This is a genomic window from Candidatus Thorarchaeota archaeon, assembly GCA_021498125.1.
Classification (GTDB): domain Archaea; phylum Asgardarchaeota; class Thorarchaeia; order Thorarchaeales; family Thorarchaeaceae; genus B65-G9.
This window is the reverse complement of record JAIZWL010000001.1, coordinates 1,095,760-1,326,445: the sequence shown is the minus strand read 5'-3', so window position 1 is coordinate 1,326,445 and position 230,686 is coordinate 1,095,760. Positions and strand designations below refer to the sequence as shown.

Genomic DNA, 230,686 nt, shown 5'->3' with positions numbered 1-230,686 from the left:
GGGTGACCTCTGGCACGCTCAGAAGCGAGCAGGCGCTGTTCTTCGAATTCACTGTGAAGTACACTCAGAACTTGTATATCACACTCTATGTAGTAGTTGCAGTCGTTGGCTGGATGTACTCGTCTTCATCATTCAGAAAGCAGGTGAATACACTCGCATCGCATCCGATTTCACGTAAGACCATATTCTTTTCAAGACAGATCGTGCTATCTTTCACAGTTTTCCTCATTGAACTATCTTGTGGTGTGGCAATCTTTGCACAAAAGTGGCTCATGAACGCAGATAGCGAACTCGTTGCCCAATCATCATTTCTTTTTGTCAGATACGTGGGACCAATAGTATTGGTTTCAATCATAACTGCGATAATATTTGTCAGCATCATGTCTATTGTCCATATCGCAACTGACAAGTCAAGCGTTGCGTTTGCAATAAATATAGCATTTATAATACTGTGGGATGGACTGACAGGAATTGAGCTAGGAACTGGTCTTTATTCGTCCAGCTTGGTTCCATTTCCAACTTTGAGCCCCGCTGCGTTAGTACGAAACTTGTTGCTACAAATGCTGAATCCCAATGAGCATAATTCGGTAGTAGAAAGCTATCTTGGGTTTTACTTCACATGGCAGTTTCTTATTGTACAGGTTGTGTTTTTCGCAATCATAGTCTATATCACTGCATCCATCGCATGGAAACTCTTTCTCCGTAAAAGCAAAACTTGGTGATAATGGATAATGAAACATCAGCCACTCCTAGAGGTAGTAGGTCAATTGAAGAGCAAGATGAGTCTCTTGATCGCACTTCGCTTGAAGTCCCTGAAAAGACCTATAGTTTTGATGTTTCTTCTCTGTGAACCCATAGTGCTGGGTGTACTCGGCACTAGATCAGTTGGCACAGAGTCATTCAACTCGGACGGCTCATTGGTAGGGCTTCTTGTATTGGCGTTACAGATATCTGCTTTACTCCTACCATTTCAGGCGGGAATCAGCGCAGTTTTCCTTGTAGACGCACTAGGTGGAGAAACAAAGCATAAAATCGATCTGACGCTGCTATCAACTATTCCAGTGAAACAAAGCGAGCTATTAACAGCAGATTACTTGTTAGGCCTCTGCATCACACAACTACAATTACTAATACTTGACATTGTGATCATACTCGGAGTTCCAATCACAAAATATCCAATAATAATGCTTCAGGGAATAATCATCCTAGGAATTGCCTTTTTTGTGGTGGCAATATTGATTGTTTCACTCACGACCATGTTGATTGAAACCATGTCCTCGGCTCTTGCATATTTCGCCGCCCCACTTGTGTTCATTTCATGGAGAATGATCATACTTGAACTCTCTGCGAATCTTGAGATGGGATGGATAGTCTTCGTGGAGCCATCGACTATTGTTGAATCGCTCACCATAGGACTTCTTGGACAAGAGGGGTCGTTTCTATCAAATATGCTCTACTCAAGCAATCCGTTGGTGGTGGAGTACCTCTCTATAGCGAATAATATAATATTTGGCATTATCATCATTACATTGATTATTACATTTGTGCTGCGTAGTCATCGGGGATATAGAACGTGAATACAGATTGACAAAGAAACATGATGCCAAATTTCTCAGACACTAAATACCATATACAGCACGGGTATCTCTTAGAACTAATCCAACAAGGTCTGATTGATTATTCACAGGGACTATTCTAGCACCCGCATTAAGGAGCCTTTTTTGCAATTGGATATAGTTCTCATTCTCACCAGCATGAATATGGAACATGAAGACATGATGACCTCGACTGGATAGATGTTTGACCGCTGAAACCATCTCTGGCCCGTTATCAACCTCCGCATCTGTGATCATAAGAACAAGAACTGGTCTTCGTGCCTCATCACACAAGCGTATCATGTCACCCACTGGCATGATTGTCCCGCCTCCCTGATAGGAGAGGAGAACATCCTCAATTGTCTGTCGATCCCGTGACCACTTTGCAATTCGAGTTTCCACAGAGAAGTTGATTGCTGCAACGCGGCAACCACGAGCAAATGCAAAGTTCATAGCCCCGAAGGCGGAAATCAATGCAAGATGATACTCACCAGAGAGTCGCGTCCTGCTCATTGACCAAGTCATCGAACCACTCGAATCGATCACGATTAAGAGGTCTGGCGGCGTTCGTGACTCTGTATCACCAAACGACTCGATGCGCAGCCATCGGCGTGTGGACATGTTTGGAACCAGAACAGGAAAGGCCTGCAGGGACTGAACAAGGTCCAGTTCTTCGATAGGATCGCCAAGCCGCCACACTTGAGGCGTCAGAGGAATTGCACCTTCCGGACGCTGCTCATGGACATCGATACGAATCAGACGCCGGACCTTTGCACGGTACCAGAAACGAGTCCAACCGCGACCATAGGTTCCTGCACCTAAGAGAAGAAGGACTGCCCGGAGATCATCCAGATCGCCGCCCCGTGACTCAACATCAGAGGCGAGGCGTGCCAGCTCATCATCGGAGGTGGAGGCCTGAGAGGGGTTTGCGCACCTTCGCGCGATATCGCCGTTGCGGATCTCAACGGGGCTACCCATGATAGCATCAACGTCTAAGGGGATAGTGATCTCTATTCGTCTATCACCACCCTCACCCCCGCCTTCCTCGCCACCTGAGAGATCACCGCCAGCTCCGGATAATTGCTCATCATCCGAGTGACGCCATTGCGCGATGATCTTTGCGATCTCCTCAGTAGCCTTTGGCCATTTCCGCTCGTTATCCCGATACTTTTTCGTGACAGCCACTATTGCCTCAGCGGCCTCAAAGGTATCATCAGGTACATTAACAGAGCGGGGGATCGGAAATCCCCACATCACACGATAGCATGTGACGATGAGCACCCAGAGATCAGAGTGGGTTTCGCCGCGAATAGCAGACTCGTGTATGGAGGACAGGATGCGATCATGCGTCAGTTGCGGGAAACGTTTCAACAGGAGGGAATCAACAACAAGATCGGCAAAGAGATTGCACACAAACATGGCCGTCGCATTGTTGACATGACGCCTCGCCCGAGCGAACATCATGGCACTGGTCACAGTATCATAGGGGCAGACGAGATAGTGCTGAAGTTCATGATGGCAGATGGAACGCAGAAACGGCTCGGCCTCAGCAGGGGTCATGTAATGCGGCACTCCAGCCGTGTTGATATGAATCGTCCAAGTCTTGTCGTCCACATAGAAGAAACTCGTCGCCTCATCACTATGCTCTATGACAGGTTCCGGAAGAGGTGGGGAATAGAAATCGGAGAGAGCCTGAGACCATGCCTTCCGGGCCACATCGACCAGTGGGGAATTACGAGCGTTAGGCTGTGTCAGCGTCAAGTCCTATGCCAGCTCCTTCTCGATCATCGCCTTGAGTTCAAGAGCCGGAGCCCCGCCTGAGACCTCAATAAAGACGGACGATTCGGGAGAGTCGCCAGTTGCATAGATCACAAGTGTAAGCTGCTCGGTCCGGATCACACGGCGTTTGGGAGGGTGGAGGGTCTCCTTCAGAATAGGCGTCATCGGGGGATACTTGAGACTGATTGCAGTCCACAGTTCTTGCCATGTCTCGAACGTAAGAGTAAACTGCGAGAGGGTAAGCCTGTGCAACGCCTCCGAGACCCGCCCGATCAACATACCTCTATTTGGAATCGTACCATTGGACATCAGCTCATCAAGCAACTTTGACAGTTCAGGAACATCACGACTGACAATGGCCTTGTCTATCCGCTTGACTATCTTTGTGTATCCGGACTTGGTGAGGTCCTTTGCCAATTGCACATAGTCAATCTGGACGATCAGGTCACTCTTAGCCATCTCTTGAAGTTCCGTGATCTCCTTCTTGGTCGCATCACCTCTCTTGAGGCGTGCCAGAATCTTCAGGGCGGGCTCACGGGCCGCAAATCGAGCAGTGGCAAGATCTACGAGGCGTTGGGTGAACTTGTACCGGTCCCCATAGAAAGGCTGCTTAGAGACCTCATCACGAGTATACCGAGTCCGATGCCAGAAGACCAGTGGCGCAATCGATTTCACGATCTCAACTGAGACCTCACTCGCACCGACCAGCCATGCAACAGCCTTACTGTACCGATTCAGATCCTTTGCAGCTCGAACGCTCAACGGGAGTACTACCTTGTTACAGACACTCTTAGCAGTGTTATAGTGACAACCATCACAGAGACCGGTCTCAACGGTGAGGCTCTGCGTCTGACTTTTGTCGACTCGAACACAGGCACCGAACTCACGAATAAGAGCACGGATGTACTCCGAGGCCTCAAGGGACACATGGACCTTATCTGCCAGATTCCAGATCGTGAGCAAGTCTTCCTCAGTCAACAGAGCGGGGACCTGCCAGAGTTCGTCATACCCAAAGAGCCGTTCGTCGCGTGTGGCTAAGATGGTCTCAAGATCACTTACCGTGGGCATGGTTATCGGGACAGCAAGTCCAAACCTGTCGAGAAACGGAGGCGCTAGGTCAAAGGTTCCCGAGTCCGTGGGATTCATTGTTGCATAGAGACAGAACTCTTCACAGTGCATGACCTCATCGTAATACTTCAACTCGCCTTCTGCAAGCATTGACAAGAGAATATTCTGGGCGTGTGGTGTGAGGCGGTTGATCTCATCTATGATCTTCCAAAAATCGGTCACGAACTTTCGCCAGACTATGACCTCGACTCCATCCTTCATCAATGGCCCGGGGCGTAGTGTCGCAACCATCTTCTCTTCGGTCAGTTGTGGATGACCCCGAAGAATGCCGTCCTCGATCTCACCAATACTCTTTCCGGTCATGATTCGGCCCAAGAGCTTGATGAGTGTCGTCTTACCTCCACCATGGCCACCAACTAGTAACATTGCAGAGCGAGGGACAAGTGCATTGATCACGCAGGCACCAACTATCAGCGGCAGACGAATAGACTTGGCACGAGAACTGCTTGTTGAGGGACGGAACCGTATGTGTAGGTCGCCCGAGTGGACAAAGAGTCCATGACTCTCCACCGTTGCTATTACCTCATGCACTTTTTGCCGCAGACGTTCACTTGGTGTTGACAACTGACCTCACGCTCCTATATGGCAAGGGACACCACTGCTTATGGTTGATGTGGTCATAGACTCCAATTAGTCTCTTTAAATTAGAATCTTTGATAGACCACCAAGTCGTTCATATAAAATCAAGATTCGAATTTTAGGTCATTTCTCAAGTCGAATCATCTCAAGCCCGAGTTTATCGAACACCGTATCGGAACTGATTAATCGGTATCACCGCAGATCAAGCACACTCCACCTGTGCCTGTTCGGCAATCGCCCGTCGAAGTTCCTCGATGGACAACTCTGGAATCTTTCGCCCGATCTCCGCAAGTTGTTTTACAGGATCGGAAGGCACTGGCACAAGGAGAATCCCTCGTTGGGTCTCTACAATAAAAAATGTGTTTCCGGTTTTCTCCCGCATGGCCTTTGGAATGCAGACTCTCCCTCGTTCATCAAGTCGAACAATCATTATTCTCACATAATCACTATTTGTCATAATATATATAAATTCCACTCTAGTGACTGCCAATCACCTCTCAAAAAATCACGCGCATTGAACCATAAGAGCCGGATAAATAAGAATTATAATACCCACTTGCGTTACAGACCATGGGCGCCAATTATTTCACGTATACGAATAGATAATAAACAAATGTTACTAGACTAGACTGCCGGGTGGTAGCAGAAGTGGAAGACAGTGCCATCTCACGTATGATCACAATAGTCGCACCTGAAGACATCAGCAATGAGGGTATGCAACAGTTCTCAGTCAGACAAAAGGCCATCTTATTTCACCAAGAGATACAGGAGTTCAAAGCTGCAAGAGAGAGACTGACCGAGTTGGGACTGGTCTTCGGCGGGCGTGTTTTGCTGGCGGGTCCTGTGGGAACTAATTTTGAGGCATTTGCGGACACACTTGGCAAGGAGGTCCCACTCAAGAAGATTCGGTTTCGCGTGTCAGAGTCCTTCAGTAGTGATCGTCTGCTTGTGGCAGTACGCACGCTCTTCGAACTTGCTCGACGCGAACGACCAGCTGTTGTCTATATTGATCAGATTGATACGCTCTTCACAGCCTCAAGAGAAGTGGGCATGCTGGTTGGAGATCTTCTTCGGGGAGTCACATGGGACGAGGATGAACTTATTGTGATAGCCTCAACGGCACGGCCTGAGAGACTTGAGGCAGCCAGTGTAGTAGACTTTGATAGGACCTTTGTGTTTAGCAATCCGACAAATGAGGACAGGACCAAAGTCATCTCGGAGGTTCTTGCTGGAGCAGAGGGTATTGATATTCCCACAATTATCGAGATGACCGAAGGGTGGGGCTACTCTGATCTTCTCCATCTAGCGACTGCATTAGCCATCAAGAGAGAGAGCGGGACGGTCACACTGAAGGATGTGATCGACCTTCTTCAGGACAAGGGCATTGTTCCGGTTGGCGGAATTGGTGGAACCGCGGAGATAGTGCGTAAGATTTCGGGAGCGAAAATGATCACCGGGCAGATGAACACTATATATCCAAATGATTTTCTTGACCAATTGTATCTGATGATGGTCTCAGAAGATTATACACAATCTCAACATGTCGTAGAGACACTCAACGCGGGACTGCCGCTATCGGCCAAAGACAGCAAGTTCGTGGCCCGATTTCCATTCGTGCTTCTAGGAGACCAAGAGGATCGCCTCATACGTCTCATCAGTGCTAAAAAGAACCATGACAGACTCAAGCGCGTCATGGGGCGAGGAGGGTAGAAGAATCTGGGAAACGGCGATGTTCAGATCGAGTCAATTCGTCTGAAGAACTTCATGACCTTCAAAGACGCACTGGTCAGACTCACACCGGGTCTAACAATCATAGTAGGACCAAATGGCGCCGGAAAGAGCGCGATCTTTCACGCCATCAAGTTTTGCCTTGGGTCAAATCAACGAGAGAACAGGTATGACAGATGGAGCCAGTTCATTCGAAATCATACCGGAAGTGCAGAGATAGAGATCACAGTCCGGGACCATAGAACAACACGGGTCTTTACAAGAAAGATTGAGATGGGAAGAACTCCACGAGCATACATAGATGGAAAGCGTGTTCGTGCCGCTGAGATGCGCCGGGCAATCGAAGATCTTCATTTCAATATCGACAATCCACTCGTCTTCATGGCACAAGGCCGTACAAATGATCTACGAGATGCGTCTCCGGAACAGGTCCTCCGACTGATCGAGGAGGGAACTGGCCTCGACAGGTCCCGAGATAAAATCATTCTACAAGAATCAGAGTTGAGTGCCGACAGGCAAAGACTAGAAGAGGCCATCGCAGAGACTAAAGCAGTTGAGAGCGATATCCACCTTCTCACTAAAGATATGCAACGACTTGAGAAGAAACGAGAATACGAAAGACAGCGACGCGCCCTCGAACGTGAGTATGCCTGGGCCACTCTTCAGGACGTGGAGATGAGGATTGAGTCGATTAAGAAACAGATCGAGGCTCAGAAAGAAGGAATGAACGAACTCCGTGATGACAAGGCAAAGGTCTCCAAGGAGATCGAAGCAGTGGAGGAGAAGAGGACCAGACTAGAACGTGAACAACGAAGTATTGAGAGAGAGCTGGGCCGACTCGAGTCGAGAATTAAATCAAAACAAGAACAGCTAGAACGAATTGAGAAGGGAAATGCAAAGACACTCTCAGAGATCAAGAAGCTAGAAGAGACAATTGAAGCTGATAAGATACAACTAAGGCGAATAGGCGACGATCTCAAACGGGTGGTAAAGGCACATGGTAAGGCCGAGATTGAATCCCAACAACTTGCTCAAGAACGGGACAAGATCGTAAGAGAATTAGAAGAGCTTGAGACCCAACTTGCGAAGTTTGAGAAATGGGATCGAAAACGGCGTGAGGCTCAGACGGAGGTCTCCGGATTCGCCCTACAACTCAAAGACAAAAGAATCGAGTTACGCGCGTTCCTGACCAAACAGCAACATCTTGAGGCAGAGATCGAGGCCATGGAAAACAAGTGGGGGCAAGCGTGGTCCACTCTTGAGACCTCCTCAGCAGAGGACCTTGACAGGCAACTCAAAGAACTAGATGCACGCCTCGCTACTCTCAATGAGAGCCTGTTTGGCGAAAAGAGCCAGCTTGCCGAACTTCAAAAAGAGATCAAGAGCCTCGAACTCAAATTATCGGAGACCGCAGAACGAATCCCGCCCAGTGTCCAAGAACTCCAAAAGCTTTTGCACGAACACCAGCTCGGAGGTGTCGTAGGACCAGTTGGAGGTCTCTTGGTCGGAAATGAAGAGCTTGCGGCACCGGCTGAGGCAGTCCTATCAGACATTCTTGTCCACGCATTCATCACAACTGAAAAAGCGGACTTTCAACTCACTAGGCGATTACGAGATGAGATCGAGGCCCCCGCTCCGATCATCCTAGTCGATCTTCAACAGGAAGTCGCCCCTGCTCCAGAGTTACCTCCGAACTCACGGGTACGGGGATGGCTCTGGGAACTACTGGGCCTGACTGACACGCTTCTACAAAAGTTCAGGATCGCATTCGGGGACTATGCGGTGACGACAGACTCGAAGACTGCTGCGCGCCTTGCCTACAAAGGCATCAGTGCCGTCACTCTAAAGGGAGAGGTGTTTGAGAGCCGTAAGAAGACCGTCGTCGGACACCCAAAGAAGGGGCCACCTAAGATCCTCTCCACTGCACCATTCTTGAAGAAACAGAAAGAAGCAAAGAAGAGAGCACAACAAGTCGAGAAGAAGATAGCAGAGATCAATGCGGAGATCACTGTGGTCTCCGAGAAGAGGACCAAGATTCTTGAACTTGTCTCACAGATGGGAGCATGGAAGACCACATGGAAACGCAGGAAAGAGATCACAGAGGAACTTCCACAGGTCAAGGAGAACATCACACAACTCGAAGAAGAGATCGCTCAACTGACATCACATCACGAGCGTGCAAAGGTACATGTTGCAGAACTTGAGCAACATCAACCTCCTGAACGTGAACGCATAACGGGTGAGATGGAAGCTATCCGGATCAGACTTAGAAATATCGAGAGTGACCTTGGTGATGCCAAAGCAAGAGTGGCCATATCTGAACAGAGCATGAAAAACTTCCGCGAGCAACTGGATTCGATCCGTGAGAACATTGAGATGATGGAAACAAGCAGAAACGAACTTCTTGAGTCATTAGGGCAATCAGAAGACGAGTCCAGCGAGATACTACAAGACATAGCCAATTTAGACAAGCAAATGAAGGAACATCAAAAACAAAAACAGGCTCTCTCGGAACAACTTGACCAAATACACGCGGATCAACGCCAACTAAACACACGCCTTGCTGAGATAGACATGGAACTGAGGACCAGTAGGACAGAGGTCAGTAAGACACTTGCCACCCTGAGCAGACTCGAACTCCGTAGAAATGAGATTCTTGTCAGTGTCGAGGGCGTACCACAACCTAACACCATTAGAAATCACGAGGTGGTCTATGCAGAACTGTCACGGGTCAGAGATGTGCTCACGGACTACACCGATGTTGATGAATCAATTGCTGTCAGGGATCAACAACTCAAAGAACGCATGGAAGTACTGAACGCACAAGTAGCCACTCTTAAAGAGGAACTCGCAGAAGCAATCTCCACGATCGACTCGCTTAAGGACCAATATCAAAAAGATATGGCCAAGACATTGCGAAAAGTCGAGAAGTACGTCAACAGGCTTTTACGAAAGATCGACTTTACAGGCGAGATACGACTGGAACACATACAGCAAGATGATTCGGCCGGAATTCATTTTCAGATCCGGACTCATGCAGAGGAATTTTTGGGGATCAAGGCCGGCTCGGGTGGAGAACAATCCATGCTCATTGTCGCATTGATCCTTGCCCTCCACAAGTTCAACCCGGCTCCGATATATGTCCTCGATGAGGTCGATACGTTTCTCGATCTGGAGAATACAAATGCTGCTGCGCAACTTCTTAGAGAGGCGTCAAAAGAGAGCCAGCTCTTGGTCTTCACCCCAGCAAAATCAACGACCCTGCTAAAGTATGCTGACCGACTTATCGGAGTGGCAGCGCCCAGTGGCAATTCGCCAGCAAGGATAATTGAGGGGCCAATCCTGAGCGAACTGGAAAAGGACGATGAGGCAGAAGAGAAGCCGGACGACCCAATGTCAAAGGTGGCTAACTAGAGATGTCAGAGTCCGGCGATCTCTCGAAAAAGGCAAAGCAGATGGCTGAGGCCATTGACAAGGGGAGAGTCGATCCGTTACAGCTCTCACTCATCGACCCGTATCGTCAACTCAAAGACCTTCAGGACAGACTCCCAGCAAGACTCACGATCGATGAGATCCTCAACAATATCTTAGGCGCAAAAGTCCACCGAATTCAGGAACTGGCGCGGATCCTCTTAGCACCTGATGTGTACGTGAAGATATTGCAACGGATGACTACACGACAAGTTGGAAAGGCCATGCGATACAGGCGACCATTGACCATTCCAAAATTGGACTATCACAATCTGTCTAAAGCACTGGAGAGACTGCTTAGAGGGATCACTGCACAGGCAGAACGACCCACAGGTGATTCATCCGATGATGATGACACCGATGCACAGGAAGAGTTTGTTATCCGGACAGAAGAGGCGATCACCCTCGAAAAAATAACGGCATTTTATGACGCCCTGCCTGCTAATGAAACAATATCAATCCATGCGATCTTAAAGTCAGATGATATCGATGTGATTCTCGAACGGTTCCTCATGATCATCATCCTTATCTCGCGTGGGCTGCTAGTCTACGACTCTGACAATCAGACTCTGACAAAGATAACCACAGACAAGAGAGGTCAACAATAATGGGCCTGAATGAATACTCGGTCTTGATGAATCTGCTCACGAGAACTGGAAAACCAATTGGTGCCGATGTGGAAGATATGCTGGACGCACTTGGTTATCCGGAGCTAGAGGGCCGAGCAGTACTGTTCGGACGACTTGCAGCGTTGCACAATCTTCTTGAACCTCTTGGTCTATCTATCAAATTCAACCCTATAGATAGGGTATTCTACATTGATGTCCAACCTACGAAGGATATGGACATTGCTCAAGAGGTCCTTCCCGATCGTCTTGCCGCAACACTCCTTGCAGTGATGACTCTTGCGTATCAAAAAGGCGGGTGGGTCTCGGTCAAACAGGTCCAAGGAATCAGGAAAAAAAGCCTCAGGAGCATTCGTGAAGATCTGAGAGATCTGGCAAAGAGCGGATACATAGAGTTCGACCGCAACTCTGGAGATGTGCGTCCGGGAGTGCGGGTTCCCTTCGAGATCGATTATGAAGAGATCTTCAAAAACTTGGTTGTACGCGATACGTGAGATGAACAGAACCAGATTGACCTAGACGGATAACTGCGCATTCGCTAGTTTTATCTGCGGTCACGATGCGGGACAATTGGTCTTAATTATGTCACATAGACGAGCATTGCGATTTTCAAAGACAACATGCCCAGTCTGTGGTAGCAAAGAAGTCGCTCGTGACGATCTAAAAGGAGACCTGCTCTGTACAAACTGTGGACACATCATTACACGTCGTGAAACTCGTGCTGTTGGTAAGTTCGAGATTGCACAGCATTTGAAACGTGAAGGCAAACTCAGGTTTCAAGACCTCAAACAGATCACTGGTGCGTCTGATGACCGCCTCTTTGGAGTTCTCCAGAGTATGGTCAGTATGCACCTCATCGAGGAATTCCAAGGCTACTATCATCTGACCAAGCGGGGACAACGCTGGTACAGACAACGACTGGGACAAGAATGGGGCTACTAGTGCCAAGAAACGGCACCTCCCCGTTCAATTCAGTTGATATGCGTTTTGTCGTTTTGACCATTTTTACCATTTCGGTATCTCAATATTTGTGATAACGCCGTTAATTTGAATAGCTCTATGGATAACCAAGTTTGCCCAGAAAATCACAATATTTTATGCAGTAAGCTCAATACTTATTAAAAGAGGATTTGGAATAATACTGCGGTTCGAGTCGGAAGCCTTCCATATCTCCTCATTGGAGATCAATCTCCCCCCTCCTAACCACGCGAAATATGCCTACTTTCTTTCTTCAGGCTCGAACCGTAACCTCTCTACTTTCTTTTGATCACAGCACTTCTGGAGACCTCAAAGTCCAACAAGGGAATCACGTGCTCATGAGAGGGTTGCCAACAGTCACAGAAAACTTGGACATATTTAGACATTGAAAACAGGAGTGTATATACTTCCAATCACAGACCACGTATGACCTTCACTTTGATGGTGAGGTAATAGTAGCCCACTGCCGTTGGTGGGCGGACGCTGGACCTCCTGTCCAAGAAAGTCCAACTTTCAATCAACGGCATACTAACCAAAATCCATCATGCAAAGAGCATAGAATTAAAATACTGCATAGTTGAAATTAACATTGGTTAATGAGATGAGCGGAGATTCTACTAAGAATATAGGACCAGTGATTGCTTCAGAAAAAGAAGTAGTTGCTGAGATGATCGACATCTATTGCAGTAAAAAGCATGGAACAAAACGAGGAGAACTGTGTGATGACTGTGCAGAACTTCTTAAGTATGCACATGAGAGGCTCGACAATTGCAGATACGGTGAAGACAAACCAACCTGCAGAAAGTGCCCCACCCATTGCTATAGACCGTCTATGCGTAAGAAAATGAAAGCCGTGATGAGAGTAGCAGGGCCAAGGCTGTTCTTTCGTGCCCCAATAAAATGGATCCGTCATGAGATTAAAGACAGAAGAAAAAGGAAATCCATGCGAACCAAGTAAAAAAGGGGGGGAGGGGTGGCAAAGAATGCCACCCGAATCTGCCATGAATTAGTGAGTAGTTTCTATGGACTCCTCATCAATAGGTGCTGCAAACTCAGCAGGTGCACGACTCTTTCTGATAGCCCAAGCTGTGATGAGCATCAGAATCAATGCACCACCAAGCAAAAGCAGGTTCATGACCATGTCTGAACCAAACTGATATTGCACAAGGATTGGAGCAACAATCAATGAGAGTAGGTTGATCACTTTGATCATTGGGTTGAGTGCAGGACCAGCAGTGTCCTTGAGCGGATCACCAATGGTGTCACCGACCACACTTGACTTGTGACGCGCAGAGCCCTTACCTCTGTTGTTGGCGGGATCGCTCGGCTCATCTTCGATTGTCTTCTTTGCGTTATCCCATGCACCACCGGTGTTTGCCATAAAGACTGCCAGTAGTTGACCTGAGAGGATAACACCCGCGAGGAATCCACCAAGTGCATTCACATTGAGCAGGATTCCGACAATCAAAGGTATCGAGATGGTCATGACAGCAAGGCTGACGAGTTCCTTCTGAGCTGCTGCTGTGGAGATTGCAACTGCTCGACCATAGTCAGGTTTCTTAGTACCTTCTAAGATACCGGGGATTCGGAACTGACGTCTGACTTCTTGTACCATCTGACCAGCTGCTCGTGATACAGCCTTGATATTAAGGGCTGAGAAAAGCCATGGAATCGCACCACCGATAAGTAGTCCAGTGAAAACCATAGGATCAGACAGCAAGAGCGAAACGGTCGCACCAGAGATACGAGTGATATCAACAATATAGCTGTTGAACAGACTTACTGCTGCAATCACTGCTGAGGCGATAGCGACGCCCTTGGTGATAGCCTTGGTCGTGTTACCTACTGCATCAAGATCTGCCATGATCTGTCGAGCATCTTTATCAAAGTCACCCGGAGAGAGCTCACCTATGCCATTAGCATTGTCACTGATAGGACCATAGCTGTCCATTGCAACATTGTTACCAGTGTGCGATAACATGCCAATACCAACTAGAGATATTGCATACAGGACGTATACAAACTCAGCACCAGCAAACAGTGCCATAGCAATAACAAAGCTGCCAACGATTGCCATGAGAGCGGCAACGGTTGATTCGTAGCCTGATGAGAGACCCTGTAGAATCACTGTGGCAGTACCAGTGTCCGCCGACTTCACAATCTCCTTGACAGGAGCCTTCTCTGTAGAGGTGAAGTAGCTTGTAATCGGATTGAATGATACAGCCAGCATCACACCAGTCGCAATCAGTGCTCCAAGCCGCCAATCACCAGCATAGAAAATGCTAATGGCGAAGGCAGTTATGATTGTAATAAGACTGGATACCTCATAGGACATGAACATTGCATGCTCTGCATTCTCGGTCTTCCAGACTGCCACCATGAAGGTACCGACCATCGATGAGATGACTCCAACCGCACGAATAACGAGCGGGAAGACAATCCAGAACATTGCAGCATGACCGAGACCACCCTCTAGTGTATAGATAGCAAGACCAAGAATCAAAGAGGAAACGATAGTGACCTCATAAGACTCGAAGATGTCTGCTGCCATACCTGCACAATCACCAACATTGTCACCGACAAGATCGGCAATGACCGCGGCGTTTCGAGGATCATCTTCAGGAAGACCTTGCTCTACCTTACCAACAAGGTCAGCACCGACATCAGCAGCCTTAGTATAGATACCACCTCCGACTCTCATAAAGAGAGCGAGAAGGGTGCCACCAAGACCGAAGCCGAGAAGAGCGTCTGGCGCAGCAAGACCGAAGACTATGAAGATCGAGGTTCCACCAAGCAATCCAAGACCGTCCGTCAACATGCCTGTGAATGTTCCGCCGTGATAGGCAATTTCTAGTGCCCGATTGCGGCGATTTCCACCTTCACGTGTTGCTTGGGCAACTCTCACACTTGATTCCACAGCGATCCTCATTCCAAGTTGACCCACGATGAGTGAGAAACTAGCACCCAGAATGAAGGCAATAGTTCGTCCAACTGCAATGACAAGACTGGTGTATTGAGGGTCATTACCGAATACCTCAGTTGCCTCAGGAGTTGGAGGGACGATGTATACGCTTAGAAACAAGAAGATGGTCAATACTATCAGAGTAGGTATGATTGACCTGAGTTGCTTTTGGAGATATGAGAGAGCGCCCTCACGGATAGCATTCCATACAAACTGCATCTGCTCAGTGCCTTTGTCTCTGGCCTTGACCCCTTTCCAGAGCCAATGAGCGTAGATGAGAGAGATAATGGCTGCTGCTATCACAAAGAGTAGCATCCCTTTCTCCAGCAACGTGAAATGATAAAGGAATGTGTCAAATATTCCTCCTTGCATTTTAAATTCACCTTGTCAAAGGTTTCAGAGCGTTGGCCTCCCTTATGGGGATGCGCAGTGCCCTAAGTTTTCCTTTGTACTTGTGCTGTGACCAAAAACCCCACCCTTTAAGCATTACCTATCAATCGGAGCTGTGTGAAAAGTCCACAGACATAGATCGTTCAAGTCAGAATGAATCCCGAAACGTTTTGGATTCGATCGCAAAATGGTGTTCATACTTCTCATGATCACTATTTCACTGACTTTTCACACAGAGCCCTATCAATCCATGATCTCAGGTATTATTCAAACACATCTTGACATATTGAAGTATTAGCACGATTCGCATCACTACATGAATAAGAGATGAGATGTTGCTGCGAATGGCAAAAGCTCAAAAAGCATTCAAGCGTCACACTAAATAACTATGATGTAACCTGATTGCATCATTAATTTACAACAGGAAAGAAGGTGACCATATGACCCAACTGACTGACGAATCACTTCGTGAACTCTTGCTAAAGATCAAACACCCCGCCATAGATCTTTCTCTATTGGAACTGGGAATAATTCGTAAGTATTCTGTCGATGGAGATGATGTGAACATCGAGTTCGCATGGCCATTTCCGGGAATACCAATACGCAACCAGCTCATTTATTCCGTACAGGGGCCATTGACCGAAATCGGGGCCAACTTAAAATTCACCGAGACCATAATGGACGAGAGCGAAAAACAGCGATTCCTCATGCTGGAACAAGCAGCATGGAAGGGTTGACAACAGCCACAGAAAACTTGGACAAAAGATATGAGTGTGCAATGGAGGTCTACCACCCGGACTGACTGGGTCGGGTCCATGAATGTCACCGGGATGACGGTGGTCAAAATGACCCTGGACGACCAGACGAAGTGCTCTACTTGTGCCATGAGCACGGATTGAAATTTGCCACTCCCGGTCGTCCACAGTCCTCATCGAACTGAGGGTCAGTAGTATGACTGATGTGAGTCCACTAAACTATTGCGGAATCGATCGATGTCAGCAAGAAGACTCTGGTCTGTGCTGCAATTGCTGACCTTGAAGACCACAACAAACACTTTCTCCAGGGGCTGGCTGATGACCTAGGTCTTATGCCGGAGGAACCTGTTGCACAGAGGACCTTTTCCAACTCATGGAAGGGGTTCGTCCAACTGACCGATTGGATGAGGGCCATCGGGGTCTCCATGGCGGTGGTCGAGTCCACGGGGATCTACTGGTGTGCAGCCTCCTTCACGGCTGTTGAGCGCACGGGTATCGAGATTGTGCTGGCAAATCCACGGCAGGTCAAGAACGTGGCGCAGCACAAGACAGACCTGAAGGATAGTGTCTGGTTGGCGGTCCTGTTACGAGCCGGATTTATCAGGTCCTCCTATGTTCCAAAGGGGGTCATCAAGGACCTGCGCGATGCCACGAGAATGCGTGCCAGACTGATGAGGGACCTTGCACGGACAAAGAACCGCTGTCACAGGGTCCTTGACACAGTACTGGTGGACGTGGGACTCAGTGATGCCTTTGGCAAGACTGCACGACTGATACTTCTCAGGGCTCTGAGAGGTGAGGCCACCGGGTTGACCGAGGAACAGCAGAAGGCCTTTGAGGCGGTGTCAGAGGTCCAGCGGCTGATCATCACGGACCTGGTGAGGAACATGGAGGCACTAGAGGAGCGGGTGACGAGATAGGATGTAGCCATCGCAGTGCTGGTGGAGCGATTACGGGAGGAGCAGGGCGACCGAAACATCGAGTAGTTGCTGGTAACGATACCCGGCATGGCCGTGACCAGTGCAGCAGTGGTGAAGGCCGAGCTAGGAGAGGTGAGCTTCACTTTTCAATTGATTTGATTGGTGATTTACAAGTTGAGGAAGCAAGCTACGATTCGCCACTGTTTCACGAGCTAAGTGCGGATGATAGGGATATTTGGGCTCAGCAAGTTGGTCAACAGGTTTCCAAATCTGGAGAAATTGAAGATGGTTTTCGTGCAGTAAGTGATATATCAATATTAATAATATCAAATGCTTTAGCTCTGCTCCCCTCCGCTTTTTCCATAGGAGGCCTAACCGCAGTAGCAGTAGTATTAGCAACAGCTCTAGTGACTTGGGAGTTTTGGCTCTTTGGATTGGCATGTGGAATTGGATCAGGAGCTATCTCCCTGGACTTTGCACTAGGAATTTTCGCAGGTTGGTTGGATTCCTTTTTTGGATATGGCGGACTGATTGTTTCCACTATTATCAAGAGTGCAATAATGTATTATATTGTAAACAAAGTATATACCTCGTGCCAGAATCTTGCTTATTTCAAGACATGGCTTATCTGGACAATTCTCGGAGTTGTGGTGCAATTCTTTATGTGTGTGTACTCGTACTACATATTCACAGTATTGCTTGAAACATCTATTCAATCGTATCTGGATGGTGCTTCCACGTGATTGAAGTTCTGTTAGATAGTCCCATTGTGTTTTGCTGGGGCATCAGTGTGTTACTCCCCATATTCTATTGGCTGTTGTTTGGCTTCGGCAGCAAGCTTCATGGAATTGGACTACGATTCTTTGATACGGCTCTACGTTCGATCATCTTGTCAGAAACGATAGGTCTTGCGGGAAGCCTGATCACCACAGTTCTTGTTCCAGAGAGTGCCTCAATGGTGGTTGTTGTGGCCTTGTGGGCATCCCCACTCGTAGTCATAACTGCATACTTGTCCCAGATGCTGCGTCGTGCTATAGAAACCACCCAATATCAATCATAACAGGTGGACGAAAGTGGCATCCCTTGCGAGGTTGTTTTCTTTCTGCCGTTAATGGCCTCCATTGACGGTCAGGGGGACGCCTACCCCATCGCTGAGTGCGACAACGCCTCCCGTGTGATCAAGTACGTGGCCATCCTGGGGTATCGCCTAGACTCCTACGGTCTGGTGAGCATGCGCGTCCATGACATCAACGTGGTGGCAGACCTCAACAGGCACGATCCCAACGCGCCGAGTCAGGACGAGCCGGTGGAGTATGATAACGATGGAACCCCAGTAGGAGCCGCCAAGTCTGTTAGAACTGGTGTTCCGGGATATTCGCCATCGAGTATTGAGGCGCAAGTACAGAATGCAATTACGGTAAGGTGGTTGGCTCCATGGCCTGTAGTGGAATTTTCAACAGATATACATATTCAAGATTATACCGCAACTATCTCATTCACTGTGAATCTCTAACTCTACGTCTGTTGATAGTCGTTCAAGGAATCCTGTAATTCTGAGGATATGTGAATATCTCACAATTCGACTTCGCCCAAGATGACATGAAGCAGAATGCGCCTCAGAAGAGGAAAGAAAAGAAGTGGTGGACCGGGCGAGATTTGAACTCGCGGCCTTCTGGATGCAAACCAGACGATCTACCGGGCTAATCTACCGGCCCATGTTTCAGGTCGATGATGTTAGTGGTTTTAATCCTTACGCTCATGTAGCTCGTCACGCAATGTATCCACCCAGAGCGGTGCACCCCTCAATTCACTTGCGTCCTCAGGTGAAATCGCTTCATGCTTGACCTTTGACATATCATCCGGAAGAATACTGCTGATTCCAGCAGGGTCCTCAATGATAATCGTAAATGGAGAAGATCCCTCAATGGCGCGGTCTATCATGACAAGTACCTCAGCGCCACGAGCCTTCTCTTCAGGTTTTTCGGCGAAGTTGATCGCAGTCTCCACGACAGGACGGGTTCGTTGCAGCACACCCTCAACATTAGTGATGAAAGACTCTGCCAACGGTCCCGGTTCTATATCGATTCCAAACTCAGGAAGTCGAATTGTACCCGAACTCGATCTGATGACTCTGGCACGAAGAAGGTCTGGGGAATCAACGTATAATGTCCATCGTGAAGGCGATCTCTGCTCAGTGGTGAAGACATCATTATGAGTGAAATGACAATGCGGACAGCGTACTGTGAACATGGCAATCTGATTGAAATAGGGGACCGAATAAAGGGTGGATGTGACCTGAAGGCCCTGCTTGTTACAGATCGGACATCGAATGTCAAAATCGTCATTCATAGCATTGTGCGTGAACTTTGACCATATAGAAGTTCCCGACACGGCCAAGTCTATACACACATTATCTAAAAGCAATCACCTCATATTCATATTGCAACATGCTAGTTAATATCAGAGCATGTTGGAATATATCACATAACTATACCCGAAAAATACAACATCATATCAATAGGATAGATGCGAATAATATCCATACAACCTAGTTATTGTTAAGATAACAGTAAAGAATCATCCATGACCAATTTACCATAAGAATGGAGAGAATGAGATGGAAATAAAAAGCCTCTATATCATCTTCAAGGATTCAGGAGTATGCCTCTATCATAAAGACTTCAAGGAGCCGCTCTTTGATCCCCATCTTATCTCATCATTTATTTCAGCCATGACTCAATTTTTTGAACAGAGTAAACAGACTCTCGAATCTGCAGCCCGAGCCTTCGAGGGGCGGGATTACAAGATAATAGTGGAATTCGGAGAGTGGACAGTAGGGGCACTAGTGGTCTCAGAGGACCGTGAACTAATGAGAGAAAAACTGCGCAATATCATCGTTGCGTTTGAGAACCAGTTCTCCATACTTAGATATGTTGACATGGATCTTGCAGTCTATTCGAGATTCGAGCCCTCAGTCATGAATGAGTTCATTCTAGAACAGGTGACCCCAGACACAATCGTTAGAAAGAAGTTGAGATGGGAGGATCTAACTATGCATCCTGATGTGCGATGGTTCTTGGAGGGAATCCCTGAGCGCTGTTCTGTAGAAGAGGCCGCTGAAACCTTAGGGATACCTGTTGAACTTGCAATAGCACGAGCAGCGGAGGCAGTCTGGGAAAAGGCCGTAGTGACCATTCAACCCATTCGTGCAGACGACATATATCAAGCACATGCAATTGAGAGAGTCCTAAGTGATTATCGCGATATTTCGGCCGAAACACGAAGAGCCCTTGCGGAGTTGGACGGAGAGACCACGGTCGCAATTGCAGCTAAACGTGCCCAAGTGAGCGATTACAAACGGTTCATGGAAGAGATAGCAATCCTCGCCCAGCGAAAAGCAATTGAGAAAGTACCTCCAGCACAAGCAACGCTGATCCTTCAAGCATCAGTACTACAGACATTGCTTGATGCGGGGTCGAAGATCATTGGCATAGTGAATGCGAGAAAATTGTTTTTCAGTACAAAAAAGGAATTAACACGGCTATATCCATGGTTGTCATTTGTCGATCTTGAGGATGGTGTTGATGTGGAGGTCCGTAGTTCGTTGATCACGGCATCAGTAAAGGGCACGGTCTCACCATCATTGCTGTACGATGGATTTCGAACGTTTATGCAAGACATTGTTCAAGGAATCGAGAGATTTATTGGCAAGAACCCAACAAGGTCAATAGTAGAACGTATCAAGACAATCATAGAGAGACAATTTCCAAATCGCAGTGTTGAGGTAGAATGGGAACAGATCATAGCCCCGGAGATCAAGAGGGGCAAACCTCTTATTAAGCGGGTGCCCGAAGTCCCCAGTGTAACTGACTCGGGGACGTACCATTGAACGCAATCAATCGTTCCACTGCATTATACTTCATTGGCGCACTGATTTTAGGCATCATGTCATTGATAATAGGAGCGTTCAGTGGAAACCTCCAAGCATTTACATACATAGTCCTGTTTCTCGGGCCAGTGTTGACAATTGTGATCGGAACAATTGGAATCCGCAAGTATTCGCAGAGCGGAGAGATCATTGGCTCAGACCAATTTTCTGCAATGAACTCTTTCTTCGCGTTAGGGGTCATTGTTTTGACACTGAGTGAGGCTATGGCCACGATTGTGTGGTTCCTGCCTAACCCAGTGGATTACCTCTCGATTATCTTTATTCTTCAGCTCCCAGGACTCTTACTTTGGGCCCTTGGCGTGACCAGCTATTTTCAAGGATGTATAGCAACAATAGGAAACATTGCTGTGAAGAAGGCACATATGGCGGTCGTGGTAGCAGCCATCATCACATCAATCATAATCACACAACTTTCAAACTCGTCCATAGTAGTGATACTCTCTGAGGGGCCTGCACTTGTTGTCCTATTAATATCAGCATATTCTCTTGGGTGGTTACTATGGTCATTTCGACATGGAACACTAAGAGTCCATATTGGACTACTATTACTGGCCACGGGAATCTTTCTCGCCCAAAATCTAGCATGGAACATTTTTGGCGTATTGCCAACACAAGAGTTAGCCCGTATCCTGACCATTGAGGCATATCTGGCCATTGGAGCGACACAGGCCATGACCCAGACATCATGACCTGTAGTCCGAATGAATAAATGAATGATCACATCTCATTTTTTCTTCTCGTACTTTTCCAGCATCTCGCGCATTGCAGGAGGAAGTTTACTTGGATTAGCTAGAAGACGCGCTCTCGTCTCCGGACTCATCCGTTCCATCATCTGACGCATCTTCTCAGGGTTAGGACTACCCTGCCCCATGCCCATTGCCATACCTGGTGGGGGTCCACCGCCCATCATTGCAAAGGGCATCTGTGGAGGAGAAGAAGAGTTAGACTCGTCCTTTGAGACCTCCTCACTGGCGACACGAAGGATATCCTCAGAGATCTCACCGACTCCTTGATGTGCATAGTAGGTGTCATAGAGTTTCCTGAAGGCTCCACCGAGTGCAAGCAGCTCTTCAGTAGTACCCTCTTCTACAATCTTACCATGATCAAAGACGATTATCCTTGAAGCGTTGGCGATCGTTGTGAGCCGGTGCGCGATCACAACAGTGGTCCGTTCAGAGAAGAGCTTTGCCTGAGCGTCCTGGACAAGAGCCTCACTGTACGCATCAAGTCTACTAGTGGCCTCATCCAGAATGAGAATCCGTGGATTTGCCAGCATAGTCCGGGCGATCGTGATCATCTGACGCTGGCCTGCACTGAGATTCTTACCGTTCTCGATCACGAGAGTCTGATAGCCCTCAGAGAGAACTTCAATGAACTCATCAGCACCGATGATCTTACACAGTTCAATGATCTCTTCTTCCGTGGCATCTTCTCGTCCATAGCGAATGTTCTCAATGATCGTCCCATCAAAGAGGTACGGCTCTTGAGGAATCAGCGAGATTGCGTCGTGTAATGATGCTAGCGTCACATCTCGAAGATTCTGATCGCCAATCAGGACCTTCCCCTTCTGCGGGTCATAAAATCGATTGATGAGTGCAGCAACAGTTGTCTTGCCAGCTCCCGTATGACCTACGAGAGCGACGGTCTCTCCAGGTCGAATCGTAAAGGACACATCCTTGAGAACCTCGGTTCCTTCAACATACCAAAAGGTCACATGGTCGAAGGTAATACCATCACTGGTCTCTCTAAGTGGGACCGCATCTGGAGAGTCACATATAGCCGGCTTCGATTCCAAGACATCCGAAACCCGATCCATTGCTGCCAGAGAGGCCTGAACCTGTGAGGAGGTCATGGAGAGAAAGAGAAGAGGCCACATGAATTTCTGAACAAGAAGAATACCAAGAAAGACCTCTCCGACCGACATTAGTGGAGCAGTACCGACGACCAACGAACTCCCGACGAACAAGAGCGCGGCAGTCACGAACATACCAATACCTCTCATGAGAGGCTGCATGGATGTCATCAGAATGAGAAACTTCTTTCCATATTGGTATGCCTTCTCATTTAGTTTGAGCATATCTTCGGCAAGCTCTTCCTCTCGATTGAATGCCTTTGCAACATGAATACCACTTAGATTCTCTGCGATCTGACCAGAAACCTTGCCGTAAGCACGCTGTGATGCAAGCATAATCCGCTTCCCAACGGTTCCAAAGAGAACAGCCATGAAGGCAATACCGGGAACAACGAGCAGCGAGGTCAATGCGATCAATACAGAAGTAGTCCAGAGAAGAATGAAGGTCGCAACTAACATCAGCAACTGACCAGCAACATCAATGAACATCTGTATGCCAGTTGCAAGACTGACCGTATCAGAGGTCACACGTGAAGTGACATTTCCACTCTGTTCCCCCTTGTGATACGAGAGATCGGCATCTATAAGATGGTCATAAACATCTTTCTGAACAGATTGCACAAAGTTTGCTTGAGCTCCTGAGAGAATCCAAGTATAGATTCCATTAAAGATCCACACTATGATTTTCAGAGCAAAGTACAATATCACGAGATAGATGATACCTTGGACATTTCCGCTCGTATAGAATACAAGGTCAATACCTTTCGTGATCACAAAAGGTGAGATCACAGACAGAACTGTTGCAATAAGGGACAGAACCGCCCCAAGAGCAACAACCCTCTTGAATGGCCCCAGGTAGCCAAACATTCGCCGCAGGAGCAGAAGAATCGGACGACTGAGTTTTTCTTTCGTACTTGATCCACTCGGACCACGATGCCCACGAAATGCCATTTATGCAACACCTCCATTACCGGACACTCGGGCAACCATAGATTGCGCGCCCGGCAACCGTTCAAAGATATGCTGATACACAGGAGACTCACGAATCAATTCGGCATGAGTACCGGAGGCGATAAGCCGCCCCTTGTCAAGGATAATGATCATGTCGGACTCGAGTAATGTACGCAATCGTTGAGTGACTGTAATACTTGTTCGGCCCTTCATGACCTCGCTCAGAGCTTTACGTAAATGGTACTCGGTCTCTGCATCAACTGCACTCACAGAGTCATCGAGTAACAGGATTTTAGGATCTTGTAAAATGGCCCGGGCAATTGCCAGACGTTGACGCTGCCCTCCGCTAAGAGTCGTCCCGCGTTCGCCAATCACCGTATCATACCCATCAGGAAGTTCTACAATAAAGTCATGAGCCTGAGCTCTCTTTGCGGCCTCAATGATCTCCTCAATTGTCGCATCTTTTCGCCCAAAGGCGATGTTATCTCGAACTGACCTCCTAAATAAGAAAATATCCTGCTCAACAAGACCAACAGCATTGCGTATTGTCCTAGTATTTATTCGACGAAGATCGATTCCATCTATTGTGATCGTCCCATCAATGGGATCGTAAAATCGGAGTAGCAACTTTAGAACGGTGCTCTTTCCACTACCGGGGCCACCAATAAGAGCCACCCGCGAACCACCGGGAATTGTAATGTCCAAGTCCTGTATTGCATAGTGTTTATTCCCTTCGTGATTGTGATCATATGAGAAACTAACATGGTCAAATGTAATGTCACCTAACCAATTAACATCAGTAGCCTCATCATCGGCCTCGACAAGGGGATCTTTCCAGTTCAGAAGTTCTACAATCCGTTGTGCATTGACATAACCACCACGAAACATAAGAAGCATTCTTGGGAGTTGGAAGTTCATGAACTCAAGCGCGATCAATAGACCAAGAATAGATGTCAGTGTACCCACACTCAATACCCCGGAAAAGACCGCATAGGTACCATAGAAGAATGCAGCGGTAGTCATGCAGATCAGGACAATGGCCGGAAGATAGAACGCGGCGAGCCGACCTTCCTTTGCCACAACGTCGGCGTACTTGACACTGACCTGTTGAAATTTCTGTTTCTCTTTGTTCTCCGCACCAAAGGCTCGTACTACCTCAATTCCTGTAAATACGCCCTGTGCCACAGAAGTGAGATGTTCCATGGTCTCAGAGCGGGCACGTCTCACTGGTTCGATCGTGTTGGCATAGCGATACGCAAAGGCAACATAGATGGGGGATCCAACGAATACGATCAGAGTGAATATGGGAAGCGAGAAACCATTCACCACAACGAAATTTGCAATGCTCGGTAATGTATCATATTTTATCAACAAGAAACCAGTAATGAAAAGCGATAGCAATGAACCCATGATGTTCCTCAATGCGGGATTAAGTGAGAGCCGGATCCAGTTAATATCCTGCATAGCGACGGACAGCAACCGCTTGGAATCCACCTCATCATGAAAGGCCATGCTATAGTCTTGAACGGTCTCAAAGAAATCTTGACGCGCATCGCGTTCCCATTTGAAAGTGACTACCGCCCATGCATAGCCAACAAAAAAATACATACCCATATAGATGACAGCTAAGTCAACAAGAGTCCATACATGGGACATAAATTCTGGAGAGAGTCCGCTCACAGTCAGAACATCAATGGCACGACCAACAATGACACTAGGAATAGTAGTCAGGTAAGCGGAGACCCCCGTCAATATAGTTGCCAAAGTTATAATGCCCTTATGCTTCAAGATGCCACTGAGCATATACCTAGACGCACTTGCGTATCTTTGTGCATTCGCTGTCATTTTATAGTTCCTCCATGCTCCATATCCTCAATTATTTCGTGAAGCTCTATCTTAATCTCATGTAGTCGTTTAATGATGCGACCCTTTTGGCGTGCCTTTAGGTCAGGACGGATCAAATTCAATCGCTCAAAAGCAATGGAAACCATGTCCAAGTATGCCATGGCCTGATCAACTGGGTCAAGAAGACCAAGCCAGAAGAGAGGGCCTATCTGCATCTTTTGTAGTAGCAACGCCTTATGCCCACGAATCCGAATGAGAAGCTCCTGTCCCTCGTCTGATAGACGATATGTCTTGGACCGCCCCTCTATACGAACCGTCTCAATGTAGCCATCTGCCTCCATCTGGGCAAGAAGTGGATAGATCGAGCCGGGACTGGGTTTCCAAGCGCCACCACTGCGCTCTTCCAAATTTCGAATGATGTCAATACCAGATAGCTCCCGAGACTCTAGTAATCGCGCGATCACCAGTCTCAGTAATCCACGAGGCACCGCATGAAGTCTACGGTGTCCATCGCAGCTCGGTCTACTAGGCACATTGACACCTCGATATCGAATACGATATTGGATGCGATATCGAATGCGATATAAACATGTTGGTCGGAACACGTGGGGGCACCATGAACGGCAAGTACATGAGATTTGACCGTGAAAGGAATCTTGATAAGAATGGGCGAGGGCGAATGAACGAAACGAGGAAACATCAATGGGCGAAAAGGCAAAGGTGAAAGAGACCGTTCGACTTTACTCAAAGGTATGGCAGCTTCCCTCGTTCGAGGGGATAGTCGGAAGACTTGCACTCTCCGTTCTCATTGCCAGCGCAGCAATCTCACTTATGAGAACGAGGGCAAATCTACTGTCACTGGCACCAGTTTTAATCGAATACATCCTTCTCTTTGGGATAACAACCTTTCTTGGAATAGGCCTCTTGTATCTCATTGTTCGCCAAAAGAACTCGCCATTGGATCTACGAAGAACTACGGGGTCCATGTTGTTTGCAGTGATATTCTGGTTTGTGCTTGCAGGAATTGGTGGACTCATTGATGCCCTTGTGGGGATAGATTACTTTGAGGGCCGATTGACTCTGTTGGGAATGGGATTTGCATATCTTGCATTATCGTTTTTGATCACAGGACTGAGCGACCATCACCCGGTCCGTAACTTCATCGGGTCAGTAATGTTTCCGGGTGTGCTCATGGTGACATGGATCGCCCTTGTCAATTATGGCGCAACTATTGTAATGCTACCACCAAATGGAATACTCATCATCCTGATCATGATAGCCCTTGATTCAGCAGTTGTCACGTTTATCTTCCGGTCAGTGAGCAGACCCTTCGAGCGCGACCTAGGGATCAGTGGCCCAGGATTATTGCGAGCCTTTGGTCACGCATACCTTGTAGACAATCCAATACCGTTTGAGTCCATGATGACAGACATCTCCACGGTGCAAGACCTCCCCCTAGAAATCATCAAACTGGAAGATGCCTCTGGCCTCTATGCTGTAGGAGTGATCCTGTATATTCACCCGGGGCCATTTCGAGAGATCGGAAGTAGTGCACTACCATACTTCATCATGAACCACATCAGGGAAAAATATGGAGTCCTTGGATTCGTGCTACATGGGACCTGCACACACCACCAAAATCTCACTACTAAAGATGATTACACCAAAGTCATTGCCGAACTTGATCGGTTGATTGAGCAGACCGAGACCCACGATCTCGTGTCAGGGCCACACTGGTCAGATAATAGCAAATTCAAGGTATGGACATTGTTCGCAGGCGAGGACGCCTTGACAATGACAACAAGCGCCCCGGAGTTCACAGACGACATCAGTCTAGAGGTGGGTATACGGACCGCTACTCTTGCACGATCAAGAATCCCCTCACTCAAGCGCGTGGCGATCGTTGATGCACATAATTGTATTGGTGACGACGCGGTCTCGCTCATGCCCGACGATCCCGATGCGGGAGAATACGCAGGGGCAGTGGCAAGTGCACTCTTTGGGACGCTTAACTCAGTGCGTGGAGAAGTATCGGCAGGAGCCTATCAATTTAGACCGGACAATATCAACATCGAAGAGGGGATGGGCCCCGGTGGAATCACCGCACTGGTCATCAACAGTGTCGAGGGTGAATCTGTGCTGATCTCAGTCGATGGAAATAATGTCGAGCCGGGTTTTCGAGAGCGGGTCATCAGTCTTCTCAAAGGACAGGGCTTCAAACACGTAGAGATTGCAACCACGGACACACATGTAGTAAATGCGGTTTCCATGTCGAACACGGGATATCCACCAGTGGGACGAATAAAGGCGATAGAGGTTCTCGAAGCGATAGGAGTTGCAGCCGCAAAGGCGCGAGAGGCCACCCGACAAGTGCGTGTAGGTCTGGGATTTGGCGAGATCAAAGGGCTACGCACCTTTGGAGAGAAGGGCTTCGATACATTGACACAAGATATTGCAGAGAGCGCATCTATAGCAAAGCATTCGGGGCTACGTGCAGCAGGAGGCACCGCGCTCATCACAATGCTCCTTGCACTTCTCTTGTAGTAACGAAGCACTTAATGCAAGAAAGGCACACTATCATGAGGAGAAGATGATGAACAATCATAGATACCTAGTGTGCATCACTGGTGCCAGTGGGGCAATATATGGAGTACGGACGATACGGGCACTCAAACAGCTTGGGCACGAGGTTCATGTAATAGTCACAAAATGGGGGGCAAGGACACTCCAGTACGAGATGAATCTGTCCATAGACGACCTCGTGAAAGAAGTCGATGTGGTGTATGATGAAACCGATCTCTCAGCAGGGCCAGCCTCGGGAAGCTTTCCTCTTGATGGGGTTGTGATAGTGCCCTGTTCAATGAAGACCCTTGCAGGGGTTGCACAGGGCTTTACCGATAATCTGGTCACCCGTGCTGCGGACTGCGCGATGAAAGAACGCAGGCGCCTTCTTCTTGTCATGAGAGAGACCCCACTCAACCTCATTCATATTAGAAACATGGAACGGGTGACGGAGGCGGGGGGCATTGTGTTACCAGCAAGTCCGGCATTTTGGCATAGACCTCGAACAATAGAAGATCTTGTAGACTCGGTAGTAGAGCGAGTGCTGATTCATCTGGATGCAATACAAACCCCTCAGAACTCTTGGAATGGCGAACATTCCTAGCGAGAGAGATCACTCGCTGCCGGGAGTATCAAAGCTCTCTAGTAGGGAGTCTGCCACCTTTCGAATCCGCTGCCGATAACCACGTGTAGTGTAGACACGAACTGTTTGCATAGGCATCAGGAGGCTCTTTGCAATAGGACTGATCTCCTCAACACTCCAGAATTCGTATCCGCGAGAACCGCGTTCAAACATTGATATCGAGTCTAGTGGATGACGCCCCGGATAGAAGGTCACTGATGGCCTCTTGGGGATATCTACATAGACACGCTGTGGATCGATATCAGCAGATTCTGCAATCTCGCGTTCGGTCTCTTTTCGCCCCTTGTCCGTTGCCAGCCGCTTGAGAAGGCGATCATCTGAAATGGAACGCATACTCGCCATCTTGATCAGATCACGATCACGATACGCCCGAAAGATTTTCCCAGCAGTCTTGAAGTCATCAGAAGAATCAGGAGGGGTATGCAACAGGCGGTGATGAAAAGTAAAGTCGTCACAGGCAAGATACACTGAGGGATCTTTGAGTGGGAACGAGAATAGCTCTTCTCCACCAAGCTCTAGAATCCTGAGCAGCATTAGCTCGGCTGCACGAACAGTCTTATGATAGTAGACTGCCTCGAACATGTTAGCCCCGGCCGCAAGATATGATTCAAGGGTATAACGTGAATCACGCGACACAACAAGTCGGTTTTTGGCAACGGCCATCGAGAGGAACATCTTTTTGAATTCGATATTTGCATAGTCAACTCCTGTAAAATATGCATCTCGCTCAAGACTATCTAAGAGCTCGGGGTTAATGGGAACTGTTGATAGATTGATGCGGATGTTTTTGATCGGGACCCCATGTGTGATGAAATCGATGACCTCTTCAACAGTGTAGGTACTATCGCCAATAATATCGTTCACATCGGAATTCTTGATCGCAAGTTCCGCGACTCGATAACGATCAGCCCCACCATTCTCTAGAAACTCTTCCATGACGTTGGCCCACGCCCCACGAGAAACTGTGAGGATCATCGCAGTCAGTCGGGCACCGAATACGGTTGACTCGTCAGCAGGAAGAGAATCGAACATGATGTCCGTCATGCCCATGAAACCCAACATGTGCCCCATCAGGGAGGTGTCTGCGCCAGGGTAGACCTTGTAGACTCCTGCTGGCCAGCGGATGTTCCTCAGGCGTTGTGTGAGATGCAGGTCGAGAATTTTCTTTTCGGTCTCGGTGAAGGCAATGTACCCTCTGATAGGGTCCTTGATCAAAATTGCTGCTTCAGTCTCTGATAACGACATCATGCATCAATCCATAGCAAATGGGCCGCCCTAGTCACTCATAACTCATCTATTAAGGTTGGCTTTTGTCGATATCGGTGCTGAAAAGTGAGCGTCTCTTCACGCAACAAGAAACAATCTAGTAGAAACAGATCTTTACGGAAAAAAGAAACGAAGGAGAGGGGAATCCCCTCGCCATAGACTATGTGAATGTTCTCAGAAGAACATCCCATCGATGTTGAATGAAGGCCTCGAACTCAGCAATCTTCTTCTCATCTTTCTTCGGTTTAAAGAGTTTTGAGAAACGACCTTGCAACTTGAGGAATTCCTCAATTGGTTTGCGCTTAGCAGGGTCTTGGTATCTCTTGCTGATAGGATCGAGTTTGAACTCGTCACCGATGCGTTCCCACATGATCCAGTACCCGGTCTCCACGGCAAGCTTGCCAATCTCCACACCTTTCTCAACAGGATAATTCCAAGCCTGCGGACAGGGGATAAAGATATGGATAAACTTGGGACCGCGGATCTCCTTGGCCCGCCTGAACTTTTCATAGAGGTCTCGCGGGTAAGCTGCGTTTGCAGTGGCCTGATATGCAGGTTCATGCGCTGCCACAATCAGATCAAAGAGCTTCTCAGGTTCTTTCTTACCATACCAAGTGGTAGTGGTCTGTGCATAGAGTGGAGTAGCACCAGATCTCTGCGTTCCGGTATTAGAATAGACCTGATTATTGTAGCAGACATATAGAAAATCAGTCCTTCGCTCAAAGGCACCACTAAGACCTTGAAGGCCAATATCAAAGGTGCCACCATCACCAGCCCAGACCATGACCTGAACATCATCTTTGCCCTTAGCACGAAGTGCTGCTCGAACACCAGAGGCAGTTGCTCCCGAAGCCATGAACGCAGTGTTCAGAACGGGAATCCCAAGCCCTGTCCGTGGAAAGAGCGATTGAACGACACTAGTACAACATGCTGGCACAATCTGGATGACATTCCCTTCGAATGCCTTATGAGCGTGGCGCAGGGCAACCATGTCCTGACAACCAGCACAGGCTGCATTTCCCTTTAACACGTATTCCTTTAGGGGTAGATCTCTTATTGCGACCATTTCTCATCACTCCATCAAATTATGCCAAGTTTCTTCAGGACCGATCTCACCGCTCTCCACGGCCTTGACAGTATCCAAGATGATCTCTTTGATGTCAGTGACCGTGATGTCACGACCACCAAGACCACCAATGTAACTCTTGACCATTGGTCGATGTGGGGTATGGTAGAGAGCTGCACGAATATCAATGGCAACTTGACCACCGTATCCATAGGACGCACTTCGATCAAAGCTAGCAAAGGCCTTGACTCTACTACCGAGTTTGCGGATATTATCAACTGGGAAGGGACGATACATCCGAATACGGGCCGCTCCTACTTTGTATCCCTCTTCTCGAAGCTCGTCTATTGCATCAAGTGCCTCTGCCCCAACGGTTCCCTGAGAAGTGAAGACGACTTCTGCATCATCTGTCTTGTACTCTACAACTGGGCCGCCAAAGTATTTACCGAACAGCTTCTTGTAATCACGTTCGACCTCGGCGTAGACCTTGAGGGCATTCTTGCTGGCCTCATGCATCTGGTAACGGAATTCCTCATAATATTCAGGGAAGACAATATTACCATGAGACACAGGGTTTGCAGGATCCATAACCCAATGAGGAGGTTTGTAGGGGGGGAGAAACTTGTCAACTTCTTCAGGTTCAAGATAATCGAAGGTGGAGACTGTATGGCTTAACACAAAGCCATCAGCACTGATCATGACAGGCATCAGCACACGTTCATCTTCGGCCAGTTTGAAAGATTGTATAATGGTATGGTAGTATTCATCGACACTGCTCACATAGAATTGAAGCCAGCCAGTATCGCGCTTACTCATGCTATCGTCATGAGTGACATGAATATTCCAAGCCGGGGATACTGAACGATTGACATTCGCCAACACAATTGGAAGTCGTGCAGCAGCCGCCCAATGAAGAGCCTCATCCATGAGGAGAAGCCCATTAGAGGATGTGGCTGTGAATGCCCTTGCTCCAGTCGAACTGGCACCTATACATGCAAACATTGCAGAGTGTTCGGACTCCACACGGATGAATTCACCCTTGTAAATCCCCTCTTCATTAAGAAGGGCTACTTGCTCAGGCACCGTTGTTGCAGGAGTAATTGGGTATGCGGCAACGACCTCAACACGAGCGGACACGACTGCGCGTGCAGCCGCGTAATTCGCACTCATCAATTTCGTCTTCATGCAGTTGCCTCCCGACGTTCTTCAGTTCGCACCATCTCGATGCATTTCTTCGGACAGACCTGCGCACATATACCACAGCCCTTACAATAGTCATAATCGATATGGGGTGTACCATCATCATCAAGATCGATGGTAGCCTCTGGGCAGTACATCCAGCAGATCCGACATCTGTTGCAGGCATCATAATCGATCACAGGATCGAAAGTCCGCCAACTTCCCGTCTTACCGGTAGAACCGACAACGGGTTTAGAGTAAGGAGACTTGGGTAAGTCTTCTCTTGATTTTGGTTCAGTGTTAACCTCATTGACCACAAGAAACACTTCCGACTGCGGTCATTACAAAGCCGCTTCAGCACTGAACGGATATTAAGTATTACGCTGTATAAGAGTGCGGTTATCGGAAAGAATCAGATAAGATAGTCAGGCTTAACTGACATTGCATTTAGTATGTTCGTGGTGATCTCCATGGACTTTGGTGTATGTCTAGTTCAGATGCCGTGTGTCGAGAGCGATAGAGAAACAAACTTCAAGCGAGTTCGATGGCTTCTCAAAGACTATACTCCAAATACGGAGAGAGAGTTCATAGTTCTACCAGAGCTCTTTGCTATTGGATTTCGCCATGCCGACTATGAGAATGTGGGAGCCGGAATTCCGGGACCAACACAATCGTTCATGGAAGAGCTCGCTTCTGAAAAAGGAGCTTATGTAGTGGCAACGGACATTGAGCGTCATGAAGAGAAATACTTCAACACACTGATTGTGACCTCGCCCAAGGGAAAGACCGTAGCGACCTACAGGAAGATCCATCCATTCCAAGAAGAACGCGACGTGTTCGAACAGGGGGATACTCTTGCGCTCCTCGATGCTGGAGGCATCAAAGTGGGACTTGAGATTTGTTATGATCTGCGATTTCCAGAAGTGACTCGGGGTCTCGCTCTGGAGGGAGCCGAGCTGATACTCATTCCAGCCGCGTTCCCGGATCCGCGCAGCCATCACTGGAATGCATTATTGCTTGGTCGCGCGATTGAGAATCAGGTCTATATTGCAGCAACAAATCGAATAGGATCCGGTTTTGACGGAAAGACATACTTTGGTCACAGTCAATTCATTGATCCGTGGGGAGTGCGACCCACCAGACCAAACTCAGAAGAGAGAGTCATTCGTGAGAGAGGTAATACGGTTGCGGTCGCCTCAGTAAGACAGGAAATAACCTGTTTTCAGGACCGAAATCAGAGCGCATATGAGCGGACTCAATGGTACATAGATGTCTAGGACACAACCGTTAAGAGCAAGATAACGCCGTGAAATACGGAGACACAATAAATGAAAGACGATGAATCGGAACGCATCAAAGAAGCCGTTCGAGAGTGGTTCTCCCGAGAAGGCATGAAGGTGGAGAGCATCTCAAATCCACGAGCGGAATTCCTTTACAAAGTGAAGTTCATGAGGTTCTTCTTCACGGTCGTCCGTCCCAACGATCAAAAGTTCGTCCAGATAGAATCTCAGGTCATGATCTCACCGCAGCACCTCAAACTCCTTACTGCCGAGAAGATGAAACAGTTCCAGATCAAGACCATGCGTTTCGCGTTCACTCAGGACATTAGCGTAGGATTCATCCAGCCTCAACCCGGACAACCAGGACCCAAACCACCCGGCCCCGGATTCGTGGTGTCGGATCGCATCTACGATGATGCCTTCGGCGATGACATTCTATGGCGCACGATGAGAAAGGTCCACAGAATTGTTGACATGATCATTCACATCCTTAATGATGTGACAGGAGAGACTGGAGGTAAGACCCCCGCTCCAGAGGACACAGGCCCATCATACTACACATAAAAAACAAGAATTCGCAGTGGGCTCTGGGCAAACAAGACTTATCTACAGGATGAGCAAGACCAAATATGGGTGGACTTGACATTGCCATGGAATATTGAGAACTATTATATTTTAAACGGCCGTGTTCTTAATGTAGAGATAACTGTCCCCTTAATGGACTTTCTATACGTCAATATTGATGATGTCAAACAAGCATGGTTCGAAATGCTCAGTCAATTTGTTAAAGAAGAACCGGGCCTTGAAATGTCGTGGGAGATTGAGCCACGGGAGAATGATGCACTCATTACTATCAGAATAGCCAAGTCCGGCGAACTTGAAGAGTTCACCAAAGATGAGATCGAGGACGCCATTAGTGCCACCGATGCTCTCATCGCAGAAGAGGAAAAGAAACCAAAAAAGGGAAAGTCCAAGACTAAAACTCGAAAATCCAAAAAATAGCCACAAGAATCGAAAAGTTCCAGTTTTCGTCAAAAAAGGACGAGTGCAAATGAAGGCTGCAACACTTTAATAGCAAAGTCACAAGAATTGAAGGGAGAGTCGCCTAAATGTCAGGACTCGATATCGATCTTGTGACCAGAAGATTAGCAGAAATTAAGAGGGCACTTGGTGAGATCGAGTGTGTAACAGATTTAGATATTGATGATTTTTTATCAGATGCATATATTAAAGATGCCACAAAATACCGACTCATTGTGGCAATTGAAGCAGCTATCTCTGTCTGCAACCATATTGCTGCTAGAGCACTGAAAGAGATCCCAAGTAGTTACTCTGAATGTTTTACGAATTTGAGCAGACATAGAATAATTTCCGATGACCTCGCTAAAGAACTAGCCAATATGGCCAAATTCAGGAACTTGGTTGTGCATGTATATTGGAGAGTTGACGACAAGAAAGTCTTTGAAATAGCGCAAGAAATCATTATTATTCTAGAGAGATTTGTTCAGGAAGTGAGAGAATATGTCAATAAATAAAAAAGTTGTGAAAAGTAAGATTAGAGATATTCTCTCAGAAAGAGATGAAATTGTCTTCGCGTATCTTCATGGCAGCTTTAATGAGGCACACTTTCGTGATGTCGATATTGCAGTATACGTTGATGTAGAAAAGGTCAAAGATTTTCTGAGGCTTGAACTTGATCTATCTACAAAAATCGAGAGCATTGTAAAACTACCAATCGATGTGAAAATACTCAACGATACACCGATGAGTTTCAAATATAGAGTCATCAAGGGGGAGCTCTTAATCAGTAATGATGAGGAATGCAGGTTCACGTTCATAGAGCGAGTGCTAATGGAGTATCTCGACTTTAAACCAATTGAAGAGCGGATAATCAAAGAAATCTTGTCATCATAATCAACACCATTGCCAAATTAGCAATCAACGATGACAGGAGAACATCAACTTTGAAGGAATAGGACATATTGCTGACTGCAACATCGACTGTGGGTCGATAGTGTAGCGCATTCAATACCGGATCACTTCATAGAAATGTCTGAAGGATTGATCACAGACGGACGAGTTTTCACACACTGCTAAAATGCACAGATAGAGAGGAATCTTCATATTCACAAGGATTTGGTGAGCATTGGAGCGGCAACTTGATGGATAAGACGGACGGCATTATGATATTGCTGACGGCATTGCTTGTACTCTATTGGATCATCACGTTTGTTGTCTCAGACATTATCAGTCCCTTAGCAACGGTATATGCATGGCTTCTCAATGTATCACTAACAATGGGCTATGCTGGAGCATTCATAGTCAGCCTTCTTGGAAACGCAACAATCCTAGTGCCATTTCCCTACATAGGGGTACCGTTCATTCTTGGAGGATTACAGGATCCCAACACTTCAGCGTTCGTCTTTGACCCGACACTTGTGGGAATTGTTGCAGGAGCAGGAGCATTGATCGGAGAGATGACGGGGTACGTCACCGGGTATCTCGGAGGAACTCTGATCGAGGAGGAGAAACGGAGCTCCTTTCTGAAGTTAGCGAATAGATACCCACGGATCACACCGTTAATCTTGTGGTTTCTAGCAGTGACCCCATTACCAGATGATGTACTGGTAGTTCCTCTCGGAGCAGCAAAGTATCCATGGTGGAAGGTTGTCATTCCTCAATTTGTAGGTAAGGCTATGTTTCTTGCAGCCATAGCATGGGCTGGCAGACTTGGCCTCACATGGCTTGATACTTTTGTCAGTGGAACAGCAGCAGGAGGAATAGTTGGACGTACCATTGAAACGGTCTCATTATTCCTAGTGCTTGTCGTATTCTACATCATTCTCAAATCGGATATCTTGCAATAATTAGACTCTTGAAAAATGAGGGGCGTCTCGCGGAACAGACTCCACGAGACGATCAAGTACGTGATAATTAGGCAGGACGAAAGCCTATGTAGACCTTACCAGATTTGCCAGTCTCATAGTCAATCTTGAGAGGCATCCCGAGCTTGACCTTCTCAGGTTGGGTGGGATCAAGACCGAGAAGACGGGCTGTTATTCGTGTACCCTCGTCTAGCTCGACAATAGCAACGAAGTAAGGGGTTTCGTCTTGGAACTCCTCTGCAGCAATATGAATCACGGTAAAGGATACGAGCTTGCCCTTCCCACTGACGGTCGTCCATTCAAGATCCGTACCGCCACAGGAATAGCACATGCCCTTGGGAGGAGCGATGACCGCACCACAGGACTTGCACTTCAAGGCGTGAAAGTCATTATCCTGAATGTACTGTTGGTACTGTTCAATAGTAGGTCTCTCGCTCATGCGTCAGCCCTCCTCATGATATTCACGACACAGGTCGCACCCGTGCCACCAAAGTTATGCATGATCGCAGTGTTGTGATTTGGAACCTGATTGGCACCAGCCTCACCGATCAGCTCACGATAGAGGACAACAGCCTGCTTGACACCAGTCGCCCCGACAGGATGCCCGACAGCCTTGAGTCCACCCATGGGATTGATCGGCTTGCTACCGTCCAATGCGGTCACACCCTCACGAACAGCCTTTGCACCCTCACCGGGTTTGAAGAAGCCAATGTCCTCACTGGCTATAATCTCAGCGATCGTAAAACAGTCATGAACGACTGCAAAGTCCATATCCTTAGGCGTCAGCCCGGCCATATCATAGGCGATTCGAGAGGCACGCACTGAGGCCTCAAAGGAAGTGAGACTTGTGCGGTCACAGAGGTTCATAGAGGCAGATGCCTGACCAGTACCGACGATCTTGACAGGAGTATCGGTGTACTGCTTTGCACGCTCGTTATTTGTTAGTACAATAGCAGCAGCCCCATCAGAGATTGGTGAGCAGTCAAAGAGCTTCAATGGCCACGCAATGTATCGTGGAGTCATTGCCTTCTCGAGAGAGATCTCTTTCTGGAACTGAGCAAGAGGATTCTTCGCAGCATTACGATGCGCCTTCACAGCCACAAGAGCCATGTCCTCCTCGGTGGTCCCATACTCTTGCATGTGAGCTACAGCAGCAATAGCAAACACTCCGGGGAAGGTGAGGCCCATACTTGATTCGAACTCGTCGTCAGCAGCCGCTGCAAGAGCCTCCGTCGCACGATTTGTGGATACTGAAGTCATCTTCTCTGCTGCTGCAACGAGAACCGTATCGTATAGACCGGACTCGATTGCCATGATCCCTGCTCGTAAAGCAGTAGCTCCTGAGGCGCAGGCGGCCTCATGTCGTGTAGCGGGTAGTCCTCGAAGGCCAGCATAGTCTGCAAGCAAGGGAGCAGTATGACCCTGATGAACAAGCATCTCGGGTATGAATGTCCCGATAAATGCGGCCTGGATGTCCTCTTTGGGAATACCAGCACCTACTGTGGCCTTGTCCACGGCCTCAGCAAAGATCTCTCGTAGAGTCAGTCCCTCTAGCTTGCCGAACTTGGTCTGAGCACCACTCACAATATTGGTCTCTCTAAGCGGCACAGTGCATTTCCACCTAATGAATAGATACAGTTCAACGCATCATCACAGGATATAAAGCCGCTGTTAGGGAAATCGAACTTTACTCAATGCCAGCAGCAGAATGCGCAAGAATGGAATCAAATACGTATCAGATACGGCTTGAAGGCTGGAAGACCGGCCAATGAAACCAATTTATACTCCGGAAACGAGAGCTGAGAATGCATTTAAAGGCGTGACGAGTGTGAAACATCGTCTCAAATATACACATTTGGAGAAATCAAGATGGACTTCAAATTGACAGAACAAGAGCAGGAACTCTGGGAACGCGCAAAGCAGTTCACCTACGAATACATAACTCCACGTGCAATCGAGCTGGAGAAGCGCAATGAGTTCCCAAAAGAGGTCGTACAAAAGGCCTACGAGGCGGGCCTGATGAACCTGCACATTCCAAAGGAAGCAGGTGGTCCCGGGCTCTCACTGCTGGCTGAGACCCTTGTCTCCGAGGCAACAGGATATGGCTGTGCAGGCATGGCAACCTCAATCATGTGCAATAACCTTGCCTTTGCACCCCTCGTGATCGGAGCGACCATCGAACAGTTGCAGACCTATGTACAACCGCTGATCACAGGCAAGGAGGCCAAGTTCGGATCGTTCTGCCTCACCGAGAGAGGAGCAGGTTCTGATCCAGCAGACATGACCACCCGAGCCGTGCGCGATGGGGACGAATACGTCATCACAGGAACGAAGTGTTATGCGACTAATGCACCAGTTGCATCACTGTTCACGGTCTTTGCATCAACTCAACCAGAACTCAGACACAAGGGACTCTCAGTCTTCATGGTCCCAAAGACGAAGGGCGTCAAGATTGGCCATATTGAGAACAAGATGGGCCAGAGAAACTCGATTCAGAGTGAGGTCATCTTTGAGGATGTTCGTGTACCTAAAGACTGTCTTGTAGGAAAAGAGGGAGATGGATTCAAGATCGCCATGAAGACCCTCGACAAGACAAGAGCAGGTATTGCTGCAATAGCAACTGGTATTGCCCAACGAGCCGTCGATGAGGCTGCCCGCTTTGCCAATGTCAGACATCAGTTCGGGAAGCCGATCGGCGCATTCCAAGGAATTAGTTTCATGCTGGCGGACATGGGCGCACGAGCCTCAGCTGCTAGACTGCTCACACGTTATGCGGCTTGGTTAGCCGATCGTGGAATGCCGGTCTCCAAGGACTCAGCCTTTGCAAAGGCATTCGCCTCAGATGCGGCCATGCAAAATGCCACAGATGCTGTCCAGATCATGGGAGGATATGGATACCTTGAGGAATATCCTGTAGAGAAGCTCATGCGAGACGCAAAGCTCACACAGATCTATGAGGGGACTAATCAGATTCAACGACTTGTTGCAGGTCGGGCCATACTAAAAGAATCCGTCAATCTGGACACCGGGTTCCATGTCAAGTACGAGGGCCGTGATCCGCCTCTCATCTAGTGGTCATCTATAGTATGTGGTCGCCTATCAGGGCGGCCGTCACTTCTTTTTTCAGAACGCAGAACAGTAACACTTGTTCTGCCATATTAGAACAGCCAGATACTGTATTCGAATAATTATGAGGTATGTACTTAAAGGGCAAATTGTTAATGGCCGGAATATCTAATGATGGAGAATGGCCACATTGGAAGACAATGATTTCATAAAGTTGATCAAGGCCAGACGAGCCATCAGGGACTATGATACAAAAAAGGAGGTTCCTGACGAACTCGTCTATAAAGTCATAGAGGCTGGAGGCTACGCCCCGAGTGCCGAGAACCAGCAGCCTTGGCGAATAATAGTTGTCAGGGATAAAGAACTGCAAGAGTTCATCGGGCAACGCGCGGTGGATCGTACTATTCTTCTCTTCGGCCGAGCCACACCACGACAAGAACTGGAACGACGACTGAGCTATATCAGATCAAAGGCCAGTCTGGAACGGGTCATAGATATCCTCGTCACGGGCAGACGGTTTGAGTACATCAAGGGTAAACCTGAAACCAATGGTGCACCAGTACTACTTGTGATGGCTGTTGACCAGACACACGTTGGAAACTCCCAGCCGACACTGAGAGGTACTGGAGGTGTCTATGGCTGGTCATCACCAAGACACGCCGTAGTAGCAGGAGGCATGATGATGCAGAATATGGCACTTGCGGCCACTTCGCTGGGACTTGGGTCATGTGTCTCCTCAGTTCAGCTCGATCACTTCGATGACGTGCGTGACATCAGTGAGAAACTAGGAATTCCGTACCCTCACTGGGTGCCGATCTTATGTCTGACCTTAGGATATCCCAAGTACGAACGAACACTGGGACCACCTAGACAGCCTCCCGAGGAGATAGCATTTCTCAATAAATGGGGAGAACCGTTCAAGCTTAAGGAGTGATATGAGATGGAAGATCTAGGTATATTACAGAAAGGATTCGTCGCCTTCATGGATGGGCTATGGTGGGGACTCCGCGATACTGTCGGCGCACTCTCGATGTACGAGGGATATGCCAACGGCTTCAGGCAGGCCGGCAAAGAGATCGCCGAGACCATTGGCGGAAAGGGACCAACAGACGCTGCTAAGATAGCTGCAACAATCATGACAGCACTTGGCCTCACTGCTGAAGCACAGGGGAAAGAGGTCGTTGTAAAATCGTGTCCCCTTTGGGAACGCATTCGTGAACGTGGCCTCGAGTACGCATTCCATGTGGAAAAGATCTGTTGGAAGCCACTCCTTGAGGGTATTGGCGAAAAGGTTGGTGCCAAGCCAGTTGTCACATCATCCTTGAGATTAGCATACGTCGATCGAGCCAAGGTTGAGTATAAGAAGAGCAAGGCCAAGAGAGCTCTCGATGCAAAGAAGATCTCGGAAGATGACTACAAGAAACAAATTGAAATGCTTGACAAGTCAATAGAACATGTAGTTGACGAGGGGCGCTACGGATTCGAGTGATCCGGTCCGCCCCTTTTGGCGGCTGAAACAATGGAGTCATTAGAAAAGGCAGGTCTGGCCGTCGATTACAACAAGATCGATGCGACCAGACCAAAGACCCTACCGTCCAAGGTGTACATCTGGGACGAGACCCTTCGTGATGGTGAACAGACACCGGGTGTAGTCCTCTCCATGGACGAGAAGATAGAGATCGCCAAGCTGCTCGACGATCTTGGTGTTGCAGTGGTGGTCGTAGGCTATCCGGCTGTGAGTGAGAACGAGAAAAAGACAGTTGCAGCTATTGCACGGGAGGGACTACAACATGCAGTTGTCGGAGCACCTGCAAGGGCGGTCAGATCAGATATTGATGCCTGTATCGAAGCGGATGTACAAGAGATCCCTATCTTTCTTCCCACAACCGATTTCAGGTTAAAATATCAGCTTCGAATGACCCGGGAAGAGGTTCTTGAACGTCTTGTCGATTCGGTCGAATATGCTAAGAGCCACGGAGTCAGTGTGACATACATTGCAGAGGATACCACTCGTAGTGACATGGACTTTCTCTGCACCGCCTATAGAGCGGCTATTGATGCAGGCGCTGACAAAATATGCGTGGCAGATACTGTCGGCTTTGTACGACCCGCTGTCATGAGATATCTCATTCAGGAGATCAAGGCGCACCTCTGGACAGAAAACAAGTACCGCGTTCCCATCTCCGTTCATTGCCATAACGATTTTGGACTTGCCACTGCAAACACCCTTGCAGCCGTTGAGGAGGGAGCGACATATCCACAGGTCTGCGTTAATGGATACGGTGAGAGATCCGGCAATGCAGCACTAGAAGAGGTTGTGATGGCTCTTGAAGAGCTATATGAAGTGGACACGGGAATTCAGACTGAAAAGATCTATCATGTCTGTCAGGTGACCGAGCGTAACTTTGCAATTCCGCTTCCAATTCACAAGGCAATATCTGGAGAGAACACATTCACACATTCTAGCGGGATACATTCTCATGGTCAATTGACCCACTCTATGACATACGAACCTATGAGCCCAAGTAGAGTTGGCCGCAGACGCGAGTTCCATCTCGGCAAGTTCGTGGGTCGCAGATTTATCGAGTACCTGCTCAAGATGGGCGGGGTGAGCGCAACACCGGAACAGATTCAGGAGATCACCGAACGAGTCAAACGCACACACGAAGAGATGAAAGAAAAACAGTCCCCTGAGACCTTTAATCGCATCAAGGAGGAACTCCGACAACTGCGAACAGAGGTCTCAGAGAAACAGTTCTGGGAAATCGTGTTCGATGTCATCTGACCTATTCCGTTGCTGCTGCGGTTGTCGTTGTTGTTGTCATTGTTGCTGCTTCGGTTGTTGACAGATCTTTGGCAAGGCGGTGTCTCAAAAGGACACCAACATCTAGGACGATAATTCCGACCAGAAAAATCAGACCGAAAATCGTCAGAATCAAAGTATCTACCAACCAGCCATGAAACAGAATGTAGTGCAAGGACTCAACAAACACGAACACCATTGCAATGAATTGGCAGGTATTGATCCCAGACAGGTAGGCTTTGGTTGCACGATTTGACCTCTTAGTGATAACGCCGATCTTTGAAACGTCAGATAAAGCAATACTGACCAGAGAACCGGCGTCAATCTGATCTCTCACAAAATCCTCAAGTCCATCAAAGGAAACACTCGTTTCGGGAATCTCAATGTATGTTGTTCGAAAGAATTTGAGAGAAGCGCCACCGCTAAAAATAGCAACCACAACCACCACAATCGAGAAGATCACAAATTGGGAGACAAAAACAAATCCAACAATCAGTAGTGCCACCAGAAACACACAGATGATCTCGAAGAGGCCCCCGGCACTCTCGATACCATCTTTGAACAAGTTCTCCAATCGCGATAAGAGTCGAATATTGAACCATGTTTGATATACTCGTGGTTCCTCCTGAGGTGACAGATACTGCGTGAAATCCTCAACGATCTTGTCTTTGGGACCACCGATTACCTGTGTCTTCATAATCGGTTGATCGGACTCAGCATTTTCAGAGCTTGGCGTGCTATCCATTAGTCACAGCTCCCGCTCCTCAGTACCATTCTATTTTCATAAGTCTTTTCGTAAATAAGTCCGATATTAGTCTAACATCGTTTTAGGCATTTCAAGACCATATACGCATGTCAGCCCCGAGAGAGAGCGAAAGAGACCCTATCATTATGTGCCTCAGCTCCTCCAATACGTCCGTCTGGATCACAACAGATAGCATCATCTGCGTTGTGCAGGTGTCCTCAACCATGTCATCACCGAATTCCTTTTCTGACTGATGAATACAATGTCCTGAATGTGATATTATGCCAATCTATGCTCTTGGTGACAAGGTTCCAAAAATCGCAGACTCTGCATACATTCATCCTCTTGCATCGATCATCGGTGATGTAATAATTGGCGAGAGAGTCTTTGTTGCGCCACAAGTATCTATTCGAGGGGACATTGGTACAATTGAGATCTGTGACGAGTCAAACGTACAGGATGGTGTCGTCATCCACTCCGATCCCTCATTTATCACACATATAGGGAAGCGAGTAAATATCGGCCATAATGCGTCCGTTCACAGCGAATGGATCGGGGATCATGCAGCAATCGGTATGGGCGCGGTTCTCATGGTGGGAAGCAAGGTCGCCGAGGGCGCATTGATTGCGAACGCGGCATTATTACATCCGAAGACTGTGACTGAACCGTACAAGGTCTATGCGGGGGTCCCTGCCAAATTCCTGCGCGACTTCCCAGAGGACGATCCCGCACGAATCACAATTCGCAGATATGTGCAGTCATATGTTGAGAGAACAAAATACTATCCTAAAGAGCTCCGTGAGATCAGGTGAGTTCGAACCTTGAACGAAGATAGTCCTCTATAGGCTCAACTAAGGCATGGTTCTGCTGAGCAAGCAGTGCATTTCTATCAAACATACATGCGCGCTCGATACTAAGCGAGAATGGTGATACCAATTGAGCACGGATTATGGTCTTGAGCCAAGTGGGGTGGACTGTTGTAAGCAACAGCAGGCCGGGGCACATAAGAAATGTGAAGATCACTCCGAAAGATAAGATAAGTATCTTCAATAGTTCTGACGGCGTCACCGAGGTATTGACAAAGAAGAATATCGTAGCTATGACGACCGACCCACCAAGAATCGATTGGCTGGCCAATGACCATGAGATTCCCGGACGTATGAATGTTATATGGTCACTGGACTCCTGAATCACACGGACCGAGTATCGGCTCATTGCAAGTCCAATGAGTATGACCGCCACCACTACCATTGTAATAATCAGATCAAGTGAAAGATTGGCCAAGACCGACCACGTGATCATAATAGCAAGGGAGATCACAGCCGTTGTCAACTGAATCGGACGGTTGTCGGTACGAATAGGATCGCGTTGCAGGAGCTCGGTCTCAACAGGTGGTTCTTGAGTCATAGTAAGACCACAGGTATCAAGGGGAATAAGAGTTTCTACTAAGGGCGACAGAGGCATATGATTTATCTAAAGCTCTGCGAGACCATCACAAGAGGTAGATACAGTGCCGGAGTTCGATCTGCGTATCTTCTGTGCGGTCTGTGGAACTGAAAACAAGTATAGATTCAATGTCCCACCTGCGCCTGTGATGAGCCAAGAGGAACTAAAATGTGAACACTGTGGGGATAAGACTCATGTCTTGCTCACATCATGCCCAAGCTGCGGTCAGACTTTCAAATTCTTTCTCTCGGATCTTGACTTCATGACAGAGATCAATCATCTCTCTGGAGCCTACGTCAAGCTCATCGAGGGTATACGTGATAGTATCTCCGACTACATTGAGGAGTTTAATGTCCCGGTCCCTAAGAAGTGGTCTGTGAAACTTAGTTGCACATGCGGTCATGACTACTTCGCAGAGATACCACTCCGCCAACTTCGTAAGGAGACAACCGATTAATTAGAACATTATGGCAAAGATTCAAACGATATTTGCCGAATTTGGTCCAACCACCACAACGTGAGTTTATTCATAATGCGAGGCTTTATTTAGAACTAATGAGGTATGTAAATATGTGGTCAGGCCCCTGTGGAACCTGCTTTTGCATCATGCCCCCATAACTCCCCCTCCTACCAAACAAGTTCTGCAGGGCTGATCACTTTACCTCATTACTATTTCTTCAACTCAAGTGCACACATCATGCTCCAGATTTCGGATTCGGAAGAGCCACCATAACTCCAAGGAGGTAAAATACCATAATTATCAGAAACGCAACAAGGGTCAATATCGATTCCAAGATTGTTATCACCTCTCTCATGAGAGGTATGCAGCATATGAAGAAATGCTTCTCCCATATGCTACATATGAATGCATTTACATGTATATGCATCTAGCACCGCAAATGCTTAAGGGGTTATCTCATCTTCTTGCGGATCTGACGTATAGCCTCACGGACATCATCCTCAGAAATCTCTTCTTCCTTCAGTTCGACCTCTTGAACAGCAGATGGGGAGGCAGCCCGTTCAGCCACTACAACTCGACGTTTTCCACCCTTTGCCTTCATACTTGAAACCACAGTGCTAACATCGATATGAGCAAGGGCCGCTTCATCAACGCTATCGAGATCAACACCGATCTCATCCAGAATTGACTTCTGAATTGCCAGTTTGTCGATCTCCTCAACAGCAATACCTGTGATGATCTCGACCAGTGCCTGAGCCTGATCCAGTGCAAAGTATTGGCCCTTAGTCTCGGATGCGATTCTCTTGAAGGTATTAACAGCCTCAGCATAATTTTCTATCTCAGGATAGCACCCGACCGTATGAAAAATGATACCTGCATCAAAGGCCTTTTTGATCTCATCCTCCCAGAGAATCCCTTCGGGACATTTCTTCCATTTGTCCCCCTCTTCAACTCCATGTGGGGGAGCATCTGCAACAAGCACAGCAACTTTTGCAGCATCACGATCCCAATTGATATTGTTCGCGGCATACAGAGCATCAGCCACAGCCTCTGGGCCATCACCACCACCAGAAGCATTCATTGCCAGAACACTCTTTTCTATTCCAGAGATATCATCGGTCAATTCGAACGTTTGAGTTACGAACGTGTTCTCCTCAGGAGCATGATCACGATAGCTGACAAGACCAACACGTAATCGCTGACACATCTCTTCCTTTGTGATTGTCCGTATGATCTCCAGTATCTTCGACTTTGTCACTTGAATATATGGTCCCATTGAACCAGTGTTATCAACTATGAATACAAGATCTAATTTTGCTAATCGCTCAGACACATCTTTCACCTTTACAACCTATCTATAAACAGATTGTGTGAACTTGCAACATAGCCATAAGAATGTAGCTAGGACAGGAGCATTGGTTTATCCTCGATATCTATTCACGATAGGCATCTTCCACCCGATACCAAATGCCTTACGTGTGATCTTGATACAGGGGGGAGCTTGCCAGCGTTTGTATTCGGCACGCCGGATACGAGAATATACATCGTCAACAACATCCACAGGATAACCCTTGGCAATCAGCTCTTCACGACCAAGACGCTCTTCTACAATCTCATCCACAAGCGGACTGACTATATCGAAATCGAAGGGGTCGAACTGTTCCTCCTTCAACTCAGCGGAGGGCCGTTTAGTGATGCAACTTCGCGGAATCACATCCCGGCCTGCACGGGCATTATAATATTCGGCAAGTTTGTAGACCTCTAGTTTACTCACGTCACCTATAACACCAACACCACCGCTCATGTCCCCATAGAGAGTACAATAGCCCAGAGCTAGTTCTGTCTTGTTACCTGTGTTCAACACAAGAATACGCAGGTCTCGAAAACGATTCGATATGTCCATGAGACAATTACCTCTTACACGTGGTTGGATGTTTTCATCGGCCACAGAATCGTCCCTAGACGAGTCTACACCATAGGCCTGGCGAATCTCCTCCAGAGGACCCTTCAGGACCTGATGGTATTGATCGACAATCTCTTGGATGGGAAACATGATGAACTTGATTCCGAGGTTTTCCGCGAGCTGCTCAGCATCTGACTTGCTATGGTCACTCGAGAACTTTGAGGGCATGGAGACCCCGATCACATTCTCAGGGCCAAGAGCCTCTGCGGCGATGACCGCGGTGACAGAGGAATCAATCCCCCCACTCAGACCAAGAACCGCCCTCTCAAAACCGGTCTTTCTGAAATAGTCGCGTACTCCTAGTACAAGGGCAGCGAACATCTCCGCAATAGGATCATACTCTGGTGGCGTGATTGCCGTGCCAAGACCCTTAGATGTGAGATCAATTGTAAGAAGCCCCTCTTCAAACTGTGGTCCAAGTAATATGAGGTCGCCTCGTGAATCGGCGCCAATGCTCTGCCCATCAAAGACAAGCTCGTCTTGGCCCCCTACCAGATTTACCAAGAATACAGGGACCTTATTTGTTCGTGCCTTGGTGGTCACCAGTCGCTCACGTTCTAATCGTTTTCCGACATAAAAGGGAGATGAAGATATGTTGATGATAAGTTCGGCTCCACGTTTGCAGAGTATGTCTGTCACTTTTGTGTCATACGATGCATCCCAGAGATCCTCGCATATCTCAATTCCCAATGCAACCTCTCGCCCTCCGATCTGCACTCGTACCGGTGCAATCCTCTCTGCTGCCGATGGCCTGAAATATCGTGCCTCATCAAAGACATCATAGGTTGGAAGAAGGGTCTTGTGAACGATCGTCTTGAGAACTCCATCTTCAAAGACCGCCGCTGCATTATACAATGACAAGTCCTCATCGTAATCCACAAAACCTACAATGGCAACAATACCCTTGGTATGAGACGCAATGCCCTGCAACGCACTCTTGTTTGCACGAACGAACGGTCTCTCGTACAACAAGTCTTGTGGGGGATATCCAGTCACAGCAAGCTCAGGAACCGCAACAATGTCAGCATTTTTCTCACGAGCTAACTGAATGTAATGAACAATCTTCTCCACGTTGCCATGGATGTCACCAACGGTAGGGTTGATCTGTCCTAGTGCAATTCGCATGGGAGTTTCACGCCTGTAATTCAGTAGCACTATAACATAATGGCTTTTGCGACAGACACATACCTGCGAATTAACTGATATGCTGTTTTCAAGTGAACACGCAATAAATTAGTAAACAACAGAAAAAGAGGATGGAGGGACAACGCCCTCCAAAGATTAGTGCCTACAAGTAGAACTCGCCAGTATAATGATCCCAGATCTGTGGTTGTGAATCGGGCTGTTCTGCCACGACCTTTGGATAGGCGTAGGTGTATGCAGACTCGACGGAGTTGGCATTGTCTTGCAACAGTCCTTCATCACCCCAGTAGTAGAAGAACAATGTATTCTTCAAAGTCAGGTAGTCCCAACCATATTGATCCGCCTTACAAGCCGATACAAGAACTCGGCCAGTTCCGGTGAGACCCACATCATTATTGTCATCGAACATTCCGCCCGAGTGACAAGAAGCAAAAATCATTGCCACATGGGTCGATTCCAAGTTCGCAAATCGTGCGGCCAACATTCCATCAGGGAGACCATAGAGATCATAACTCACAATCCCTTCATCATTACCGTCAGCTTCAAGATCGGAGTCCCATCCATCAGCATCGGGCGCACGGAATCCATGACCTGAATAGAAAAACACGACCTCGTCATTGGGTCCTTCGTTGGCAATGAGCCAATCAATTGCATCAAGAATGGCCTGTGCGGTTGCCTTCCTGTTAAGTAGGAGTTTGATATTCGCATCAGGATAGTTATTCTCAGCTAGGATTTCTTTCATCTCTTTAGCATCCTCATCGGGATTCCAAAGATCATTATCATGACCCTGATAGTCAGCAATACCAATGATAACGGCCCATTTAGCCGCCGATGGAGGCGGATTGGAACCCACTTGAACAGTGATCGAATATGAAGCTTTCCGTTTGCGGGTGCTGGTGGCCGTTGCATCAATAGTATACTGACCATCAGTATTTACAGTCCAGTCATAGAAGTAGTAGGAGCCATCAAAGTTGGTAGTAATGTCATGAGTTGCACCTGCAACAGACACTTCAACTTTAGAGATACCATCTGCACTATCTGCAGATACAAGTATTCGGTGTGTACCTTGGGCTAGTGTGGCTCCATCAATAGGATCCACAATAGTACAGGTCACAGTGGCAGGACGTCCCATTGGCTTCACTCGATTGGCCATATTAGGCATGACATCAACCGAGCTGCTTGTGGGCACAAGAGTGATCATGAAAAGCATGATCAACCCAAACACAATAGCTATACCTCTCGTCCTCAAGATTATCACCATCGAGGGTAATGGGAAAATGTAATGGCAATATATAAGTATAGTGACAGTTTCCCACAGGGAGAGTGTGAGTAAATGTATTTAAGCCGGCGCCCATTCTCCCATGCCATGCCAAAAGTGAGGCCCATCGCTCTATCCATAGGACTTCTCTTACTGCTTATACCACTAGGTAGCGTACAGCCCGCATCCGCGGCTCACCCTGCTGTGATTGTTTCTGTGGATTATGCAGACTACGTAGATTTGGATGGGGATACATATGTTGATGACATTCAAATCAATGTGACATTAACAGCAGATGTTCAGGGAACTCCTCCGAAAAAGACCGAACTCTACCTTGTTCTAACCTTGCCATCATCTACCACGTACGTAGCAAAGGTAAAGATAGTGGGGAAATTTACAACATTGCATGTGACATCATTGTGGTTTGACACGGCCAATGAACCTGGTTGGTACGATGTTGATGCGCATGTCTTTGTAGTCGGTCTATCACAAAACGGATACTGCCACAGTGCCTATCGATTCGATCCACCAACAGGTACTGGCCCCGGAGATCCCCACGTATCAATCACGATATGGTGAACCGCAGAAGGTAGGTGTGCAGTAAGATATGAGAGGGAAACTCAGTGCGGGTCACCTGTCGATATTGTTAGCAATTCAGGAAAGGCCCTTGGCATCAGCAAAAGAGATTTCTGAGATCACAGGAATCCCACGAGGACGAGTCTCGTCCACCTTAAAATGGTTGATGGGAGAAACAGCCGAAGGTGGAAAAAAGTACTTTCGAGTCGTACCAGTCTTGAACGAACCTTCGCTCGGTCTTGAAACTGTTGACGTATTTATTGAAGCACCAACTCTTAGACAGCTCAAAGTGTTTGAACACCTATGTGAAAAACACCCTTATACTAAGTATCGTGCTCGATGTTACGGGAAACATAGAGGAATCTTCATTCAGTTCAGAATACCAATAGGAACACAAGATCTACTAAGAGAATGCTTGAACAAAAAAACCGATAACACACAGGGCACATCTTATGAAATTTTACCGACTAGTAGATCTCAACTAATACGGACTCATGCCAGTCTTTCTAAATGGGACCCTAATTCTTTTACGTGGGATTTTGACTGGTTGACATGGTTTAACACAAAGCCATCTGGAAGAAAGACTCGACAAACACGTATGAAGACGCGATTGGATCTCCTAACACGTAGAGATATCAGAATCCTTGCACAATTAGCGCGAGGAGTAAAGAGGAAGCAAGCACAGATTATCCGAGCGCTCCAAGAGGAGGGTGTCCACATCACGTCTCAGGACTTCTCCAGAAGACTCAAGGTTCTCCATGAGCATTTCATTACAGAGTATCAAGTGTTTCTCGATCCTGATGCCTTTGACCTGTACAGTAATGTGATCATTACTTCCGAATGCAATAGCAGAAAAACAAGTAGAATCGCAAGGCGCTTAAAGAGCCAACCCATCCCATTCAGCTCAAGTTTCAAGACCTCTGGTGGGTTCCTCTTTTGGTACTTGAGGCTTCCACAAAGCCATCTCTCTGCACTATTGAACTTGCTTCGTGAACAAATAGAGACCTTTGACGTCACACTCATAGACTATCACATGAGCCAAGTCTATGCGCCATGGTACAAAGCATTTGATGAGGAGAGAAAAATGTGGCGCAGTGATAGAGAGTTTGTTGCACTTTAGAAGGGAAGACTACAACGTATTTACCTATGTCAACATTCACTTATGAGTAAATCAGTTACAGTTCCTCTGCCAATCGGTGAATAATTAGCGAAGGTGACTACCACGAGTACACAAAGTCAGGATACAGGAAAAACAGAGTAGGGGGATAACAAATCTTTACAAGAAATTTCACACAAGCGAGCACGGACTGACTGAGAATAAGGCGCAAGAAAGAGGTAAAATAAAAAATAAGAGGGGAGGCAGTGATGCCTCCATCTAAAGTTTACTTGAGGGTCTTGACCCATTCGTAGACTGGCTGACAGAGTTCTTTGATCCGTTCCTTTTCGGGATTCATTGGTGACGGTTTCCAACCATCAGCGGGTTCGAACCAGAAGTCAGTAATGGTACCTCGCCGGTCTTTTGGATCCGCCCAGACGACCTTGACGGGCATTCCGAACTCGGCATCCCACGGATCAATTCCTCGTAGTTCATTAGCGACAGCGGTCTGACAGCCGTCAATGACAACATATGCCAAGACAAAGGGCAATCGCTTGAGCGAGGACTTGCCACTCCATCCTGCGATCGTGAAGGTATGAACATGACCTTCAGGTTTGAGTTTAATCCATTCGGTCTTCTCCAGATTGCAGTCTAGGTTCCAACAGTTGACTCGTGGTGGGAAGAACTTGTCGCCACACTTAGGACATTTAGTTCCCCACAGCTCTCCATCGAGAAAGCCCTTTCCCATCTTTGAGAGCTCAGCGAGCTTCCAATAGTACAACTGGTCGTAGTGAAGATAGATCTTGAACTGTTCCTCCTCGGGAGCCCAATCGTATCCGACAAACTGGAAGCCGTGCTCTCGGACATCGCCACGAAAGTCGTCAGAATGCTTGTCGGTATACTCGACCTCATCCGGAATCTTGTGCATTCGTTTATCGTCCACCATCTTTACGGCCTCCTTAGAATGAAGTTTGAAATACTCGTTCCAGTTCCAGCATGACTGTTCACGAGACCAGTCTGTGCATCACGCACGTAGGTCTTGGAACTTCTGTGTTTCTTGGGGATCATGTCAGTAAGCTGATAGTAGACCTCAATTGCAGACATGATACCAGTCGCACCAACAGGATGCCCAAAGCCCATGAGACCGCCACCCGGATTAACGGGAACATCACCATCCATGAAGGTTCTTCGCTCCCTGACAAACTCGCGAATGTTGTCCTTATCACACCAGTGGAGTGCCTTGTAGATCTGGGTCTCAGACGAACTAAATGCATCATGTATCTCAGCAACGTCAACCTCTTTGACTGCCTTCTTGTACTCAATACCAGCCATGTCATAGGCAACTTCACCAGAATGCCTGCATGCTGCAAACTCAGTCATGTCAGGATAGCCCTTCCCATAGCGTTCGGTCCAACCGGGGAAGCTAAGCCGATCTCCTGCACGGATAGTACAACTGGAGAGACCAGCACCATCAATGAGGACATATTTGCCATCAGCATGTTTCTTAGCCCACTCCTCACTGGTGACCAGTGCAAAGGAACCACCTCGGCTCATCAGACAGCAGTCATACCGCTTCAGAGGATAACTGATCAGTCTGCTCTGCATGACATCATCAATGGTGAGATCACGGTTGTACTTCTTGTACTCACCACGATACCACTGAGACTTGGGATTGTCTGCGGCATAGTTTCGGTTCTTAATGGCGGCAAGAGCAAAGTCTTCTTCTGTGAGATTGTGCTCTTTCATGAACTTGTAAGCCATTGCAGCATAGTAGATTGGATAGATACCACCAGCCAGTGCCTCATATCTCGTGTCAGAGGCCAGAGCGATAAACTCCGATCCCTGCGATTGGGTCACATTATCCATAGTCTCCCAGCCCGCAACACCTACTACATCAAATAGGCCAGACTTGACAGCCAGAAATGCTGCATAGAGGGCAGAGCCTCCTGTGTTACCACCATTCTCAACTCGGAAGTGAGGCACGCCAACCAGCCCCAGATGGTCATGAACAACCCACTCGGGGCACAATTGTTTACCAAAGTGTACCGAAAAATGTGAGTAGATCATGAGATCGAGATCCCGCAGGTGAAAATCGGGTATGTCCTGCTGGGTCTCGACGATGCAATTTGCAATCATCGCCTCAGGCGTCAAATGCATCGGATAGCCAAACGGGGTGGTCGCACCGCCTGCGATACAGACTTTACGACTCATCTCTCAAAACGTCCTTCCTTTTACCTCCTCATCGGGAGGCCTTTTGTAAGGAATGCTCAACGCATGGTGATACTTAATCTCTTCGGAAACCTGGGAGCTGTGTGAAAAGTCCACAGATATAGATCGTTCAAGTCAGAATGGATTCCGAAACGTTTTGGATTCGATCGCAAAATGGTGTTCATGCTACTCATGATCACTATTTCACTGACTTTTCACACAGAGCCGGAAACCTGTGCAAAGAGTATGAACAATCGTAATATTGTCTAAAGTGACAACTCATTCTGGAGGGATCACCTACAGAAAAGTACGACTCAATGAAATTCCTGACTTCGATTTTGGAGATCACGAATCTCTGAGGTCTCAAGATACGTGTCCATTGTGAACATTGTGTGAGTTCGCTCAACGGCGGGGATCTCACGGAGAAAGTCTACAATGAATGAGTTGATCTCCTCTACGTTGCCAGTTCGAACTTTTAGAAGGACATCAAACTCGCCGCTCAAGACATGGACCTCTTGGACATAGGGATGCTTTGCAAGCTCCTTACAGAGATCGCGCTGAGAGAGCACCTCATCAGTTCCCGGAGCACGATATCTGACACGAATCAAAATGAACGCCAAGGTGGATCTCTTGACTGCCGCAGGATTGATTACACAGCGGTAGGCATTGATAACGCCATTAGCCTCAAGGGCCTTTATCCGGGCATGCACACTTGATATCCCACGCCCGACTTCTTTCGCAATATCAGCAATGCGTTTTTTGCAATCTTCTTGGAGGATCTCAAGGATCCTGATGTCAGTTGGATCTAAGGCTACCGAATTTTTTTCGTGCATGACTCTTTATTTTCGAAATAATATGAAAGTCTTTCTGTGATTGGCGGGATAATATTTTAGTAACCCTCCGAACTGCCGAATCGGCGCCGGAGATACAAAGATTGCTTCAGTTCACAAGACCACGATTCCTTAGATTGCTCTTTTCTACAGTACATGGCACAACTCGTTCCGTTGAGGTCGGTTATGAAAAAAAACAGAACGTGTGGGCGCAGGGAGTATGGTTTGATGGCTCTTCAGTCCCAGCACTGGAGAGTGTGAATACGAGCGATCTGCTGCTCCGGCCTCTTTTTGAGCGGCCCATCGTTCAACCGTGGGATCCTGCTGCCGCATTTACTCTCTGCGAGATCGTGGATACCAATAGACAAACACATCCACATGATGTCAGGCAAGTTCTGAAAAAGGGAGCCACTGCCGCACTGGAACGCGACATGAGACTTCTTGTCGGGAGCGAATTGGAATTCTATCTCCTAGCCGGTGATAATAATGGGATCAGACCAATAGACAACGGAGGCTATCTATCGTCACCACCACAGGATCAAGGTCTCCCGTTCAGAAGAGAGGCGATCGAGGTCCTCGACTATCTTGGTGTTGCGACAACATCACATCATCATGAAGTCGGGAAGAGCCAACACGAGATCGGAATTCAACATACTGATGCACTGGAGGAAGCAGACTGGGTCACAATGGCACGATTGGCCATCAGTGAACTAGCAATGAGCAAGGGGTGCGTCGCAACGTTCATGCCTAAACCAATGAGTGGTGCCCCCGGCAACGGAATGCATCTACACCAGAGTCTTTGGGATACAAAGACGAACACAAACCTATTTGCAACGGATAGCACAGGCAATCTCTCCGAACTCGCTCAGCACTATGTCGCCGGCATCCTTGAACATGCCCCTGCATTGACTGCAATTGTCGCATCTACAATAAACTCATTTCGTCGTCTCAGGCCCGGATTCGAGGCTCCAACACTCATAGCATGGGGGCCACGAAACAGAACTGCAATGATCCGAGTTCCTCAGTTTGGCCCCGCCAAATCCGCTGCGAGAATCGAGATCCGATGTCCGGATCCATTGGCAAGTCCCTATCTTGCAACCGCAGCAATTCTTGCAGCAGGACTGGACGGCATAGATAAAGGACTACAACCTCCGGAACCAGTGACCGAAGACCTATTCACACATGGCAATGAATACGAAGCGCTCCCAACTAACTTGCTTGAGGCACTGGCCGCCCTGAAACAGGACAACACTGTCCGTGATGCCCTTGGAAGATCACTGGCCGATGAGATCATCAATCTTGGCCGAAAGGCATGGAACGAATTCAACAGGGAAGCAAGTGGTGAAACAACTACCATTAGCTCATGGGAGCTTGAGACCTATCTACTTGCCGCATAGAAGACCAACTACTTGATCGCCGCTCGCATACATTCATCAAGCCGATAATCAGAGCAATCAGTACCTCGAATCATCTATGAGCTATGTTCGAGAAGCACATGTTTCTGAAATTCGTCTGTGCTATGAGAGAGTGGAAATGCCCGAAGAGAGCGTATGAACTCATCAGAGATACCTTGTTGTACGGACGAATAGAAGAGATGATTAAAGAACGGGGAGAGTGTGTCGCTCTCATGCCGCAAGTAAATGATCGGGACCAGTTTACTAATGGGCAGTCCCATCTTTTGAGTCCATTTACGAATGGTCAGAGCTGCATCTCTAAAGTGTAATAGGAGACCGGATGGATCGGAGTACGTTTTATTCTTCATCTCGAAAATGAAGAGATCGCTCTTGTTAATGGCAATCGCGTCAAGCTCGAATATGCGTCTCCAACCATAGTGATGCTCGTGTAGAAGACTGAAACTCTTTAACACGGTTCCAAAAGGCCAATGCTGCCTTAGTTGATACACCATGGGGAGCTCATGAAGAGTTTCGGTATTTGCAGATGAATCACTAACTAGCAAGTACTTTTTCTGGTCTTCAATGAATCTGAAATGAACAATCCCAGGGGGATTTGATCGAAAGACCAATTGCCGAGAACCGGATTTTTTCTTTTTCTTTTTAGAAAACCTTCTTTTCAGTATATACTCAAGGCTGTCAAGTTCCTTATCGATATTGACAAGGTCCAGATACATGAAGCTATCAAGCATCCGACGCAGCGCGTGAACAACTTTGATCTGGCTTGTCAGATTTGGAACCGAGTAGAAGCGCTCAGTGATCTTAGACAACACTTCTGGACTCAGCCATTTGCCAGGGACCACAATTTGGTCGTTACCAACTCGAATGACAACTCGTGGCCCGGCCAAGAACATTTCGACGACACCTTGGTCAAGATACACATCAAGAATCTTGTTCAACACCGATTTGATTCCTGTCAAATTCCCACCACACTAGAACTATTAGCTAATATTCAAGATAACATTTGTGTGCACAAATATGGAAGGGACATCCCATGAGAGAGGGGTCACAAACGGTTAATCGGAATCGTGAACATTGAATCGCATGGATTGTTCAAATACCCACATACACGGTCATAATAGAATGACAAGTGGCCCAGAATCGAAAAACGTAACGTTTCTATCTGGCCGTACACGTATATGTAGCAGTGAGGAAAACGCAATGCCATTTTACGAGAGTGCAGAACAGTTCAAAGAGGTATTCACGCGCTTTTGGGAGAAGGCCCAAGAGCATAAAGAGATTATGGCCAAGATGAAGAAGTCGCCATTCATTGTACGTTTTGATATTGTCCAGCCAGATGTCCAGCTCACAATTGATTTCAAGAACCCCGGGCCTGATGGAGAACTTGGGACAATCTCCTTTGACTCGACCGTGGAACCAGAGATTGTTGTGTGGAGCACTTCTGAGACCACAAACAAGTTCTGGCAGGGCAAGTTGAACGTGACCGTGGCAATGGCACGAGGCCAAGTCAAGATGCAGGGATCGATAGCAAAGGCGTTGGGGCTGCTATCGAAGATCAAGCCGCTCTACAAGATCTATCCCGAGGTTCTAAAGGAACTCGGACTCGAACACATGGTTCTTTGAAGAGGTCAGCATTGTGTGGAACATCAAGACAGTGGACACCGCGGAGACCACAATTGTTGTTGACAACATGATAGGCGGAGCAAAGGACGAAGCAGGGCAGATCACCTTTCCAACAGACTGGGTGGGTGAGAGAGGCAATCCCCGGTACCTGTGGGCAGGCCACGGTCTATCAGTCTTAGTCCGTGCCACAGTGGATCAGGTGACAAAGACCGTTCTCTACGATACCGGACCGTCAGATGAGCTCATCGCCCATAATTTTGCATCACTCGATTTGGATACCAGCACGATAGATGAGATTGTCATGTCCCACGGCCATTGGGATCATTTTGGTGGCCTCCGCTGGATTCTCGAGCAGACAGGATCACGGCACATCCCTGTCCATGTACATCCACGAATGTTTCATTCTCGATCAGTAGCTAGAAGAGCCGATGTAGAAAAGCGAAGATTGCTTCCTGATATTTTGTCCGAACAGGAGATTCAGAATCTCGGAGGCGAATTGATCTTTAGTCGAGACCCCGAACTTCTACAAGAGGACATGTTCTTGGTGAGTGGAGAAGTCCCACGAAATACGCCGTATGAACTGGGATACTCTGGCCACGAGATACTTATCGATGGCAAGTGGGAGGACGACCAGCAAATCATAGATGACAGATGCCTAATTCTTAACGTGCGTGATCGAGGCCTAGTGATCATCTCAGGGTGTAGTCACGCGGGTATCGTGAATATGACCCGACATGCAATCCGATTGACCGGCGAGAAGAGAATAGCAGCCGTCGTCGGTGGACTTCACCTCTCAGGGGCCAGCAGCGACAAGATAGAAGCAACAATACAGGATCTATCCAGATTGGACCCAGAGATCCTTTTGGTGGGCCACTGTACAGGATGGCGAGCACTCAAGGCTTTTGCTGATGCCGTACCAAAGAGATTATTTCCATCAGCAGTTGGGACAAGACTGAGCATCCGTTCAGACAAGAGTACCTGACACTCGGAAGCGGAGCCAATAACACAATGCATAAATACACATCCCAGATACTTTACAATAGTTAACTCAATAGGCTGAGAACAATGAACGAACAGACGATCACCAAGGATATGAGCATCACTGAAGTCGTAATGAAATGGCCTGACACTGTCAGTACATTCATGGAGTATGGCCTTCATTGTGTTGGATGTATTGCAGCACGATTTGAGAATATCGAGCAAGGCGCTGCGGTACACGGGATTCCCGTTGACGATCTCATTACCGCGCTAAACAGAACAGTAGAAGCAGAATAATAATCAATTATTCCTCGGTCGGCTTTGCTCGTCCGTAGAGCCGACCCGACTCTTCTTCTGACATCTCAAAACTATGTTCCTTATCAGGGAACTTGCCAGACCGAACATCGTCGGTATAGGCCGAGACCGCCTCTGTGATGACACGACGAATATTGGCATATTGCTTGACAAACTTCGGCTTGAAGTCCTCAAACAACCCAAGTAAATCCCATAGGACCAAGACCTGCCCATCACAGTATGGGCCGGCACCAATACCAATTGTGGGGATATCAACAGACTCTGTGATCATCTTTGCGGTCTCAGATGGGACTAGCTCGATGACCAGAGAGAACACGCCAGCCTCTTCCAGCCTCTTAGCATCCTCGACCAGCTTTCGAGTTGCCTCCGCAGTACGACCTTGAACACGATAGCCTCCGAACTCAAAGACGGACTGAGGAGTAAGTCCTATGTGGCCCATGACGGGAATGCCCGCATCAACAACTGCACGAACGGTCTCAACAACGGGACCACCGCCTTCAAGCTTCACGGCCTCTGCACCACCCTCCTGCAACATTCTTGCACAGTTCTCAAGTGCCTGCTCAACACTGACCTTGTAAGTCATGAAGGGCATATCACCAACAACAAGACTACGGGGATTACCACGTCTGACAGCAGCGCAATGATGAATGACATCATCAAGAGTAACAGGGATCGTACTCTCGTAGCCGAGAAGGGAGTTACCTACAGAATCACCGACAAGAATGATATCCACGCCACTCTCACTTAGGATCTGAGCAGTGGGAGCGTCATACGCAGTGAGCATGACGATCTTCTTACCTTTCTTTTTCATCGTGCGGATCTTGTAAGTCGTGACTCGAGCCACAGGAATCTCCACAATATAGGAAGCGGTTCGGCTATATATGAAGTTCCTTCAATAGATATATAGAGTATATACAAATGGGATTCAGGCCGACGGAACAGCAATGAAGAGATCACGTGACTTTATGTAGGCACCCTTTAGAAAGACTCGAAGAAGGTGCAGGGCGGCCCGACGGCGAATATTGTATTTCTTTGCGAATTCAGTGACAGGGATCTGACCTGTGCTTGCCAAAGGCTCAATGACCTTCTTGACCCAGTCGGTGCGTACAACACACTGTGCCGCGTCAACGAGCGTTTCGGTATCAAGCAATCTCCGTTCAAGTAGAGACACTAGAGTCTTGTAATCGATCCCTGAACTCTCAGCGACCTTAGCAAGATCGGCAACCCCGTTGTCATCAAGGCGCTTTCGTATGTACTTCAGTATTCCTGCAATCGAGACACGCGCTCCATGATTGGTCTCAACAGCATCAACCGCCAGTGAATCAACAAGACGCTCAACCACGGACACATCAAGCCCTAGTCGATGGGCCTCCTTCTCGGGATCAATGACCCCTTTAGCAATGAATCGCTTACGAAGGTCTTCACGCAAGATACGCTCAGGAACCAAGCGGCCATCATGGGTCTGATATGCCGACGACTCGACATTTGCAATAAGTGCAACCGCGACCCCGATCTCAACATTGAATTCACGTGCCACATATTCTGGAGAGACCGACTCCCCCGACTCGATCTTTGCATTGATTCTATCGCGGGCCCACTGCAAGGAGAGAAGGTCTCCAGAGGTGGTCGTGGTCGTCTTGATGCCGAAACGTTTGATCAGGACTCGAACATCCACACGGGAGAGACCCCACTCCTTCTCAATCAAATCCAGTGGAATGATACCTTGGTCGTTGATGAGATCAAGCAGCCAGTCACGGAAGAATCTTAGTGAGATGTATCGGCCATCGGCGACACGGCGGTACTCCTCCTCTGAACGAAGAACCTGAACAACAAGACGCGGATCGATTCCCAACAGGTCTGCAATGTCCTCCGGATGGGCCCAGCCAGACATGCGTATGCTTGCATCCACCTGCCGGCGGATGTAATCAAGGGTTACAGCCTCACCACTAGTGGTCTCTATGATCTGACGGTCAATATTCCGTAGAATCTTGAGCAACGAATCGTGCGAGAGGCCAAAATGCTCAGATGCCTCATTAAGATCAACAATGCCATTTCGCTCAATGCGGTCGCTCAGATATTCTTCCACCGTGTGAAGAGGGATGAGACCACCATCAGTAGCAGTAATAGTCTTCCAATCTAACCGTTTGAGTAACCGAAAGAGATCGTCGATTGACACACCAATCGCAGTCGCAGCCTCTTCTGGATTCAATCGGCCTTCAGAGAGAACCATCCGCTCTAAGAGCACGCGGACCCAGTCAGTCGAGGCGAGTACATCGTCAGAGACCTCAATGATGTCCCAGCCCCAAGAATAGACCATCTCGATCAGATCAGATTGCTCAGCACCAAGACGCTGCGCCTCATTCTTGATATCGATACGGCCTTGAAATTGAAGATCGTCATGAAAGCGACTCTTGAGGTATGACACGACTACATAATCCCCCGTCCTCGTCCGTATGATATCGATCCCCTCACTCTTCGCGATAGCCTCAATCAGATTTGCCACAGTTGCATCAGACAGGCTCCACATATCGGCCTCTTGAGCAGTTCTGACAATAGAATCGTCATGTATCAACCGACGGAGGCGTTCCCGTAGAAGAGGAGCAGATACTACAGTCGTACCGGTAAAACCCAGTATGGCATCATTGCAGAGACCGATGATCCCTCTGAGAGCGCCAGTATCCAGACGGGGCTTTCGAAGGAGCGTACGCAGATCGGCAAGTGATACAGTCATCTGGTCAAGAAGCAACAGGTCGATCTTTCGAGCCGCTTTTCGTCGGTCATTCAAGACCATGAAGAGGACTGCCAACATGATCGTGCCGGCTAGAGCAAGGCCAAGAACGACCTGAAGGAACGGGTCGGAGAGTGCGGCCAATTGAAGCAGGCATGTTCGTATCGTCATAGCGTGTGTCACAGCGTTACATTGTTACGTCTCAACATGCGTTTGTAAAGCTCCATACCAACAATTGCAGGCAGTGCCAGCAGTATGCAGATGAGCCAGTCGTACCATGTCAACGGCACAAAGAAGAATCTGAGACCGACCGAGTCAAGAATCTCCTGTGCGGGATATAGATACATCAGGCCAAGGTGCGCGATATAGATCAGGCCAAGGAGGATGGCAAACCTGTATGTCCCAGGCTCCCGTAGTGATTTGCTCAGAGGCATGTTAATCCTCCGAATGATCAGTACGATAGTGCTCTCCAGTAGAAGAAGCACAGTGAGCATCATTACTGTTGCCTTCATTGGACGATTGACTATCGAGTAGAAGCCAGTCCCATTCTCAGGATAGATGTCCACAATGCCAAGCCAGCCAGTATAAGTGAGGAAGTAGGCCATCGCTGCTCCAAAGGCCATAAGGATTACATTTAGGATCATGTATCGAGCAAGAGGTCCTGTGATGATCTCCTCGCTATCACGAGGCTCTTCGTCCATTACATGTGGGGAGGTCTTATCGAACACTAAAGCAAGACCCGGGAAAGAATGCGTTGTGACTATCAAGTAAAGGCTTTGCCAAGGTGCCAACATCTGGACAGTACTCGGTAAGAAAAACATCGCCCCAAAAAAGATAATGCTCTCAAACAGGTTGATAGCAATATAGAAGTACACCATCATGCGGATCTTCGTAAAGAGCCCACGACCCTCTTTTACACCAGTGACAATTGATGCAAAACTGTCATCGGTTATTATAAGGTCAGCTGCTTCTTTTGCAACATCAGTGCCAGTAATACCCATTGCAACACCTGCATCACTCATTGCAAGAGCGAGCGCATCGTTGACACCATCACCAGTCATCGAAACAACTTTGCCTTGCGCCTGATAGCGTTCAACGATCACCTGCTTGTGCTCGGGATTGACACGGGCGAATACGTTGACACGGGCAAACTCTGCGTCAGATAGATCAGCTATCTGATTACCCTCAACAACAAGCGAGTCCGGACCCATGATGTTCAGGTCTTTCGCAATCGTCCTTGCAGTGGCTGCAGCATCACCAGTAATCATTACAACATCAATTCCTGCACTGTGGCAGGCATCGACTGCCTCACGAACCCCATCTCGCGGTGGGTCCACAATACAGGTGAAACCAACATAGATGAGGTCGCGTTCCGTTGCGGATCGAGCATCAGATCCTGTAGGTAACGAGGTTGCTTCCCGATAAGCAAGAGAAATGACACGATAACCCTGCTCAGCAAAACCCTGAGCAAGTCGATTGATTCGGTCATGTTCTGCGGGAGTAAGAGGCTTGGGGCCAGAGGGGCTGTGTACTGATCGACAGAGCGGGAGAAGGACTTCTGTTGCGCCCTTTGTAAAGATCGTATAGTTGCCATTATTACGACACACTTTGGACATCCGTTTCAATTCTGATTCGAACGGGAACTCCAAGACGATCTCGTACTGTTTACGAATCTGAGCCTCATCTAGACCACTCTTTCTGAACAGGGCCAGCAATGCTGCATCAGTGGGATCTCCGACAGGGGTCCACACGGTCTCATCCTTTGAAACGGGTCGCTGAATAATCTCGGAGTCATTATTAATCCCGCCACAGACAATAAGGGTATAGAGTCCTTTCCATCCGTATACATCACTGACAAGTACCTTATCCTCCGAATTGTATCGGTCAGGCATGTCCGGATTGCGTACGCGATAAATCTCTCCGCGCGGTTCATATCCGTCCCCAGTGACTGCATAGAGATTCTCTGTGTCCCAGCAATATTTGACCGTCATTTGGTTCCGTGTCATGGTCCCGGTCTTGTCAGAACAGATCACACTGACTCGACCCAGACTCTCAACGGCTGATAGGTCGCGGATGATGACCCCATGTTTGGCCATTGCTAGAACCCCAGTGAGGAGCACAATGGTAGTGAGCAAGGGGATATTGATGGGCATAATGGTCATTGCACGAGTGATTCCTTCAGTGACATGAGCAGCAATTATGTCCACTGCAAATGAGATTGGAAACTGCTCGATAATCGGAGTGACAAAGATTCGCCAAGAGATTGAAACGAAGAGAAGAATAATCGCAGCAATGCCTAGGTATTTGGCCAACAGATTGACCTTTTTACGGAGGGGAATATCACCAGTATTGAGAGACTCTAATGAACCTTGGATCTTACCAATTTCGGTATCACGCCCAGTGGTCGTCACAACTGCTCTTGCAACACCAGTAGCAACATATGTGCCCAAGAAGACCATGTTACGCATATCGGTCAGAGGTGCATCAGGCGATACTACTGCATCAGCATGTTTGGCTACAGGCACGCTCTCTCCTGTCAAAGATGCCTCGTTTGTAGCAAAATTTGTACTGACAAGTATTCGAGCATCAGCAGGGATTCGATCGCCCTGCTCAAGTTTGATAATATCCCCAGGGACAATCTCAACAGGATCGACTTGTACATCTGACCCCTCTCGTACGACACGAGACTCCCCAGCAGATAGCTTCTCTAATGCCTCTAGTTTCTTTTGCGCCCTGAATTGCTGGAAGATAGCCACCAGACAGTTAACAATCACAACTGACAACCAGAGCATTGCCTGCCCAATCCGGTTATCAGTCGAAGGAACCAACCATGCAATAATGAGCAGTGCAAAGGAGCTAATCAGATAGATTGTAATCAGCCAGTTGAGGATTGGCGCAAGGTATACCTTCCAAAAACTGCCTTTCGCCTTTGGGATAGTGTTAGGGCCGTATCGCTCTAGACGAGACTTGACCTCATTATGTGAGAGACCTCGCTCAGGGTCAACAGAGAGCGTCTTCAAGACTTCATCAATTTGCATAGAGGGAAAGTGAACACTGGGTGATGCATGAGTAGTGGCTTCTTGCTTCGACAAGGCTAGTACCCCTTCGTAGGATTCAATGACGACGTGACTCTAAATAAATGAACTTGTAATTAATGGTTCAGTTCACAAATAACAACAACCAACATCTCTTTTGAAGCTTTTCCGAACAACATCCCTAGCCTATAAATTCATCAAGAAATGAACAATGAGTGACGATAGGTAATCTCAGAGATGACTAGCATGATCCACGCCTGGGAAATTGAAAACGTGCCACGAAAAACGGAAAAATCTGGCACCCTTAAGGGAATTGCCATATTAATTGTATTAATTATTCTCGCATCGACTCTGACGGCAATACTCGCACCGGAATTGCCAAACATTATCGGGTCACAGAAAGACGGTGTACGTGTTGCCGTGATCGACACCGGTGTGAACGCCGATGAACTACCATTTGGTTCGGTAGTTGCATCAAAGAGCTTCATCCTCCCTCAATATGGGTACGATGTGGCCGATACCAGTACTGCCGACTCCGAACCGGAGAGAGTACCTCACGGGACACTGGTCTCGAACACGATCCTCTCAAGTTCCACAAGTGCTGTGATTGTCAATGCAAAGACCATATCTGATGAGGGGAGCGCCACCTCTGCTGCAATTGTCGCAGCGATCTATTGGGCCATTGAAGAGAATTGCAGTGTCATTAACCTTAGTCTTGGATCATCACCAACTCTTGGAGATCCGATGCGTGATGCGATCAATTACGCAGTGAACCATGGAGTTGTAGTGGTCTCTTCGGCAGGAAATGAGGGCGACAGTGGTACGGCAGGATCGTCAGTAGGAGCTCCTGCATTGTTCGAAAATGTGATTGCTGTTGGAGCTCTAGATGAACTGGGGAAGCCTGCACAGTATTCCAGCACGGGGCCAACAAGAGAACCCATTATGAAACCAGATATCATGGCAACAGGATACGTGAGCACAAGTAGTGCGATCTATTACGGAACAAGTTTCTCATCACCCCGAATTGCAGGACGAGTGGCAGACTTGATAAAATATTGCAAGGACCATGGCATCGCATATACTCCCGGGCTCATTAAGGCGGCCCTGATGAAATCGGCTACCCGGATGGCATATCCGGAATATGTGGTCGGTGCGGGAAAGGTCAATTATACCAAAGCACTTCAAATCATCGGTTCCTTCAGTCAGTCATCTGAGGTCCCGGCCCTCACGTATGTCCACCCCAAACAACTCCCTATTGATTACGAACGCCTATTTTATAATGATAATTACTCGTTTGGCGTCCAGATCATCAATAGTAAGCATATGCAGTATACAGTCGATATCACTACGACAACACCGTCCGTATTTCATATGCCATCAACCGTTGAAGTAAATCAGACAGCCATCATTCCCCTCGAGATCCATGTTCCCTCATCGGGCCCAACAATCTTTGCTGCAAATATCACATTTGCAAGTGGGGTTTCAACCGACTATCTTCAGATTTCGTTTACGGCCGCTGAGGCGAGTGCTCACGTTGCACTAGATGTCAGTCGCTCTGCGTGGTCAATTGATACCCATTATGGGCAGTTCAGAGAGTTCTACAAGCTATTGGTGAAGAACTCAATCTCTGTCACAGAGTTTGCCCAGGGCACGACCATTACGGAGAACCTGCTCAACCGATATGATGCGGTCCTCATCCTCGATCCCTGTACGTGGGGTACAAACGAGACCGACCCATTACATCCCAAAGCGTACTCTTTGAGATACACACAAGATGAGATACGAGCATATGAGAGCTACTTCAATAATTCCGGGGGCATATTTGTTGCCGGACTGGATAACAAGAGCATAAACGTCTCAGCAGTAAATGAATTACTCTCATGGAGCGGGTTCGCGTTAGGGACCCACAGAATTCCAAGCTCGGGAGATGCTGTGAAAGTGATCAATCTCACAATACATTCGATAACTGCTGGCGTCACAGGCTTCGATTTTGTGGGAGCAAATCTCACTTTACCTGAAAATGCCACGAGCCTAGCAACCTACAAGTCCGTAGTCACACTCGGGGCCATGGAACGATCCGGAGGCGGCCGGTTGGTCGTCACAGGCACCAACTTCTTCATAGATAATTGGGGTCTCTCTGGCAAATACGAGGCGAATGGCGATAAGACAATAGCACTCCAGATTGTACTATGGCTCATGAACAAGCTCTGAAACCAAGTGTATCAATGAGCACGAACCTTGCTGAGAGTCGGAAGCTTTTAAGGCAGGAAACGTAATAAAAAGTACAAACTCTGAGTCGAATTCGGATAAGCTGATGATGCGATCTCTCGTGTCATCAGTTTACCGTACCTTTTTTTGTAAACCACTAATAGCAGCTCAGAGACTACAATTTTGGAACAGAGACGGTGTATATTGTAACAATCGCCAGATTTAACAAATAGTTCTCGGCGCCACACCCCACTCCACACCAGCAAAGGCGATTGACAATTGGCGACTATCACAAAGGCCTCATATGCAGTGTTAGCAGCATGCACAATAGCTCATTTCCTTAATCACATCTTCACAGGTGCACTGTCACCATTTCTACCAGTCATAAAGGAAGAGCTATCCCTCAACCTCACACAGGTAGGGATCATCTCCAGTGCAGCAATCGTCACCATGACAATAACGCATCTGCTAGTAGGATATCTTGCGGATAAGGGGTGGCGTGACATCTTTATCCCCTTGAGCGTTCTCCTAGCTTCAATAGTTGTACTCTTCACAAGCTTCGCCACGACCTTCGTCATTCTTGTCATCATGCAATCGCTTCTTGGAGTTGGAGCAGCAGGATATCATCCCTCAGCATTCCCAGCGATCTCGGATCGGTTCCCAAAAGGAGCACGGGCCAAGGCGGTCGGCACTCAGGCGATGGGGGGACTTGTGGGAATGGCAAGCATCCCATTCCTTGGGGTAGTCTTGCTTGTCACTCTTGGAACATGGCAGGCTTCACTCATAGCACTTGGAATTCTGGGATTGATCCTCTTCGTTGTGACCGCGATGCTGATGCGGTTTTCATTTGAGTACACTCGCAACAATCCTGAAATCGAGGAGGAACCAGATGGCGAAGAGGGATGGACACGTAATTATGTGCTTGCGATGATCCTCTCAGGCCTCAGGGGAATTCCCTTTCGCTGCACAAATCTCTTGATGCCTGTGTATCTCGTCATGAGCTACGGATATGCACCTCTATGGGCGGGTTCATTGACCACACTAATGTTGGGCACAGGGCTTGTTGGCGAGTTAATTTCTGGAGCAGTATCAGATAGAGTGCAACGTCGGACGCCATTTATTATATTATCACCATTACTGATGGCCCCGGCGATCTTGTTGCTCAACTTCTCACTGGAACCGATTCCCTTGGTCCTCGTATTAATGACCATTGGATTTGTCTATTATTTTGGCGTTCCACCGTATCAGGCATATCAGACTGAGATCTCACCACGCAATCAAAAAGGATTGGCCTTTGGACTCATATTTTCCATCGGTGCGATTCCAGGGGCTCTGTCACCAATTGCATTTGGATGGATAGGGGATACATATGGACTCTCAGCCTCAATTCTCTTCCTTGTTATTGTATCAATAATGGCCGCTATTGTTGCCATGACCCTCAGGGAACAACCACATGACAAACAGGACTCCACAGTCAAAGACATTCAAGTCGAACCAATATAAATAGTATAATATTATTGTTTACTAGATAATTTCTTCTCCGAAGAGAATACAAGCAAGATTCTCTTTTATTGAATTAAGCACTGCATAAAATGTTGGTGACAGCTTGTAAGAGCTGCACAGACCAACAGGCGAGTAACAATGGCCGAAGCACCAAAACCAACTAAAGTAGATAAATTGAAGGCTGGACAAAAAGCATGGAAAGCAGGTGTCGCAGCAGTAGCGAGATTTAAATTTATAACACCTGAGGAAAAAGCAGAGCTTGCCAAACGCTTCGACGAGCAGTTCAAGGCTGCAATAGCTGAAGAAAAGGCAAAGCTAAAGGCCAAAGCTAAGAAAGCTAAGAAAGCTAAAAAGTAGGTTGGGGGGCCTTTATCCCCCCTTGTCTTTTTTTTTGATGGAACCTCATTGCTCAATCATGTATGTCTACAGAAGAGTCAATAATGAGATCGCACCTTCCGAGCCTTATGGTGAATCAACATGCGTAACGCGAAAGAATTCATAATGTGTCTAATCGCAGGAATCCTGTTGATCTCTATTGGAGCCGTTGGAGGAATTGGAGTCTTTGCATTCCTGAGTTATGTTTCAACCAACTCCAGTCTTGAAGCACTTGTACCAATCGTTAACATTATTCTCTACATTCTGATTTTCATTGCAGGACTTGGAGGTATTGGAGTCATAATTGGCGGCTATCTCATGACAACTCAGAGATTTGGCACAGGCAAATTTGTTGTAGGAATAGCCGTAGGTATGGGAATCATCGGCCTCATCATCCAGATTACCACGGTCTTGTTCCAATCCGGCGTTCAAGGGATAGTCGACTTCATAGGAGTCACTGCTCTATCGACTGGTGGGATCGGTATAATTTTGACAATCATTGCCAGGAGAACAGCAAAGAAACCAGAATAGAACACTTCGCAAGTCTTATCCGAGAATACACCGTCTGATAGTACAATGTCTACTAGCAATGATGAAGAAATGACCCGGGCGGTGCGTCTCATCAAACAGGGTCTCTACGACGACGCGATTAAGATTCTTCAGGATATCGTCGAAAAAGACCCACATCGGATCGAGGCGTGGTACAACCTTGGTGTGGCACTTCTTGAGGCCGAGAGAGAAGAAGATGCCATAAAGGCATTCGACGAGGCTCTTGCCATCGATAACGAGATCTTTGAGATCTGGTTCAACAAGGCCACTGCGCTTTATTATTTATCTGATTTTAAGGGAGCGAAACAGTGCTACGAACGTGCCCTAGAGATCAATCCGGATGATGCGGAGGCATGGAACAATCTAGGAAATTGCCACTCCCGACTTGGAGAGGGGCAAGAGGCGATCAAGGCATACACACGCGCAGTCGCGGCCAAGCCTGACTACGCAGAGGCATTTTATAACAAGGCCAATGCTCACTTTATCGAGGAGGAATTTGACAAGGCCGTTGCCTATGCGGACCTTGCGATCGAGCTTGATCCAAGTCTTGTCGAACGAGTGAGTCAATGGATAGATGTCGCTCGAAGACATCTTGAGGCAAAGAAGGAAGATAGAGAATACAGAGAGAAGAAAGGCTCACAAAGTAGACTGCTCGCCGAGCTAGAAGAGAACGACAACTAGGAATTCATAGAATCTAAAAGGCACTGATTCTCAAAATGTATCGGTGGAACTATTGGCTCTTGAGACCGAACAACCCGCTCCTAAGAAGGGAATCAGTCAGCAACGATTATTGATGGCCATTACTGCGATCGTCATTATTGGTGGACTCTTTTATGCAGCTCTCGCAGGATGGGGAATCGTCCCGGGTGAACCGCTTGGAATCATCGGATTCATCATGCTGGTCTTGTCAATACTCTTTCTTGGTGCGGCATGCCTGTTTATTGGAAGACTCACATCAAAGATGCCCGAGTACGGAGAGATGGAAAATAAATATAATGAGGCCATGACGTATTATGAAGCTGGGGACTGGGAGGAGGCATTGACAATATTCAAGGATCTCATGGGCACTGAGATGGATCATAAGAGAGCGCTCTATTACGCTGCGCGGTGCTGTGAGAACCTCGAGAGGTGGGAAGAGGTCAAGACGTACATCAAGCGATACTTGACACTACAACCAAAAGATCGAGAAGCGTGGGAATTATTGGCGAAGGCTCACAAGAAATTCTTTGAGTATGAAGAGGCAGAGGCTGCTCAGGAACGTGCTGAAAAGCTTCCGCCACGTGGAAAATGAGAAGGCACGCCAAGGTATCACGGAGTGAGTGAACATGGCCGAGTTTGGTGAGATATGTAAAGTGGAACTGAGTTCGGACAAGGTGCAGCTCAGTAACGATCTCATCACACTCACCTATGATACACAACGAGGACATTTTACGCTCACCAGTCTGGACAAGAAGATCACATACTTCTCACGTGCCTATTTTCTTGTTCACACAGGGAGGCAGGTCTACAGTTCACGCAACATGATCTTTCGAAGACTTGACTCGATCGATCTTAAGACAGAACAGGGCCCAGTAAAGGCCGTAGTCCTCAAACTCCAGAGTGCCGACAAAAAATCGGAGATCCATGTGCGTCTGAGTCTGTGGAGAGGCCTCAAAGGCTATACAGCGGTAGTCCAATTTAAGAACAAGAGCAAAGACCCTGAAGTCATACATTCCATAGAGCCATTTGTGATTGATACCGAAAATGATCTGCAAATATTCACAGGAACTTCTGAGTCAGATCTAAGAGTCTTCAAAAATGGGTTTCACTCGTGGGAATTGACACAGGCCAAGACTATCGAGCCCGGAGAGAATACAAGTCATATCTTCTCGGTCATCCATAATATCAGCTCTAGAAATAGTATCGCCCTTGGATTTGTGACCAATGAAAAGCAACTGACAACAATCTCAATGCTTGGTTCCGAAGATCACCCGCCCGCTATGATCCAAGTTCTGGCAAGTTGCGCAGCAGACAATCTACCAGTGGACACTCAAAATAGTGTGATGTCAGAAGAATTGCTTGTACTGGTAGGCTCTAACCCTGTTGAGATGATCAGGGAATATGCACAGATCACGGCCTCTAAGATGAAGGCTGTCACATGGGACAATATCCCGACGGGGTGGTGCAGCTGGTACTTCTATTATACAATGCCAGACCAGTATGAGATTATTCAAAATGCGGATGTCCTTCAGAAACGGTTCCCACAGATGCAGTGGGTACAGCTCGACGACGGGTATCAGCGAGCAGTTGGAGACTGGGTCGAGAATGACCGATTCAGCAATTCACTTGCAAACCTTGTTGAGAAAATAGAGGCCCGAGGCTTCAAGGCAGGAATCTGGACCGCCCCATTTATCGCCTCTAAAAATTCGAACCTGTATAGGGACAAACCACACTGGTTTATTCGCGACCGCAACAACAATCCTATTCCCGTCGGGGACAATCCACTATGGTACGGTGAGTATTACGCACTCGATTTCACAAATCCCGCAGTGATACAACACATCAGAAACCTCTTCATCCGTCTCAAGAGCTACGGCTTCGACTATTTCAAGATCGATTTTCTATATCATGCAACTCAAGAAGGAGTACGACATGACGAGTCCCAGACTCGTGCGCAGGCACTGAGAAACGGGCTTGTCGCAATAAGAGAGGCTGTTGGGGACTCGCTCATATTGGGTTGTGGGGCACCTCTTGGACAGTGCATAGGGATCACCAACATGATGCGGATAGGGACAGATATTGCCACTGCTTGGAGAACAGATTGGGGTGGTGGAGTCTATGAGTGCAGCATCAATACAATGACTCGTGCCTTTATGCACGATACGTGGTGGATAAACGATCCAGATTGCATTCTTGTACGACAAGATGATAACGACCTCTCCCTTGAGGAGATCCGTCTATGGTTGACAGTTGTTGCATTAAGCGGTGGGGCCATCCTGTTGAGTGATCGACTTGAAGAGGTGGCTGAAGAACGATTGAGCCTTGTTGACAAGTTACTTCCACCGTATCGGAGAGGCGCTGTGGCAATCGATGCCTTTGTTGAACCTGAGCCTCGTGTCTTCGCCCTGAAGATTGCCACTCCACTTGGTGAATGGGCCGTCGTGGCAACCTTGAATCTTTCTGAGAAGGAAATCTCTGTCCAGTTCGACCTGCCATCAGTTGGGCTTCATGAGACCGTCCCCCATCATGTGTTCGAGTTTTGGACACAGCAGTATGAGGGAACCGTCGAGGAATCAATGAAGGTGACGGGTCTCAGACCTCACACCTGCCGACTCTTTGTGATTCGACCAGAGATGGAGACCCCAATGATTCTCAGCACGAGCATACATTTCACTCAGGGAGCTGTCGAGCTGAAGGATCAAAAATGGGATTCCGCAAAGAACGAACTGAGTGTGTTCGTGACAACAGATACACGACACGAAGAAGCGGTATTCATTGTCTTTGGCCCACACTGGAGACCTAAACGTGGTTCAATAAACGATGAGCCGATCAGACTTGACAAGGTTGCTCCAGAAGTCATCGCAATAAGACGCCAGTTCAAGGCCGGACAGGAGATCACCGTCACCTTTGATAGAAGAGAGTAATCATCTAGACTCGACGATGCGGTTGCGTAGATGACCGATCTTCTCGATGAAGAGATCCATCTCGTCACCGGGCTGGAGATATTCAGGAGGGTCTCGTGCGAAACCTACGCCGGATGGTGTCCCGGTGGCAATGACATCACCAGGTTCTAATGTGAACGCCTGTGATAGATACTCGATGATATGAGGCACATCAAATAGCAGGTCGGAGGTTGTGGAGTCCTGTTTGATGGTACCATTGATCTTCGAATAGAGCCGCAGCCCAGAGCCGTCTCCAAGCTCATCAGTTGTGACGATCACAGGCCCCATTGGGCAGAAGCCATCAAGTGACTTTGCGCGCACCCATTGGCCATCCCGCTTCTGAAGATCACGTGCGCTCAAGTCGTTTATGATCGTATAACCAGCCACATAGTCAAGAGCGTCATTAGAGGAGACCTGTTTGCAGGTCTTGCCAATAACAACACCTAACTCAACCTCCCAGTCAAGTCTACGTGTCAGGGAAGGATAGGGGATATCGTCTTCAGGATGAACGACAGCTGATGGAAATTTGGCAAAGATGACGGGGAACTCAGGAACCTCTCTGCCAGTCTCTTGGATGTGGCTCTTGTAGTTTAACCCTAATGCGATGATCTTGCCGGGCCGTATGATCGGGGCCAAGATCTTCACCTCTGAGAGGTCTAAAGCGTTGACGCGCTCAGAAGAGGTGTCATCTCTTAATGCAACAAGAAGGTCTTGTACCACAGATACACCATCAGGCCAACGTAAGAGCTCGATCATTGTTCGTGGAAAATCACGACCATACCTCCCCTCAGCCAGACCATACTGGGAGGCCAACATAGGAATATCGTAGAGATTGGACTCGTGAATAATACCAATAGACATGTCTCCCAGATGGGCATACGATACAAGATGCATAATCATCGAATCTCACGGACTGATTTATCCATACTGGTGTAACACTTGTTCAACAGTGATAAATGAAAAATATAATACAAACAGGCATACCACTTCACTCTCGGCCGACAAGAATCGACTCCTCTGACGGAGAAGATATCTACCTGAAGAGCGTGAAAAGAGGCAGACCTATTGATTTATTCGTGATAATGCAAAATATAGTGGTGGTGAAAAATGAGCGCTGAACGTTCTCTTGATGAGCTACCGAATGAGGTGTTCATACCTCTGGGCAGACGAGGCATGGAGGGAATCCCCCTCAAAGAGTGCACCTATGCCTGTGACGGTGATGAACTGGAACTTATTGAAGTGACTACTGAACCCAACGAGATCACCAACCATGGACTGGAACCGGTCATTGAGGACTGGCGTGTGGAGTGCACCAAGTGCCACAGACAATTCACCATCCGCTGTAAGATACGATATCTTGATGGAACGAGAGTTGACACGATGGTCAGTATCATTGATGACCATGGGAATGATCTGGGTTGGCTTGGAAACTATTAGGTGACTGAACTGATGGGAAAATATCGCATCGCTGTAATTCCGGGGGATGGCATCGGCAAAGAAGTGATCCCTCAATCTGTACGGGCCATAAGAGCCGCCTTGGAAGAGACAAACGGTCTCCAACTTGACTTTATGGACATAGAGGCAGGGGGAGAGTATTATCTCAAGACCCAGCGTGAGTGGAGCGAGGAAGCAGAACAGTTCGTCAAGAGAGAGGCTGATGCGATACTTCTTGGAGCGGTCGGTGCAATAGATGGACATGGTAATACCGTACGCCTACCGGATGGTAACTTGGCAGGATATCATGTGGTCATTGGCCTCAGATTCGATCTGGACCTCTATGCTAATGTGAGACCTGTGAGATTACTTGAGGGCGTACCGACCCCGCTAGCTCGAAAGACCCATAGAGATATCGACATGGTGATCGTGAGAGAGAATACGGAGGGTCTCTACACCCCGGCACGCGGAACCTTAGCAAGGGGTGGTGAACCCGAGATCGCAATCGACACACGAGTCATCACTCACAAGGGGTCGGCCCGAGTCATAGAACAGGCATTCAAGATTGCAGAGGCAAGAAAGGGTAGACCGGCCGACGGAAAGAGAATGGTCACCTGTGTTGACAAGAGCAATTTACTTGCTGGTTGTCAGCTCTTCAGGTACACCTTCGATCAGGTAGCAAGTAGATACTCGAACATCTCCAGAGACTACGCATATGTTGATGCATGGACTCAGTGGTGCATTCGAAGGCCTGAGAGCTTTGATGTCGTTGTAGCACCGAATGCCTTTGGCGATATCATCACAGATCTTGGAGCGGCGATTCAGGGCGGTCTCGGAATGGCACCAGCAGGAAATATCGGGGACTCGAAGGGAGTCTTTGAGCCAGTTCATGGGTCAGCCCCGAAACACTATGGAGAGAATACCGCCAACCCAATCGCTTCCATATTGGCTGGCTCGATGATGCTTGAGTGGCTGGGCGATCAAAACAAAGATGACCATTGCAAGCAGGCCGCACAACTGATCGTGGATGCTGTTGCTCAGGTTCTCCGAGAGGGCACAATTAGAACGTACGATCTCTGTGTGGGCGACTGGGAACAGGTAACGCCTTCATCGACCATACAGGTGACTAATGCAGTGATAAAGACCATTGCGGACATAACAGATTAAGGTGAGCATAGTGGGAAAGACTCTGGCCGAGCAGCTCATCGGAAGTCATACTGAATCTGGCGTAGCCGATGCAGGAGAGATCGTCGAAGTAGCTGTAGATATGTTGATGACCCACGAAGTATTGGGTTCAAGAATCATGCCCATCCTTGAGGAGATGGATGTCAAGAGAGTCTGGGACCCGGCCCGTATTCTCGTAGTCAACGATCATTGGGCTCCGGCGTCGGATACAAAGAGCGCAGAGATCCATCAGAGAAATAGACAGTTCGTTCGTGAGCATAAGATCAAACACTTCTGTGATGTGGACTGTGGCATCTGTCATCAGGTCCTTCCCGAGCTGGGACTGGTGGCACCCGGAGACCTCATCATCGGATCGGACTCCCACTCAACACTCTATGGTGCATTCAATGCCTTTGCAACAGGGCTGGCCGCTACTGATTGCGCGATCATAATCGCCACTGGCAAGACTTGGTTACGGGTCCCTGAGTCAATCAAGATCACCGTCAGTGGAGAGTTCAAAGAGTACGTGATGAGCAAGGATCTGATTCTAAAGATCATTGCAGATCTTGGTGCTGATGGAGCAAATTACATGTCCATGGAGTTTCATGGACCCACAATTGACCAAATGTCTGTGGACTCTAGAATGACAATGACAAATATGAGCGTGGAGGCCGGAGCAAAGAGCGGTCTGATGACGGTCAACAAGAGTGTCCAAGAGTGGATGAACAAGCGACCCCCAGATCGAAAATGGGCCCCGGTTGTACCAGACAATACAGCAGAATATCAAGAATCCTTAGAATACGATCTGGATAAAGAAGCGCTAGAACCCTATGTTGCCGTTCCTGACAGCCCAGCAAATGGACGACCTGTCACTGAGGTCGTGGGGACTCCGATCGATCAGGCATTTCTTGGATCCTGTACAAATGGACGCCTTGAAGACCTTCAAGTCGCAGCCAAGATACTCAAAGGGAGGCATGTGCATAACGGCACAAGGATGATAGTAACCCCTGCAAGTCGGGAGGTCTACATGAGTGCCTTAGACAACGGAATCATAAGAATCTTGATGGAGGCTGGAGCAGTTGTGACCAATGCAACGTGCGGTGCCTGTGTTGGGGGACACTTGGGAGTTCTTGGGGCGGGAGAAGTTTGTATCTCATCAACTAATCGGAACTTTCCCGGACGTATGGGCCACAGAGAATCAAAGGTATATCTGGCATCACCTGCAACGGTTACCGCCAGTGCCATAATGGGAGAGATCACGGACCCAAGGAGCGTGTAGAAAATAATAGTCGGTCAGATTCGAGGACGCGCATGGCTTTTTGATGACAATGTGGATACAGATCAGATCATCTCAGGTAAACACCTTCGACTCCTCGATTACGCGGAGATGGCTAAACATGCACTAGAGATACCAAGACCGGACTTCGCCAAGGAGGTGAGGGCAGGAGACGTGATCGTGGCAGGACGTAACTTTGGCAGTGGGTCGTCACGAGAGGAGGCGCCTCAAGTACTGAAGCAATTGGGCGTCAGCTGTGTCGTTGCAGAGTCGTTTGCCCGGATATTCTATAGAAACTCGTTCAACATAGGCCTGCCAGCAATTGTACTAAAGGACGCAACTTTACAAATCCGGGATGGAGAAGATCTCGCAATTGATTTAGAAGAGGGGAGAATCACAGTTATCGACCGTGGAGCCCAACTACAGATCGACCCAATTCCACCGTTTATGATGGCACTATTAAAGGCGGGGGGTGCTGTGGCCAAATATAAGAACGAACACTGATAGATGAATGTGGACACACTTATCTCTCGAATCTGTTTTGAGGAAATCAGTTAGACTGTTAATAGTTTTTTTGCCAAGTTGTTTTTACAATTAAAAGATTGAGGCATTTTTTAGTTCCATGTGATTAATAGTATATCATAGAAGTACAGTGTGAAACGTGTAAAGACATAGATTAATCAATGTGAAAGGAACTCTGAAAAGTTTCGAATCGGGCACAATATGTGTTCATACTTTTTTCACAATCACTTGTTTACTAAGTTTTCATATGAAAACAAAATCAAGATAAATGCTAAAAGGGACTATCATCATTGATGCGTGATGCTTCTACCAAATGGTGATAATCTGTGAACGTCACACTATTCCTATTATTATCGATAATTGTACATCTAATCCCGATCCCACCAAGTGTTGAGTATTTCCAGCCACCAAAAATCTTTCATTATTTCCCACTGAGACTGGTCTGGGGAGCTGGAGCATGGTTATTCATCTGTGTCATAATGCAGATGGCACTTCCATGGGCACTCATCTCCTTGGCGATGAGCTACAGTCTCTTCCTCGTCTTCAATGGAGTCTCGTCAGTGCGCGTGAAAAGACTTGATGACATGCGTTCAACGATGCCCGTGGTCTGCCTTGGAATCATTCTACTGATCACGATCCCGATATTCAGTGGTGTGGTCACTTGGACCTCGGATGTCTCAAACGCTGAATACGTTGACAAGTTCATTGTGACTGCAAACGGGCCCCTATTTAATTCCACAATTGAAGATAGCAAGGTCAGATTAGTCACCAGCCAGCTTGCAAGGTTTCAGGCAAGGCGAATCATGAATAGCATAGGATCAAATGTCGAGATTGCTGCGGCGCACATCACCACGCGCAATGGTCGGCTAGTATGGGTGTGTGTGGTCGTATCCACAAATACATTATCAGAAAATCGACTTCAAGGGTTAATCGTCGTCGATGCGAACAATCCTAACCAAGTCGAGGTCATCACAGATGTAGGGAACATGCCAGTAGGCGAAGGCCTCTGGTGGGACAAGAACATCCAGTTCGGGAACTACCTCGAGGACATGACCAATATGTACGAGTACGCCTACCCAACATGGGATCCTGATGGCCAGCTCGTCTACATCCAGACACGAACTAATCTTGGTGTGGACTTTGTTGAGCGACCGCTTGGTCCTAAGGTGTACTACTATAATGGCACAGTCATTGCATACCCGACTCTGGATGACACCCCTGAATGGATCACCCAAGCATACGGTGAAGAGTGGCTTGAACGTCAGATCACAAGATGGGGAGGTTACCGACGTGGAGAAGGATTCGATCTCTTCGCAGGAGGATTCTTGTGGATCGTTGAGCCCTCTCGTGATCGAATCGCTATCACAGAGGATACGCGGTATATCATCAACCCCGACAATGATCATGTTGAGGCACTTGTTGCAGTACATCCCACAGATGCCACATCACTCACTCTGAGTGGATTCATGCAGGCAACAAAAGATAGGATATACTATCACGACATGAGGAACATGTCATTAATGAGCGGCGAGGCCGCTGTGAACGTTGTCCTGAAGACCTTTGCCAATCCAACCAGTGGCGCATACTATGGAGCCATGCCTCTTATCTATCCAATTCAGATAAACTCGACTTACCGGAGATGGGCATGGTATGTTCCTATCTACTGGTACAACACCGAATACGATTCGGACAGTGAAGAGACTGTTTTGACAGATATCAGACTACATGGATTAGGCATTGTCGATGGTCAACTCGAATCGATCAAGGCAATAGCCACATCCGGATCAGGAGAGTCCCTAGTACGAAATGTACGAGAGGCATACGTGCAGGCTGTCAAGGATGCATTGAGTGTTGCACCTGAACCGTCCAGTAAACTCACCCTCACAGCCAATGTCCTAAATGTGACATCGTATGTGGATGAAGGAAGCACTCACATCGTCATTCGGACCGACAACGCAACCTACCAATGGATCGAGGGCGCAAAGAACTGGATGTCATTGACTGACTGGTATGAACTCCTGACTGTGAAAGTGGGCGATAACTTCACAGCAAACCTCGAGCAGGTCGGCAATCAGTTTAGAATAACTTCCTTCAAGAAAAACTAGAGAGATAACTTCCTTCAAGAAGAACTAAAGAGCGGGCTTTCCGCTCTCTTATTTTTCTTTCTTTATATATATAATAACGGCCTATTTTTTCGACATCCGACGCTTCATGTCATCATAATGAGACCTGATAGTACTCCATATGCGCTGGCGTCGAGAGAGGACAGGATCTGCGTGCATCGGACACTTGTCACCAAGAGGGCATTCGTCCTTGAAGCCTCCATACTTGTGCATTGCATCAACAAGATAGTCATTGATCAATGCATTTGTGAAATCCGTCACAAGTTCACTGCTGATGAGACCCCAGTCCACATCTCGAAATCTATCGTTTGATAGTATTTTATGGACCGCATCATAGACTGACTCAGCAACTTCAGGCTGGTCCTCAGAGAGTCCTATGACCACCGAATGCCCACTCGGCATGATCTTGGAAAAACGCATAATTGTTGAGCCCATGTGGATGGCATTCAACGAGAGGCCTTCTGAGAGAGTGGGGGGTATGGTCTCAATAGCTGACAAGAGACCGGCCAACATCTCGGGTTGTTCAAAAGCGGATTTACAAAAGGTTCCAAAACATTTACTGTAGATTGGCAGGCCTGCTTGCGTGTAGACCATCAGGTACTCTAACTTTGTCATCTTTACACAACCTATTTCCTTAGAATAGATGACAATCGAATCTCTTGCACTATAATCTTTTGTTTCAACCAAAACAGAAGAGATGAGGCAAGTGCCTCACCTGACTATTTTGCGGGGAAGAATTCCTTGTAGATCTCTCGCTGAATCAGAAATCTCAAGACCTCGACAGTGCCACCGCCGATTGTCATAAGACGAGCGTCACGAAGGAATCGCTCGATAGGATATTCGGTCGTGTACCCGATACCTCCCAAGATCTGTAAGGCCTCATTCGTGATCTGTACGGCCACCTCAGTGGCATAGACCTTGGCAATTGATGCCTGTTTTGTCGCCGTCATGCCAGCATCAAGCATCCGCGCAGCAGTCAGCGTGAGCGCACGTGCGGCCTCAAGCTTGATCGCCATGTCGGCAATCTTAAAGCTCACACCCTCGAACATCCTAATCTTACGATGGAACTGTTCACGCTCATTAGCATACTTGACCGCGATCTCATATGGTGTACGACCATACCCGATTGCTTCTGCGGCAATTGCAGTACGTTCACTATCAAGCTCGTCCATGAGAATCTGGAAACCCTGACCCTCTTTCCCAAGGATCATTCCTGGTTTAACACGAACCCCATCAAGCTTGAGATGGGAGACCTTTGCAGATTTCATACCCATTAAATCATGGTCCTCGACCACGCTGAACCCATCACTCTTTGTGTCCACAATAAACGCAGTCATACCCTGTTTGGACTTGACCGTCGGATCGGTGATCGCAAAGCAGCACATGTAGTCCGCCTGACTACCATTAGTGATGAACCGTTTCTCTCCAGTGATGATCCATTCATCACCATCTTTCTCTGCACGGGTCTTCATTCCTGCCGTGTCTGAACCAACATCCGGTTCGGTGATACCGATGCATCCGATCTTATCACCAGTGATGATCGGGGTGAGATATTTCTTCTTTTGCTCTTCAGTTCCAAACTTACTGACGGGCTTTCCATAGAGCGTCGTAGATGCCATTCGGGCCATGTCTAAACCCGCATTGACCGCAGAGATCTCCTCTGCAACGATGGTCTCATAAGAGACTCCTTTTTGAGAACCACCAACATCCTTCTCATGGAGCACGGCCATATAGCCGACCTTTCCTAATTTACGGATCATCTCACGAGGATAGGGGCCCTTGTCTAGTTCGTCACTTATAGGAGCGATCTCTCGTTCACACCACTCTCGAACCTCACGTCGAAACTCGAGCTCTTCTTCTGTCCATAATATTGTACTAAGATGCGCTGTCATCGTCATGACCTAATGTTTGGTCATAACAGACTACCTTAAATCAATACTCCCAAGTTGATACCAAAATCTCACGAGCCAAAGTAGACGATGAACTGAACGTCACTCATCATCTTGAATTGCTTGGATAGCCCGTATGGCGAGTTTCTTTGCAGTATCTCGCTTCTGTCGAATCTCCAATGCATGCAGTCGTATCTGATCAAAGAGCGATCGACGTGCCGAGATGACCTGTTCAACCAGTGCAGCCACCGCCTCAGAACGGCTCTTGAATATCTCCAACTCGATAAGAGCATCTAGTATCTCAACGATGTCAGCACTCATACGTGTCATCACAGAAACTTCTCGTTTCTTTAACCCAAACCCCTCAATTGAGAGACGGCCCATTAGTTCTTCTCTAAGACTTAGTTGAGTCTCGTTCATTTTCATGACTAGTTCATCATCGGTCATTCAATAGACCTTCTAGTAAATAGATGTGTATTACGTAGACACATAACTCTTAAGTGGCTTTCTACGTAATAGTATTACATGAACAGTATTCAGACTGTTCGATTCGGTCCCAATTCATATGGGAGCGTTCATGCCTTTTGCGCTCCCATGCCTACAGCTGCCTGAGCAAGAAGAAACACTGAAACTGGCTCAGGCAGTCACTTGGCAGTCTTAAGTTCTTCAGAGAGGGGAATAAAACATAGTCTATTATCATCATCATAATAGAGGGAAACACGGGAGCCTATAGAGATCGCTCCGATGTGGCGTTTTTCACCAAGACTCAGGACAGTGGCACCACGTTCGAGTTCGACAAGCGCAAGAAGAACAGGGGGGTCAAAACCAGAGGGGGGCATCTCAAGCACAGAATAACTCACCACAGTCCCTTCAGGCTTTAGCTCCACAGGTACCATATGACCTGCGGTTAGACCACAATAGGGGCAGATCTCACGTGGAGGGACAATGACCCGACCACAGTTCTTGCAAGAAGATGCACGAATCAACTCTGACAACCAAATAATATAGTATCTACTTACTCAAAAGCATTTGCAATGATAAGTAGTGCGTGGCCACGAGAGAGCCGAGATCGGTCATTTACTCTTTAATGTGCGAACCACAGATTTGAGATGCTTTTTAATAAATGACCGGAATTTGGTGTCATCAGTAAGATAGATCATTGTTGAACCTGACAGATTCTCAATGTCACCATCAACATCAATAGCCTCGCCCAGTTCGACCAAGTCCCTCTTGAAGATCCCCTCAACAGCATGAGGCGAGAACCCTTCCTTTTTGAATACGGGAAAAATTTGAGCCTTTGTTGCAGACCCACCAAGTTTCAACAGCGCAAGTATGATCAGCCAATGATGCCATGCCAGTGTATAATTTTCGAGTTGCCTCATTACATCTTTTAGGGGTCGTTTCTGCTCCATCAATAAATCCTCCACATGGTGATTTGTATGCTCTTACTTCATATCACTTTCCTCGGAGCCAGAGGCCTCATCAAATAATGGTTCAGATAGATCAAAAGCCTCCAAGACAATCTCCGAGTCATCACCAAGTTCAGCCTTTACTTCTTCAATCATCTGATCCTCTTGACCTTGAATCTCTCGTGCCACCTCAGAGAGAGCACGGGGACGTACAATCCCACCATCGATCTCGACAAGGCCCACCTCAATGAACTTCTCAAGGTCCTCTTTTAGCCGTCTCACAGGTATACCCATTGCAGCCGAAAGGTGCGCCAAGGGTATGCCACGAGTCTTATCAGCAACAAGAAAGTATGCCTTAAATGCGGGCTCGTCTTCCGCGACCTGATAGAGTGTATTCCATCGAGCTGTAAGCTCTGCGATCTGTGCCTGTAAAGACTCGTTCTCGGTGCGAAGTGAACGGATCTCACCTTCACTCTTGGCAAGCTGTTCATTGAGTTCGGTCGCTTTGGTTTCAAGGGCTGAAGCATAATCCGAGGACTTGACAGTCTCCTCTCGAAGGTATTTTATCGTCTCATCACGCTGCTCGAGATCGGTACGGAGTCGGGCCAATTCTCCTTCCATCTGTGAGAGACGCATTAGTTTGTCTTCATAGTCGGCAACGATCTCTTCGGCAGACCCGAGCTTCTCGATCATGGCCTTCTGCTGCTCGATCTGGGACTGCGCCTGTGTCAACTGGCTCTTTAGGTCGGATATGACCTGATTACGCTCTTCAAGCTGAGCCTCGAGAGCCTTCAAAGACTCTTGTAGTAGGCTCATCTCACCACGGACCGTACTGACCTCTTCATCTCGATGGGCAAGCGTGGCTTCGAGTTCGGCAATCTGCTTACGCAGTCGGAACAGTTCTACACGCGCCACCTCAATCTGGCGCTCTCGATCTTGAAGCGAGGCATAGAGCTGGATCACTTTTGCCTGGAGAGAACCAGTAGAACGTGCTACATTCTTAATCGCACCCCGACTGGCCTTTGTGATAATGTCTTCGACTTGATCATGTGCCTCGGTCAGTGCCTCATGAATAGGTTCAAGAAGATCACTTGGAGCAAGAGAACTAGATAGCTCGTTTCGGACGGTCACAATCGTTTTTGTGTAAAACACACCTAGTCCAGCAGACTTCAATTTAGTTGCAATATTGGATATTGCCTCAGAGACTTGCTGCTCCACATTCGGTTCAGTGTTTTTGAGACTATCATCAATCATGGAGAGAAGATCTTCCATTCGCACACGGATGCGCTGGAAGGCCTCTTCTAACATGCGAGCAGTTGAAGTCGAACGGGTGACCACCTCAGGTTCAGAGGAGGATATTGTAGACACACCAGTTTCAAGAGCCTTCTCCATGAGACGGCGGGTCTCCTCCTCGACCTTGGAAGAATCATCTTCTTCAGATGTCCGTTCATCCGGACTGGGCAAGTGAATCACCTCACCTAAGTATACCGCGGTAACCCAACTCAATTAAGCGAGACGAGACCTGTTTGAGTCGTTCAGCCACTTGTGCAGCCTCTTGAATCCTTGACATGAGCTCCTTTCTGAACTCAATCGCTGTCAATTCACCACTATCAAGACGAACTGTCAATTGACTACGTTCAGTCTGCAACTCATCCCGTCGCCTTACAAGACGCTCGTACTCCGCTACTAACTTCACAACCTCCTCTTGAGATTCAGGAGGAAGCTCTGCCACGACCGGTGCCTTTGTGGGCACAGAGTCAGATACGAGAATTTCTCGGGCCCTGACCTGTGAGCGTTCGTGAGTACCTCGTTTTCGTCTTCGCCAACTGTCAAATAATCCCATTATCTATCACTCCCTTTATTCTAGTTGATCTTTTATCTCCCTCAGCCGTGCTTCGGCCTCGAGTCTCATTCGACGTGCTGCTTCGGCCTTCTGTTCATACTCTTCTGCACTGGCAGGATCGTTGAGCACCATCTCAGAGTACTCGTTTTCTTTCTCAAAGTACTTTGCAATTTTAATATCCAGTTCACTGGCCTCACGCTCGAGTTCCTCGCGTGTCATCTTTGCAAGTTCATCTTCCAGAGGAGCTTCTTCCGTTTCCTCCTCGATGATCACGGTGGACTCGGTGGCACCTTCTGCTGATGCGCCAAGTCCAGACACGCTTACGCGGATGCCTTCCTTGAGCTGGGCCTCCAATCGCTCCATACGCTCAATGATAGTATTCATCTTCTCATCGAGCTTCTTAATAGCAAGAGTCTGACGGTCTATCGTCTTGAAGAGTTCATCAGCAAAGTCTTCAAAATTAAGACCATATTTGAAACTGTCAAGGACATCCTTGATCTGTCCAATCTCAGTGATTAGTCGCTTGCGCTCCTTCTCATCAATTATTGATTTTCTTTCAGAATCACTCATTTCACTCCGCCTCGATCTCACCTACTATCTTAAAATCAATCTCTTCAAAGGCTACAGCCCGCAAGAGTTTTAGCCATCTGTCACGAAAATCACGTCTGTTCGCCTGCATTCCATATGCAGGAACATCAAGAATACGGCTCACCTCTTCTGGAGAGAGAGACCCTTTCAGATCCTGTTTGTTCGCAATAGCGATTGCACGAGCATAAGGCAGTTCGGCCTTCAGAACAGGATAGGCTACTCGTTTGGTCCATGAGAGGTTCTCTTTTGTGGAATCGGTGACTATGATAACAATACTGCCAGCCCGAATGATCTTACCCCACTCCTGAACAAAACGGTCCTGCCCACCAAGGTCAAACATGCTGAAGACATAGGGATCAAAGTCGGCCTTTAGAAGAGCTTTATCACCAAAGAAGGTAGGAACATATTCCTGCGGAGGAGCCTGAGATGGCAGGGTCGCCAACTCTAGGAGGGTCGTCTTTCCAGTACCACCATGCCCGGCAAGACACACTTTAACAGGAACACGGCCAACTATCCGTCTGAAACCGTCTTTGAACGGGGAAAAATCGGTCGACTTCCACTCATCCGTTTCCAAACTATGCTCAAAGGCCGTCATGAACTTTGAAACCATAGACATCAATGCTTCATTTGCCTTCTGTGTAGATGCCTGCCTATCCATAGTCAGTATGAATTGGGTATCGTGCGAGTTCATGTACACATATCGAAACCGCTCGATCTCCATGCTATCGATCTTCCATTCCTGCAATTTCTTAGCAGAGGAAGAAACCAGCATCATTACAGCAGTCGTGTCCAAGTCTTTGTTCGGTACAATTACGTCTTCAAAAAGGGTTTGACCTTCCTTAAACACATGAATCTCACGGATCATGAATCATCACCCCAGATTAATACGGCATTATTGAAACCGATAAGTGGCTGCCGAGCGGACCACATCACTGACATAATCCCATTGTCAAGTTTTGCTTTTGAGGGTTGTTTGTACAAAGGCCATCGACCTGTGCATTTCGTTTTTCGTGACATATGTTCACCTCACAGGGAGAGGGAAGGGGGTTATCACCCCAACCCATTGACTCCCTTACTCCGTATCATCGGTATCAGACTCATCGGATGACTCATCATCTACAGAATCTGACGCATCTGTTGTTTCATCACCCTCGGATTCGTCCGTAAGATCGTCCAAGTCTTCTAGTTCGGATTCACCTAACTCATCCAACTCGGATTCTGTATCGTCTGACTCGGGGGCGCTCTCATCCACTGATTCTGTATCGAGACTGTCGGACTCGGGCTCCTCGGTATCAGACCCCTCTGACAGATCATCTGACGGCTCGGAGAGGTCAGCATCAGATGCAAGTTCGGTTGCGTCTTCATCAGCGGGCAGTTCGTCTTCGGCCGATGTTGACTCCAAGTCCTCGGAGGGCTCTTCGGGTACAGACTCCTCTTCTGGAGGAGCTTCTTCAACTTCGGTCTCGGGCTCAGGAGCAGCCTCTTCTTCAGGAGGTGCTTCAGCCATCTCGCTCTCGACTTCAGCGGCAATCTCCGACTCAAAGTCAACAGCCTCTAGCGGCTCTGTCTCCTCGGCACCAATCGCATCAAGTGCATCAAGTCCCTCAAGGAGGTCCTCGGTCTCGCCACCAAGGATCTCTTCGTATTCCTCGACGTGGACCATCTCGATCGTAGGAGCTGGAATATCGAGTTCCGCAAGACCCGGAGCGAGTAGCTCGGAGATCACTTGTCCCATCGACTTGATGTTCTCCACAGATGCATGCTTGTTGTGCTCGATGTCCTTGAGAGCACGGTTGATCTGCTTGATCTGGTATGGGATTCTCCATCGGCGGACACCGACACTTAGAGCAGCAATACCAACAAAGATACACAGCATCAATAAGAATAGTTGTAGCTGAGATTGAGGTACACGCACTCCGAGTATCTCGTACTGGGTCTCAATGATGCGAACCTCAGTGGTAATCCCAGTCTGTGCCTCATAACCATCGGCCTGAATGCTGACCGTTACCGTGTAGGGATCGCTGCTTATCGCACCAATGTCGGCAGGAGAGAGTATGATATAGTAGCGGCCATCATCAGCCACCTTGACATCTTCCTTAGTGAACTCGGTCAGAGGAGTCTTGATAGTTATGGAGGTCACGGCACTGAACGGCACAGGAGCCCCATTGGTCACATCGGTATAGTTGAGATATAGAATCCCAGACTTGTCAATCTCGATCTGCACACTTGATGCAGTAAGAACGGTCTTTGCAGAAACATGAAGTACAATCTCCACAGTTGCCTGAGCGTAGTTCGTCAGATTAGCAGTGAAAGTGATTGTGATCGTACCGGGAACTTGTGAGGGGTCAACGGTCGAGGGATCGATAATGAACCGATATGCCTGCTCAGAAGCGACCCAAGTCCCGACTTGACCACCACCAAAGTCAGATATGACATTGGCTCCACTAAGGATTCGTCCGGCAAAGGTCATGCCAGTGGCAATCTTGTAACTGACGTACACCGTAAAGCTTGGACCACCATGAATACCATTCAATTCGGTATCGCTGGACTCGAGGACTGTTGTAACTGGGTTGACCGTGATATCAAGAGTCCAAGGAGCGAACGTGTAGTTCTTGTTCACACTCGTCACAGTGATCGTATAGACTCCAGCCACAATCTCACTGCTATTCACGGTAGTGAGATAACCACCATTACCGATTCCAAGAAGAGTACCTGTGACAGAAGTGCCAGACCAAGTGTAGGTGACAGCAAGTCCATCAATCGGATTTGCCAGCGAACCGTAGTGCTGATTGATGTTGACACGGATACTGAAGTTGGAACCCCAAATGAGTTCAATCTGCTCAAGTTGCGAGATGTCCTTTGTGACGACAGCGGGGATCGGTGCAATGTAGACACTTGTTGAATTTGTACCATCAACATAGTTGTCTAAGGTGTATGTGAAATCGAAGAGGTAAGTCGTGGTACCGTTGAACCATGCGTCAGAATCGATCACCCATGTGAATATACCAGTACCATCATTGGAAACCGTCACATTATAGGCGGAACCCGGAACAATGAGAGTGATATCCGCAGCAGAATCAATCAATATGTTATGAACAGTATCCCACAAATGGGCGGTCACAGTGAATGACTCACTCCAGTTGACCGATGAAATAGTATCGATGACCAACTTGGTCGAGGCCTCACGGACAACAACCGCCGCAGTCACGGGCACATTGGTCTGGAACCCAGCACGCTCCATCGTGAATAGGATGAAGTAGACCTTTCCGATCTCCGTTGTCGTCATGCCAAGCGCACGGGTATCAATGCTGACATTGTACCAGCCATCACCATACCCTACACAGGTCGTGACATTTGCAGCAACACCAATCACCTCGATCGTCACTGTGTCAGCATATGTAATCGGCGTATTATCCAGTGTATTGTTCCAGTAGAAACTGATGTAGAACACATCAGCATAGTACTGCTCAAAGTAGTTCACTGGAAGAACGACCTCATCTGGAACTGCACTGATCCGCACGAATACTGTAATGCTTGCTGATGTGCAGTCTGCCTTACTGGCCGTTATCGTCACCGTATAGAGTGTATCCAGTGGCAATGCCTTTGTCGCATCAAGCTCTGCACTATAATGACCTGAACCAGTACCTGTCAGTGATCCGCTGTCATCGACAACGTACTGCATGTACCAGTGATAGGTAACAGTCACTCCATCGACTGTTGTATTCACTCGGGACATATCCATGAGAAGAACATCAATAGTGAAATTGTGGGTCCAATAGGTCTCGAGTGGAGTCTCGGCCGAATTATAGTCAGAAGAGATCTGTAACGGCACAAGAATTTGAACGGTGAGCTCGATAGTTCGGGTCACATGATTTGCAAGACTGAGTTCGATAGTCAGCGTGTAGGTTCCGGCCTCAATTAGTGTCTTTGCGGTGATAGTATAGTGGCCACTGCCTGCATCACTAATAGTGATTGGTGCAGTCCAATTGTGACTCCAAGATGCGCCCTCCAGACCTACTGAATCACTATCACGCACAAATGAGATCTCGAACTCTGCATCCTCACCCCAGTCAACTTGTACTGAGCTGCTAGACACAGCAGAGAGTGTGGTTGGTGCTGGGTCCACTGCGATATAAGAGAACGAATCATGTGCAGTAGCAAAGTTATCCTTTGAGCAAGTAATGTTGATGACCCAATCACCAATTGGTACAACATCATCAGTAAAGTGGTAAGTATACACTCCTCCAACAGGATCAAGTGTTAGTGAAATAGACTTGTAGACCTCACTAGTATCATGATTGATCCAATAGACCGTTACCGACACACCAGCAAGATCAGGGCTACTGTCGTTCAATAAGATATGATATGTGAAAGTGATAGTATCACTTGACAATGACCAATCGTAGCTTCCATGCCCTGTGATCTGGACATCCATCGGAACCTCACTAATCTCCACACTAATTTGTATCTCATCAGAGGCCCAGTTCTGACGATCCATCGTAACAGTCAGGATATAGTTTCCAACTGGAAGATCGTGAAAGGCACTTCCCGGCACGGTGTATGTGCCATTGGAGTTGCTTATCATGTATCCGGATCGGAGCACTAACAGACCCTGACGGATTGTATAATTGTATGTGTCAAGACCGGTTACATTGCCAGTATTTGTCAAGTCTTGCAATAGGAACAGGTGGTCTGAGTGTATATTATAATATTCGCTGAAGCTCGTACCATCATACGAATTCAAAGAGGTATCAGCCTCAGTTATGGTCAGATATATGGTAAAATTGGTAGGATCGTTGTAACCAGTGGTGTGCGCATATATTATAATTTTGTAGGGGTTCTGACTAGCATTTAGATGCCAATATTGAAGGTCAATTGTGGCATTGAAATACCAATTATGATTGTTGGCAGGCGAGTTTATGAGATACGAAGAAGCCGAAGTGGTCCACGTACCGTAGCCAACCAAAGACATATTATAATATATCTCAAAGCCCACAGTTGTTGAACTGCCAAATGTAACATTGGTTTTTTCAGGGACCGCACCACTGGTTCTATTGTAGTATTCAAACCAAAATGTGAAGTTTGTGTACCATGTCTGTTGCTCAAAGCTGAACGGAGATGAGATTTCGGTATACTGTTGGGAATACGTGGGAGGCGGCAAATCAATGGTATTAACATAGGTATAGCGATCATCTGCAACAACAACGGTTCGATTAACTGACGAACCGCCCTTTACAACATCTACGGTATACGAGTAATTCCACGGGCTGGACATATTACCGCGAATCCATTCGAATGTAATGAGTCCACTAGAGTTGGTTTGCCCAACAGCAACAACCGTTTCATTGTTAAAGTATACAGTGACGGTTGCACCCTCGACATTGAAACCAGATGATTGAACCTGGATATTGAGACGAGTCAGTCTAAGCTGAATATTGACCTGTGTTCCTTTTTGTAAATTCGTTTGAACCACAGAAGCTGTGTTGTTATGTATAACCTGATTAAAACTATCAGTTCTCCAGACATCAATGTACCATGTGCCATTCACAATCCTTGTGAAGGTAACATTGCCATTGCTGTCAGTAGTTTCTGTCTGAATACTGTACGTATGTCCAGTCTGATTGTTAGTCAAATCTACATGTGCATCAGGAACTGATTTGTCATCCCAGCTCTGAACGTGAACCTGAAGGGTTAGAAGTGGCAATACCCAATCATCATGCACAAATGATCCCGAGGAAAATTCAGAGGAACTAATACTCCAACTTGCAAAACGTGCAATATCTTCCCATGGATAATTGTTGTAAGAGTTGGCACCAGCATACTTTGCAAATAGAGAATAGTCATCTTGTGGCAATCGCGGGAAGTGCAACCAGCCCGTTGCATTGGCCTTGGCCTGATGGATGTATGATTGATAGTCAGACCCGTTGCAGATTCGCATGTAGATGTCTTCATCCACATTGTCATTCATCGAGTCACCATTCAGGTCATTGAGATGTATATCTATCGACGCCATCTTTAGAGTAATTGTGACAGGTGTAATGGATCCGGTGATAGTATGATTTGAGGTGTCCGTGATCCACACATTCGTGTATGAGGTGACCAACCAAGTAGCAGCATCAATGACTGTATGAACCTCATAAGTTCCATTGTTGAGACCCTCGAATATGATCAGACCATTACTATCAGTAATTCCGGTTCGATTTTTACCTTGATCGTCAATCCACACGGCCGATGTGGATGAATTATACAGGGTCACAGTCGCACCACTAACAGGTAGACCATCAAGATCAACCACGGTGATGTCAAACTCGAAGAGATGACGCTCGCTGCTCTTGGATACTGAAACCCCATATTCATCACGTTCGGGCATGTATGCCGGAACCATCCAACCATATCCTTGATCTCCCGAAGGAGCATATGGGGAAGAGGTCGAAAATTTAGCGGCTCGCACGACACTGATCGTGACATTTGAAGAGATTGTGTAGAGGGAGGGACTTGAAGAGAGTGGGAGAAAGATGTCGACACCACCAGCAGGGATATTGACCGTACCACTATTAGAACCGGTCACATTTACCTGAGCGTTTTCCATCGCGTAAATGAAGAACTTCATCCCAGAAAAGCCCCACAACTTGAAGTCCGTTCCAAAACGGTAGCCGCTGGTTGTCGAGACCCAATCACCCCAATCGGATCCGGAGGTCGGTTTATAGATCCCCTGAACGGTCAATTTTGCACCAGTAGAACTGACGATGTGTAACACATCTTCTGGGTCGGTGTCACTTGCTGTACCCTGACCCACATCATAATAGCCATTTGCGGAAATTGTCTGTGTGGTGACAGTAGACCAGCCAGATCCGCTGTTTCTATAGATAGTCACAGACACACTCGTGGAACCAACATTCGTTATCCGCGTTCGATCATAAGAGTGACCCATATCAATTGTATAAAACTCCGAACCCGCAAGAGCTCCAGTTATAGAAGGATACATACCCATGATGTCACGAGAATAGGCTGCATCAACATCACCTGCACGGGTGGCAATGGGTTTTGTAGAATTGACCATAAACACGGTCTGGTAGTTGACATTTTTCTTTGAGATATATTCACCAGCCTTGAGAGTCACCGGCCATGAGGACACGGTTGTCTTGTTGTAAAACATCCAATCGGAGGGAGTATCAAGCACTTCAGAAGAGGTCCAGACCCAGACCTGTGTGTTATCAGACATTGCCTGAATCCAATATTTTCCTTCATAGTCGCTATCGAATCCCGAAACTCCACCAATAATGAATTTTGTACCGACACCAGTACCGAGTTCGTCAACACCAGGATACCAGTCATTTACTGCGGGATTAGAGTTCTTGTGGCCAGAGCCAGCAGTCACTGCGAGAGGATAGTAAGAGTGCACTGCATAGAAACCCAGAAAGGCACTATAATCATAGGTGTCAGTATTTGGTTCGATGCGGATCACTTCGTACTTGTCAAGTTGACCATAAGGTACGTTCGTGACTGTGCCGGACTGTATGACACCAGTACTGGATGCCCAACGAGAATCCACATTTCGTGGATCGTCCCAGACCTGATTAGCATCGTCCCACATCTGGACCGTGTAGTTGTTATCGTCGTAGTATGATACTAGGTTCAGAACAGAGAGGGTGTAGGTCTTGTAGACAAAGGGATAGTAATCAGGATAGAAGACCGAACCAACATCATTCTTCGCATAGTAGATGTAGTAGTTCTGTTCTGTCGCACCCTGCGTCACGTTTACACTGAAACTGACACGGGTCGAGAGAATGTAATTCCCTGAGGCATCATATGTCGTGTTCCATATCTGGAAAGGCAGGGCAGACCATGTTGGATCATTATAGTACATGACCCGAATTGAATCTCTGTAGCAGTGCCCGTCCTCAAAGGTGAGATACAGATGAATAGGCACAAGCGTCCGGTCTGAGATCCCTGGCTCCGTGATATTCAAGTACTGCCTATAGACATATGAAGAGTTCCACCATTTGGCCTCATCTTGACCATAACCTGCAACTTGAGCGGCACCGCCATTAAGGAGGAGGTTATTATCAGTAATCTGACTTGACACTGGCAATGGTTGTACAGTAGAATTACCGCTCAAGGGGAGAAGCATGAGTATTGCAAAGGCTCCGATTATTGCAATATGACTATATTTCACTTTATTCAACCTCCAATGCTGCGCTGGCGGCCATGCTCGGATGGAAACGCTTCAAGACCTCTAAGTAGTGAATAGCCTGCCTGCTTGGAATCGCCTCGTCATTATACTGCTCCACTGTCCGCTCGATCAGCCACTCGGGATAGACCGTGGCCACCTGCGGATTGCTCTTGAGAAGAAGATGCTCACGACCCTCCTCATCGTTCACCTTCATCAAGATATGAGCCTTCTCCAACTTCTTGGAGATCTTACGGAGTTCAGACTTGGTCATGTCAAGAAGACTGGGAAGATGCTCCGTCTGTTGTGGCCCCTCTCTCAGAATCGAGATCAGGTCGTATTCATCAAAATCAAGGAGATGTTTTGATAGCTCTGCGGCTTCAGACCAGATCGCCTCTGTGAGGTCGCGTCTGAGCCGCGCAATGTAATCTTTATGATATTTCTTTGTTGAATCCAAATATTGATTCGCAACGTCGGATGGGAGCTGTCCACCACGTACTGCCCGCACCGTGTCATGCGGAATTGTCCTAAGAATAAAAATCGCTCGCGTGAGATAGACCACTTCGGAGGAGAGTCCCTCAACCCAACCTGTAGCAATGACACCCATCTTGACCAGAGGCCGTAACACAATGTCCACATCGATCTTCTTGCCGACCTCTTCAAAAATCAACTGTTCAAGATCGGCTGATTCCACCGTACCATTCCTAGTCAAGGTCTCAAGGATCGCCCGACGGACAGGGTCACTCAAGACAGATGCCTGTCGCTGCTCAGGGGTCATCTGCGTATAGCGTGCGAGCTGACCATAGAGCTTGGGCACCATCTTCTTGTACTTGTCACCCTCAGCATTCAGAAAGATCTGCGTGGCGATCTCAGGTAACGCATCCTTGTAGACTTCCGGATCTTCATCAGATTCGAGAATTAAAAACACCATAGAGGGAAGGCCCTTCAGGTGCATGTTGAGCCCACCATAATACACGGCGAGTTTGAACTCATCAAAAGCAAGAGCATTAAATCCCGGGCGTTGTGACTCTTCGGTCTCTCCAAGAGTTGCGATACCATAGATCCGCATAGATGTGGTCGGATCAAGTCCTTTGTTCAAACCCTTGGGAGTCTTAGCGGTCACCACCGGCCCCAGTTCATCGTCCCATTTCAATACGGCTAGGCCTAACGGCATACTTGTCAGTCTCCTTGATTTGGTCGCACCCACCCGCATGGCGATTGAGTAATCACCATACATGAATAGAGGAGGTATACAGTCAATTGTTGGTCCCTATATCGACCGTACTGGAATCATGCAGGAAGATTCCTTGCGCCAGACTGGTAACGTGTTAGGTGTTTTTGATTAATAAGACAATCTTGGACGAATATTGTTTCAGAAATCGTAATCGCGACCAACAAACATGCTGAGCTTGAACAAGATCATAGAAAAAATAGAGGGGGAGGGAGGAAAATCTCCCTCAAAGAATGTGGAATTAGTCCTCGTCAGAGGAGTCTTCCAAAGACGAATCGAGATCTTCCAGATCAGACTCTTCTACAGGTGGAAGTTCCTCATCCACGTCAGAGTCGGTTTCATCAGCCTCAACCATCTCATCAGAATCAGAGTCGCCATCTTCGGCCTCGGAAACGTCTTCCGCGTCGGAGATCGCATCCTCTGCCTCATCATCTTCCTCGGGTTCGGAGATCTCACCATCTTTCTCGTCCGGAGCACTTGTCGATTCAGAGTCCACATCCTCGACGGCACCCTCAGTCTCTTCAGAAACGGGGCCCTCGTCTATTTCGGCTTCGGCCTCATCTTCGGACTCGACTTCGGGCTCCTCAGCCTCAGACAGATCACCCTCATCAGACTCCGCTTCTGGCTCAACTTCGGACTCGACAGGAGCTGCCTCAGAAGATTCCTCAACAGAGGTCTCACGTGCGGCCTCTTCATCCTTTGCAATCTCGGATTCTATCTCAGCCGCAAGTTCGGACTCGATATCGGTCTCTGTAACAACCTCGGCCTCTTCCTCGGCACCAATCGCATCAAGTGCATCAAGTCCCTCAAGGAGGTCCTCGGTCTCGCCACCAAGGATCTCTTCGTATTCCTCGACATGGACCATCTCAATCGTAGGAGCTGGAATATCGAGTTCCGCAAGACCCGGAGCGAGTAGCTCGGAGATCACTTGTCCCATCGACTTGATGTTCTCAACGGATGCATGCTTGCTGCGCTCAATGTCCTTGAGAGCACGGTTAATCTGCTTGATCTGGTATGGGATTCTCCATCGGCGGATTGCTGTCGCGCCCGCCACAAGACCAACAAATGCTCCGGTCATGAGAAGGACCAAGAACAGCGTATCACGCTGCACACGATAGCCCAGAACATCAACTGTGGGTGAGTCAACATAGACTTGGATGTAAGCCGCATTGGACTCGGTCCAATTCTGGTAACCCGGTGCTGATGCATAGATCCGTATCAGATATGGATCTGGGGAGACACCACCAATGTCAGATGCAGCAAGCGAAATCGTATATTTCTCGCCATCAAACTGATCCGCTGTGAGGGGAATCTTGGCACCGTCACCGATCTGATAGTACAGTTGCGCAGTGGCAGCTGAAGCAACAGCACGATCATTGACCGTGTCCCAATATTTGAAGACAAGTTGAAGTGTCTGCTCAGCCTCGACTCGGTATGGGCCGCCCTGAATCTCGGTGGCCGCAGCCAGTCTGAGAGTCACAAGCTTTGATACCGTGGTGTAGTTCATCAACTTGGCTGTGAAGTTCAAGATGTATGTGCCAGGCACTGTCAAAGATGAATCCCCTGATGGATCGAATTGGAACACGTAAGCACCATCAGCATAGGAGGCAGTTCTCAAGAGGCCTGCCCAAGTGAAGGTCACATCTGCGCCCTCAAGCACATTTGAGTCGTATGAGAAGACCAGCCGAACCTCAGCACTGTGATTTACACCAAAGATGGCTGAGATCGAATTGCCAGTAGTAGACACAAGAGTTGCCTCTAGAGAACGTACTACGATGGGGACATCATAGGCCGTCACCGTGTAGTTGTCACGAAGGCCGTGCAGCCGTAGAGTCCAGCTTCCGGCAGGAACTTTACCAGTGTCAATAGTTGCCTCGTACCAGACACCATTGTAAGTCATGGTACCGTTAATACTCGGAAATTCAACCCAGTAGTAATAGGCGGTCATATTGACCTGAGTGGTTGTTCCATTAAGATAGATCTGGAGCCGGACAGTGAAATCGTCACGCCAGTCGTAAGATGAGTCAGGCGCATCAATCATTGTGATGTAGGCGGGTCGTGGATTGACCACAATCGTACTGGTGACTGAACCATCAATGTAGTTGGGCAGTGTGTACTCAATAGTGAACTCTAGGGGTGTTGCCGATGATGGAAAGACTTGTGAAGAGTCACCTGTGTACACAAAGGTACCGTTCCCAAGTGATGTGAACAGACCACTGAAGGAACCATACTTCAGAGTCACCTCTGCATCTGTCCAGACATATTCGTCATGGATCACATCGCGAAGATGCGCCCTAATCGTGAACTGCTCTGACCACACAACGGGATTCACCGAGTCCACAGTCATCTTAACCGGTGTCTGTAGAACCAGTATGATAATGGTCACTGCCAACGGATTTGCATAGCCAACCTTGTGGATCGTGATGATGAAGTAGTAACTGGTTGGATAGATCGGCGAATCGGCAGACATTCCGAGAGCTCGTGTGTCCATCAGGAATTGATAGTCACCACTGCCTAGACCCACGACTCCATTGATACTGTCATTGAGTCTGGTCGTGCCTTTCCACAGCTCGATTTGAACACCATCAGGATTATCGATCCCAACGTTGCCATCGATCTCCGTGAACCAGCTGAAGTTCAAGAGATAGGCATCCGCATAGTAGACGGTGAGAAGCTGGTTCTCAGCTGCTGCGACCGTTGGAGTTGCCAGTACCTCAATGTACAGTGTGGCAGTCTGCGTCATGCACCCAGCACGAGATGCTGTAAGTGTGATCGAATAGACACCGGGACCGGGGGCATCAGAAGCAGGGAACTGTAGCCAGTAGTACCCGCCACTGGTATTCTCGGTCAGCACGCCACTAGAGCCACCTGCTGGAAAGTCATAGGTGATCGTGACACCTGAAACAAAGACGGAACCATTAGACTCATCACCACTAATGACATGAACCGTGAAATTGTGAGTCCAGTATTCTTGCACCGGATTTTGGATTGACTGACCCTCTACAGCCTGAACGGCCAGTGGAATCAAGATGTTCACTGTCACAGACTGGGTATCAGAGGTCCTGTTGGCAAGCCACATGATGAAAGTGACTGTGGCATTCTCAGCAGGCTGAGTCGCAAGCAGTCTAAGACTATACGTTCCAGCGCCATTGTCAATCAGCGAGACCTCACCATCCCATGCGATGTCAATAATTGAGGCACCAGGAATTGGCGCATGACCGGAGCTTGTCCTATAGGTCAGATCAAACACTGCGGTCGTACCCCAATCAATAGTGACTACGGTGGCAGAAGTCACAAGCAACTCAGCATTTTGTGGAGATACCGTGAATACAGCACTCAAGTTGTCCGCTGAGATGTAGTTTGCCTTAGAAACATAGGCGTGAAGTCGCCATGTCCCGTTGTATACGATGGTCTCCAAGAATAGGTAGGTAAAGGAAGAGGGATTCTCAGTCACAACAACTTCACCAGTTGCAGTATTGATCCACTGCATTGTGATAGTAGCACCAGTTGCACTAATGGTCATACCGTGGATCATGTCATTGAACTGAATAATAGCGGAACCTGTTAGCGGGCCCCATGTGTAATCAGTAGGAGGCGTAGTCCAGCTTATCGTAGTCGGTATCGCCTTGATGGTCACTTCCACAGTCACGGTCTGGTTGACATAATTGTACTTGTACAACCAGATGTAGACATAGTAAGTACCAACATCGGAGCCGTTGAGAACCGCATCTGAGAATCGGTAGATTCCGTTACCGAGGTGGACCAGCACGCCACTTGAGATCTTCGTGGCACTACTGAACGGAACTGAATCATAGATCGTATAGTTTGCATAGCTCAGTTCAGTGAGATTATAGGCATCTCGCCCTTCAGGGGTTGTGTAGAGCGAATAGTTGCGGGCAAATCCATCACTCCAATACACCGATCCGGAAGTCGATCCCTTTGCAGTAGTATCAGCCACAGTTATGATGACTGTTACTGTGTAAGTCGCATTGCGACCATTGTAATCAGGATGATATGAATTAAATTCAATCACATACGGTGTGTTGCTGGCATTCATATGGAAGTAAATCGTATCTATCACTACGGTGAAGTTGATGCCTGTAGAGTGGATAATAAAGTCGCCACCGCTACTGTTCCATGTGCCACGGCCAATCACAACCGAATTGAATTTGATTGTGAAGTTAAGCCATCCATGAGTGTAATCACTTAGGGGATCGTCACGATAACCCGTAGGTGGTGTATCTGTTCGATTGTACCATCCAATTGTAAATGTCTGATTGTCACCGTATGCCCACACACCAGTAGTTATTGTACAATTCAATTCGTTATATTCAGCATCGTAAGTCAATGGAGCAAGTTCAAATTCTGTATAGGCCAAAAAGTCCCTACCTGCAATAGCGGGTCCTTGGTCCTGAGAACTCAATTTAGACACATAGACATAGTACGAGAGAGAGGTATCATTCGCCCGTATGAATGTGAAATTATACCAACCACTTGAATCGGAATAAGCAGTCACCAACGTTTCACCATTGGCCGTTACTCTAATCTTGGCATTAGGAACATTGTTGCCTGAAGTGTCTTTGACATGAACACGCAAGCTGGTCAATGGAAGCACTGCCTGCGTGCTATAGTAGTTCTGAATGTCGGTCAACGGGATAGTACTATTGAAAGCCGTCTGACCAAAATCATCCGTCTTGTACACATAGACGTTCCATGTGCCATTGAGCACGCGATAGAAGGTAACATCACCACTCGCATCGGTCAAATGGGTCACGTTGTAATTGTCTGCACGACTCGTTGGAATAGGATCTCCAGTACCTCTCTTCGAGAGCCGGACATAGGCATCTTCAACGGGATTGTCATCATAAGCGATGACGTTGAAGTCTATTGTGACAAGTGGCAACTCCCAGCTCCGTGTGAGATCGCCTGTGATAGCAGACTCAGCCACCTCATATGACACGTACTTTCCAAAGTCGGCCCACTGGTAGATATGACCTGTATCGGTATCGGAATAGGAGAAATTGAATACCCATCGACACTTTGGCAGTCTGGTAAATGTGAGATCACCACTCGCATCGGTGTACTCGTAGTCCAGATATCGCCAGTTATTGGGATTCGGATCACTGGCATTATACACTCGAACTTGGACCGATTCCGCACCCACAGTGCCCATAGAATGGCCCATCAGGTCGTCCAAATGGATCGTAATACTGGCAAGATCCAATGTCACAGATACAGGAGTGAACGGACCATCAGCAACACGATCACCCGACCATGTCACATTCATCCCAGTAGCACCTGTCTGCTCGTCAAGCCAAGTACGACTGTCGATCCATACGAAAATTCTGTAGGTTTCGTTCTGGAGACCGATAAAGGTCACATTACCATTCGAGTCGGTAAGGGCAGTGTATGGAGAGCCTGTACTCATGTAGAGGCGCTCACCAGTAGTAGCATTAAGAAGAGTCACATTTGCGTTGGCGACATTAGCACCGCCAAGATCTTTCACATTGATCCTAAACGAGTAAGAGGAAACATTACCCATTGCTTTGAAGATAGGGAGATAGCGTGAGGTGGCATTGAAGATCCGCATATAGCCGTCAAGTCCTTCAGTGCCGTTCCAAACAGCAGTCACACAGGTCTCCTCGAGAACAGTCCCATCTACTGCATAGACTGTCGGAATATAAGTATCCCAGTACTCGTACGAGCTGGTATCCCGCCAACGATAGTAGTAATTGTCATAGTTGTTGGCATATGCAGGATTGGTGTTCCAGCTATTGTGAGAGATTCGCACTGTACCGTGAGAGATACCGTTATCGTTCCACCAACCAAATCCGGCAGGTTTCCCTTTATTGCTTGATGCAGCCCAATTATCATAATAGGTCTGAGTACCATCCTCAGCTACTTCCACTGCATGAGTAGTAAGATATGGATAGAAGACCCATTCATCAGTACGTCCACTTCCGCTTGTAGTGCCAGTATATTTGATGTAGGTGTTGAAGATCCAACCCCACTTGTAGAACGTGTAAGTCACATTCATCTTGGCATAACTACCAAAGTTTACTTGAGTTGTGTAATTGATGAAAAGAGGGCCTTCCACATTAACAAAAGTTGTATCAGGATTGGGTGCGATCCCGGAAGTCCCCTGACCACCAAGACCATCAGGGTTCCAATGCATACTCCCCCGGTTTGTGCCCCAATTCCAGTCCCAATACCAACCCGACGCACCTTGTCGTAAGTGGGCACCATTAGTGATCTTCCCACCAGCCTCATTATACATGGTCACATTATACCAATCGCCACGGAAACTCCAATAATTAGGATTGAATTTGCCCGAAAGAGTCCCTGTGGTCCGAGCAAACCAGACGACATTGTCGTAGCTTGCTGCTTCGATGCTTTTGTCTTCGGAATAGTAAATCCAATAGACCGCAGTAGAGTCAGCAGGAATATTTGCATACCAAAAGATTGTGGCACTCTTTACATAATCGGGGTCTTCCCAGTAGGTCACCTTGTATACTTGTGAGGGAACCTCATTCCCGTTAGAGTCCACTATACGAATCGAATTCTTGAAGCAGGTATTGTTTGCAAAGTCCACAGAGATGTGGATAGGTGCATCATACCTGACCGTCGAATTCGTGTCCGTCAGGTTGACATAGCGACGATAATGATATGATACATTCCACCAAGATGACTCATCTAGGTTTGCAACACTATGCGATGCACCTGATTGACTCATGCTTATTGGTGTAAACAAATTATCGGGATTTGAGCCAGTTGGACCTGCTAACGTCAACAGCATCAATACTGAAAAGATCATAACAAATGAGAGTTGTAATTTTCGCATTCTATTCCACCTCCAATGCTGCGCTGGCGGCCATGCTCGGATGGAACCGCTTCAAGACCTCTAAGTAGTGAATGGCCTGCCTGCTTGGAATTGCCTCGTCATTGTACTGCTCCACGGTCCGCTCAATCAACCACTCGGGATAGACCGTAGCGACTTGTGGGTCACATTTGAGAAGAAGGTGCTCACGACCCTCCTCATCGTTCACCTTCATCAAGATATGTGCCTTCTCCAACTTCTTAACCACCTTACGAAGATTCGATTTAGTCGTGTCAAGAAGACTGGGAAGATGCTCCGTCTGTTGTGGCCCCTCTCTCAAAATCGAGATCAGGTCGTACTCGTCAAAATCGAGGAGATGCTGTGATAGCTCGGCTGCCTCAGACCAGATCGCCTCAGTGAGGTCGCGTCTGAGCCGCACAATGTAATCTTTATGATATTTCTTTGTTGAGTCCAAATACTGAGCCGCAACGTCGGACGGAAGCTGTCCACCACGTACTGCCCGCACCGTGTCATGAGGTATGGTACGGAGTATAAAGATCGCTCGCGTGAGATAGACCACTTCGGAGGAGAGCCCCTCAACCCAGCCCGTTGCGATGACGCCCATCTTGACCAGAGGCCGTAACACAATGTCCACATCGATCTTCTTGCCGACCTCTTCAAAAATCAACTGTTCAAGATCGGCCGACTCAACGGTACCATTCCTGGTCAAGGTCTCAAGGATTGCCCGTCGCACGGGATCGCTCAGTACAGAGGCTTGACGCTGCTCGGGGGTCATCTGCGTGTAGCGTGCAAGCTGACCATAGAGCTTGGGCACCATCTTCTTGTACTTGTCACCCGCAGCATTGAGAAAGATCTGCGTGGCGATCTCGGGCAAAGCGTCCTTGTAGACATCCGGATCTTCATCGGACTCGAGAACTAAAAACACCATAGAAGGAAGACCCTTCAGGTGCATGTTGAGCCCACCATAATATACGGCGAGCTTGAACTCATCAAAAGCAAGAGCATTAAATCCCGGGCGTTGTGACTCCTCGGTCTCTCCAAGGGTTGCGATACCATAGATACGCATAGATGTGGTAGGATCAAGTCCTTTGTTCAGACCCTTGGGAGTCTTGGCTGTCACCACTGGCCCCAGTTCATCATCCCATTTCAATACAGCAAGGCCTAACGGCATACTAGTCAGTCTCCTTAAGTATGTAAGATACTTGAGCATCCAGGTCGGTCGTCAATACGACATGTCAAGAGGTCCCAGTTTTGATGACGTATGACATCGATCATGGACTCTGCAATCTGCGCTAATTCTTCTTGTAATCGACTCGATGAATTATTAAGAAAAGCTCGCATGTATAGGGAGTGAAAAAAGAGAATATCATGCCGAATTATTTTCCCTTACTTCATGTACGATAACAACGAGTTAGACTGTACCAATGATTGAGACCACCATGTTATTTCCAAAGCCACCGATATTATGGCTCACCCCTATCTCAGGTTCACTGACTTGGAGCGCAGGAGGAGCGTCCCCACGGAGCTGAAGTACCAGATCATGGATCTGAGCAATTCCCGTCGCACCAGTAGGGTGGCCTCGTGCTTTGAGACCCCCAGTCGTATTGACAGGGCAACAACCATCAACTTCAGTAGCACCCTCACGGATCATCTCGATAGCCCGGCCACGCTCTGCCAGACCTATGTCTTCCATATTGATCAGTTCGAGTATTGAAAAAGCATCGTGCAGTTCCCATACGTCAACATCATTGGGTGTGAGTCCGGCCATACTGAAAGCCAAATTTGCGGCCTCAATAGTGGCATTAAGTGAAGTGACATGCAGTCTATGCTGGACTGCAAGATAGTCAGTAGCGTGGCCGATCCCAAGAATTCTCATTGCATGATCTTCCGGAACCAACTCACGCATGGTCTCCTTAGAGGCGAGGACTACAGCCGCTGCTCCATCACTGGTCGGACAGCAGTCATAGAGCGTGAGTGGATCGGCGACAACGGGGGATGCGAGGACCTTTTCGACCGTGATCTCTTTCTGAAAGTGAGCGAGTGGATTCTTCGCCCCGTTCCGGTGGGCCTTCACGGGCAAGAGAGCAAGATCCTCACGTGTGAGACCATAATCGTGCATATATCTTCGAGCAACAAGTGCGGCAAGTGCAGCAGGAGTTCCTCCATATAGGGTCTCATTTGATTGGGACATCATCTTTGCTAAAATCTTAGAAGCAGTCCCGCGGTCTACATCGGACATCTTTTCGACGCCAATGACAAGCACTAACTCTGAGAGCCCCGATCCCACAAGAGCAACACCAGTCTCATAGGCACTAGACCCGGCAGAAGGACCGGTTTCAACTCGTGTGGCCCCTGCTGGTACGAGACCGAGTTGATCGGCCAATAGTGTGGAGAGATGACCGATGCCAGTAAACTCATCAGGATTTTGAGAACCTACTACGAGTCTATCAGGTCTGACATCAACAGCACCTGCGTCTCGAAGTGCTTCAACGGCAGCCTGTCGAGCAAGTTCGACAATGGATTCCTCAAGACGGCCAAATCGAGTCATTCCTACGCCAATCACATAGACTGGTTTCATGAGTATCACCAAACTATTCTATCAATATGAGTAGGTCTGAAGGCGTCACGGGAGAACCTGATTCGATATTGACCTCCTTGACAGTACCATCACGAGGGGCCTTTAGTTCATTGAACATCTTCATGGCCTCCAGAACACAGACTGTGTCCCCACTCTGTACCGAGTCGCCGACCTTCACATGTACCTCTGTGATCTTTCCAGGCATGGGCGCATAGACACCACCCTCGACTTTCTTGCCAGAGCTTGCACGGACCGTACGAGAAGCGGTCTCTTTGCGTATGCGACTCCATTCGATTTCTTTGGTCACGCCGTTCAATTCTACAACGATCTTTTTGCCAGAACGGCTCTTGATCTTTAGAGTGTGGTCGGTGGAAGTGTCATTCACGATCCAAGTACCATCATCAGAGGCCTCTGGCTTGAGGGTATAACTCTGGTCACCAACACGAATTATCAGGAGCCCGCCCTCATCAAGTCGCTGTACGGCCACTTTGAACTGCTGACCATCAATTGCCAGCTTGTACTCTTGGCTCATTAAACAGTGCCTCCATTGAGATTCCGGCGCATGAGATCCTTCCGTCCCGCGATTGCCCAGATGGATTCACTATGGCCCCATCGGCCTGCATTATAATTTGTCGCCTGTGCAACAAGTCCCTCACGACCTCCCTGAGACCAAGCAGATCCATAAGTACCAGAGGCGGTGATGCCTGTTGTCATAATGCCCATATGCAACACTGCGGCAATAATCGCCGCTTCTTTTTCGGGGCTTAGACTGCCCTGTGTCTGCCGTTGCGCCTTACGCTTAAGAAAATCAAGTGCGTACTGTGGGAAGAGAGCGTACGAGACCTCATCTCGCGGGTGATGCGGAATGTCTTTCAATGCCTCTCTTGCCTCGGGCAGCTCTGGCTCAAGGAGATCAGCAGGTCGGCAGTCAATCGGTTCCTCATCGCCGATTATCAGCTTTTTGATTTCAGGGTCAATCGGTGCAGGAGGCCGACCATAATACCCTCGAACGTATTGCTTGACCTCATGGGGGATGATTTTGTAACGTTCACCAGTGATGACATTGAGTGTGGCCTGCGTGCCGACGATCTGACTGGACGGGGTCACTAATGGGGGGTACCCGAGTTCTGCTCTCACTCTGGGAACCTCCTCGAGAACCTCATCATACCTATCAAGAGCATTCTGTTCACGAAGCTGATTATCAAGATTAGAGAGCATCCCACCCGGGATCTGAAATACCAGCACTCGGGGATTGACACCCTTCAGGCTTCCTTCAAAGGCGGAATATTTGGTTCGGACCTTGCGGAAATAATCGGCGATCTCAGCAAGAAGATTAACGTCAAGTCCGGTATCACGGGGGGTCCCATGTAATGCCTCAACAATTGATTCTGTAGCAGGCTGCGATGTTGCAAGTGCCAATGAGGAGATCGCACAGTCCACAACGTCCACTCCTGCATCGGCTGCGCGGAGATAGGCCATCGAGGCCATTCCACTGGTATAGTGTGAATGAAGCTGGACTGGAAGCCCAACGTCCTCCTTCAGACGCTTGACGAGATCATAGGCCACCTGCGGCGTGATCAGACCTGCCATGTCTTTGATACAGATCGAGTCCGCATCAAGTGCAGCAAGTTCAGAGGCCATGTCCACAAATTTGTCAACAGTGTGAACCGGACTGATCGTATAGGAGATGCTGGCCTGAACATGACCACCAGCTCGCTTGACAAATTTCATCGAGGCCTCCATGTTACGAACATCATTAAGCGCATCAAATATTCGGAAGATATCCATTCCGGCTTCGACAGCATATCCAATGAATGCCTCAAGTACGTCATCAGGATACGCTCGATACCCGACACAGTTTTGCCCTCTAAGTAACATCTGTAACTTTGTATGAGGCAATGCATCACGCAGGGCCTCCAACCGAGCCCATGGATCCTCATCAAGAAATCGCATCATTGAGTCAAATGTTGCACCACCGAACATCTCAAGAGAGTGATAGCCGACCTGATCGAGCTTGTCACAAATGGGAAGCATATCTTCTGTTCGCATGCGCGTTGCAAGCAGAGACTGATGTGCATCTCGTAACACGGTATCGGTGATCTTCAGTTTCGTCATTGTTCAGTCAAAAAAAGGTGTGAACAGGGAGTATATAGAGATTGACTTTAGGCTGTGAAAATTCGTAAGGGAATTATTAATATGTTTAACCTTTTAAATAAATTTATTCCCCTGGGATACACCACATTTTAATCAGATAGGACCAGATTACGTTCAACAAATCTGATTAAAATCAAACCATAGTATGGATAAATGGGAGATTATATGGTATCCGCCGAAACACAAAACGGAAAAGTTCAGATGGTGCTGAAGCGCATCACTGATTTTGTAGGTCATCTAATACCATTGGTCGCATCGATCCCTCCATTACAAATCTGGATCGGCCTTATGGCAATACCATTCATTTGGTACATCATCTTCATGGCATCGGATATAGGAACATTGCCGTGAGCAATAGTAAATCTCTTTGTCGGAGATTACGTCAATTCATGGTCTGTCATAGGTGGAACTGTCATAATAATACAATCGGCAATTCATCTGCATAAACACAAGAAACACGGTCTTGTGACAACAGGGCTATATCGAAGAATGCGACATCCACAATATTTTGGTATGTTACTCGTCACTATTGGTTTTACTGCCCAATCTTATGTGTTACAAATGACCACGTTTGGAATCTCGTGGATCGAACCACCCATGATGATAGCAACATGGTATAGCATTCTTTTCATCTACGTGATCCTTGCACTTGTTGAGGAATCATACTTGTCCAAAAGGTATGGACAAGAATATGAAGAGTATAAGAGAAATAGCGGATTTTTCGTTCCAAGAGTAGGCGTACAAAGAGAGAGTATAAACACAATCGCTTCAATCATCATAATGATCCTATTGCTCAATGTTTCAATTGCAATTGGATTCGCCTTTGTCTTTGGTGCTGGATAACACCAAAGACACTAAAAGCTACAAAGGAATGTTCCCATGTTTCTTAGGCGGACGAGTCTTTCGTTTACTAGAGATGACATCCAGCCCCTTACAGATGAGTGGACGGGTCTCATGCGGCAAGATCACTTTGTCGATATACCCGAGCCCAGCAGCAATGTAAGGGTTAGCAAACTTTTCACGATAGTCCGCGATGAGTGCCTGTCGTTTTTTCTCAGGGTCCTTTGCAGCATTGATCTCTTTGCGAAAGATGATGTTGCATGCTCCCTGTGGTCCCATGACGGCGATCTCAGCAGTAGGCCAAGCATAGACGAGATCGGCACCAATGTTCTTGCTGCTCATAACATCATATGCTCCACCATAGGCCTTGCGAGTGATGATTGTGATCTTGGGGACTGTCGCCTCACTGAACGCATAGAGGATCTTTGCGCCATGACGAATGATTCCGCCCCACTCCTGAGCCGTTCCGGGGAGGTAACCCGGTACATCCATGAAGGTGATGATAGGGATATTGAAGGCATCACAGAACCGTACAAACCGCGAAACCTTGTCAGAGGCATCAATATCAAGTGTACCTGCAAGATGAGCGGGCTGGTTTCCAACTATACCCACCGACCGTCCATCAAATCGTGCGAACCCAACGATCATGTTTTTGGCCCAGTGCTCGTGGACCTCAAAGAACTCGCCATTATCCACAACCTTCGCCACAACATCGCGCATGTCGTAGGGCTTGTTTGGATCATCAGGCACCACCTCATCAATTGAGGTATCAACATCATCGGGTTTGTGACCTGTCTCGACTCGTGGTGGGTCTTCCAAGTTGTTGCTTGGCATATAACTTAATAGTTTTTTAATCTGTATGAAGCACTCGTCTTCATTTTCTGAAGCGAAATGAGCAACACCACTGATTGACGCATGAGTCATTGCACCGCCCAAGTCCTCAAAGGTGACCTCTTCGCCAGTCACCGTCTTGATGACTTCCGGACCTGTGATGAACATATGCGAGGTCTCCTTCACCATGAGCGTGAAGTCTGTCACTGCGGGACTATAGACAGCACCACCGGCACAGGGGCCCATAATTGCACTGATCTGTGGAATGACTCCGCTGGCGATCGTGTTCCTATAGAAGATGTCCGCATAGGAAGCAAGTGCCTTTACGCCCTCCTGCACCCGTGCTCCGGCCCCATCATTAAGCCCAACGACTGGTGCACCCACATCCATGGCCATATCCATGATCTTGCAGATCTTCTTGCCAAACATCTCAGAGAGCGAACCACCAAACACAGTAAAGTCCTGGCTGAAGACAAAGACCTTTCGACCATCGATCGTTCCAAAACCGGTGATGACGCCATCGCCGAGTATCTTTTTCTTGTCCATACCAAAATCTGTGCAACGGTGAACAACGAACTCGTCAACCTCAACAAACGAACCGGGATCAAGCAGTTTCTCTATCCGCTCACGCGCGGTATACTTCCCCTGCTCGTGCTGTTTTTTCTGACGCTCAAGGCCGCCACCCAGACGTGCCTGCTCACGCATCTCCTTTAGTCGTTCGAACGGATCATTCGGCATCTTTGAGTCCTCACAGGTCTTCATCGCTTAACGCGGGAGGAGAATATGAATATTCCCCCTGACCACAAACTCACCATAGTAGGATAACATATCCTATAAGACCGTCTAACAAACGTTAATAGAGAAGAATGAAACGGTAAGATTGAGGTCTGTAGAATGGCGGATAAAAAGACCGTAAACAGATGTGTTGAATTTCATAAGGCACTTAGTAACCCGGTCAGACTACAAATTGTTGAAGAATTGATTGATGGCGAACTCTGCCAATGTGAACTTGCGCCACGTATTGGATTAGCCCAGTCTACAATTTCGTCATATCTCTCTCAGTTAGTGAGAGCAAATATATTGTCAGAACGTCGTGAGGGGCAAAGAAAGATCTACTGGATCTCAAGTGAAAAGATCGCAGCTCTGTTAAAGAAGATTCGGCGGGTGCTCGCGGAAGAGGCCGACTAAGATGAGGCCACACGCGAATCCTCTAGAGCATAGAAACGTCTTTTGAAATACATAGCAACATACACCAGACCAACCAGAACGGGGACTTCGATGAGCGGCCCTACTACTGCTGCCAATGCTTGACCAGAACTGATCCCGAAGACACCAATAGCAACTGCAATGGCAAGCTCAAAGTTATTACTCGCAGCAGTAAAGGAGATCGTCACATTCTTCTCATAATTAAATTTCAGAACATAGGATATACCAAAGGCAATCAGAAACATGATGAGAAAGTATGAGAGGAGTGGTAGAGAGATCCTGAGAACATCAAGAGGCAGTTCAAGTATGGCGTCTCCCTTCAGGGAGAACATCATGACAATTGTGTAGAGAAGACCAATCAATGCTATTGGCCCGAGCTTGGGAGCAAACTTTCGATCATACCACTCAGCACCGCGTCGCTTCAACAAGATTGACCGTGTAATCATTCCCCCGGCAAGTGGAATCCCCAGAAAGATAAGAACGCTGACTGCAACGTCAATCAATGACACCTGCACTACAGTCGCTGCGGCGGGATCAATGAGGGCAGATAGAAATGAGATGTAGAACCACGCCTCAAAACTATATAATAAAATCTGCATGAGAGAGTTAATTGCTACAAGAATGGCACAGGACTCTGAGTCCCCACCAGCAAGAAAGTTCCAGATCAACACCATTGCAATACATCGCGCAAGGCCCACAAGAATCAGTCCCACTCTATACTCGGGAAGATCAGCAAGAAATAACCAGGCCAGACTGAACATAATGATGGGACCGAGTATCCAGTTCAGTATGAACGAGACCCCAAACATACGTTTTTCTCCACGCAGCCGTCCCATCTCTTCGTACTTCACTTTTGCAAGCACAGGATACATCATCCAAAGCAATCCGATGGCAATTGGAATCGATGTGGTCCCAACACTTAGGGAGTTCAGAAGTACTGCAACACCGGGGACGTATCGGCCCAATAGAATCCCCAAGATCATAGCAAGAAGAATCCATACCGGAAGTAGCTTGTCGAGGCGGCCTAATCCTGCTGCTGGAGTTTCTGTCATGGGAATCAATTTACAAATTGAAACTTGTCCCTTAATAAATCGGATGATAGAGGTTGTTAGATATAATCGATCTTCACCAGTTCTTCAAAGGCAGGATGAGAACGAATAGAGTCTACAGTAACAGATAGCAGATCAATATCAAGGGAGCGGGACTTACGCAGGAGCCAGTCGTCACGTGTTGCACGAGCAAGTATACTCGCCGAGGCAACCGCAATTGCATCTTCAGCCCGTGGGCGCTGGATGAGCTTCACTGAAGAGAGATTAACTACGCGACTGATTCGTTCGCGAGCTTTTGCACGAGCAAACTCATCTACAATAATTGTGAGGGGCGTTCTGTCCTTTGCACCAAGTTGCTCAAGGGTCTCGACAATTGCCTTTGCGTGGGCCCAAGCCAGTAGATCGTTGAGATTCTTCCCCTCTTCATGGAACTGGCGAAACATCTCATTGAACTTCTTTGGAGTGATCAGAACAATCTTGTAAGCAAGTGCAGCACGTTGAACAGCAGCAGCCAGCTCTTGCATCCGATGTGGTGGGACCGCCTTACTATCCATGACTCCGAACCCCTGCAACTCCAATGCCTGTTGGGAAGAGAGAGCTACAGCTGCTACAACAAGAGGACCAATCCATTCACCCTTTCCGGCCTCGTCTGATCCAATAATGGTATGCGTATCTTTTGCACCAAGGGCCATGATCCCCTCACGGACCAAACGGGCCACATCGGTAGAATTGGTCACCACTTTGCCACTGGTATAGGCGACAATGTTCCCTCCTGCGTAAGAGAGTCGAAACACCTCATATTGATTCGTTGTCTTTCGTTCAGACACACCAGTATGGTCAAGTAATATTTTTTTCAGCCTTCGAAGATCTTCCGGACGCACCTTTACAACAGTAGTACCCATCTACACCCAACTCACAGACTTCTTGCACGGACGCAAACGTTACAACAACGAGAACATTTGTATCTATCCAGATCACCTGGCAGAGCCTCTAATTATGGTATGTTTCAAGTCAACTCATACTATCGCTCCACCTGTCCCGGTTCATCAAAGATAGTCACATGCATGCCAACACGGTGAGAGTCCAAAACTCACATGGAGAGATGCTCAACATCCCCGATGGAAACGATCACTTCGGATTCGTCGCTCTGTTGAACGATCAGACGACCAAGCTCGTCTATGTCCAGAGCATACCCCTCTACCTCCCTAAATTGCCCGGTAACAACCACTTGCCGCCCAAGTGTAGCGCTCAGCCGTCTCCATTCGGCCAGCACAGAATCAAAACTATTGCTTGCTTCGACCCTCGCGAGCAGCTTGTCAACGTTCTCTAGGAGAGCAAGCAGAACCTCGCTGAGAGAAAATTTACGACCAGTCTCATGAGCAAGAGAAGTGCTATTTTCGCGTACTGTCGGCGGGAGATCATGAAGCACAATATTGATGTTGACACCCACTCCGATGATGGCAAGTGGTTCTTGCCCGATCACAAGCTCACTCAATATACCACCTATTTTCTTGCCTTTCAACAAGAGATCGTTTGGCCACTTAAGGAGCGCATCCTCCTGTGAGATCTGATGCACAGTATAGGCTGCTCCAACCGCACAGAGAAGACCGAGAAGCGGGGCGTGCGCAACATCTATTCGAGGCGTGAGAAGTAATGACAGGTAGAGGCCGCCCAGGGGTGACTCCCACCGGCGATCATATCGTCCATGACCTTGTGACTGGGAATCGGCAACAACAACAGTTCCGTCCCCGGCATTTTGATCAATGAGCCCACGAGCTACTTCATTCGTGGAGGTTACAAGTGAATAAGAGAAGATCCGAGGTGCGAAGGACTTGAATTTAGCAGGTTCTACAAGAAGATCATCATACAGACTCGGCATAAAATGCCCTCTTGGGAGATGCTATTTTGTGAAATATAACAACAGATAACGACTTATATTGGTTGGTTTTAGGTTTGAAATGAGTGAGACATTATGACAAGTTTCGCCGGCGCTGTGATTCTTCCGGAATTACAAAAGACACTCCTGTTCAAAAACAGAGACATGAATACTGAACATCAAAAGGATACCCTGTTCTACGATGTGGATTGCTTTGGCGTCAAAGGTATCAATGTAGTCACAGGTGATGTTTCAGGACTGGCGATTGGTGTAAATCGGTACGGTCTGACTGTTGCCAATACTCATGTACGAAACACGGATAATCCATCGTACCATGAACTAACCGAACAGATTCTAATGTTTGCAAAGGACGCAGAAGATGGTCTAAGCATGGTCGAGGATCATCTAAAGAGCGGGCGCAAATATCAATGGGGGAACCTCATTCTCGCAGATCTTGACAGTGTTCTTGCAATAGAGATAGCTCTTGATGATTATTCAGTTGAGACATCAAAACGTAAAGTCCTCAGATCGAGCCATCACATAATGCTTGACACCGAAACCATGTATGACACATCAGTCAGACGTGTTGAGCGAGGCTATGAACTGATCAAGAATGTGGACAATGTCAAGGATATCTTTGAGTTACTCAAGGATCACGGTGAACAGAAGGGACAGTCCAGTATTTGCATGCATCCCGAAAAGGATGGAGATGCAAAGACCGTCATGAGCTATGTTGTAGAGATCGATCATGTATCGGAAACCGGGAAACCTAAGATGGTCTTCCACGTCGCTAAAGGATCCCCATGTGAGACGATCTACACGTCGATACCGCTCATCTTCCCGGCCGATGAGGAGATTTCAAAGCGGGCCTTCGATATGTATCCGTAGACGGGATGGACCAGTTCCATCTTCATCAGGTAGAATCAAACTCTAGCTCTTTTGATGGCTCTTTGAGAATCTCTGCACTCTCACGAGCCTTCAGCTCTTTTTCTTTGTCATGGAAGAATACATAGAATAGGATTACAGCAAGGAGATACAGACCTGAAACTAGGAGATACGGCAGACGATAGAAACCCTGAGCTAAGAGCCAACCGCCAATATTTGCTGCAATGCCTCGTGCGAATGAATCGCCTGTATTGACAATTCCCGAGGCCGTCGAACGTTCATTCTTTGTCAGCGACTCCATGAAGAACGCTTGCGACACAGGACCAGCCATATTCATCAATGCAGTCCGAGATACATACGCAAGCACTGCAAGCTCCAAGGTCGTTGCCCAAGCGATCATGAGTAGAAAGGGAATCGAAAACAGTTCCGTCACTACAACAGTACGGACCTTCCCAAAACGATCAGCCAGTGCAGGAGCAACAAAATTCCCGATGGCCAAGACAATTGTGTTGATGCCAAAGATGATGCCAATTAGTTCAGGACTGGCGCCAAAGGTGGCCTCTGCCGAGAAGAAGATGTTGAAGAACATCACTATCATTCCGGCGCCAAGCCCCACTGTCGCTACAACAAGAGCATAGCGCCCGATAAAGCCCCAATGTTTCACGTCCTTTCTACTAAATCGAACAAGACTGGAAACATCTGGAGTGTCACCAGTCATAGAGAATATGACAAGGATCCCAATAGCATAGGGAATGAGACTGAGCCAGAGAGTCCATCGATAGGCAATAGCAAGACTGGAGATCTGTTCGAATCCTCGCAACAGTAGTCCAGGAAGAAAACCACCAAGAATGTTTCCTGCAAGCACACTGAGAAGTGACAGGCCACCGCTGACACCAAAGAGATGGGCCCGTTCTTCATTCGTCGTCAACTCGGTGATATAGGGAGACCATGAAACCGAGTTAAAGGCAATCGCCAGCCCGAGAACTGCCTGCGAGATAATAAGACCGATCGGATTCAGAAATGTATACTGGACAAAGAAGGCGATCAATGAAACCAGATTAGCAATGATGACCATCTTCTTCCTGCTGACTCTATCCGAGAGAACACCAGCAATCAATGCGATGCCTGATGAGGCAAAGAGCGAAATCGAGAGAAAGAACCCGATAAAGTCCTCACCAAAACCGACCTCTAAGAAATAGAGATTGAAGATCACATTGGAGATACCAAATGAGAAGGCCGTCATCATACCTGTAAGAATGTATAGACGCGCATCGCGCCTGAATTTTCGGACCTTGTCAAGATAGCCCAGCTCAGAGTCCATGTCCGTGTATCTCCTTACACGCCTGCTGCCCTCAAGGCTTTATAGCTTACTTAGAAGGCACGAATCACAAACCTAAATTCATAGAATGGTTTGTCATGTGTAAAGCATAACGAAGCGAATCGAACATGAAGCAGATCGAACTCCGCAGTGACACCTTTACACTCCCGACCGACGATATGATCGATGCTATTGTACAGGCCCATAGAGAAGGAAGACTCGGTGATGATGTCGCGGGTGAAGATGAGGTAGTCATAGAGCTACAGGAAAAGGCTGCGCGCATCCTTGGAAAAGAGGCTGCGCTGCTGGTCACATCAGGAACACAGGGCAACGTGATCTCGTTATTGACTCAGGCACGACCAGGTGAAGAGGTCGTTGTGGAACGAATGTCACACACCTTCCTCTTTGAGGCAGGTGCCATGGCCTCGTTAGGAGGACTCTTTCCCAAGCCGGTTGATGGGGTCAGAGGCTATATCACTCCTGAGACCTTGGAGAGCGTCATTAGTCCGGATAATCCACATTATGCACGCACCGCAATGGTCGTCATTGAAAACACGCATAATTACGCAGGAGGCGTCATTGTGCCTCCAGACAAAATGGAGGCTCTTGCTAGAGTAGCCCATGACCATGATATGAAAATACACTGCGATGGCGCACGACTGTTCAATGCTGCTGTGGCTCTTGATATCCCAGCTAGTAGGCTTGTCAAGGAAATCGATTCGGTCCAGATATGCCTCAGCAAAGGCCTCTCCGCACCTATTGGCTCCCTCGTCGCGGGGACAGAGGAGTTCATACACGACGCATTAAGGGTCAGAAAGCGACTGGGCGGTGGAATGCGACAGGCAGGCATCATTGCAGCCCCGGGAATCGTTGCATTAGAGAAGATGATAGACCGTCTGAAAGAGGATCACGACAATGCACAGCTCTTCTACAAGGAACTCACAAAGGTGGAGGGACTCGTTCTCAACAGACCTGAAACTAATCTTCTGTTCATTGGTCTAGATAACCTCAACATTGATGCAGCTGGACTTGCTGCGGAGCTAAAGAAACGAGGCGTGCTAGTATATGGGGAATATGGAGAACGGGTTCGATTTGCATTCAACCGGATGGTCTCAAGAGAGGACACTGAATATGCAGCACGAGCCGTAGTAGAGATCCTCGAAAAGGCAGGATTAAAAAAATAGACCTATGAGACCTAACGCTCACTGACATGGCCTTGAATTAAGAAACAGTTGAGATCATCGTGAATAGGATTAACGTATGTGCGCTTCACAGTCCGCAAGGATCTTTCGAACATGTTCGTTCCAGCTTGGTTGGAGTCTTAGTACGGTCTCTGCACAGCACTTGGCATCATTGTACTGCCTGAGTCTGTGGTGCAACAGGGCCTTGTAATACCATGCATGAGCATAGTCCTTTTTCTTTTCAATAGCCTTCTTGTAGGCCTCAATGGCCTCCTTATACCGACCAGTAGCCTCATACTTCTTGGCCAGCCGATAATAGTCGAAATGAGATACAAGCGACTCTTCAGTCACCTTGCTCACCTCCGAATACGATAATATATCCGAAAATTTTCAGATAAATCTATGTTCGAGCATGAAAACGGTGAGAAGAGCAGAGGCGCGTTGGATATCCACCAACTATTGATCTATCTGACAGAGCTCTAGCAAGACACCAGAAGTAGACTTGGGATGAACAAAAGCAATCTTCATCCCGTGGGCACCATTACGAGGCGACTCGTCTATCAGGCGTGAGCCCTTTGCCTTGTGCTCTTGAAGAGCTGACACGATATCATCCACAAGAACAGCAATATGATGAATACCACCACCACGCTTTTCTAGAAAACCGGAGATGGGACTGTCTTCGGAGGTCGGTTCCAAGAGCTCGATACGACTCTCTCCAATCTTGAGGAATGCCACATGGACCTTCTGTTCAGGTACAACTTCATCACCGAGAAATTCAAGTCCGAGAACATCTCGATAGTAAGGCAAGGTTTCGGAGAGGCTCTTTACCGCAATTCCAACATGGTCAATCTTCTCAATCGTCATAAGTTCATCACCTATAGTACATCAGGGGCACGATACTCGCCGAAGACATCACGAAGAACGCCGCAGATCTCTCCTAACGTCGCATAAGCCCGAACGGCATCCAAGATTAACGGCATTAGATTTGCGTCACCCTTTGCACCCTCACGCAACGCCGCAAGTGCAGCATCTACAACGGACCGATCACGTGACTTGCGGACCTTCTGAACGCGCTCCACCTGACGGCGCTCGGCTTCAGGATCAACACGCATGTAATCGAACTTCTGCTCCTCATCTACAGTGAATTTGTTAACACCAACAACAATGCGATCCTTTGCATCGACCAATCGCTGATGCTCATAAGCACTTGCAGTGATCTCTCGTTGAATGAACCCCTTTTCAATAGCGACTGGAGACCCCCCGAGTTCGTCAATCTTTGTAATGTATTCCATAGCCCTGCTCTCAATCTCATTTGTCAGGTGCTCGATGAAATAAGAACCAGCCAGAGGATCAATCGTGTCAGCCACACCAGACTCGTAGGCGATTATCTGCTGTGTCCGGAGAGCGATCTGAACCGAGTCCTCTGTCGGGAGTGAGAGCGCCTCATCACGGGAATTCGTGTGTAGCGACTGGGTCCCGCCAAGAACTGCTTGGAGCGCTTGAAGGGTGACTCGAATAACATTGTTCTCAGGTTGCTGTGCTGTGAGTGTACATCCCGCAGTCTGTGTGTGAAATCGCATTCGACAAGATTTGTCACTCTTGGCACCAAAACGTTCCCTCATGATACGAGCCCATAGGCGCCGCGCCGCCCTAAACTTTGCAATCTCCTCGAAGAAGTCACTATGAGACCCAAAGAAGAATGAGAGGCGTGATGCGAACTTGTCAACATCAAGACCCACATCAAGAGCAGCCTGCACATAGGCGATCCCATTGGCTATTGTAAAGGCGACCTCTTGAACGGCTGTTGATCCAGCCTCCCGGATGTGATAGCCGCTGATCGAGATCGTGTTCCAGAGGGGCATCTTTTCGGAACAGAATTTGAAGATATCAGTAATGAGTCTCATTGAGGGCTGCGGCGGAAAGATGTACGTACCACGTGCCACGTACTCCTTGAGAATATCGTTTTGGATAGTCCCTCGAAGTTTGTCCATTGAAACCCCTTGCTTTTCTGCAACTGCTATATACATGGCCAAGAGTACTGCGGCTGGAGCATTGATAGTCATCGAGGTACTGACCTTGTCAAGGGGAATCGATTGGAACAGTACCTCCATGTCTGCAAGCGAGTCAATAGCGACACCGACCTTTCCCACTTCGCCCTTGGCCAACGGGTCATCGGAGTCATAGCCGATTTGTGTGGGCAGATCAAATGCGACCGAGAGCCCTGTCTGCCCCTGCTCTAGGAGAAATCTAAATCGCTGATTGGTCTCCAGAGCTGTTGCAAAACCGCTGTATTGCCGCATCGTCCAGAAGCGGCCACGGTACATGGTTGGTTGTACGCCACGTGTAAAAGGATACAGACCAGGAAATCCGAGAGATGTCGCATAATTAAGATGTTGCGTGTCAAGGGGGGTGTAGAGGCGCTTAATGGGGATACCCGAGAGCGTAGAGAACTCCTGCTTCCGTTCAGGAAATCTGTTAATAGTCTTAGATACCGTTGTGTCCTCCCACTTCTTTAGAGCGTCACTCAGGTCACCCTTGTCCGACATTATTATTCCTCCTCTCGCGAGTAGCCAGCCAAGAACTCAGCGATCAATCGTTGTGCTACGGTGTAAGGATCATCATCACGTTTGGCAATCTTTCGAATTGCATCATCATACTCTGGACGATCTTGAAGATGCCGGAGGAGTTCTTGTGTGAGCCGATATTCCATCAGTTGCTCTAGTTCTTCACGGCTACGTTGGAGACCCTTTTGCTCAAGCGTGCCACTCTCAATGAGATATTTCATGTGCTCTTCAATCTTATCGACTAACTCGGGAATGCCCTCTCCAGTACGTCCATTTGTAAGAACGACAGGAGGCCGCCACATACCCATATTCTGGTCTAGGTCAAGCATGGCATTGATCTCGACGACCTTCTTATCGGCACCCGGAAGATCTTTTTTGTTCACGACAAATATGTCGGCAATCTCCATGATTCCTGCCTTGATCGCCTGAATGTCGTCACCACTTCCTGGCACATCAGTAACTATGACCGTATGAGCAATATCGATGATCTCGACTTCCGACTGACCAGCACCGACGGTTTCGACAATAATGATATCGCGTCCGGATGCATCTATTGCACGAACGACATCAGAGGTTGCACGAGCGATCCCTCCTAGATGACCACGAGTCCCCATGCTTCGCACGAAGACGCCCTTGTCAAGACTATGTTCCTGCATACGAATTCTGTCGCCAAGCAGGGCACCACCACTGAACGGGCTGGAGGGATCTACTGCCACAATTCCTACAGTCTTGTCGCGCTTACGATATTCACCAGTGATCCGAGTCACCAGAGTGCTCTTTCCCGAACCGGGGGGGCCTGTGATCCCAATGATGTGAGCATGCCCAGTATGTTTGTAAAGAAGACTCAGGGCCTCAGCCGAGTGGGGGTCCTCATTCTCGATCATGGTGATCAGTCGTGCAAGATCGCGTCTCCGTCCTGCAAGCACGCCATCAACTAAGTCTGGTATCGACACTGTGCTGGTCCTCTCTAAAGATAAAGGCTATACTTTGACGTGTTCCTTAATGAAGTCAACAATCTCGTTCAGCGGAGTACCGGGACCGAAGACTTCAGCAATGCCCGCCTTCTTGAGCTCCGGGACATCATCCTCAGGAATAATTCCACCACCGATGACAATGATGTCATCTGCACCCTCTTCACGAAGAAGTTCCATAATTCTTGGGAACAGGGCCATGTGAGCTCCACTGAGAATAGAGAGACCAATGACATCAACGGACTCATCAACAGCGGCTCGAACGATCATCTCTGGGGTCTGCCGTAGACCTGTGTAAATGACTTCCATTCCTGCATCTCGCAGGGCTCGGGCTACGACCTTCGCGCCACGATCATGACCATCCAGACCGGGCTTTGCAACAAGAACTCTAATCTTCCTAGACGAACTCAAGAGTACACCTCAATACGGTGTTTGACTGTTTAAGACCAGTGTGACCGATATAAATACTTGGCCGAAGAAAAGACCTGCGCAAAAAGTCAATGGACAAGATTGTATCCGAACAACTTGTATCATTACGCCATGATTGAGTTCAGATACGATCTCCTCTGATTGATTTGAATCAAGATTGGGTTATTTCACAAAGCCGCCGAATGAATAACTCAGTCCTCAACGAGGTGGACCATGTTCGCTCGACCATCACGAAAACGCCGGACTATTCCCCGTTCTTCAAGTGCTTTGAGGAGAAGACTGGCCTTTGCTTGCGAGACCCCAAGCTCGTCAACGATCATTTTCTGAGGACACGAACCTCCCTTCACCCGAAGGATATCAATGACCTCTTGCTCATCATCAGAAATGCTGACGTATCTGACAGAACGTCTTTTCTTAATACGACGAAAGATCTTGGGAGCAAGGAAGGCACCACCAATGCCGAGGAGAATGCCTATTCCAAGAAACAATGAGGAAGGAAGCACTGGAGAAACTTGTGCAGTAACAAGGGTGTCCGGAATTTCATATTTGACAATGAAAGCCTGTTCTAGGCCAGGTTCCATGGAGGTAATATTCCAGTAAAAGATCAGCGACTCTCCGTCCGTATAGTTCCCGTCCACGGTTGGAAATAGGGGTGCGGCAGAACCACTACTGAGGGAGGCGTGTGGTGGGAGAACTGCAATAAAGGTAAAGTTATGGATAGTTGTCTGTGGTCGAAAATAATAGATCATACTCCTTTGTAAATAGAGGCCATCATCACTCTCAAGCGCCTCTGACTGAATATCGTTAGCCACCGCTTGAATATGAATAGAAACAGAACTATCGGATTCAAGCGAAGACGGTAACGGTATCAACACCTCAGTGTATCGGTCCAATTGATTGAGAGAAGCGCTTGTAGAAAGCCCATCTACGAGGGATGACTGAAGGCTCAGCTTTAGAGAATCTATTCTCAGAGTCAGAACGTCTATGGTGTCTGTTCCAACGTTCCGTACTGTCGCATCAATGAAAAAAGTAGTTGTGCCATTAGGATGGATATACACTTGAATCGTGAGGGGATCGAGGAGAATATCACTATCTGTCGCAGCGTTAACGGGAGAAGACATACTACACATTGCGAGCAGAAGCAGCAAAGCCATCAAGGAAACTCTTACCTTCAAGCACATCACCGAGTCAACATAGAACATTCCATCAAGTTTTCTAAAAGCATTACTAAACAAAAAGGTGGCGGAGTGAGCCTACACTCCGCCTATGGGGGGCTACGACTATCGGCGTCGAATTACGATAGCAGCAACTGCAATGACTGCAAACAGACCAATCCCAATGATGAGAGTGGTATCAAGCAGAGGAGCTTGTGTGGTTGGAGCTGCATCGGGGTAGACACCAATAGATGGGTCATGGAGGAGAGATCCACCATCAAAGTTCGGGTATGCAAGATAGACAGCTAGACCTACGCCTGCGGGAACGTAGGAGGCAGTGACGTTGACAGCTTCGGTCTCTCCACCGGGCCACGTGACTGTTGCCTGATCAACCCAGCTGTAGAAACCTTGGGGGACACCAGTCGTTGCGTCCGTCAGATCGATCTTCTGGACAGCAGTGTTGGTCACATCCTGAAAACGGGTCTCGTTCCCAGGCTTGGAATTCCAATCGATTCCGGAATGACCAACTAGATCACCAGTCCGCTCATGAACCCTGAATCTGTGACGTAGCTGGTTCTGTGCGCCTGTGACTTCGGTCTCACGGAGAAGGGTCTGAAGAGCAACACTTGATGTGTTAGTAGAGAAGGGGAAATTACCAATCTCAATGTCCATCTTGAGCTCAGAGTTGCCCTGAACAAGATAGGTCGCCTTGACACCGTGATCGTCGGTGACATTGCCCTCGTAATCATTGAGGTAGATGTGTGCCCAGATCTGGAGCGTCACATCTGCGAACCTATTGACAGCAGAACTACTATGGACATCAACATCAGGGATTCCGGGAACCATTCCAGCAGAACGGACTCCGCCCTTGACGTACTTCAGCCATACTTCCGTAGTAGTGCCGTTAGACTCGACAGTTCCTGATAGGAGTGTCCAGTCATATGCTGCAAGAGGAGCATAGTAGAGGGTCTCGTTAGACTGGTACGCACCATCACCGTTAGCGTCTTCGAACTCTACAAGTCCAAGATACGCAAGTGAGAATTTGGCGATCGTACCATTCTCATCGGCAGCAAACCAGAACTGAAACATGGGCATCTGGCTGGTCGCCATAATTGTAATAATATCCGTTCTGATGAACATAGTCCCATCAGGTCTCTGCTCCCGTGTTGGGGGCGTGGGGAATTGTGGGTGTGTGGGCATCGTTGTAGGCATAGTTGGATTCTGCTGTGCAGCAACATCGGCAATAAAGGTTGGTTGCAACATCAGTACTGCAAACAGGAGTCCAAGTCCAATTTTCCATCGGTTCTTCATTATTGATCACCGACCCATCATCCAATCAGATTGTATTTAACCAACGTTATAGAATTACATGAGCGGCCCCAGAAGATACTAAATCATCAGAGTCGATTCTCCACAGTAACCATTTATGACCCTTCAAAATGATTTACGCGATGATCATAGATAACGTAGTATGAGAGAGGAAGCAACATGCATTGCGCCCATTTTGAACATGGAATCAGTAAGAGGAACATCAGACTGTACTAGTTCGAAACACGTATTGATCAGTACTGAAAAGGAATCATCCCAAATAATTAAAACTGATCGGGGAAAAGTGCGTAAAACTGCGGAAGTTCTTGAAGGTACTCACGAGGCTAATGCGATTATGCAATCCATGGTACAACACGAGAGTAAAAAAAGCGGGTCTAGAGGCAGTCTTGAATCTCAAGACCACCTTCTAGACTGGTACTTAATGTGAAGCCATCATGGACGCTTTCGCATCATGAAAATTACGATGACGATCACAACAGCACCGATTCCTGCGATACCGATCAAGACTACTAAGCTCAGCCCACCTTGAGTAGACGTTGTTGTGGTTGTAGTAGTGGGGGAGGTAGTGCCCGTTGCCGTTGTGGTTGTAGTAGTAGTGGTTGTGGTTGTTGTGGTGGTTGTGGGAGTAGTACTGTGAGCGAGTACTGTGACAATGACCATGTCACTGTTCAGGTGTCCGGCCTCATCATAGACCACCAATGAGTAGTTGTACACTCCTACACTCAACCCGTCCACACTCACAGTAACAGAACTGCCATCCCAACTTCCCGAGTCCACTACTGTTCCGTTTCTGTATATCTCATAACGTGAGGGATGGGCATCACTGGGTGTCCATGTGATCGAGTGGCCAGTTGTGCCCTCATCATAGGTCACATCATCGGGGTGATCGATCGTCGGGGCTGTCCCATCTACGACTGAAACAAAGACCGTATCAGTCACGTAATTCGCTCCAACATCGTAGACCACGATCGTGTAGTTGTACGTTCCCACACTCAGTCCATCCACGTTCATAGTGATGGGAGTCCCAGTCCAGCTTCCTGAACCTACACGGGTACCATTCCGATATACTTCGTAGCGTGATGGGTGCGCATCACTCGGAGTCCATGTGATCGAGTGACCAGTTGTGCCCTCATCATAGGTCACATCATCGGGGTGGTCGATCGTCGGGGCTGTCCCGTCTTCAACTGTGACAAAGACCGTATCCTGGTTGTGATTCCCAGTTTCATCATAAACCACTAGTGTGTAGTTATACACTCCCAAATTCAAGCCATCTACGTTCACAGTGATAGAACTGCCATCCCAACTTCCTGAGTCCACCACTGTTCCGTTTCTGTAGACGATATAGCTTGAGGGGTGAGCGTCGCTCGGAGTCCATGTGATCGAGTGACCAGTCGTGCCCTCGTCATACTCCACATCTGCGGGATGATCAACTGCCGGTGTGGTTCCATCAACAACAGTGACAAAGACCATGTCACTATTCATATTCCCGGCCTCATCGTAGACCACTAGTGTGTAGTTGTAAACACCTACACTCAGTCCGTCCACGTTCACAGTGATAGAACTGCCATCCCAACTTCCTGAGTCCACCACTGTTCCGTTTCTGTAGACGATATAGCTTGAGGGATGAGCATCGCTCGGAGTCCATGTGATCGAGTGGCCAGTCGTGCCTTCGTCATACTCCACATCCGCAGGGTGGTCGATCGTAGGGGCGGTCCCATCTTCAACTGTGACAAAGACAGTATCTGTCACATGATTGTCCGCAACGTCATATACCACGATCGTGTAGTTGTACGTTCCCGCACTCAACCCGTTCACACTCACAGTGATAGAACTACCATCCCAACTTCCTGAGTCCACTACTGTTCCGTTTCTGTAGACCTCATAACGTGAGGGGTGAGCATCACTCGGAGTCCATGTGATCGAGTGACCAGTCGTACCCTCGTCATACTCTACATCCGCAGGGTGGTCGATCGTAGGGGCGGTCCCATCCACGACTGTGACAAAGACCGTGTCCTGGTTGTGATTTCCACCTACATCATAGACAACAATGGTATAGTTATACACTCCCAGACTCAAGCCATCCACGTTCACAGTGATAGAACTACCATCCCAACTTCCTGAGTCCACTACTGTCCCGTTTCTATAGATCTTGTAGCTTGAGGGATGAGCATCGCTCGGAGCCCATGTGATCGAGTGACCAGTCGTACCCTCGTCATACTCTACATCCGCAGGGTGGTCGATCGTAGGGGCGGTCCCATCCACGACTGTGACAAAGACCGTGTCCTGGTTGTGATTTCCTGCGGCATCATAGACTACGATGGTATAGTTATACACTCCCAGACTCAAGCCATCCACGTTCACAGTGATAGAACTACCATTCCAGTCACCAGACTCTTCAAGTGTCCCATTCCTGTACACTTCGTAGTGTGAGGGATATCTGTCACTCGGGTTCCATGTGATCGCGTTGCCACTTACCCCTTCGTCATACTGGAGATCGGCGGGATGATCAATCGTCGGAGGTGTAGTATCGGTCCACGTCATCGGGTAGTAGTCGATATTGTTACCACTACCGGGGATGTTGTAGGTACCAGTACCAGAATAATCGGACCAATAGTTCCCCACGCTTGTAGAATTCCATTGATTGTCGGGGCCATCGGAGTAGGCATTATTATTTCGATTCCACGCAAAGACGTTGAACCAGAGTGTGTTGTTAGTCGAAGAGCTGTCAATAACAACTCCAACGGAGTTCAGACTGAGAGTGTTGTTTGCCAGTATGTTCCTATATGAGGAAGAAGAAAGAAACACTGCAACACCTTGATTTGAATCGATTGTATTGTTCACGATACTACTATCCGTTGTGGAAACAAATTCCACAGCATCTTCCCCGTTCGAAGTGATCGTGTTGTTCACGACACTACTATCCGTTGTAGAAACAATATGCATACCATCAATATTGTTCGAAGTTATAGTACTGCCAACAATGTTAGTACTCGTTGTAGACGAGATCCACATACCATACGAATTCAGAGATATTGTACTTTCCACAACACTACAGTTCGTTGTGGATGTGAAATACACTCCTTCGTACACGTTTGAACTGATCGTACTGTCTTCAATACTACAATCCGTCGAGTAATAGAAGTATATACCATGCTGCTCATTCGACGAGATTGTGCTGCCCACGATACTACAGCCAGTCGATGAATAGAGATACATGCCGATATCCCCGTTCGAACTGATCGTGCTATTCACGACAGTACTATTCGTCAAGTAATAGAGAAGTGTGCCATATAACGGGTTAGAACTAATCGTGGCATTTACAATATCAATATTCGATGAGTATGAGAAGAGCATGCCATAATGAGCATTAGATGTGGCTATGCTGTTCACTACCGTTATGTTGGAGGAATAACCTATCTCCAAGCCCACTGATGCATCATGGAAATAGCCATTCTCCACACGCATTCCTGTGCAGTTGGCCAAGATCACTTGCCCGTACTGACTCCCATCGATAGTGCCACCAGTCTGATTCCAAAAGTAGCCCAGTGTTTTTCCGTTCACAGTCGTGTCAGAACTAACCGTCTGATGCCAATGAAATATAGAAGATCCGAAAACCAATAGACCATTATTCATAAAGGTGCTATGTGAGATCGTATTATTCGCGGCTGACGAGAAATGGGCACCATCAAAACCACTCGAAGAAATAGTACAATTCACGATGCTACTGTTTGACGTGGAATAGAAATAGACACCATCATGTGCATTCGAAGAGATAATGCTGTCCGCGAGGGTGATATTGGTCGAAAAGCCTAATTCCGTTCCCACTGTTGCATTATGGAAATAGCCATTCTCCACACGCATTCCTGTGCAGTTGGCCAAGATCACTTGCCCGTACTGACTCCCATCGATAGTGCCACCGTTCTGACTCCAAAAGTAACCCAAAATCTTCCCGTTCACCATATTATCAGAACTGATATTGTGGTGCCAGTAACTTGGCTGACTCCCATAAATATAGATTCCATTATTCAAAAACGTGTTCTGCGATAAGTAGCTACCAGTCGAGTACCATAAATATATACCATTATACCCACTCGAGGCAATAGTGCTGTTTACAATACTATTGTTCGTAGTTTGATAAAGGCCTACTCCGTTATTCTCGTTCGGACCAATCGTACTATTGACGATACTACAGTCCGTCGTAGTGTCAAAGTTCACACCATTTTGCGTATTCGAATTGATTGTGCTATTGACGATCGTACAGTCCGTCGAGGAGTCAAAGTTCACACCATTTTGCTGATTTGAATAGGAGGTGGAATTCACAACACTACTCTCAGTTGTGGAATCAAAGAAAATCCCATCATTCCCGTTTGAATAAAATTCACCATTTATGATCCGACTACTCGTTGAGTGAAAGAAAAGCACACCATGGTATGTGTTCGAATATATTGTGCTACCTTCGACACTACAGCCTATGGAATATGAAATAAACACGCCATATTGTGAGTTCGAATTGATTGTGCTATTGACGATACTACTGTTCGTCGAAGAATAGAAGTAGACGCCATCACGCCCATTCGAATTGATTGTGCTATTGACGATACTACTGTTCGTAACCGTATTGAATTCCACACCAACAATAGCATTTGAAGATACCGTAGAATTTACAATAGTACTATTTGATGTGGACTCCAGACGGATACCATAATACTTGTTCTGAACAAGACAACCAGAGATCTTTCCATTGGTCACGTTAAAGAGGTAGATTCCATCACCAGTGGTGTCACCAGAGAGTAGACAACCTCTAATCACAAAATGAACATTTGTATTACTAATGGAGATGCAATTCCCAGATGCTGTGATGTTCAGGCCCTCTATAACATAGGGATTGCCCGTGCTACCATTTCCTGGCCAGCCCTGTGCTGCAAAATCGGCATTCGAGCTGATAGTGATGGGGCTGTGCGAAGTATAGGCCGGAGCATACCTTGGAACAATTCCCGTCCGGGGAAGGGACTCCATAGTATTATCTGTAAATACAGTATTCAAAAGCGCTGGGCTCTGAGCAGGATGAACTGCTGCAGAAACCAAAATTGCAAAAAATACAATCAGAGATATACGCACCAATAACGTATATGCCTTCATATCAACCACTGGGTCCTACCTGTGTGTAAATGCCATATATATATATTACTCTTTTTTTATAAAAATGTGCGGAGTTTCAATAGTATCAGATTGGCCAGTCACCAAAGATTGACATCATAGTGGAAAAGGTCTAGCTAAAATAGGTGAGCAAACTATCGGAAGAGAGTCAAAACAAGATGCGCAATATCAGAAACTTGATAACAATAAGGACTGTTCACAACTGTTTGTCGCTCAAACTGAATAAACACACAATTCATTCAAAGAGGCGCACTAAGTCGGGATAAAATAGTGAATTGCTCGCTAAAATATAATAATATATGTCCCAAGTACAGTAGGAGCAGACTGATCATACCTTGTTACAAATCCCAGTGACTCTCAAAAAGACAGTACAAGTGCTCAATCTTATGAAACAATGTGATATAAAGAAAAAAGCGGGTCTAGAGGCAGTTTTGGATCTCAAGACCACCTTCTAGACTGATACTGATGTAAGACCATTATGTACGCTTGCGCATCAGGAAAATTACAATGACGATCACAACAGCACCGATGCCTGCAATAGCAATGATAACCACTATACTTAGTCCACCCTGATCACCCGGAGTAGGCGTAGTTGTACCGGATGTGGTTGTGGTCGTGGTGGTCGTGGTAGTTGTAGTAGAACTATGGGCAAGTACCGTAACAAAGACTGTGTCGCTGTTCTGGTTTCCAGCAGCATCATAGACTACTACGGTGAAGTTGTACACACCCACATCCAATCCGGTCACGTTCACGGTGATGGAACTGCAGTCCCAAGTTCCGAATCCTACAAGGGTACCATTCCGGTAGACCTCATAGCGTGAGGGATGGGCATCACTCGGACTCCACGTGATTGAGTGACCAACCGTTCCTTCGACATAGCCTACATCTGAGGGATGATCAATGGTCGGTGAAGTTCCATCTTCAACTGTGACGAAGACGATATCACGGGCAAAGTTCCCACCCACATCATAGACGACCACTGTGTAGTTGTATACGCCCATACTCAGGCCATCAACATTCACCATGAGCGTGCCACCAGTCCAGCCTCCTGAAAAGATGAGCGTACCATTCCTATAGATCTCATACCTTAGAGGATGGGCATCACTTGAGTTCCACGTGATCGAGTGAGCCGTTGTTCCTTCAGCATAGGTCACATCTGTAGGATGATCGATGACCGGCGGGGTACCATCCACAACTGTGACGAAGACAGTATCATCATTCTTGTTTCCTGCTGCGTCGAAAACGACAAGCGTGTAGTTGTATCGCCCTATACTCAGACCATCCACGTTTACTGTGATGGAACTGCCATTCCAATTCCCAGATCCTACAAGTGTCCCATTCCGGTAGACGTTGTAGCTTAAGGGATACTTGTCACTTGGGTGCCACGTGATGGAATTACCAGTTGTGCCCTCATTATACTGAAGATCAGCAGGGTGGTCTATCGAGGGAGGCGCACTATCACTCCAGCCCGAGGGATGGTAATCGATGGCACCAGCACTTCCGGAAACATAGTAGACACCAGTTCCGCTATAATCAGACCAATAGTTCCCTACGTTTGTAGCGTTCCAGTGATTGGCAGTACCATTATCTTGGGCGTTGGCATTTTGATTCAATACAAAACTATTGAGCCAAAGAGAGTTGCCTGTTGAATTACGATCAATAATAACACCAACCGAGTTTTGAATAATCGAATTGTTCGTGATACTATTATTCGCGGTGAACCAAAGTCCAATACCATTCTGCTGGTTCGAAGATAACGTGCTGCCAGTTATACTACTGTTCGTTGTGGACTCGAAATAAATCCCGTTTTGCCGGTTCGAGGTAATCGTGGCATTCACGACACTACTATTCATCGCGTATTGAAAGTACACGCCATTTTGCTGGTTCGAGGTGATCGTGGCGTTCATAATACTACTATTCGTCGCATATTGAAAGTACACGCCATTTTGCTGGTTCGACGTTATCGTAACGTTCCGTACTATTGAGTCTGAAGAAAAGCCTAGTTCGATTCCCACTGTTACATTATAGAACCAACCATTCTCCACTCGCATTCCTGTACAGTTGGCCAGAATCACCTGCCCATACTGACGCCCATCTACAGTGGCACCAGTCTGATTCCAGAAGTAACCCAAGGTCTTTCCGTTCACAGTATTGTCAGGACTGATATAGTGATGCCAGTAGGTCACAGAAGTGCCTGAAATATAGAGACCATTATTGAAAAATATATTATGGGTGAGTGTGTTATTAGAGGAGAAATAAAACGTTATACCACCTACACGGTTCGAAGTGATCGTGCTGTTCACAATACTAAAGTGATTTGTATTAAAGAGAAGTGCACCATCCTCCCCGTTCGAAGTAATAGTGCTGCATTCGATACTACAATTCGACGAGCCATAGAAAAGCATTCCATGCCCATTGTTCAAGGTGATCGTGTTGTTTCTCATACTGCTATTCGTTGTATAAATACCACACACACCATAGTTCTTATTCGAAGTAATCGTACAATTTACAATACTACTATTGGTCGTGGTGTAGAAATAGACACCATCATAGTTGCCATGGATTCGACAACCAGTGATCTCTCCGTTGGACACATTATTAAACCGGACTCCAGTTCCACTAATACCACCAGTGAGTAGACAATCTCGAATCATAAAATAGGCATCTGTATTTTTGATGCTAATGCAGGTACCAGAGGTTGTGATGTTTAGATCCTCAATCACATACGGATCACTCGCAGTACCATTACCGGGCCAGGCCTGTGTTGCAAAATCCGCATTCGAAGAAATAGTAATGGAAGTATGCGTGGTATAGGCTGAAGCATACCTTGGAGAGAGCCTGATATCGTGAGAGAATTCAGTGTTGTTCATAGTCACAGTATTTAGAAAAGCTGGACTCTGAGCAGGATGAACGGCCGTAGCTAGAATGACCGCAAAAAAAGCAATCAGAAATCCACATGCAAACGAAGTATATACCTTCAAATGAACCACTCCTAAGCAGCCCGAAAAAAATCCCTCATATATAGGTATCCGCTAAAACGAGCGATGCATGGAAAAAATCGGTCTATTAGGCAATTGTTTGCGACACTGAAACTTACGACAACGGACCAATCACTGAAGATTGATGCCATAATGGGGAGAGAACGATAGGAACAAGTGCCCGTATTAATGAAATAAGATTTCAAAAAATGGCATAGGAAACTTCGTGAACAGAATTAACGACAGAAGTCCACTCAGCGAGAGCAACCAGTTCATTCGTCAAAGAGTTGAGCTGAATCGGGATAGAGCAGAACGAAGATCGCCTGGCTCAATGTCAGGACACCTCGATCGACATACTTCATCATGATGTCAATATTGTCTTGAGAAGAGACACGAGTCAGAACTGCTAGTGCGATATGGCGAGTATACGAGTCTTTCAGCAACGACTCGATGGTATGAACTATGATCGTCTGTCGCGCATCAGGGCCGGACTCTGTCAGCCAGTAGAGAACATTGCATACAGAGTCGGCATCAGCACCGGAAACCTCAGCAACTTTGGAGACCGCCTCAGAAATATTATCAGATGTCGTTCCTTCCTTGATCCCCTTCAACTCACCCTCAATAATCTCAAGCAGGGGTTCAATATCGTCAGGTGATGCACGGATCATATCAACTAGGTCAGTACGTGCTCGGGCAAGCTTGGCAGCCTCATCGTTTCCACTCATAACAGAGTCTCCTGTAATTCTGAGCCAGTATCATGTTTCATATTTGTTACTAATTAAGATTCTTTGTACTAGTCAGGGGCAGTTTTCTACGTCAAATCGGCCAGAAGACCAGAAATTGAGTTGACAATTACTTTCGGTGCCGTATCTTTTCCATATTGGTCCAGAAACCTGTCCAACGGGTCATTGTGCATATTGATCCAGACAGATGCAATTTTTGCATTGTAGGCACCAACAATATCAGCATAGTATTCATCACCGACCATGAGCGCGGACGACTTGTCAACCTCCAGTATCTCAAGGGCATACTCAAACGGTCTGGGGTCGGGTTTGTAAGTATGAACATCACCTCCATCGACCATGACCGTAAAGAACTCATGGACCCCTAGTCGGCGAAGGATGATCTCCGGATGACCCTCAAAGGAGTTGGTGATCACGCCCATCTTGATCCCGTGTGCCTTGAGAGTGGTCAATAGATTGAGGGTTCCCGGGAACAACACAGGCAACTCGAGATGAAGTCGGGAGAACTCATCAGCAACAGCGTCCAAGAGGTCATCAGCAACCTCAAGACCAATGACGCGAAGACCACTGGCAACGGCAGAACGTATGATATGGTAAGGAGTCTTGTAGGGCGCTCCACCCACGACTTCATCGATCTGTTGGAAATATGCTGCTACGAGAGCCTGAAGGTATTGCTGGAACATGACTTCAGAGGTCAGCCCGAGTTTCTGAAACATGTACTTGCTGGCAACAATTGGAAATTGTTTGGTGTCCACAAGCGTACCGTCGAGATCAAAGATGACGGCATCGTAGCTCAGGAGGGGAGAGGATGAGGAGGAGGAGGAAGAGGTCACGAAGATCTAAGCTCCAGTCTACTCGCCTTTTCCAAGATAGACACCGTGCGGGTCAAGCTTGTGCATGATCGTGATCTGCTCTTCTGTCGGTTCTGGCGTCACAGGCACTTTGTCTGGGACTATGAGATCAAACATGACGTTCTCCAAGATGTCTTCGACCGTATAGCCGGGATGAACTGACATTAGACGGATCTTCAGGGTCTCGGGATCAAAGTCCATCTGACACATGTCTGTGATCACCACCTGTGGACCCCCGCCAATGAGGCCCCATTTCTCACGATAACCTGGACCTTCGAGGTGCCCGGGGCTGGTCATGTAGTCGAGCTTTTTCACAAACTTGCGCTTGTCATGAGTCATCATGATGATCAGGCGCTTGGCCGAAGAAGCAATATCGTTGCCGCCACCACTTCCGGGCAGTCGGACCTTTGGCTTCTCAAAGCTGCCGATGTAGCTCGTGTTTAGATTCCCGTACTCATCAATCTGGGCTGCACCCAAGAACCCCACATCAATTCGGCCAGCCTGTAGAATAAAGCCAAGGGTCTCAATGAGACCTATAGCCGCAGAGCAGCCGAAATAATAGCGCGAGTCTGCAACTGAGAGAGGAACATTCTTTGGCCGGGCATCAATGAAGCCCGCCTCGGAGATCAGGTTCGCGTTAGGTGCATGGGTCTCCTTTGCAAGAAGAGCCGCAAGGAGTGGAAGCCCAGTCCCACCAAAGACATTCTCTCCATCATGAACGTGACGTGATGCACATGCCGCTAAGAATTCAATCTTTGTATATTTAACCATACCTTAACACCTCCTCAATAACCCCACGGTCTCCGGGCTCTCAGACTGTGGAGCCGTTCCCAACCGACCATGTTCAAATACCCATAATGATCATCAACACTAAGAATGTACCCGTTGAGATACTCTTCCCAGCCCTCTTCGGTCTTGGTCAGTTTATGAAACATCATCAGATGCTCAAGGTCATAGTCATAGTAATTGTGACACTGCATCGGATGCGCCGCAAAAGGAAGCACAACAATGTGATCAACGTACATAGCAGGGATGTGCGTCCGATCAGGAGCGTGACGTATCTCTTCGGAACCGATGACCTCTTCGGCAAGCACAATCAGTTTCTTCCCGCAGCGTGAACCTTCGATGTCCTCTCCAACAATCCCATCAATCTGGGCATTGCCTTCGGCATCCACTCGTTGGACATGAACGATACTAAAATCGGGTTGGACGGATGGCACCAGACAAACCTTACCACCACCAAAGGGATCTTCAATCACCTTTAACTTCTGATCACCACGATACCGAACCTTTGTGACAAGATCCGTTCCCATGAGACTCCGTAACGGCATGAACGGTACATTTAGCGCGCCTCCAAGAAAACGCATGGCCATTGCAAGGTTGGAATAGTCCTCCATCTCAACCTCACCAGATGCCACTCGTCGGCGTAGATTATTAGCCAACCCAAGAGCTTCGATTGCTACAAATGCGACTTCCAGCCGTTTGGCAACATGAGCACCGACCATTATCTCAATGTCAACTTCGGACCCACAGGTATATATCGTCAGATTGCGTTTCTTTTGGCGAACCAGCTCATGGGCAAATGCAATGGGCGCCCGTTGATAACCAAAACCACCCCAAAAGAGCCCTGATCCGTCAGGAATGAGTTTGGCCGCTTCTTCAAGAGTTATTATTTTATCATGGACCTCAGTTTCGGTCACTTAGTGCACCTCGTCCTGCATGGACATACTCTTTCCAGCCAATATCGCAGCCTACCTTTTATCTTTGACGCGCCATGACCAGTTACAGAAAAGGGCCAGTGCTGCCGAGTTTCGATGACTGTGAAGACATGTCATCATAGGTGCAGGTAATAGAATACTTAGAACACTCGTATAATCGTGATAAATGCAACAACCAACACGAGAAGAAACCAGCACATACAAAACACAATCGCACACTTACAGCAAGTACTGCCTCGCCTCTTTTCGCCGATTTTGGCAACAGGTCGGGATGTTAACTCTCGCAGTCTAGAAAATTCTGGACGGATCGGTGCTCCGGCCCCCTCGGAAGTGACAGTTCCTTCGGGTTTGAAGACCCCAAAACCAGCAATGTATTCGAAGCGACCCCCGCAATGGGAACACGTGATCATTACAGACTCATCTGGACTTCCGAATGGAACATCCTCAATAGGTGCTCCGCAATATGGGCATACATCATGTTCGGCCATCGAAGATACACAACCTAGGGGGATTGTATGCATTAATATGGAATGGTTCATTTAAAACTAATCTTGTATCTACAGAACCAAACTTGAATTCATATAGAAACGGTATTTCATATTACTATACCAATCCTCGAATATTTAGTATATTCCCTGAACTTTTGCTTGAAAATTGTAAGCAACTGCATTCTCAAAATAACGGCCCACGATCAGATATCAACATATTTGTTCAGATTTTCAATAGCGAATCTAAACTAATAACACCATTATGTGACCATCCGCATCAATCAAATTATTGAAAATGAATATGTTGTTAGTGAATTGAGTGCCTGTAGAACAATTTAAGGAGTTCATTTCAAGGCTATAATACAGAAATAGAGAAATCTACCTCGGAGAAACCGGATATCTTTTACTGTCAGCATCGTGGATGCGCGATGTTATGATGGAGACCGAGAAGATTATCGGTGTTGACGGCACCTATGCTTTGTTTGATACTACTTCGGAAAAGACCGAACCTACGGAGCGAACATTGAGCGCGTTCAAGGATTTACCATTTGAACACAAAATCCCTGCACTTGCAACTATAATCGCTTTGTCCGGATCGGGGAAAAATGAAGATATTAGAGATGTGCAAAGACCTCTTCAGAATCAAACTTGAAAATCCCTCAGCGGTTTTCGGTGACGAGTACGAGGGGCAAGCCGATTCTCCGAGATGCTATTTTAACTCAAGCATTATTCCCTACTTTGAGGTAATTGCCAAAGTAGAGGGAGTTAACGAGCCATTGAAAGTATATGAGAAACAATGCAAAGCGATGGGCACGCCCTCTAGTATCTTAGTTATTGAGGTAGACCATGGATTTGAATAATCCTTCGACAGAAACTCTACAACCATTTCCTTGGTGAAACTGAAGTCTCAATCAAATCTAGTTGCAAAAGATTGGAAATAATATATAATGCATCAGACTTGAACGAAACTGCATAAATTTTATAAGAATAAAGTTGCAAGATATAGTTCGCATAAAACAACTTTTTATCACATCTCGTCAACTCTTCGCAGTTAGGGAATGGCCAATATTGGAACTTAATCATACAGGAGGTGTCCACATGAGCAATGAAATAATAAATATTCTGATGCCGCTTAGCGAGTGGCCCGAACTTGATCGAATGGGGGCCATAGTCAACAGAATGTCAACAGAGAAATCATTCATACCCCTAACAAAAAACGAAAAGAGTGAAGAGGAAGAGTAGGACGCTCTCAGTCCTACCATCCTCTGCCTTAACATAGGCAGGAGCAAGACTTCCTCATATGGACGAAATGAACATGGTAAGAGTCAAGCGCATGAATTATTATCAAGGTTATGATGCGATAGCCGAATACTACGACCTCTTTGCAGAAAATGATGATATAGCATTTTATCGAACTATTGCAGATGAATACGGGGGCCCTGTTCTTGATCTGGCGGCTGGAACGGGGAGAATTGCAATAGCACTGGCGCAAGCAGGTCATACCGTTACAGCACTTGAGATCTCACCAGCCATGCGAGAAATCATGAGAGGCAAACGTGCCAAACTTGACGAGGAGCAGCAGTCACAAATCAAAATTGTAGAGGGAAACATGATTGACTTTGACATCGGTATGCAATTTTCAACAATAATCATACCTGCATCATTTGGCCATGCCATGACCACCGAGGAACAGATATCGCTGCTCAAGAGCGTACGGAAACATCTTACGAAAGACGGAATATTCGTTCTCGATCTCTTTCCAGGGGGAGCCATGCCAGAACATGCCGAGTTTGAGAATGGGCCAGTCCAGATGACTGATGGAAGAATTGTTACAAAACGTGGTATAATCGACTGCGATTATGTCAGTCATCTATTGAGGCTGCAATTGACATACTCTGTCAGATTAAAAGATGGAAGTACCAAAACCATCGAGTGTGAAACTAATGCCGCGATCATCTTTAACCGGGAGGCGAATCTCCTCATCAAGATGGCCGGACTACAAGTCATCGAAGAGTATGGTGCCTTTGACAGACGACCATACTCTCCAGATTGTGGAAGAAGAATTCTCCTCTTACAACATCATTGAAATCCCAGAGGGTCTCTGTTAATGAGATCATCAATTGATGGGAGTGTATCGACCTTCTCGGGGGGATTTCGGAGTTCAACATCGTCTTCCATATCAAGAGTGTTGGTGTAGACGACCTTGTCACGGACTTTTACATCACGTTCAATGACTACATCATCACCATAGATTGCTCGCACACGGCTCTTCTCTTCAACACGAATTCGAGACCCATAGAGAAGATCGACACGGGATTTCTCGCGGATGAGAATGTCTTCGGCCTCGACGGGACCTATGACCTCACCTTTTCGCCCAATTCTAAATCGTTCGGCCTTGATATACTTCGCCTCAATTGAACCGCCAATGATCAGATCCTCGGCAATCACGTCACCTTCACAAGTCAGAGTACCACCAACCTGTAAATGGTCATCACAATGAATGTTCCCGGATACTGTGACGCGCCCCCCAACCTCAAGGCGATCGAGTGCGAGATTACCGTCCACAGAGATTGCCCCGCCAACAGAGATCTCGTCGCCTTTAGCATCACCTTCTAATTTGACAGTTCCCCCAACATCGATTCGGCCAAACTCGAGCTGCCCCTTTACCTCGAATGAACCTCCAACACTAACACGCTCAATCTCGGAATTCGATCCTACTGAGGCACTCCCACCTACAGAGAGCCGCTCAATTATAATTGCATCCTGCGCGGAGAACGAGCCTCCAACAGAGACCGATTCGATCTTGCCACGTATTACCTTTGCACTGCCGCCCACGGCCAGCTCTTCAATATCCGCATTACCATGAAGTCGAATAGCACCACCTGCGGCCACTCTCTCAGATGTGACATCGCCCTTAATGACAACAGAACCGCCGCCACTTATTTTTGTGGCCCGCGCATTCCCCGTGACCTTGACCGAGCCGCCTCCTTTTACAGCATCACAGTCAATATCACCATGAATCAAGAGCTGCTTGTCCACATCTATAGTCCGAGCCTTCACAGACCCCTCGACCTCCAAATCGTTCTTCTTGATGACAACCCCATCATCCGAGATAAGGTTACCCTCAATAGTGATGTTGCCCTTGGCCTCGATGGAATGAACTCGAAGGGAACCCCTGATGTCAAGGTCGCCCTTGATCTTGAGGCGCCCAGATATTGTGATGGTGTCGCCCTCGGAAGGAATGAGGGAACTGCAATCAACGATTTCTACGTCCTCATCCACAGTTCCGAGTTCAACTGTATTCTGTTTCTCAAACTTCATTGTGAATGTGCTCCAATGTATTTACAAGAAAAGAAAAGGAACTTGGGAATATAAGGTGGCGTCACATATGAGGGTCACAAATTGTGACTATCGGTCTCACATTCCAACAATTGGATCGGGAATAGGTACACCGACCAGTGTGGCGATTCTCTTGTAGAGTTCCAAGTATTGATGACCCTGAACGGTCACCTTGTAGAGTCGACGCCCATCCTCCTCATCTTCCTCGAGAAGCCCACGCTCTAGAAGATGATTGATGATCACCTTAGCACGATCCACTGGCATATTTGTTGACCGGGCGGCTCTTGTCAAGGGGCATTCTCCATAGATATAGATCACTCGGAGAATCTCAGCATAGATGTCGTACCGCGTCCGTTTTAGGGTCTCTGATTTTTTCTTTGGCACGAGCTGCACCAACATATGAACACAGTGCATTCATAAAAACTCGTTGTAGAGAGAAATAGTCCCTACAGAATAGACTTATGATGCATCATACGTACTCTAAGTAAGCAGGGAGTCCCATGATAAGGCGGGCGTTTATCATTAGACGCAATGGTGAGCCGATCTATGGCCGAAAGTATATAGGGGAGAAACCTGAAGATGATATTGTTTTACCGCCATCCATCCGTGCCTGTGTTATTCTCTTGGACTCTAGCAAAAGCGTTGCACCAGCCAGTCCATATGTGTTATCACAACCCAACAGTATCTGGGTCTACTGCTTCTTTGATACATTTGTAGTTGCTCTAGAGGGCACTCCTGATGAGAGAGTGGACTGGCTGAAGAGACGTGCACTGTCACTTGGAAGACATATAGTAGAACAGTTCAGTGGAACCTTTTCGACTTGGCCAGGAAACCCCGCGGACATAGAAGGGTTCAGTAAAGCCATTGACAACTATGTGCTGTTGGATCTCTCCATTCCGGCGGAGAAGGTCATAGAAAAGGTAGAGATCAATGTCGATAATATTCTCACGAAATATTCTGTAGCCTATGCAGGTGTCTTTGACGCCTTAGGAAATATGATTGGGGGAAATGTCCCCGAGGACCATATCAAAACAATTCGGGCTGAGATCCTCCACGATTCTGTTAAATCGTCCATCGATCTTGTTCCCACGACCATTAATGTGAAGGGGTATAATGTCCATGCCATCCGAGTCCGAACACTGACGGCTGTGGCTGCACCGTACCGAGAAGGAAGCAAACTCGCAGCAGTTCAGGCCGTTGGAGACCTCGCCCAACTTCTTGAAGCGACTTTTTCGTAGAGGCGAGCAGAAAGAGAAAAGTAGATGAAGACCTTGAACGACAGTGGACATACTGTTCGAGGTAACTGTTATGCTGATTGTTGGGATTAATGGGTCACCAAAGAAAGAACGTTCGAACACCAGATTTCTGTTGGAACAGGCTCTTGAGGGGGCCTCGGAAAAAATGGAGAGCTTGGGAATCGATTGCAAGACCATGCTTGTGAATCTGGCAGACTATGAAATCCGAAGATGCACGGGCTGTGATGTCTGCCTCAAAAAGAAACCCTGCCCTGAGAGTGCCAGAGACGATATGAATAAACTAGAAGACATAGTTCGACAGGCTGATGCGATCATCATAGGAGCTCCCTCGTATTTCACAACGGTACCGGGGATCTTGAAAGACTTCATCGATAGGTCTCGACCAATGAAGATGCTGGATCATCAGCTGAGAAACAAGGTGTTCGGAGCAGTCACATTTGCAGGACTGCGATATGGTGGCCAAGAAGTCGTTGCAGACTATCTCAACAGGTACGCCCTCACCCAAGGAATGATCGTCGTGGGGGGACTAGGTAATCCCATCACAGACGGTATCGCGGGTCAGGGAAGTATGCAGACGGATGAGGGAACATGGAGATCTTCGAAAAAAGATACACTCGCAATCAAAGGAAGCAGACTTCTCGGTGGAAGAGTCGCAGAGATCACAGCATTGATTGGAGGAACGGATAAGTGAGTCCCACCAGACCAGAGATTGAAGGACAGGTACAGATCTATACTGGCAACGGAAAGGGCAAGACCACCTGCGCGCTTGGGGCAGGGCTTCGAGCAGCAGGACACGGACTGGAAGTGCTCATGATCTGCTTCATGAAAGCAAAGGTCGCAGAACGGAGCGGAGGAACTGATGTGAACTACGGTGAATTCAGGACGACGGACCTCATTCCCAACTTCACCATAATCCCTGTAGGACGCCAGTCCTTTGTGAGTAAAGAGAACCCTGACCCCGTCGACATTCAGATGGCGCAGGATGGCCTCAAGATGGCGCAAGAGGCCTTACAGGAACACAAGTGCGATATGTTGATCCTTGACGAGATCAACGTTGCAGTGGAGTGGGGTCTCATATCTCTTGAAGACCAACTTGACCTTATCAAGATGCGACCTCCAGATGTCGAACTCATAATGACCGGACGATATGCGCGGCAGGAGATACTTGAGGCTGCTGATCTGGTCACCGAGATGACCGAGGTCAAACATTACTATGAGACGAAGAAGCTTCTTGCACGAAGAGGGTTTGAATTCTGATGAGGCTGGTTCATTTGCCAAATGACGCAAATTTCAGCATATCTGAAAGATTTGTACCTGATCGTTTGAGAACTATCCCGTATCTTCGACTTTGAAAATGCACATAACGTCTACGTAGTTCTTGAATCTCTCGTTTCACACCCGACTTGTGAAGAACTACAAATAAAAGAGGAATGTCTCGAAGAGTGAGAAGAGGTTTCGTCATCGTTTCAACTAACTGAATACTATTTTCGAATTTTTCAATAATTTCCGATGCTCTAAATCGTCTAGACTTTAACTCAACACATGCAACATAAAAGTTCAAATTACTCTCAAAGTAAATAATACAGTCACAACTTTTGTGATTTGTGTCAACACAATCTCCATCAATGATGAGATAAGGTTGCGAGCCGTTTTGATTAGTCGATGAGATTTCAAGTCACGTTTGATTTTCTTCACAACGATTTTTAATGCATGCATTATTGTAGCAGGAACGTATCTGCGGCAAGAGAGTCATTCATTATTCCTCGTCATGCCGTTGTCTTGCTAGTGCCGCGTCAATTAGTAATAATTTATCATATAATACACTGTGTACTTTTGAAAACTCCTCATCGGGGATTCCATCTTCTGTAATCGCCAATGGTTTCGTAATCACAAATCCATCATCATCAAATTCGAACAAAAAGATTGCCAGCTCATCTCTGTCAATCAGAACCGATGTATCAAGTGAGAGTTTTTCCAACTCGTCATCAGGGAGAGAAGATGCCATAACACAGAGATCAATTGCATTTAGGATATACTCGCTATGGGTCGTAATAAGAACATTAACGTTCTCACTCAAAAGACGAGCGAGCAAGAATGCGATTTTCATCTGATTGTGAGGGTGTAGATGAGACTCTGGTTCTTCGATTATGAGAAGAGAATCAGGTATGACATAGTACTTCAAATAGAGAAACAATGGGGCAAGCTCTGAAATCGCAGAAGAAACTCTATGAAGACCCATATGATAAGCGCCTTCAATAAATTCAAGCCGAGTAGCACCATAGCCATCTTGAACCGATTCTATATGGCCTTTCAGAATATCATCCTCGAATTTACCTACAATTTCTGCAAGAGGACCCATCTTATCAGGCATATCAACCAGATTTGCAAATAAATCTGCTAGTGATCCCGTAAGTGTTGGTTCTCGTGGATGTGAACGTTTTACAAAAGAAAGAGGCAAATCCCCATAAATAGTACGTGTCAGAGAACGATACGTTTGTAACGACCCGCCCCTTGCTGCCGGAAGATAATAGGCAATATCTCCAAAGGCGGAATGAAAAAGAATAGCCAATGCATTCCGAATAAAAACAATCATCCGAATGAAATCGACTGAGGGAGGTCCTTGGTTATCGCGAAGCATATAATTTTTGGCCAAGAGATTTACCAAGCCCTCATTGAGCTGAAGAATATCATCTAGATCACCAGATGATTTTGCTTTAATAATTTCATCACGATCAAAAGAGGGGACATCCGTCACAGCTACAGAAACTCTTGTACGGGGTGATGCCTTTGGAACGCTCGTAAACAGAATATCCAATTTCAAGTTGTTGCTTTCGATCTCCACTTGCATGGTTTCTGAGCCATGTCTAATTAAATCATCCAGATCACAGGCAAATCCACGGACAAGTAAATTCGTTATATTTTCTTCCAAATAATCTAATAATAGCGCTATCTCTCTGCGTACCGCATTTTTATCAACAGAAGTACCATAAACGGTTTCATAAAACATCAAGACCCAATTTATCAGATCGTTCGAAATATGAGAGGAGTCTACATGTTCATCGTCAACTGCCCGAGGGGACACGATAAATGAGGTAAGAAGACCATAATTAAACAGATTCACGAGGGAATTTATCAATGTCGCAGCATAAGATTTTCCGGCTTTATTTGGCCCAATAAAAATAGTAAAAGGAGTGAGTTCAATCTCTGCTTTTTTTATAGGACCAAAATTCTTAATCCGAATCATACGTGATTGGCCAGTTAATTCGACGTTTGACTCCAATTCCATTACAGTTCACTTAATTTAAGTTATGCGAATAACATTAGTGTTTCGGACAAGTTTCATCGCTCATAATAACTAAACCGAAATGATTCAAACTATTACTATTATAAATGGAATACTTAATAACCCGTATTTTAGAGAATAATTCCAAGAAGAGGAGATGCCCTCAATGGACAAGAAGGCAGATACCGACCCTGTATATGCAGAAGAGCTGCGTAAGATCCGAGAGGCCAAAGAAGGATGGGAAAACACCACCTTGGCCAAACATATCGAGCGTCATCCTGAGCGAAGGGAGGAATTCATCTCTACGTCGAGCACACCTGTACGACGAATATACACACCATTAGACATCCCGGATTTTGATTACCTAAGAGATCTCGGATTTCCAAGTCAGTACCCGTACACTCGTGGTGTACAACCCACAATGTATCGGGGTCGTATCTGGACGATGAGGCAATTTGCAGGAATGGGCACTGCTGAAGAGTCGAATGCGCGGTACAAATTTCTCCTCGCTAATGGTCAGACGGGTCTCAGTGTTGCCTTTCACTTGCCCACCATCTTTGGGCGCGACTCGGATCATCCCTTTGCATTCGGCGAGGTTGGAAAACTCGGCGTTGCTGTGGACACCCTCAAGGACATGGAGATCTTATTCGCGGGCATACCTCTTGACAAGGTCACAACATCAATGACCATTAATGCTCCAGCGTCAATCCTTCTTGCGATGTACATGGTGGCTGCTGCAAAGACCGGAGTTCCAGCAGACAAGATCGGCGGGACGATCCAGAATGATATCCTCAAAGAATACATGGCACAAAAGAGCTGGATTTATCCACCTGAGCCATCACTTCGGATCATCACTGACATCATTGAATATTCGACCGAACACATCCCACGATGGAACACGATCTCCATCAGTGGCTATCACATTCGAGAGGCGGGCTCAACCGCAGTTCAAGAACTTGCATTTACTCTACTGAATGGACTCACATACGTGGAGTGGGCAACTAAGAGGGGACTTGATGTTGATGCCTTTGCACCTCGCCTGTCATTCTTCTTTAATGCACATAATGACATCTTTGAAGAAATCGCAAAATACCGGGCAGCACGAAGGATATGGGCACGCGAGATGAAAGAGAGATTCGGGGCCAAGAAGCCACGATCCCTCTGGATGCGATTCCATACACAGACGGCAGGCTGCTCACTGACGGCCCAGCAACCCATGGTCAATATCGTTCGCACCGCATATCAAGCACTCGCCGCTGTTCTTGGTGGGACGCAATCACTTCACACAAACAGCATGGATGAGGCTCTCTGTCTGCCTACTGAGGATGCTGTACGAGTAGCGCTGAGGACCCAACAGGTGCTTGCTCACGAAAGTGGGGTTGCTAATACCATCGACCCACTTGCAGGATCATACTACGTTGAGGCTCTGACAAACGAGATGGAAGAAGCGGCATACAAGTACTTTGATCAGGTTGATGCGCTTGGCGGTGTCATCCCCGCCATTGAAAAGGGATTCTTCCAAAAGGAGATCGCTAACGCATCCTTCAGGTATCAGAAAGAGATCGAAGAAAAACGCAGGATCATTGTAGGAGTCAATGAGTACGTTCTTGAAGGCGAGGACATAGCGATTCCGGTCCTCAAGATTGACCCCGAGGTCGAGCGGAAACAGGTCGAGCGACTTCAACGAATTCGCCGCGAGCGAGATAACAAACGAGTTCAGGAAGCACTCGATGGACTCAGAAAGGCATCAGAAGGGACCGAGAATGTCATGCCCCACATTGTTGAAGCGGTCAAGGCGTACGCTTCGGTGGGCGAGATCTGTGATGTCTGGCGAGAGGTCTACGGGGAGTGGGAAGAACCCAAGATATTCTAACCGTAAGGGATCGGGTGACAGAATACTAAAAAAAGTCCGATTCTCATAAAAATAAAAAATGGCAGAACGAGTCTGCCATATAATCTAAGAATCACCGTTTTTTGGCGGCAATAGCCACAATTACAACAACAACGACACCGATGATGATGAGCTGAGTCCCAGTTAGTTTGAACCCAGTAGAAGTCGTGGTCGTGCCCAGATTAGTAGTAGCCGTATAGGTTGGATCCTGATAGATGCGCAGACCATTCCATTCAGGGAAGGACACAGCATACCACCACTGGCTACTAGCAAATTCGGCCGTGGAGTTATTGATGAGTCCTTGTACCGAATGATAGCGAGTCCGTACCTGCTCCGATAGACCATAGGCCATGTGCGCAAAGACCCATCCCGAAAACGGCGCTTGCCATGCAACAAGAGCGAATCCTGCACTGGGTGCGGCGACTAACGCATTCAAGGCGGTCTCATTATCTGATACAGTCGTCCAAGGATTAGTTGTCTGATTGATCAGAGAATAGCTCCGACCCAGACCGATATCAAAGGCACGTTCGTTGTCGTCACCAACCTTGATACTGATGTTATCAGTAAGTGGCTTTGTAGCCGTGGGAGGCTGCAGAGTGTGTCCGGTTGATGCACTGGTGACATTATACTTGGATGTAAAGACAGATAGATAGTGGACAGCGGATATCTCCATACTGGGAATAATCAATTCTTGAGGGTCGACATCCACGAAGTGGAAAAGTTTCCACTCTTGCGCCTTCTCCACCTGACCAATTGTGTATAGGGTCTCGGCGTGAACTGTACCATCAGCGTCAATGATTATATCGTATTGAACGGTCAGCTCACTAATCAAAACTCTCAGGAAGGGAATAGCCAGAGTCGCAAGGAAGGCCCCAGTTGAATCCGCAGAAACGATACGCGCAGTCAGATTTGTATATCTCATCCCAAACCTGTAATGATTATCGCTAATCTTTGAAACCGGAATGGATTCAACATTAGGCGTGTACTCTGGCCATGGATTGTCATTGCTCATTGGAACAACATACCATGCATGTTCATTACCGACATCCGGTAGATTGTTGTTTCCATAACTCTCGTTATGAATAAGCAAAAACGCAAAGATCGCACCTATGAAGACATCCTCGCCACCGGGAGTGACATAATGCATTCCGAACAATTGATAGGGGAGGATAATTTGCTTACCTTCACTTGTATTGATCTTGTTGAAGGCAAGAAGGAATGCTTGGAAGTCATCGACATGAACATAGGACGCGGTAAACGTTGCGTTTGCACCGGAGGTCTTGAGCACAATCGAACTATTAGTCCAATACTCTTCAGCAAAGGTATGACCGAAGACTGCCGCTTCGTCGCCTGGCGTATAGGCGGCGGCCATTGGACTATAAACTATTGGCGTGACTAGAGTAATCATAGCTAGTAACGCGAGTAGACGAAGTCTCGGACCTGTCATCTGGTGTTCACCAACAGATAATATCCGCGCGAAGTAATAAAAGAAGACTGTATGAATCATCGTGTTGGTACGCGCTCTTTATCAGAGATCACAGGTTCATTCTTTTTCAGACGCCAACAATCAATACACACGCGTCGTCCAACAAAAACGCGCTTCCCAATGCGCTCAATTGTTCCACAGCTCTCACATGACATATCGATGATATTACTCATTCCTGATATGAATAAGGAGATAGTGGCGGAAGTAAAGACGCCAGATACACCAAGTCTACTAATAGAAGTGATCCGATTATGTGAGAACCTCTCTAAAGATCTGCACTATGGTCGCGCTACATTTCTCAGCATCACGAGTTGTCAATCCATAGACAGCATCCACACCGAGCCAAGCTGCAACCTCCTCAGGTGCTTTAGCGTCATCACGGTCCTGCTTGTTTGCAAATACAATGATCGGTCGGTCTCGAAAAGAGAGATGTGCCTCCTGAAAGTGGGCAATGGCATCATCACGCTGGTCAACATCAGACGAGTCGATTACAAGAAACACAACATCTGTGTTACTACGCATTGTGTCCCGAACAAACTTGAAATGAAGAGGACCCGGTACTCCACGTAGTTCAATCTCCTTGATGACAAAGCCATCATATGTTTCGGCAAGATAGTCCTTCTTTGGAACTATGAGACCAACCTCATCTTCGCTCTTCCGAATCCACATGATTCGACCAAGATCGAAGCCAGTCGTGGTTGAGCCTGGCTCGCCACGATATGGTTTGGGGAGCGGCCGGTCTACCGATATTGCATGGGGATCTAACGTATGGACCAGAGTAGTCTTTCCAGATTGAAAAGGCCCAGTCACATAGATTTTGTAGTCATAGGGTTTTAGTGCGGTCATCGTTCGTCTGTTCCGAGGTTGTTGTTGGAAACCGGAGGTGGCGAACAAAATATACAATGAAAATGGAATATAAAACAGTTCGGTGGCCGAGTTCCCGTCTTGCGATGCCTATTTATGAGGGAATTCCCATGGCCGTGACTATATCGAAGATGATATGCTGCTGATGAACGGAGGATAACCGAGTGACTGTGAAATACAATCACGTGACCGACGATGTGGTCAAGAAGCTGGTCTCCATATGTGGCGAGAAATACGTCACGACTAGCGAACCTCTTCGCCACTCGTACATGGCACGAGGCATCATGGGACTAGAAGCAGTCTTACCCGAGGCAATAGTCAGACCGGAAGACGCTCATCAGGTCTCTGAGATCCTTGTTCTTGCCAATGAAAACCTGATACCTGTGACCCCCGCAGCCGGTGGACTCAGCGGAGGATTCGCCCTCCCTGCCATCGAGCCGGGTGGCATCTACATGGACATGACCCGGATGAATGGACTCCAAGTAGATGTAGAGAACAGAGTCATGATTGTTGAGCCGGGTCTGAAATCCGGGGACGCATGGCGAATCTTCAAGACCAAGTATCCGGAATGGGCACCACCAATACCAGATGGCGCACCACCCGCAGCTACGGTCCTTGGAGATGCTATCGAACGAGGGTTCTCACTTGTGACTGGTGTCTATGGACCACAGGCAGATATGATCATGGGACTTGAGGTCGTTCTTCCAACAGGAGAGATCTTTAGGACAGGCTCGTGGGCCCTTGATGGTGCAAAACCATACTATCGATGGGGACCCGGCCCAAACCCGGATGGCCTATTCCTCGGCTCCCAAGGATCCATGGGTATTATCACAAAGGCTGCAATCAAGATGATCCCCCATCCACACTTCAAGACGGTGGTGGCGTATGGCGGAAAGAGCTGGGACGACATCATCAAACCCACATGGGAGGTCTCGAAGCATGAGATGGGCATCGCGGAACACACCGTCATGGTGCAGGGTGGCAACTGGCCCCTTGTCATGACCAGATGGCCCAAGACCAACGTTCCCTTAGACTACGAGTTCTACAAGAAAATCGGAATCAGTGAGTATTGGATGAACTACGAGATCTGGGCGTGGACTGAAGAAGAACTCGAAGATACCAAGAAGGGTATTGATGAGATCTACAAGGCATACGAAGTCAAGGCGAAGACCGAATGCCCGCAATGGAAGCTTCATCCAAAACAGATCGCATCACGACTGAAGAAACCGAACAAGATTGCAGTATCGTATTCGCTGTGGCAGGCTGGATTTCTCTTCATCACATGGTACACACCATGGCTTGAATCCGCAAGAATGATGGAAGAGTACTGTGCAAAGATGGAAGAGTACGGATTCCCACCAACTATGTGGGTCGCAAGTATCGATCATGGAAGACAGGCAATTGTCATGCCCATTCTGTGCTTCAACTCCACCGAGCCAGGAATCTATGATAAGATCCGTGAGTTCAACCTTGAAACGACTCGCTCCTTCCTCAAGAAAGGATGGTTGAACTACAGACCAGATCCATTTGTGCATGCGCCAGAGACCTTCTCGCGGACACCCGAGTATTACAACATGTTACTCAAGTTCAGAAAGGTTCTGGACCCCAACTTGATTCTGCATCCGGGACGCCTTGCAATTCCATGGGAGTCAGTCACTGACTTGCCCAGTCCCGTTAAGGATGGTAAGTAGGAGGAGAATAAAGTTACAGCTCGTAACTCTTAATAGCCCTAAAATTAAACGGAGGAATGAATCAAGATGACAAGTTTGGAAGAATTGCGAGAGATCAATTCGCGCTGCATTCACTGCCGGGCGTGCCAGTATGCATATTCGGGAGAACCTGATCGTGAGGGCGAAACCGAAGAATACACCGGAATGCTGCAAGGATGTCCTGCGGGAATCTACTACGGCTGGGAAGGCTATTTCAACTCAGGCAAACAATGGATGGCCAGAGCATTTCTGAACGGTGAGATGAAGGCCAGTAAAGAACTGCTGGAAGTGGTAGAGGCCTGTACAACTTGTGGAATGTGTGAAAACCAGTGCCCGAACTATATCGATACTGTTCATGTGACAGAGGAGCTGAGAGCAGCCATTATCGAGGCGGGCATCGAACCCCTCAGCAAGCACAAGGCCCTGGCTGAGAGAGTCCGAAGAGATGACATGCGAAACCCGTACAATGAACCGCGTGATCAGAGAACTGCGTGGTATAATGGAAAACCCGATGAACCGGGGAAGAAGGTCGCATACTTTGTTGGCTGTACTGGAGCATATCGACAGCAACATGTCGCTCAGCGGACCGCAAGTATCCTGAAAAAGGTCGGGATTGATTTTACGATCCTGAGTAAGGAGGTCTGCTGTGGTTCACCGCTACTGAGAACGGGTCAGAAAGAGATCTTCAAGCAGGTCATGGAAGAAAATCTTGAGATGTTCAAGGACTTTGATCTGCTCGTCTTTAGCTGTGCAGGTTGCTACAAGACCTTTAGAAATGACTATCCTAGAATCAGTGGTAAGCCACTACCATTCAAGGTAAGGCATACAGTAGAATTGATCTACGACCTGATCCAAGAAGGAAAGTTGAACATCAAGAAGGAATATGCGAAGAAGGTCACGTGGCACGACCCATGCCATAGCGTACGTCATGTCGGAATCGCCATTGAGAAAGAGATTCTAGCCAACAGTGACAACTGGCTCATGGACAGCCGCAAGGCGGAGAAGGCAAAGGAGGAACACTACAACATTCCACGAGTAGTGCTCAGCAATATCCCCGGCCTCGATCTACATGAGATGTATCGTATCAAGGGTGACTCCTTCTGTTGTGGAGCTGGTGGCGGTGTCAAGTCACAGTATCCGGACATGGCATTGTCTACTTCTAAGGAGCGACTTAGGGAGGCTGCCTCAACTGGTGCCGAGATCCTCATGACATCGTGCCCATTCTGCATAACTAACTTCCAAGATGCAGTCAAGGCACTCAAGAAGGAAGAAGAAGAGACCGGAGAGAAATTGGCTGGCTCTGACCTGAAAGTCGTGGAGCTTCTCGAAGTACTTGATGATCTGATTGAATAGTCTATGAGGCCAGCATTGAACTGGCCTCTTAATCTTATTTTTTAATTATCCACACGGAGACTAGGATGATTTTGTTTCAGCCAAGCAACAATGAGATCATTGGTCTCACGACGGGCTTGAGCCTCTGAGAGAACATGATCGGCACCATGAACCACATGCATAGTCTTGGGTTCACCCGCTCGCGCAAACAGGCGGCGCACACCAGCAAGATCAATCAACTCGTCGGCATCACCAGTCACGACTAAAAATGGGCGGGACGCGATCTCTATGACATCAACCATCGGATTGTACGTTTTTACATCGGCCAGTAGTCTGCGAGTCATATCCTCACGTGCAGTAGAGTCGGCTAAGCCATGCATATCATCAGGAGCGATCTCTTCGACAAAGGCAAAGATCTCAGACAGCTGATTGGACAGCGCAAATGACTCTGTATCAAATACGGGCGCTCTCACTGCAACCGCTCCCACTCGAAGGTCTCGTGCCGCAGTACATATCGCAATTGCACCACCAAAACTTGCGCCGTACAATGCAACGCCCCCTTGTGTGACCTCTTCAATCGAGAGGAGATGGGTTATTGCATTTCGGGCGTCCTCAATCTCGCCTGAAAGAGAGAAAATCCCTTCACTGGACCTGAAGCCCCGAAAATCAAAGGTGAGCATGGCAAACCCAGCTTGAGCCAATTCTGTTGCGATACCTGATACTTGATCTGGAGACCCCGGCAGTCCATGAAGTTTACAAATACCGGGAAAGGGACCAGTACCTGTTGGCCGCACAAGATGACCACGTATGACTTCTCCCGCAGACTCAAACCATGTTGAAAGAACCTCAACAGAGACCATATGATAATAGATACTAGTAGGAATATCAATAGTATGCGTATGTAATATCTGAGAGCTCTATCCAGTGACCACACACTAAACAGATAGAGCAATCAGCACATACATCTTAGGACTCAGAAGTCAAATGGGACAAGACCCCTTGCCTCAACAAGAACACAAGAGCCCACAACCAACCGATCATTGTAGAGGCTGTCAGAATCTCAGGAATTGCCACACGGGTCCATGGAGCAGTTCCCCCGAATGTTATTGACCAGAGATAGAAGGACACGAAAGGCAAGAGCAACGATATTATTGCGAACCAAATCAGGCCACGAAATCGGAGCCAGCTAAGGCCAATTGCCCACATTGCAAAGGGGAACGTAAGAAAGAAGCCGACTGACACATAGTAGTGCAAACGTCCAACGTTCTCAGAAAAGATACCAATGGTGATAAGGAAGATTGCTGAGATCGTATAGATGCCAATACCAACGCGGGTATACACATCCTTAATGATTCGGAGGAGGAGAATAGATGCCCAGGTCGCCATTAGCCCACCGATTATCAGGCCGGAGTTAAAGACGATCGCTGCACCAAGTCCGTTATCATAATTGCCAAGATCACTTAATGCATTGGCAAACCAGTCAAACCAAGGGGACAGACCAATTGCTAAAAAGATACAACTAAGTGCAATTATGGTGCCCGTAATAGCAAGGAAGAAGGGATCTCTGAGGTAAGTCTTAAGGAACTGCATAAGGGGATAGTTCGCAAGCGTACTAAAAAACTCGTGGGTCACAACCATCAATCTGAACAATAGCAAACAAGACAGTATCTTCAAATCATAATCTCAATACCAAGATTTCAGCTCGATTGTTAAGGTGGTTATATTAAAAATAAGGAGGGCTATGTTTTTTTTTAGGAGATTGGAACTGCGGCATTAAACATACAAGATTGGTGCGTTCAACTGCACCATCCTACCTCAAGTCGATTCATCAGGTCATATACTTCTTTGTCGGTCATACTCCAACGCCCGTAATGATCCAGTATTTTTGCACGTTGACTTCGGATTAGTCGAAGAAGTAATTTGCTAAAAGATTCATCAGGCCGTTTCAACGACTTCAGCATCTCATAGGTCTTTTGATCAACAAGTATTTTTTGATCCATTCTAATTCATGAAACACTATATATCATTCAACCTATAGAGATTTTGTAATCGTAAATCATGCGTTCCTGTAGATCAAGTTGCTAACAAAGGCCAATGTTCCCCTTAATTCAGCCTGACATATTGAAGAGGTGTCATAGTCTATAGCAGAAATTTATGTGCACATGAATGTATATAGTAAATCGTGGGAAGTACCAATAATGACACCGGACATCATGATAGACGATGAAATATATGCACGCCTTAAAGCGATGAAGAGGGTGGGAGAGTCATTTGATGTACTAATTCTGCGTCTAATAAACCAAAGAAGAAAGACAAGTATGCTCGACTTAGCAGGAACTTGGCCATATAGTAAAAAGAAGATGAAAGAACAAGAAGAGATGCTGCGAACGAGTTGGAGAATGGGATCGCGTAACTGACCGTTATACTACTAGACACATACTTCTCATCGATTTGCTTGTGAGAGATCATCAAGCTGTAAGATAGATGTCAGACCTAAAAGAGAGAGGATCATTGCATTACCTAAAATACAAACACTGCAAGTGTTATTGTATCTTTTGTGAGACCAGTAACTGCAAACGGTACTCCTCGATACGTTTTGTTATTTCTTGGGCCTGACAACTATGCGAACAACCGTTTCGAGTCTATGGGGAAATCCGTTCAGATTGAATTACTGAGCGCTGTTCCATATTTTCTCGATATCTTGACGGAACAGCATAGTTATGGAATGAGTGAACATAGAACCGATTGATCAGATCTTCCAGTTCGTGATTGATCCGATTCCAGAGAGCAGGATCGAGTTGCGGATGAATTGTATGGACTTGTCGAGGCCCATCGCCTGCAAGAACACCATTCTTGGCCACCACCTCACCGCGTTTCAGAGTCAAGAAACTGGTCGAGAAGGCGGAAAGGATTCTATCGGGGTTCTTTGCCAGATCTATCTTCACAGGGACGATATCATATACAGCAACATCCGCATCTGCACCCACCCCAAGATGACCCTTATTCTGAAGACCAAGAATCCGAGCAGGGGCTGCCCGCGTAGAGATGGCGACATCATAGAAAGACCACTCACGCTCTATGTCCATGAGAGTAGACCGCTCCTTGGCAAAGGGATGGATCTTGTCAGCCCAGATCTTACGTTGCTCACGACTCATCAACCATGAGAGAACTAGCGGGTATTGTGTGAACGGACCAGCGTTAGGGCTATCTGTGGTCATGACACAACGCCAGACATCATCGATACTAAGCGCATATTCTAGAGCGATTGCCCACTGAACGGCATTTGCAGGCGACCTGGGGTTGTAGATGTAGGGAACAATACCAGCCCCACCGGGCAGCTCCACATCCACCGAGAGATTGGACCATTTGTTGTGAGTCATCTGATAGAGGGAGAACTGGAACGGGCCATCACCGGTCATCGTGATTGCGGGACCAAAGGTGATCTGCCCAAGGTCCACCGTGAAGTGATCATTCTTGTTTGCATACTCGGCGAGTTCCAGCCCACCAGAGGAGACATACTTCCACTCGGGAACCCCCTCGTCCATCATTCCCAGACTGTCAAATGAGATGTGAGTGAGATGGATGATGTGCTTGCGCCCGTTGTGACCCTTGATATCGCGGACTGCCTCCAATTGGGCAATAGTGGTCTCAACGTTTCCGACCTTACCGAGATTGTTAGGATGGAGATGGACCGGATGCGGGAGTCCCAAGCTCTCAACTGCCTCTACGAGACCTCGGATGATCTTTCGCGGAGTCAGGTCCCAATCAGGGATCGTCGTGTCAAGCTCTCGAACATTCATACCATGCGCCCATGCATAGGTGCCTCCGGGATTGACGACTTTCACACCCATGCCACCAGTCTTTCTCAGAATCCATGCGATATACGCAGCCAGACCACTGAGATCATCATTCTGAAGATAGTGGTAGGTGATCATGCTGTTAGAGAACATTGGGAGAAGCCCAACATCGATATGGGGAACATCTGCCAACTCTTCCCAGACATTGAGTGCCTTGAGCGCAGGAACAGCGGGCTCTATGACAGTCGTGTAGCCCATCTGAGCGTAACGATATCCAATGACAAATGAACTGGGAACGATGGCACCAATACCAGCCCGAGTCGTGTCGGTTCGGGGGACAGGATCGGTCCTATGATATTCGGGCATCATGGTACGGGCCATGCCAATCTTGCTTCCAAGAATGTGGGAGTGAAGATCCACTCCACCCGGCATCACAAGTCTATGGTGAAGATTAATGATAGTTGCCTTAGATCCTACTGACTCGACAATGCGACCGTCACGTATTGCAATGTCAACGGTCTCGCCGTCGATGCCCTGAACAGGATCAAAGAGGCTACAATTCTTGAGAAGGATCTCGTTGCTCAATTGTCTGAGACCTCCTTAACTCTGTCAAAGATCATTCGAAGCACCTCTCGGTCAGGGAGAATTCCCTCTGGGGGTTCCACGATCTTCTTGAGATAGAGTGGGAGGCCATCCATGCGAGCAACGGCGCCATCACACTCGATCCCTGCAATTGCAGTGGGAATGTTCACCGAGGCGATCAGTGAGGTCAGGTTTCTCTTCGGATCGAGATTGATGATGGGAATTGACTTGAGACCTCGTATGGCATCTCGTGGAAAGTGTGCCGCAGGATCCGCTGCAACATTGAGCAATGCATCAACCTCTCTTCGACGCAACAGATCGACTGCCGTATATTCACCGGGTTGATATCGTGGATAGCCTCGTGAGTAGTCAACGGCGTAAGGATACCCTGTAGTCCATGTTGAAGTCTTATTGGCACCAGTCACATTATAATGCCCACGCATGGGCAGCATCGACCACTTGGTGAAACTGTTTAGATCCTGAACGAGCCGGATAGCCGCGTCAATATTATTATGACGCCCTCTCGATTGCGTCAGGCCAAGACCATAGAATAGAACACCATATTTTGCCCGCTTCATTGCATTAGCAAGCTCGCACAGGGTATCAAGTGAGACCCCGCCAACAGAAGCCACATCAACGGTATGACCTCGGACCAATGCACGGAGTGTTCCAATCACTTCAAGGTCTGAGCCGGGCGTGATGATCAGCGATCTGTTTGCAATACGCGAGGTGACGGACTCTCGAACATCCACTACCCACATCTGACGTTCTGCCTTTGGATCCCGGATATATTCTCCCGGGGCTCGAACAAACCGGTTCACATGACGTGGGTGAGCATAGAGAGGGTTGGCGCCCCAATAAATGACAAGATCTGCACGATTACGAACCTCTGCAAGCGAGGCCATGGGTTCACCGGAAGCCTGTGTGCCGATGATCGAGGGACCATGACAGACAGAGGATGTGTTATCCACAACAGCACCAATATACTCGGCCAAACGATACGCCTCTCGATGGGCATCATTCTCAGTCGAACTCAGTCCGTAGATCAATGGCCGACGAGCCTCAACAAGTATTCTTGCTGCGTGGTCTATTGCGGTCTCCAGAGAGATTTCTATTTGGCTCGATCCCTGTCGGAGTGTTGAGGATAACATTCGGTCTTCTCGATAGTGGAGAAATTTGGCCTTACCCAAGGCACAGCCACGCTCGCACTGGACGATCACATCATTCTCGATTGTGAGTCGGAGATCATCGCACAGACACCCGCAGAAGGGACAGACTACATTTTCCAAGATATGAGCGTCGGCCACACACTATTCCTCCATTATCTGAGTCAGAAGCTCCTCAACTGAGGGCACCTGTCTATCAGTCGCCTTGAACACCTTCGTCCGAATCCCCTTGAAATCAGGCATGCCGCTCTCCCAAGTATCAGAACTGATGATCGCATTGGCATAGGGCCCAGCAGGTATGAAACCCATACCCGGCTCAAGGTTGCGTCCGAGTTTCGCATAAACTACAACTTCACCATCAATGGTTTCGAGAATGATGGGGTCACCAGATTTCACATCGAGAATCGACATGACCGTCTTATCGAGCTCGCAGTAGGACACGGCTTCGAAATAATCCCGACTCAACTTACCGATCTCAAGCCCGCGCCCCTGCTTCAAGGTTCTTCCAGAGATAAGTACAATATCGACACCGACTCGACTCAAACTAATCCCTTCATCAAACTTCACGAGCCATGATATAGTTTCCAATCGTGAGTGTATCTCTGAAGAAGACTTTAGCCTTTATCAACCGTTGCCTCCATGACTGGCCAGCAGTAACCAATTGCTCCATGAGAATCCCACTAATCCATCAAAGAGAGTGTGGCTGCAAACGGTTTCGTCCTAGTTCGAAGCCTTTATCACAGATTACTCTCGCACGAACCAAAGAAGTCCTCGGTCATGCAGGCAGTTGAGATACAATGGTTGACAAGAAAAAGCTAGTAGACCTCTATACACGGACTCTCAAAGTTCGATTATTTGAGTCAAAGGTCTGGGACATCTTTGGACAGAATCTGATCCCCGGAACACTCCATCTCTACCTTGGGCAGGAGGCTGTGGCTGCCGGAGTCACTGCCGCATTGGAGAAGACTGACTGGATCCAGAGCACGCATCGAGGCCATGGCCACGTAGTAGCAAAAGGTGCAGACATGAAGCACGCATTTGCAGAGCTTCTCGGGAAGGCCACAGGATCGTGCAAGGGAAAAGGTGGCTCCATGCACATTACCCAGTTTGATGCGGGTGTACTTGGTGCAACTGGTGTAGTAGCCTCCGGACTACCGATCGCAGTGGGAGCAGCGCTCTCGTGCAAGATGCGCGGAACCAAGGATGTGGTCGCCTGTTTCTTTGGAGATGGCGCATCGAACAACGGTACCTTTGGCGAGTCACTGAACATGTCGGCGATCTGGAATTTACCGGTCATCTGGGTTGTGGAGAACAACTTCTATGCAATGGGAACGCCGATCAAATGGACCTGTCCGTCACAGTCAATCGCTCAGCGAGCAGAGGGCTACTGTATTCCGAACAAGGTTGTGAACGGGAACAATACACTTGAAGTGTATGAGGCAGTGGTCGAGGCTGTTGAGAGAGCACGTGCAGGCGAGGGTCCTACACTGATAGAGTGTCAAACGTATAGGATGAAGGGACATTCCCGATTCGATCCTGCAAAATACAGACCAAAAGAAGAGGCAGAATTCTGGTTGAGCCAAGACCCTGTTGAGATCATACGAAAGATTGCAATTGAACAGGGTGCTTTAACGGAAAAGGAAGCTGACAAGATCAAGAAGAAACTAGAGAAAGAGGTCAATGCAGCGGCCGAGTTTGCTATCAAGTCGGATTATCCCAAGCCCGAAGAGGCACTTGAGGATGTCTTTGCAGAGGAGGTTGCCTAAATGACTGAGATGACATACAGAGAGGCATTGAAGCAGGGTCTCAGAGAAGAGATGCAGCGAGATGAGCGCGTCTTCATTCTTGGAGAAGATGTCGGCAAGAACTGGGGAGGCGCCTTCAAGGTCACAAAGGGACTTGCTGAAGAGTTCGGAGATGAACGTGTCAGAGACACTCCGATCTCAGAGAACACCATAGTGGGTGCTGCGGTGGGTGCTGCCATTACTGGACTACGCCCGGTCGCAGAGATCATGTTTGGAGACCTCATCACATTGGCCATGGATCAGGTCTGCAATCAGGCTGCCAAGATGAGATACATGTTCGGCGGTCAGACCTCAGTGCCACTTGTAGTGCGTACCGTATTTGGAGGCGGCAAGAATATTGCATCCCATCACTCACAGTCACTTGAGGCATGGTTCATGCACACACCGGGTCTCAAGATCGCCCTTCCGGCCTTTGCATCAGATGTAAAGGGTCTCATCAAGACGGCCATCAGAGATCCAAACCCGGTCATGTTCTTCGAACACAAACTTGTCTATGACAAAAAAGAAGAGGTGCCTGATGAGGAATACACGATCCCCTTCGGAGAGGCCAAGATCCGTCGTGAGGGCGCAGATGTCACCGTATGGGGAACCATGTTTATGCTCCACAAGGCCCTCGAAGTCGCAGATGAACTTGCCAAGGAGGGCATCAGTGTCGAAGTCATTGATCCACGAACACTTGTCCCACTCGACAAGAAGACCTTACTGGACTCAGTGAAAAAGACTGGACGACTTGTACTTGTGACTGAGGAGACCAAGACGGGAGCAACAACAGCAGAGATTGCTGCAATGGTTCAAGAAGAGGCCTTCGACTGGTTGGATGCACCCATCGTGCGTGTGAACGCACCAGACACACCAGTACCGTTTAGCCCACCACTGGAGAAATTCTTTATTCCCGATCACAAGAGAATCGCTGATGCGATTCGGAGTGCCCTTTGAAATAGAGGAGAGTAAACGCCCCCAACGGGGCGTCCATTTATTTTAAACCCCGCTCATTTACTCCAAGAGCCATGGCGCGATCTTTGTGTATACACCGCAATAGGTACAGTGGTATAATCGCTCGTCATCAATCTTTGAGGGGTCAATGCTCGCGCCGCATTTTGGACAGGTCAACAGAGGACAGGCCTGCTCCTCGATTATGCTGATGTGTTCACGAATAGAAGGCATGACATCTGCAAAGAAACCACTGAGTATACGTTGATCTTCAGAGTACACGGTCAGAGTGAGAATTCCCGAACCATTCAGACCAGTGACTTGTATCTCTACAGCAAAATGTTGTTGGCCGTATTTGGTCTCACCAACATAATAGGAGTATCCGAGATACGTTCCATCCTCGAAGGTCTTCTCCGAGAGGTCAAGTGCACTAAGACCGGTTAAACGTGCTTGGGCGAGCTCGAACACTGTGCGGGAAACACCATTGAACTTGAAAGATGCACAGTTACGTGCTAGTGTGTTGTACTTTAGTTCCTTGAAAATACTCTCAGCATTCTCCGTCGAACTGAGCATCGGGCAGATATTGACGATCCTCTTGGGAGGGATCTCAATGGTCTGCTTGACACCTCTTGCATCCTGAAAACGAACCACTCCACTAAAATCGTCATCAAGGCATCTCAATGGGCGGGCCCAAAAGATTGCGCTCTGGAATTTTCCGGGGGGAATATTGCCCAGTCTTTGAATAGGCTCGGAATCATCTCGGAGCTCAAGACCATCGGGCAAGTCCAGTAAGACTGCTACATTCATGATCGACAGAGATTGATCATTCTTCACCTTGATCGCTATCTTGAGGGTCTCGCCAATTGCATCATATCCGGTCAAGATAGTAAGTCCATGTTTTGAACGCGATCCGATTGACCAAGTCGGTTTAATATGAAGTGACCACCGCCCGAGTGGCAAACGTGTGGTGCCACCCATACGAACTGAGATCAAGTATGATTCAACAACAGTCACCAGATGCATGAAGATCAAGGACAAGAAGAAGAAATTAGCAGGATGCCCAAAACGGTCAGGAAGGGACGGGAGCCAGCCAAGATATAGAAGACTCAGACACGCCAATATTGTCAGAGATGATGGGAAAATAAGAATTCTACGGCCACTTTTTGCGCCCTTGTAGAAGATTATAGCAGGTACATAAAGCGCCATCAGAATATAGGTAATTATGAAGGATATGCTATATACTGAGTAGTCAATAAGTAGAGGGAACAGAAATCCTATTGTTAGACCAAAGATTGACAGATGCAATGCCTTGAACTTTGGTGTAGTGCTCGGTTGAAAAGCACCTATGCCAATCAAGCTCAGTAGAGAGGTCGCGCCCATTGCGATCATTGATGGGGCCATGAGAGTAATAAGAAGAAAAGAAGAAGATCCCAAAACCTGATATGGCGAAAAGAAAAACACCAGGAAGAAACTACTCTCGAAAAATTGGAAGAGGAGAAATATGGTCATTAATTGTTTCTCTCGTGAATATGCGAACCTAAGCAAACTGAGTGATGACCCGGCAATAACAAAGTCAAAAATCACCATAGTCGCAGAAAAAGATACGACATTCATCAAGACTGAAAAGATCCCGAGCAGAGCAGTTAGTATTGACAACCGAACGTAGTGCTCGCGTGCGAAGACTTTGTATCTTGAATCCACATTATCAACAGTATCAACTGGAAAATCAGTTGTGACCTCATCTTGTAGCAAAGATTCGGTGGCGCTTTTCGTAACAGTAGTCATTAGTATGTCCCCACCTGATTAATACCAATAATTCGATATGAAAGAATTAAAACATTGTGCTAATTTTGCACACTCGTACAATCAACCAAAGGCAAGAAACAAGATTGAATATCATAAGGCCATCAGTGATTCAATCATAGGAACAAGTGCGGCTATCACCTGCGTCGGAGAGCGCGAATGTGATCATCACTTATGCTGCAACCAGTCCGACCGCCCATTCTCGGATCTTGTCCCAATCGCGGTAGTCAATCTTCTCGGGGATTGGCTCAGTGAATTTGTTCTCACTTTTAATGATCTTTCTCACCAGTGCACGAATAAAGCGGTTATACTTGCTGAAGTCATACATTCCGGCAAAATAAGTGGTTGCGACTGGTCGCAGGGAAGGATACTTTGCCAAGACCTTGTCAATGAATTCTGTTTGTACAAAATCGCATTTCTCGGGATTCGCGGCAAAGGCACATACAACATAGATAGCAACTCGTGCCCTTGCTAATGCGGCCTCATTGTTTTTTATAAATTTGAGCGGTTCACCAGTCCATCGCCCCATCTGAATACCACTTCCAATCAAAATGAGTGAGTATGTATCTAGCGCCTGTTGTGGTCGGTCGCGCTTTAGATCAACAAGTTCTACATCAGCACCTTGCTCGCGAAGAACATTGGCCATGAATTCGGAGATTTTGGCAGTGGTACCATAACGTGTCCCGTAACAGATCAGAATTTTCTCGCCCATTGTAGTGACCACTATTTGCAGAAAAGATGAGCGTTATGAACATTTCTTACAATGACTTACTTTAGGTCAAACCGCAAATACCGAATTACATAGTGGGAAGTTTAATAAAATAACTACTGAGAACGTACATTACGTCTAATGCCCACACTTCATCAGATGAGGACAAATTGATTGAGAGAGTAGAATCAGGAACTGATGAAACCACAACTCAAAAGCATTAAAGCAATCATATGGTGGGACTAACAAATTAGAGAAAAGTCAGTAGTAATCGCAAATCCTGAATTCATGTCATTGTGGAGATAGGTGATGTGACTCGTTCATCAACAACATCTAGATAGTTCCAGTAAATCTCGATTGTAAGGGGATTATTTGATTCGGAAACATTGTATGAATATCAACACATAATATATAATAGTGACTATGATAATTATTCTTTGGTGATACGGTTGAGGGCAATTATTGCACTAGTAATGATTATAGTATGTTTTACAGCCTTTGCGCCAAGTGTGTCTGGAACAGGAGATATCCAAAATCAGAACATATCCCCAAATGATATGAAACAAATTGCATATACTTCTGTTTCACGTGATGTTGAATTTCAATTGACAAAATCATTCCATGCCAGTAATTATATTGATCAAAAGGATTATGGCCCACGTTCAGCAGAGGATGTCATCAATAGCATAGAAGACTACCTACCAGATGGAGTAACACGAGTAACTGACGTAGATGTTGTCTATACCGATGTGAGCATATCTATTACAAAAATACACATCATCGAAGACCGCGACTTTGGAGCAGGAGAAGTTTACCTTAATATTCGCCTTAATGATTACGATTATGCGGACTATAGATGTGATAATGACGGAAACTTCTACGTAGGAAATGACGGGGATTACATATCCACATCTATTTCAATTGATAAAGGACTCTATAGTATGAATGGCTGGTTCTCCATCAAAATTGATGGATGGGAGTCTGATGTGGATTATGATGACTACATGGGTGGTGAGATCATCTGGTATAATCTAAATGGATATTCTTCCCGATCCAGTAGTGGGTGGGTATATCTGAATGATTATCCCCCAGATGGAGGGAATAACGATGTCCAACTAGCAGTATACATTACCATTTCATTTTCCAATATCGAAACCTTATCATTCCCATCAGATTTTACAACATCTGCCGATGGATCGTGGCTTATTGCTAATGTGTATCTGCCGAAAATCTATTTGGACCATTTTGATGCAGCAGATAATGTACCAATAAAGGCCATTTACGAACAGGTGTATTATGGATACGATTCCTCTATCAGTCAAAATGCATATGTGATTTATTACTTATTTTACTGGGATCATGAAACAGATAATTTTGGAGTGAATTTTGGACATTATTATGACTACGAACCGTTGCTGCTTTTTGTGAAGAGTATTGGTTCAGAGCCCTACAGAATTGTTTACAGAGATGTGGGATCACACACACTACCTCCAAAACTTGTTATTCAAGACCAATATGCTTCATCAAAAACAGGAATCGCATACATGTCAGTTTCAGAAAATTTGACCCCATTGTTAGGAGATTCGTGCAACGTTTCCTATACTGTAACTGATACGTATTTTTCCGAACCTGCATACCACTGGTCCACTACTCATGGAGTGACACCCTACATGCAGGTACCAATTTTGTCGATAACAAATACATATCATCAGATGGAATTAGGAATACCTCTTGGAAGTGTAGAGGCCACTTTGCCCTATTTGGAACCTTTGACAAAGGATATTATCGATCAAGGGTATCTACATCTGGATGAAGCATTTCAATCAGACATAAATGTCTATGAGGGGGCCAACCTATGGAATGGAGCGGATTATAGAGTTCCAGAGAATATGTCATTGACCTTGGATATGTTACATAATCCCTTTGTATTTCCATATGTTGTTGATAGTTATGAAGAGGTAGTGCATTATACCGAATCTGCTCAAAATTACAAACAAAATGGATTGTATTATGATATCGATTTGGGGCTATCATTTATAGTCCCAGCAACAATCTCATTGAATATTCCAAGTACAGTTACTGCAGGAAATACATATGATATGGGTATTGATCTGACCTTGTCACAAAACAAAATCATCATTAAATTTGACTACGAAATTAACCTTGGATATGTCTTCCATTGGTGGTTCATTCACTTCGAGAAAAATGCAACATATAAGGGCAATTACGAATTATCCGTAAACCTAGACGATATTGCTGAACTTGTATCTGCGATAGGATTTTCTGGAAAAAGTTTGACAGGAAACTATCACCAAGGGTGGTTCACAGTATCAGACTTCTCCACAAGCGCGGATCTTCTCTCAACGATGCTTGATTGCACATTAAAGATACATCTATTGCGTATCCTCTCAGACCTTTTGGGCGCATCAACAGTTGGTGGGGCGATAAACACTTTGAAGTATTTTGTATCAGATGTATACATTGTTGCCCAACCTAAAATTTCAGGTTCAATGACAGCAAACTTGGAAACCGAAAATGCTGCAATCAAACTAAGTAAATCAAAACTCGACTTTACTGAGGGAAAAACACACCATGATGTCAAAATTGATGTTATTGGTGGGACCAAAAATTCCGGAGTCAAACTGACAAATATGAAATACAATCTAAACTTTGCAACCGACTGGCAGGTCAATGTCAATTTTACAAATACATTAAACAGATTTGTGGAAGACATGAACTTTGATGTTGGTACCTTTCCAGATATCACTGCATCTAGTGATGAGCATACAATTTCGGCGGAAACATCAACAGGATACAATAAAGTTGTGTCACTTGCGGTCAATGAACCAATAACAACATCCACAACAACCGGACAACAGACATCCACTAGTGGCACTACCACAGTTGATTCTACTACAACTAGTAGTTCTACTGCCAGCAATACTACAAATATAGAGAATCCTGAAATCCTTGCATCACCTTCGACAATGATTCCATTGGGAGCTGTAATAGGACTTGGAGTAGTGGCAATAGTCGTTATAATAGTAATTAAATCGAAAGACTCGTAGCAACCAATGATCTATGCGATGAAACAGAGCATATAATGTGATTGGCCGAAACATGCAGGGCAAGAAGAGGGCATATGTCTGTAAGATTGCTCTCGCAGCATGTAGTCATGACGAACCTCTTGTTTCGGCCTTACTAATTTTTTCATATATTTGGGAACCATTCAGAATTGCATGCTGAACAACATCCCAATATTGTGCCACTGAAAAATACGTGAGAGCCCCACCACCACGCCAACCGACCTCGCTTGAGATCCCAGATTGCTCTCCTGCAAGAACCTGTTTCATTCGAGGCAGCACAGTCGTAAAGAAGTGATCGCCCATCTCGACACCGATCCAACGACGATGTAGTTTCTGCGCCACAGCAACGGTCGTTCCGCTTCCAAGAAAGAAGTCCATCACGAGATCACCAACATGACTTGTGGTCTCAATGATCCGTTGCAGGAGCGGCTCCGAGTTTTCGGTCTGAAAGCCCCAAGTTGTAGAGTACCCGTAGATATCACTCCAATTGGAGTCGAGAACATCGACATCCTTCTCACTCACCCAATATCGTGGTACAGGATCATCGGCACCGCACTTTGGACAGCCATCCCATTGCCCATCGTCACGGGTATGCAAATGCCCGCATTGTCCACATTGAAGGACGATCTTATTCTCCTCAATCATCTTGTCGATCCGTCGCTGTGAATATTTCCAATGTTTTCCAACAGGCGGCGCAATCGTTCTTCCGAAAAATGTCTTGGGGGTTCCAGCTCCAGAGGAGTCATTCATATGTCTCCAGAAGCCCTTACGGATCTTTTTCCGTGGCCTGACCGGATTCACATATGCAAAGGCATCAGACTTGGCATAGGCAAAGATCGTGTCCAGTCCGGCAGGCAATTTACGAACCACTTGACTCGTGACATTTTTCCTGAAGCGCCTGACATGGATCTCATTTCTGAAGTTATCACGTCCGAAGATGTCATCCATTAATAGTCGCACATACATATTTCCACTTGAATCACAGCGAACAAGTATAGAACCATCTGAGCGAAGAAGACCTCGTGCGATCCTAAAGCGGTTATCAAGTAATGTGACCCAAGCACTGTCACTATAGTTGACCGTGTAAGAAAATCCTGCATTGTAGTCTTTGTTGAACGGAGGATCCACATAGATGGTCTTGACAGATTCTTCAAAACGTTCGCGAAGCGTGTTGAGCGCCTGAAAATTATCACTATGTACAAGCCAACCGTCTAATTCATCATCATTGTCCAAGAGATCGCCGATGGAAGACTCAAGTTCCGGAAAGTATCGTGTATCAATAGGCAGATGGACGTATTGCTCATTGAGATGAGGCGGGCCAGAAGTGGAAGCGACCAGTATTGCATCAAGTATGTCCTCAGAAGAAACTAACCCGAGGTCAATCCATTCACCTAATTGTTGAATCATTCCGCGATGACGAAAGAGTGCTATCAATATCTCAGGAGACTTTGCAGCTATCTTATCGAGTGTAATCACATAATGTGGGGAGTTCACAGGCTTTGGTCGCTCCCAGAGTCTCGTGAGTGCCTGCTCGAAAGGAGCGATAATATCAATGAGAGAACGGACCACATCTTCGAAAGTATCGATCACAGCAGCTTCATCCCGAAAAGTGGTCATCCTTTCAACTGACCAGCCTTGAAGTAAATGAAGGAGAAGGCGCACCGGGTCTTTCGCAAGAAAGTAGTCAACTTGAAACTGCTGTTCAAAAATACGGATCGCCTTTGAGACGGCGTTCTTTGAAACAGTTAGTCCTGCCTTACGAATATCTTGTGTGAGACGATGTACCCCTTTCCATACCCGTCGAGACCTCATCACTCCAATGTATACGACCCCTTGTTTAATCCCCTCAAACGAGTAAGAGAGCTTGGGCACGGCTTCAATACTGGCCTCGACTCGGATCGTGTCAAATCTAAAGACAATATCATCTACTGTCATATCCAAAGGATGGGTGTCCGGATTAGTCTTCATGAAGTAGAACTGATCCGCAACCCAGAAGGGTAGAGAATTCTTTGGACACAATTTCAGACGGATCATCTCAGATGTCTTACAGTGATACAGTATCTCAAAGGCTATTGAAAAGAAATCGTGAACCATTTGCAATACCATTGGGCGTGACGAAGTGTGAGGAACGTTGGCGAGAACCTGTGAGAGAAACGGCTCTACTGATTGCTGAAAATATAGTCGTCGTAGATTCAGGAGAGCTGTACGTCCGGATACTGTTACAACTTCTGCGCCACCAAGAACTTCTCGAAACAAGTCAACGATCTGCGTTTCAATGGTCATTACTAAATTCACAATACTTCAATGACTAAGCGCCCCTATAAACGTAAAGGCGAACCAGAACAGAACAAACCAAACAGTACCATTAAAAAGCCAAATCCAGCAACCAACTCATCCGTAAGAAATCAAAAGAACACACAAGTGAATCACGGGGTCAAAATCATGGTCACAACAATGATTATGCAACGAATGAGTGTTGCCATGGAATATGGAGTCATCCTCAAGTGGTTGAAAAAAGAGGGCGACAAGGTCAAGGCGGGAGACCCCGTTGTAGAGATCTTTGGTGAAAAGAATGAGTTCGAGCTGGAGGCACCTGCTGATGGAGTAATCCTCAAGATTCTTGCAGATGTGGATGACGAGATTCCAATCAGTGAACCAATCGCATACATCGGAGAACCGGGTGAAAAAATCCCTGACGCACGACCTCGTAAACTTAATCCTTCAAAGGCGACGGAAGCATCAGCCGCACCTACAACAACAACCCAGACCGCTCAGGAGCCTACAGCCGCGACCAGTAAGGCAGAACCAGTGACGACAACAGTCCCATCAACAGGGAGGATCAAGGCCTCTCCGCGCGCAAAGAAGCGAGCACAGGAGCTTGGAGTGGATCTGCGATATGTCCGGGGAACTGGTCCTGATGGCAGAATCGTCGAGAAAGATGTCGTTGCAGCAGCAGAGTCATCACCGACCCCAGCAGCTGTACCCGCAATTGATGCGGCTGACGAGAGGACTATTGCAGGTGTTGAGACCCTAACACCCCTAAGAAAGATGATTGCCCGCCGCATGACTCAGAGCGCCCAGAACCCACACATCACCATGATCACGGAGATCGACATGACAGAGGTTGTCGCCCTCCGAGAGGAGATCAATGAGCGCACGACCAGAGAACTTGGGATTCGGGTCTCATTCAATGATATAATCATAAAGGCCGTTGCCGATGTCTTAGAGCGATTCCCACGATTCAATGCTACTCTTGTCGGAGATGAGCTCCGACTGTTCAAGGACATCAACATTGGTGTTGCAGTGGCTACAGACAATGGTCTCATAGTGCCTGTTGTAAAAGCGGCAAATAAGAAATCAATATCTCAGATAGCTCAGGAAACAAAGGCCCTCGGAAGGAAAGCACGCGAGGGATCCCTTGACGCAGGCGACCTCTCAGGAGGGACCTTTACCATATCAAATCTTGGATCGTTTGGTGTTGACCTCTTCATTCCGGTCATCAATCCCCCAGAGTCCGCCATTCTGGCATTAGGACAGATCAAGAAGAAGCCAGTTGTTGTGGACGATGAGATAGTCATCAGACACATGATGATGGCAAGCTGCGCTGTTGATCACCGCATTCTCGATGGTGCACCTGCTGGACAATTCCTTGCGGCTCTAAAGGATACTCTTGAGAATCCGTTCTTTCTGAAAATCTAACCGCTTAATTATGGCGACCTTAAATTGCATTATGAGCATCAACAAGTGACACGGTGCTTCGTCATCATCCCGTGTCTTGCCTCATAAACGACATCTGCTAAGCCGGTGATCGGCAGTCACCGGCGACCACCATCTCCTTCTGGATGTCCACTCCCACCGCCAGAGAGTGACAGTGACTCATAATTAATAAGGGACCATTCAGATTATGTGTAAAAGGAGAGGTCATTATGGCTGCCGAAATTGAAGAGAGAACACAGTACGATTGGTTCAATGTTGCACGGGTATACGAACAAAAAGGCGAGTTTGACAAAGCATTGGAGGCATATGAAGAGGCAATTGCGCTCGACGCGGGCTTTGCAAAGGCATGGTACTACAAGGCAAAACTCCATCATCAGCTAGGCCAGAAGGCCAAGGCTGAAGAGTGTGCTCGTAAGGTCCTCATCCTAGCACCAAAATGGGAAAAACACATCAGAGAGTTTCTTCCTGACATATGAGCGCGTATAGGCCCGTCCATTAATGCGGTTAAATCTCGATCGTGGAACGTGAAGCAAAAACCCCCATTGTTCACAAGATGTACAATTTGTTGATTCCTGAAACGAGAGGAATGATTAGTGACATGGCGACTCATCGATGAGGGAAAAGAAGACATATTCCACAGTCTTGCCCTTGAGGAGGCACTTGCGAGAACAAATGCCCAGCGCCATGAGAAGATCAGCACACTAAGATTCTGGAGGGCCGAGTCCGCGGTCGTCATTGGAAGGTTTCAGTGCTCTCATAAAGAAGTGAATTTCAAGTACTGCAATAATAATAATATTTCGATTGCGCGAAGATTTACAGGAGGCGGAGCAGTATTCCACGATCTTGGGAATCTTAATTTCGCATTATGCATGGATCAGTCAGAACAGTACGTGTCACGAACATTGCCAGAGCTATACTTCAATTTCATAGGTGGGATAGCAACTGGTCTCAGAGAGATCGGAATTCCAAGCACATTCGACTCGTACAGATCGTGCATCAGAATTAATGGGAAAAAAATCACTGGAACTGCAGGATGGATAAAACGAGGGGTGTCATTTATCCACGGGACACTTTTGATTGATGCGGATCTTGACAGGCTTGCGATGTCGCTCATGCCATCAGAGAATCAGCCAGTCTATTTACGGGAGCCCAATATGACGAGGTGCCTAGAGAGTAAGAGGGACACCGTCACGACAATCATTCGGGAGCTACAAGATCCTCCATCGTCAGATGAGATCAAGAACACCATAATTAATGTGATTGAGAAGATCACTCAGTGCGAGCTAGAGAGGGGTTCGTGGAAGAGGAATGAGATGGACCTTGCAGAGGCTTTATATCGAACTCGCTACTCGAAGCCAGAGTGGAATCTGGGCTATCCCGTATCACGATAGACCCTCACCAGCTAGCACGGAGACCTTGCGATGAATGATGTGGAAAAGACCCTGAAGAGCTTCATGCGACACTTCGGAGCACTAAACAGAGATATTCCCGACACACGCAATGCGTACACGGATCTTCTCAAGACCGTTCATGTGGATGGTGCACTACCAGCCAAGTTTAAGGAGATCATCTGCATTGTCGCCTCAGTTCTTGCACCTTGTGAGTCGTGCATTGTATATCATACTAAAAAGGCGATTGAGGCGGGCGCAACACGAGATGAGATCATGGAGGCCTGTGGTGTTGCCATTGTAATGGGCGGTGGCCCAGCAGTGTCACACATCGCACATGTGCAAGATGCTCTTGATGAATGGGCCCCGCGAAAGAAATGACCTTCTAGTTCAGGTCGGTAAATAGGACCTTTATCGCTTGTTGGGACTCCATCAACTCAAATCCCTTCTTCCACTCACTCAGACTGATACGATGGGTGATCAGGGGGGCAACATCAATCTGCCGAGAGGCCATCATCTTGAGTGTGGTCACCCACGTAGAGGGGAGTGTTCCCCAGGTCCCAAGCACATGAAGTTCCTTTGTCACAATATCATCAAGGTTCACATCGACAGGTCGTCCCTGTAGACCAATGAGGGAGATATAGCCTGTCACCTTGACAAACTCAAAGGCCTGTCGCCTTGCGGGCCCTGCACCTGAGGCCTCAATGACAACATCTGCACCAATACCATCGGTATAATCACGTACTATATCGACAGCATCTTTTTCCGCCTGAACATCAATTGTCAGATCCGCCCCGATCTTCTCTGCAATGTCGAGCCTCCAACGATCAGATGTGACACCTGTAACAATGACACGTGAAGCACCCATGGCCTTGGCAATCTGAATAGAGAGAAGACCAGTCGTGCCGGGACCCTGCACCAATACAGTGTCACCAGGTTTAATGGGGGTCTCCTCAACAAGAGTATGTACTACACAGGCAGTGGGCTCGGACAGAGCTGCCTCCTCCAGTGAGAGACCCTTTGGGATCTTGTGGACAATATATTCGGGAATGACCACGTATTTTGCAAATGCACCATTAGCACGGGATACACCAATAATCCGTTTGTCAGGAGCAGTACATCGATTCATGTGGCCAGTCTTGCAGTGATAGCACTGACCGCAATACGCTGTGGCAGGACCTACAACTTGATCGTCAACTTGGATGTTCTCAACACCTTCCCCAACTGCAATTACACGCCCCGAATATTCATGACCGAGAATCACAGGAGGCGTATAGAAAGCAGTGTCGTGTTTGATGTGGACATCAGAACCACAGATCCCTGCGGCTGCCACCTCCACAAGCACCTCACCACGATGAGGTGAAGGTTCATCAACTTCGCGTAACTCCAGATTATCTGGACCTCTTGCAGTCTTCATTAGACCTCTCAATAGGGCTTACCTCATCAATGAGGAGAGATGAAGCTCTATAGAATGTTGTGGCGAGTCACAGATCATAATAATTGCAGGAACGATTGTGGTTCTTCGCCCTGTTGGACAGCCTTTACTCGAAAGTGCGGCCCCTGTTCAAGGCGGAGCTCCCGGGCAACTGTGGCACCTACGAACTTGTGGCGCACTCCAGCATCACGGCCCTGCCAAATATAGATAGATCGGTTCTTCTCATCAACAACACAATAGACCTTATCGGCCTTTAGATCATTAATGGAGAGGTCTATTTGGGAGGATGTCCCATCATGTTTCATTTCTAGCGCTACGGTCACGGTGGTCACGTACCTCATTCATAACAGTACAGGTCTAATAACTATGATGTTTTCCAGGTAATATCATGTAATGTTGTCGGATGGACTTTGATAGCCTATCAATTCTAATAAGGTCATATTTAAAATATTACTGTCACACGCGTTCAAATTTGGCTCGCACAGTCGCGCCACAATAGGAACACCTTGCCTCAAGCGGCCCCACCCAGTCAATGCTCTCAGTCGAGAGATCGGCCCCGCAGGATGGACACTTGGCAGGTAAGCGCACAGTACGAAGATCAGCACCATCTGAACGTACAGAGGGAGCACTCGCATCGGCAAAACTTGGCATACTTGTTACAAACGTGCTTACCGCATTGCCAGCACCAGTTGCGAACTTTAGGACCACAATGAGAATGATAACAAAAAAGATGATTGGTATAAGAAACATCAGCATTGCGAAACCAAATATTCCGGACATATCAAATGGATTAAAGAATTGCATTATTTTCCCCACTGAGGCGTTTGAGTGTGTCATTCCAAATCCACATATAACTTTTCGCAGATAAGAAACGAGTATTCAATGCGGCTCTGTAAAGAAAAAATACACAAGAGATATTGGGAACAGGGCTCAAAAAAGATTGACCGTAATTCTTGGGATGAGGAGAAACATGACAGAACAGAATGCCGTGGATAAAATTACCGGACTCGATGAGCACGGAATGAAGACATACTCGCTCATGCTTGCAACTGGCAACATCACAACAGGCGATGTGAGCCTATTACTTGATGTCGATTATGATAAGGCTGAGGAACTAGTGAAGAACCTTGTTGACATGAAACTCGCAATCGAGTTACCGGGGATAATTCCGCGTTACCAAGCAGTTCCGCCCTTCGAGGGGCTCGCTGCTGAGTTGAGAGATCTGGGAACCCAAATTGGGAAGATCCGGGATGATCTGAAGTCGCAGGTCGCTGAGGCCTCAAAGAAAGTACGTGATGCACTGGTAGAGAGTGCAGGCAAGGCCTCAGGGGATCTGACAGCACAGGCGGAGAGGATGGCCTCCAAGAAAGGTGAGAGCGTTTCACAAGTGGAGAATTCGCTCACCTCCGCAAAAGGGACATTAGCCGAGGACAAGCGGGTGTTTGCAACTCAAGCAGAAGCGACCCTTGGTGAATGGGAGAGCGAACTGCCACACATGATCGATCCGGTCATAGCAGATACAAAGAACAGTATCGCCAGCATTGCCAACTCACTGATAGCCGACATGAAGTCATGGGCATCTTCCGCAAAGAGCATCACAGGGGATACGTCAAATGACCTGCACTCGGTGGTGGACACCTTTGAGGAGAGAGCGGGATCAAGCATTGATGCTCAAGGATTGACTGTTCAGGAGACTGCCGAAACACAATACAGTAGGGCTGTAGCGTCTATCCACTCCGCAAAAGAAAATGTCACTCAATACATCGGAACGGCCGGGACTTCTACCACAGCGACAGTGGAAGATGCAACAAAGAGAATTGAGTCCACAGTCACAGATGCCAAGAACACGTTGGGTACAATCATTGATAACATCACCAGTCGTATGGCCGAGGGCCTTGACACTGTAAAGAATCAGGGAGTATCCCAGTTAGAGGAACTTCAGAGTAGTACCGATGGTCTACTCGTGGATCACAAATCAAAGTTGGAACAGATAGTCCAACAGATGAGCCAAGATCATGAAAGATTCACTGAAGAATTTAGAACCGATCTAGATACAACAATGGCCGAGCTTGCCACTACAGTGGACACAGCGAAGAACTCGCTCTCGGATCAGATCGAAGGGTTCCTACGTGTTGAGGACCAGACCATTGTCAGCACCTCGGAATCTCTCAGCACGATAGCCAAAGATGCTGGCAACACATTAGTGGGAAGTTCAGAGGTGGCTACCAACGAGTTCATCAGCTCCACAGAGGCCAGCCTTGAAGAACTGAAGAGCGCCCTTGAAGACTCGCTCCATCAGACGGGCAACTCATTAACTGAACTGAATAGACAATCGCTCAACACCAACACCGAACTCCTTGATAATACAAGAGCAACACTCTCTCGTGAACTCACAACCATATCAGAGAGCCTCAAGTCAAAGGTCAACGCCTATGCGTCGCAGACCACAGACGAACTGAAAACACTGACAGAGGATCTTCAGTCACGAATTCAAGCAGCCACCAGTCAGGCGACACAGCAAATACAGTCGATGGCGGAGTCTGCGGTCTCTGAGATCATGCAGGCTGTTGAGAACCAGCTCCAACAGATCGAGAACGCACTTTCGGAACAACTCACCACGTACAGGACTGCACATGATGATATGTCAAGACGGATTGAGTCCTCCATTAATGCAGCGATATCTCGTGAGGCCGAGTCCGTGAGTACACTACTTGGGAGGACTGCTGAGTCTAGAACTGCAATGTTAGATAAGATTAGAACTGTCAAGGAACAGACCGTCAATAACGTGCAGCTCAGACATGAGGAGACCATTGCAGCAAGCCGTCAGACAATGGAACAGACGGCCACCGAAACCAGAACAATTCTCGAGAACATCACAACCAATATCGCAGAAGCAGTGACTACTACAAAGTCCAAGACGAGCGCAACAGTCAATCATCTTACACGCACGACTGCGGAGGCCACAGAGGCCGCCCTCCAGAAGGTCTCGCAGGACTCACAACAACTACATGACTCGGTCCAACAGACTGTAGAGTCCATCTCAACAGCGCTCACAGGCACCATTGAGGATGGGACCTCTTCGCTTCACCAAGAGAGCACATCTGCCAAGACGTCCATTATGGATCGTCTAAGTGAGATCGATCAGGAAGCACAACAGCGACTTGCCGAGACAAAGAACACCACAAGTGGCGCTCTTGAGACGACATCACAGACTGTCAATAACGACCTCAGCTCGGTAGCAGCCGCTCTCGAAGAAGCAAAGACTGCATTCACATCAGGAATCAATACTACACTTGAAGGGGTCAAGACGGATCTGGGCGAAAAGGCCACAGAGATGCGAACGCACGTAGAGTCCATTGTGAATCGCTCTGAGGGCGAAGTAGACAAAGTCGTATCACAGAGAAGTTCAGCGGTCGAGTCCACAATCGAGGAGGCACGCACAAACATGGACGAGCTGGGAGAACGACTGAAGAGAACCGGATCCGACGCTGGTGATAAACTTAAGACACGGGCGGTGGAGCTCGTAGACGCAAGCCTTGACAAGACGACCAGTTCTCTCGACGCCCTCAAGAGTGCTCTGGTGGATATGATCACTGAGGGATATAATGCACTTGAGGGCAGTGTGGCCGAGGCCAAGACTACGCTGGAGAAACTCCTCACAGAGACGGAGAGCAGTCCAATGCTGGGTCTCACGGAACAGACATTAGAGGAGGCCTTTGCGGGAACGTCTGTAGATAGCGGCTCACAGGTAGCCAATATTCTGACCACGGTACTTGACACCTTACAAAAGTCAGACTATCCGGGTGCAAGAAAGACATGGATGGTCGTCACACGCCGTGCAGTGCTCGCGCACATGAAAGACATGGTCCAACGTGCCAAATCAAAGGTCACGATGATCATCCCCGACCCGAACGATATTCCCACCGAACTACTTGTTGAACTCAAATCGAGCGTGGGAGTCGAACTCGTAGTGACGGAAGGAGGACCACTCGAACAACGAGCGGGTCCATTAGTCGGCCGAGGTAATGTGCGCGTGAGAGTTCGCAATGAGAAGGACATCTATGCATGTATCATGGACAGCGAAGAGATCATGCTTGCCCCTGCCTCCGCGAACGACCGGGATGTGATCGGGCTTGTCAGCGAGGATCCAGACTTCGTAAAAATAGTGATGGGAATCTCGGGACCAATATTCCAAGCCCGGACAAGACTTCTCAAGCCTGGCGATTTATAGACGAATGTGACGCGGCGAGTCCGCGTCATTTATTTATTTTAGACTGACGCTCACACAGTCAGGCCAGTTCTCGATCACACGAGCCAATAGATAAGAGAACAAAATTGTAATTGAGAATAATGCAGTTCGGAATGTATAAAAATGAGGGGGCTGTGAAAATTAAGTACGTCTATATGGAGGAACAATTATGCAGATTCCAAGTTTCCTATTGAGGAAGCTCTATGTCAAGAAAAGCCTTACTAATACAGACAAGGGCTTTTCATTCAAACTGAAAAACGCTCTCTCCCAAGGCACAGCCATCGGGATGGAGCCAATCAAGATTGACGATGTGGAGATTCCTCTAGATAGCACCTTTATCGAGGCGGAAGGCGTTGAGGTCAAGGCCTCAGAGGTCTCTGAGAGCAGCCCATTCATGATAAAGGTCGGGGTAGACATCACCTTACGAGTTGAGGGGGATCCCTTAGCAGCAGGCGAACACAAGATCGACATCGCCCTGAAGACTAAGGAGGCAGGAACCCTCAAGTTCGATGTCACTGACTCGATATGATATACAGTTGATTTCGCAGAAGGTGGACAGCCTTCTGCGCACTTGTTCTACCTTGATGTTGTATGCACAACAGTTTTTTGTAGTAACCCGTACGTCAGAGTGGGTCTAATCATGTACGTCAAGATAAGGAGAGATGGTGCATTAGGCATCGGTCGCGCCACGGATGGATCTGCTGAGATCACAATTGGGTATGGAGAAGCCCATATGGTAGCAGCAGCATTAGAGAAACTTGCTCAGACCGCCCGAAACTACAAACAGGTCTATCACAAGACAACGGGTGTAGGCGGAGGCAACAAAATTCAGTTTGAACGAAGTGAAGATGGAACTATCGTGATTGCAGGTGATAACCAGCAGTACTTCATGACTGAAAGGGAAGTACGTGATCTCGCAAAATTGCTCAAGAATCTTCCACCTGTCGAGGTCGCCCCTGCATCAGATTATGTCCAAAAGGTCAAGCCACAGAACGGTCTCTGTCTTGTCATCATGAATGGTGGACAGAGTGCCAAGATCAAGATTACGGAGGCGGCACTGCTCAAGACTTCTCTGGTGAGCAGCGTTGATAGCAGGTTCTATGTCGAACATATGAACATAGACGACCGAGAAATCACAATCAATAGAAGCAGTGATCTGAAATGGTCGATCACCGTAAATGAGACCGAGATAAAGTTCACAGCCTATGAGATCGAGGCATTAATAGCGGGGCTTCAGAACGGCATCCTTGATGTATTGATGGATCTCGTTAAGTCGCTAGGAAGTGACAAGATCTCAGACATCAGGATAAAGAGCCAGATACAGAGGATTGAACAGGAGACTGCAAAGGTTGTGAAGGAGTACAAACATGCCAAAAATGTCGTTCGACAGGTGGTCAAGACTACCAAGAAGATATTGGCCAGTAGTGCAGATGCAGATGCAAGAACAAAGGACTTCATTGAACTCTGCAACTATATCCAAGCAAAGGTCGATCGTCAATATACAGACGAGCTGTTTGAACTCATTGCTCATGAATTCATTGCCAAATGAGAGTCCGCAACTCTTATGAAATGCATACGATGATTCAGCATGTACAAAATGGTGAGGTCTGAGATCTGTCCACGGGAAGGTATGCACAACAACTCGTGAAACGTTGGGGCGTCAGAGCCCCACGTCAATTTATCAAGATGATGAGTCTTCATAGAAGACCATTCAAAGAATTATTAAACAATATAATTGAGACCCTCAAACCCTTCGATGCCAAGTTCGCATTTCCCACGGTGGCTGCTGTTGCCACTATGAGACCTGACCTTATCAGAATGATCACTGATGCGGGTCACGAAGTGGCCAGTCATGGGTTCAATCATATCAGATATCCACAGATCTCAGCGAGTGCAAGAGAAGAGGACTTTCGTAGAAGCCTGCAGGCCTTTCAAAAGATAGGCGTGAAGATCACAGGCTTTCGTGCACCCTATGATAATTACACAGACGACATGCCGGAACTCATAGATAGACACGGACTAATCTGGGACGGAGGTCTCGGGTATAGACCTGAACACCGGGAGAGAACACAGTTCTTTCAGGTACCTATCGATGGCAGGCAATCGGACACAGTCTTCATTCCATTAAATGTGTGGAGCGATGATAGAATGATCGACACGCTTGGAATGACGCCGCCACAGATCACACGTCGGCTCAAGCATGAGGTCAAGAAGGCATCCATGCATAGAGGGGTCATCATGTTCGACCTGCACCCAATCAGAATCGGCCAGCGGAAATATGTTGGCTGCCTGAGAGAACTTGTCGAATATGCTACACAGCTAAACGGGTGGTGTCCTACTCCAACAGAGGCTGTACAACAATGGAAACAAAAGGGTGAATGGAGAGATGGTGCCTCATTTTGTCTTCTTCTGACAGGAGACATTGATAATTGGGTGTTCTCAGATTACCTACGCAGACAGATCTGGAAATACTATTTGACAAGAAGTGATTAGAATGGGTAAACTGATGGGACGACTTCTCAGAGTCTTGGCGTGGCTCTCGCCGTTCTGGCAATTTCGTGCAGCGGTGCATCGAAGATGTGGTGTCAAGATTGGCAAGGGGGTCTTTATGGGTTATCTTGTTCAGATCGACAGTGAACATCCAGACATGGTCGAGATTGGCGATTGGGTCTCATTAGGTCCGGGCGTGCAGATCATGGCCCATTCGGGAACAAGTCCATACCACAGGTTTACAGGAGCTTATAGCAATCCGCCAAAGAAGGTCGTCATTGAGGACGGCGCGTGGATCGCCAGTGGAGCAATTATCCTGCCCGGGGTCAGAATCGGAAAGGGAGCAATTGTGGCGGCTGGAGCAGTGGTCAGCCGTGATGTCCAAGCGTGGACAATGGTCGCCGGGAATCCTGCAAGAATGGTCCAGAGACTTGAACGCCAGCCCGTAAAGCAAAACGAGACTAACTGATCTTTGAGGCCAGAACTTTTCTCAAGTCACCTACTGTCCAGATATCAGCGACCTCTTCGTCTTCAAAGAAGATTCCAAATTCGTTCTCGATCTCCGAGATGAGGACAAGGTGGGCCATGGAGTCCCACGGCTCATACTCCTTTCTGCGGAGACTGTCTGTCACCTGTTCCGAATCGAGCAAGAGGACCTTGCTAACGATCTCTACCAGTCGTTCATCGGTGCTGCTCATGGCCATTCCTCGACAAGTTCTATGTATTCAGGTACTTCAATGGTCTTTTCTGTGATATCCAAGGCCCAACGTGTCACATCGCCTTCAGTACCGAGAAGCGTAAAGTTGTGCCTCTCATACAAGTCCTTCGCTGGAGCGTTCTTCTTTGTTGGAATGTACTCTCCGACAAGACGCTTCGCACCTGCCTCGCGTGCATCAGCAATAATCTTCGCAAGAAAGGCGGTCTCGATGTTACGACCTATGACACGGCAACTCATCAGAAGTGTGTCAATGATCCAGTCAGTCTTCTCAGCACGAGTAATCGCCACACCGACAACTCCCTCGTCCCCGAAGCGGTCGCGGACAGCCAGACTATAGACACGGTGATCAGGCGACTTGCGAAACTGCTGGACTTCGGCATCGGTGTGCCGGCGGGTCGTGAGATTGAACTGGTTGGTCTTGCCGATAAGTTGAACCACTCGCGGGGTATCAAAATCGTCAGCAAGCTTAATGCGAACTTTCAGATCCAGTGTTTTGAGAAAATCCTCAAGAGACCCTGTTGATCGCTCTAGCTCGGCACGTTTCCGCTTACCCACGTACATCTCCCCACGACGCATATCTTCAGCCGTGAGGGAGAGAACATCAAAGACATGAAGATCCTCAAGTGTGGCGCGATAGAGGCGTGGATTCTTTGGAAGGTCTACAACCAGAACCTCTGGCAGTGCCTGTCGGACCTGCTCACGTTCAACGGGATTGTCGTCTATGAAGACCATGCTGTCAAGACCGATATTGATCTCATGAGCAAGCTCTATGAGGTTTTGCACCTTACTCTGCCAGTTAATCCTGAGAGCTGCAAAATGCTCCTCACGAAGCACTTGATACGGGTGCTCCCGAAGCACTTGAAGAGCATCATCAGGATTGTTCTTGCTATTGACAGCAAGAATCACACCACGATTGTACAGTGAGAGTAATGCTCTCTGAAAATCTACAAACTCGTTACCGGGAGAGGTATTTCCAAGCTTGATCCCTTCCATGCCGTCTTCCCCGATGATCCCGCCCCAGAGCGTATTGTCCAAGTCCAAAACTATGCACTTCTTCGTCAGGCCTTTTAGAGCCCGGATATACCGTAAATACTCATCCGCAAGTATGGGCGTGAATCCCTCACTGAACGGGACTGAGCCACGATAGTAGGTATTCCAATTGACTACATTCGCCTTACCAAAAGAGGCTGCGACAGTATCAAGATCCACAACGAAGACTCGGCTCGTGGCACGAAATCGCTCTTCTAGTTGAGCATTCGCCTCTCGAAAGAGATCACGAAGACCATACGCCTGTTTGTTATCCACAAGACCCAAGGGAGTAAAAGTTGGAACAATGAAATTATTGACGAGGATGAGAGAGGATGTCTTCGTTTCAAGAGCCTCGGCCACAGAAGCAACATCATCAACAATCTTCTGAAAGGCGGCACGCCTATCGTCAGAAGACATTCTCACAAACTCGGCTATAAACATCTGACCTAGCAGAGACCAAGCGTCCACGGATAGAATGATCACATCAGCATTGTGAGCATACAATGGAGAAGAGGGATCAAGGGCCTCTTGCCGATAGGTGTTGAAACCACCAACAAAGGTGATGGGGAATAATCCAAGCAGTCGTGTCTTGACATCCACACAGGCTGCCAGCGGTTCGAGTGTAGATGACCCAATGACTGCAAGCCGTACGATCTTGTTAAGGTCGTCTGGGGTGGGGAGATCCATTGTCTGGATTCGTTTGTAGGTGCTCCATAAGTTAAGATAGGAAGGATCTGTCCGGACGACTCCTAATAGTTTGGCAAGTTTCTCACTCACTTTGGGAAACCTCCATTGGCAGTGCTTTAGTAGCAAGAGTCTCGATCATGAGATGCAATTCGTCGGGGTCGATGGTGCCATTCGGGCTCAGGGAGAGAGCCACTGCAACAGCATACTGGCTGGAATGAGATATACTCAGAATGATAGACCGTGTAATAGTAACAGGGACACTGACCTGAGGGGAACCTGAGGGAGAATGTTGGATCTCAACTCTCTGTAGGGGAAGATATGCCTGATGAGAGAGTGCTTTTATCACGGCCTCCTTTGCAGCAAATAGCCCTGCAAAATGGGGAAATGGGTCGGAGTATGTCATGCAGTAGTCGCGTTCGGAAACCGTAAAGACACGTGTAAAGAAGGGGTGTGTGACACCCAAGCTTCGAAACCTATTGACCTCTGCAATGTCCAATCCAATGCCTATGCTCGAACCCAATTCCAAAGACAATGTGATTCGCTGGCAATCAAACAGACAGAGCTTATAATCGTAATGTTGAAGCGAAGAAGAGGTCTCGAAACTGCGATCGGGGAATTGCATACATTTGGGGAGATAGAGTTGTGGCCCTGACAGGTGGCCCTATCGGAGATAGATCAACACGCATGACAAAGGTGTTGTAGACGCTCCAACGGCTCATAATGAAATATACAACAGAACCACTCTTTTCTACAAGAGAAGGATGCACATATGATCCGTATAGACCAGGGTATGTCTTGGCGTCGGCCACGATGACCGGATCGCTCCATGGGCCCCATAAATTATCAGCAGTTCGTAGTGTTATTGCAAAGGCTACATTATTAGTGTACCACACAGTCCACTTGTTCAAGTACGAGTTCCACATCACTGAGAGTTCACCAACAGGTTTCTGGAGAACCAACTGAGCCTGAGTCATGTCCGATGTCCAAGTGGGACCACCACTCGAATTGAGACCTGCAAAATACGAGTAACCAAGCTGATTGAGCAGGGCATTTCTGGGAGCACGCATCAAATAGGCCCCCTTGAAACGACCACTTCCGGTGGCCAACAGATAGATGTAGTCACCAGAGGATATGAGTTGATCAGAAGGAGCTCCTTGAGCAACACCGAATTGCACAAAATTACTGTCGCCGGGCCAGCTGATATTCCCCGCCTTGACAAAGTTCTGACCATTGTCTGTAGAGTACGCAATACTTGCATTGTTACATGTCCACATTCCACCAGTTGAGGACCAATGTTTGACACTCATATAGTAGACGTAGATCGTGTGGTTGTCAGAATAGACGGCTGTGGGAATGGAGGTCATCTCGACATTATCCTGTTTCAGACTTCCAATCAATTCCTTTGCATACGTTGAGCGTGGTTGGATGATCCAGCCTTTGAGCATGATCCCATCACTTGGATCGGTGTCAGTAGAATAGGCCAGTGTGTTAGAACGCCAGTTCAACGCGAACCCAGTACCACAACCGAACGTGTCGCCAAACATGTAGTAGAGCATACCTTGATGATCGAACACAATCCCAAGGTCTGTTCCATTGACATCAACAGTCTGCGTATTGTTAAGCGCATCTTGGCCTGTCAGTTGTGAGACAACTGTAGCATTGAGATGTATTGGCCGATGCGTATAATAATATAATATCACACCTGCAAACACAATCATGAACGCAATAAGACAAACGAGCACAGATTTCCTCATTCCAATCATCGAAATAATTCGTACTAACATAAATAACTCTTGGGAGGAATGAGAAAACACGGTCTCCGAAGGCCATATCTCACTATTCCGCGATCGTCACAGACCACGGATACTTTTCGGCCACCGATTTGAGCAGATAATGCGCCTTTCGTTCTTCATACGTTCCTTGATAGACAAGAAGCACAACAAGACCACCGCGGGTACGCTTGAACTTCTGATACATTGTCTTGGTCGTGTTGATCGTGTCACAGACGACCATGACCTCAGCCTGAGGAATATCCAGATCGCGTTCGCCAACAGGGGAGAGTACCAAGACCCGAGCATCAACATCCTCACGGAACTGGCGTAGAACATCCCGCGCATTTCGCGTCTGCCCGGTGATCGTGAGCGCCTGCAGACCAGCCTTTTCAAGAGCCCACTTGATCTGAGAGACCATCTCAAGATAGGAGGTCAGGACAAGCGTCTTTGTGTGATCTTTAGCGATCTCCACGACTCTCCAAGTCTTTGAGGAGACCTTTGGAAACGTGCGACGAAGTGCGGCGACATCGAAGTAGTGGGTGATGGTCTTGCCACGGAACATACGCAGGAACTGGTGGGGTGGCATAGCATAGATGTATTTTCGTAGCATCAGAAGACCTGAATAGCGACCCTTCAGTTCATCGTCAATGGGCAGCCGTTCGAGCATAAGATGGATCCGTCGAACATCATCACCGATAAGGTGAAGATTCCCCTCCTCGTCAAGTTGCTGTCGAATCTCCCCACGTGTGTCACGAATGATCTCGTCAATGACGTGGGCTATCGATCGAATCTTAGTATCGGCCACGGGCTCGACCTTCAGGAGAGTTGGTTCCAGAAAGTCCTCCACATCGGTCCCGTAGAGTTCATCCATGGAGATCACTACAGCATCGCGGATATGCTTCTGGAGAGTGACCAACTCTCTACGAATCTCGATCTGCTCTTCATTGAAGACTGCATGATCATCCCGCAGAGTGCCGCTCATTCCAATTATCCACTTCCCCTCGGTAAGTGAGAGAATAGTAGGCCATGGAAATATCAGCGTGGTGCGGCCACTGGTCCTTCTGATCAGAGTATCGACCTCATTGATCAGCACGGCATCGAACGACTCAAAGTGGTCCAGATGTTTCTGGAGCATTCCAGCAAGAACTTGGGGTGTAGATACGATGATCCGGTTATCTTCGAGCATCTGAACACGCCGTCGACTCGGGACGCGAGAGGACAGTTCTCCAAGCTCGTCATCAAGACCCCCATACTCTCCACGAAGGTAGTCAACGGTCTCAACAAGCGATGATGAGGAATGTACAACAATAATGAACTTTAGATCCGGGAACCGCTTTGTGATTATCTGATGGGTGATGAATCGTTTTCCGAGACCGCAATCAAGCTCGAGTAGAAGATTGGTCCCCTTCAATTGAACAATCCTGTCAAGGAGATACTCCTGATATCCACGTGGAGTGTACTTGCTTTTTGTCTCGGTCATCGGTTTCAGTATCTCATCGTCACGAGCCGTTAAGAAGTCATCTAGAAAGCCTTGTAGACCTTCGCAATGGATGGTCCCCGCACATGCATGGCAAACTCGTGAAAGATCCCGAATGGAACGATATGAACCTCGAACTCGCGGGCCCGCAATCGTTCCGCAACTTCCTCGATGATCTCGTCAGCCACCTTGGGGTCAGCCTTGCTCGGACCGAGATGAGCAAACGAATGTAGGATGACAGTCTTTGTGCCGACCTTTTGGGCAAGCCAACGAATGTTCTTCACCATCTTTCTCAAGACCGCAGTCCTGTTCTCCTCGTCGCGCTCCTCTGCTTGAATCCAGACGAGTATAGAATCACCATAACGGTGCTCGTCCTTGATCGCCTCGTCGGCCTCGTTCGGCCGATACCAAAAACTCTCTAGATGAAACATCAACAATATCATAAGTTCACCTTCACTGCTCAGTTGTTTCTTCCGTGTGTTCATCCTGTGTATCATCGATGATCTCAGAACTGACAGCAGGAGGAACAGCAGGAATACCCAGTCGTGCGAGCTCGGTAAGCGTCAGGGTCTTCTTGCGAGGTATGGCTCTTCCGGCCACCCAGATCGTGTCGGGAGGGACCTTCTTGTCTTTGGGAACAGTACTATTGGCTGCAACTATGACATTATCGCCAATATCCGCACCTGCAAGGACCACTGCATTGGCACCAATCGTGACATTGTTACCCAGACGTACCTCTCTAAGATATAGACGGCCACTCTCATATACATGGCCACTTAATATCGCATCATACCCAAAGAAACAGTTGTCCCCAATAATGGTTCGTTCGGGATTGAATAGTCGCCCATTTCCAACAACTGTGTTCTTTCCGATCTTGGCCCCGAATAGCGTATGACGCGGGCGGGTATCTAAGAAGACCGAAAAGAACCATGCAAAGTAAGGAAAGATGACATAGTAGATCTCATAATACTCGTAGAGCAGCCAAGCCTCGGTCTCCATCGGATAGTACCCATCCTTCAGGAATGGAATACCTCGTCGAGACAGAAGGAACATCCCCAGCAAAGTTCCCAAAAATATCGCATAGCAGAGAAAGGCTATGGGAATAAAGAACACAAAGAACCAGAGATGCTGAAGGAAGAACTGAGGGATTATGGGACCCAGAATAGTCTGGAACTCTGTCTTGAGCCATGGGAAGAGAAAGCCGAACTGATCAAGTGCGGAATCCACATTCTGAAAGAGAATGAGAAAGAGAAGGCTTGTAGGAAATGCCGCAACTGTGATACTGATCAGTATGGAGAATACCATATAGAGGGAGTAGAGAATTGTTCGGGCCTTCATTCTTGACCACTCGCTGAGAGGTAAAGGTATAGTCGCAACAACGCCCTTTTAATGTGTCCATTTTATGTGTATCTACCTGTAGCAGTAACAGATAAGAACACTAGCTTCTCGTTGTGTTATAATTCGTAAGGTGCTAAAGATGACCTATGACATTGTGGTGGCCGGCACAGGCCCTGCTGGATTAAAGACTGCTGAACAGACAGCAGCACGAGGATTGAAGACGCTGGTTCTCGAAAAGAGAGCGAAAGTGACAGATTCATTGATGGGAGAGCTGGTCACGGATAAGGCCATCAAATTACTGCGGATTAAACCGGACTCCGAGTATGTTGGCAACAAGTTCACTGCGATCATTGGAGAAAGCCTCGATACCGGAGCGAATATCGTGGTTGACCGATCACTCCTTGGAAACTCATACCTGCTTGACGAGGACAAGTGCCAAGAGCTGATGAGAGACAGAGCCATTGCAGATGGAGCCGAGTTCAGGTACCAAGCACGGGTGGACAGGGTGATCAAGAAAGATAATCAGGTCACAGGAGTGGTATACAATCGTTCCGAAGAAGTCCAAGCGCCACTCACCATCGGCGCAGATGGGTCCTTCAGTCGAGTATCGGCCACCGCGGGATTCACTCACCCCAAATGGCTTCTCAGCTATGGGTACAGGTTTAAACTCGAAGGGTGCAAAGGAATAGATCCAAACACCGCGTACTTCTATGTCGGGCGCGATGTGGGTCTTGGCTACCTCTGGTTGTACCCGCGCAGTGAGACCGAGGTCAATCTTGGAATAGGTCGAGTCCCATCGAGCCAAGACCAATGGAATCGTTTACCTCCAATGCAGGATGTGCTACGCAAATACATGAAGACCCATCCTGAGACGAGAGATGCCAAGATCGCCGCGATAAATGGTGGAGTAGTCCCCTGCGCAGGAATTATCCCGCGCTTTACCGATGCAGGAGTTGCACTTGTAGGAAATGCGGCGGGACAGGTCTCATCGATCGTGGGTGGCGGTGTAACAACATGCCTCCATGCAGGAACGCTTCTTGCAAGACACGCGCGACGCATGGTAGAAGAACAGGACTTTTCACAGAAGAGCGTCTATCGCTATGAGAAAGAATACAGAGCATCCAAACTGGCAAATAATATTCAGAATACAGGAAAGGGCATGTGGGCGGTCTCGAAGTATGCAATGTTCAATGATCCAATTGAGGCAGCCGAGATCGTCTTGAGCGAGCTTGATGCAACTACCCTAAATGAGGTCGTTCAGGGCCATGTGAGTCTCGGGACGGTCATGAAGCTGTTAACAGATTTCCTACCAATGGCAATGAGAATAGGCAAAGGTTATCTCAAGAGCATTGCAGTCAGTGGTCTATGATTCATGTGATATGATCCACTCTCATAAGAATAGAGAGCGGGGCTTGAAAAATAGTGAAGCAGGGTCGCCCCCCGCTTCCCTGCTTCGTAACGCAGGCTATTTCTAGCCTGTGCCCCGCAAGGTTTCCGCGTCAGGGCCTTCCAACTGGAAAGCACAAACGATCACCGCATGCATTCCTGTAATAGTACAAGAACAAATTATTCATCCTAGAAGGATATAAAGAGATGTTGTTTTTTGATTGTTATAAAGCTACAAGTATGACATCGGTACGAACAATGGATGATCGACATGACGCATAAAAAGTTTGCAAAAGAACTGAAGGCCCTTGGACTTGACCAAGATTCTAAACAATGGAATCGCTATATCACTATTATCAAGATTATGTTGTCTATGAGAGATAGTACGATCAAGCCTCTGAGATTTGGAGAGATCTACGAGGAGCTAAAGACACAGCACATAGACCCCGTACCGGGAAGAGTAGGACTCCACCGTGATCTTAGGGAACTTGTACGCTTGGGAATAGTCAAAGTCGAGGACCCGTCCGCGTCACGCCGCAAGTACATAATAGATGTGCATACTATAGTAGATGCACTTGAAAATATTCAGTACCAAATTTTGGAGTCTCTTGAGCAAAAGCAGGCGGCAATAGCAGAAAAGATAAAGAAAATAAAAAATGTGGATTGTTCTCAACTCGCTGAAACAATTGTCTTTTCAATCTCGGGGAAACAAGATTCCATTACAACGAGATTCGCCAAGGGGATAGAGGGGATGCACCGGCTCCTTCTTAACAATATCACTAGGCCAGCTGGCAAGGGGGACATTATCAGAACGACTGCGATGTATGTGACAACATTGGTGAGTGGAGGGTTCGAGCGTACACGGAAATTTATCGATGCGGCAATGAATGGTGCTGAAGTCAGATATATAATCACATCAGATTTTCTCGAGTTGCTTGATGAGAGAGAGGGAATACTCGATGAGTCAGCAATGTTACAGTTCTTCCAAATGATTCATCGTATCAATCAAGAGAGCCCAGGAAAGTTCTTACTTGCAGTCACAAACGGACCTCGCACGTATAATCATGTGAGCCTGAATGATCAACGTGTTGCACTGATTCTGACTGAAAACCCTGTTGTGACAACATTATTCACGAGAGAGTTCAATGCGGATTTAATAGACAGCATTAACCAAGTGTTTGATCGAACATGGAAGAAGGCGATCCCATTTGAACTATTGACAAGCGCGACAGCAACAAAGATCGGTCTGAAACCAGACAATCCAATTGTTAGAGCAATAGCAAGGATTCACAAGAAAGGGGGGAAATAAGAACGACTACATATAGAGAGAGCCTGAAGGAATTTGCAGAGATACTAGGTGTGAATCCACAAGCCAAGAGATATAAAATTCTCTTCACGCTTGGAAAGGCCAACCACCCACTCACGTTCAATGAATTAGGAGATTTTGTAGGGATCCGCCATGATACTCCCGGAAGAAGGACTTCGTTATACAAGATATTATTGGATCTACAGAGGGAGGGCGTGATTCAGGTCATCCGTGAACCGGACAGCACATTGTACTACACTAATGATGTATATGTACGCGCACTGATATCCCGACTAAAAGCAAACAAGCTCAATGAACTTAAACTCCAAAAACGCGAACAAGAGGCCAGAAAAAGACTTCTCGAAGAACTTACACAAGAAGATATGCAAAAAACGTCCGCATTTTTCATAACCCGCTTATTAAGACAAGAACAACCACCTACGTCATCATTCTCTAGAGGTGGAAATCAACTCATCAAGCTTCTTCATGAAAAACTTGTCAATCGCATACGAAAAGGGGATATAATAAGGGTGTCTGTGAGGTGGGGAGAGAAAGGCTTCTTTAAAGAAGACGGCGTTACAATGAAGATGCTGAAACGCCTATTAGTACGTGGCGCGTTCGTAAAGGTACTTGGACCGGATAAAAAATTAATAGATCGCGCCAGTTACGAGGTGACGAGAAGGCTCTACAAATTAATGAAGGTGACATCAGATAACGTAGAGATACGTCTACGCTCAAAAACCGAGAAGACCTATGAGGCATTTTTGAAGAACAGTGACATAGGAATCTTGGTCATCAGTTACTATCCTGAACCGATGGTACAGTATATTCCTCACGAAGCAAACCCCAAATTGCTGGAGGATATGACAACTAGTTTCGATAGTGAGTTCGCAGAAGCGACACCAATGATCTGAAGAGGGGACATACGTTATGAGGAAAAAAGAGATGGAGAGAGTCATTGCGGCAATGGACATCGATACCGAATCAATAGAGATGCAGACATTAGGTGTTGTGAAATGTTTCGACGGTGCCATTTCCATAGCACCAACAATTGGGGCCATCCACGAGTTAGTAAGAAAAAAGAGCCGCGTGTCTAAAAATTGGGTCTACAAGACATTATCAGAACTCGAGGCTGAGGGATATCTGGTCACAGACAAGATACGACGACCACATCTCTACCTCACTTCGAATGAGATGATATGTCGTGCTCTTAATGCCCGAAGATTGAGAGCCATCAAGGCAATTGAAGACGATATCAAAACAATAGATCGTAAAATTGAGATACTTGAAACAACAGACTTGACTGACTTTTACAATCTGATGACGCATAAGGAAGATGAAAACGGACTATCCCAGGACCCGGCCATTATAGAGGGCGCAGAAAATGTGGAGATGAGCGCGTCCCAAGCAATATTTGCAGCTGCCCAAGAAGGGGACATCATCAGATCACTAACGCCTCTACGTATTCTCGATAAAGGTCTCGTGAACACGGGGAAGTTGGAACTGGAGATGGCAAAAGCTCTGGCAAGGGGCGCAATTGTCAAATCATTGTTCATTCCAACGACCGATGATTTGAGTGAGATTGATGAGGCAAGTAATTTTTTCCGAATGAAACACAAAGAGATGTTAGAACATACACGTAATAATAGAATAATAACACGGATATTTCCTAGACCTCACAGCACCTATCGTTTCATTACTCTTAACAGCGAGCGAATTGCAATGTTCATGACAAATGTAGCAAGACCCGAGCTTGTTCTAATCTCAACCAACAAAGGGACACCAAGACTGATCAAGGATGCACTTCTAACGTGGCATAGATTGTGGGATCAATCTATAGATTCGAACGAACAGGTCGCTGCATCTTTAGAAAAGGCCGTTTGATCACTAGCTGGATGCTGCTGATTCCTGAGGCCCCTCAACAATCCAGTCCTTATTGCTGGAGAGCGTTGCAAAGATGTCATCACAGACAGCCTCAAAATCGTCATACATACCGTAGTCACCACCAGCAGCGAAAGGATGACCTCCACCATTGAAGAGCTTGGCTGCTGCATCACAGAGAACCTGCTCAGTCCCTCGTCGAAAGCCTAGTTTACCACCTTGCCCTATTGTGACCAATAAATCAGCAACTGGAATTTTGGTATCTCCAACCGTCAGATTGTTCGGGTCGGCCAGGTATGTCCCGAGGTCTGTAGAGGTAACACCAGTGGGCATCTCTACAATGCGTACAAGATAGCCATGTATCCTAAGATCACAGTGACCAGAGAGAGCCTTACGCATTCGCTTGGTCTTCTCCTTACGGTAGTGATGAACACGTTGCTCAAGCAGATCGTCTTTGAATCGTTGTCGCTCAGCATCCCATAATCCGGCAAGACCTTCCTCGGCCAATGCCTTGACTAACGGAAAGAGGCCAGAGGTTATGTCCTCTCTTTTGTCAAGAGCCTGAAATCGTATTATTGAGACCGCATCGGTCAGAGCGTTGGCAGCCTCGATCTCGCGCAGGTTGAAGTCGGTATCGTGAGCGATCACCGAAAGTTCTTCGGAGATCTTGTCATGTGGCATAAGGACTTTGAATGCGATTTCTGCAGCGCAATAATCATGGTTGATCTTGAGAACAGGCTTGTTACCCAGACCAAGAACGGATCGGATCGATTGCTCTGGCCACCTATGATGATCAAGCCAGACAACACGGCAGCCTCGTGATACGGCCTTTGACAGATTTGCGATAACACCATTTCGAGAAGAATTATCTAGACCAAGATCGGTCACTATTATCAGCGTGTCACGGAGCTCGGCAGTCTTTGAGAAGGCCTTGTCAAAAGAACCATAATCCGTGAGCGTGAAATCATGGGTCAATCCTTTCTTCTTGGCATACCTCCAGACAATGGCCGCAGAAGCAATACCATCAACGTCTTTATCGTGAGAGATAGAAAAGCACGAACTGATCTTTGAAGATCGTGCCGACTCAGAGTCATTCATTGCATAGTATTGACGAGAGGAGGAGTATATTTCTGTTTCTTTCACGTAAAGCAGAACTCGAAAGTGTTTTGAGAGAGGCTGAATGACATCAAACAGAGCTGAAAGAAATGGTTCAGGATGATGGTCGAAGGATTCTCATGAGCGGCAATGAGGCCATAGCCCGAGGCGCGGTTGAGGCAGGAGTGGGCGTATGCGTTTCATATCCGGGTACGCCATCCACAGAGATCACGACCACATTGATGAAGTGGTCTCGTGAGACCGGAATGTATGTGGAATGGGGCGTCAATGAGAAGGTCGCATTGGAGACCGCCGCAGCCGCGAGCTGGGTTGGAATCCCTGCAATCTGCCCGATGAAATCACTCGGTCTAAATGTGGCGGCCGATTTTCTTCTCAACCTCAATCTATCAGGCACAGGAAAAGGTGGCCTTGTCATCGTTGTCTGTGATGATCCGAGAGGACACAGTTCTAGTAATGAACAGGACTCGCGGTTCTATGCAAAGGCGGCGAAGATTCCTCTGATAGAACCTGCCACAGCACAGCAGGCCAAAGATCTCATCCCATATGCGATATCGCTCTCCCAGAGAGAACAGATTCCCGTCATGATAAGAAGCACTACGAGATTGAGCCACACGCAAGCAATCGTCACCTTAGGAAACATTCCAGAGCGGACTATAGCACTGGAGGAGAGAATACCAGAGGGCCTATTCAATGTCCCGTGGCCGCATCATCGAGACCGCGACCTACAGGAGACCCTGAAACGTGTCGGAAAAGAGTTTGATCAATCCTCATGGAATAGAGTGCTTCTCGATTCGGATGATCCCAGATTAACAGTCCTATCATCGGGGGTTGGCCAACTTTACGCCAATGAGGCAATACAGCGAATAGGATCTGACAGGAGGATCAGACATGTGGGAGTGGTCACGACACATCCCTTACCAGAAACGCTGATCAAGAAAACGATCGCTGAAACAGAAGAGATGATGCTCTTTGTTGAAGAAGTGGACCCGTTCCTCGAGGATGGTATCACGAGCATGGCAACTGAGATACCACCATTGACAATGACGTTTCATGGAAAACATGATGGATTAGTCCCTTCGTGGGGCGAGCTGTCCATAGATATTGTACTTCATGCGCTTCAAGATGTGCTTCAACTGCCACGTCCGAAAAAAACACCAAGAGAAGACATACTGACAAAGGCCTTAAAGATCCTGATTCCTCGCCCACTAACGTTCTGTGCAGGATGCACTCACAGGAACGTATACTGGGCCTTAAGAAAAGTAAAGCAACGCCTTAATGGGCGACTTGTCGTCACGGGCGACATCGGGTGCTATTCTCTAGGTGTGTTTTACAATAGGACAATGGACACGATGCAAGCAATGGGTTCAGGAATCGGAACGGCCAATGGGCTCGGGCAACTGCATCGTTTTGGATACTCTGCAAGAGTGGCGACTATTGCTGGAGACTCTACATTCTTTCATGCATGCTTACCGGGACTTGTGAATGCGCGTCATACAGATGCGGATGTCATGTTCATTATTGTGGACAACAAGACTACTGCAATGACCGGATTCCAACCACACCCTGGAGTGGAAGGCGGAAACGCCCACCAGAAAGCCGTCAGTATTAGGCGAGTTGTAGAAGCGATAAAACCAGATGCCATCGCTTCGGTAGATGGCGAGAACATTCCAGAACTCATAGACACATTCCATTCAATGATAACCAAGATCGGTCTCAAAGTGGTCATTGTGAAAAGCTCGTGTCGGCTAGAAGAACAAAGACGTGATCCGGCCATCTATCAACAAAAGCCAAGGATCGTAATCCGAAAGGATCGCTGTAAAGGAAATCAATGCGGCATATGTGTCAGGCAATACTCCTGTGTGGCACTTGGATGGGATAGCGAGCAGAGAGTTCCTGTGGTGCTTGAAGATCAATGTGTTCGCTGCGGGGCCTGTATAGATGTCTGCCCATATGAGGCAATCCAGAGGGAGGAATAAGAGGTGGACGAACAACCGTTTAATATTGTCATCACTGGTGTTGGGGGCCAAGGGAATCTTGTGACCAGCAGAGTGCTCGCCAGAGCAGCTATCGCAGATGGTCTCAGCCCCACAATTGGACAGACGTTTGGTGCTTCGCAGAGAGGAGGGGCTGTCACCACTCATATCAGATTAGCGGACCAACAGGTCGCGCCCTTAGTTCCCAAGGGGGCGCTCCATGTCCTGCTTGGATTAGAGCCACTTGAGGGCCTTCGAGCAGCCATTGATTTTGCAGGAGCCAACACGATTGCGATAGTTTCGGATCTAAAAGTTGACACATTGGATACTCTTGCAGGAACTATCAAATATCCAGAGCTGGACGACATCTTCTCCCATCTTGCGGGAATATGTGGAACGACCTATAGAGTGCCAATACAGACAAACGACCTTGCAAGTAGATCTCTCAACGCCTATCTTGTGGGAATAATGGTCGGTCTTGAGGTTCAACCCATCTCTCAGAGATCTATCAGACAGAGCTACGAGTCAATGGGTAAAAGGACTACTGAGAATCTCAATGCCTTTGCAACTGGCATAGATGCCGTCAAAGACCTACGACCAATCTGAGAGATCATGAGCGTGCGTAATCATTTGCTGTTATTGGTCTCGCGCCACATTAACTCGGCAAGGACTGTAAACATGTCGGCTACACCCTCACCAGTCTTGGCACTGCTCTCCATATACACAAACCCTTGATCCTCAGCCCATTTCTTGGCCTCTTCTGCGCTGACCATTCTATCAGGCAGGTCGATCTTGTTACCGACAACAACCATTGGCACTCTCGAGCCAACTGATTCGTCAGCCTCTTTGACCCATTTTTCCAGTTCGGTGAACGAACGACGACGAGTGACATCAAAGACCAAAATCACACCAGCGGCACCACTGTAGTACATCTTCCGTACTGCTGCAAATCGCGCCTGTCCTGCCACGTCCCAGGCCTGTATCTTGATACCAACAGCATACTCTGACTCGGGTGGGAAGATATGAGTCAGCTTGACGGCAAACTGAGAACCAATAGTGGTCTTGTAATCGCGTTCGAACGAACCTGTCACATAACGATTGACGAGGGTAGTCTTACCAACTGCACCCTCACCAATGATCATGACCTTAAACAAGAAACTATACGCATCGGGGGCGGCCTTGGGTGGAGGAGGCTTGGGTGGCCGATTTCGGATCTCCGCGACAAGTGCGCTCTCATTAGAGACTGGAGGCGGTGCCTCTGTGACCTCAGCTTCTGTAGCAGTTGCGGTCTCAGCAGAGGCGGGTTCACCCTCGATCATCCGTTTCACATCATCAAGGGCAGCCTGTGCATCAGTACTCGCATCGCCAAAGAGCTGGTCCAAGAGCTGCTCGGCCTGTCGTACTGCATCTTCTGTTGTACCTGAGGCCTGTGCCTCAATCTCTTGACGATCCGCCTCGGTAAGTGGTTTGAAGCCAGTTCCACCGACAGAAGAGAAGAGAGGGGATGCCTCATCGCTAGCTGATGACTCTTCAACTCCGTCCAATGTGACGGCTGGTGCTTCAGCTGGTGCAGCAGTCACGGTACCAGCCTCAGCAAGGACCGCGGTCTCAGGAGTGGTCACTTGTCGGACACCTCCCGATTCATCGGTCCACATCAGAACAATTGGACGAATGACAATGGTTCCCTCTTCACGAGGCAGAATATCAATCTCAATAGTCTTCGATTCGTGAGGGCCAATGTCCAATCGAATCTGCTGAGGTGAAACTTCCATCATCTCTTTCGGGAACCAGTAGAGCTTCCCAGTGACTCCGGCGACTGGTTGATCGGTCACATTTAGTACGGTAAGTGTTCCAAGTAGGCCTGTTCCAGACTCGGCTTTGGGCTTGACTTGAAAACGTGGAATGAGATGGTAGAGTCCCTCGACAATCTTGAGAGGACCATTTGAAATGCCCACAAGCACTTCTAGTCGGTCATCACCGCCTGCATCTCCAACCGCAAGCGAGAGGATCTTTGAACCAATTTCAACAGTTGCGATCTTTTTCAATTCAGCCATATACAGATTGTAATAGTCGATCTTGTAATCAGAAGTGGCAATAACGATCTCGTCCATATGATCCGCATTCAACTCAGCAATCCGGATCGAGAGAGCATTTGCATTTTCAAGTTTGGAGAAGAGTTCTAATTTATTCTCTTCATTTCTATAGACACGGATCGAGCCATCATGTGTGACTACACCCAACTCCATCTTTCGGTCACCAAGAAGGTCACCGGCAGCAATTGAGATGACTGGACTGGGCAGCTCGATCACATCGATCTCTTGTATTGAAGAATCAACAACCTTCAACACATGAAGCGTCTTGTCACGGTTTCCAATGACGATCTCTTCATGTTCGTCACCAACAACATCACAGGTCCCGATTGTCAGAGGCATATCTCGTAGCTGATGATTGATAAACTCGGTAAGATTGTTGTCAGGATCCATCTGCAAGACACGGAGCGTCGAATCACTGCCACCAGCAAGAATCTCGTTCTTATTATCGCCGGTCACGTCGGTGATCGTGAGCGTAGTCACAAATCTGTCAATAGGATACGCTCCTAACAGTTCGAAGGTACCCGAGGGGGAGTATCGATAGACTTGCAGTGTCTCTCCAGATCCCGGACTCTCGCCGGGAGAGAGACTCCGTGCAACGATTATCTCCATTTGACCATCGTTATTGGCATCAGCAATCCGAACCGCAAGAATGCTACCACCAAGATCGGCCTGTGCTAAGAGATGGATCTCGCTCTGGTTCGCATCATACAATTTCAGAACCCCATCCCGACCTCCGGTAAGAAGTTCTGGGCGTCCGGATGACGTGACATCACCTACGGCAATTGCGCTCGTATTCGTATCATCCTCAATTTCTAACAACACGCGTGGTTGTACCAATGTTCATTCCTTCTGTGCCAATTTAACGACAGTAAATTTCGTCCAACAATACTGGTACGTAGTACATACCGTAAGTGGTATCCTTTTGTACTTTTGTAGGTTGTCAAGTCCGATGACAAATAAGATAGTATATAACCCAAACGGTTTGAAATAAAACCCATGAAAGAGAGACCAAAACTCTCGGTTAGAAACGTGGTCAAGGCATACAATGGGGATGATGACCGCGTATTGGTCTTGGACGACCTGTCGTTTGATGTCCAAGAGGGAGAATTCCTAAGTATCCTTGGTCCGTCAGGTTGTGGTAAGACCACATTATTAAAAATAATTGCTGGACTGCTCAAGCCCGATTCTGGAGAGGTGCTCATTGATGACACGCAGGTAGAAATGGGCCATAGTCGAGTGGGCTATATATTCCAACAAGAGAGCCTATTTCCATGGCGAACTGTGAGAGAGAACATCGAGTTCGGTCTGGAGATCAAAGGGGTCCCTGAGGTTGAGCGCCACAGACTATCGGATCAGATGATAGACCTGATTCGAATGAGAGGGCTTGAGAATAACTACCCGCACGAGATCTCGGGCGGACAGGCGAGAAAGACAGAGATGGCACGAAGCCTCATAACTAAACCTGACATTCTTGTTTCAGATGAGGGGCTCTCCAACCTAGATGCTCAGACGAGAAATTACCTTCAAGAAGAGTTTCTGCGTATCTGGAAAGAGACTGGATCTACCGTCTTGTTCGTGTCACATAATGTCGATGAGGCCGTCTTTATGTCGGATAGAATCTTGCTCTTGAGCAACACTCCAGCTAGAATCATTGGCGAATATCAGGTGGACCTACCGCGACCACGGATACGAGCCAGCACAGTGTGTCTCGAATATCGCGCAAGGATTCTTGACATGCTCAGAGTCGAGCAGGAAAAAGCTCTTGCACGGCAGGGTGCTTAGATGGCAATCTCACGACGCCATTTCATTGTGTTACGCTCGATAATCAGAAAGAGATAGCTGATCAGAAAACCAATGAACCCGATCACCAGCATAGCAGAAATGGTCTCGCCGGTACGACCAAGCTGTTCTGTGATGATCACGAGATACCCAAGTCCAAGTCCCCCACCAATCATCTCAGCAGCCACAAGACACATCCACCCTATGCCAAAACCTAATCGAAGACCCGCAAAGATCTCGGGCGCTGCTGAGGGCAAGACGATCTTGGTCAGGATCTGGTTCTCCGAGGCACCAAACGAATGTGCCACATCAAGATGAACCGGTTCAGTTCGTTTCACACCAGTAGTCGTATTGAGAAGTATCGGAAAGAAGGCGCCGATCCAGATAATGAATATCTGTGCACCCATAATGTTCGTCCGGAATATGAGGATTGAGAGCGGAATCCATGCAATTGGCGGAATGGGGCGAATTGCTTCTATCACGGGCCCCAAGACTGCATCGACGATCTTGTAGCGGCCAGTAGCAATGCCCAGGGGAATGCCAGTGACAATGGCAGCGACAAACCCGAGGGTCACCCGAAAGAGGCTCATAGCGGTATGTTCTGTAAGAGTACGGCCATCAGTATCTCCGTGAACAACGAGTTTCACAAAGGCATAACCAATGTCTAACAGAGTGATACCTTGTGCAATGTAGGCAACGATCTGCCAGATCGCCAATAAAATAAAAATTGGGATGAGACCCTTGAGAAGGACATCACGCAACGTCATTGCCTTGAGACGTGCCAACATCCCATGTTTGGGTCTCGTATCGGTTTGATCTTCTGTCTGCGCCATTCCACTCGACCTATTGCTAGCACAAGCGGCTTTTGTTTCTACCGTTAGGCGCTCTCGATAAATGTTGTATTGATGAAGCGGTCAAGGAACGGACCGACCTGACTTAACTCCATAGTGACCAAGTTCTGATTGATCAAAAATTCCAGATATCGTTGAATACCTGTACGATTGACATTGTAGTCGTATATGATCCGATTGAACGCGGTTTCGACAGGGGTGGAGTCCATACCAAGCCAGTCTATTGCAATCTGAAGAGCCTCAGTGGGGTTGGCAACAATCCACTGTTCAGCCCTCTTGTGAATCTCGATGACCTTCTGCACGATGTCAGGATGATCCCGCAGAAATGTGTTGGATGAAGCAACAACACAGCAGGGATGTTTCGGCCAGATCTCACCAGACAACTTGAGAGGTACGGCCTCACCATTATATTCAGCAAGAGAGGGGAATGGCTCCCACACAATGAAGGCAGGCTTTTCAGTACTGAGAGAGATTGCCATGTCTTGCGGGCGAGCGGTCTCAAGCGAAACATCGTTGACGGTCAATCCGGATTGATTCAATGCCAGTCGCAATAGAAAGTTCTGAACCGTTGATGGTCCCGGCTGAAGTATTATCTTCCCAGCTAGATCAGCGACCTTCGTCACACGACCTGCATCGTATTCGGTCTTTGAAACCATAAGAGCAGAACCCTCAAGATTGACGGCTGCAAGAATTGTGATATTGATCCCTTGCGCTATTGATTTTGTCAAGGCAGGAGCCGCACCCAGATAACCCATATCGATCTGGCCAGCCAGAAAGCCGTCCATCTCATACGCTCCATTTGCAAATTGGGCAAGCTCGATTCGTAGTCCGGCCTCTTCAAACCAACCTTTCTCCACAGCAACACGCAGGGCAAGCTGGTGGAGGTCTTGGGAGAGATAGCCGATTCGTACGTCCGGAGGGGTGATGGGGTTCCAAATCGCGACAAGAGCGACTGAAGCCACAACTATGATTGCAACGCTAAAGGCTAATGTCTTTTTACGATCCATGCGGGGGCCTCCAGTATTATCTATCTAGTTTCAAGAACAGTATATTAACGGTAAGATAGTGACACTATGTTTACTTGCCTGTAGAAAACGCCAAGTTGATTAACACTTGTGCAATGAAAATGAGACATGTCCCTCCAAGAGAGAGTCCCAGAACAATTGCGCGTGAGTGATGCAATAGTCTCAATCACGATGAAAGACGAGGTCGAAGTCTTTCCGACAAGTGAATATGTACTCCTTGAGATCTCACCCACTGCGGGACGGATCAACATTGGTAAGATTGCAGCGACGGTTCATAATCTGGTCAAAAACGATCATCGCATGGTCGCCATCCGAGGCTATGGTTTCAAGGGTGTTGGACTGGCAGTCCGTGTGGCCCACGAGATCAAGAAGCGCGAGGGGCGTTTTATCTACCAGATGGCCTTTGATACCTTTGATGCAGAGGACCCTGAAGGAAAACCATTCACAAGTATTCAGATTGTTGTCATGCCACCCATAGAGTAAGATCGTTCGAGAGGCAATGAGGCTTAGGTGATGACGGAATATGGTACGTCGCAGAGCATCATTAAATGCACTCTCTCTAAACTGAAATTCCCAGAGGCGTGCCCAGTCTGCATGGACGAGCCATATGATCTTATTCCGATCACCGTGCTTGAGAACGAACATGGTACAGACGGGGATGACTCAACTGCTGCAGTCTATTCCTATGGTACAGGCGTAGATGAAGCAAGCCCGGGCCTGCGATCATCTGTCCTGTTTTGGATTCCGGCGTGCGCCATTCATGCGCACATTAGAACTATGAAGAAGAGATTTGTTGGAGTGCTAGGATTTTTTATTCTGTTTTATCCAGCTCTGTTCTTCATTCTTGCAATCATTCGTGATGTTCGTTACGGGGGACCTCTGTTGTCAGATACCGTTCTGCTCATTTTGATGTGTGGTATTATGATCGGCCTGCTGCTCTTCGGCTTCCTTCCGAGAGGCCTTGAACGAGCAATCATCTTTGTGAGAATCAATCGTGGCAAAGATACAGTCATGCTCCGTATTCGGAATGACGACTATAGAAGACAATTCTTGGAACTCAATGAGATGCATGCAAGAATAATCTCAACATAGATGAACTGCGCAGTGGCCGGTCAAGGGACTACACGTATGTCCTCGTTAGTTGATACACCAAGACCAACCTCCACACCGTGTCGTATCTGCGGGAGCTCCCATACTGGCATATCAAGCCGGTTCTTTGCATCATATCGCTGAAGCAGACGCACACCTACAACATCAACAGCCAAGATGTTCGTCCCAGCAATGATCACACCGGGCTCCTCTATCTGTCCATTGAACGGCCCGCCTGTGACAAAGACACGCCGCGCATCCATGACAATGAGATGCGGAGAGAATAATGTAGCGAGATCGGCAATCTTTACCTCCAGACCTCGGGCATGCATCTTCAATCGATCACGAGGCCGAATGCCTCCCATCATGAGCTTCATCGCGCCAGTATACCGTGCAAACTTGTGAGTCTTGAGGCATGGCACCAAGACCAGCTTTTCGCTCTTTAGGAGCTCTTCTCCAACATGCACCTCTGTGAGATCAGTCCCCCGTGGAATCTCAGTCCGGATCCAGTTCCCCTCATCGAGAAATTCCACGTCGGCCCCAAGAGCTTGCGCCACATCAAGGAGGCCTGTCTTCATGGCGACCTTGCGTGTACTTGTACTAATCATTGCAGACTCGACAATACGCAGCTTGGAGGCTCCGGCTTCTAGGAACACTTCTCCAAGAGCCTGAATAAATGCCGAATCACTTGAGGCGGGATAAGGATCAGCACTATTTAGATTCGGCTTGAGCGAGATAGTGTCCCCAGAATGTACGAACGAATCAATACCGCCGAGCGGGGCAAGAGCATTTCGAATGCTCTCTTTCAGATCCGGAGAGGCGTCGACCTGAGAGATGGTCACAGGAAGAGATGATTCATAGGCCATATCTCATACCTTTGCAACCAAAAGGTATAGGTCTTGCGCAAAGGCAATTAAGGGGAAAGTATCTAATCTACTCATTATGAGGAGGACAGAGTACCTGTACAAGGGCCTGATAGCAGTAGCACTTGTGATAGTAATTATGGGGATGACCTGCACTCCACATGAACAAGAGAGAATAGATCGTCAGATGGTATCACAGACAGCCTTAAGCGCGACAGATCCGATTCTCATCAATGGTAATTCGGACCTACAGATTTTCCCTGGGTATGGTACTGAAGCGCACCCATTCCTGATACAACACTACAACATCCAAGGTAGTACATTTGGAATCTCATTGCAAAACACTACAGAACATGTCCTTATCCGGAACTGCTATCTTAACGGAGGGACCGAAGCAAGTATCAAGATAATAAATAGTATTAATGTGGTCATCAGAAACTGTGTAATCATCAATGCAACATCAGGAATTTCACTGGACAATTCCGAAGACATCAAAATCACTGTAAATAATATTTCACTCTGCAATACGGGAATAAGTATCAGTAACACCGTCAACTTCACCGTTGAAGAGAACAGAGTCTATCAGCACCAGATTGGAGTATCTGCAACCAATACATCCAACGGAATAATTCTGGGAAACACAATATTTGGCAATAGTCAGGCTGGAATAACATTAAACACGAACACGGAACACATTCAGACATTCTCAAACACATTTGGATGGAATGGCCCTCAAGATACATCTGGCTGCGGGTGGAATGCCGTAGATGGAGGAACTGAGAATCTGTGGGATAACAATGTTAGTACTGGTAATATGTGGAACGATTATTCTGGAATTGGCGACTATTCTATAAGAGGCCCGTCTAACAGTAGAGATCGATTCCCTACACTATTGACGGATGACAAAAGACCCCACATAATTCGAACCGAATTTTTTGGTAATATCTCTATCAGATACGATCAGAAGCCACCCATCTTAAAATGGAAAGCACATGACGAGTTTCCGAACAAGTACTATGTGACAATCAACGGAGTCAACGCTATCGAGCAATATTGGGATAATGGATTGATCTCATTTGCCCCTGAAAACTTGAGGATTGGAATTAATATAATAGTAGTACAGGTACAAGACTGCGCTGGGAACACCGCTAGTAGTACAGTTCAAGTGACACTCGCTCGTATAGGTTTAGTTGATGATCCGGGCATCATCATTTTCTCTTCGTTCATTAGCGTAGTGGGCGTCGCGCTATTGATCATTGGAGTGAAGAAGCTATTTTGAATGCAAGCAGCAGCAGCAGTAGTAGTAGTAGTAATAATATCAGGCGAAGGCGAGAAGCGCTCAAGAGGAGCTGAAGAAACTTTATATCTTATTGCATATAGTTATAATGATTTGAGACCTCCAATAACATGAAAAAGAAGGCCATCAGTTGAACACAACCGACACGAAACAACGAATCATCAAATGCAAACTGTCAAGGATGCAGTTCCCAGAGAAGTGTCCGGTCTGCCTCACCTCGGCAAATGATCGATTCGAAATAAAAGTCAATGAAAAAGAAGTCCATGGCGAGGTCTATTTTAGCCGGTACGCATCAATTTACACAAAACCAACAGGTATCCCATATTCTCCGTCTGGCTCATCTACATCAATTGTTCTAAGGATCCCCGTCTGTGAAGATCATACAAGCAAGAGGACATTTGGTACTGCATTGACAGGAGTCATTGGATTCTTTCTTTTCTTCTATCCCTTGCTCTTCTCATTGTTATGCATAAGCAGAGACCTTCGCTATGGCGGCAATCTCGTTCTAGACACGTTTGTATTTCTCACCTTTGCTGGAATAACTTCCGCATTGCTATTGTATGGATTCTTTCCAAGGAGCATTGAACGAGCGATCTTCATTGAGAGAGCGAATCGCGGAGAGGACCTTATCTTCTTGCGGATCTCTAATGAAGAGTATCTTGAGATGTTCATGGAACTCAACCAGATGTATGCAAAAATCATCACTAAGGAAGAATTCGAAGAGAACGACCACGGAGGCCCAGCAACGGCAACAGCTCCATCAAAGCTGTAATGACCTCAGTGAACTCGCCAACAAAGTCACGACCGTCTTGAGAGAACTGTATCGTGAACGGATATCAACATCAGAGTTAGATATCAAGGAGAGGCAGATCCAGTGCCTGGGCTAATGCACGCTGATCATCAAGATCTCCAACAGTACTTGCATGATGTGAGTCGCTTCCAAGAGTAAAGACACAACCATAATCACGAGCCATAATGAAAAAGTCCTCGTGCTCTGACACATAGCGGGAACTCAATTCAACTGCCACACCATAGTCTGCAAGAGCCTTTGCAACAATGTCACCATCCTCAGGCCGATATGAAGAGAGGTACCCATCCCAATGACCAACAATATGAAACGAGTTCAATCGTAAGGCACGTAGCATAATAGAGGCCCATTGTGTTGAGTCACAGTAGTAATGAAGTGAACCAATCACGATGTCAAACTGATCAAGACCACCAGCCACGGAGGCAAAAGTGCCATCGGACTGAATATCAACTTCAGCACCATCAAGAACACGCAGCTTGGGATATTGAGATGCAGCTTGTTCAATGGCGGTGCGACGCTCCTCGATGATCTCAACGCCACCTTTTATCCCACCAAGAGAGGGCCAGAAGTGATCGGTGATTGCTAAGACATCAAGATGCACTTGAGCTGCCCTGCCAATTACCTCCTCCACTGTGCTAGAACCGTCGGAGAAAGTAGTATGTGTATGAAGATCTTGTTTGAGAGTTTGCATCAGCGAGTCATCACCAGACGGGAATGCATAAGGTTTAAATAGATTTGATATGGTACAATGTTTGACAAACGTCAAACGTTTAACAATCATGGTGAATGAAATGTCCGTAGACATCAAGACGATCTTCGAGGATATGAAGACCAGCATAGGATTAGCACGCCAAAATGTCCTAAGTTATTTCTTAGCGACCCTCGGAATGCTAGTCTTGATGGGAACGATCATTGCCGCAGTAGCAATCCCCTTTGCAACATTCTTTGTCGGATTCAATGCTGCGCAATGGAGAGCCGTTGGAACAAACCTTGCATCAATGACAAGCCAGCCACTAGTGATGGCGATTGCTGCGGTTCTGATTCTTCTTCCACTAGGTACTCTAAATGTAATGCTAGTCGGATCGATTTTTGGAATGAGCAAGGAAATCATTGATGCGGATGACACGCACGCCGAAACAGCGTTCTCCACGTTTCGTCACAAGGGCCTATCACTTGGTGGTGCGGGATTGATTATGACCACGATCATTGTGTTGCCACAAGTACTGGTATTCGGAATTATTGGCACATTGATCGGGATGCCAATCACTGGTCTTGCAAGCTCAATACTCTCTATCTTCTCATTTGTTTGGACCTTTATAACACTGGGACTGCTCCTAATGGTCATCCCAGGAGTTCTGAAGAACAAGAGCGTGCAAGAGGCAGTCATTGACTCGGTCAATCTGGCACGTGCACATCCAGACAGAGTGTTCGGCCTTCTGGCAGGGTTCACTGTGCTCCTCATTATCTCAGCGATCCCTGCCATTATTATGGGAGCCGCGCCTGCTGGCGGGTGGACATTCACAGCCTCCGATCCGCTCCGTGTCGGTCTAACAGTCTGGCTCGGAGTGACAGGTCTCGCATGGGTCCTTCTCTTGTTCCCAATGGCAACAATTGCCATCACCAGAGTGTACTACTACATGACAGAAGGTTCGATTCCAATCCATGAGCAAGAGTCGATCCCAATAGTGTAGAAAACAACAGGTTGAGGGACATATTCCCTCGACCACCATCACGGTGATAACATGAGTTCAAAAAATGCAAGTTTCAAGACGCTCCTTGAAGACGTGAAGATTGGGTTTAAGTTTGCATTAAGGAACTTCATCTCATTCTTTCTTGGAGCAATTGGAGTCATACTGCTCTCACTGGTTTTGCTAGGAGTGATCATTGCAATAGGCATGGGTATCTTCTTCATATGGGCTGGAAATATCCAAGAGTTCGTGATGTGGATCATTCAGACATCTACAGAGATGAACAATACTACAGGAATGATAATAGTAGGAGCCATCATATTCGTAATTCTGCCAATTCTGCTGCCGGTATTCATTGCAGGGGGCGCAATGTTTGGCATGGGTCGCGAAGTCATTGAGAGCAATGGCACGACAGCAGAGGGGGTCTTCAGATGGTACAAATCAAAGTTTCTCACCCTCGCCGCTGGCGGAACCTTGGCCTTCCTGATTGTAGCAGGGCCACTAATCGTCCTTATGACCATCATGGGGATGTTCTCCGGGGGTGTCATAATTGATGGCCCACTGATCCTATTATCGGTGGTCTCGACGATCTGGCTGCTCGTCAGCACAGGAATGCTGACAATGCTATTCCCTGCGATAATTGATGGGCAATCGGCCGTACAAGCCCTGCGAACAAGCCTACGTTATGGTACAAAATACTTTGACCGGGTCTTTAGTACTTGGTTTGCCTTTGTCATCATCAATGTGGTCTTAATGCTACCAATGCTTGTTCTAAATCCCGTGATACTAGTTGGGACGGGGTATGTATCTGTAATAATAAGCTACGGGGTCATCTATGGTCTTATACTGGTCTTTGTCTTCTTCCCAGCAGTGACGATCACACTCAATCGAGTCTATCTAATTCTTAGTGGAGAGAATGACTGGCCCATAGACACTATAGATGCAAGCGATATTGAGGTTGTTGGGGGGATATGATTTGGTGAAAAACGAGGATACTGTACCAGCAATGAAAGACCTTGCAATCATTAGTGACCCAAAGGCGATCAAGGTCCTGATGGAGCCAACACGATCACGAATTCTCTTCAAGTACTTGGTAAATGGAGCAATGACGGTCAAACAGCTTGCAGACGCACTTGGAAAGAATCCGGGCACCATTCTACACCACATTGAAAAACTGAAGAAGGCAGGACTTGTCGTCCAAGAGCGCACAGAACAGACAGTGACAGGAATTGTTCAGAGATACTATCGCGCAACAGCAAGAGAGTACAGACTTGGACTCAGCGAACTGATGCAAGCCGATGAGGGCGTGGCGAAATTTGCAGAGGGCCGACTCAAATCCATGGTCCGCGCGTTATCGGTCTATGGGATCAGGATTAAAGAAGAGGAGATAGATCAGGCGGTGAATCTATTGAGAGAACTACTTGATCAGGAGAATGATGTGAGCGGGAATGTACCCATTGTGGATGAGGCCGCGTACCACAAGCTTCCTGAATCAGTAAGACGTGATGCATCACGACTGTTTCGGAAATTTATCCTTGAGGAGGACCCGCAATACCGCTCATTGAGAAACAAATGGCACAAATTCATGAGATCGCATAAGGAGAGATAAACGGATTGAACGAATATGAGAGAAATAATACAATGATAGGATGCATCATTGCAGTGATCATCATCAGTGCGGCGCTGGTAGGGATAATTGCGTATAATGGCACAATAGGAGAGGTGTACATCGGCAACGATGACTGGAACAGAACAACCAAATTTACATTCCGGAACACCGATCCAAGTCCACCAGATACAGTCGCATTGAATATCAACCTCAAGTTAGGGCTGGTCAATATCTCTTTCACCGACGACCCAGCCTTAATTGCACAGGTTGTTATGGAAGTACCAGTTGAGGCAGTTGCGGAATATGGGGCTCCCATGGTGGCCTTTTCGGATACAGCAGTGACGCTGACGTATCAGGTGGCGCATGTACGTGTACTCCTCGGGAGTACCTCAGCATACAAATTCAATGTGAACGTTACCACCGGAGCAATCAATGCCACTATGAATTCGTATTCGCATATTGGCGACATGAACCTATCCACTACATCAGGAGCCCTCTATCTCTCAATTGAAAATAATGCAAACTTTGTGGGAAATACCTCACTAAAGATGACTGCTGTCAGTGGGGCGGTCTACTTGAATATCACCAAACCACCTTCTGTAGGAATGATCTTCACAGGAGTAGTGACTACAGGAAATATGAATGTGAGCACAGCAACATGGACGAAGGTCTCGCAGAACGTCTATCATTCTAACGACTATAGTTCGTCATCACAGTCGGTAACAATCACAGCAACAGTAGCAACAGGTTCTATCAAAGCAGTACTACAATAGATTATGACCAGCACGCCAAGAGGGCCCTACACGCCGGGCGCCTCTCTCTCTTTTTCTATACAATAACACGAAACGTAACATCCTTGCCGCGTAATCCAACAGCCTTTTATCGAAACACTAGAGAGTGAAAAGAGCCTTCTTCTAATGGTGATCAAAATGGCCGAGAAATACACTAGAGATAAAATTCGCGATTTTGTAATGACTATAGACGATGCGGCTAAATTGGCTGATTGTTTCAACTCATTTGATGACTCAGACTCATGGCCAGGCGGGTTCACGGGAGGTATACAAGTAACAGCCCAGAGCGTCCTAGAACGAAAAGAGAAATCGGACGATATTCGCACCATTGTAGCCATTGATGGTGACAAGATAGTAGGACACTGCAACTTGTGTCACGCGGAACTAGACCGAGAAGGAGCATATGTGGGGCTACTTGGCGTCAGACCAGACTATCAGGGGAAAGGGTACGGAAAGGCGATGCTCATTGCAGCAACGGAGACTGCTGCACAGCATGGCAAACGCAGAATCGATCTTCACACATGGGGGGGCAATCTGAAGGCCATGCCTCTCTACAAGAGGATCGGATTCAACTGGGTGCCTGATACACGTGTCCTGATGGAGTCGTATATTCCTTGTATCATCACTACACCACTCTTCGAAGAATTTTTCCAACGGCATTATTGGTACGAGAGTATAAGACCAACGATCAATCAGGTCCCAGATGAATATTCACGAAACGGAATCGGAGTCTATGAGTATCACTTTGAGGGAAATAACGGGGACAGATTGGATGTCACCATTGACAGATATGCAAAAGGAATCTGCGGGTTTGTTCTCACGATCGATGGCAAGACGATCGAGGCCACGGTCATGCCAGAATCCCAGATCGGATACATTGCCGTAGGCACTACACCAGTACGATTACACATTAAGAACAAGACCGAGGAGAATATCCAAGCTTCTGTAGTCGTGAGGCCAAGTGAAAAACTGAGAGCACTGATCGAAGGACCAACTCAGGTCAATATCGGTATTGGAGAGGAGACAGAGATCATTGGAGGGTATGAGATTCTGCCCTCAGCCAAGCCACATTCAGTGTCTGAACCATATGTGAAAGTCAAGACATGGGCACAGTGGACGCTCCGAATCGAAGACAAGTCTGTAGACATGTTTAGTGGCATTATTCCGAAAGATGCGGTCACATTTTCAACAGGACCGGATTATCCTTCCGTTAGCCCGGGTGAGAGAGCTGAGATCGAGATACAACTCGAAAACAATACCCCTGAACAGATCAAGGGAAGAGTCGTACTCGCCGGGAATGGAGGCCATAACTTGAGCTGGCATTTGTTTGAGTTTGAGATCGGGCCAAAGGACACGATCATGAAACAATTGGAGGTGGAGACCTCAACAGAAGACACGAACTCTGTGATCTCCATCGACACCGCAATTTACATCCAAAAAGAAGACTCTGTAAGAATCAAAGATACGGCAATATCAGTTGTCGTTCTTGGAACACAGGGGGCTGTAGTCTACGAGTCATGTTCGACTCGGGCAGTACTTGAAACAGAACAGTATAGACTTGAGTTTGGAAAGGGGCCACTCCCATATGTAGAGACCATTGAGTACAAGACGGTCGATCGTATTGCAACGGGGTGGATGTTGACGCCTCAGATCGGATATCCATTCCCAGAAGGGGGTGAATGGCTAAATAGAGAATATCACCCCATATACAACAATCATGGAGACACAGCCGAGATCATCTTCGAGGGGGACTCAAAGGACAGGCCGGGCCTTCGGGTTCAGTTCGTCTACCGGGCTCATGCTGGAAGTGGCGAGCTTGAGTTCATTGTCAGATTAGAAAATCTTGGTGTGGAGCCTATTGAAAATCTCGGGCTAAATGTGGAGAACTGGGCAAGCCTACAACTCACGAAGTTGTATGTTCCACTCAATGGGAAGATCTACAGCCTCAGTGACTCTTATTGGGGGAAGGGCGGGCAACTGCCGGACAAGCCACAATATTATCACGAGGACTGGTTTGTAGCCACTGATGAGGAGGCAGGTTACCTCTTAGGTGCGATCTGGGAACATGAAGGGATTGTTCGGATCAAGCCACAACGTAGCGTCAGACCGCCTCAGACGGAATACAAGTTCCGTGATCTTCAACCTGGAGAGTCTATAGAACAGAGAGTCATCAGACTCTATTTCACAACAGGCACATGGCGGGACATTCGCGATAGGTGGGCAAAGCTCAATGGCAAGACCATCGCAAATGAAGACCCCATCAAACCACATTCGTCACTTGAGGTGACCTTTGCAGCTTCAACTGGTTGGATTCAGAACATGTCCCCGGCGCTGACTGCGGTTGACAGGGCGGTAAAGGATTGGCTGAAGTTACAAGTGAGTGTGATTCAAAAGGATCCGATAAGTGCGACTGCACACATCAGACCACCGGCGGGAATCCTTTTCAACGGAGAGAGAGAACTGACATTCAAGTTTGAAGCATCCATTGATCAGCCGTTTGAAAAGGAGATAGAGACCACCGTTGAGGATGGACCATGGCTTCGAGAGGATGGCGAAATTGTCATCGAGTTTCCCAACCGGATAGCACGGTTCCCTCTTAGAACCGTCTGCTATGATTCGACCGACAAGATCCAACGATCACGGGAAGAGTATCAAGAACTATCACTTCATACGATAAGGAGTGGAGGATACCGACTCTCGGTCTCACCCGAACAGGCGGGAGGCCTAGTGGCATATGGCCCTGAGAATGGCCCTAGTGTGTTCTATGACACGTTCCCTGAGCTGAGACCATTTGCATGGCTTGATATCCTATACAGTGGAATGACACCCTTTGTTGCAGGCCATCATATTTGGGACTGGCAGACCAGCCTACGACGAGAAACATGGAGTGTGGAAGAAATCGAGCGTGGACCACTTGTGGGCTACAGAATCATGACCACGCTCAGGCATGCCGAAAATGTGCAGGGAGTCCATCTATCCTACGACTACCTGTTACTAAAGGGAACACCACTAGTAAATGTGATCATGACCATTGAGAATCGAGGTAAACGATGGAGAATCTGCGAGGCGGGATTAGTTGGCGTACCCGCAAGTGGAGTCAATGAGAGTGATCGGCTTCACTTTGTCAGACTGGGCCAGAGAACGATCTACGAACCCACACCTAATGGGGTCCATTTGATCCCCGATGCGAGTTCCGGATGGTTTGCATTCGAACGTCCAAATGGAGAAGTCCTCTGTGTCGCTTCCACATGCAAGACCAGAGGCAATATCATAGTCAATCACACTGGAGAAGCGGGGCATTTCCTCATGCTGAGCGACAAGTTTAGACTCAGATCAGGTCAGAAGGCTAAACGCAGCTGGTGGCTCCTCCACGGAACTAAAATCGATAATGCGATCCTGATCAAAGACATGACTGAGCCACGGAGTTAGCAACACGAACAGAGCAAGATAGCCAGCCAGCCAGCGTCAATCAAGACGTTTCATGCGAGCAAGACACTCTGCTGCACGAACGGAGTTTCCGGCCGCCTTGTAGAAATCACGAGCGATCTGAAGAGTACGACGCACCTCATCAGTGCGACCAAGATGCTCCAATACCTGTGCTCGATAAAAGAGGATATCAGGGTTAGACGGATTCGCAGCAAAGGCAGTATCAAAATCCTTGAGCGCGTCGTCCCATCGGGACATGGCAAGAAGAAGAAGACCTCGAAGTCGCGCCAGTTCTTCATCATGAGGATTGAGTGCAAGAGCAGTATTATAATATTCCAGAGCCCCTTCCGAATCATTGAGCAATATACGAATCTGAGCGTTTCGCAACCAGCCCTCGACCAGTTCGGGATCTGCATGAATTGCCTTCTGGTAGGCATCTGATGCCAGCTGAAACTTGTCCATCGCTCTGTGAACGTCGCCCTTCTTAATCCAGAGATGGGGATCATCGGGCTTGAGAGCGAGAGCGCGCTCATAGAGCTCTAGCGCATCCGGAAATTCATGATTATGAAAATAGGCATCGGCAAGAGCTGCAACTAGTTGGTGATTATCAGGGTGTGCTTTCACACCCGGGGTCAGAATCTTTATCGCATCAGGATATTGCCCCTCTGAGATGTAGGTCTCACCAAGACGAAGCACAGCACGCGCGCACATTCTGTTTTGCTCAAGCGCACGATTGAACATGGCAATGGCACCAAGTACGTTACCCTCGGCTCGGAGAAGTTCACCTTTGACCACTATTGCCAGATCATAAGTGGGTTGAAGAGATAGTGCCAGCTCGATGTTCTTTCGGCTGTTCGCAAAATCGCTCATTTCTAAATAGGCCATGGCCAAATAGACCAAAGCGGTCACATTTTCCGGATCGATAGAGAGAGCACTTCCAAAACAACTGATGGCATCTTTGGGCTCGCCACCAAGAAGATAGGAGAGTCCCATGTGGATCCATGCTGATAACATCGTGCTATCAAGACCCAAGACCACCTCGTAGAGAACTATAGCTCGACCAAAATCACCTTCACGTAGATGAACATTAGCAAGGCGAAAGAGCAATCGAGGCAATCGCTCGTCATGCTTAATCGCTTCAAGAGCCTGATGCAGCTCGGTCTCGAGATCGGCCAGCTCTCGTCGTACCGGAGAAAATACTGCTACTGATCGAATATCATCTATAGTGATCTCTTCCTCCACCCCAATGCGTTCCAGCTTTTCGCTGACAGTAGTTAGTAGTGTTTCGGCCTCCATCACACATGTCCCCGTAGTGTAGAGAAGAAACCGACATATGAATCTTGGGGAGCGTGAACGTTTGTGACCGTCCGCGACCCATTGCTGTTTCCTTTTGACCATACTATGCTCCTACACACAACGATCTGCGTTTGGATAATTCACCTACTCACTACCTGTACTGGTGCCACCACCTTCGCTCCTGCCTGTGACTATCTATAGACACTTGCCTTCGACCAAATCGGGTCTTGATCATATCTCCTTCGACCCGGAATTCCTGAAATTCGCATCTCTTGACTCGCCACCTCTTACACCACCATCCCAGCGTGCACGGCTTTTATAAGGATCGTGCACTACTGCCAGTCCGGCAAACACTCTCCACAGAAAAGACTTATGAGCGCTTTTTCCCCTGTTTTTCGTGTATTATACGAAGAGTTTCAGAAGAACGTAGTCGTGTTGAAACCAATCAGAGATAATCCCCATCGGACCAAGTATTCGCAAGGTTTCAGAAGAACGTAGTCGTGTTGAAACTCGTGTTTCATGACTGAGATCGGTTCCTACAATACTCGTTTCAGAAGAACGTAGTCGTGTTGAAACTCAGTATCTGATCATGCCAACACAGCCCAAATCCCAAAGTTTCAGAAGAACGTAGTCGTGTTGAAACATGTCCACCGCACAAGTCGTAAGGTTCACGTAGTCGTGTGCGTTTCAGAAGAACGTAGTCGTGTTGAAACAAAAAAAAGGCGTGTTGAAGAATGACCAGTAGTACCAAGCGTAGTCCGAGTCGGTTTCAGAAGAACGTAGTCGTGTTGAAACCTCTCGCGCATAGTCTCGTGCAGATTCAATCAAAAAGGGCTCGTTTCAGAAGAACGTAGTCGTGTTGAAACACATCACCCTAGGGTACCCTTATCTTCTCGACGCCTTTAAGAATGTTTCAGAAGAACGTAGTCGTGTTGAAACAAGATGTGTCATCAACGACCTCGACAAGATGATTTCCTGTTTCAGAAGAACGTAGTCGTGTTGAAACCCTATTCCTGCCTCTCCAAGCAAGAGGACGTTCTCCGGTTTCAGAAGAACGTAGTCGTGTTGAAACTACCGCATCTCGGATCTGTGGTTCAAAACAGATCGAGAGTTTCAGAAGAACGTAGTCGTGTTGAAACTGAATCGTGCAATATCAGTCATTTGTAACACCTCATGTTTCAGAAGAACGTAGTCGTGTTGAAACGCGTCTGTTTTCGGGTCTGGTGCAGATGATCGGCGGAGTTTCAGAAGAACGTAGTCGTGTTGAAACTATCACTAACTGCAAATGAAATCCAATCAGTGAAGAAGTTTCAGAAGAACGTAGTCGTGTTGAAACCATATTCATATTTCAAGAGGTGCAATACGGTCAAGATCGTTTCAGAAGAACGTAGTCGTGTTGAAACATGATGAAGATGACGGTCTCATAACCATCACAGAATCAGTTTCAGAAGAACGTAGTCGTGTTGAAACAGTTTCAGGATTTCGGTTTTTGATAGTTTTGTGTTCAGTTTCAGAAGAACGTAGTCGTGTTGAAACAAGGATATCATAGAGAGGCTGAAACTATCATGTCAACAGCGGTTTCAGAAGAACGTAGTCGTGTTGAAACACCCATCACCTGAACGCCTATATGCATAGACTGGCTTGCGTTTCAGAAGAACGTAGTCGTGTTGAAACCAATAGGTAGCAAGTTCCGAGTCACTGCAAGTATCAAAGTTTCAGAAGAACGTAGTCGTGTTGAAACCGCCGGGCCACAAGAAATAGGTCGCAATCCCGATGACGTTTCAGAAGAACGTAGTCGTGTTGAAACAATCTCCTTCTCCCGGGAGAATAAAATAACGTATAGGGTTTCAGAAGAACGTAGTCGTGTTGAAACGCGTCTACGACTATGTGCGCTCTGATTTCCTAGCTACGTTTCAGAAGAACGTAGTCGTGTTGAAACGACACGGGGCGCCCGTCCTCCAAAGTACAAAGAAACGTTTCAGAAGAACGTAGTCGTGTTGAAACGATATTATGTTCCATCTCAGCGCGCTGTTGCTCTATCGTTTCAGAAGAACGTAGTCGTGTTGAAACTAGTAGTTCGAAGGGATCTTTCCATCAATGAGATCCGTTTCAGAAGAACGTAGTCGTGTTGAAACAGGGAACATGAGAACTTTCCCCCAATGATAGGTTTCAGAAGAACGTAGTCGTGTTGAAACTGAAGGTAATGCCTATGAAATTTGCTAGTTTCAAAAGCGTTTCAGAAGAACGTAGTCGTGTTGAAACTAACTGGCTGCGTGATTGGTACAAAGCCTCGTACATTGTTTCAGAAGAACGTAGTCGTGTTGAAACTATCATATAAACTAGTCGTGAAACTTCATACAGAGATCTTATCGTTTGTTTCAGAAGAACGTAGTCGTGTTGAAACTGAAGACTGTCAAAATATCTGAAGTATCGACCCGTACTGGTTTCAGAAGAACGTAGTCGTGTTGAAACTAGCAAGTCTTTGGCTTGGATGGATTGTTCTAGTTTCAGAAGAACGTAGTCGTGTTGAAACTTGCCAGAGATCAGAGAAGACTACATCAAGATCAGACGGTTTCAGAAGAACGTAGTCGTGTTGAAACCACAAACGACACCCACGCATCTGTGGATGTTCGAATATGTTTCAGAAGAACGTAGTCGTGTTGAAACATCAATCTCTTCTTATCCTGCCGACTCTCGACAAGATGTTTCAGAAGAACGTAGTCGTGTTGAAACGGCTTTTGGTATATTTATATCACATCTTCAACATCGAGTTTCAGAAGAACGTAGTCGTGTTGAAACTTACCGCAACTCTTACCAATGTTGCAGTCCCACAGTTCGTTTCAGAAGAACGTAGTCGTGTTGAAACAACTTGAAAGCATCATCACCGTACTGAATGGCAATCGCGTTTCAGAAGAACGTAGTCGTGTTGAAACCATCATATACTTCATCGTAGAAGATATCAGAATCATGTGGTTTCAGAAGAACGTAGTCGTGTTGAAACATCCACACCAGAGGCATATGTCATGCCCCTGTGGAACGTTTCAGAAGAACGTAGTCGTGTTGAAACACGGTCTGCGCTACGAGGAGGACCTGCTCATAGAGCGTGTTTCAGAAGAACGTAGTCGTGTTGAAACGATCAGTCATTCTTTTCACCTATCCCATAATCTGTCAGTTTCAGAAGAACGTAGTCGTGTTGAAACCCACTGAACTCTGCCACTATCTCCTCAACATCGGCTTGTTTCAGAAGAACGTAGTCGTGTTGAAACTCGGTCCGGTCATTCCCGATTCTCTGCCGCCCCGCGATAGTTTCAGAAGAACGTAGTCGTGTTGAAACCCCTTCCAGCCTAAACGCGGATCAGACTTCTTCATCTGCGTTTCAGAAGAACGTAGTCGTGTTGAAACTTGCTCAAATTCGCCATCTATATCTAATGCAAAAGGGTTTCAGAAGAACGTAGTCGTGTTGAAACCGGATGGTGGGGAAACTCTCTTCAATCTGACAGGCATGTTTCAGAAGAACGTAGTCGTGTTGAAACCTCCTATGCTCAGAGATGTACCAGATATTGTTGGGTCCGTTTCAGAAGAACGTAGTCGTGTTGAAACCGCCTATTCCTCGACCACCTATGACATGATAGCCGAGTTTCAGAAGAACGTAGTCGTGTTGAAACTCTCCTGAAGAAGGACCTATAGGTCCTTCACTAGTGCGTTTCAGAAGAACGTAGTCGTGTTGAAACAGCACTCTCGGATTACGTAGCCCATCCACGCTAACGTTTCAGAAGAACGTAGTCGTGTTGAAACTAAACAACAGTGAAATGTCAACCCACGTGGCAAACAGAGTTTCAGAAGAACGTAGTCGTGTTGAAACTCAAAAACTGCTGTCGGATTCCAAGCTACAGGTACCGCGTTTCAGAAGAACGTAGTCGTGTTGAAACCATGGAGTGAAACTTTCGAAGAGGAAAGAATCTATGAGTTTCAGAAGAACGTAGTCGTGTTGAAACCGGATCTATGTCCGCCCAGTGGACAAGCAGTATTTCCCGTTTCAGAAGAACGTAGTCGTGTTGAAACCTTGAAGGGGCGTCATGTACTTTACCCACTCGGAAAGGTTTCAGAAGAACGTAGTCGTGTTGAAACCAACTGGTGGCGCACTTGAAATTTCATGGGTACGTCTGTTTCAGAAGAACGTAGTCGTGTTGAAACTTATAAGTATTAACTCTACCATCTACGGCTGCAATAACGTTTCAGAAGAACGTAGTCGTGTTGAAACACCAGAACCGAGTTTGAAAATCAGTACGAGAAGCTAGTTTCAGAAGAACGTAGTCGTGTTGAAACGAACCAGTCGCTACTTATGATCCGCCTTACATGAAAATGTTTCAGAAGAACGTAGTCGTGTTGAAACATGAATACACTCGCTTTATGATGATTGACCTTGAGAGTTTCAGAAGAACGTAGTCGTGTTGAAACTCGACTGGAGGATAAGATTTGATGCTTCAAAAAAGTTTCAGAAGAACGTAGTCGTGTTGAAACGCTTTCTCTATGCTTAGCTCTACTTCATCGTCACTGAAGTTTCAGAAGAACGTAGTCGTGTTGAAACCACAGTTAGCACGTTATGGGCTTGACTGGGTGGCAGGTGTTTCAGAAGAACGTAGTCGTGTTGAAACCATAAGCAGCAGTATCACGACAACAGCAACGCCAGCAGTTTCAGAAGAACGTAGTCGTGTTGAAACTCTTCGTGAATGCGCGTCTAATGTTAGAAACAGTTGACGTTTCAGAAGAACGTAGTCGTGTTGAAACCAGGTCAAAATATAGTCGCCGGACTCGAGTCCGATAAAGTTTCAGAAGAACGTAGTCGTGTTGAAACTTCGGTGATATCATCGAGAAAGTGCTTTCTAACTCCGGTTTCAGAAGAACGTAGTCGTGTTGAAACGTAATAGTTCTCTAAATTATCCAAGACCCAGACCAAAGTTTCAGAAGAACGTAGTCGTGTTGAGACCCATGATCAGGCATGACATTTACAAAGGGAGATGGAAGGCATAGCGTAGAAGATGCTGGCGGGGTAGCAGCAACTACGCTATGATCTCAACTGGACGCAGGTTTACCACTCTATGTTCACCCTCTAGCGTATCATACTCCACCATTCCCACAAGTTCACCTTTAGCACCGGGTTCCAACTCAAATTCCACCTCTGTGACGGACAACGAGCCAGGTTCGATCGTCCCCATCAGCTCGCTCTTGATAGCATCCGTGAGATCGGGGATTCCAAGAACGACATGGACATTCTGCATGGTCTCGGTAGAGCCATTACGTACAACGACCCCGAAGATGACCTTGCCGCCATGAATCTTGTATTCTACAGCAATATCCATCCCTGGTGCCAGACCCTCGCTGGCAGGCTCGGCCTCAGTCACGTAAGTCTTTTCGGTCACACGCTTGCGGAGAGTCTTCACAACTACTACAAGTGCAACAATCCCAAAGATCGCGCCGCCAAGATAGTATCCCACATGAATATGCGGATCAAAGTCCACATTATCAGGAATCGAGTCCCCATCCGTATCGACCGACAACGGATTGAGACCATGTCTGATCTCATAGTAATCTGAGAGCGTATCACCATCAGTATCCCCTTTGAGGGGATCTGTATGGTATGTCAGGTATTCAACTCCATCGGAGAGACCATCACCATCGGTATCATTATTCAAGGGGTCAGTCAGGGAGGTCATAATCTCAAAGTAGTCAGTCAGTCTGTCGGAGTCGGTGTCTGGGAGTTGAGGATTGGTACCATGAGTGATGACCTCATCATAATCAGTCACACCATCTCCATCATCATCAGGGTTCAGAGGATCGGTATGGTAGATAAGGATCTCCTCAGCATCGGAGAGCCAGTCCCCATCCGTATCAACCTTGAGAGGAGATGTGCCATACGTGAGGACCTCATCCGAGTCAGAGAGACCATCACCATCTGTATCATTGAGAAGAGGTGACGTGTGATATATGTTGACCTCAACCCCGTCCAATAACGAGTCGCCGTCCGTGTCAGGCTGCAACGGATCAGAACCTGCGGTGATCTCGGCACCGTCGATAAGATCGTCATTATCCGAGTCGGGGTCTCCCGGATCGGTACCATAGACACGCAACTCGGCAATGTTTGTGAGGCCATCATTATCCGTATCCCATTCCGAGTCCAATACACCAGCATGAGTCATATTGGTAGTAGGATCCGTGTCTGTGAACATGACCTCTTCGTAATCGGACAACAGATCGCCATCAGTATCGTTCAACAGGGGTGAGGATCCATACTTGTTGACCTCATCACCATCGCTGAGAAGGTCGTTGTCAGTATCCGGATCGAGAATGTCTGTGTTATAGGTAGTGACCTCATCGTAATCGTCTAGACCGTCCGCGTCAGTATCTTTGGCCAACGGATCACTGTGATAGATCCAGACCTCATTTCCATTACTGAGACCGTCATCGTCTTCGTCATCGTTGTAGTCGGAAGTGCCATCACCATCTGTGTCCTTGTTGCGAGGGTTGGTCTTGGTCAGAACGCACTCCTGATAGTTGGTTAGGAGATCACGATCTTCATCATCCGCACCATCAATAACACCATCGCCGTCTGTATCGTTAAGCCGAGGATTGGTCTTTGTCTGCGATATCTCCTGAAGGTTGGTGAGCGTGTCGTTGTCCATATCCCAGTCAGCATCGGACACATCGTTACCCTGAGTACTGTAGAGCAAGGGATCTGTATACGTCAAGTTGTTCTCCTGATAGTCGGTGAGGCCATCATTGTCAGTGTCTGAAGAGCGGGGGTTCGTCCCTAACAGTATCTCTTGGTTATCTTGGAGCAGATCAGAATCGGTGTCTTTCTCTAATGGGTCGGTATTGTATACATTGAGCTCTGCACCATCGGAGAGCGTGTCACCGTCCGTGTCGTATTGGAGAGGGTCGGTCTCAAAGACCTTGATCTCATCATAATCACTGAGTGTGTCACCATCAGTGTCAGTATTGTTGAGCAGAGTGTGATACGTGAGCGCCTCTTCAGCATCTTCGAGACCATCACCATCGGAATCACGATTGTTCGGATTACTGTGATACCGGAAGATCTCTTCCCAGTCCCCAAGTCCATCATCATCTGTGTCAGCCGAACGAGGATCGGTATGACTTGTGAAGATCTCGTAGCCATCACCGAGATAGTCGGAATCCGTATCAAATAGAGTACAATTGGTCTCGTAGAGATAGATCTCAAGGAAGTTGGTTATCCCATCTGCATCCTCGTCATCTTTGTCATCAGTGATCCCATCACCATCGGAGTCGGCAGAATTGGGATCAGTATGACTGTTCCAGACCTCGTCATTATCTGCAATATTATCGTGGTCTGTGTCTTCGTCCGTTGGGGAGGTGTGATAGATATTGACCTCATCACCATCATTCAGCGAATCAAAGTCCGAATCAGGATTCGTGGGATCCGTCCCATGTTCGATCTCCTCTTTATCATTGAGGCCATCATTGTCCTCATCGGCCTTCGTGGGATCCGTCCCATAGGTCTTCCACTCGGCATAATCGCTCAGACCATCGCCGTCAGTGTCATTCGAGTTGAGGTCAGTGCCGAGATCGATCTCGGTCTTATCAGGAATCCCATCATTGTCTGTATCAGGGGAGTTGGGATCACTATGATAGGTATTCACCTCGTCCGCATCGCTCAATTGATCACCGTCGGTGTCCCACTTGTTAGGTGATGTATGAGATGTATAGATCTCGTAATCGTCGGACAGACCATCTGCATCTGTGTCGGAACGTGTGGGTGAAGTGTGGTAGATCGTATATTCATCATAGTCACTGAGTCCATCATTATCCGTATCCTTGTCAGTGGGGGAGGAACCGACCAACTTGACCTCGGTATAGTCATCAAGCCCATCATGGTCCGAGTCCGGATCGGTGGCGTTGCTGCCATAACCATAGATCTCCAGACCGTTGGAGAGACCATCACCGTCATTATCAAGATCATAGTCACAGGTCCCGTTGGCATTCGTACTGTAGAGAGTTGCATTTGTACCTAGAATCTTTACCTCCACATAATCGTCGAGGCCGTCACCGTCAGTATCCTGTGTGGTGACATTGGATCCATACTGCACCTCTTCATAATCTGTCAGACCATCAGAGTCGGTATCATTCTTGTTGGGATCAGAACTATAGACCTTCACCTCATCGTAGTCGGTCAGACCATCATCATCAGAGTCCATATCTCCAGGTGATGTCTTGTATACATCAATCTCTTGCCCATTGGTCAGGCCATCACCGTCGGAGTCATAATTGTAGTCTAACACACCAGCATGGGTCATGTTTGTCGTAGGGTCGGTCTCGGTTATCTTGACCTCTGTGTAATCATCAAGACCATCACCATCGGTATCATTGAGTAAGGGGTTACAAGAGTATTCATTGACCTCTTCCCCATCTTTGAGACCATCACCATCTGTGTCCGCGTCCAATGCGTCAGTTCCAGCAGTGAGCTCAGCCCCATCTTTGAGACCATCACCATCTGTGTCCGCCTTTGATGGGTCGGTCTCACCAGAATCGACAACACCATCTGTGTCCAGATCCTCGCCCGGTTCTCCCTGATCCCAGTGACCATTATGATTCAGGTCGTTATATCCATCATAGAGCCCATCACCATCCGTGTCGGAGTTGGTCACATTTAGACCAACATCCACCTCTAGACCATCACGGATCATGTCACCATCTGTATCCCAGAGTGTGGCGTTCGAGTGGTATGTTCGTACTTCTTGGAGATTGGTGAGTCCATCATTATCCTGATCGTCTTGATCATCACGGACTCCATCATCATCAGTATCTTGAACAAGTGGATTCGTATGGGTCAGGGTGGTCTCTTCCCAGTCAGATAGACCATCGTTATCAGAGTCAGGATCAAGAGGCAAGGTCCCAGCCTCGAACTCTTCAATGTTGGTCATATTATCATTATCCGGATCTTCGAGACCATCAAGGACTCCATCATCATCTGTGTCGTTATAGAGCGGATCTGTGTTCGTACGGTCAACCTCAAACCAGTTTGGTAATCCATCCGCATCATTATCGTACTTGTCATCACGAGGCTGGCTGGTCCCATGAGAGTACGCATCATTGGGGTCGGTCTTTGTGACATAGAGTTCTACACCATTGGAGAGTGTATCACCATCAAAGTCCTCATCATAGTCTGAGAGCGAGTCATCATCCGAATCGGTATCAAGTGGGGATGTGTGCAGAATATTCACCTCGTCCCCATCCTTCACCTTATCCCCATCTGTATCGGGATTCCGAGGCTCAGTATGTGTCACATACAATTCTTGATAATTGGTGAGACCGTCAAGGTCAGAGTCTTCAAGATCATCCGTCTTCCCATTTCCGTTCGTGTCTGCTTTTGTCGGGTCGGTCAGGGTCAGATAGATCTCTTGACCATTGGTGAGATTGTCCGAGTCATAGTCCCAGTCATAGTCGTTTACAGTGGCATTGAATGTATGTGCATTGGTGGCATTGAAGACAGGATAGCGGTCAACCTCGTCCTTGTCAAAGATGCCGTCCATGTCCGTGTCTGTAGAAGTGGCGTTGGTATGCCATTGCTTGATCTCGGCACCGTCATCAAGACCATCGCCATCAGTATCAGTAAGGGTGGCATTAGTGTGATAGATGAATATCTCCTCGGCATCGAGAAGCGTGTCAAGATCGGTATCATTAGAGTTGGGATCGGTCTTCCACGTATGAACCTCTGCGCCATCAGAGATCGTGTCATTATCTGTATCGGGATTGGTAGCATTCGTGTGGTAGGTGTTGATCTCTGCACCATCCGAGAGGGAGTCGTTGTCCGTGTCCGCATTGATAGGAGAGGTCCCATAGGTGACATATTCATCATAGTCACTGAGACCATCATCATCGGTATCTGAGACCGTCGGGTCGGAATGAACTGTATGGACTTCCTCATAATCAGTGAGTTGATCACCATCAGTGTCAGTCTGGAGTGGAGAGGTCTTCCATATCTTGACCTCGTCACCATCCGAGAGACCATCATCATCAGAATCGGGATCGAGTGGGTCAGTACCAATGGAGAGCTCCTTCCAGTTCGCAAGGTTGTCCCCATCCTGATCATCATAATAATCGGAGGTGCCATCACTATCGCTGTCTGCATCATTGGGGTCCGTCTTTGTGATCCTAACCTCTTGGATGTTTGTCAGGCCATCACCATCATTATCGTCCTGTGCATCATTTGTACCATCATCATCAGAATCCGCACGCAGAGGATCGGTGAGCGTTACGTTATTCTCCTCGTAATCCGTCAGACCATCATTGTCACTATCGCTACGATTAGGATTAGTTCCGAGATAGATCTCCTGATAGTCTGTGAGCCCATCATTATCACTATCGACATCGTTCGGATCGGTCCCGTAGGTGATGACCTCTTGAAAGTCGGTCAGACCATCGGAATCGGAATCGGGTGACAGTGGGTCTGTATTATAGTTGAGAACTTCATCACCATCGTTGAGTTGGTCGTTGTCAGTATCAGCATCATTCCAGAGTGTACCCACAATCAGGGTCTCGCGTGCGTCAGCAAGCCCATCCTTATCATAGTCACGGCCATAGGCACGAACAACTCCTGTATTGGTGCCCATTACAAACTCATCAAGACCATTAAAGTCCAAGTCACCGGTGGTCAGGGTACTTGAAAAACCAACAAGATCAGTATTGGACACAAGAGTACCACTTGCATTATAGAGATGGAGTGTGCCGCCCTCACCAGCAAGAAGCTGAGGATCCGAGAGCCCTCCAATGTCTGCAAGTGCAATAACATCGATCTGAGATCCAAGTGTCTTATTCCATTGCTGGACGAGAGTAGAGTTATAGATCCGTAGACTACCGTCGCTCGCACCAACAATGATCTCAGGACTGCCTCCGGCCATCAGCTGACCTGAGACCAGAGCAGTGACAGCATCCGAGGTGTATACTGTATCAAATAGAGTACCGTTATTGTATCGTGCAGCCACGGTCCCATTCGAGTCACCAGTGACTACCTCTAACTGGGTATCGCCAACCAGATCAGCAAAAACAATTGCGGAAATGGAAAAGGTGTAGCTCTGAGAGAAGATCGCAGACCCATTAGTATCAAGAAGGAATAGCTGCCTGAACTGCGATGCGCCAAGGACCTCATCTACACCGTCCGCATCAGCATCTGCCACCATAATTCTTCGAACAGCCGCGTTAGAAGTATAGTTCCAGACCTGTGTGCCATTTAGACCATAGGCGTAGACAAGGGAGTCGTCACAGCCCGCGATGACCTCCAGATCTCCAGTACCGTCCAGATCGCCACTCGCAACTGACCAGACCTCATTGGGAAGTGTGACATTCATCAGAACCGAGAGGTCGGCGCCCACAACAAGAAGTCCCTTTGATGTGCCGATGACCAGTTCCATTGATCCGGTCCCATCAATGTTGACCACAGATAATGCATTAGGAGCGGCCCCCAATGATAGGGTTCCATTCCGGTTTCCGCGTTCATCAAATAACACAAGTGAACCATTCTGTAAAATTATGGCAACCTCTGTATTAGAGTCACCATCGAAATTTCCAGTAGCAAGATCAACGACCTGAGATCCAGTAGTATTTGACCATACCAATGCGGTCTCATAGGGGGAGAGACCTGCAAGCGCCGATGGCCGACCAATTGGGGTGATGCCCAGAGCGGCGGGTCCACCCATGGGAGAGTTGACTATAATGATGACAGAGATCGTCAGGATTGCAAGAAAGATATGGTATGGCTTCATGTCAATTCCACTCCAGATTGTGAATCTTCTTTCCAAGGTTTAACTTGGAAGTAATCAAAAAAGTCCGCTTCAACTAAGGACAGCTCTTCAAATGGCATTTTGATACTATTCAAGTGCCGAATTACCGGAAGCATCTTCTCCTTCGGATTATCCAAGAAAAGTTTGACCGTATTTCGTCCGGCCGTCGCCACGTATTTTACCCCAGGAATCTGATGGATACGCTCTTCCACAGTGGGATTAAAAGTCGGAAGCACCAGACGCAGGCTCTCACCATGGCCCGGAAGAGATGAGATGAGGTCTTGGGGGGTTCCGAATTGCGAAACCAGTCCATGTTCAAGAAGGACAACACGAGAACAATAGTCTACGATCTCAAGGTCGTGACTGATAATGACCATTGTAGTACCAAGTTCGAAATTCAATTCCTTTAGATAATTGAGGGTCTCGTGGCGGAGATGCGCATCAAGACCCGTCGTGGGTTCATCAAGCAAGAGAAGAACAGGATCGTGAATGAGACCAAGAGAGATGGACACTCGCTTCCGCTCACCACCAGAGAGACGGGATACTCGTTTTGTCATGAGGTCCTCATCAAAACCGAGAATCGTGAGTATGTTTCTGGCCCGTTCCTCAATCTCCCGCGGGCGCATGCCAAAACAGCGCCCAAAGAACTGTGCATTCTGTAATGCACTGAAATCATAATAGAGGCTCAGATGCTCGATCTGCGGCACGTATCCAACAAGTAGACTGATGAGCTTGCGGTTCTTGGTGACATCGTGGCCGCCGACAAACGCCTGACCGGAGGTGGGCCGGATCTGCCCGGTGAGAACTCGCAGAGCTGTCGTCTTACCTGCACCAGAGGCTCCAATGATACCAAGAAATTCTCGTTTATTGGCATAGAACGAGACTCCCTTGAGTGCCCAGAACTTTCCAAAGCGGACCTTCAGGTCACGGATATCGATCTCTCTGCTCGGATGTGCACCAATCTCAGACACCACCAACCCTCCCGCTAATCTTGTCAAATTCGTCTAATGCCCGTTCGAGAACATCAAGCATACCCCTGATGGTCTCGACCTTCTGTATACGGTCGATGTCCTCTTCACGAATGAGCCCCTCGATCTGTATAAAGGCCGCAAGCAACATATTGAGCGTGTTGTCAATGTCATCAACCAAGGTCTGGTCCAGCTCGGGAATCTTAAGCCGCCGTTTTCTCCGGAAACGATTCCAGATAAGAGCAACAAATGTCGAACCGAATACTCCAAAAGCCGTCAGATATGCCACCTGAGGCAGAGTGAGTAGACTCCCACCCGCTGTAGTTGCGTTACTACTAGGAGGCTTATAGAACCAGAAACTGATGCTTGCAAAGGTCCCTGCATACTTCTCGGTCTTGAGGATAAAGAAGATTCCATTAATTCGCCCCTCGTCTTTCCAGTAACTGGGGGCAAACTGGGACGTGTAAAGACCATCCTCAACGAATCCTGCAATAAAGAAGGCCTGGCTGCCATTTGGTAGCTCAAAGATGATGAATACAGTCAGGTCATCAACTGGACCACCAGTCACGTCATGGACTTCCAGATTGAGAAAGACACTTCTGCCTACAGGATAGTGCGTAGTATTCTCAGCCAACCTTGTCGTGCAAGTGAGCGTATTATCCAGCAAGAAAGTGATTAGATTATCCAAGAGAATAGAATTATTACATTCAGGAAGATGGTCGTTGAGAAAGATCCGAGAGGACCCAAATAGCGCGAGCTGGGAATAGGGATCGAGAAGGACGACAGGTCTACCATGGAGCATGATCTGCCCAAAGGATTGATTATTGAGAATATATGTTCCACCGCCAAGCCATACAGAGTCCACACCTGCACCCAAGAGAGAATCGCTCACGATCTCTGTTGTGTTCTCAGCATCATGAGTCCCATTCATCACATAGCCATAATCACCTAGCAGATAATTGAGAGCTGTCAAATTAGCCCGGTCACCGTTGTCACCCATAATAATGATCTTGCCACCATCATCTGTGAAATTAGTGAGCAGTCCGCGTTCTGTACTGTTGAACTCTTTTGTTGGACGGATGATCAATATCCCTGAGAAGAGCATGAGCAAATCGGATGACAGTGAAACTCCTGGAAATTCAATAAGATCGACTTTCTGGTCTGCCATTCTTCGGTCAAGTTCCGAGAGACCTGAAAAAGTGGTCATCCGAAAAGATTCCATGAAAGCCCCTATAGAAGAGAGGGAGCCAAGATCGCCAGACATACCTCCTGCAAGACCTGATGAATCCGAGCTGTCTTCGGCTAGGGGGAAGCCACCGCCGCCCGGGAAACCGCCCATGCCTCCTCCGCCCAGACCGCCACCGCCTGAAAGGTCGCCACCACCACCGAAACTGTCACCCATCATCGCGCCCAGTCCACTCCCATGTGTGGTCTCCAAGAATACCAGCGATCGGGCATAGACAAGAGTAGCATCGAGAGTGATGTTGTCAGACCAACCCTGTTCAGTATTGATGACATAGTCAGCATGATGATATCCGTCCATCCCGATAAGGGGCGCAAAGAGCATCAGTGAGAAATTGTAGTAGCCTTGAACACTCTTCATTGGTGTGAGCGTGATATTCCCCCAATCTGTGGCATTTCCATACTTGGACACTGTCAAATTTCCCAGTGGGATCGTACTTGAAACCATAAGCCCGTACATCCCAAAGTCACCAGGAAAGCGCAGATTGAATGGGGCAGAAGGGAGAGATTTAGGAAACACCGAGACCGAGGAGAGAGGGGTGATGACAAATAGGTCTCGAATGAGAAAATCATCAAGTAACGAGGCCCCAGCAGTAGTGATAGTAGCAGTAGGATTACTGAAGAGTGCAATTGCAGACGCAATACTAATTGCCACCACCCATGCCGCTGTAAAGATGCCCTCATACTCTGGCGACCAGTCGACTGTAATGGAGACCGCATGAAACGGTTTAACCTCATCGAAGGAGGAGAAACTGGTAAAGAGAGTTCCCGTGGTCCCATTATTTGTATGACCGATGATCATTGCCGCAACAATAGGAGATGGATTCACACCAATATTCATCACGACTGCACGTGATGTGTACGAGACCCCTTCTCTCGCAACACGAGGAAGATCTGCTTCAACGACGACGAGGTCGCCCTGTTGCTGCATTGTACGGGATGGGGTCAGTTCCCACATTTTAGTGATCGAAGCGTCAAGCATTGTCCGGTTCTCAGCAAAGCCCATTGCTATCGTGACATTGACTAGTTCATCGGGTTGGAGTACCCCAAAGTCCCATTTCATTCCAAATCCGACAGATCCATCAAAGGTCGTAGAGCCAGTCAGATTATCATCAGTAATATGATTTGAGATCTCTGAGGAGTTGCCTACCTCAAAGGCGGAGAATGCTCTACTGGCATTCAGACCAAAGTAGAAGTCATGATAGTCCTCAGACTGACTATACACAAAGAGCTCCTTATTGTTTAGAGCATACTTGCCATGGTCATCATTACCATCAAGAAATAGGTCAAGACTATATGATGTGAATAGACTCACATTATGGACGGGGTTGGAACCAAAATTGAGGATGAATGGAGTAATCTTGTAACCCACGAGCGGCTCGGAAGTTGTAAGGGTCAGGTTATAGGACTCTACAAGAAGAATGACGTATAGACCATCGTCATTTGAGAGGATGCTCACATACCTGTTATACCCATCAAGACCAGAGGCAGTATATACCTGATGCATCTCGCGTTTGACTTTGAACATCATCAGACTGGTCGGATCTTCGTTGTTCCAGCGAAGATACAACATACCCATGAGCAAGTGGATAGAGTTCCAGCTGGCCCGTTGATCCATCGCCACAATCATGGTCCCATAGCTACTCAACAGACTAGTCGTCTGTGCTCCATTGCTATCTGCAATAATCATGCCTGTGGCCAGAAGTGGAATGCCAGTTGTTCGGATGTGTGATTCGATTGGGGTCTGCTGAGTCTTGAGGTATGCCACTGCTGCTGGAAAGTCCAAAAGACCAGCCCCTGCATCATTAGCATCAAAGGGGAGGGACTGGGCTGTGTCACGGAGGGTATTTCCTACAACTATGGGTGTTGCACGATCAAAGGCTTCGAGCAGTAAGGCTACTGCCCCTGCAACGATTGCGGCTGATGCAGCAGTAGTATCCGCCCGGATATAGTAGTCATTAATGCTCTCACCAAGAGGACCTCCGAGAAGAGACGAGATCTCGCCCAAATCCTCCATATTAAAGTCGCCAAATCCCGCGTCCTGAAGGGCAGCACCAGCCTTTGCGCCAACGATGCCCACCCCAGGAGCCACAAGATCCGGCTTTGTCATCATCTCCAGACTTGGCCCCCGACCAGAAAACGAGGGGACCTCTTGAGTTGCAAGATCATAAGCACCAACAGTGAGAGAAGCCATTGATCCACCGGGCGACATTATAGTCAGATAATCAGGTCCATCATCACCTGCTGCTGAGATGACAAGAATCCCCTTCTCAGCTGCGGCCGCCACAGCTACCGAGACCGCATCCCCAGGAGTACCAATCGTATTGAATGGCAGAAGAATGATATCTGCACCATGGCATGTGGCCCATTCGATACCTGACACTATCCAACTGGGAACAGAGAGAAGGCCACCAAGAGTGACCTTTGCAGAGAGCAGCGTGGCACCGGGGGCAATACCTTCATAGAGACCATCTGATTTGTTCCCGGTTCCTGCAACAATTGAGGCGACATAGGTCCCATGTCCGATAAGATCCACAGGCAGAGAGTCACCCTCAACAAATGAGGCGAACGCTGTGACTTTTGAGTCGAATGTGCTGCTATTATCATCAAAGTCATCAAGGTCGGGGTGAAGAAAATCAATTCCAGTATCAAGTACTGCAACAACAACCCCTGAGCCATTATATCCCTCATCCCAAAAATCACGAGCCCCAATCAGATCAACTAATTTCGTGTAATTATCATCTGCTGTGGCAAATCCCCCTTCCATAGGTTGTGGGGCAGATATGTTCATGATCTCATTAGACCATATGCCTCTAATTATTGGACTCTTTGCAAGATCTGGAATGGACCTGCCCACCATCTTGACTCGCATCATGTTCAGTTCGTTATAGGTCTCAACTAGGTCTGCAGTGTTATCAGCAGCAGCTATGGCCGCCCTCGCCTTGAACGCACCAGCACGGCCATCATATTTTACTAAAACATCAAGTGTGTCTGATGATGAAGTCTTATTGAGGAGCCGTGTGTCAATCTTGGACTGTGGAGAAGCGTCCTCTTGAGTCGTGGACGACGAAATTGAAATATCGGGAACAACCACTATTGCACTAAGAAAGACTATCACTATGAGGGATAGACTCAGCAATCGAAGATGAGTATAGTAATGGGTACGTCGTCGCCAAGATTGCATGTTATCACTTCTCGATGATTCCTGAGATCAGACCACGAGTAATGGCAATGTAGTAGTCAACCATGTCTGCTACTGATCGGGTCTTTACAATCTTAACAGGGATGCCTTGTTCTTCAAGAGCAGCAAGACTTCGCTCGGCCATAGTTTCGAGTGGTTCTTCGGTAAACACTTTTAGAAGCTCACCTCTTTGAAGAACGAACTGAACACCCTTGACCTTCTCCAAGATTTTTCTGGCACGCGGATCGACCTCTTCAAGAACGATACCAACTGCAAACCCTCTGTTTGGCATTGATGCCTTGAGCGTCGCGGGTTTTCCAAGGGCCACAAGACTCTTTCCGCGGAGAAAGACAGCGACCTTGTCACAGAATTCTGCCTCAACGGGATAGTGAGTGATGACGACCATAGAGGTGCCATATTCTTTATTAATATAATCGAGAAAGTGCCAGAGTTCATTCCGGTTATCTGGGTCAAGTCCGCTCGTGGGCTCATCCATGAGGAGAACCTTAGGACGATGCACCAGAGCGATTGCGATCGAGACCCTTCGCTGTTGCCCACCGCTCAATTCATGGGTCTGATCGTTTGCCTTCTCCAGAATTCCAAAGTCGCGAAGAAGTTGTTTTCCGTCACGGATGAGCTGATATTCGGGAATATCGTATTGCTTACCGAACGCAATGATATTTTCAAGAGGGGTGAAGGTCTCATACATATAGCTGAGATCCTGAGGGCAGTACCCAAAGAAATAACGGACCTTCTGAGCATTCCGCGAGTCGATCCCAGCAATTCGTGCCACACCAGTACTTGGAATATCACCTATCAGTGCCTTGACCGTAGTAGACTTGCCCGCACCACTCTCACCGATAATAGCCAGCATCTCACCTTCCTTGATCGAGAAGGTCACATTCTCAATGAGCTTCTTCCCGCTCTTGATCGTGACAGTGAGATTTCGTGCCTCAAGGACGTTCCTGTAGGCAGGAGCCTCGATCCAAGCAAAGGGGCGAACATACACTTTTCGTGCAAGTATGGTAAGGTCGGGATCGGAACGTGGACCAAAGAGAAATTGTGGTTGTGCCACAAGATAGATCTTGGGGTCTCCAACCGAACCTTCAGGCTCCACCCGGACCTCAAGAGTGCCTTCAGGCAGTACTGGTGCAGGCCCAACCGAACTTCCCACAAGAATGCCATCAATCATTATAGGAGTCTTGTCTGAGGCACGTTTGCCCCATACGGTACAGGTCACTTTGTGAGCCTTGAGAATCTTCTGGACCTCTTTTGCAGCCTGTTGTAACTCAGTCCCATTGAAATAGAGGTCACCGACCATATCGCGTTTCAAATAGTTCTGAAGAGTAATCTGTGTCGCTGCAACATCCTGAGAAGTAGTGGTATTACTACCCACAGTAAGAACCTTGTCAAGCTCGCCACGCTTACGTTTTCGCAGGTCTTCTTCTAACAAGACAACGATCTGCCGTGACAACATTCCTTTTCGTGCACGAAGCAATCGCCCTCGAAACCGGACCTTTTCCCGCGTAGTGGTCAGTATCCCCTCGATCTCACAGTGGATCTCACGATCTCGCCTATCAGTGACCCAGTCAATGGCATTACCAATTCGGGCTCCTGAGAAATAAGCCTCCTCCACAAAGGAGGGGCGTGCTGTTGAGTCATCATCACGTGGAACAACCATGTACATCACCATCTATCCAAGTGTCGGTTTCTTCGAATACACAAACGTGGCCAAGAGCATGGCGATTACGGAGAAACCTACAAGACGGATAACACGACTGGTAACTTGAAACAGATCGAGTCCCTTGAATGCAGTATCAATCAGAAGTCGTAATCCTTGATTAAGAGGAAGCACCTCATCGACTGCCCCAACGTCTATGAAGAACCCGGAGAGGATCAGGGTTCCAAAGAGTACAAACAGGAACATCTGATTTGCTTGCAGTCGACTGGATGCAATTGAAGAGATAAGAATCCCCGTTGCAGAGCCTGTGAGAGAGGTCAGGCTCATAATGATCACCAGAGTGAGAAAACCCGTATTAAGATTCAAATCAAATGCGATGACCCAGAGTGTGATCAATAATAATGATTGAAAGAAGCCTATGATAACGTAGGCAATGGACTTGGCCACAACGATCTCCAGACGGTTCGTCGGCGTGAGGAGCATCCGCCTGAGGGGAGCATCACCTACAATGGACTGCGCTGAGGTCATTGCAATACCAAGATAGGACGAGAATACGACAATGAATCCACCAAAGGTGCTCTCGACAAAGTCAGCATCAGGAGCAAATTCAATCGACATACTCGGAAAGACTTCAGAACGTATCCACATCTTTGATGATCGAAAGTAAACCGTCGCAGCCTGAACAATACCCATGACTTGACTCTGCTCGGTCAGGGCGGTGGCATCGATATGTACTTCGACATAAGTGGGTTCATTAATTGTGAGATTCGCCTCGAACCCATCAGGAATGACAACGAACCCGTTAATATCACCTTCGTACAGATCTTTTACGGCATCATCGGTATTATTGTAAGGCCGTAGCACATCCACTAGCATATCCAAATAACCTGTAAAATTCTCAGACAAGTCAGGACCATCATAGGTCCGAGTTGTATCTCTATCGATGATCCCTAGCACCAACCCGGAGTCCAAATCAGTCGTATCATTCACTAGCATTGTGTTGGTACCAGAACCATCGCTGGACATTGAGCCCATATTACCCATCGCAACATTCTGATCCGAAACCCACCAGAGCATACCGATCAATGCTGCTGGAAGTAGAAAGATCAAGAAGAGGGCCACTCTATCTTTGACAATGAGTCGAAGCTCCTTTGCGACCATGTTTGTCACGCGACGCGACGGCTTCATGAAGTATTCAGCCATGATTCACTCCTCATAATGATTCAAAATGCGTGATGGTGTATATTACATTTCGGAATTTCTAACTCATGGTTCTTGCCTTTGCTATTAAGGCTTTTCAGAACGAAATACTTCCGACTCGAAATAAATACCATTCATCCAGCAATCATAAATAACTTCATTATTGAACACATCAGATAGCTAAGAAGGAGCCGGATTCTATGGTCACAACACAATATGTAGAAAGAATGAAGAATGTGGCACGTGGCCATAGACTTGAGATACCTGATCCCGAGGGAGTCGATCTGAAGACCCATATTGAGATGATACGATTCCTACTTAATCAGGAGGTCTATGGTTCTGCACAGGACTGGATGATGCCACGGTGGGCATTCAACACTCTCAAGAAGCATAAGGGGCAAAAGGACAAGCCACTACTCAACAGCCAGCACTGTAATTGTGCATTGATCGGGGGTGTCGGAGGGAGATATGCCGGGCTAACTGACGAGGCAGGTCTTGTGCGGGCAAACCCAGAATGTGGCTCTCTTGAATTTTGGATCCATGATAGGGATAAGATCATTTTCCCGGCATTAGACATGAACAATCGCCTAGAATTGACGGCAGAGGAGGATCAACTCTATACATGGTCGCACCATATAGGTGCCGTTGAATTTTGTAGGCACATCTACCATGTTCAAGAGAATGGTCATGAGGCCATCTACAATGAGATAGAGATCAGAAACAAATCGCTCTCAGACACCAGACTCACATTCTTTGCTGTCGTACGACCGATGTCGGTCTTGGGAGTGGAACCACTCATAGATTTAGTATATGATGAACAGACAAACCGATTGTATGCAAATGGAACGCTCGCACTTGAGAGCGACAAAAAACCTACTGCGATCATCATGACTACAACAGACAATCCCAATCTCCTTGTTGATGCAATCTCAATGTTCCAGCGCTGGGACACGCAATTCCATACCGCTAGAGGTCTTGCGACAGCCGTGTTACGATTCGACCTCAATCTTTGCCCGGCACAGACAGCGACTATTTTCTTCGTTCAGCCCTTAAATCAGATACGTGAGGATGATACATACTCATTTCGAAAGGACAGTGAGATTCGTTATGAGAGCATTGGGAATTGGTTCGAGTTCATGAACGACACAATTTCTGTGACCTTTCCGGATACACAACTTGACGGAATCTTCAAGATGTCAAAGGCGACCCTTGCCATTCAGGCCAGATATGCCCTTGGAGGGGATTCTGACTTGAGAGAGGGTGAGAGAGCACGAGTGTTACTTGCTTTATGCCAGATTGGCGCTGTTGACCTTGCACAGACGCTCGCAATCCCGTTGATCGACAGAGTGCTCGATGCCATCAAGAAGAACGAACGGAACCATGTATTTCCATTGGCCTTGAGTATTTTGCAGTTGGGAAAATACAATCACAGCTCAGAATACTATTCAACCATACGGAGATTCGTCGAAAATCTCAGTATGACGATCAAAGACAAACTGCTTGCTGATACTGCTGAGCATACAAGACAACAAGTGACCACCGAGATTCCAAGTAGCCTAATCGCAACAACAAGCCCGAGTCCATTAGAGGGATTCGCTGACCCCGAGAATAGCGAACCAATCACAAGTGAGCATGAAATGCCAATGCAGGAAGTTGCACAGGGAGCTATACCTGAGGAGGAATCAATGGAACAACTTGTTGCAATGAAGTGGCTCTTGCTCATAGGCTGGGAACTTGTCGATGCCTTGGACGCAATGGGCGAACGGAGTCAAGCAGAAGAAGTCTACAATCTATGCGAACGATATTCGGAATATGTAGAGAAAAAATGGAGTCGCGGATTTGACCTTCT

At 47.5% G+C, this 230,686-nt stretch carries 189 protein-coding genes, 1 tRNA gene, 1 pseudogene and 1 CRISPR repeat array (2 of these 192 running past the window's edge); of the genes and pseudogenes, 91 read left to right on the top strand and 100 right to left on the bottom strand.

Annotation, left to right across the window (positions count from 1 at the left end; translation table 11 throughout):
* Together K9W43_06310 and K9W43_06305 are read left to right on the top strand one after the other, a co-directional pair.
* Positions 1-722, top strand: partial view of a hypothetical protein gene (locus K9W43_06310; protein MCF2136842.1) — the 3' portion only. Its footprint begins 130 nt before the window's first position; the window shows 722 of its 852 coding nt (coding positions 131-852); the start codon falls outside the window, past its left edge; its stop codon occupies positions 720-722.
* Between the two features lie 9 nt (positions 723-731).
* Complete coding sequence (locus K9W43_06305) at positions 732-1,577, top strand: hypothetical protein (GenBank protein ID MCF2136841.1); 846 nt, start codon at positions 732-734, stop codon at positions 1,575-1,577.
* Between the two features lie 42 nt (positions 1,578-1,619).
* On the opposite strand, the gene K9W43_06300 is transcribed toward K9W43_06305, so the two are convergent.
* The 3 genes from K9W43_06300 to K9W43_06290 form a co-directional block, all read right to left on the bottom strand.
* On the bottom strand, positions 1,620-3,356 hold the full coding sequence (locus tag K9W43_06300) for a VWA domain-containing protein (GenBank protein MCF2136840.1): 1,737 nt from the start codon (positions 3,354-3,356) through the stop codon (positions 1,620-1,622).
* A gap of 3 nt (positions 3,357-3,359) precedes the next feature.
* Positions 3,360-5,066, bottom strand: a complete 1,707-nt coding sequence (locus K9W43_06295) for an AAA family ATPase (GenBank protein ID MCF2136839.1) — start codon at positions 5,064-5,066, stop codon at positions 3,360-3,362.
* 217 nt (positions 5,067-5,283) lie between these two features.
* Positions 5,284-5,511 carry an AbrB family transcriptional regulator gene (locus tag K9W43_06290; protein MCF2136838.1) on the bottom strand — a complete coding sequence of 76 codons (228 nt, stop codon included), beginning with the start codon at positions 5,509-5,511 and terminating at the stop codon, positions 5,284-5,286.
* Positions 5,512-5,729: 218 nt separating this feature from the next.
* Here K9W43_06290 and K9W43_06285 point away from each other — a divergent pair, with 218 nt between their 5' ends.
* From K9W43_06285 to K9W43_06260, 6 genes are all read left to right on the top strand, one after another.
* On the top strand, positions 5,730-6,791 hold the full coding sequence (locus tag K9W43_06285; protein ID MCF2136837.1) for an ATP-binding protein: 1,062 nt from the start codon (positions 5,730-5,732) through the stop codon (positions 6,789-6,791).
* A 6-nt stretch (positions 6,792-6,797) separates the two neighbouring features.
* Positions 6,798-10,223 carry a chromosome segregation protein SMC gene (locus K9W43_06280; GenBank protein MCF2136836.1) on the top strand — a complete coding sequence of 1,142 codons (3,426 nt, stop codon included), beginning with the start codon at positions 6,798-6,800 and terminating at the stop codon, positions 10,221-10,223.
* 2 nt (positions 10,224-10,225) lie between these two features.
* Positions 10,226-10,888, top strand: coding sequence for a hypothetical protein (locus K9W43_06275; GenBank protein ID MCF2136835.1), 663 nt, complete (start codon positions 10,226-10,228; stop codon positions 10,886-10,888).
* The gene (locus K9W43_06270; protein MCF2136834.1) at positions 10,888-11,400 is read left to right on the top strand and encodes a hypothetical protein; all 513 of its coding nucleotides are present in this window, start codon (positions 10,888-10,890) and stop codon (positions 11,398-11,400) included. Before K9W43_06275 ends, K9W43_06270 begins: the two co-directional genes overlap by 1 nt.
* 88 nt (positions 11,401-11,488) lie before the next feature.
* Positions 11,489-11,848: a TFIIB-type zinc ribbon-containing protein gene (locus K9W43_06265; protein ID MCF2136833.1), complete on the top strand. Its 360-nt coding sequence runs from the start codon at positions 11,489-11,491 to the stop codon at positions 11,846-11,848.
* Between the two features lie 637 nt (positions 11,849-12,485).
* Entirely contained in the window at positions 12,486-12,842 is a 357-nt protein-coding gene (locus tag K9W43_06260; protein ID MCF2136832.1) for a nitrous oxide-stimulated promoter family protein, read from the top strand.
* A 48-nt stretch (positions 12,843-12,890) separates the two neighbouring features.
* Here the strand turns inward: K9W43_06260 and K9W43_06255 are convergent, their stop codons facing one another.
* Complete coding sequence (locus tag K9W43_06255) at positions 12,891-15,218, bottom strand: sodium-translocating pyrophosphatase (GenBank protein ID MCF2136831.1); 2,328 nt, start codon at positions 15,216-15,218, stop codon at positions 12,891-12,893.
* 458 nt (positions 15,219-15,676) lie between these two features.
* Between K9W43_06255 and K9W43_06250 the strand changes: the two genes are divergently transcribed.
* The 5 genes from K9W43_06250 to K9W43_06230 all read left to right on the top strand — a co-directional run bounded on the left by K9W43_06250 (position 15,677) and on the right by K9W43_06230 (position 18,424).
* Complete coding sequence (locus K9W43_06250) at positions 15,677-15,973, top strand: iron-sulfur cluster assembly protein (protein MCF2136830.1); 297 nt, start codon at positions 15,677-15,679, stop codon at positions 15,971-15,973.
* A gap of 350 nt (positions 15,974-16,323) precedes the next feature.
* Positions 16,324-16,911, top strand: a complete 588-nt coding sequence (locus tag K9W43_06245; protein ID MCF2136829.1) for a transposase — start codon at positions 16,324-16,326, stop codon at positions 16,909-16,911.
* Positions 16,912-17,066: 155 nt separating this feature from the next.
* The gene (locus K9W43_06240; GenBank protein MCF2136828.1) at positions 17,067-17,654 is read left to right on the top strand and encodes a hypothetical protein; all 588 of its coding nucleotides are present in this window, start codon (positions 17,067-17,069) and stop codon (positions 17,652-17,654) included.
* The gene (locus K9W43_06235) at positions 17,651-17,971 is read left to right on the top strand and encodes a hypothetical protein (protein ID MCF2136827.1); all 321 of its coding nucleotides are present in this window, start codon (positions 17,651-17,653) and stop codon (positions 17,969-17,971) included. Before K9W43_06240 ends, K9W43_06235 begins: the two co-directional genes overlap by 4 nt.
* Before the next feature lie 126 nt (positions 17,972-18,097).
* Positions 18,098-18,424 carry a hypothetical protein gene (locus K9W43_06230; GenBank protein ID MCF2136826.1) on the top strand — a complete coding sequence of 109 codons (327 nt, stop codon included), beginning with the start codon at positions 18,098-18,100 and terminating at the stop codon, positions 18,422-18,424.
* 125 nt (positions 18,425-18,549) lie between these two features.
* On the opposite strand, the gene K9W43_06225 is transcribed toward K9W43_06230, so the two are convergent.
* Both K9W43_06225 and K9W43_06220 read right to left on the bottom strand, forming a co-directional pair.
* Positions 18,550-18,626: transfer RNA gene (locus K9W43_06225), tRNA-Ala, on the bottom strand.
* Between the two features lie 28 nt (positions 18,627-18,654).
* Complete coding sequence (locus K9W43_06220; GenBank protein MCF2136825.1) at positions 18,655-19,260, bottom strand: ZPR1 zinc finger domain-containing protein; 606 nt, start codon at positions 19,258-19,260, stop codon at positions 18,655-18,657.
* A 268-nt stretch (positions 19,261-19,528) separates the two neighbouring features.
* On the opposite strand from K9W43_06220, the gene K9W43_06215 reads away from it, so the two are divergent.
* Positions 19,529-20,800, top strand: coding sequence for a hypothetical protein (locus K9W43_06215; protein ID MCF2136824.1), 1,272 nt, complete (start codon positions 19,529-19,531; stop codon positions 20,798-20,800).
* Positions 20,797-21,549, top strand: coding sequence for a hypothetical protein (locus K9W43_06210; GenBank protein ID MCF2136823.1), 753 nt, complete (start codon positions 20,797-20,799; stop codon positions 21,547-21,549). Before K9W43_06215 ends, K9W43_06210 begins: the two co-directional genes overlap by 4 nt.
* Positions 21,550-21,584: 35 nt before the next feature.
* Here K9W43_06210 and K9W43_06205 read toward each other — a convergent pair whose 3' ends face one another.
* From K9W43_06205 to K9W43_06195, 3 genes are read right to left on the bottom strand one after another with little or no spacing between them, the layout of a single operon-like run.
* The gene (locus K9W43_06205; protein MCF2136822.1) at positions 21,585-23,663 is read right to left on the bottom strand and encodes an ABC transporter ATP-binding protein/permease; all 2,079 of its coding nucleotides are present in this window, start codon (positions 23,661-23,663) and stop codon (positions 21,585-21,587) included.
* The gene (locus K9W43_06200) at positions 23,664-25,508 is read right to left on the bottom strand and encodes an ABC transporter ATP-binding protein/permease (GenBank protein MCF2136821.1); all 1,845 of its coding nucleotides are present in this window, start codon (positions 25,506-25,508) and stop codon (positions 23,664-23,666) included.
* Complete coding sequence (locus K9W43_06195; protein ID MCF2136820.1) at positions 25,505-26,041, bottom strand: PadR family transcriptional regulator; 537 nt, start codon at positions 26,039-26,041, stop codon at positions 25,505-25,507. The genes K9W43_06200 and K9W43_06195 overlap by 4 nt, the downstream gene beginning before the upstream one ends.
* A gap of 169 nt (positions 26,042-26,210) precedes the next feature.
* On the opposite strand from K9W43_06195, the gene K9W43_06190 reads away from it, so the two are divergent.
* On the top strand, positions 26,211-28,052 hold the full coding sequence (locus tag K9W43_06190; GenBank protein MCF2136819.1) for a DUF2070 family protein: 1,842 nt from the start codon (positions 26,211-26,213) through the stop codon (positions 28,050-28,052).
* A 46-nt stretch (positions 28,053-28,098) separates the two neighbouring features.
* Positions 28,099-28,674 carry a UbiX family flavin prenyltransferase gene (locus K9W43_06185; GenBank protein MCF2136818.1) on the top strand — a complete coding sequence of 192 codons (576 nt, stop codon included), beginning with the start codon at positions 28,099-28,101 and terminating at the stop codon, positions 28,672-28,674.
* A 9-nt stretch (positions 28,675-28,683) separates the two neighbouring features.
* Here the strand turns inward: K9W43_06185 and K9W43_06180 are convergent, their stop codons facing one another.
* The 4 genes from K9W43_06180 to K9W43_06165 all read right to left on the bottom strand — a co-directional run bounded on the left by K9W43_06180 (position 28,684) and on the right by K9W43_06165 (position 32,541).
* On the bottom strand, positions 28,684-29,961 hold the full coding sequence (locus K9W43_06180) for a hypothetical protein (protein MCF2136817.1): 1,278 nt from the start codon (positions 29,959-29,961) through the stop codon (positions 28,684-28,686).
* Between the two features lie 178 nt (positions 29,962-30,139).
* Complete coding sequence (locus tag K9W43_06175; protein MCF2136816.1) at positions 30,140-31,045, bottom strand: thiamine pyrophosphate-dependent enzyme; 906 nt, start codon at positions 31,043-31,045, stop codon at positions 30,140-30,142.
* Between the two features lie 6 nt (positions 31,046-31,051).
* Positions 31,052-32,230 (bottom strand): pyruvate ferredoxin oxidoreductase, encoded by a 1,179-nt coding sequence (porA, locus tag K9W43_06170; protein MCF2136815.1) that lies wholly within the window; start codon positions 32,228-32,230, stop codon positions 31,052-31,054.
* Positions 32,227-32,541: a 4Fe-4S binding protein gene (locus K9W43_06165; protein MCF2136814.1), complete on the bottom strand. Its 315-nt coding sequence runs from the start codon at positions 32,539-32,541 to the stop codon at positions 32,227-32,229. The genes porA and K9W43_06165 overlap by 4 nt, the downstream gene beginning before the upstream one ends.
* Positions 32,542-32,694: 153 nt before the next feature.
* Between K9W43_06165 and K9W43_06160 the strand changes: the two genes are divergently transcribed.
* The 6 genes from K9W43_06160 to K9W43_06135 all read left to right on the top strand — a co-directional run bounded on the left by K9W43_06160 (position 32,695) and on the right by K9W43_06135 (position 36,371).
* On the top strand, positions 32,695-33,501 hold the full coding sequence (locus K9W43_06160; GenBank protein ID MCF2136813.1) for a hypothetical protein: 807 nt from the start codon (positions 32,695-32,697) through the stop codon (positions 33,499-33,501).
* A 51-nt stretch (positions 33,502-33,552) separates the two neighbouring features.
* The gene (locus K9W43_06155) at positions 33,553-34,068 is read left to right on the top strand and encodes a DUF2299 family protein (GenBank protein ID MCF2136812.1); all 516 of its coding nucleotides are present in this window, start codon (positions 33,553-33,555) and stop codon (positions 34,066-34,068) included.
* An 81-nt stretch (positions 34,069-34,149) separates the two neighbouring features.
* Entirely contained in the window at positions 34,150-34,506 is a 357-nt protein-coding gene (locus K9W43_06150) for a hypothetical protein (GenBank protein MCF2136811.1), read from the top strand.
* A gap of 107 nt (positions 34,507-34,613) precedes the next feature.
* Positions 34,614-35,039 (top strand): DUF86 domain-containing protein, encoded by a 426-nt coding sequence (locus K9W43_06145; protein MCF2136810.1) that lies wholly within the window; start codon positions 34,614-34,616, stop codon positions 35,037-35,039.
* Positions 35,026-35,418 (top strand): nucleotidyltransferase domain-containing protein, encoded by a 393-nt coding sequence (locus tag K9W43_06140; GenBank protein ID MCF2136809.1) that lies wholly within the window; start codon positions 35,026-35,028, stop codon positions 35,416-35,418. The genes K9W43_06145 and K9W43_06140 overlap by 14 nt, the downstream gene beginning before the upstream one ends.
* Positions 35,419-35,666: 248 nt before the next feature.
* The gene (locus K9W43_06135) at positions 35,667-36,371 is read left to right on the top strand and encodes a VTT domain-containing protein (GenBank protein MCF2136808.1); all 705 of its coding nucleotides are present in this window, start codon (positions 35,667-35,669) and stop codon (positions 36,369-36,371) included.
* 67 nt (positions 36,372-36,438) lie between these two features.
* Here the strand turns inward: K9W43_06135 and K9W43_06130 are convergent, their stop codons facing one another.
* Complete coding sequence (locus K9W43_06130) at positions 36,439-36,828, bottom strand: Zn-ribbon domain-containing OB-fold protein (GenBank protein MCF2136807.1); 390 nt, start codon at positions 36,826-36,828, stop codon at positions 36,439-36,441.
* The gene (locus tag K9W43_06125) at positions 36,825-37,997 is read right to left on the bottom strand and encodes a thiolase domain-containing protein (GenBank protein MCF2136806.1); all 1,173 of its coding nucleotides are present in this window, start codon (positions 37,995-37,997) and stop codon (positions 36,825-36,827) included. Before K9W43_06125 ends, K9W43_06130 begins: the two co-directional genes overlap by 4 nt.
* A 261-nt stretch (positions 37,998-38,258) precedes the next feature.
* Here K9W43_06125 and K9W43_06120 point away from each other — a divergent pair, with 261 nt between their 5' ends.
* The 4 genes from K9W43_06120 to K9W43_06105 all read left to right on the top strand — a co-directional run bounded on the left by K9W43_06120 (position 38,259) and on the right by K9W43_06105 (position 42,240).
* The gene (locus K9W43_06120) at positions 38,259-39,461 is read left to right on the top strand and encodes an acyl-CoA dehydrogenase family protein (protein ID MCF2136805.1); all 1,203 of its coding nucleotides are present in this window, start codon (positions 38,259-38,261) and stop codon (positions 39,459-39,461) included.
* A gap of 184 nt (positions 39,462-39,645) precedes the next feature.
* Complete coding sequence (locus K9W43_06115) at positions 39,646-40,389, top strand: nitroreductase family protein (protein ID MCF2136804.1); 744 nt, start codon at positions 39,646-39,648, stop codon at positions 40,387-40,389.
* 6 nt (positions 40,390-40,395) lie between these two features.
* Complete coding sequence (locus K9W43_06110) at positions 40,396-40,944, top strand: hypothetical protein (protein MCF2136803.1); 549 nt, start codon at positions 40,396-40,398, stop codon at positions 40,942-40,944.
* A gap of 30 nt (positions 40,945-40,974) precedes the next feature.
* Positions 40,975-42,240 carry a homoaconitate hydratase gene (locus tag K9W43_06105; GenBank protein MCF2136802.1) on the top strand — a complete coding sequence of 422 codons (1,266 nt, stop codon included), beginning with the start codon at positions 40,975-40,977 and terminating at the stop codon, positions 42,238-42,240.
* A 1-nt stretch (position 42,241) separates the two neighbouring features.
* On the opposite strand, the gene K9W43_06100 is transcribed toward K9W43_06105, so the two are convergent.
* A complete protein-coding gene (locus K9W43_06100; protein ID MCF2136801.1) occupies positions 42,242-43,003 on the bottom strand; it encodes a hypothetical protein in 762 nt (253 codons plus the stop codon).
* Between the two features lie 281 nt (positions 43,004-43,284).
* Here K9W43_06100 and K9W43_06095 point away from each other — a divergent pair, with 281 nt between their 5' ends.
* A complete protein-coding gene (locus K9W43_06095; protein MCF2136800.1) occupies positions 43,285-43,815 on the top strand; it encodes a gamma carbonic anhydrase family protein in 531 nt (176 codons plus the stop codon).
* Here K9W43_06095 and K9W43_06090 read toward each other — a convergent pair.
* Positions 43,808-44,410: a hypothetical protein gene (locus K9W43_06090; protein MCF2136799.1), complete on the bottom strand. Its 603-nt coding sequence runs from the start codon at positions 44,408-44,410 to the stop codon at positions 43,808-43,810. The two genes, K9W43_06095 and K9W43_06090, sit on opposite strands and share 8 nt — an antisense overlap.
* Before the next feature lie 103 nt (positions 44,411-44,513).
* Here K9W43_06090 and K9W43_06085 point away from each other — a divergent pair, with 103 nt between their 5' ends.
* Positions 44,514-44,906: a hypothetical protein gene (locus K9W43_06085; GenBank protein ID MCF2136798.1), complete on the top strand. Its 393-nt coding sequence runs from the start codon at positions 44,514-44,516 to the stop codon at positions 44,904-44,906.
* Positions 44,907-45,360: 454 nt separating this feature from the next.
* On the opposite strand, the gene K9W43_06080 is transcribed toward K9W43_06085, so the two are convergent.
* The 3 genes from K9W43_06080 to K9W43_06070 form a co-directional block, all read right to left on the bottom strand.
* Positions 45,361-46,242 carry a VWA domain-containing protein gene (locus K9W43_06080; protein ID MCF2136797.1) on the bottom strand — a complete coding sequence of 294 codons (882 nt, stop codon included), beginning with the start codon at positions 46,240-46,242 and terminating at the stop codon, positions 45,361-45,363.
* 87 nt (positions 46,243-46,329) lie between these two features.
* Positions 46,330-47,997: an NAD+ synthase gene (locus tag K9W43_06075; protein MCF2136796.1), complete on the bottom strand. Its 1,668-nt coding sequence runs from the start codon at positions 47,995-47,997 to the stop codon at positions 46,330-46,332.
* A gap of 163 nt (positions 47,998-48,160) precedes the next feature.
* Positions 48,161-49,264, bottom strand: coding sequence for a caspase family protein (locus K9W43_06070; GenBank protein ID MCF2136795.1), 1,104 nt, complete (start codon positions 49,262-49,264; stop codon positions 48,161-48,163).
* Positions 49,265-49,381: 117 nt separating this feature from the next.
* Here K9W43_06070 and K9W43_06065 point away from each other — a divergent pair, with 117 nt between their 5' ends.
* On the top strand, positions 49,382-49,852 hold the full coding sequence (locus K9W43_06065) for a hypothetical protein (GenBank protein MCF2136794.1): 471 nt from the start codon (positions 49,382-49,384) through the stop codon (positions 49,850-49,852).
* A gap of 75 nt (positions 49,853-49,927) precedes the next feature.
* Here K9W43_06065 and K9W43_06060 read toward each other — a convergent pair whose 3' ends face one another.
* Entirely contained in the window at positions 49,928-50,137 is a 210-nt protein-coding gene (locus tag K9W43_06060; GenBank protein MCF2136793.1) for a hypothetical protein, read from the bottom strand.
* A gap of 310 nt (positions 50,138-50,447) precedes the next feature.
* On the opposite strand from K9W43_06060, the gene K9W43_06055 reads away from it, so the two are divergent.
* The gene (locus K9W43_06055) at positions 50,448-50,969 is read left to right on the top strand and encodes a hypothetical protein (GenBank protein MCF2136792.1); all 522 of its coding nucleotides are present in this window, start codon (positions 50,448-50,450) and stop codon (positions 50,967-50,969) included.
* A 262-nt stretch (positions 50,970-51,231) separates the two neighbouring features.
* Here K9W43_06055 and K9W43_06050 read toward each other — a convergent pair whose 3' ends face one another.
* The 3 genes from K9W43_06050 to K9W43_06040 form a co-directional block, all read right to left on the bottom strand.
* Entirely contained in the window at positions 51,232-51,891 is a 660-nt protein-coding gene (locus K9W43_06050; GenBank protein ID MCF2136791.1) for a Zn-ribbon domain-containing OB-fold protein, read from the bottom strand.
* A gap of 2 nt (positions 51,892-51,893) precedes the next feature.
* Entirely contained in the window at positions 51,894-53,156 is a 1,263-nt protein-coding gene (locus K9W43_06045) for a thiolase domain-containing protein (protein ID MCF2136790.1), read from the bottom strand.
* Positions 53,157-53,467: 311 nt separating this feature from the next.
* Positions 53,468-53,986, bottom strand: a complete 519-nt coding sequence (locus K9W43_06040; protein ID MCF2136789.1) for an Lrp/AsnC family transcriptional regulator — start codon at positions 53,984-53,986, stop codon at positions 53,468-53,470.
* 101 nt (positions 53,987-54,087) lie between these two features.
* Between K9W43_06040 and K9W43_06035 the strand changes: the two genes are divergently transcribed.
* Positions 54,088-55,380 carry a glutamine synthetase family protein gene (locus tag K9W43_06035; protein ID MCF2136788.1) on the top strand — a complete coding sequence of 431 codons (1,293 nt, stop codon included), beginning with the start codon at positions 54,088-54,090 and terminating at the stop codon, positions 55,378-55,380.
* A 74-nt stretch (positions 55,381-55,454) separates the two neighbouring features.
* Here the strand turns inward: K9W43_06035 and K9W43_06030 are convergent, their stop codons facing one another.
* Positions 55,455-56,354, bottom strand: a complete 900-nt coding sequence (locus K9W43_06030; GenBank protein ID MCF2136787.1) for a hypothetical protein — start codon at positions 56,352-56,354, stop codon at positions 55,455-55,457.
* A gap of 241 nt (positions 56,355-56,595) precedes the next feature.
* Between K9W43_06030 and K9W43_06025 the strand changes: the two genes are divergently transcribed.
* The 3 genes from K9W43_06025 (at position 56,596) to K9W43_06015 (ending at position 58,293) form a co-directional block, all read left to right on the top strand.
* On the top strand, positions 56,596-57,018 hold the full coding sequence (locus K9W43_06025) for an SCP2 sterol-binding domain-containing protein (GenBank protein MCF2136786.1): 423 nt from the start codon (positions 56,596-56,598) through the stop codon (positions 57,016-57,018).
* A 13-nt stretch (positions 57,019-57,031) separates the two neighbouring features.
* Positions 57,032-58,000, top strand: coding sequence for an MBL fold metallo-hydrolase (locus K9W43_06020; protein ID MCF2136785.1), 969 nt, complete (start codon positions 57,032-57,034; stop codon positions 57,998-58,000).
* A gap of 83 nt (positions 58,001-58,083) precedes the next feature.
* Positions 58,084-58,293 (top strand): DUF1858 domain-containing protein, encoded by a 210-nt coding sequence (locus tag K9W43_06015; protein MCF2136784.1) that lies wholly within the window; start codon positions 58,084-58,086, stop codon positions 58,291-58,293.
* A 7-nt stretch (positions 58,294-58,300) separates the two neighbouring features.
* On the opposite strand, the gene panB is transcribed toward K9W43_06015, so the two are convergent.
* The 3 genes from panB to K9W43_06000 all read right to left on the bottom strand — a co-directional run bounded on the left by panB (position 58,301) and on the right by K9W43_06000 (position 64,131).
* Entirely contained in the window at positions 58,301-59,161 is an 861-nt protein-coding gene (gene panB / locus K9W43_06010) for a 3-methyl-2-oxobutanoate hydroxymethyltransferase (protein ID MCF2136783.1), read from the bottom strand.
* A gap of 75 nt (positions 59,162-59,236) precedes the next feature.
* Positions 59,237-61,210, bottom strand: coding sequence for a hypothetical protein (locus K9W43_06005; GenBank protein MCF2136782.1), 1,974 nt, complete (start codon positions 61,208-61,210; stop codon positions 59,237-59,239).
* A gap of 8 nt (positions 61,211-61,218) precedes the next feature.
* Positions 61,219-64,131, bottom strand: coding sequence for a cation-transporting P-type ATPase (locus tag K9W43_06000; protein ID MCF2136781.1), 2,913 nt, complete (start codon positions 64,129-64,131; stop codon positions 61,219-61,221).
* A 180-nt stretch (positions 64,132-64,311) separates the two neighbouring features.
* Between K9W43_06000 and K9W43_05995 the strand changes: the two genes are divergently transcribed.
* The 7 genes from K9W43_05995 (at position 64,312) to K9W43_05965 (ending at position 72,332) form a co-directional block, all read left to right on the top strand.
* Positions 64,312-66,285: a S8 family serine peptidase gene (locus K9W43_05995; GenBank protein MCF2136780.1), complete on the top strand. Its 1,974-nt coding sequence runs from the start codon at positions 64,312-64,314 to the stop codon at positions 66,283-66,285.
* Between the two features lie 276 nt (positions 66,286-66,561).
* Entirely contained in the window at positions 66,562-67,785 is a 1,224-nt protein-coding gene (locus K9W43_05990) for an MFS transporter (GenBank protein MCF2136779.1), read from the top strand.
* Between the two features lie 138 nt (positions 67,786-67,923).
* Entirely contained in the window at positions 67,924-68,142 is a 219-nt protein-coding gene (locus K9W43_05985; protein MCF2136778.1) for a hypothetical protein, read from the top strand.
* Positions 68,143-68,262: 120 nt separating this feature from the next.
* A complete protein-coding gene (locus K9W43_05980) occupies positions 68,263-68,691 on the top strand; it encodes a hypothetical protein (GenBank protein ID MCF2136777.1) in 429 nt (142 codons plus the stop codon).
* 45 nt (positions 68,692-68,736) lie between these two features.
* Positions 68,737-69,390: a tetratricopeptide repeat protein gene (locus tag K9W43_05975; GenBank protein ID MCF2136776.1), complete on the top strand. Its 654-nt coding sequence runs from the start codon at positions 68,737-68,739 to the stop codon at positions 69,388-69,390.
* Between the two features lie 52 nt (positions 69,391-69,442).
* Positions 69,443-70,000, top strand: a complete 558-nt coding sequence (locus K9W43_05970; GenBank protein ID MCF2136775.1) for a tetratricopeptide repeat protein — start codon at positions 69,443-69,445, stop codon at positions 69,998-70,000.
* Between the two features lie 34 nt (positions 70,001-70,034).
* Complete coding sequence (locus tag K9W43_05965; GenBank protein MCF2136774.1) at positions 70,035-72,332, top strand: alpha-galactosidase; 2,298 nt, start codon at positions 70,035-70,037, stop codon at positions 72,330-72,332.
* Here the strand turns inward: K9W43_05965 and K9W43_05960 are convergent, their stop codons facing one another.
* A complete protein-coding gene (locus K9W43_05960; protein MCF2136773.1) occupies positions 72,333-73,244 on the bottom strand; it encodes a fumarylacetoacetate hydrolase family protein in 912 nt (303 codons plus the stop codon).
* A 213-nt stretch (positions 73,245-73,457) separates the two neighbouring features.
* On the opposite strand from K9W43_05960, the gene K9W43_05955 reads away from it, so the two are divergent.
* From K9W43_05955 to K9W43_05935, 5 genes are all read left to right on the top strand, one after another.
* Positions 73,458-73,787, top strand: a complete 330-nt coding sequence (locus K9W43_05955; GenBank protein ID MCF2136772.1) for a hypothetical protein — start codon at positions 73,458-73,460, stop codon at positions 73,785-73,787.
* A 12-nt stretch (positions 73,788-73,799) separates the two neighbouring features.
* Positions 73,800-74,951 (top strand): isocitrate/isopropylmalate dehydrogenase family protein, encoded by a 1,152-nt coding sequence (locus K9W43_05950; GenBank protein ID MCF2136771.1) that lies wholly within the window; start codon positions 73,800-73,802, stop codon positions 74,949-74,951.
* Positions 74,952-74,961: 10 nt separating this feature from the next.
* A complete protein-coding gene (locus K9W43_05945; GenBank protein ID MCF2136770.1) occupies positions 74,962-76,227 on the top strand; it encodes a 3-isopropylmalate dehydratase large subunit in 1,266 nt (421 codons plus the stop codon).
* Positions 76,228-76,233: 6 nt separating this feature from the next.
* The gene (gene leuD, locus K9W43_05940) at positions 76,234-76,728 is read left to right on the top strand and encodes a 3-isopropylmalate dehydratase small subunit (protein MCF2136769.1); all 495 of its coding nucleotides are present in this window, start codon (positions 76,234-76,236) and stop codon (positions 76,726-76,728) included.
* Between the two features lie 344 nt (positions 76,729-77,072).
* On the top strand, positions 77,073-78,851 hold the full coding sequence (locus K9W43_05935) for a hypothetical protein (GenBank protein MCF2136768.1): 1,779 nt from the start codon (positions 77,073-77,075) through the stop codon (positions 78,849-78,851).
* An 81-nt stretch (positions 78,852-78,932) separates the two neighbouring features.
* On the opposite strand, the gene K9W43_05930 is transcribed toward K9W43_05935, so the two are convergent.
* The 16 genes from K9W43_05930 to K9W43_05855 form a co-directional block, all read right to left on the bottom strand.
* Positions 78,933-79,484, bottom strand: a complete 552-nt coding sequence (locus K9W43_05930) for a hypothetical protein (protein ID MCF2136767.1) — start codon at positions 79,482-79,484, stop codon at positions 78,933-78,935.
* A gap of 104 nt (positions 79,485-79,588) precedes the next feature.
* Positions 79,589-80,761: an acyl-CoA dehydrogenase family protein gene (locus tag K9W43_05925; protein ID MCF2136766.1), complete on the bottom strand. Its 1,173-nt coding sequence runs from the start codon at positions 80,759-80,761 to the stop codon at positions 79,589-79,591.
* Between the two features lie 99 nt (positions 80,762-80,860).
* Positions 80,861-81,205, bottom strand: a complete 345-nt coding sequence (locus tag K9W43_05920) for a hypothetical protein (GenBank protein ID MCF2136765.1) — start codon at positions 81,203-81,205, stop codon at positions 80,861-80,863.
* Positions 81,206-81,402: 197 nt separating this feature from the next.
* Entirely contained in the window at positions 81,403-81,753 is a 351-nt protein-coding gene (locus tag K9W43_05915; protein MCF2136764.1) for an OB-fold domain-containing protein, read from the bottom strand.
* A gap of 78 nt (positions 81,754-81,831) precedes the next feature.
* Positions 81,832-82,170 (bottom strand): hypothetical protein, encoded by a 339-nt coding sequence (locus K9W43_05910; protein MCF2136763.1) that lies wholly within the window; start codon positions 82,168-82,170, stop codon positions 81,832-81,834.
* A gap of 33 nt (positions 82,171-82,203) precedes the next feature.
* Entirely contained in the window at positions 82,204-83,631 is a 1,428-nt protein-coding gene (locus K9W43_05905; protein MCF2136762.1) for a hypothetical protein, read from the bottom strand.
* Positions 83,632-83,641: 10 nt separating this feature from the next.
* Positions 83,642-84,010 carry a hypothetical protein gene (locus tag K9W43_05900; GenBank protein ID MCF2136761.1) on the bottom strand — a complete coding sequence of 123 codons (369 nt, stop codon included), beginning with the start codon at positions 84,008-84,010 and terminating at the stop codon, positions 83,642-83,644.
* 15 nt (positions 84,011-84,025) lie between these two features.
* Positions 84,026-84,580: a hypothetical protein gene (locus tag K9W43_05895; protein MCF2136760.1), complete on the bottom strand. Its 555-nt coding sequence runs from the start codon at positions 84,578-84,580 to the stop codon at positions 84,026-84,028.
* Position 84,581: 1 nt separating this feature from the next.
* Complete coding sequence (locus tag K9W43_05890) at positions 84,582-85,463, bottom strand: GTP-binding protein (GenBank protein MCF2136759.1); 882 nt, start codon at positions 85,461-85,463, stop codon at positions 84,582-84,584.
* A 207-nt stretch (positions 85,464-85,670) separates the two neighbouring features.
* Positions 85,671-92,774 carry a hypothetical protein gene (locus K9W43_05885; protein ID MCF2136758.1) on the bottom strand — a complete coding sequence of 2,368 codons (7,104 nt, stop codon included), beginning with the start codon at positions 92,772-92,774 and terminating at the stop codon, positions 85,671-85,673.
* 1 nt (position 92,775) lies between these two features.
* Entirely contained in the window at positions 92,776-93,942 is a 1,167-nt protein-coding gene (locus K9W43_05880) for a hypothetical protein (protein MCF2136757.1), read from the bottom strand.
* Between the two features lie 298 nt (positions 93,943-94,240).
* Positions 94,241-100,840, bottom strand: coding sequence for a hypothetical protein (locus K9W43_05875; protein MCF2136756.1), 6,600 nt, complete (start codon positions 100,838-100,840; stop codon positions 94,241-94,243).
* 1 nt (position 100,841) lies between these two features.
* The gene (locus K9W43_05870) at positions 100,842-102,008 is read right to left on the bottom strand and encodes a hypothetical protein (GenBank protein ID MCF2136755.1); all 1,167 of its coding nucleotides are present in this window, start codon (positions 102,006-102,008) and stop codon (positions 100,842-100,844) included.
* Between the two features lie 240 nt (positions 102,009-102,248).
* Positions 102,249-103,415 (bottom strand): thiolase domain-containing protein, encoded by a 1,167-nt coding sequence (locus K9W43_05865; GenBank protein ID MCF2136754.1) that lies wholly within the window; start codon positions 103,413-103,415, stop codon positions 102,249-102,251.
* Positions 103,416-103,428: 13 nt separating this feature from the next.
* A complete protein-coding gene (locus tag K9W43_05860; GenBank protein ID MCF2136753.1) occupies positions 103,429-103,947 on the bottom strand; it encodes a hypothetical protein in 519 nt (172 codons plus the stop codon).
* A complete protein-coding gene (locus K9W43_05855) occupies positions 103,947-105,530 on the bottom strand; it encodes a pyruvate/oxaloacetate carboxyltransferase (protein ID MCF2136752.1) in 1,584 nt (527 codons plus the stop codon). Before K9W43_05855 ends, K9W43_05860 begins: the two co-directional genes overlap by 1 nt.
* A gap of 204 nt (positions 105,531-105,734) precedes the next feature.
* Here K9W43_05855 and K9W43_05850 point away from each other — a divergent pair, with 204 nt between their 5' ends.
* Together K9W43_05850 and K9W43_05845 are read left to right on the top strand one after the other, a co-directional pair.
* Positions 105,735-105,920, top strand: a complete 186-nt coding sequence (locus tag K9W43_05850) for a hypothetical protein (protein ID MCF2136751.1) — start codon at positions 105,735-105,737, stop codon at positions 105,918-105,920.
* 87 nt (positions 105,921-106,007) lie between these two features.
* Complete coding sequence (locus K9W43_05845; GenBank protein ID MCF2136750.1) at positions 106,008-106,412, top strand: DUF1295 domain-containing protein; 405 nt, start codon at positions 106,008-106,010, stop codon at positions 106,410-106,412.
* 18 nt (positions 106,413-106,430) lie between these two features.
* Here the strand turns inward: K9W43_05845 and K9W43_05840 are convergent, their stop codons facing one another.
* The gene (locus K9W43_05840) at positions 106,431-107,978 is read right to left on the bottom strand and encodes a methylmalonyl-CoA carboxyltransferase (protein ID MCF2136749.1); all 1,548 of its coding nucleotides are present in this window, start codon (positions 107,976-107,978) and stop codon (positions 106,431-106,433) included.
* Between the two features lie 156 nt (positions 107,979-108,134).
* Between K9W43_05840 and K9W43_05835 the strand changes: the two genes are divergently transcribed.
* On the top strand, positions 108,135-108,428 hold the full coding sequence (locus tag K9W43_05835) for a metalloregulator ArsR/SmtB family transcription factor (protein ID MCF2136748.1): 294 nt from the start codon (positions 108,135-108,137) through the stop codon (positions 108,426-108,428).
* Here K9W43_05835 and arsB read toward each other — a convergent pair.
* The 3 genes from arsB to K9W43_05820 all read right to left on the bottom strand — a co-directional run bounded on the left by arsB (position 108,425) and on the right by K9W43_05820 (position 111,374).
* Positions 108,425-109,498 carry an ACR3 family arsenite efflux transporter gene (gene arsB / locus K9W43_05830; protein MCF2136747.1) on the bottom strand — a complete coding sequence of 358 codons (1,074 nt, stop codon included), beginning with the start codon at positions 109,496-109,498 and terminating at the stop codon, positions 108,425-108,427. The two genes, K9W43_05835 and arsB, sit on opposite strands and share 4 nt — an antisense overlap.
* Positions 109,499-109,554: 56 nt before the next feature.
* Positions 109,555-110,397 (bottom strand): hypothetical protein, encoded by an 843-nt coding sequence (locus K9W43_05825; protein MCF2136746.1) that lies wholly within the window; start codon positions 110,395-110,397, stop codon positions 109,555-109,557.
* Between the two features lie 188 nt (positions 110,398-110,585).
* Positions 110,586-111,374 (bottom strand): biotin--[acetyl-CoA-carboxylase] ligase, encoded by a 789-nt coding sequence (locus K9W43_05820; protein MCF2136745.1) that lies wholly within the window; start codon positions 111,372-111,374, stop codon positions 110,586-110,588.
* A gap of 93 nt (positions 111,375-111,467) precedes the next feature.
* Between K9W43_05820 and K9W43_05815 the strand changes: the two genes are divergently transcribed.
* On the top strand, positions 111,468-112,259 hold the full coding sequence (locus tag K9W43_05815; protein ID MCF2136744.1) for a C45 family peptidase: 792 nt from the start codon (positions 111,468-111,470) through the stop codon (positions 112,257-112,259).
* Positions 112,260-112,284: 25 nt separating this feature from the next.
* Here the strand turns inward: K9W43_05815 and K9W43_05810 are convergent, their stop codons facing one another.
* Positions 112,285-113,577: an MFS transporter gene (locus K9W43_05810; protein MCF2136743.1), complete on the bottom strand. Its 1,293-nt coding sequence runs from the start codon at positions 113,575-113,577 to the stop codon at positions 112,285-112,287.
* A 125-nt stretch (positions 113,578-113,702) separates the two neighbouring features.
* Here K9W43_05810 and K9W43_05805 point away from each other — a divergent pair, with 125 nt between their 5' ends.
* Complete coding sequence (locus K9W43_05805) at positions 113,703-114,758, top strand: aminotransferase class I/II-fold pyridoxal phosphate-dependent enzyme (protein MCF2136742.1); 1,056 nt, start codon at positions 113,703-113,705, stop codon at positions 114,756-114,758.
* 69 nt (positions 114,759-114,827) lie between these two features.
* Here the strand turns inward: K9W43_05805 and K9W43_05800 are convergent, their stop codons facing one another.
* From K9W43_05800 to K9W43_05735, 14 genes are all read right to left on the bottom strand, one after another.
* Complete coding sequence (locus K9W43_05800) at positions 114,828-115,106, bottom strand: tetratricopeptide repeat protein (protein ID MCF2136741.1); 279 nt, start codon at positions 115,104-115,106, stop codon at positions 114,828-114,830.
* 105 nt (positions 115,107-115,211) lie between these two features.
* Positions 115,212-115,619 carry a methylmalonyl-CoA epimerase gene (mce, locus tag K9W43_05795; GenBank protein ID MCF2136740.1) on the bottom strand — a complete coding sequence of 136 codons (408 nt, stop codon included), beginning with the start codon at positions 115,617-115,619 and terminating at the stop codon, positions 115,212-115,214.
* A gap of 11 nt (positions 115,620-115,630) precedes the next feature.
* A complete protein-coding gene (locus K9W43_05790) occupies positions 115,631-117,301 on the bottom strand; it encodes a methylmalonyl-CoA mutase family protein (GenBank protein MCF2136739.1) in 1,671 nt (556 codons plus the stop codon).
* Between the two features lie 2 nt (positions 117,302-117,303).
* Complete coding sequence (meaB, locus tag K9W43_05785; protein MCF2136738.1) at positions 117,304-118,272, bottom strand: methylmalonyl Co-A mutase-associated GTPase MeaB; 969 nt, start codon at positions 118,270-118,272, stop codon at positions 117,304-117,306.
* A gap of 27 nt (positions 118,273-118,299) precedes the next feature.
* Positions 118,300-118,701 carry a cobalamin B12-binding domain-containing protein gene (locus tag K9W43_05780; GenBank protein MCF2136737.1) on the bottom strand — a complete coding sequence of 134 codons (402 nt, stop codon included), beginning with the start codon at positions 118,699-118,701 and terminating at the stop codon, positions 118,300-118,302.
* 209 nt (positions 118,702-118,910) lie between these two features.
* Positions 118,911-119,873 carry a hypothetical protein gene (locus K9W43_05775; GenBank protein MCF2136736.1) on the bottom strand — a complete coding sequence of 321 codons (963 nt, stop codon included), beginning with the start codon at positions 119,871-119,873 and terminating at the stop codon, positions 118,911-118,913.
* Between the two features lie 126 nt (positions 119,874-119,999).
* Positions 120,000-121,184: a hypothetical protein gene (locus K9W43_05770; GenBank protein ID MCF2136735.1), complete on the bottom strand. Its 1,185-nt coding sequence runs from the start codon at positions 121,182-121,184 to the stop codon at positions 120,000-120,002.
* Positions 121,185-121,634: 450 nt separating this feature from the next.
* On the bottom strand, positions 121,635-126,341 hold the full coding sequence (locus tag K9W43_05765; GenBank protein MCF2136734.1) for a right-handed parallel beta-helix repeat-containing protein: 4,707 nt from the start codon (positions 126,339-126,341) through the stop codon (positions 121,635-121,637).
* A 494-nt stretch (positions 126,342-126,835) separates the two neighbouring features.
* On the bottom strand, positions 126,836-129,340 hold the full coding sequence (locus tag K9W43_05760) for a right-handed parallel beta-helix repeat-containing protein (GenBank protein MCF2136733.1): 2,505 nt from the start codon (positions 129,338-129,340) through the stop codon (positions 126,836-126,838).
* A 269-nt stretch (positions 129,341-129,609) separates the two neighbouring features.
* The gene (locus K9W43_05755) at positions 129,610-130,062 is read right to left on the bottom strand and encodes a hypothetical protein (protein MCF2136732.1); all 453 of its coding nucleotides are present in this window, start codon (positions 130,060-130,062) and stop codon (positions 129,610-129,612) included.
* A gap of 86 nt (positions 130,063-130,148) precedes the next feature.
* Positions 130,149-130,913 (bottom strand): HAD family hydrolase, encoded by a 765-nt coding sequence (locus K9W43_05750; protein MCF2136731.1) that lies wholly within the window; start codon positions 130,911-130,913, stop codon positions 130,149-130,151.
* A gap of 18 nt (positions 130,914-130,931) precedes the next feature.
* Positions 130,932-131,702: a hypothetical protein gene (locus K9W43_05745; GenBank protein ID MCF2136730.1), complete on the bottom strand. Its 771-nt coding sequence runs from the start codon at positions 131,700-131,702 to the stop codon at positions 130,932-130,934.
* A gap of 14 nt (positions 131,703-131,716) precedes the next feature.
* Positions 131,717-132,631, bottom strand: a complete 915-nt coding sequence (locus K9W43_05740) for a hypothetical protein (GenBank protein MCF2136729.1) — start codon at positions 132,629-132,631, stop codon at positions 131,717-131,719.
* Positions 132,632-132,789: 158 nt separating this feature from the next.
* Positions 132,790-133,137: a hypothetical protein gene (locus K9W43_05735; protein ID MCF2136728.1), complete on the bottom strand. Its 348-nt coding sequence runs from the start codon at positions 133,135-133,137 to the stop codon at positions 132,790-132,792.
* Between the two features lie 421 nt (positions 133,138-133,558).
* Here K9W43_05735 and K9W43_05730 point away from each other — a divergent pair, with 421 nt between their 5' ends.
* The 3 genes from K9W43_05730 (at position 133,559) to K9W43_05720 (ending at position 135,223) form a co-directional block, all read left to right on the top strand.
* Positions 133,559-133,789 (top strand): hypothetical protein, encoded by a 231-nt coding sequence (locus K9W43_05730; protein MCF2136727.1) that lies wholly within the window; start codon positions 133,559-133,561, stop codon positions 133,787-133,789.
* Between the two features lie 446 nt (positions 133,790-134,235).
* Positions 134,236-134,379, top strand: coding sequence for a hypothetical protein (locus K9W43_05725; protein MCF2136726.1), 144 nt, complete (start codon positions 134,236-134,238; stop codon positions 134,377-134,379).
* 73 nt (positions 134,380-134,452) lie between these two features.
* A complete protein-coding gene (locus K9W43_05720) occupies positions 134,453-135,223 on the top strand; it encodes a class I SAM-dependent methyltransferase (GenBank protein MCF2136725.1) in 771 nt (256 codons plus the stop codon).
* Here K9W43_05720 and K9W43_05715 read toward each other — a convergent pair.
* Positions 135,217-136,458 (bottom strand): polymer-forming cytoskeletal protein, encoded by a 1,242-nt coding sequence (locus K9W43_05715; protein ID MCF2136724.1) that lies wholly within the window; start codon positions 136,456-136,458, stop codon positions 135,217-135,219. The genes K9W43_05720 and K9W43_05715 overlap by 7 nt on opposite strands.
* 96 nt (positions 136,459-136,554) lie before the next feature.
* The gene (locus K9W43_05710) at positions 136,555-136,860 is read right to left on the bottom strand and encodes a hypothetical protein (GenBank protein MCF2136723.1); all 306 of its coding nucleotides are present in this window, start codon (positions 136,858-136,860) and stop codon (positions 136,555-136,557) included.
* A gap of 116 nt (positions 136,861-136,976) precedes the next feature.
* Here K9W43_05710 and K9W43_05705 point away from each other — a divergent pair, with 116 nt between their 5' ends.
* The 3 genes from K9W43_05705 (at position 136,977) to K9W43_05695 (ending at position 138,989) form a co-directional block, all read left to right on the top strand.
* The gene (locus K9W43_05705; protein ID MCF2136722.1) at positions 136,977-137,714 is read left to right on the top strand and encodes a hypothetical protein; all 738 of its coding nucleotides are present in this window, start codon (positions 136,977-136,979) and stop codon (positions 137,712-137,714) included.
* A 70-nt stretch (positions 137,715-137,784) separates the two neighbouring features.
* The gene (locus tag K9W43_05700) at positions 137,785-138,423 is read left to right on the top strand and encodes a flavodoxin family protein (protein MCF2136721.1); all 639 of its coding nucleotides are present in this window, start codon (positions 137,785-137,787) and stop codon (positions 138,421-138,423) included.
* On the top strand, positions 138,420-138,989 hold the full coding sequence (locus tag K9W43_05695; GenBank protein MCF2136720.1) for a cob(I)yrinic acid a,c-diamide adenosyltransferase: 570 nt from the start codon (positions 138,420-138,422) through the stop codon (positions 138,987-138,989). Before K9W43_05700 ends, K9W43_05695 begins: the two co-directional genes overlap by 4 nt.
* Positions 138,990-139,488: 499 nt before the next feature.
* Here the strand turns inward: K9W43_05695 and K9W43_05690 are convergent, their stop codons facing one another.
* Positions 139,489-141,018 (bottom strand): AAA family ATPase, encoded by a 1,530-nt coding sequence (locus tag K9W43_05690; protein ID MCF2136719.1) that lies wholly within the window; start codon positions 141,016-141,018, stop codon positions 139,489-139,491.
* A 163-nt stretch (positions 141,019-141,181) separates the two neighbouring features.
* Between K9W43_05690 and K9W43_05685 the strand changes: the two genes are divergently transcribed.
* Complete coding sequence (locus K9W43_05685) at positions 141,182-142,888, top strand: methylmalonyl-CoA mutase family protein (protein ID MCF2136718.1); 1,707 nt, start codon at positions 141,182-141,184, stop codon at positions 142,886-142,888.
* A gap of 91 nt (positions 142,889-142,979) precedes the next feature.
* On the opposite strand, the gene K9W43_05680 is transcribed toward K9W43_05685, so the two are convergent.
* Together K9W43_05680 and K9W43_05675 are read right to left on the bottom strand one after the other, a co-directional pair.
* On the bottom strand, positions 142,980-144,353 hold the full coding sequence (locus K9W43_05680; protein MCF2136717.1) for a hypothetical protein: 1,374 nt from the start codon (positions 144,351-144,353) through the stop codon (positions 142,980-142,982).
* 288 nt (positions 144,354-144,641) lie between these two features.
* Positions 144,642-145,238, bottom strand: a complete 597-nt coding sequence (locus K9W43_05675) for a hypothetical protein (GenBank protein ID MCF2136716.1) — start codon at positions 145,236-145,238, stop codon at positions 144,642-144,644.
* 182 nt (positions 145,239-145,420) lie between these two features.
* Here K9W43_05675 and K9W43_05670 point away from each other — a divergent pair, with 182 nt between their 5' ends.
* Both K9W43_05670 and K9W43_05665 read left to right on the top strand, forming a co-directional pair.
* Positions 145,421-146,947: an FAD-binding oxidoreductase gene (locus K9W43_05670; protein ID MCF2136715.1), complete on the top strand. Its 1,527-nt coding sequence runs from the start codon at positions 145,421-145,423 to the stop codon at positions 146,945-146,947.
* A gap of 66 nt (positions 146,948-147,013) precedes the next feature.
* Positions 147,014-148,318 (top strand): (Fe-S)-binding protein, encoded by a 1,305-nt coding sequence (locus K9W43_05665; GenBank protein ID MCF2136714.1) that lies wholly within the window; start codon positions 147,014-147,016, stop codon positions 148,316-148,318.
* Positions 148,319-148,359: 41 nt separating this feature from the next.
* Here the strand turns inward: K9W43_05665 and K9W43_05660 are convergent, their stop codons facing one another.
* From K9W43_05660 to K9W43_05650, 3 genes are all read right to left on the bottom strand, one after another.
* The gene (locus K9W43_05660) at positions 148,360-149,157 is read right to left on the bottom strand and encodes an alpha/beta fold hydrolase (GenBank protein MCF2136713.1); all 798 of its coding nucleotides are present in this window, start codon (positions 149,155-149,157) and stop codon (positions 148,360-148,362) included.
* Between the two features lie 106 nt (positions 149,158-149,263).
* A complete protein-coding gene (locus K9W43_05655; GenBank protein ID MCF2136712.1) occupies positions 149,264-149,935 on the bottom strand; it encodes a DUF998 domain-containing protein in 672 nt (223 codons plus the stop codon).
* Positions 149,936-150,093: 158 nt separating this feature from the next.
* Positions 150,094-150,297 carry an antitoxin VapB family protein gene (locus K9W43_05650; GenBank protein MCF2136711.1) on the bottom strand — a complete coding sequence of 68 codons (204 nt, stop codon included), beginning with the start codon at positions 150,295-150,297 and terminating at the stop codon, positions 150,094-150,096.
* Positions 150,298-150,495: 198 nt separating this feature from the next.
* On the opposite strand from K9W43_05650, the gene K9W43_05645 reads away from it, so the two are divergent.
* Positions 150,496-150,714 (top strand): antitoxin VapB family protein, encoded by a 219-nt coding sequence (locus K9W43_05645; protein MCF2136710.1) that lies wholly within the window; start codon positions 150,496-150,498, stop codon positions 150,712-150,714.
* 225 nt (positions 150,715-150,939) lie between these two features.
* On the opposite strand, the gene K9W43_05640 is transcribed toward K9W43_05645, so the two are convergent.
* From K9W43_05640 to K9W43_05630, 3 genes are read right to left on the bottom strand one after another with little or no spacing between them, the layout of a single operon-like run.
* Positions 150,940-152,679 carry a formylmethanofuran dehydrogenase subunit A gene (locus K9W43_05640; GenBank protein ID MCF2136709.1) on the bottom strand — a complete coding sequence of 580 codons (1,740 nt, stop codon included), beginning with the start codon at positions 152,677-152,679 and terminating at the stop codon, positions 150,940-150,942.
* Positions 152,676-153,983, bottom strand: coding sequence for a formylmethanofuran dehydrogenase subunit B (locus K9W43_05635; protein ID MCF2136708.1), 1,308 nt, complete (start codon positions 153,981-153,983; stop codon positions 152,676-152,678). Before K9W43_05635 ends, K9W43_05640 begins: the two co-directional genes overlap by 4 nt.
* A 3-nt stretch (positions 153,984-153,986) precedes the next feature.
* Complete coding sequence (locus tag K9W43_05630; protein MCF2136707.1) at positions 153,987-154,409, bottom strand: tRNA CCA-pyrophosphorylase; 423 nt, start codon at positions 154,407-154,409, stop codon at positions 153,987-153,989.
* 230 nt (positions 154,410-154,639) lie between these two features.
* On the opposite strand from K9W43_05630, the gene K9W43_05625 reads away from it, so the two are divergent.
* Both K9W43_05625 and K9W43_05620 read left to right on the top strand, forming a co-directional pair.
* Entirely contained in the window at positions 154,640-155,608 is a 969-nt protein-coding gene (locus tag K9W43_05625; GenBank protein MCF2136706.1) for a thiamine pyrophosphate-dependent dehydrogenase E1 component subunit alpha, read from the top strand.
* Positions 155,609-156,583, top strand: a complete 975-nt coding sequence (locus K9W43_05620; GenBank protein ID MCF2136705.1) for an alpha-ketoacid dehydrogenase subunit beta — start codon at positions 155,609-155,611, stop codon at positions 156,581-156,583.
* Positions 156,584-156,640: 57 nt separating this feature from the next.
* On the opposite strand, the gene K9W43_05615 is transcribed toward K9W43_05620, so the two are convergent.
* Positions 156,641-158,362, bottom strand: coding sequence for a hypothetical protein (locus K9W43_05615; GenBank protein ID MCF2136704.1), 1,722 nt, complete (start codon positions 158,360-158,362; stop codon positions 156,641-156,643).
* A gap of 190 nt (positions 158,363-158,552) precedes the next feature.
* On the bottom strand, positions 158,553-159,092 hold the full coding sequence (locus K9W43_05610; protein MCF2136703.1) for a nitric oxide synthase: 540 nt from the start codon (positions 159,090-159,092) through the stop codon (positions 158,553-158,555).
* Between the two features lie 446 nt (positions 159,093-159,538).
* Here K9W43_05610 and K9W43_05605 point away from each other — a divergent pair, with 446 nt between their 5' ends.
* On the top strand, positions 159,539-162,157 hold the full coding sequence (locus K9W43_05605) for a hypothetical protein (protein MCF2136702.1): 2,619 nt from the start codon (positions 159,539-159,541) through the stop codon (positions 162,155-162,157).
* Positions 162,158-162,262: 105 nt separating this feature from the next.
* Here the strand turns inward: K9W43_05605 and K9W43_05600 are convergent, their stop codons facing one another.
* Positions 162,263-164,458, bottom strand: a complete 2,196-nt coding sequence (locus K9W43_05600) for a site-specific DNA-methyltransferase (GenBank protein ID MCF2136701.1) — start codon at positions 164,456-164,458, stop codon at positions 162,263-162,265.
* Positions 164,459-164,617: 159 nt separating this feature from the next.
* Here K9W43_05600 and K9W43_05595 point away from each other — a divergent pair, with 159 nt between their 5' ends.
* From K9W43_05595 to K9W43_05580, 4 genes are all read left to right on the top strand, one after another.
* On the top strand, positions 164,618-165,874 hold the full coding sequence (locus K9W43_05595; GenBank protein ID MCF2136700.1) for a 2-oxo acid dehydrogenase subunit E2: 1,257 nt from the start codon (positions 164,618-164,620) through the stop codon (positions 165,872-165,874).
* A 227-nt stretch (positions 165,875-166,101) separates the two neighbouring features.
* On the top strand, positions 166,102-166,368 hold the full coding sequence (locus K9W43_05590) for a tetratricopeptide repeat protein (GenBank protein MCF2136699.1): 267 nt from the start codon (positions 166,102-166,104) through the stop codon (positions 166,366-166,368).
* Positions 166,369-166,485: 117 nt separating this feature from the next.
* Complete coding sequence (locus K9W43_05585; protein MCF2136698.1) at positions 166,486-167,283, top strand: lipoate--protein ligase family protein; 798 nt, start codon at positions 166,486-166,488, stop codon at positions 167,281-167,283.
* Between the two features lie 30 nt (positions 167,284-167,313).
* Positions 167,314-167,661 carry a carboxymuconolactone decarboxylase family protein gene (locus tag K9W43_05580; GenBank protein MCF2136697.1) on the top strand — a complete coding sequence of 116 codons (348 nt, stop codon included), beginning with the start codon at positions 167,314-167,316 and terminating at the stop codon, positions 167,659-167,661.
* Positions 167,662-167,665: 4 nt separating this feature from the next.
* Here the strand turns inward: K9W43_05580 and K9W43_05575 are convergent, their stop codons facing one another.
* From K9W43_05575 to K9W43_05565, 3 genes are all read right to left on the bottom strand, one after another.
* Positions 167,666-168,697, bottom strand: a complete 1,032-nt coding sequence (locus K9W43_05575) for a zinc-binding dehydrogenase (protein MCF2136696.1) — start codon at positions 168,695-168,697, stop codon at positions 167,666-167,668.
* Positions 168,698-168,771: 74 nt separating this feature from the next.
* Complete coding sequence (locus K9W43_05570) at positions 168,772-169,047, bottom strand: hypothetical protein (GenBank protein MCF2136695.1); 276 nt, start codon at positions 169,045-169,047, stop codon at positions 168,772-168,774.
* 124 nt (positions 169,048-169,171) lie between these two features.
* On the bottom strand, positions 169,172-169,552 hold the full coding sequence (locus K9W43_05565; GenBank protein MCF2136694.1) for a hypothetical protein: 381 nt from the start codon (positions 169,550-169,552) through the stop codon (positions 169,172-169,174).
* Between the two features lie 133 nt (positions 169,553-169,685).
* Between K9W43_05565 and K9W43_05560 the strand changes: the two genes are divergently transcribed.
* The 5 genes and pseudogenes from K9W43_05560 (at position 169,686) to K9W43_05540 (ending at position 175,923) form a co-directional block, all read left to right on the top strand.
* On the top strand, positions 169,686-172,946 hold the full coding sequence (locus tag K9W43_05560; protein MCF2136693.1) for a hypothetical protein: 3,261 nt from the start codon (positions 169,686-169,688) through the stop codon (positions 172,944-172,946).
* Positions 172,947-173,133: 187 nt separating this feature from the next.
* Positions 173,134-173,493: a hydroxymethylglutaryl-CoA reductase gene (locus K9W43_05555; protein ID MCF2136692.1), complete on the top strand. Its 360-nt coding sequence runs from the start codon at positions 173,134-173,136 to the stop codon at positions 173,491-173,493.
* Between the two features lie 111 nt (positions 173,494-173,604).
* Positions 173,605-174,513: a hypothetical protein gene (locus K9W43_05550; protein MCF2136691.1), complete on the top strand. Its 909-nt coding sequence runs from the start codon at positions 173,605-173,607 to the stop codon at positions 174,511-174,513.
* A 95-nt stretch (positions 174,514-174,608) separates the two neighbouring features.
* Positions 174,609-175,457, top strand: a complete 849-nt coding sequence (locus tag K9W43_05545; GenBank protein MCF2136690.1) for a polysaccharide deacetylase family protein — start codon at positions 174,609-174,611, stop codon at positions 175,455-175,457.
* Between the two features lie 268 nt (positions 175,458-175,725).
* Positions 175,726-175,923: pseudogene (locus K9W43_05540) on the top strand (acyltransferase).
* On the opposite strand, the gene K9W43_05535 reads toward K9W43_05540, so the two are convergent.
* The 7 genes from K9W43_05535 to K9W43_05505 form a co-directional block, all read right to left on the bottom strand.
* Positions 175,916-176,152 (bottom strand): acyl carrier protein, encoded by a 237-nt coding sequence (locus tag K9W43_05535; protein ID MCF2136689.1) that lies wholly within the window; start codon positions 176,150-176,152, stop codon positions 175,916-175,918. The pseudogene K9W43_05540 and the gene K9W43_05535 sit on opposite strands and share 8 nt — an antisense overlap.
* The gene (locus K9W43_05530; protein MCF2136688.1) at positions 176,149-177,978 is read right to left on the bottom strand and encodes an HAD-IIIC family phosphatase; all 1,830 of its coding nucleotides are present in this window, start codon (positions 177,976-177,978) and stop codon (positions 176,149-176,151) included. The genes K9W43_05535 and K9W43_05530 overlap by 4 nt, the downstream gene beginning before the upstream one ends.
* Positions 177,971-178,408, bottom strand: a complete 438-nt coding sequence (locus tag K9W43_05525; GenBank protein MCF2136687.1) for a 4'-phosphopantetheinyl transferase superfamily protein — start codon at positions 178,406-178,408, stop codon at positions 177,971-177,973. Before K9W43_05525 ends, K9W43_05530 begins: the two co-directional genes overlap by 8 nt.
* A 43-nt stretch (positions 178,409-178,451) precedes the next feature.
* Positions 178,452-179,630: a DUF4185 domain-containing protein gene (locus tag K9W43_05520; GenBank protein ID MCF2136686.1), complete on the bottom strand. Its 1,179-nt coding sequence runs from the start codon at positions 179,628-179,630 to the stop codon at positions 178,452-178,454.
* A gap of 94 nt (positions 179,631-179,724) precedes the next feature.
* On the bottom strand, positions 179,725-181,140 hold the full coding sequence (locus K9W43_05515) for a DEAD/DEAH box helicase family protein (protein MCF2136685.1): 1,416 nt from the start codon (positions 181,138-181,140) through the stop codon (positions 179,725-179,727).
* Between the two features lie 41 nt (positions 181,141-181,181).
* Entirely contained in the window at positions 181,182-181,568 is a 387-nt protein-coding gene (locus K9W43_05510; protein ID MCF2136684.1) for a threonyl-tRNA synthetase editing domain-containing protein, read from the bottom strand.
* A 22-nt stretch (positions 181,569-181,590) separates the two neighbouring features.
* Positions 181,591-182,475, bottom strand: a complete 885-nt coding sequence (locus K9W43_05505) for a hypothetical protein (GenBank protein MCF2136683.1) — start codon at positions 182,473-182,475, stop codon at positions 181,591-181,593.
* Positions 182,476-182,614: 139 nt separating this feature from the next.
* On the opposite strand from K9W43_05505, the gene K9W43_05500 reads away from it, so the two are divergent.
* From K9W43_05500 to K9W43_05485, 4 genes are all read left to right on the top strand, one after another.
* The gene (locus K9W43_05500) at positions 182,615-183,844 is read left to right on the top strand and encodes an NAD(P)/FAD-dependent oxidoreductase (GenBank protein ID MCF2136682.1); all 1,230 of its coding nucleotides are present in this window, start codon (positions 182,615-182,617) and stop codon (positions 183,842-183,844) included.
* Between the two features lie 288 nt (positions 183,845-184,132).
* Positions 184,133-185,170, top strand: a complete 1,038-nt coding sequence (locus K9W43_05495; GenBank protein ID MCF2136681.1) for a hypothetical protein — start codon at positions 184,133-184,135, stop codon at positions 185,168-185,170.
* A gap of 50 nt (positions 185,171-185,220) precedes the next feature.
* Positions 185,221-186,081 carry a hypothetical protein gene (locus K9W43_05490; GenBank protein ID MCF2136680.1) on the top strand — a complete coding sequence of 287 codons (861 nt, stop codon included), beginning with the start codon at positions 185,221-185,223 and terminating at the stop codon, positions 186,079-186,081.
* A gap of 16 nt (positions 186,082-186,097) precedes the next feature.
* A complete protein-coding gene (locus K9W43_05485; protein ID MCF2136679.1) occupies positions 186,098-187,051 on the top strand; it encodes a hypothetical protein in 954 nt (317 codons plus the stop codon).
* A gap of 3 nt (positions 187,052-187,054) precedes the next feature.
* Here K9W43_05485 and K9W43_05480 read toward each other — a convergent pair whose 3' ends face one another.
* Positions 187,055-188,191, bottom strand: coding sequence for a DHH family phosphoesterase (locus K9W43_05480; GenBank protein MCF2136678.1), 1,137 nt, complete (start codon positions 188,189-188,191; stop codon positions 187,055-187,057).
* 62 nt (positions 188,192-188,253) lie between these two features.
* Between K9W43_05480 and K9W43_05475 the strand changes: the two genes are divergently transcribed.
* Entirely contained in the window at positions 188,254-190,140 is a 1,887-nt protein-coding gene (locus tag K9W43_05475; protein MCF2136677.1) for an indolepyruvate ferredoxin oxidoreductase subunit alpha, read from the top strand.
* A 3-nt stretch (positions 190,141-190,143) separates the two neighbouring features.
* Positions 190,144-190,743 carry a 2-oxoacid:acceptor oxidoreductase family protein gene (locus K9W43_05470; protein ID MCF2136676.1) on the top strand — a complete coding sequence of 200 codons (600 nt, stop codon included), beginning with the start codon at positions 190,144-190,146 and terminating at the stop codon, positions 190,741-190,743.
* A gap of 20 nt (positions 190,744-190,763) precedes the next feature.
* Here K9W43_05470 and K9W43_05465 read toward each other — a convergent pair whose 3' ends face one another.
* Positions 190,764-193,067 carry a GTP-binding protein gene (locus tag K9W43_05465; protein MCF2136675.1) on the bottom strand — a complete coding sequence of 768 codons (2,304 nt, stop codon included), beginning with the start codon at positions 193,065-193,067 and terminating at the stop codon, positions 190,764-190,766.
* A gap of 159 nt (positions 193,068-193,226) precedes the next feature.
* Here K9W43_05465 and K9W43_05460 point away from each other — a divergent pair, with 159 nt between their 5' ends.
* Positions 193,227-194,012 (top strand): ABC transporter ATP-binding protein, encoded by a 786-nt coding sequence (locus K9W43_05460; GenBank protein MCF2136674.1) that lies wholly within the window; start codon positions 193,227-193,229, stop codon positions 194,010-194,012.
* Here K9W43_05460 and K9W43_05455 read toward each other — a convergent pair.
* Positions 194,009-194,842: an ABC transporter permease gene (locus K9W43_05455; protein MCF2136673.1), complete on the bottom strand. Its 834-nt coding sequence runs from the start codon at positions 194,840-194,842 to the stop codon at positions 194,009-194,011. The two genes, K9W43_05460 and K9W43_05455, sit on opposite strands and share 4 nt — an antisense overlap.
* Before the next feature lie 44 nt (positions 194,843-194,886).
* Complete coding sequence (locus K9W43_05450; protein ID MCF2136672.1) at positions 194,887-195,867, bottom strand: ABC transporter substrate-binding protein; 981 nt, start codon at positions 195,865-195,867, stop codon at positions 194,887-194,889.
* Between the two features lie 126 nt (positions 195,868-195,993).
* On the opposite strand from K9W43_05450, the gene K9W43_05445 reads away from it, so the two are divergent.
* Together K9W43_05445 and K9W43_05440 are read left to right on the top strand one after the other, a co-directional pair.
* Positions 195,994-196,368: a hypothetical protein gene (locus tag K9W43_05445; protein MCF2136671.1), complete on the top strand. Its 375-nt coding sequence runs from the start codon at positions 195,994-195,996 to the stop codon at positions 196,366-196,368.
* Between the two features lie 30 nt (positions 196,369-196,398).
* Positions 196,399-196,977, top strand: a complete 579-nt coding sequence (locus K9W43_05440) for a hypothetical protein (protein ID MCF2136670.1) — start codon at positions 196,399-196,401, stop codon at positions 196,975-196,977.
* Between the two features lie 20 nt (positions 196,978-196,997).
* Here K9W43_05440 and K9W43_05435 read toward each other — a convergent pair whose 3' ends face one another.
* A complete protein-coding gene (locus K9W43_05435) occupies positions 196,998-197,840 on the bottom strand; it encodes a DUF362 domain-containing protein (GenBank protein ID MCF2136669.1) in 843 nt (280 codons plus the stop codon).
* Positions 197,841-197,916: 76 nt separating this feature from the next.
* Between K9W43_05435 and K9W43_05430 the strand changes: the two genes are divergently transcribed.
* Positions 197,917-199,116 (top strand): right-handed parallel beta-helix repeat-containing protein, encoded by a 1,200-nt coding sequence (locus tag K9W43_05430; GenBank protein ID MCF2136668.1) that lies wholly within the window; start codon positions 197,917-197,919, stop codon positions 199,114-199,116.
* Positions 199,117-199,264: 148 nt separating this feature from the next.
* Positions 199,265-199,906 (top strand): hypothetical protein, encoded by a 642-nt coding sequence (locus K9W43_05425; protein MCF2136667.1) that lies wholly within the window; start codon positions 199,265-199,267, stop codon positions 199,904-199,906.
* A 76-nt stretch (positions 199,907-199,982) separates the two neighbouring features.
* On the opposite strand, the gene K9W43_05420 is transcribed toward K9W43_05425, so the two are convergent.
* Positions 199,983-200,633 (bottom strand): PHP domain-containing protein, encoded by a 651-nt coding sequence (locus K9W43_05420; protein ID MCF2136666.1) that lies wholly within the window; start codon positions 200,631-200,633, stop codon positions 199,983-199,985.
* A gap of 100 nt (positions 200,634-200,733) precedes the next feature.
* Between K9W43_05420 and K9W43_05415 the strand changes: the two genes are divergently transcribed.
* The 5 genes from K9W43_05415 to K9W43_05395 all read left to right on the top strand — a co-directional run bounded on the left by K9W43_05415 (position 200,734) and on the right by K9W43_05395 (position 207,459).
* Positions 200,734-201,633, top strand: a complete 900-nt coding sequence (locus K9W43_05415) for a hypothetical protein (protein ID MCF2136665.1) — start codon at positions 200,734-200,736, stop codon at positions 201,631-201,633.
* Positions 201,634-201,684: 51 nt separating this feature from the next.
* On the top strand, positions 201,685-202,605 hold the full coding sequence (locus K9W43_05410) for a hypothetical protein (protein ID MCF2136664.1): 921 nt from the start codon (positions 201,685-201,687) through the stop codon (positions 202,603-202,605).
* A 4-nt stretch (positions 202,606-202,609) separates the two neighbouring features.
* On the top strand, positions 202,610-203,239 hold the full coding sequence (locus K9W43_05405) for a winged helix-turn-helix domain-containing protein (protein ID MCF2136663.1): 630 nt from the start codon (positions 202,610-202,612) through the stop codon (positions 203,237-203,239).
* A gap of 5 nt (positions 203,240-203,244) precedes the next feature.
* Positions 203,245-204,012, top strand: a complete 768-nt coding sequence (locus K9W43_05400; GenBank protein ID MCF2136662.1) for a hypothetical protein — start codon at positions 203,245-203,247, stop codon at positions 204,010-204,012.
* A gap of 156 nt (positions 204,013-204,168) precedes the next feature.
* Entirely contained in the window at positions 204,169-207,459 is a 3,291-nt protein-coding gene (locus K9W43_05395) for a GNAT family N-acetyltransferase (protein MCF2136661.1), read from the top strand.
* Between the two features lie 36 nt (positions 207,460-207,495).
* On the opposite strand, the gene K9W43_05390 is transcribed toward K9W43_05395, so the two are convergent.
* The 6 genes from K9W43_05390 to K9W43_05365 form a co-directional block, all read right to left on the bottom strand.
* On the bottom strand, positions 207,496-208,854 hold the full coding sequence (locus K9W43_05390) for a tetratricopeptide repeat protein (GenBank protein ID MCF2136660.1): 1,359 nt from the start codon (positions 208,852-208,854) through the stop codon (positions 207,496-207,498).
* A 311-nt stretch (positions 208,855-209,165) separates the two neighbouring features.
* A CRISPR array of direct repeats spans positions 209,166-213,739; the repeat unit is 29 nt; unit sequence GTTTCAGAAGAACGTAGTCGTGTTGAAAC.
* A 73-nt stretch (positions 213,740-213,812) separates the two neighbouring features.
* On the bottom strand, positions 213,813-220,547 hold the full coding sequence (locus K9W43_05385) for a hypothetical protein (protein ID MCF2136659.1): 6,735 nt from the start codon (positions 220,545-220,547) through the stop codon (positions 213,813-213,815).
* Positions 220,544-221,536 (bottom strand): ABC transporter ATP-binding protein, encoded by a 993-nt coding sequence (locus K9W43_05380; GenBank protein MCF2136658.1) that lies wholly within the window; start codon positions 221,534-221,536, stop codon positions 220,544-220,546. Before K9W43_05380 ends, K9W43_05385 begins: the two co-directional genes overlap by 4 nt.
* Positions 221,529-225,959, bottom strand: coding sequence for a S8 family serine peptidase (locus tag K9W43_05375; GenBank protein MCF2136657.1), 4,431 nt, complete (start codon positions 225,957-225,959; stop codon positions 221,529-221,531). Before K9W43_05375 ends, K9W43_05380 begins: the two co-directional genes overlap by 8 nt.
* A 4-nt stretch (positions 225,960-225,963) precedes the next feature.
* Positions 225,964-227,637 carry an ABC transporter ATP-binding protein gene (locus K9W43_05370; protein MCF2136656.1) on the bottom strand — a complete coding sequence of 558 codons (1,674 nt, stop codon included), beginning with the start codon at positions 227,635-227,637 and terminating at the stop codon, positions 225,964-225,966.
* A gap of 12 nt (positions 227,638-227,649) precedes the next feature.
* Positions 227,650-228,840, bottom strand: coding sequence for an ABC transporter permease (locus K9W43_05365; GenBank protein MCF2136655.1), 1,191 nt, complete (start codon positions 228,838-228,840; stop codon positions 227,650-227,652).
* A gap of 197 nt (positions 228,841-229,037) precedes the next feature.
* On the opposite strand from K9W43_05365, the gene K9W43_05360 reads away from it, so the two are divergent.
* Positions 229,038-230,686, top strand: the 5' portion of a protein-coding gene (locus K9W43_05360; protein ID MCF2136654.1) for a hypothetical protein. 712 nt of this gene lie beyond the right edge of the window; only the first 1,649 of its 2,361 coding nucleotides appear in the window; its start codon is at positions 229,038-229,040; the stop codon falls past the right edge of the window.

Coding starts and splice junctions, on each gene's coding strand:
- K9W43_06290 (MCF2136838.1), bottom strand. CDS start 5,511: ATGATTGTTCGACTTGATGAACGAGGGAGAGTCTGCATTCCAAAGGCC.
- K9W43_05665 (MCF2136714.1), top strand. CDS start 147,014: ATGACAAGTTTGGAAGAATTGCGAGAGATCAATTCGCGCTGCATTCAC.
- K9W43_05445 (MCF2136671.1), top strand. CDS start 195,994: ATGTCCCTCCAAGAGAGAGTCCCAGAACAATTGCGCGTGAGTGATGCA.
- K9W43_06040 (MCF2136789.1), bottom strand. CDS start 53,986: ATGCACGAAAAAAATTCGGTAGCCTTAGATCCAACTGACATCAGGATC.
- K9W43_05440 (MCF2136670.1), top strand. CDS start 196,399: ATGACGGAATATGGTACGTCGCAGAGCATCATTAAATGCACTCTCTCT.
- K9W43_05655 (MCF2136712.1), bottom strand. CDS start 149,935: ATGGTTGTGACCCACGAGTTTTTTAGTACGCTTGCGAACTATCCCCTT.
- K9W43_05895 (MCF2136760.1), bottom strand. CDS start 84,580: ATGAGTGATTCTGAAAGAAAATCAATAATTGATGAGAAGGAGCGCAAG.
- K9W43_06190 (MCF2136819.1), top strand. CDS start 26,211: ATGGGCGAAAAGGCAAAGGTGAAAGAGACCGTTCGACTTTACTCAAAG.
- K9W43_05575 (MCF2136696.1), bottom strand. CDS start 168,697: ATGAAGACTGCAAGAGGTCCAGATAATCTGGAGTTACGCGAAGTTGAT.
- K9W43_05610 (MCF2136703.1), bottom strand. CDS start 159,092: ATGGGCGAGAAAATTCTGATCTGTTACGGGACACGTTATGGTACCACT.
- K9W43_05685 (MCF2136718.1), top strand. CDS start 141,182: ATGGACAAGAAGGCAGATACCGACCCTGTATATGCAGAAGAGCTGCGT.
- K9W43_05880 (MCF2136757.1), bottom strand. CDS start 93,942: ATGCCGTTAGGCCTAGCCGTATTGAAATGGGACGATGAACTGGGGCCG.
- K9W43_06015 (MCF2136784.1), top strand. CDS start 58,084: ATGAACGAACAGACGATCACCAAGGATATGAGCATCACTGAAGTCGTA.
- K9W43_05960 (MCF2136773.1), bottom strand. CDS start 73,244: ATGCATCTTGTATCGTATGCCCATCTGGGAGACATGTCTATTGGTATT.
- K9W43_05485 (MCF2136679.1), top strand. CDS start 186,098: ATGAGGAAAAAAGAGATGGAGAGAGTCATTGCGGCAATGGACATCGAT.
- K9W43_05565 (MCF2136694.1), bottom strand. CDS start 169,552: ATGACACACTCAAACGCCTCAGTGGGGAAAATAATGCAATTCTTTAAT.
- K9W43_06245 (MCF2136829.1), top strand. CDS start 16,324: ATGCCGGAGGAACCTGTTGCACAGAGGACCTTTTCCAACTCATGGAAG.
- K9W43_05745 (MCF2136730.1), bottom strand. CDS start 131,702: ATGGTTAAATATACAAAGATTGAATTCTTAGCGGCATGTGCATCACGT.
- K9W43_05580 (MCF2136697.1), top strand. CDS start 167,314: ATGAATGATGTGGAAAAGACCCTGAAGAGCTTCATGCGACACTTCGGA.
- K9W43_05620 (MCF2136705.1), top strand. CDS start 155,609: ATGACTGAGATGACATACAGAGAGGCATTGAAGCAGGGTCTCAGAGAA.
- K9W43_06275 (MCF2136835.1), top strand. CDS start 10,226: ATGTCAGAGTCCGGCGATCTCTCGAAAAAGGCAAAGCAGATGGCTGAG.
- K9W43_05900 (MCF2136761.1), bottom strand. CDS start 84,010: ATGGGATTATTTGACAGTTGGCGAAGACGAAAACGAGGTACTCACGAA.
- K9W43_05455 (MCF2136673.1), bottom strand. CDS start 194,842: ATGGCGCAGACAGAAGATCAAACCGATACGAGACCCAAACATGGGATG.
- K9W43_05875 (MCF2136756.1), bottom strand. CDS start 100,840: ATGCGAAAATTACAACTCTCATTTGTTATGATCTTTTCAGTATTGATG.
- K9W43_05775 (MCF2136736.1), bottom strand. CDS start 119,873: ATGGCTTTGCTGCTTCTGCTCGCAATGTGTAGTATGTCTTCTCCCGTT.
- K9W43_05890 (MCF2136759.1), bottom strand. CDS start 85,463: ATGATCCGTGAGATTCATGTGTTTAAGGAAGGTCAAACCCTTTTTGAA.
- K9W43_05505 (MCF2136683.1), bottom strand. CDS start 182,475: ATGAAGGCCCGAACAATTCTCTACTCCCTCTATATGGTATTCTCCATA.
- K9W43_05370 (MCF2136656.1), bottom strand. CDS start 227,637: ATGGTTGTTCCACGTGATGATGACTCAACAGCACGCCCCTCCTTTGTG.
- K9W43_05770 (MCF2136735.1), bottom strand. CDS start 121,184: ATGAAGAACCGATGGAAAATTGGACTTGGACTCCTGTTTGCAGTACTG.
- K9W43_05495 (MCF2136681.1), top strand. CDS start 184,133: ATGACGCATAAAAAGTTTGCAAAAGAACTGAAGGCCCTTGGACTTGAC.
- K9W43_06025 (MCF2136786.1), top strand. CDS start 56,596: ATGCCATTTTACGAGAGTGCAGAACAGTTCAAAGAGGTATTCACGCGC.
- K9W43_05805 (MCF2136742.1), top strand. CDS start 113,703: ATGAAGCAGATCGAACTCCGCAGTGACACCTTTACACTCCCGACCGAC.
- K9W43_05730 (MCF2136727.1), top strand. CDS start 133,559: ATGCGCGATGTTATGATGGAGACCGAGAAGATTATCGGTGTTGACGGC.
- K9W43_05735 (MCF2136728.1), bottom strand. CDS start 133,137: ATGGCCGAACATGATGTATGCCCATATTGCGGAGCACCTATTGAGGAT.
- K9W43_06075 (MCF2136796.1), bottom strand. CDS start 47,997: ATGCGAATTGCACTAGGACAGATCAACCCTACCGTTGGTGACATCCAT.
- K9W43_06185 (MCF2136818.1), top strand. CDS start 28,099: ATGATGAACAATCATAGATACCTAGTGTGCATCACTGGTGCCAGTGGG.
- K9W43_05590 (MCF2136699.1), top strand. CDS start 166,102: ATGGCTGCCGAAATTGAAGAGAGAACACAGTACGATTGGTTCAATGTT.
- K9W43_05395 (MCF2136661.1), top strand. CDS start 204,169: ATGGCCGAGAAATACACTAGAGATAAAATTCGCGATTTTGTAATGACT.
- K9W43_05975 (MCF2136776.1), top strand. CDS start 68,737: ATGTCTACTAGCAATGATGAAGAAATGACCCGGGCGGTGCGTCTCATC.
- K9W43_05855 (MCF2136752.1), bottom strand. CDS start 105,530: ATGACGAAACTGAAGATCACCGATACCGTGTTACGAGATGCACATCAG.
- K9W43_06260 (MCF2136832.1), top strand. CDS start 12,486: ATGAGCGGAGATTCTACTAAGAATATAGGACCAGTGATTGCTTCAGAA.
- K9W43_05675 (MCF2136716.1), bottom strand. CDS start 145,238: ATGACCGCACTAAAACCCTATGACTACAAAATCTATGTGACTGGGCCT.
- K9W43_05810 (MCF2136743.1), bottom strand. CDS start 113,577: ATGGACTCTGAGCTGGGCTATCTTGACAAGGTCCGAAAATTCAGGCGC.
- K9W43_05985 (MCF2136778.1), top strand. CDS start 67,924: ATGGCCGAAGCACCAAAACCAACTAAAGTAGATAAATTGAAGGCTGGA.
- K9W43_06110 (MCF2136803.1), top strand. CDS start 40,396: ATGGAAGATCTAGGTATATTACAGAAAGGATTCGTCGCCTTCATGGAT.
- K9W43_05460 (MCF2136674.1), top strand. CDS start 193,227: ATGAAAGAGAGACCAAAACTCTCGGTTAGAAACGTGGTCAAGGCATAC.
- K9W43_06050 (MCF2136791.1), bottom strand. CDS start 51,891: ATGGTGGACGATAAACGAATGCACAAGATTCCGGATGAGGTCGAGTAT.
- K9W43_05815 (MCF2136744.1), top strand. CDS start 111,468: ATGACAAGTTTCGCCGGCGCTGTGATTCTTCCGGAATTACAAAAGACA.
- K9W43_06175 (MCF2136816.1), bottom strand. CDS start 31,045: ATGGTCGCAATAAGAGATCTACCCCTAAAGGAATACGTGTTAAAGGGA.
- K9W43_06160 (MCF2136813.1), top strand. CDS start 32,695: ATGGACTTTGGTGTATGTCTAGTTCAGATGCCGTGTGTCGAGAGCGAT.
- K9W43_06005 (MCF2136782.1), bottom strand. CDS start 61,210: ATGACGATACGAACATGCCTGCTTCAATTGGCCGCACTCTCCGACCCG.
- K9W43_05700 (MCF2136721.1), top strand. CDS start 137,785: ATGCTGATTGTTGGGATTAATGGGTCACCAAAGAAAGAACGTTCGAAC.
- K9W43_05560 (MCF2136693.1), top strand. CDS start 169,686: ATGACAGAACAGAATGCCGTGGATAAAATTACCGGACTCGATGAGCAC.
- arsB (MCF2136747.1), bottom strand. CDS start 109,498: ATGACAGAAACTCCAGCAGCAGGATTAGGCCGCCTCGACAAGCTACTT.
- K9W43_06255 (MCF2136831.1), bottom strand. CDS start 15,218: ATGCAAGGAGGAATATTTGACACATTCCTTTATCATTTCACGTTGCTG.
- K9W43_05615 (MCF2136704.1), bottom strand. CDS start 158,362: ATGACTACTGTTACGAAAAGCGCCACCGAATCTTTGCTACAAGATGAG.
- K9W43_05365 (MCF2136655.1), bottom strand. CDS start 228,840: ATGGCTGAATACTTCATGAAGCCGTCGCGTCGCGTGACAAACATGGTC.
- K9W43_06180 (MCF2136817.1), bottom strand. CDS start 29,961: ATGATGTCGTTATCAGAGACTGAAGCAGCAATTTTGATCAAGGACCCT.
- K9W43_05660 (MCF2136713.1), bottom strand. CDS start 149,157: ATGGTCTCTGTTGAGGTTCTTTCAACATGGTTTGAGTCTGCGGGAGAA.
- K9W43_05980 (MCF2136777.1), top strand. CDS start 68,263: ATGCGTAACGCGAAAGAATTCATAATGTGTCTAATCGCAGGAATCCTG.
- K9W43_05725 (MCF2136726.1), top strand. CDS start 134,236: ATGAGCAATGAAATAATAAATATTCTGATGCCGCTTAGCGAGTGGCCC.
- K9W43_06095 (MCF2136800.1), top strand. CDS start 43,285: ATGCCAATCTATGCTCTTGGTGACAAGGTTCCAAAAATCGCAGACTCT.
- K9W43_05450 (MCF2136672.1), bottom strand. CDS start 195,867: ATGGATCGTAAAAAGACATTAGCCTTTAGCGTTGCAATCATAGTTGTG.
- K9W43_05995 (MCF2136780.1), top strand. CDS start 64,312: ATGACTAGCATGATCCACGCCTGGGAAATTGAAAACGTGCCACGAAAA.
- K9W43_06105 (MCF2136802.1), top strand. CDS start 40,975: ATGGAGTCATTAGAAAAGGCAGGTCTGGCCGTCGATTACAACAAGATC.
- K9W43_05555 (MCF2136692.1), top strand. CDS start 173,134: ATGCAGATTCCAAGTTTCCTATTGAGGAAGCTCTATGTCAAGAAAAGC.
- K9W43_05925 (MCF2136766.1), bottom strand. CDS start 80,761: ATGACAGCGCATCTTAGTACAATATTATGGACAGAAGAAGAGCTCGAG.
- K9W43_06130 (MCF2136807.1), bottom strand. CDS start 36,828: ATGAGCGAGAGACCTACTATTGAACAGTACCAACAGTACATTCAGGAT.
- K9W43_05550 (MCF2136691.1), top strand. CDS start 173,605: ATGTACGTCAAGATAAGGAGAGATGGTGCATTAGGCATCGGTCGCGCC.
- K9W43_05600 (MCF2136701.1), bottom strand. CDS start 164,458: ATGACCATTGAAACGCAGATCGTTGACTTGTTTCGAGAAGTTCTTGGT.
- K9W43_05595 (MCF2136700.1), top strand. CDS start 164,618: ATGGTCACAACAATGATTATGCAACGAATGAGTGTTGCCATGGAATAT.
- K9W43_06120 (MCF2136805.1), top strand. CDS start 38,259: ATGGACTTCAAATTGACAGAACAAGAGCAGGAACTCTGGGAACGCGCA.
- porA (MCF2136815.1), bottom strand. CDS start 32,230: ATGAAGACGAAATTGATGAGTGCGAATTACGCGGCTGCACGCGCAGTC.
- K9W43_05535 (MCF2136689.1), bottom strand. CDS start 176,152: ATGAGCAGCACCGATGAACGACTGGTAGAGATCGTTAGCAAGGTCCTC.
- K9W43_05965 (MCF2136774.1), top strand. CDS start 70,035: ATGGCCGAGTTTGGTGAGATATGTAAAGTGGAACTGAGTTCGGACAAG.
- K9W43_05765 (MCF2136734.1), bottom strand. CDS start 126,341: ATGAAGGCATATACGTTATTGGTGCGTATATCTCTGATTGTATTTTTT.
- K9W43_06205 (MCF2136822.1), bottom strand. CDS start 23,663: ATGGCATTTCGTGGGCATCGTGGTCCGAGTGGATCAAGTACGAAAGAA.
- K9W43_05510 (MCF2136684.1), bottom strand. CDS start 181,568: ATGTTTCATCTAGAGAGTTTTTGGTATCGGCCGAACGAGGCCGACGAG.
- K9W43_06145 (MCF2136810.1), top strand. CDS start 34,614: ATGTCAGGACTCGATATCGATCTTGTGACCAGAAGATTAGCAGAAATT.
- K9W43_06155 (MCF2136812.1), top strand. CDS start 33,553: ATGAAAGACGATGAATCGGAACGCATCAAAGAAGCCGTTCGAGAGTGG.
- K9W43_05390 (MCF2136660.1), bottom strand. CDS start 208,854: ATGGTCAAAAGGAAACAGCAATGGGTCGCGGACGGTCACAAACGTTCA.
- K9W43_05840 (MCF2136749.1), bottom strand. CDS start 107,978: ATGCCGAATGATCCGTTCGAACGACTAAAGGAGATGCGTGAGCAGGCA.
- K9W43_05820 (MCF2136745.1), bottom strand. CDS start 111,374: ATGCCGAGTCTGTATGATGATCTTCTTGTAGAACCTGCTAAATTCAAG.
- K9W43_05375 (MCF2136657.1), bottom strand. CDS start 225,959: ATGCAATCTTGGCGACGACGTACCCATTACTATACTCATCTTCGATTG.
- K9W43_05500 (MCF2136682.1), top strand. CDS start 182,615: ATGACCTATGACATTGTGGTGGCCGGCACAGGCCCTGCTGGATTAAAG.
- K9W43_06215 (MCF2136824.1), top strand. CDS start 19,529: ATGGAAATAAAAAGCCTCTATATCATCTTCAAGGATTCAGGAGTATGC.
- K9W43_05790 (MCF2136739.1), bottom strand. CDS start 117,301: ATGTCGGACAAGGGTGACCTGAGTGACGCTCTAAAGAAGTGGGAGGAC.
- K9W43_06045 (MCF2136790.1), bottom strand. CDS start 53,156: ATGAGTCGTAAAGTCTGTATCGCAGGCGGTGCGACCACCCCGTTTGGC.
- K9W43_05430 (MCF2136668.1), top strand. CDS start 197,917: ATGAGGAGGACAGAGTACCTGTACAAGGGCCTGATAGCAGTAGCACTT.
- K9W43_06135 (MCF2136808.1), top strand. CDS start 35,667: ATGGATAAGACGGACGGCATTATGATATTGCTGACGGCATTGCTTGTA.
- K9W43_05835 (MCF2136748.1), top strand. CDS start 108,135: ATGGCGGATAAAAAGACCGTAAACAGATGTGTTGAATTTCATAAGGCA.
- K9W43_05705 (MCF2136722.1), top strand. CDS start 136,977: ATGATAAGGCGGGCGTTTATCATTAGACGCAATGGTGAGCCGATCTAT.
- K9W43_05420 (MCF2136666.1), bottom strand. CDS start 200,633: ATGCAAACTCTCAAACAAGATCTTCATACACATACTACTTTCTCCGAC.
- K9W43_05865 (MCF2136754.1), bottom strand. CDS start 103,415: ATGAAACCAGTCTATGTGATTGGCGTAGGAATGACTCGATTTGGCCGT.
- K9W43_05680 (MCF2136717.1), bottom strand. CDS start 144,353: ATGACAGGTCCGAGACTTCGTCTACTCGCGTTACTAGCTATGATTACT.
- K9W43_05645 (MCF2136710.1), top strand. CDS start 150,496: ATGACACCGGACATCATGATAGACGATGAAATATATGCACGCCTTAAA.
- K9W43_05870 (MCF2136755.1), bottom strand. CDS start 102,008: ATGCCGTTAGGCCTTGCTGTATTGAAATGGGATGATGAACTGGGGCCA.
- K9W43_05475 (MCF2136677.1), top strand. CDS start 188,254: ATGGTTCAGGATGATGGTCGAAGGATTCTCATGAGCGGCAATGAGGCC.
- K9W43_05850 (MCF2136751.1), top strand. CDS start 105,735: ATGGTATCCGCCGAAACACAAAACGGAAAAGTTCAGATGGTGCTGAAG.
- K9W43_05435 (MCF2136669.1), bottom strand. CDS start 197,840: ATGGCCTATGAATCATCTCTTCCTGTGACCATCTCTCAGGTCGACGCC.
- K9W43_05825 (MCF2136746.1), bottom strand. CDS start 110,397: ATGGGTACTACTGTTGTAAAGGTGCGTCCGGAAGATCTTCGAAGGCTG.
- K9W43_06055 (MCF2136792.1), top strand. CDS start 50,448: ATGAAGACGCGATTGGATCTCCTAACACGTAGAGATATCAGAATCCTT.
- K9W43_05625 (MCF2136706.1), top strand. CDS start 154,640: ATGGTTGACAAGAAAAAGCTAGTAGACCTCTATACACGGACTCTCAAA.
- K9W43_05930 (MCF2136767.1), bottom strand. CDS start 79,484: ATGACAAAGTTAGAGTACCTGATGGTCTACACGCAAGCAGGCCTGCCA.
- K9W43_05755 (MCF2136732.1), bottom strand. CDS start 130,062: ATGAGTGGAAACGATGAGGCTGCCAAGCTTGCCCGAGCACGTACTGAC.
- K9W43_05920 (MCF2136765.1), bottom strand. CDS start 81,205: ATGACCGATGATGAACTAGTCATGAAAATGAACGAGACTCAACTAAGT.
- K9W43_05715 (MCF2136724.1), bottom strand. CDS start 136,458: ATGAAGTTTGAGAAACAGAATACAGTTGAACTCGGAACTGTGGATGAG.
- K9W43_06250 (MCF2136830.1), top strand. CDS start 15,677: ATGACCCAACTGACTGACGAATCACTTCGTGAACTCTTGCTAAAGATC.
- K9W43_05515 (MCF2136685.1), bottom strand. CDS start 181,140: ATGACCGAGACAAAAAGCAAGTACACTCCACGTGGATATCAGGAGTAT.
- K9W43_06100 (MCF2136801.1), bottom strand. CDS start 43,003: ATGGATAGCACGCCAAGCTCTGAAAATGCTGAGTCCGATCAACCGATT.
- K9W43_06305 (MCF2136841.1), top strand. CDS start 732: ATGAAACATCAGCCACTCCTAGAGGTAGTAGGTCAATTGAAGAGCAAG.
- K9W43_05410 (MCF2136664.1), top strand. CDS start 201,685: ATGAGTTCAAAAAATGCAAGTTTCAAGACGCTCCTTGAAGACGTGAAG.
- K9W43_06200 (MCF2136821.1), bottom strand. CDS start 25,508: ATGACAGCGAATGCACAAAGATACGCAAGTGCGTCTAGGTATATGCTC.
- K9W43_06065 (MCF2136794.1), top strand. CDS start 49,382: ATGCCAAAAGTGAGGCCCATCGCTCTATCCATAGGACTTCTCTTACTG.
- mce (MCF2136740.1), bottom strand. CDS start 115,619: ATGACGATTGAGAAGATTGACCATGTTGGAATTGCGGTAAAGAGCCTC.
- K9W43_05690 (MCF2136719.1), bottom strand. CDS start 141,018: ATGGAATTGGAGTCAAACGTCGAATTAACTGGCCAATCACGTATGATT.
- K9W43_06220 (MCF2136825.1), bottom strand. CDS start 19,260: ATGAATGACGATTTTGACATTCGATGTCCGATCTGTAACAAGCAGGGC.
- K9W43_05950 (MCF2136771.1), top strand. CDS start 73,800: ATGGGAAAATATCGCATCGCTGTAATTCCGGGGGATGGCATCGGCAAA.
- K9W43_06090 (MCF2136799.1), bottom strand. CDS start 44,410: ATGACTCAAGAACCACCTGTTGAGACCGAGCTCCTGCAACGCGATCCT.
- K9W43_05720 (MCF2136725.1), top strand. CDS start 134,453: ATGGTAAGAGTCAAGCGCATGAATTATTATCAAGGTTATGATGCGATA.
- K9W43_05415 (MCF2136665.1), top strand. CDS start 200,734: ATGTCCGTAGACATCAAGACGATCTTCGAGGATATGAAGACCAGCATA.
- K9W43_05385 (MCF2136659.1), bottom strand. CDS start 220,547: ATGAAGCCATACCATATCTTTCTTGCAATCCTGACGATCTCTGTCATC.
- K9W43_05955 (MCF2136772.1), top strand. CDS start 73,458: ATGAGCGCTGAACGTTCTCTTGATGAGCTACCGAATGAGGTGTTCATA.
- K9W43_05860 (MCF2136753.1), bottom strand. CDS start 103,947: ATGAGCCAAGAGTACAAGCTGGCAATTGATGGTCAGCAGTTCAAAGTG.
- K9W43_06265 (MCF2136833.1), top strand. CDS start 11,489: ATGTCACATAGACGAGCATTGCGATTTTCAAAGACAACATGCCCAGTC.
- K9W43_06140 (MCF2136809.1), top strand. CDS start 35,026: ATGTCAATAAATAAAAAAGTTGTGAAAAGTAAGATTAGAGATATTCTC.
- K9W43_06270 (MCF2136834.1), top strand. CDS start 10,888: ATGGGCCTGAATGAATACTCGGTCTTGATGAATCTGCTCACGAGAACT.
- K9W43_05910 (MCF2136763.1), bottom strand. CDS start 82,170: ATGGAGCAGAAACGACCCCTAAAAGATGTAATGAGGCAACTCGAAAAT.
- K9W43_05650 (MCF2136711.1), bottom strand. CDS start 150,297: ATGGATCAAAAAATACTTGTTGATCAAAAGACCTATGAGATGCTGAAG.